Annotated in this window: 156 protein-coding genes and 2 pseudogenes; 76 read left to right on the top strand and 82 right to left on the bottom strand. The window is 58.7% G+C overall.

Annotated elements, in window-relative coordinates; translation table 11 throughout:
• Positions 1-117: 117 nt before the first annotated feature.
• The 9 genes from AGR13A_RS23345 to pcaD form a co-directional block, all read right to left on the bottom strand.
• Positions 118-879, bottom strand: coding sequence for an amino acid ABC transporter ATP-binding protein (locus tag AGR13A_RS23345; protein WP_080839861.1), 762 nt, complete (start codon positions 877-879; stop codon positions 118-120).
• Between the two features lie 13 nt (positions 880-892).
• Entirely contained in the window at positions 893-1,732 is an 840-nt protein-coding gene (locus AGR13A_RS23350) for a transporter substrate-binding domain-containing protein (RefSeq protein ID WP_003499217.1), read from the bottom strand.
• Between the two features lie 42 nt (positions 1,733-1,774).
• Complete coding sequence (locus AGR13A_RS23355; RefSeq protein WP_003499219.1) at positions 1,775-2,425, bottom strand: amino acid ABC transporter permease; 651 nt, start codon at positions 2,423-2,425, stop codon at positions 1,775-1,777.
• Between the two features lie 10 nt (positions 2,426-2,435).
• The gene (locus AGR13A_RS23360; RefSeq protein ID WP_003499222.1) at positions 2,436-3,104 is read right to left on the bottom strand and encodes an amino acid ABC transporter permease; all 669 of its coding nucleotides are present in this window, start codon (positions 3,102-3,104) and stop codon (positions 2,436-2,438) included.
• Between the two features lie 365 nt (positions 3,105-3,469).
• Positions 3,470-4,531, bottom strand: coding sequence for a 3-carboxy-cis,cis-muconate cycloisomerase (locus AGR13A_RS23365; RefSeq protein WP_080839866.1), 1,062 nt, complete (start codon positions 4,529-4,531; stop codon positions 3,470-3,472).
• Positions 4,532-4,549: 18 nt separating this feature from the next.
• Positions 4,550-5,170 carry a protocatechuate 3,4-dioxygenase subunit alpha gene (gene pcaG / locus AGR13A_RS23370; protein ID WP_080839869.1) on the bottom strand — a complete coding sequence of 207 codons (621 nt, stop codon included), beginning with the start codon at positions 5,168-5,170 and terminating at the stop codon, positions 4,550-4,552.
• 2 nt (positions 5,171-5,172) lie between these two features.
• The gene (gene pcaH, locus AGR13A_RS23375) at positions 5,173-5,913 is read right to left on the bottom strand and encodes a protocatechuate 3,4-dioxygenase subunit beta (RefSeq protein WP_003499229.1); all 741 of its coding nucleotides are present in this window, start codon (positions 5,911-5,913) and stop codon (positions 5,173-5,175) included.
• On the bottom strand, positions 5,910-6,344 hold the full coding sequence (gene pcaC / locus AGR13A_RS23380; RefSeq protein ID WP_035226167.1) for a 4-carboxymuconolactone decarboxylase: 435 nt from the start codon (positions 6,342-6,344) through the stop codon (positions 5,910-5,912). Before pcaC ends, pcaH begins: the two co-directional genes overlap by 4 nt.
• A gap of 3 nt (positions 6,345-6,347) precedes the next feature.
• Positions 6,348-7,145, bottom strand: a complete 798-nt coding sequence (gene pcaD, locus AGR13A_RS23385) for a 3-oxoadipate enol-lactonase (RefSeq protein WP_080839871.1) — start codon at positions 7,143-7,145, stop codon at positions 6,348-6,350.
• 94 nt (positions 7,146-7,239) lie between these two features.
• Between pcaD and pcaQ the strand changes: the two genes are divergently transcribed.
• Entirely contained in the window at positions 7,240-8,181 is a 942-nt protein-coding gene (gene pcaQ / locus AGR13A_RS23390) for a pca operon transcription factor PcaQ (protein WP_080839873.1), read from the top strand.
• 214 nt (positions 8,182-8,395) lie between these two features.
• Here the strand turns inward: pcaQ and pobA are convergent, their stop codons facing one another.
• Complete coding sequence (gene pobA, locus AGR13A_RS23395) at positions 8,396-9,568, bottom strand: 4-hydroxybenzoate 3-monooxygenase (RefSeq protein WP_080839876.1); 1,173 nt, start codon at positions 9,566-9,568, stop codon at positions 8,396-8,398.
• 117 nt (positions 9,569-9,685) lie between these two features.
• Here pobA and AGR13A_RS23400 point away from each other — a divergent pair, with 117 nt between their 5' ends.
• Entirely contained in the window at positions 9,686-10,609 is a 924-nt protein-coding gene (locus AGR13A_RS23400; protein WP_080839878.1) for a helix-turn-helix domain-containing protein, read from the top strand.
• Here AGR13A_RS23400 and AGR13A_RS23405 read toward each other — a convergent pair.
• A complete protein-coding gene (locus AGR13A_RS23405) occupies positions 10,579-11,340 on the bottom strand; it encodes an IclR family transcriptional regulator (protein ID WP_080840448.1) in 762 nt (253 codons plus the stop codon). The genes AGR13A_RS23400 and AGR13A_RS23405 overlap by 31 nt on opposite strands.
• 138 nt (positions 11,341-11,478) lie before the next feature.
• Here AGR13A_RS23405 and AGR13A_RS23410 point away from each other — a divergent pair, with 138 nt between their 5' ends.
• From AGR13A_RS23410 to AGR13A_RS23450, 9 genes and pseudogenes are all read left to right on the top strand, one after another.
• A complete protein-coding gene (locus AGR13A_RS23410) occupies positions 11,479-12,186 on the top strand; it encodes a 3-oxoacid CoA-transferase subunit A (RefSeq protein ID WP_080839880.1) in 708 nt (235 codons plus the stop codon).
• On the top strand, positions 12,183-12,878 hold the full coding sequence (locus AGR13A_RS23415; RefSeq protein ID WP_080839881.1) for a CoA transferase subunit B: 696 nt from the start codon (positions 12,183-12,185) through the stop codon (positions 12,876-12,878). Before AGR13A_RS23410 ends, AGR13A_RS23415 begins: the two co-directional genes overlap by 4 nt.
• A 10-nt stretch (positions 12,879-12,888) precedes the next feature.
• Positions 12,889-14,094: a 3-oxoadipyl-CoA thiolase gene (gene pcaF / locus AGR13A_RS23420; RefSeq protein ID WP_080839883.1), complete on the top strand. Its 1,206-nt coding sequence runs from the start codon at positions 12,889-12,891 to the stop codon at positions 14,092-14,094.
• A 404-nt stretch (positions 14,095-14,498) separates the two neighbouring features.
• Positions 14,499-15,527 (top strand): LacI family DNA-binding transcriptional regulator, encoded by a 1,029-nt coding sequence (locus AGR13A_RS23425; protein ID WP_035226185.1) that lies wholly within the window; start codon positions 14,499-14,501, stop codon positions 15,525-15,527.
• 279 nt (positions 15,528-15,806) lie between these two features.
• Positions 15,807-16,748, top strand: coding sequence for a sugar ABC transporter substrate-binding protein (locus AGR13A_RS23430; protein WP_080839885.1), 942 nt, complete (start codon positions 15,807-15,809; stop codon positions 16,746-16,748).
• A gap of 158 nt (positions 16,749-16,906) precedes the next feature.
• On the top strand, positions 16,907-17,806 hold the full coding sequence (locus AGR13A_RS23435; RefSeq protein WP_080839887.1) for a sugar phosphate isomerase/epimerase family protein: 900 nt from the start codon (positions 16,907-16,909) through the stop codon (positions 17,804-17,806).
• 10 nt (positions 17,807-17,816) lie between these two features.
• A complete protein-coding gene (locus tag AGR13A_RS23440; protein ID WP_080839889.1) occupies positions 17,817-18,827 on the top strand; it encodes a Gfo/Idh/MocA family protein in 1,011 nt (336 codons plus the stop codon).
• An 8-nt stretch (positions 18,828-18,835) separates the two neighbouring features.
• Positions 18,836-19,621 carry a TIM barrel protein gene (locus tag AGR13A_RS23445; protein ID WP_080839891.1) on the top strand — a complete coding sequence of 262 codons (786 nt, stop codon included), beginning with the start codon at positions 18,836-18,838 and terminating at the stop codon, positions 19,619-19,621.
• A 206-nt stretch (positions 19,622-19,827) separates the two neighbouring features.
• Positions 19,828-20,875: pseudogene (locus AGR13A_RS23450) on the top strand (LacI family DNA-binding transcriptional regulator).
• 250 nt (positions 20,876-21,125) lie between these two features.
• Here the strand turns inward: AGR13A_RS23450 and AGR13A_RS23455 are convergent.
• The 6 genes from AGR13A_RS23455 to AGR13A_RS23480 are packed head-to-tail and all read right to left on the bottom strand — an operon-like array spanning position 21,126 to position 29,260.
• Positions 21,126-22,175 carry a carbohydrate ABC transporter permease gene (locus tag AGR13A_RS23455; RefSeq protein WP_139786121.1) on the bottom strand — a complete coding sequence of 350 codons (1,050 nt, stop codon included), beginning with the start codon at positions 22,173-22,175 and terminating at the stop codon, positions 21,126-21,128.
• Between the two features lie 2 nt (positions 22,176-22,177).
• Positions 22,178-23,173, bottom strand: coding sequence for a carbohydrate ABC transporter permease (locus tag AGR13A_RS23460; protein ID WP_080839893.1), 996 nt, complete (start codon positions 23,171-23,173; stop codon positions 22,178-22,180).
• 1 nt (position 23,174) lies between these two features.
• Positions 23,175-24,281 (bottom strand): ABC transporter ATP-binding protein, encoded by a 1,107-nt coding sequence (locus tag AGR13A_RS23465; RefSeq protein WP_080839895.1) that lies wholly within the window; start codon positions 24,279-24,281, stop codon positions 23,175-23,177.
• Entirely contained in the window at positions 24,281-25,633 is a 1,353-nt protein-coding gene (pglB, locus tag AGR13A_RS23470) for a polygalacturonase PglB (protein ID WP_080839897.1), read from the bottom strand. Before pglB ends, AGR13A_RS23465 begins: the two co-directional genes overlap by 1 nt.
• Positions 25,630-26,724, bottom strand: a complete 1,095-nt coding sequence (gene bglB, locus AGR13A_RS23475) for a beta-galactosidase BglB (RefSeq protein ID WP_080839899.1) — start codon at positions 26,722-26,724, stop codon at positions 25,630-25,632. Before bglB ends, pglB begins: the two co-directional genes overlap by 4 nt.
• Before the next feature lie 13 nt (positions 26,725-26,737).
• Positions 26,738-29,260 (bottom strand): hypothetical protein, encoded by a 2,523-nt coding sequence (locus AGR13A_RS23480; RefSeq protein ID WP_080839901.1) that lies wholly within the window; start codon positions 29,258-29,260, stop codon positions 26,738-26,740.
• Between the two features lie 194 nt (positions 29,261-29,454).
• On the opposite strand from AGR13A_RS23480, the gene AGR13A_RS23485 reads away from it, so the two are divergent.
• Together AGR13A_RS23485 and AGR13A_RS23490 are read left to right on the top strand one after the other, a co-directional pair.
• A complete protein-coding gene (locus AGR13A_RS23485; protein ID WP_080839903.1) occupies positions 29,455-30,735 on the top strand; it encodes an ABC transporter substrate-binding protein in 1,281 nt (426 codons plus the stop codon).
• Positions 30,736-30,988: 253 nt separating this feature from the next.
• Positions 30,989-32,971, top strand: coding sequence for a phosphatase PAP2 family protein (locus tag AGR13A_RS23490; protein WP_080839905.1), 1,983 nt, complete (start codon positions 30,989-30,991; stop codon positions 32,969-32,971).
• 84 nt (positions 32,972-33,055) lie between these two features.
• Here the strand turns inward: AGR13A_RS23490 and AGR13A_RS23495 are convergent, their stop codons facing one another.
• The gene (locus AGR13A_RS23495) at positions 33,056-34,204 is read right to left on the bottom strand and encodes an ROK family transcriptional regulator (RefSeq protein WP_080840451.1); all 1,149 of its coding nucleotides are present in this window, start codon (positions 34,202-34,204) and stop codon (positions 33,056-33,058) included.
• Between the two features lie 145 nt (positions 34,205-34,349).
• On the opposite strand from AGR13A_RS23495, the gene AGR13A_RS23500 reads away from it, so the two are divergent.
• The 6 genes from AGR13A_RS23500 (at position 34,350) to AGR13A_RS23525 (ending at position 40,145) form a co-directional block, all read left to right on the top strand.
• Positions 34,350-35,579 (top strand): ABC transporter substrate-binding protein, encoded by a 1,230-nt coding sequence (locus AGR13A_RS23500; RefSeq protein WP_080839907.1) that lies wholly within the window; start codon positions 34,350-34,352, stop codon positions 35,577-35,579.
• An 83-nt stretch (positions 35,580-35,662) separates the two neighbouring features.
• Complete coding sequence (locus AGR13A_RS23505; protein ID WP_080839909.1) at positions 35,663-36,703, top strand: ABC transporter ATP-binding protein; 1,041 nt, start codon at positions 35,663-35,665, stop codon at positions 36,701-36,703.
• Positions 36,703-37,557 carry an ABC transporter permease gene (locus tag AGR13A_RS23510; protein ID WP_080839911.1) on the top strand — a complete coding sequence of 285 codons (855 nt, stop codon included), beginning with the start codon at positions 36,703-36,705 and terminating at the stop codon, positions 37,555-37,557. Before AGR13A_RS23505 ends, AGR13A_RS23510 begins: the two co-directional genes overlap by 1 nt.
• Complete coding sequence (locus AGR13A_RS23515; RefSeq protein ID WP_080723260.1) at positions 37,557-38,420, top strand: ABC transporter permease; 864 nt, start codon at positions 37,557-37,559, stop codon at positions 38,418-38,420. The genes AGR13A_RS23510 and AGR13A_RS23515 overlap by 1 nt, the downstream gene beginning before the upstream one ends.
• Positions 38,421-38,466: 46 nt before the next feature.
• Positions 38,467-39,363: a glycerophosphodiester phosphodiesterase family protein gene (locus tag AGR13A_RS23520; protein WP_080839914.1), complete on the top strand. Its 897-nt coding sequence runs from the start codon at positions 38,467-38,469 to the stop codon at positions 39,361-39,363.
• A complete protein-coding gene (locus AGR13A_RS23525; protein WP_080839916.1) occupies positions 39,360-40,145 on the top strand; it encodes an inositol monophosphatase family protein in 786 nt (261 codons plus the stop codon). The genes AGR13A_RS23520 and AGR13A_RS23525 overlap by 4 nt, the downstream gene beginning before the upstream one ends.
• Positions 40,146-40,211: 66 nt before the next feature.
• Here AGR13A_RS23525 and AGR13A_RS23530 read toward each other — a convergent pair whose 3' ends face one another.
• Positions 40,212-40,961 carry an SDR family oxidoreductase gene (locus AGR13A_RS23530; protein WP_080839918.1) on the bottom strand — a complete coding sequence of 250 codons (750 nt, stop codon included), beginning with the start codon at positions 40,959-40,961 and terminating at the stop codon, positions 40,212-40,214.
• 96 nt (positions 40,962-41,057) lie between these two features.
• Between AGR13A_RS23530 and AGR13A_RS23535 the strand changes: the two genes are divergently transcribed.
• Entirely contained in the window at positions 41,058-41,987 is a 930-nt protein-coding gene (locus tag AGR13A_RS23535; protein ID WP_167377624.1) for an AraC family transcriptional regulator, read from the top strand.
• A gap of 133 nt (positions 41,988-42,120) precedes the next feature.
• On the opposite strand, the gene AGR13A_RS23540 is transcribed toward AGR13A_RS23535, so the two are convergent.
• Positions 42,121-43,254, bottom strand: a complete 1,134-nt coding sequence (locus AGR13A_RS23540; protein WP_035243181.1) for an ROK family transcriptional regulator — start codon at positions 43,252-43,254, stop codon at positions 42,121-42,123.
• A gap of 281 nt (positions 43,255-43,535) precedes the next feature.
• On the opposite strand from AGR13A_RS23540, the gene AGR13A_RS23545 reads away from it, so the two are divergent.
• From AGR13A_RS23545 to AGR13A_RS23560, 4 genes are all read left to right on the top strand, one after another.
• Positions 43,536-44,528: an ABC transporter substrate-binding protein gene (locus tag AGR13A_RS23545; protein ID WP_035226248.1), complete on the top strand. Its 993-nt coding sequence runs from the start codon at positions 43,536-43,538 to the stop codon at positions 44,526-44,528.
• A gap of 112 nt (positions 44,529-44,640) precedes the next feature.
• Complete coding sequence (locus AGR13A_RS23550) at positions 44,641-45,726, top strand: ABC transporter ATP-binding protein (RefSeq protein WP_080840454.1); 1,086 nt, start codon at positions 44,641-44,643, stop codon at positions 45,724-45,726.
• Positions 45,723-47,408, top strand: a complete 1,686-nt coding sequence (locus AGR13A_RS23555) for an ABC transporter permease (protein WP_080839920.1) — start codon at positions 45,723-45,725, stop codon at positions 47,406-47,408. Before AGR13A_RS23550 ends, AGR13A_RS23555 begins: the two co-directional genes overlap by 4 nt.
• An 81-nt stretch (positions 47,409-47,489) precedes the next feature.
• Complete coding sequence (locus AGR13A_RS23560) at positions 47,490-48,446, top strand: hypothetical protein (RefSeq protein WP_080839922.1); 957 nt, start codon at positions 47,490-47,492, stop codon at positions 48,444-48,446.
• A 19-nt stretch (positions 48,447-48,465) separates the two neighbouring features.
• Here AGR13A_RS23560 and AGR13A_RS23565 read toward each other — a convergent pair whose 3' ends face one another.
• The 4 genes from AGR13A_RS23565 to AGR13A_RS23580 form a co-directional block, all read right to left on the bottom strand.
• On the bottom strand, positions 48,466-49,029 hold the full coding sequence (locus AGR13A_RS23565) for a flavin reductase family protein (protein ID WP_167377625.1): 564 nt from the start codon (positions 49,027-49,029) through the stop codon (positions 48,466-48,468).
• 11 nt (positions 49,030-49,040) lie between these two features.
• Positions 49,041-49,376, bottom strand: a complete 336-nt coding sequence (gene fdxA, locus AGR13A_RS23570; RefSeq protein WP_080839924.1) for a ferredoxin FdxA — start codon at positions 49,374-49,376, stop codon at positions 49,041-49,043.
• Positions 49,377-49,480: 104 nt separating this feature from the next.
• Positions 49,481-50,080, bottom strand: coding sequence for a superoxide dismutase (locus AGR13A_RS23575; protein WP_080839927.1), 600 nt, complete (start codon positions 50,078-50,080; stop codon positions 49,481-49,483).
• A gap of 161 nt (positions 50,081-50,241) precedes the next feature.
• Entirely contained in the window at positions 50,242-50,811 is a 570-nt protein-coding gene (locus AGR13A_RS23580) for a TetR/AcrR family transcriptional regulator (protein WP_080839929.1), read from the bottom strand.
• A gap of 46 nt (positions 50,812-50,857) precedes the next feature.
• Between AGR13A_RS23580 and AGR13A_RS23585 the strand changes: the two genes are divergently transcribed.
• The gene (locus AGR13A_RS23585) at positions 50,858-51,385 is read left to right on the top strand and encodes a dihydrofolate reductase family protein (protein ID WP_080839931.1); all 528 of its coding nucleotides are present in this window, start codon (positions 50,858-50,860) and stop codon (positions 51,383-51,385) included.
• An 88-nt stretch (positions 51,386-51,473) separates the two neighbouring features.
• Here the strand turns inward: AGR13A_RS23585 and AGR13A_RS23590 are convergent, their stop codons facing one another.
• Entirely contained in the window at positions 51,474-52,541 is a 1,068-nt protein-coding gene (locus AGR13A_RS23590) for a linear amide C-N hydrolase (RefSeq protein WP_080839933.1), read from the bottom strand.
• 139 nt (positions 52,542-52,680) lie between these two features.
• Here AGR13A_RS23590 and AGR13A_RS23595 point away from each other — a divergent pair, with 139 nt between their 5' ends.
• Together AGR13A_RS23595 and AGR13A_RS23600 are read left to right on the top strand one after the other, a co-directional pair.
• The gene (locus AGR13A_RS23595; protein ID WP_080839935.1) at positions 52,681-53,484 is read left to right on the top strand and encodes a hypothetical protein; all 804 of its coding nucleotides are present in this window, start codon (positions 52,681-52,683) and stop codon (positions 53,482-53,484) included.
• A gap of 78 nt (positions 53,485-53,562) precedes the next feature.
• Positions 53,563-54,513 (top strand): bile acid:sodium symporter family protein, encoded by a 951-nt coding sequence (locus tag AGR13A_RS23600; protein ID WP_035226274.1) that lies wholly within the window; start codon positions 53,563-53,565, stop codon positions 54,511-54,513.
• Positions 54,514-54,562: 49 nt separating this feature from the next.
• Here AGR13A_RS23600 and AGR13A_RS23605 read toward each other — a convergent pair whose 3' ends face one another.
• Complete coding sequence (locus AGR13A_RS23605; protein ID WP_080839937.1) at positions 54,563-55,618, bottom strand: aldo/keto reductase; 1,056 nt, start codon at positions 55,616-55,618, stop codon at positions 54,563-54,565.
• A 183-nt stretch (positions 55,619-55,801) separates the two neighbouring features.
• On the opposite strand from AGR13A_RS23605, the gene AGR13A_RS23610 reads away from it, so the two are divergent.
• Positions 55,802-56,707 carry a LysR family transcriptional regulator gene (locus AGR13A_RS23610; RefSeq protein WP_080839939.1) on the top strand — a complete coding sequence of 302 codons (906 nt, stop codon included), beginning with the start codon at positions 55,802-55,804 and terminating at the stop codon, positions 56,705-56,707.
• Between the two features lie 80 nt (positions 56,708-56,787).
• Here the strand turns inward: AGR13A_RS23610 and AGR13A_RS23615 are convergent, their stop codons facing one another.
• From AGR13A_RS23615 to AGR13A_RS25205, 7 genes are all read right to left on the bottom strand, one after another.
• Positions 56,788-57,573 (bottom strand): 2-keto-4-pentenoate hydratase, encoded by a 786-nt coding sequence (locus AGR13A_RS23615; protein ID WP_167377626.1) that lies wholly within the window; start codon positions 57,571-57,573, stop codon positions 56,788-56,790.
• Between the two features lie 23 nt (positions 57,574-57,596).
• Complete coding sequence (locus tag AGR13A_RS23620) at positions 57,597-58,445, bottom strand: fumarylacetoacetate hydrolase family protein (RefSeq protein WP_080839943.1); 849 nt, start codon at positions 58,443-58,445, stop codon at positions 57,597-57,599.
• Positions 58,446-58,454: 9 nt separating this feature from the next.
• Positions 58,455-59,141, bottom strand: coding sequence for a DUF4286 family protein (locus tag AGR13A_RS23625; RefSeq protein ID WP_080839946.1), 687 nt, complete (start codon positions 59,139-59,141; stop codon positions 58,455-58,457).
• Positions 59,142-59,149: 8 nt separating this feature from the next.
• A complete protein-coding gene (locus AGR13A_RS23630; RefSeq protein ID WP_080840457.1) occupies positions 59,150-59,899 on the bottom strand; it encodes an SDR family NAD(P)-dependent oxidoreductase in 750 nt (249 codons plus the stop codon).
• Positions 59,900-59,960: 61 nt separating this feature from the next.
• On the bottom strand, positions 59,961-60,950 hold the full coding sequence (locus tag AGR13A_RS23635) for an ABC transporter substrate-binding protein (RefSeq protein WP_080839949.1): 990 nt from the start codon (positions 60,948-60,950) through the stop codon (positions 59,961-59,963).
• Positions 60,951-60,982: 32 nt separating this feature from the next.
• Positions 60,983-61,357 carry an ABC transporter permease gene (locus AGR13A_RS25200; protein ID WP_308400338.1) on the bottom strand — a complete coding sequence of 125 codons (375 nt, stop codon included), beginning with the start codon at positions 61,355-61,357 and terminating at the stop codon, positions 60,983-60,985.
• The gene (locus AGR13A_RS25205; protein ID WP_308400339.1) at positions 61,291-61,785 is read right to left on the bottom strand and encodes an ABC transporter permease; all 495 of its coding nucleotides are present in this window, start codon (positions 61,783-61,785) and stop codon (positions 61,291-61,293) included. The genes AGR13A_RS25200 and AGR13A_RS25205 overlap by 67 nt, the downstream gene beginning before the upstream one ends.
• A gap of 130 nt (positions 61,786-61,915) precedes the next feature.
• Here AGR13A_RS25205 and AGR13A_RS23645 point away from each other — a divergent pair, with 130 nt between their 5' ends.
• On the top strand, positions 61,916-62,725 hold the full coding sequence (locus tag AGR13A_RS23645; protein WP_035226337.1) for an ABC transporter ATP-binding protein: 810 nt from the start codon (positions 61,916-61,918) through the stop codon (positions 62,723-62,725).
• Between the two features lie 114 nt (positions 62,726-62,839).
• Positions 62,840-63,610 carry an IclR family transcriptional regulator gene (locus AGR13A_RS23650; protein WP_080839951.1) on the top strand — a complete coding sequence of 257 codons (771 nt, stop codon included), beginning with the start codon at positions 62,840-62,842 and terminating at the stop codon, positions 63,608-63,610.
• Positions 63,611-63,691: 81 nt separating this feature from the next.
• On the opposite strand, the gene AGR13A_RS23655 is transcribed toward AGR13A_RS23650, so the two are convergent.
• Positions 63,692-65,455 carry an ABC transporter ATP-binding protein gene (locus AGR13A_RS23655; protein WP_080839955.1) on the bottom strand — a complete coding sequence of 588 codons (1,764 nt, stop codon included), beginning with the start codon at positions 65,453-65,455 and terminating at the stop codon, positions 63,692-63,694.
• A gap of 472 nt (positions 65,456-65,927) precedes the next feature.
• Between AGR13A_RS23655 and AGR13A_RS23660 the strand changes: the two genes are divergently transcribed.
• Positions 65,928-67,235 (top strand): glycosyltransferase family 4 protein, encoded by a 1,308-nt coding sequence (locus tag AGR13A_RS23660; RefSeq protein ID WP_080839958.1) that lies wholly within the window; start codon positions 65,928-65,930, stop codon positions 67,233-67,235.
• A 163-nt stretch (positions 67,236-67,398) separates the two neighbouring features.
• Positions 67,399-68,295, top strand: coding sequence for a class I SAM-dependent methyltransferase (locus AGR13A_RS23665; protein ID WP_080839960.1), 897 nt, complete (start codon positions 67,399-67,401; stop codon positions 68,293-68,295).
• A 135-nt stretch (positions 68,296-68,430) separates the two neighbouring features.
• On the opposite strand, the gene AGR13A_RS23670 is transcribed toward AGR13A_RS23665, so the two are convergent.
• The 4 genes from AGR13A_RS23670 to AGR13A_RS23685 all read right to left on the bottom strand — a co-directional run bounded on the left by AGR13A_RS23670 (position 68,431) and on the right by AGR13A_RS23685 (position 75,093).
• Positions 68,431-69,654 (bottom strand): glycosyltransferase family 9 protein, encoded by a 1,224-nt coding sequence (locus AGR13A_RS23670; RefSeq protein WP_080839962.1) that lies wholly within the window; start codon positions 69,652-69,654, stop codon positions 68,431-68,433.
• A 126-nt stretch (positions 69,655-69,780) separates the two neighbouring features.
• Complete coding sequence (locus AGR13A_RS23675; protein ID WP_080839964.1) at positions 69,781-70,986, bottom strand: glycosyltransferase family 9 protein; 1,206 nt, start codon at positions 70,984-70,986, stop codon at positions 69,781-69,783.
• Between the two features lie 65 nt (positions 70,987-71,051).
• The gene (locus AGR13A_RS23680) at positions 71,052-72,722 is read right to left on the bottom strand and encodes an HAD-IIIA family hydrolase (RefSeq protein ID WP_080839966.1); all 1,671 of its coding nucleotides are present in this window, start codon (positions 72,720-72,722) and stop codon (positions 71,052-71,054) included.
• 115 nt (positions 72,723-72,837) lie between these two features.
• Positions 72,838-75,093 carry a hypothetical protein gene (locus tag AGR13A_RS23685; protein WP_080839968.1) on the bottom strand — a complete coding sequence of 752 codons (2,256 nt, stop codon included), beginning with the start codon at positions 75,091-75,093 and terminating at the stop codon, positions 72,838-72,840.
• Between the two features lie 970 nt (positions 75,094-76,063).
• Here AGR13A_RS23685 and rfaE2 point away from each other — a divergent pair.
• Complete coding sequence (gene rfaE2, locus AGR13A_RS23690) at positions 76,064-77,281, top strand: D-glycero-beta-D-manno-heptose 1-phosphate adenylyltransferase (RefSeq protein WP_308400356.1); 1,218 nt, start codon at positions 76,064-76,066, stop codon at positions 77,279-77,281.
• 469 nt (positions 77,282-77,750) lie between these two features.
• Positions 77,751-79,004 carry a TylF/MycF/NovP-related O-methyltransferase gene (locus AGR13A_RS23695; RefSeq protein ID WP_308400340.1) on the top strand — a complete coding sequence of 418 codons (1,254 nt, stop codon included), beginning with the start codon at positions 77,751-77,753 and terminating at the stop codon, positions 79,002-79,004.
• A gap of 336 nt (positions 79,005-79,340) precedes the next feature.
• On the opposite strand, the gene AGR13A_RS23700 is transcribed toward AGR13A_RS23695, so the two are convergent.
• From AGR13A_RS23700 to AGR13A_RS23765, 14 genes are all read right to left on the bottom strand, one after another.
• Entirely contained in the window at positions 79,341-80,291 is a 951-nt protein-coding gene (locus AGR13A_RS23700) for a glycosyltransferase family 2 protein (RefSeq protein WP_035224748.1), read from the bottom strand.
• Entirely contained in the window at positions 80,288-80,668 is a 381-nt protein-coding gene (locus AGR13A_RS23705; RefSeq protein ID WP_080839970.1) for a GtrA family protein, read from the bottom strand. The genes AGR13A_RS23700 and AGR13A_RS23705 overlap by 4 nt, the downstream gene beginning before the upstream one ends.
• Before the next feature lie 17 nt (positions 80,669-80,685).
• Entirely contained in the window at positions 80,686-81,597 is a 912-nt protein-coding gene (locus tag AGR13A_RS23710; protein WP_080839972.1) for a transketolase family protein, read from the bottom strand.
• Positions 81,597-82,409, bottom strand: a complete 813-nt coding sequence (locus AGR13A_RS23715) for a transketolase (RefSeq protein WP_080839974.1) — start codon at positions 82,407-82,409, stop codon at positions 81,597-81,599. The genes AGR13A_RS23710 and AGR13A_RS23715 overlap by 1 nt, the downstream gene beginning before the upstream one ends.
• The gene (locus AGR13A_RS23720; protein WP_080839976.1) at positions 82,406-83,485 is read right to left on the bottom strand and encodes an NAD-dependent epimerase/dehydratase family protein; all 1,080 of its coding nucleotides are present in this window, start codon (positions 83,483-83,485) and stop codon (positions 82,406-82,408) included. The genes AGR13A_RS23715 and AGR13A_RS23720 overlap by 4 nt, the downstream gene beginning before the upstream one ends.
• The gene (locus tag AGR13A_RS23725; RefSeq protein ID WP_167377627.1) at positions 83,469-84,257 is read right to left on the bottom strand and encodes a phosphotransferase; all 789 of its coding nucleotides are present in this window, start codon (positions 84,255-84,257) and stop codon (positions 83,469-83,471) included. The genes AGR13A_RS23720 and AGR13A_RS23725 overlap by 17 nt, the downstream gene beginning before the upstream one ends.
• A gap of 91 nt (positions 84,258-84,348) precedes the next feature.
• On the bottom strand, positions 84,349-85,302 hold the full coding sequence (locus AGR13A_RS23730) for a sulfotransferase family protein (protein WP_035224759.1): 954 nt from the start codon (positions 85,300-85,302) through the stop codon (positions 84,349-84,351).
• A 214-nt stretch (positions 85,303-85,516) separates the two neighbouring features.
• The gene (gene rfbG / locus AGR13A_RS23735) at positions 85,517-86,605 is read right to left on the bottom strand and encodes a CDP-glucose 4,6-dehydratase (RefSeq protein WP_308400341.1); all 1,089 of its coding nucleotides are present in this window, start codon (positions 86,603-86,605) and stop codon (positions 85,517-85,519) included.
• A complete protein-coding gene (gene rfbF / locus AGR13A_RS23740) occupies positions 86,587-87,363 on the bottom strand; it encodes a glucose-1-phosphate cytidylyltransferase (protein WP_035224761.1) in 777 nt (258 codons plus the stop codon). Before rfbF ends, rfbG begins: the two co-directional genes overlap by 19 nt.
• 260 nt (positions 87,364-87,623) lie before the next feature.
• The gene (locus AGR13A_RS23745) at positions 87,624-88,520 is read right to left on the bottom strand and encodes a MurR/RpiR family transcriptional regulator (protein ID WP_080839979.1); all 897 of its coding nucleotides are present in this window, start codon (positions 88,518-88,520) and stop codon (positions 87,624-87,626) included.
• Between the two features lie 97 nt (positions 88,521-88,617).
• Entirely contained in the window at positions 88,618-89,580 is a 963-nt protein-coding gene (locus tag AGR13A_RS23750) for an ABC transporter substrate-binding protein (RefSeq protein ID WP_080839981.1), read from the bottom strand.
• A gap of 7 nt (positions 89,581-89,587) precedes the next feature.
• Positions 89,588-90,628, bottom strand: a complete 1,041-nt coding sequence (locus AGR13A_RS23755) for a FecCD family ABC transporter permease (protein WP_080839984.1) — start codon at positions 90,626-90,628, stop codon at positions 89,588-89,590.
• Entirely contained in the window at positions 90,625-91,668 is a 1,044-nt protein-coding gene (locus tag AGR13A_RS23760; RefSeq protein WP_080839986.1) for a FecCD family ABC transporter permease, read from the bottom strand. Before AGR13A_RS23760 ends, AGR13A_RS23755 begins: the two co-directional genes overlap by 4 nt.
• Positions 91,665-92,477 (bottom strand): ABC transporter ATP-binding protein, encoded by an 813-nt coding sequence (locus tag AGR13A_RS23765; RefSeq protein ID WP_208612417.1) that lies wholly within the window; start codon positions 92,475-92,477, stop codon positions 91,665-91,667. The genes AGR13A_RS23760 and AGR13A_RS23765 overlap by 4 nt, the downstream gene beginning before the upstream one ends.
• 282 nt (positions 92,478-92,759) lie before the next feature.
• On the opposite strand from AGR13A_RS23765, the gene AGR13A_RS23770 reads away from it, so the two are divergent.
• A complete protein-coding gene (locus AGR13A_RS23770; RefSeq protein WP_080839991.1) occupies positions 92,760-94,931 on the top strand; it encodes a TonB-dependent siderophore receptor in 2,172 nt (723 codons plus the stop codon).
• A 304-nt stretch (positions 94,932-95,235) separates the two neighbouring features.
• On the opposite strand, the gene dinB is transcribed toward AGR13A_RS23770, so the two are convergent.
• The 6 genes from dinB to AGR13A_RS23800 all read right to left on the bottom strand — a co-directional run bounded on the left by dinB (position 95,236) and on the right by AGR13A_RS23800 (position 102,126).
• Positions 95,236-96,315: a DNA polymerase IV gene (dinB, locus tag AGR13A_RS23775; protein WP_080839993.1), complete on the bottom strand. Its 1,080-nt coding sequence runs from the start codon at positions 96,313-96,315 to the stop codon at positions 95,236-95,238.
• 23 nt (positions 96,316-96,338) lie between these two features.
• Positions 96,339-98,405 (bottom strand): ATP-dependent helicase, encoded by a 2,067-nt coding sequence (locus AGR13A_RS23780; RefSeq protein ID WP_080839995.1) that lies wholly within the window; start codon positions 98,403-98,405, stop codon positions 96,339-96,341.
• A gap of 230 nt (positions 98,406-98,635) precedes the next feature.
• Positions 98,636-99,373, bottom strand: coding sequence for an ABC transporter ATP-binding protein (locus AGR13A_RS23785; RefSeq protein ID WP_080839997.1), 738 nt, complete (start codon positions 99,371-99,373; stop codon positions 98,636-98,638).
• Entirely contained in the window at positions 99,370-100,215 is an 846-nt protein-coding gene (locus AGR13A_RS23790) for an ABC transporter ATP-binding protein (RefSeq protein WP_080839998.1), read from the bottom strand. Before AGR13A_RS23790 ends, AGR13A_RS23785 begins: the two co-directional genes overlap by 4 nt.
• Positions 100,202-100,993, bottom strand: a complete 792-nt coding sequence (locus AGR13A_RS23795; RefSeq protein WP_374701890.1) for an ABC transporter permease — start codon at positions 100,991-100,993, stop codon at positions 100,202-100,204. The genes AGR13A_RS23790 and AGR13A_RS23795 overlap by 14 nt, the downstream gene beginning before the upstream one ends.
• 104 nt (positions 100,994-101,097) lie before the next feature.
• Entirely contained in the window at positions 101,098-102,126 is a 1,029-nt protein-coding gene (locus AGR13A_RS23800; RefSeq protein ID WP_080840002.1) for an ABC transporter permease, read from the bottom strand.
• 205 nt (positions 102,127-102,331) lie between these two features.
• Between AGR13A_RS23800 and AGR13A_RS23805 the strand changes: the two genes are divergently transcribed.
• The 7 genes from AGR13A_RS23805 (at position 102,332) to ligD (ending at position 112,231) form a co-directional block, all read left to right on the top strand.
• A complete protein-coding gene (locus AGR13A_RS23805) occupies positions 102,332-103,045 on the top strand; it encodes a FadR/GntR family transcriptional regulator (protein WP_080840003.1) in 714 nt (237 codons plus the stop codon).
• Positions 103,046-103,111: 66 nt separating this feature from the next.
• Positions 103,112-104,092, top strand: a complete 981-nt coding sequence (locus tag AGR13A_RS23810; RefSeq protein WP_080840006.1) for a mannonate dehydratase — start codon at positions 103,112-103,114, stop codon at positions 104,090-104,092.
• Positions 104,093-104,215: 123 nt separating this feature from the next.
• The gene (locus AGR13A_RS23815; RefSeq protein WP_374701891.1) at positions 104,216-105,754 is read left to right on the top strand and encodes an ABC transporter substrate-binding protein; all 1,539 of its coding nucleotides are present in this window, start codon (positions 104,216-104,218) and stop codon (positions 105,752-105,754) included.
• A 324-nt stretch (positions 105,755-106,078) separates the two neighbouring features.
• Positions 106,079-108,421 (top strand): bifunctional diguanylate cyclase/phosphodiesterase, encoded by a 2,343-nt coding sequence (locus AGR13A_RS23820; protein ID WP_080840009.1) that lies wholly within the window; start codon positions 106,079-106,081, stop codon positions 108,419-108,421.
• Positions 108,422-108,626: 205 nt separating this feature from the next.
• Complete coding sequence (locus AGR13A_RS23825) at positions 108,627-108,911, top strand: hypothetical protein (protein ID WP_080840011.1); 285 nt, start codon at positions 108,627-108,629, stop codon at positions 108,909-108,911.
• A complete protein-coding gene (ku, locus tag AGR13A_RS23830) occupies positions 108,908-109,735 on the top strand; it encodes a non-homologous end joining protein Ku (protein ID WP_003499403.1) in 828 nt (275 codons plus the stop codon). Before AGR13A_RS23825 ends, ku (AGR13A_RS23830) begins: the two co-directional genes overlap by 4 nt.
• Positions 109,736-109,738: 3 nt before the next feature.
• Positions 109,739-112,231 (top strand): DNA ligase D, encoded by a 2,493-nt coding sequence (ligD, locus tag AGR13A_RS23835; protein WP_080840013.1) that lies wholly within the window; start codon positions 109,739-109,741, stop codon positions 112,229-112,231.
• A gap of 3 nt (positions 112,232-112,234) precedes the next feature.
• Here the strand turns inward: ligD and ku (AGR13A_RS23840) are convergent, their stop codons facing one another.
• The 3 genes from ku (AGR13A_RS23840) to AGR13A_RS23850 form a co-directional block, all read right to left on the bottom strand.
• Positions 112,235-113,026 carry a non-homologous end joining protein Ku gene (gene ku, locus AGR13A_RS23840; RefSeq protein WP_080840014.1) on the bottom strand — a complete coding sequence of 264 codons (792 nt, stop codon included), beginning with the start codon at positions 113,024-113,026 and terminating at the stop codon, positions 112,235-112,237.
• A 98-nt stretch (positions 113,027-113,124) separates the two neighbouring features.
• Positions 113,125-114,129: an inorganic phosphate transporter gene (locus tag AGR13A_RS23845; protein ID WP_080840016.1), complete on the bottom strand. Its 1,005-nt coding sequence runs from the start codon at positions 114,127-114,129 to the stop codon at positions 113,125-113,127.
• Positions 114,129-114,773, bottom strand: a complete 645-nt coding sequence (locus AGR13A_RS23850) for a DUF47 domain-containing protein (RefSeq protein ID WP_035224821.1) — start codon at positions 114,771-114,773, stop codon at positions 114,129-114,131. Before AGR13A_RS23850 ends, AGR13A_RS23845 begins: the two co-directional genes overlap by 1 nt.
• Before the next feature lie 113 nt (positions 114,774-114,886).
• On the opposite strand from AGR13A_RS23850, the gene AGR13A_RS23855 reads away from it, so the two are divergent.
• A complete protein-coding gene (locus AGR13A_RS23855) occupies positions 114,887-115,429 on the top strand; it encodes an NUDIX hydrolase (protein ID WP_080840018.1) in 543 nt (180 codons plus the stop codon).
• A 15-nt stretch (positions 115,430-115,444) separates the two neighbouring features.
• On the opposite strand, the gene AGR13A_RS23860 is transcribed toward AGR13A_RS23855, so the two are convergent.
• Both AGR13A_RS23860 and AGR13A_RS23865 read right to left on the bottom strand, forming a co-directional pair.
• Complete coding sequence (locus AGR13A_RS23860) at positions 115,445-118,597, bottom strand: efflux RND transporter permease subunit (protein ID WP_080840020.1); 3,153 nt, start codon at positions 118,595-118,597, stop codon at positions 115,445-115,447.
• Position 118,598: 1 nt separating this feature from the next.
• Complete coding sequence (locus tag AGR13A_RS23865) at positions 118,599-119,747, bottom strand: efflux RND transporter periplasmic adaptor subunit (protein ID WP_080840022.1); 1,149 nt, start codon at positions 119,745-119,747, stop codon at positions 118,599-118,601.
• Between the two features lie 185 nt (positions 119,748-119,932).
• On the opposite strand from AGR13A_RS23865, the gene AGR13A_RS23870 reads away from it, so the two are divergent.
• From AGR13A_RS23870 to AGR13A_RS23880, 3 genes are all read left to right on the top strand, one after another.
• Positions 119,933-120,607 carry a response regulator transcription factor gene (locus tag AGR13A_RS23870; RefSeq protein WP_035224831.1) on the top strand — a complete coding sequence of 225 codons (675 nt, stop codon included), beginning with the start codon at positions 119,933-119,935 and terminating at the stop codon, positions 120,605-120,607.
• Positions 120,604-121,938, top strand: a complete 1,335-nt coding sequence (locus AGR13A_RS23875) for a sensor histidine kinase (protein WP_080840024.1) — start codon at positions 120,604-120,606, stop codon at positions 121,936-121,938. Before AGR13A_RS23870 ends, AGR13A_RS23875 begins: the two co-directional genes overlap by 4 nt.
• Positions 121,939-122,045: 107 nt before the next feature.
• On the top strand, positions 122,046-122,924 hold the full coding sequence (locus AGR13A_RS23880; RefSeq protein ID WP_139786123.1) for a DUF3313 domain-containing protein: 879 nt from the start codon (positions 122,046-122,048) through the stop codon (positions 122,922-122,924).
• A gap of 46 nt (positions 122,925-122,970) precedes the next feature.
• Here the strand turns inward: AGR13A_RS23880 and AGR13A_RS23885 are convergent, their stop codons facing one another.
• Positions 122,971-123,879, bottom strand: a complete 909-nt coding sequence (locus AGR13A_RS23885) for a hydrogen peroxide-inducible genes activator (protein WP_080840029.1) — start codon at positions 123,877-123,879, stop codon at positions 122,971-122,973.
• 214 nt (positions 123,880-124,093) lie between these two features.
• On the opposite strand from AGR13A_RS23885, the gene katG reads away from it, so the two are divergent.
• Positions 124,094-126,265: a catalase/peroxidase HPI gene (katG, locus tag AGR13A_RS23890; RefSeq protein WP_080840031.1), complete on the top strand. Its 2,172-nt coding sequence runs from the start codon at positions 124,094-124,096 to the stop codon at positions 126,263-126,265.
• Positions 126,266-126,472: 207 nt separating this feature from the next.
• Here katG and AGR13A_RS23895 read toward each other — a convergent pair whose 3' ends face one another.
• Both AGR13A_RS23895 and AGR13A_RS25210 read right to left on the bottom strand, forming a co-directional pair.
• Entirely contained in the window at positions 126,473-126,649 is a 177-nt protein-coding gene (locus AGR13A_RS23895; protein ID WP_080840033.1) for a hypothetical protein, read from the bottom strand.
• Positions 126,650-126,716: 67 nt separating this feature from the next.
• Positions 126,717-126,851 (bottom strand): hypothetical protein, encoded by a 135-nt coding sequence (locus AGR13A_RS25210; RefSeq protein WP_308400343.1) that lies wholly within the window; start codon positions 126,849-126,851, stop codon positions 126,717-126,719.
• A 47-nt stretch (positions 126,852-126,898) separates the two neighbouring features.
• On the opposite strand from AGR13A_RS25210, the gene AGR13A_RS23905 reads away from it, so the two are divergent.
• On the top strand, positions 126,899-127,792 hold the full coding sequence (locus tag AGR13A_RS23905) for a helix-turn-helix domain-containing protein (protein WP_208612418.1): 894 nt from the start codon (positions 126,899-126,901) through the stop codon (positions 127,790-127,792).
• Between the two features lie 144 nt (positions 127,793-127,936).
• Here AGR13A_RS23905 and AGR13A_RS23910 read toward each other — a convergent pair whose 3' ends face one another.
• Both AGR13A_RS23910 and AGR13A_RS23915 read right to left on the bottom strand, forming a co-directional pair.
• Positions 127,937-130,057 (bottom strand): TonB-dependent siderophore receptor, encoded by a 2,121-nt coding sequence (locus AGR13A_RS23910; RefSeq protein WP_080840037.1) that lies wholly within the window; start codon positions 130,055-130,057, stop codon positions 127,937-127,939.
• A gap of 2 nt (positions 130,058-130,059) precedes the next feature.
• Positions 130,060-130,281 carry a hypothetical protein gene (locus AGR13A_RS23915; RefSeq protein ID WP_080840039.1) on the bottom strand — a complete coding sequence of 74 codons (222 nt, stop codon included), beginning with the start codon at positions 130,279-130,281 and terminating at the stop codon, positions 130,060-130,062.
• On the opposite strand from AGR13A_RS23915, the gene AGR13A_RS23920 reads away from it, so the two are divergent.
• Genes AGR13A_RS23920 through AGR13A_RS23935 form a run of 4 tightly spaced genes read left to right on the top strand, consistent with a single transcriptional unit; the run spans position 130,280 to position 134,179 of the window.
• Positions 130,280-131,290 (top strand): iron-siderophore ABC transporter substrate-binding protein, encoded by a 1,011-nt coding sequence (locus AGR13A_RS23920; protein WP_080840041.1) that lies wholly within the window; start codon positions 130,280-130,282, stop codon positions 131,288-131,290. The genes AGR13A_RS23915 and AGR13A_RS23920 overlap by 2 nt on opposite strands.
• Positions 131,287-132,330, top strand: coding sequence for a FecCD family ABC transporter permease (locus AGR13A_RS23925; protein ID WP_080840043.1), 1,044 nt, complete (start codon positions 131,287-131,289; stop codon positions 132,328-132,330). The genes AGR13A_RS23920 and AGR13A_RS23925 overlap by 4 nt, the downstream gene beginning before the upstream one ends.
• Positions 132,327-133,367 (top strand): FecCD family ABC transporter permease, encoded by a 1,041-nt coding sequence (locus AGR13A_RS23930; RefSeq protein WP_080840045.1) that lies wholly within the window; start codon positions 132,327-132,329, stop codon positions 133,365-133,367. The genes AGR13A_RS23925 and AGR13A_RS23930 overlap by 4 nt, the downstream gene beginning before the upstream one ends.
• Entirely contained in the window at positions 133,364-134,179 is an 816-nt protein-coding gene (locus AGR13A_RS23935) for an ABC transporter ATP-binding protein (RefSeq protein ID WP_080840047.1), read from the top strand. Before AGR13A_RS23930 ends, AGR13A_RS23935 begins: the two co-directional genes overlap by 4 nt.
• Here AGR13A_RS23935 and AGR13A_RS23940 read toward each other — a convergent pair whose 3' ends face one another.
• The 3 genes from AGR13A_RS23940 to AGR13A_RS23950 form a co-directional block, all read right to left on the bottom strand.
• On the bottom strand, positions 134,180-134,470 hold the full coding sequence (locus AGR13A_RS23940; protein ID WP_080840465.1) for an addiction module antidote protein: 291 nt from the start codon (positions 134,468-134,470) through the stop codon (positions 134,180-134,182).
• The gene (locus AGR13A_RS23945; protein WP_139786124.1) at positions 134,463-134,768 is read right to left on the bottom strand and encodes a type II toxin-antitoxin system RelE/ParE family toxin; all 306 of its coding nucleotides are present in this window, start codon (positions 134,766-134,768) and stop codon (positions 134,463-134,465) included. Before AGR13A_RS23945 ends, AGR13A_RS23940 begins: the two co-directional genes overlap by 8 nt.
• Positions 134,769-134,901: 133 nt before the next feature.
• Complete coding sequence (locus tag AGR13A_RS23950) at positions 134,902-135,789, bottom strand: LysR family transcriptional regulator (RefSeq protein WP_080840051.1); 888 nt, start codon at positions 135,787-135,789, stop codon at positions 134,902-134,904.
• Between the two features lie 125 nt (positions 135,790-135,914).
• On the opposite strand from AGR13A_RS23950, the gene AGR13A_RS23955 reads away from it, so the two are divergent.
• Complete coding sequence (locus AGR13A_RS23955; RefSeq protein ID WP_035224849.1) at positions 135,915-136,271, top strand: antibiotic biosynthesis monooxygenase; 357 nt, start codon at positions 135,915-135,917, stop codon at positions 136,269-136,271.
• Positions 136,272-136,365: 94 nt separating this feature from the next.
• On the opposite strand, the pseudogene AGR13A_RS23960 reads toward AGR13A_RS23955, so the two are convergent.
• Positions 136,366-137,237: pseudogene (locus tag AGR13A_RS23960) on the bottom strand (helix-turn-helix transcriptional regulator).
• A gap of 134 nt (positions 137,238-137,371) precedes the next feature.
• Between AGR13A_RS23960 and AGR13A_RS23965 the strand changes: the two are divergent.
• The 6 genes from AGR13A_RS23965 to AGR13A_RS23990 are packed head-to-tail and all read left to right on the top strand — an operon-like array spanning position 137,372 to position 143,342.
• Entirely contained in the window at positions 137,372-138,586 is a 1,215-nt protein-coding gene (locus AGR13A_RS23965; protein ID WP_080840052.1) for an amino acid ABC transporter substrate-binding protein, read from the top strand.
• A gap of 46 nt (positions 138,587-138,632) precedes the next feature.
• Positions 138,633-139,529 carry a branched-chain amino acid ABC transporter permease gene (locus tag AGR13A_RS23970; protein ID WP_374701884.1) on the top strand — a complete coding sequence of 299 codons (897 nt, stop codon included), beginning with the start codon at positions 138,633-138,635 and terminating at the stop codon, positions 139,527-139,529.
• Positions 139,526-140,434, top strand: coding sequence for a branched-chain amino acid ABC transporter permease (locus AGR13A_RS23975; RefSeq protein WP_080840054.1), 909 nt, complete (start codon positions 139,526-139,528; stop codon positions 140,432-140,434). Before AGR13A_RS23970 ends, AGR13A_RS23975 begins: the two co-directional genes overlap by 4 nt.
• Positions 140,431-141,159 (top strand): ABC transporter ATP-binding protein, encoded by a 729-nt coding sequence (locus AGR13A_RS23980; protein WP_080840055.1) that lies wholly within the window; start codon positions 140,431-140,433, stop codon positions 141,157-141,159. The genes AGR13A_RS23975 and AGR13A_RS23980 overlap by 4 nt, the downstream gene beginning before the upstream one ends.
• A complete protein-coding gene (locus AGR13A_RS23985) occupies positions 141,152-141,874 on the top strand; it encodes an ABC transporter ATP-binding protein (protein WP_080840057.1) in 723 nt (240 codons plus the stop codon). The genes AGR13A_RS23980 and AGR13A_RS23985 overlap by 8 nt, the downstream gene beginning before the upstream one ends.
• Positions 141,875-141,890: 16 nt before the next feature.
• A complete protein-coding gene (locus AGR13A_RS23990) occupies positions 141,891-143,342 on the top strand; it encodes an aldehyde dehydrogenase (protein ID WP_080840058.1) in 1,452 nt (483 codons plus the stop codon).
• Between the two features lie 23 nt (positions 143,343-143,365).
• Here the strand turns inward: AGR13A_RS23990 and AGR13A_RS23995 are convergent, their stop codons facing one another.
• Positions 143,366-144,262 carry a choline sulfate utilization transcriptional regulator gene (locus tag AGR13A_RS23995; RefSeq protein ID WP_080840060.1) on the bottom strand — a complete coding sequence of 299 codons (897 nt, stop codon included), beginning with the start codon at positions 144,260-144,262 and terminating at the stop codon, positions 143,366-143,368.
• Between the two features lie 94 nt (positions 144,263-144,356).
• On the opposite strand from AGR13A_RS23995, the gene choX reads away from it, so the two are divergent.
• Both choX and betC read left to right on the top strand, forming a co-directional pair.
• Positions 144,357-145,310: a choline ABC transporter substrate-binding protein gene (gene choX / locus AGR13A_RS24000; RefSeq protein WP_080840062.1), complete on the top strand. Its 954-nt coding sequence runs from the start codon at positions 144,357-144,359 to the stop codon at positions 145,308-145,310.
• A gap of 15 nt (positions 145,311-145,325) precedes the next feature.
• Positions 145,326-146,840 (top strand): choline-sulfatase, encoded by a 1,515-nt coding sequence (betC, locus tag AGR13A_RS24005; RefSeq protein WP_080840064.1) that lies wholly within the window; start codon positions 145,326-145,328, stop codon positions 146,838-146,840.
• A 15-nt stretch (positions 146,841-146,855) separates the two neighbouring features.
• Here betC and AGR13A_RS24010 read toward each other — a convergent pair whose 3' ends face one another.
• From AGR13A_RS24010 to AGR13A_RS24035, 6 genes are read right to left on the bottom strand one after another with little or no spacing between them, the layout of a single operon-like run.
• Entirely contained in the window at positions 146,856-147,749 is an 894-nt protein-coding gene (locus AGR13A_RS24010; protein WP_080840067.1) for a carbohydrate kinase family protein, read from the bottom strand.
• Complete coding sequence (locus tag AGR13A_RS24015; RefSeq protein ID WP_080840069.1) at positions 147,746-148,786, bottom strand: ABC transporter ATP-binding protein; 1,041 nt, start codon at positions 148,784-148,786, stop codon at positions 147,746-147,748. The genes AGR13A_RS24010 and AGR13A_RS24015 overlap by 4 nt, the downstream gene beginning before the upstream one ends.
• On the bottom strand, positions 148,786-150,300 hold the full coding sequence (gene argH / locus AGR13A_RS24020) for an argininosuccinate lyase (RefSeq protein ID WP_080840071.1): 1,515 nt from the start codon (positions 150,298-150,300) through the stop codon (positions 148,786-148,788). The genes AGR13A_RS24015 and argH overlap by 1 nt, the downstream gene beginning before the upstream one ends.
• Before the next feature lie 4 nt (positions 150,301-150,304).
• Positions 150,305-151,147: a carbohydrate ABC transporter permease gene (locus AGR13A_RS24025; RefSeq protein ID WP_080840073.1), complete on the bottom strand. Its 843-nt coding sequence runs from the start codon at positions 151,145-151,147 to the stop codon at positions 150,305-150,307.
• Entirely contained in the window at positions 151,144-152,085 is a 942-nt protein-coding gene (locus AGR13A_RS24030) for a carbohydrate ABC transporter permease (RefSeq protein WP_080840075.1), read from the bottom strand. The genes AGR13A_RS24025 and AGR13A_RS24030 overlap by 4 nt, the downstream gene beginning before the upstream one ends.
• 16 nt (positions 152,086-152,101) lie before the next feature.
• Positions 152,102-153,367 carry an extracellular solute-binding protein gene (locus AGR13A_RS24035; protein ID WP_035224878.1) on the bottom strand — a complete coding sequence of 422 codons (1,266 nt, stop codon included), beginning with the start codon at positions 153,365-153,367 and terminating at the stop codon, positions 152,102-152,104.
• Positions 153,368-153,611: 244 nt separating this feature from the next.
• On the opposite strand from AGR13A_RS24035, the gene AGR13A_RS24040 reads away from it, so the two are divergent.
• The 3 genes from AGR13A_RS24040 to AGR13A_RS24050 are packed head-to-tail and all read left to right on the top strand — an operon-like array spanning position 153,612 to position 158,168.
• Positions 153,612-154,838 carry an ROK family transcriptional regulator gene (locus AGR13A_RS24040; protein WP_080840077.1) on the top strand — a complete coding sequence of 409 codons (1,227 nt, stop codon included), beginning with the start codon at positions 153,612-153,614 and terminating at the stop codon, positions 154,836-154,838.
• 19 nt (positions 154,839-154,857) lie between these two features.
• Complete coding sequence (locus AGR13A_RS24045; RefSeq protein WP_080840079.1) at positions 154,858-157,260, top strand: PIG-L family deacetylase; 2,403 nt, start codon at positions 154,858-154,860, stop codon at positions 157,258-157,260.
• The gene (locus tag AGR13A_RS24050; RefSeq protein ID WP_080840082.1) at positions 157,257-158,168 is read left to right on the top strand and encodes a DMT family transporter; all 912 of its coding nucleotides are present in this window, start codon (positions 157,257-157,259) and stop codon (positions 158,166-158,168) included. Before AGR13A_RS24045 ends, AGR13A_RS24050 begins: the two co-directional genes overlap by 4 nt.
• Before the next feature lie 11 nt (positions 158,169-158,179).
• Here AGR13A_RS24050 and AGR13A_RS24055 read toward each other — a convergent pair whose 3' ends face one another.
• Positions 158,180-158,629: a hypothetical protein gene (locus AGR13A_RS24055; protein WP_035224888.1), complete on the bottom strand. Its 450-nt coding sequence runs from the start codon at positions 158,627-158,629 to the stop codon at positions 158,180-158,182.
• Positions 158,630-158,722: 93 nt separating this feature from the next.
• Complete coding sequence (locus tag AGR13A_RS24060; RefSeq protein ID WP_080840084.1) at positions 158,723-159,616, bottom strand: AraC family transcriptional regulator; 894 nt, start codon at positions 159,614-159,616, stop codon at positions 158,723-158,725.
• Positions 159,617-159,814: 198 nt separating this feature from the next.
• Between AGR13A_RS24060 and AGR13A_RS24065 the strand changes: the two genes are divergently transcribed.
• From AGR13A_RS24065 to AGR13A_RS24115, 11 genes are all read left to right on the top strand, one after another.
• On the top strand, positions 159,815-161,281 hold the full coding sequence (locus tag AGR13A_RS24065) for an alpha-glucosidase/alpha-galactosidase (protein WP_080840087.1): 1,467 nt from the start codon (positions 159,815-159,817) through the stop codon (positions 161,279-161,281).
• Positions 161,282-161,389: 108 nt separating this feature from the next.
• Complete coding sequence (locus AGR13A_RS24070; protein ID WP_080840089.1) at positions 161,390-163,477, top strand: ABC transporter substrate-binding protein; 2,088 nt, start codon at positions 161,390-161,392, stop codon at positions 163,475-163,477.
• A gap of 145 nt (positions 163,478-163,622) precedes the next feature.
• The gene (locus AGR13A_RS24075; protein ID WP_080840091.1) at positions 163,623-164,630 is read left to right on the top strand and encodes an ABC transporter permease; all 1,008 of its coding nucleotides are present in this window, start codon (positions 163,623-163,625) and stop codon (positions 164,628-164,630) included.
• Between the two features lies 1 nt (position 164,631).
• Positions 164,632-165,768, top strand: a complete 1,137-nt coding sequence (locus AGR13A_RS24080) for an ABC transporter permease (protein ID WP_080840093.1) — start codon at positions 164,632-164,634, stop codon at positions 165,766-165,768.
• Positions 165,769-165,780: 12 nt separating this feature from the next.
• Positions 165,781-167,451: an ABC transporter ATP-binding protein gene (locus AGR13A_RS24085; RefSeq protein ID WP_080840095.1), complete on the top strand. Its 1,671-nt coding sequence runs from the start codon at positions 165,781-165,783 to the stop codon at positions 167,449-167,451.
• A 22-nt stretch (positions 167,452-167,473) separates the two neighbouring features.
• Entirely contained in the window at positions 167,474-168,847 is a 1,374-nt protein-coding gene (locus tag AGR13A_RS24090; RefSeq protein ID WP_080840097.1) for an alpha-glucosidase/alpha-galactosidase, read from the top strand.
• Positions 168,848-169,319: 472 nt separating this feature from the next.
• Positions 169,320-170,384, top strand: coding sequence for an HlyD family secretion protein (locus tag AGR13A_RS24095; protein ID WP_080840099.1), 1,065 nt, complete (start codon positions 169,320-169,322; stop codon positions 170,382-170,384).
• 11 nt (positions 170,385-170,395) lie between these two features.
• On the top strand, positions 170,396-173,173 hold the full coding sequence (rbbA, locus tag AGR13A_RS24100; protein WP_080840469.1) for a ribosome-associated ATPase/putative transporter RbbA: 2,778 nt from the start codon (positions 170,396-170,398) through the stop codon (positions 173,171-173,173).
• A complete protein-coding gene (locus tag AGR13A_RS24105; protein ID WP_035224907.1) occupies positions 173,170-174,288 on the top strand; it encodes an ABC transporter permease in 1,119 nt (372 codons plus the stop codon). Before rbbA ends, AGR13A_RS24105 begins: the two co-directional genes overlap by 4 nt.
• Before the next feature lie 135 nt (positions 174,289-174,423).
• Positions 174,424-175,026 carry a hypothetical protein gene (locus AGR13A_RS24110; RefSeq protein ID WP_035224908.1) on the top strand — a complete coding sequence of 201 codons (603 nt, stop codon included), beginning with the start codon at positions 174,424-174,426 and terminating at the stop codon, positions 175,024-175,026.
• A gap of 169 nt (positions 175,027-175,195) precedes the next feature.
• Entirely contained in the window at positions 175,196-175,342 is a 147-nt protein-coding gene (locus AGR13A_RS24115; protein WP_077983920.1) for a DUF1127 domain-containing protein, read from the top strand.
• Between the two features lie 480 nt (positions 175,343-175,822).
• Here the strand turns inward: AGR13A_RS24115 and AGR13A_RS24120 are convergent, their stop codons facing one another.
• The gene (locus AGR13A_RS24120) at positions 175,823-176,266 is read right to left on the bottom strand and encodes a response regulator (protein WP_080840101.1); all 444 of its coding nucleotides are present in this window, start codon (positions 176,264-176,266) and stop codon (positions 175,823-175,825) included.
• 377 nt (positions 176,267-176,643) lie between these two features.
• Here AGR13A_RS24120 and ftsZ point away from each other — a divergent pair, with 377 nt between their 5' ends.
• On the top strand, positions 176,644-177,606 hold the full coding sequence (gene ftsZ / locus AGR13A_RS24125; protein WP_003499495.1) for a cell division protein FtsZ: 963 nt from the start codon (positions 176,644-176,646) through the stop codon (positions 177,604-177,606).
• Positions 177,607-177,718 lie beyond the last annotated feature (112 nt).

Genomic DNA, 177,718 nt, shown 5'->3' on the forward strand with positions numbered 1-177,718 from the left:
GGGTTAAACCCGAGGATTGATCATCCGCTGAAACTCATGGATCCTCGGGGTCGAGCCCGAGGATGACGTCGTGTATGTTGAGAGGTCGCCACATCTCCGAGGGCGGACAGGCGAGCCTCAATGGTGGGCGAGAATTTCGCCGAGGAAGGTGCGGGTGCGCTGGTGCTTGGGATCGCTGAAGAATTCTTCCGGCGGACCTTCCTCGATGATCTCGCCTTCCGACATGAAGACGACGCGATCGGCCACCTCCCGGGCGAAGCCCATTTCATGGGTCACGCAGATCATCGTCATGCCATCGCGGGCAAGGCCGATCATGGTGTCGAGCACCTCCTTCACCATTTCCGGGTCGAGCGCCGAAGTTGGCTCGTCAAACAGCATGGCTTTCGGCTCCATGCACAGTGCCCGGGCAATCGCCGCGCGCTGCTGCTGGCCGCCGGAAAGCTGGGCCGGGTATTTGTCGGCCTGATTGAGAATGCGCACGCGCTCGAGATATTTGCGCGCCGTCGCCTCCGCATCGGCTTTGGACAAGCCCTTCACCCGCATTGGCGCCAGCGTGCAGTTTTCCATGATTGTCTTGTGCGGGAAGAGATTAAAGCTCTGGAACACCATACCCACCTCGCGGCGAACCGCATCGATGGCGCGGCTCGAATCCGAAAGCGTGGTCCCTTCGACCGTGATCTTGCCCTCCTGGATTTCCTCCAGATGGTTGATGCAGCGGATCAGGGTGGATTTTCCCGAACCGGACGGGCCGCAAAGGACAATTTTTTCACCCTTGCGAACCGTCATGTCGATATTCTTTAGCGCGTGGAAGGCTCCATACCACTTTCCAACCCCTTGAAGGGCGATAAGCGGAACCTCGACAGTGGCGGATTGCGGCATGGAAACCTCCTGCTTACTTCACGGTGAAGGGGATGTCGGGCAGGCTGTCCGGGAAGGCCGGAACGTCGCGCTTCATCCACTTGTCGTAGATCTTGGCCAGCTGGCCGTCGGACTTGATCTTGTCGAGGAAGGCGTTGACGGTCTCGTTCCAGTCCTTTTCACCCGGACGGGTGCCGGCGCCGTTATAAAGCGTCGTCAGATCGAATTTCGGTTCGTATTTGCCTTCGGCAGCCTTGTTCAGGCGATCGCCATAAAACTGGTTGCCGCCGACAACCTCGACCTGGCCGGAGATGAGCGCCTGAATATTGGCGGCGTCATCATCAAAGCGCAGGATGTTGGCCTTCGAGCCAGCGCCTGCGGTGATCGAGGTGTCCATCGCGCTCGACTTCGGCACGCCGACGGCAATGCCGGTCAGATCGTCATAGCCGGCGATTTTCTTGTCTTTCGGGCCGTAGACGGAAAGAACATTGCCGGCATAAGGCTTGGAATATTGAATGGTCTTGGCGCGCTCGGCGGTCATGCCCATGGTCGCGAACAGCAGGTCGACCTTGCCGGTCAGAAGGGCGGGAATACGGTTGGCCACGGCGAGCGGCACGAATTCGACCTTGACGCCGAGATAGTCGGCAAAGGCCTTGCCGATATCGGCATCGAGACCATCCTGCACGCCGCTGGAGTTGACGAAGCCCCATGGCGAATTGTCACCCTGAATGCCGATGACGACCTTGCCCTTGGCCTTGGCCTCTTCCACCGTGCCGGCGAAAGCATCGACCGGCGCGACAAAGGGCAGGGCGACGGTTGCTGCGGCAAGCGCGAGCAGGGTGCGACGTGAGAATTTCATAGTTCTGGTTTTCATCTTTTGCTCCTCCTTACAAAGCTGATGAGATGGTCGTGACATCTAGCGGGATGCGGCCTGCAGCCGCTTTTCGACGCCGGCGCCCCACAGGGAAAGCGGCCAGCAGATCAGGAAATAGATGATGCCGACGATGGCGAAGACGGTGAGCGGGCGGAACGTCTGGTTGGAGACGATCTGGCCGGCGCGCGACAGTTCGACAAAGCCGACGATGGCCGCAAGCGAGGTGCCCTTGATGAGCTGCACCAGAAAACCGATGGTGGCGGGCAGCGAGATCTTGAGGGCCTGCGGCAGGATCACATCCTTCATGCGGGAGACATAATGCAGGCCGAGCGCATTGGCGGCTTCCGTCTGGCCCTTCGGCACGGCCTGGATGCCGCCCCGCCAGATTTCACCGAGAAAGGCGCTGGCATGCAGCGTGAAGGCGATGGCGACGGCAATCCAGGCGTCGACATTGAGGCCAGCCAGCGCCACGCCGTAATAAACCACGAAAAGCTGCATCAGGAGCGGGGTGCCCTGAAACACGGCGATGTAACCGGTGCTGGCGCGCTGGATCGCCGGGCTTTCGGCAACGCGGGCAAGCGCCACGCAAAGCCCGAAGACGCCGCCGCCGATGAAGCCGATCACGGTCAGCGCAAGCGTCCATTTCAGGCCTTGCAGCAGGAAGAAGAATTCGTTGGGACCGATGGATTCCATTGTCTTTTCCTCACTTGACCGGATAGCTGAACGACGCGCGGGAGATGAGCGAGAAAATGCCCATCATCAGCGAGGAAATGACCAGATAAAGCAGCGTGATCGAGAAATAGACCTCGAAGGACCGGAAGGTGTCGGCCTCGATCTTCTGGGCCACGGACGTCAGTTCGTAAGCGGCGATCGAGGTACAGACCGAGGTGGTCAGCGTCAGCATGATGAACTGGCTGGTGAGCGACGGATAGACCGCGCGCAGCGCCGGCTTCAGAATGATATGGCGGAATATCTGTGACCGGTGCAGGCCGAGCGCGAGGCCCGCCTCCACCTGGCCCTTGGGAATGGAATCCACACCGCCACGAATGATTTCAATGGCATAGGCGCCGCCGTTCAGGGCGAGCGCAATAATGGCGGTGACGGTGGGGTTAAGCTTGATGCCGATCTGCGGCAGGGCGAAGAAGATGAAGAATATCTGCACCAGAAACGGTGTGTTGCGGATCGTCTCGACAAAACCGATGACCAGACCGCGCAGCAGCTTGAACCGCGAACGGCGGGCGACGACGCCCAGAACCCCGATGACGGTGGCGAGCGACATGCCGGCTATAGCAAGGCCGATCGTTGCCAGACAGGCCAAAAGCAGCTCGGGCAGGCGGTCTATGACCGCCGAAAAATCGAGACTGTAAGACATTCTTCCTCCCAACCCCTTCGGGTCCGAACAGGCGTTTCGCCTTGCTCGCATCGCTCTGGAAACCTTGTGGCTCCAAAGCCCTCCATTTGTTTTGTCCCGCTTCGGAAGCTCTTTTTCCTCTTCGCGCTGCAGGCCTTAACGTGAATGTTTGTACCAGTTAGTTCATTTTTGTGTCAAGCGCTTCACTCGGTTAAAAACAGCCTTAAAGCGGTTTTTTCTGTATTTTCTTCTTTTAAGAAAGTTGTTTTATATCAATGGCTAAAGCGAAAAATCGCAAGCGGTTTCGACGCGCGGTGGCGTTGCCTCGGCTTCACCATGAGCATGCCCGAGGGTCGTTCTTTTTTGAAAACCATCCGGCCCTTCGGCTAGTTTTCGTCAGCCCCCAGCCTGTCTATCTGTGCTGCGAGCCTTTCGGCGACCAGCAGCGAAGTTCCGGTTGCCGTCACCATTTGCGGCAGCGTCAGCCATTCCAGCATCCAGCCCGCGCCGGATCGTTCCTGTTCGTGGACGAGGGACTGGTGAAGTGCTGAAATCTGAACGGCGTTGAAGCGGGCAAGCGTTACCAGCGTTTCCGCATTGACCGGGTTCTGCTTGTGCGGCATGGCCGATGAACCGCCGCCGCCGGAGAGGCGGATTTCGCTGCCGAGTTCGGCCATCAGCGCAATATCCTGTCCGAACTTGCCGAGCGTTCCGGTGACGAGCGACAGCAGATTAGCAAATTCGGCGAGACCGTCTCTCTGATTGTGCCATTGCGGCCTGTCGGCAAGGCAGAGCCGTTTCGCGAGATCGGCGCGGACCACGCCGGCATTGTCGCCGAGCTTTTCCAGTGTGCCGGCCGCGCCGCCAAATTGCAGGACAAAGCCGTTTTGCGCGAAGGTCTCTAGCCGCAGCAGATGGCGTTCCAGCGGTGCGATCCAGCCGGCCGCCCGGTCGGCAACGGTGATACCGATGGCGGCCTGCATGCGTGTGTAACCTGTCAGCGGCTTGTGGCCGTCGCGCGAAGCGAGGTCCCCCAGCGTGTCGATGAAGTGACCGAGGCGGGTGGCGATGATTTCCGCCGCCATCTTCAGCCGCAGCATCAGGCTGGTGTCGATGACATCCTGGCTGGTCGCGCCGAAATGTACCTTGTCCGCCGCCTGACCGGCGACCGCCGCCCGCATCTGCCGGATGAGTTCCGGAACCACGACGCCATCCTTTGCGACGCCATGGCGAAGCGCGGTCATATCGGCGGCAAATTCTGAAAGCCCCGAAACGATGGCTTCCGCCACATCATCCGCAAAGATAGCGGCCTCCGCTTCCGCCTGCGCCAGTGCCGTCTCGAAACGGACCATGGCGTCGATATCCGCTCTCGCCGAAAACAGCTCGACGATCTCGCTGTCGCCGAAAAGGCCGGACAGAAACGGATGTTCGAAGGGAGAAAGGCTCATTTCAGGTTTCGCTTTCGCTCAGATATCGAAAAACACCGTTTCGCCTTCGCCCTGGAGGCGGATATCGAAACGATAGATGTTTCCCTCTTCCTTCGTGGCAATAAGCGTGGCGATGCGGCTTTTCTGTTCCACGCGGGCAAGAACCGGATCGGCCGCATTGGCCTCCTGTTCTTCCGGAAAATACATGCGGGTCTGCAGGCCGATATTGATGCCGCGCGCCACGATCCAGAAGGTAATGTGCGGCGCCATCGGCCGGCCATCCCGGAACGGCACCGTGCCCGGCTTGATCGTTTCAAAAATGAATTCGCCGGTGTCCATGTCGCCCGGCGAACGGCCCCAGCCGATGAAATTCGGATCGGCCTTGCCGCGGATCTCGCTCGGGCTGTTGTAATAACCGTCCGTATCCGCCTGCCAGATCTCGATCAGGGCATCCTTCAGCGGCATTCCTGCGCCGTCGTACACCGTGCCGCGCACGCTGATACGCTCACCGCGGGCCTTGTCGTTATAGAGTGCACCAGAGCCGAGATCCTTTTCGAACACGCCCTCGATGCCGACGAAATTGGGCGTGCAGCCGATATGAACATAGGGGCCTGCCGTCTGCGAGGCGGTCTCTTTGAAGTAGTTGAGCGGCTGAACCATGATCAGTTGCCCTCCATGCGGTTTTCGAACAGGGTCGAGCGGCGGCCACGCAGAACGATGTCGAACTTATAGGCCAGCATGTCCATGGGCAGCGTCGCATTCATGTCCAGCGGCGCGATCAGTCTTCTGATCGCATCCTCATCCGGTATGGTTTTGACGATAGGACATTTCCAGATCAGCGGATCGCCCTCAAAATACATCTGGGTGATCAGCCGCTGGGCAAACCCGTGGCCGAAGACCGAGAAATGGATATGGGCCGGGCGCCAGTCATTGACGCCGTTCGGCCAGGGGTAAGCGCCGGGCTGGATGGTCTTGAACCAGTAATAGCCGTTCTCATCGGTGATCGTGCGGCCGACGCCGCCGAAATTCGGATCGATGGCGGCAAGATAGCTTTCTTTTTTGTGGCGGTAGCGCCCGCCGGCATTGGCCTGCCAGAATTCCACCAGCGCGCCATCCACACCGCGGCCGCGCTCATCCAGCACCCGGCCATGCACAAGAAGGCGCGGGCCGACGGGCATTTCGCCGGGGCGGGCATAGTTGAGGATGAGGTCGTTATCCAGCGGGTTCAGCATGCCGTGTCCGAAGACCGGGCCGGTGATCTCGCTTTTGGTGCCTTCGAGCGAAATCAGCGCGCGCTGGGGCGAGCGCAGGATCGAGGTCTTGTAACCGGGCGAATAGGGCAGCGGATGGATATTGCGGTCGCGTGCGAAGAACGGTCCTGTTTCGGGTGGCTGGTTGCTCATTTCGTCTCCTCCCCATCGCCAGAATTATCGGGGGAACTATCGGCTTTCATGCTGGCCAGGGCAAGCTTGGCGATCTTGAAAGCGTGGTTGGCGGCGGGCACGCCGGCATAGATCGCCACATGCAGCAGCGCCTCGCGAATATCCGCCTCGGTCGCGCCGGTATTGACGGTGGCGCGCACATGCATGGCAAGTTCCTCATCCTGCCCGAGTGCGGCGAGCAGAGCGATGGTGACCATCGAACGCTCGCGCTTCGTCCAGTGGTTGCCAGACCAGACCGATCCCCACGCCGCTTCGGTGATGAGCTGCTGAAAAGGCTGATCGAACCCGGTCGTCACCGTCTGCGCGCGGTCCACATGGGCATCGCCGAGCACAGCGCGGCGGGTTTTCATGCCCTGCTCGAATCTGTCGTTCTTGTCGATATTTTCCGCCATCTGTCAGTGCTCCGGCAAGGTCTTCAGAAAAATTGAGGCCGCCTGTGTGTAGGCGAGCGGCTGTTCAAGGCAGGGGATGTGGCCACAGCTGCCGATGGTGACGAAGCGGCCGGCGGGAATGAGACCCGCCAGCGACCGAACCAGCGCGGGCGTGGTCGAACCGTCCTGATCGCCCGCCACACACAGTGTCGGAACCGCGATACGGCCCGCCTCTTTTGTGAAATCCGCATCGCGAATCGCGGCGCAGGTGCCGCTGTAACCGGCTTCCGGCTGTTGCGACAGCATGTTGCGCGCGCCCGCATAGGCCGCATTGTCCGGCTGACGGAAGGCGGGTGTGAACCAGCGCTCCATGACAGGATCGACCAGCGAGGCAAGGCCGTCAGCGGCGATCTTGTCGATGCGGGCATTCCACATCTCGGCGGTGCCGATTTTGTGGGCGGTGTTGCTGAGTATCAGGGCGCGGACGAGATCGGGACGGCGCGCATAAAGCCCCTGGGCGATCAGGCCGCCGACCGACAATCCCCAGATGATCGCGCTTTTGACGCCGAGATGATCGAGAAGTGCGATCAGATCATCGGCATGATCCTCAACCGAATAGGCGGAGGTGCCGACGTCGGAAAGTCCGTGGCCGCGTTTGTCGTGCAGGACAAAAGCATAATCATCGCCGAGTGCTTCGATCACCGCATCCCAGATGCGGAAGTCTGTGCCCAGCGAGTTTATAAAGGCGATGACCGGCTTGCCGCTTTCCAATCCGTGCGCACGGTAATGGATCGCGTTCTCGCCACAGCGCAGAAAATGCATGATGTGCTCCTCCTGCCGCGGATATTGCAAGCGCGTTCCGGTTAAGTAAAATGACATTATCGATGAAAATCATAACCCATGGATTATATGAGCGATGGTCGATCAACGCATCAAGTTCCGGCATCTTCAGACCTTCGTGGAGGTGGCGCGGCAGAAAAGTGTCATCCGCGCCGCCGAAATCCTGCATGTCAGCCAGCCGGCGGTGACGAAAACCATCCGCGAACTGGAGGAAATACTCGGTGTCTCGCTGTTTGATCGCGAGGGACGCGGCATCCGCATCAGCCGTTATGGCGAAGTGTTCCTCCGCCATGCGGGCGCGACGATGACGGCGCTGCGGCAGGCGGTTGATTCGGTCTCGCAGGAGGCCGCGCGCGCCGGCCCTCCCGTCCGGGTTGGCGCATTGCCGACTGTTTCAGTCCGGATCATGCCGAAGGCGATGGCGGGGTTTCTCGCAGAAAAAACCGGCAGCCCGGTCAAGATCGTCACCGGTGAAAACGCGGTGCTGCTGGAACAGTTGCGGGTCGGCGATCTGGACCTCGTTGTCGGGCGTCTGGCCGCGCCGCAGAAAATGACGGGCTTCTCCTTCGAGCATCTCTATTCAGAAAAAGTGCGGTTCGTGGTGCGTGCCGGCCATCCGCTGCTGTCTAACGGCGTTTCGGTTTTCGACCGGCTTCACGAGTTTCCCGTGCTGATGCCGACACGGCAATCGGTGATCGGCCCCATCGTCGAACAGTTCCTGATCGCCAATGGCGTGCCGGCGCTACCGATCCGTATTGAGACCGTGTCGGATGCCTTCGGCCGGGCGTATCTGCGCACCAGCGATGCCGTCTGGATCATTTCGGAAGGCGTGATCGCCGCTGACGTGGCAGACGGCATTCTGGCAATTCTGCCGGTTGATACCGGCGATACCAGCGGGCCGGTGGGGCTGACGGTCAGGGCCGATACCCAGCCGTCATTGCCGCTGTCGCTGTTGATGCAGGCCATTCGCGAAACCGCGAGTGAGTTGCTGGAACCGAAATCGGAAGCGACCTCCTGAGAAGCAAGCGGATGACGAAGTCCGAGCAATCCCTCTCCGTCATTCCGGCCTTGAGCCGGAATCCAGCCACGGCGCGTCTGCGCCGTGAAAAGAGTCTTCCGCGATCAAGGACTTGATCGCGCTGGACCCCGGATCAGGTCCGGGGTAACGGAGACGGAAATGCTACAGATTAACAAGCTGCCCTGTCTTATGCGGCTCTGTCGGCCTGGACCTCCTAATAAGGAAGCCCGACATAATTCTCCGCAAGTGCCGTGGAGGCGGCGCGGGAGTGGACGAGGTAATCCAGTTCCGCTTCCTGGATGCGCTGGCCAAAGTCGCCGGTATCGGGAAAACGATGCATCATCGTCGTCATCCACCAGGAAAAACGCACGGCCTTCCAGACGCGGGAGAGCGCCTTCTGCGAATAAAAATCGATGCCCGCCTCTGACCGGTCGCGGTAGAACTCGATCAGCGCTCCGCTCAGATAATGCACGTCGCTGGCGGCTAGGTTCAGGCCCTTGGCGCCCGTCGGCGGCACGATATGGGCGGCATCGCCGGCCAGAAACAGCCGTCCGAACCGCATCGGTTCGCAGACAAAGGACCGGAGCGGAGCGATGGATTTTTCGAAGGATTGGCCCGTCACCATGGCGTCGGCATGGTTTTCCGGCAGGCGACGGCGGATTTCATCCCAGAAGCGTTCGTCGCTCCAGTCCTCCGGCCGGTCTTCCAGCGAACATTGAATGTAATAGCGGCTGCGGGTGTGCGAGCGCATGGAACAGAGTGCGAAACCACGCGGGTGGTTGGCATAGATGAGTTCATGGTTGACGGGCGGCACATCGGCCAGAATGCCGAGCCAGCCGAAAGGGTAGACCTTCTCGAATTCCTTGATCGCGCCCTGAGGTACCGATTTGCGGCTGACGCCGTGGAAACCGTCGCAACCCGCGATAAAATCGCAATCGATCCGGTGGGTTACGCCGTCTTTCTCATAGGTGACATAGGGGCTCGGGCCATCGAAATCATGCGGCTCGACATTCGATGCCTCATAGATCGTCAAAAGCCCCGCCTTTTCGCGCGCATCCATCAAGTCGTGCGTTACCTCGGTCTGGCCGTAAACCATCACCTGGCTGCCGCCGGTAAGATCGAAGAGGTCGATACGGTGGTCGCGCCCGTCGAAGGTCAGCGAAAAACCCTCATGCGGCAGGCCCTCTTTGCGTAGGCGTTTGTCAGCGCCAACCTTTTCCAGAAGATTGACCGTGCCTTCTTCCAGCACGCCGGCGCGCACGCGGCCGAGGATATAGTCCTTGCCGGCGCGGTCGAGAATGACGGTGTCGATGCCTTCTTTGGCAAGCAGCTGGCCGAGAAGCAGGCCTGAGGGGCCGGAGCCGATGATGACGACTTTTGTGCGCATTGTTTCCTCCCGGAATTGTCTCCTGTCAGGAAATTGACCAAGCCTGCTCACAAGCTCAATGGACTTTCTGATCCGTAAATTGCACAATTCGACCACGATGCTGGGAGGCAGGTTCATATGCGGGTTGTGGCCAGTGAAGGGCTATATGGCGAAGAAGCGTTACAAGGCACTGATTTTCGCTTTCATTGCGAGACGCTTTTTTCGAGAAGCAGCCTGCATCGCTTCGAAATCGGTCTTCATCGTCATTTGGCGTTTCTGCAAATCTTGTACATTTGGGGCGGCGAGGGCGATGCGCTGCTGGACGGTCGCATCGAGGCCATCCGCCCGCCAGTGGCGATTGTCGTGCCGCCGGGCTTCGAACACGGCTTTCGGTTTTCGCGTGATATTGGCGGGGTGATCGTCACGGTGCTGCCCGGTGCCCTTCCCGCATCCGTGCAGGCGCTGCTGCTCAGGAATTTCCAGCAGCCGGTCCTGTTGCCATTGCAGGGCTTCACGGATGGCGATCGGCTGCGCAGCGGCTTCGAACATATTTCCGGGGAATATGAGGCTCGCGAAATCGGCCGCGACGCCATGATCGAAGGTCAGCTGGCCTCCGTCGTCACGCTTCTGGCGCGGGCGATGCGGCCCCTGATGGAAAGCTCTGGTGAAGGGCTTGCGGAGCGGCGCTTTGAATTATTGCTGTCGCTGATCGCCAGGCATATTCGCGAGCCGCGCAAGGCGGAGTTTTATGCGCAGAAGCTCGGCCTTTCCGAGACGCATCTCAACCGCCTCGTCCGCTCCGTTTGTGGCCTCAGCCTGCAACGGCTCGTCGCCAGGCGCCAGATCGAGATAGCGCAGCAGGAGCTTATCTTCACGGTCTCCACCGTGCAGATGATCGCCGAAGGGCTCGGTTTCGCCGATCCCGCTTATTTCAATCGCTTTTTCAAGCGGGAAACCGGCATGACGCCACGCGCCTGGCGGCTCGCGGAGCAGCGGAAAATGGGGGATTCCGGCATGCGGCAGATGCTGCCTCAGACGAGCATTCTTCCCAGCTCCCGCTGAACGGCGAGAAGTGCTGGCAGATAACGTTCCACCAGATCGTCCATCGAGGCGACGGAGGCGGCAAGCCCGACATTGAGCGCTGCGACCGTCTGCCCGCGCACGGTTTTCAGCGGCACGGCGATGGAACGGAGGCCAACCTCCACCTCCTGATCGATCAGGGCATAACCACGATTGCCGGTCGCCTCGATTTCGGCAAGCAGCGCATCCATGGCGATGATCGTCTTTTCCGTGCGTGCCACCAGCTTTGAGCTTTCAAGAATTTCCCGTTGCCGCTCCGGTGTTTGAACCGAGAGAAGAACACGACCCATCGATGTGCAATAGGCGGGCAGGCGCGATCCCGGCATAAGGGCGATGGACATGACGCGCTGCTGGGCGGCGCGCGCCACATAGACGATTTCAGTCTCATCCAGAATGGAGACGGAGGTGCTTTGGCCGATCTCTTCCGACAGACGATCCAGAAGCGGCTGGACGATGCGCGGCAGCGGCATGGTGGCGAGGCAGCCGGTGCCGAGCCGCAGCACCTTTGGCGTGACGGTGAAGAACTTGCCGTCATAGGCGGCGTAACCCAGCTCTGAAAGCGTCAGCAGGCAACGCCGCGTGGTGGCGCGGTCAAGGCCTGCAATATCAGCCGCATCGGAAATGGAGAGGCGCGGACGCTCGGCGCTGAAGGCTTCGATCACCTTCAATCCCTTGGCGAGACCGCCCATCATGTCTCTTTCATTGACGGCCATGTCGCGGCTCCATTTGTGCGATATGCGAACAAAAATCATATAGCGCACAAAATCCTTGCCGTCGAGCCGGTTTCGGATTTACCTCTGGGGCCACGCAGCCTTGGCGGTTCCATCCGCTCGGCTGGATGGAGGTTTGACATGGACAAGACAATCAACAGTGCGGCCGAGGCAATTTCAGGCATCGGCGACGGCGCGACTGTCATGATCGGCGGTTTTGGCGGCTCCGGCGCGCCCATCGAGCTGATCCACGCGCTGATCGACAAGGGACCGAAGAACCTGACGGTCATCAACAACAATGCGGGTAACGGCCGCATCGGCATTGCCGCCATGATCGATGCCGGCATGGTCAGAAAGATGATCTGCTCCTTCCCACGCTCGTCAGACCCCCGCGCTTTTACCAACAGGTATCTGGCCGGTGAAATCGAGCTGGAACTGGTGCCGCAGGGCACGCTTGCCGAGCGCATCCGCGCCGGCGGCGCCGGCATTCCTGCGTTTTACACCCCGACCGCCTTCGGCACCGAGCTTGCCAATGGCAAGCCCATCGCCGAGTTCGACGGCCGCTCTTACGTGCAGGAACGCTGGCTGAAGGCGGATTTCGCCATCGTCAAGGCCGAGCTTGGCGATACCTATGGCAACCTCACCTACAACAAGGCGGGCCGCAATTTTAACCCGCTGATGTGCATGGCCGCGAAGACCACCATCGCCCAGGTCTCGAAGATCGTCGAAGCCGGCGAGATCGACCCGGAGCACGTCGTCACGCCAGGCATTTTCGTCAACGGCGTCGTGGAAATCCCCGATCCGCAACAGGAAGAAGTCCTCATTCGCGCGGGAGTAGCCTACGCATGACCCAGACAATCGACACCCGCGAAGACATCAAACTTTCCAACGCACAGATCGCATGGCGCGCCGCGCAGGACATCGAGGATGGCGCTTACGTCAATCTCGGCATCGGCTTTCCCGAAATGGTGGCGCGTTACCAGCCGCCCGGCCGTCAGGCGATTTTTCATACCGAAAACGGCATCCTGAATTTCGGTGAGGCGCCGCCCGAAGGCGAGGAGGACTGGAACCTCATCAATGCCGGCAAGAAGGCGGTGACGCTGAAGCCGGGCGCCTCCTTCTTCCACCATGCAGACAGCTTCGCCATGGTGCGCGGTGGGCATCTGGATGTGGCTATCCTCGGCGCCTATCAGGTGGCGCAAAACGGCGATCTCGCCAATTGGCGCGTCGGCTCCAAGGGCGTGCCGGCCGTCGGTGGCGCCATGGATCTGGTGCATGGCGCCAAGCAGGTTTTCGTCATCACCGAACATGTGACCAAGAATGGCGAACCGAAGCTGGTGGAGAAATGCGCCTTTCCGCTGACCGGCGTCGGCTGCATCACCCGCATCTATACCAGCCATGCGGTGATCGACGTGGTGGATGGCCGCTTCGTGCTGCGCGAAAAACTGGCTGACATGAGCTTCGATGAATTGCAGGCCATGACCGGCGCGCCTTTGGCGGTCGATGGCGAGGTCGCCGATCTTGTCGCCCCGGAACTATGAGGAAAAACCGATGACTGATGCATTCATCTGCGATTATATTCGCACGCCCATCGGCCGCTTTGGCGGCGCGCTTTCCTCCGTGCGGGCCGACGACCTCGGCGCGGTGCCGCTGAAGGCGCTTGTCGAGCGCAACCCCTCCGTCGATTGGGAAGCCGTCGAGGATGTGGTCTTCGGCTGCGCCAATCAGGCGGGTGAGGATAACCGCAACGTGGCGCGCATGTCTCTGCTGCTGGCCGGCCTGCCGCTCTCGGTAACCGGAACCACCATCAACCGGCTGTGCGGTTCGGGCATGGATGCCGTCATTGCCGCTGCCCGCGCCATCAAGTCCGGTGAGGCCGAACTGATGATCGCCGGCGGCGTCGAAAGCATGAGCCGTGCGCCTTTCGTTCTGCCGAAGGCGGAAAGCGCCTTTTCGCGCAATGCCGAAATCTACGACACCACCATCGGCTGGCGCTTCGTCAACCCGCTGATGAAGGCGCAATATGGCGTCGATTCCATGCCGGAGACCGGCGATAACGTCGCCGTTGACTATCAGGTCTCCCGAGAGGATCAGGACGCCTTTGCCGTTCGCAGCCAGAATAAGGCGGCTGAAGCGCAGGCCAATGGTCGCCTCGATAAGGAAATTGTCCCGGTAACGATCCCGCAGCGCAAGGGCGATCCGCTGCTGGTGTCGAAAGACGAACATCCGCGCGCCACCAGCCTTGAAGCTCTTGCCAAACTGAAGCCGGTGAACAAACGCGACGGCGCAACTGTGACGGCGGGCAATGCATCCGGTGTTAACGATGGTGCGGCCGCGCTCATCATCGCTTCGGCCGAGGCCGCGAAGAAATACGGCCTGACGCCGATTGCCCGTATTCTCGGCGGCGCAACTGCCGGCGTTCCGCCACGTGTCATGGGCATCGGGCCGGCGCCGGCTTCGGCGCGGCTGCTGGCACGGCTGGGGCTGAAGCAGGAACAGCTCGACGTGATCGAACTGAATGAGGCTTTCGCAAGCCAGGGTCTTGCAACGCTCCGCCAGCTTGGCATTGCCGATGACGATGCGCGGGTGAATGCGAACGGCGGCGCCATCGCGCTCGGCCATCCGCTTGGCATGTCCGGTGCACGCATAGCCGGCACGGCGGCGATGGAGCTTTCGCTGGCGGGCAAGCGTTATGCGCTCTCGACCATGTGCATCGGCGTGGGGCAGGGCATCGCCGTGGCGCTCGAACGGGTCTGACGGTCGGGCGGCATTCGGCCATCGTGATGGTCCGGATGCCGGTGCCGCCATGTCACAGGTGCCCCGCAGGTGCACAGGCACTCAACGCAGGATTTTCTCGCATTGGGTCCATCCCACTCCCTCATTCCTGTGCTTGTCACAGGAATCCAGCAGACGCGCGTCTGCGCGGCGAGAGGGGCCTTTTCAGCCCAAGGACTTGGGCTGGCTGGATCTCTGTGACAAGCACAGAGATGAGGGAGGCAGCGGCATTCCAAAAAAAGCCGATCTCGCAAATGCTGCGCCCGCCTGACATTCACGTCCAAAGTCTCCCCTGACGAAATCCTCCGCATGCGTTGGATTCCATCATCATTCGTGACATGTTTTGCGAGATATGACAGGAATCTTTCCGCTTACGGGGTGTGCGCATGAAACGTCCGACCATCACAGATGTCGCAAACGCCGCCGGTGTCAGCGTCGCAACCGTTGACCGGGTGCTGAACGGTCGCCTGCCGGTGCGGGAGGAAACCTCGCGGCGGGTGTTCGAGGCGGCGGAAAAGATCGGCTTTCATGCCACCAACATCATTCGTCAGCGTATGCTGGCCGATCTGCCGTCCTACAATCTCGGCATCATTCTGCGGAAAGAGCGGCACTCCTTTTACCAGACATTTGCCGATGAGCTTGAGCTTGCGGCACGCAACGTCAGGGATCGGCACCTCAACCTGCGCATCGAATTCGCGCAATCGGGTGAGCCGAGCGAGCTTGCCGCGCTTCTCACCGGCATGAAAGGCCGTGTCCATGCGGTTGCCGCCACCGGGCCTGATCATCATGATGTCACAGCCGCCGTCGAGGCTTTGAAGGCGAAGGGTATTCCCACATTCTCGCTGCTTTCCGATTTCGCGCAGGGCGTTCGGGAAGCCTATCTCGGTGCGAACAACATGAAAGTCGGGCGTACGGCAGCATGGATGATCTCGCGGCTGGCGCGCAGCAAAGGAAAGGTGCTTCTGCTGCTTGGCGGTCACCGTTTTCACGGCCATTCGCTGCGGGAAACCGGTTTTCGCAGCTATATGCGGGAATATGCGCCGGAGTTCGAGGTGATGGACGCGCTGATCACGCTGGAAACAAGGCGGCTTACCTATGAGCTTGTCATGGACACCATCGCCAAACATAGCGATCTCGTCGGCATCTATTGTGTCGGTGGCGGCATGGAAGGGGTGATCGAGGCCCTGCAGCAGGAAAACCGCCAGGAAACCATCGTCTGCCTCGTCAATGAATTGACGCCGGAATCCCGGCAGGCCTTGCTGGAACGGCGCATTACCGGCGTCTTCCAGACACCGCTTCGCGAATTATGCGCTGATCTCGTCGCCACCATGGTGCACACCATTGAGCACGGAATGGCGGAAACGCCGGGGCAAAGATTTGTCCCCGCTCATCTGTGGGTTCCTGAAAGTCTATGATGGTTTGATAGATTCCATCATAAATTCCGCGTCTCTTTCTATCAGCCATGATGTTTTAGACCGTGGAAGACGCGTTGACGCCAGCCACGGACTAGGACCATGTTGCCCGCATGTGGAGCGGGCAGGAGGCTGATCCACGGCAATAACGATGTTTCAAGTGTGCTGCCCGCCGCAGATATCCATCTTCGGCGACGGGCATTCTTTTGCCGGCGATCGGCTACGGCGCGATGCGCGCTGACCGTGCGGCCGGTGTTTTCAAGTGTTTCGGAGGAGGACGATATGAAAAGACATTTTGCGGTTGCGGCACTGGCCACCATGCTGGCAACCACGGCGTCGGCCCAGACCATCGGCGTTTCGATGGCCCTGTTCGACGACAATTTCCTGACCGTGCTGCGTAACGGCATGATCGACTATTCAAAGGGCATGAACGGCGTCTCGCTGCAGATCGAGGACGCGCAGAACGATGTCGGCAAGCAGTTGAGCCAGGTGCAGAACTTCGTCGCCGCCGGCGTTGACGCCATCATCGTCAATCCCGTGGATACGGATGCGACCGTGGCGCTTTCTCAGGCGGCCGCCAAGGCCGGCATTCCGCTGGTCTACGTCAATCGCCAGCCGGTCAATCTCGACAGTCTGCCGGACAAGCAGGCCTTTGTGGCATCCGATGAAAAACAGTCCGGAACATTGCAGACGCAGGAAGTCTGCCGGCTTTTGAAGGAAGCGGGCAAGACGGAAGCCAAGGCCGTGGTGATGATGGGCGAACTTTCCAACCAGGCGGCCCGCATGCGCACGCAGGATATCAAGGATGTCGTCGCCACGTCGGATTGCAGCTTCATCAAGCTTGTCGAGGAGCAATCCGCCAACTGGTCACGCACGCAGGGCTCTGACCTGATGACCAACTGGCTTTCGGCCGGTGTCGAGTTCGATGCGGTGATTTCCAACAATGACGAGATGGCGATCGGCGCGATCCAGTCGCTGAAGGCGGCCGGCAGGCCGATGGATGGCGTCATCATTGCGGGTATCGACGCGACGCAGGATGCGCTTGCCGCCATGGCAGCGGGTGAGCTGGATGTCAGCGTGTTCCAGAATGCCGCCGGGCAGGGCAAGGGCGCGGTGGATGCGGCCCTTAAACTCGCCAAAGGCGAGACGATCGACAAGAAGGTCTTCGTGCCCTTCGAACTGGTCACGCCAGCCAACCTCAAAAACTATCAGGCGAAGAACTGAGCCTGCCTTATGACCGGCATGCCTTCCGCATGCCCGGCTTGAATCAAGGCCGACCATGAAAAACCGGCCAAAGGCCGCGGTCTCTTCTCCCGGACCGCGGCCTTGCACGACCTGCCTGCAACGACATCCCAACAGAGACCGACGACAAGGAAGCGTATATGCGCATCGCCCTCGACCCTTTCATGCACCGCCATCTCAGCCTCGAAGCCCTTCCTGCCAAAGTGAAGGAACTCGGCTACGACTGGATCGAACTCAGCCCCCGCGCGGATTTCCTCGAATGGTTCAAGGCGCCGCGCGTCTTTCCCGAGCGGATCAGGTCTTTCAAGAAGGCGCTGAAAGATGCTGATGTCGGCATCGCCTCGCTGCTGCCGATGTATCGCTGGGCCTCCAATGACGAGACCGAGCGGCAGGCGGCGGTGAAACACTGGAAACGCGCCATCGAGATCGCCGTCGAGTTGGAGGTCGACACGATGAACTCCGAATTCGGCCGTGGCCCGCATCCCGACAAGGGTTCATGTTATTGCTGCCATACGGGCTCGATGATCGAGGCCTGCGAGGATGCCTGGTGGCGCTCGATGGAAGAGCTGGTGCCGATCTTCGAGCGCGAAAACATCAACCTGCATGTCGAGCCGCACCCGGAAGACTGGTGCGAGACGTTGCAGCCGGCGCTGGACATCATCCGCACCGTCAATTCGAAGAACGTCAAATTCCTCTATTGCGCGCCACATACCTTCTATTTCGGCGACGACACCCGGGCGATGCTGAGGGAAGCCAAGGATGTGCTCGCGCATGTGCATGTGGGCGATACCTTCAACCACAAGGCCAGTTCCGGGCTTCGCTACATTCTCAATCCACCCGGCACACAGGCACGGGTGCATCAGCATCTCAATATCGGTCAGGGGGAAGTGCCATGGGACGACTTCTTCGGCACGCTCGCCGAAATCGGTTTCGACGGCATCGTGACCTCCTGCGTTTTCGCCTGGGAGGACAGGGCCGATGAATCGGGCAGGTTCATGTGCGCTGAAATCAACAATTACATCGAAAAATACCGCAAGTGAGGTTTTGAAAATGACTGTGAGAATTGGGGTTATCGGCACCGGCGCCATCGGCCGCGACCATGCCCGACGCATCAACAAAGTTCTGGGCGGCGCGAAGATCGTGGCGCTGAGCGACGTCAACCGCGCCTCGGCAGAAGCGGTGCGCAATGACATCGCACCGGATGCGGAAATCTTCGCCACCGGCGAGGAGCTGATCGCGTCACCCGATGTGGATGCGGTGCTCGTCACCTCCTGGGGTGCGACGCATGAGCAATATGTGCTGGCGGCAATCGCCGCCGGCAAACCGTGCTTTTGCGAAAAGCCGCTGGCAACAACGGCGGATGGGGCAAAACGCATTGTCGACGCGGAAGTGGCGCATGGCAGGCGGCTGGTTCAGGTGGGCTTCATGCGCCGCTACGATGCCGGTTACGTGGCGCTGAAACAGGCCGTCGATAGCAGGATCGGCGCGCCGATCATGGTGCACGCCGCTCACCGCAACCCGGCAGTTCCGGAGCAATATGTCACCCCGATGGCGATCCACGACACGATGATCCATGAGATCGACGTGCTGCGCTGGCTGCTCGACGACGACTATGTTTCGGCGCGCGTTCTCTTTCCCCGTTCGGCGGCCAGAAGCCATGCGCGGCTGAAGGACCCGCAGATCGTCATTCTGGAGACGGCGAAGGGCACGATCATCGATGTCGAAATCTTCGTCAATTGCCATTATGGCTATGATATCCAGTGCCAGGTGGTGGGCGAGGACGGCATTGCCAGCCTGCCGGAGCCGATGTCGGTGCAGACTCGCCTCGGCGCCAAGCTGCAGAACGACATCCTCACCGACTGGAAAGACCGCTTCATCGCCAGCTACGATGTGGAATTGCAGGACTTCATCCACGCGGCGGCGAAGGGCACGGCATCGGGGCCCAACGCCTGGGACGGCTACGTGGCCGCCATTACCTCCGACGCCTGCGTGGCCGCGCAGGAGACCGACGGGGCAGCCGTCGCAATTGAGCTTCCCAACCGTCCCGCCCTTTATCAGTGAGGTCTTTCATGCGTTTTGCCATCAACCACATCACCGCGCCGAAGCTTTCCCTTGAGGCTTTCTTCGCGACAGCCCGCGAACTCGGCCTTACCGAAGTCGAAATCCGCAACGACCTGCCTGATATCGTCGGTACGGTTGAGCCGGCGGCCGTGAAGGCGGCGGCTGAAAAGGCGGGCGTAACGATCATCTCGATCAACGCGCTTTATCCCTTCAACGTCTGGTCGGGCGACCTGCCTGCGCGGGCCGTCGCCATGGCCGATTATGCGGCGGCAAGCGGCGCGAAAGCGCTGGTCATGTGCCCGCTCAACGACGGTACGCCGGTCTCCTTTGACGATCTCGTCACGGCGCTGAAGGCCATGATGCCGATCCTCAAGGAACGCGGCCTGATCGGTTTCGTCGAGCCGCTCGGTTTCCCGATCTCGTCGCTGCGCACCAAGGCCGAAGCGATCAGGGCCATCGATGCGGCCGGTGGCGGCGATGTCTACAGGCTGGTGCACGACACCTTCCACCATCACCTTGCAGGCGAGACGGTGTTCTTCCCCGAACGCACCGGCCTCGTGCATATTTCCGGCGTGATCGATCCTGCCGTCTCCGTAGCCGACATGCTCGACGCCAACCGCGTTCTGGTGGATGGCGGTGACCGGCTGGAGAATATCGCCCAGATCAGGACGCTCGAGGCGGCCGGTTACAGGGGACCCTACAGCTTCGAACCCTTCGCGACGGAAGTACACGAGATGAAGGATCCGGCCGCTGCCGTAAAGAGCAGCATCGACCATATCTCCCAGGCGCTCTGACCGCCTCGCCGCCCGCGGTTCGCTGCGGGCGGCGTTTCTTGCGGGGGATTAAAAACCCAAAGAAATCAATTCCGCATTTACGGATGATGCTGTAGTCTTCCAGCGACGAGAGAGCAGCAAACAGGCACGGGTATTCTTCAGATCGACTGCGTGAGGCAGGCTTTCTGCCCGCACCGTCCGAAGTAGAGTGGTTGAATTTCCCCTTTATGAAAATAGACAGGAAAACGACGCTTAAGGACGTGGCGCGGGAGGCGAATGTTTCGCTGAGTACGGCTTCGCACGCCATCAACGGCACAGCACCCTTGACCACGCAGGTTCGCGAACGAGTGCTGGAGGCGGCACGCACACTCGGTTATCTCGAAAACCGGCGACAGAAGGCGACGATCGCGACTTTGCGTGTCGTGCTTCTGGCCATGACCAATGACGCAGCTCCGCAGAGCGATCTCAACATGGTCAGCTGGACCATGCTGAACGGCTTCCGGCGCGAATGCGAGCGGCGCGGCATTCGCATCGTTCCCTATGTCAGCACAACGAGCCGGCTTGACCCGGTTGCGGTGGCGGCGGCGGCGGATGCCGACAATGTCGACGGTATCGTGATCCTGAACGATGACAGGCCGCAGCTGGTCGAGGCGCTGTCTGCGCTTGCGCGGCCGGTGGTGCTGATCAATGGCGAGGACCCGGCCATGATCGTCGATACGGTGACCGCCGAGAACCGTTTTGGCGCGCGGCTCGGTATCGAACATCTGCTGTCTCTCGGGCATCGCAATATTCTGCACATCACCTGGAAAGGGCGCACGACGATCCGCCGCCGTTACGATGGTTATAGCGACGCGTATCTCGCGGCAGGCCTCACTGTTCCCGCCGATATGGTCATCGAGGTGGAGAGCTATGAGCCGGAATGGGGCGAGGCCGCCATCCGCCGCCTGCTGGCCGAACAACGGCCGCTCAAGAAACGCCACGGCGATTTTCTGCGCCGCCGATAATCTGGCGCTTGGCTGTCTGAAGGCCCTGACGGAAGCCGGAATCCGGGTGCCGGACGATGTTTCGGTCTTGGGGTTTGACGATATCATGCCGGCGGCCTTCAGTGCGCCGCCGCTCAGTACCATCCAGTTGCCCGCCGACAGGCTGGGCGGTGCGGCGCTTGCGCTGCTGGAGCAACGGCTTGTGGCGGCCGATCCGACGCGTCCGGCGCACCGGCTGGAACTCGGCTGTCGGCTGGTGTTAAGGGGCAGCATCGCGTCGCCGCCGAAGTAGGGTCCTCGGCCGCCTCTGCGGGCTGGTGCAGAATGCCTGTTGGGCGACTAATTTTCTCGCCGTCATGCCGGACTTGATCCGGCATCCAGCCGACGCGCGTCTGCGCGGCGGAGAGACCCTTTCAGCCCAAGGACTTGGGCTGGCTGGATACCGGCTCAAGGCCGGTATGACGGGGTGGAGAGGCCTCGGTACCACATCATCCAATAGTCGATGCGGCTATGCTTCAAAGCGAGCATCCTCAAACCCCACGTCACTTCATCCCCGTGCCGGCAATGCCTGTCGTGATGTAACGCTGCAGGAACAGGAATACGACGGTGACAGGTGCCAGGCTGAGGAAGGTCATGGCGAGGATATAGTGCCATTGCACCGAGAACTCGCCCTGGAAGGCGTTCAGCCCCACCTGCAGCGTGAAGTTTTCACGGCTGCTGAGAACGATCAGCGGCCAGAGGAAGTCGTTCCAGCGCCACAGCACCGAGAAGATGGCGAGAACCGCGAGCGCTGGTGCTGTCAGCGGCAGGATGATACGCCAGAAGATACGGAATTCGCTTGCCGCATCGACGCGGGCCGCCTCGATCAGCTCGTCCGGGATGGTCAGCATATATTGCCGGAGCAGGAACACACCGGTCGGCGTCGCGACCGTGGGGATAATGACGCCCCAGAGATTGTCGACGAGGCCGACGCCGACGATGACGAGATAGGCCGGCACCATGACGACGGTGAGCGGGATCATCAGGGTGGAGATGATCAGCACGAAGATCGCCTTCTCGCCGCGGAAGCGGTATTTCGAGAGGGCAAAGGCCGCCATGGCATTGACGATCAGCGTCAGGATGGTCGCCACGAAAGTGACGAAGACCGAGTTCTTGAGGAAGGTCAGGAAGCTGAAGCGGGTCAGCGGATCGGTGAAGTTCTCCGTCGCGATGGTGAGTTTCTGGACGGGCGTTATTTCCCGTGTATCGACGCTGACCGGCGGGCCGGGATTGGCGGGGTCCACCATCTGGGCTTTGAGGCCGACGCGGCGGACCATGGCCATTTCCCGCTCCATGCCGTCGATGGGGGCTTTCCAGAGGCTGAGCGGCTTGTCGTAACCCTGCACTTCCACCTGCACGGCGGCGCGCGGCAGAAGGCTCGGCGGAAACCGGGTGATTTCGGCTTCCGGTTTCAGCGATGACATGGCGGCCCAGACGACCGGGATGAGGACGGCGAGCGTGCCGCCGATGAGCCAGACCCACGACAGGATATCGGTGAGGCCGATCCGGCCGGGGCGGCGGGTGCGTGTGAGGAAGGAGACGGCGTTGGACATGGTCAGGACTCCATCTTTTTGCCGAGGCGCAGTTGCACGAGGGTCAGCGCGAGAAGTACGAGGCCCATGAGAACCGATGCGGCGGAGGCAAGGCCGAACAGCCTGAGATCGCTGCCGAAGGCCATCTGGTAGATATATTGCACAACGAATGTATTGGCCGTACCGGGTCCGCCACCATTAGTCAGAACCCATGCTTCATCAAAGATTTGCACTGATCTGATCATCAACAGGATGAGCACGACGAGCAGGTTTGGGCCGAGAAGCGGCAGGGTGATGCGGAAAAGCGTGCGCCGGGGCGATGCGGCATCGATGGCGGCGGCTTCATAGAGGTCCTTCGGGATGGCCTGAAGGCCGGCGAGCAGGATGAGCGTATAAAAGCCCATATGGAACCAGACCGAGACCACCACCACGAAGAAGCGCGACCAGCCGACATCCAGCAGGAAGATTTCCGGCGGCACACCGAGCATCTGCAGGAAGGCGTTCAGCAGGCCGTTGCGGTCGAGGAACCATTTCCAGATGAGGCCGATGACGACGGGCGACAGCAGGACCGGGTAAAAGAACATGGCGCGGAAGAAACCGCGCGCGGCAATCGCACGGTTGAGGATGAGGGCGGTGATGAGTGCGACCAGCAGCGTGGCGACGACGTTGAAGCCTACGAACCACAGCGTGTTCCAGATCGCTGTCCAGAACAGCGATTCCCGGCAGCTTCCGGGGTCCATGTAGCTCTGGCAATCCAGCAGCTTGCCGAAGTTTTCCAGCCCGACAAAGGGGCGGTCGGTAATGAGAAGTTCGGTGCCGCCGGTGAAGGCGTAACCGACGGCAATCGCAATCGGCAGGAATGTGAAGATGCCGAAGAGAACGAGGTTCGGCATCAGGAAGATATAAGGCATGCGCCTTTTGCCGATCAGCCGCTCGATGAAGTTGAGCGGCACTTCGGCTATCGCCATCACGGCATCGAGCGCACGGTCGGACAGTCTCGCAAGCGTCGGATTGGCCATGCTAACCCCTCCCTTCGCTGTCAAGGCGCGGCAGCGCCAGTTCGGTGGCGGGATCGAAGACATGCACCTTTTCCCGCGCCGGCATGATCTTCAGTACCGAGCCGGAAGCGGGGGCGAAATGGCCCGCCTGATGCACGATGATCTGCTCCTTCTCGCCCTGGAGATTGCCGTAGAGATAGGTCTCGGTGCCGAGGCTTTCGTGATACTGCACCTCGAAGGGCAAGCCGGCATTGTCGGAGATGGTGAAATGCGAGGGGCGAATGCCCGCGAGAACCGCCTGCCCGGAGGTGACGGCTGCCGGATCGACGAGGCAGGGCAGGGACACGCCGTAACCGGCGTCGATGGCGATGCTGCCGTCGCTGCCCTTGGTGATAGTGCCCTTCAGCATGTTCATGCGCGGCGAGCCGAGGAAACCGGCGACGAAGAGATTGCGCGGGTTGTCGAAAAGCTCGAGCGGGCTGCCCACTTGCTCGATGCGCCCGGCGCGCAGCACCACGATCTTGTCGGCCATGGTCATGGCTTCCACCTGATCGTGGGTAACATAGATCATCGTCGTCTTGATATCGCGATGCAGGCGGGTGATTTCGGCGCGTGTCTGCACGCGTAGCGCCGCATCGAGGTTGGAAAGCGGCTCATCGAACAGGAAGATGTCAGGCTCGCGCACGATGGCGCGGCCGATGGCGACGCGCTGGCGCTGGCCGCCGGAAAGCTGTTTCGGCTTGCGGTCGAGATAGGGCTCGATGGCGAGCATGCGCGCCGCCTCGTTGATGCGGCTTTCGATTTCCGCCCGCTTGAATCGCAGGTTTTCCAGACCGAAGGCAAGGTTCTTGCGCACGCTCATATGCGGATAAAGTGCGTAGGACTGGAACACCATGGCGATCTTGCGCTCGGCCGGAGAGAGCGCGCTGACATCACGCCCGCCAATGCCGATGGTGCCTGACGTGACGTCCTCAAGGCCGGCGATGATGCGCAGCAGTGTCGATTTTCCGCAGCCCGAGGGGCCGACAAAAACGACGAACTCGCCGTTCTCGATCTGAAGATCGATATCATGCAGCACATGAACGGCGCCGAATGCCTTGTTGAGGTTTTCTAGTTTCAGACTTCCCATCACCTGCTCCCTTCGGACAAGTTCGCCATCGCGACGATCTCTTGTTTATTCCAGCCCTCGGGCAAGGGCGTCGTTCTTTTAATGGCGACATCACGTGCCGCAAATCCTTCCACGCCGGCAAGATAGACCGCCGGCATTCCACCGGGATAATCCTCCATTCCGACGATCCTGCCTTCGGCATCCCGCGTCCAGGCATTGGCGCGGCCGGCGGCGTCTGGACTTGGCGCAATATCCGCATTGGTGGGGCGCAGATCATATTGCAGGCCGGTGCCGAGCTTGCCGGGCTGCTGCGCCAGCGTGATGCGCTCCAGCCGGACATTGTGGATACCGGCTTTCGATGTGGCGACGAGATTGACCGCGCCTTCCATGGTGCCGCTCAGATCTTCCACGACCAGATTATCGACGCTGCCGGCCTGACGCTCGGGGCGGCGGTCGACGACGGTGACGGTGACCGCTTCACCCGAACCCCAGAAGCCGCCCGGCGTTTCGTGGCACTCGGCCTCGATCCGTGAAAAGCGGATATTGCGCATCGCGCCGCCATCGCGGGAAAACAGGCCGATGCCGCGATTGGACTCGACGATCTTGCAATCCTCGAACACCACATTGGTGAAATCGCCGAAAGATTCCGTGCCGAGCTTCAGGGCGCAGCTGACGCTGGAAACGGTGCAGCGGCGAACTGTGATGTCATCGCAGACACCGACCGCTTTGCCGTCCAGCCCGGCGTTGGTCTTCAGGCAGATGCCGTCATCAGCAGTCGAGATAAAGCAATCCTCGATTAGCGCACGCCGGCAGGCGTCCAGCACGATGCCATCCGTATTGGGCAGGCGGCGATCGTTTTCGATGCGCAGATCGCGAAAATGAAGGTCTTCGCAATCGACCATGTGCAACGTCCACATCGGCGAGCCACTGACGGAGAGGTTTTCAAGGCGCACGTTGCGGCAGGACTCCAGCACCATTACGCGCGGTCGCCTTGCGGCCGGGATATAGGTTCCCATCGCCTCGTCATCGCCTGTGATGAAGTTCTCACCGCCGGCCTCGATGCGACCGGGGCCGGTGACGGCGATATAACTCGCCCCCTTGGCGATGATCATGCCACGGTTGGACTCCTCGGCGATCACCGAAACCGTTGTATGGGCATAGGCTTCGTAGTCGGAAATGGGGGCGAGTACCGCGTCTTCGGCAAGGTGCAGTTCCACGCCGCTCTTGAGCTTGAGGCCGCCAATAACATGGCGACCGGCCAGAAGCGATACGCGACCGCCGCCGGCTGCCGAGACCGTATCGATCGCCCGCTGGATGTCGGCCGTGGCGTCATGGCCGCCGGCCTTGATGCTGATGTGAGGCTGCGCGCTCATGATACCTGCGGCCTTTTCAGAAAGACGTCGATCAAAAGCAGCATCGTCAGTGCTTGCCCGTAGGGCGTGGGCAGATTGGGAATGCGGCGGTAGAAGTCGAGATCGTGGCCCATCGGCGTGCCGTCGGAGACACCGTGGACGACGCCTTCATCGTCGATATTGCCAAGCACCGCCTTCAGCGCGCGTTCCGCATGCGGGCGGTTTTCTTCGCCAAGAATGCCGGCCTCGATACCGCGCAGAATGCCATAGGCGATGCCGGCCGTCGCCGATGTCTCGACCGGCGAGGTCGGGTCATCGAGCAGCGTGTGGAACATGCCGTCCTCGCGCTGATATTGGCGCAGCGACCGCACCTGGCTTGCCAGCACATTGGCGAGGAAACGCCTGTCCTTTTCGCCAAGCGTCGGCACCAGTTCGAAGAGTTCGGGAATGGCGACGGTGATCCACGAATTGCCGCGCGCCCAGAAGGCGTCAGCGAAATTATGGCGTCCGTTGAAGGTCCAGCCGTGATACCACAGCCCGGTGACGGGGTCCGACAGATAACGCGTGTGGATCATGAACTGGTAGACCGCCTCGTCGATCCAGTCCTGACGTTTGCAGACCACGCCGGCGCGGGCGAGGAACAGACATGCCATGAACAGCGTGTCGTCCCATAATTCACCCTCATTCAGCCGCTCCTTGACGACATGCTGGAAGCCGCCATCTTCGGTTTTCGGCAATTGATGCACCAGCCAGTCGGCCCAGTCTTCCACCAGCGCCCGGAAATCCGGCCGGTCGACATGTTCGGTGAGGATGACAAGAGGCAGCATGGGCGCGGAACTGTTGATCTGGCGCGGCGGCAGGCCACGTTCGATCTGCCAGCCATACCATGTCACGAGGTCGTCAAGCGCCTTCCGGTCGTTGGCGGCGAGCGCCCGGCGCAGGAAACCGTAAAGGCCCACACCCACTTCCCAGTCCCATTCGTCGAACTGGATCTTGCCATCGGAACTGCCGCTGACCAGACCTTCCTGAATGCCCTTGAGGCGGCTGAAGGCGGCGGCGACATTGTCGATCGTCGTCCTGAGAGTGTCTTTTTCCATGCTTGGCTGGTTCATCTGTCAATTCCGCTTAGGAGTAGAATGGTTGTGCCGCGCCGCCCGATGCGGGATCGGCACTGTCGAAGGTGATTTCCGGCTGGGGCTGGTCATGGTCGAAGGCCATGGCCTGCCCGCCAATGGTGAATGCGCCGTCCCAGGTCAGGGTAAGCTCCGGGCTGCCCGGCGGCGTGACCGAGAGCAGCCGGCTTTCGGCATCGAAGGTGATCTGCGTGGCGAGGATTTTTTCCCGAAAACGGGCAAACTCAGCGACATCCCCGCAGCCGATGATGCCGACCCAGCCGGCGCGGCGGCCGGGCGATCTGATCTCGCGACTGGCGGTAGCGCCTGCGGTGATGGGCTGAAGCCCGTTGGTCGCATAAAGCGCGGCAAAGCCACGGCCCGAGCGGGTGATGAGCCAGTTGCCCTCCACCAGAACCTCGTCCAGCCCGTCGCGGCCGAGATAGGCATGGGTCCAGTCGTTGCGGTGATCGTGCGTATCGAAGATCATCATCGCCAGATCGCGATGCTGCGCCACGCGCGGCAGGATGCCACTGCCCGCCCAATAGGAGGGACGCTGGGTGCCCCACGGATCATCTTCGCCCGGATGGTTGACCCAGAGCCGCGCCATCGGGTGGCCGGCGAGCTTGATGTCCATGACGTGCTGCTGGTGGCCCTTGCGGCCGGTCTTGTGGTCGACCACGGTGGAAAGCTGGGCGGCCTCGTTCTTGAACAGCACGAGCTTTCCGGGCTCCAGCCCCTGCGCATAACGCGCCTCGACCATACGGCCACTCTCCAGTTGGGAAAGGGCAGCGAGATGCGCCGGCGGCAGGTAATCGCCGCAGCAGAACATCGGCAGCGAGGCAACGCCATTGTTGAGCCAGCCCTGACCGAAGGCGACCTGCGCAAAGGGCGCCAGTTCCGTCAGCGGCCCGGCGCGCAGCTCCTTGTCATAGGCTCTGCCCTGGGAGCCGGAGGGAACGCCGCCAAGCGTGTGCAGCGCGATCATCTCGAAAATGAGATCGATCTGGTGGCGCGCGCGCGCGGCAAGCTCCGGTCCCGCCCAATGTTCGATGGCGAGAAGGCCGATGAAATCCACCGGATAATAGGCAGCCGAATTCCATTCGGCGAGACCATGCGCCTCGACGCTGTCGAACCAGCGCTCCAGCCGGTCAGCGGCCAGCGCCGCCTGTTCTCTGCCGGTGCGGCCGGAGGCGGTGAAGATGGCATCCGGCAGATACTCGCCGGCCAGTAACTGGCTGGTGTGGAAGCAGAGAACATGGTTCTCGCTCCAGAACCACATGACGTCATTGCCGGGCTCGTCCACCCAGTAGCGATAGCCGAGGATCGAGGCATCGATCCGCGCCCGCATCTCTGCCGGCAGGCGGTCACCATAGGCGCGCACCAGCCACAGAAGCGGGATCATCACAAAGTCGGAGCAGTCCTCGCGCCGGTCGATGGAGCGCAGCGTTGCATCGACGATGCCGCCGATCGTCTCGATGTCATCGCTGCCGGTGGCGACCATCGCCAGCGCGCGGCCGATGCGCCAGGCGCCGAAGCGGGCGCTGAAGGATAGGGCGGCCTTTTTTCGCCCGTTGATATCGGCATTGCAAGCTTCCGGCGCGATATCATGCATGAAGGCGGCATCGATGACGCGGGTTACTGTTCCCGCTCCCGAGCCCATGGTGATTTTGACACCGTGATATCCGTCCGAAATGCCTGTCGTTCCGGGGATCGTCAGCGAGGATTGCCCGGCCTTCAGCACGGTGTCCACTTCCGCCAGCGCAGCGCGCTCATGTCCATGGCTTTTGACGGCGATGTGCACGGGCAGGTCGCTCGCAGGTGCCGCCCCGAACACCAGTTCGAGGGCGGTGCCGCAAAACACGTCCCGCGCCGGGCGAACATCGCGCACCAGCGCGGCGAGATGCTTCGTCTCCTCCCGGTCGAGCGGCACGGGCAGCACGACGGTCAGCGGCACGGCGTCGACAACCTCAAGCTCGAAGAACCAGATGATGTCGCGTTCCGCCAGATCCTCGCAGAGCAGCAGCACCTCGTTATCGCCGGCCGCGAGATCGAGCGTGATGTCACGGTTGCTTTCGACATTGCGGATGAAAGGTTCGAAACGGACCTGTTCGACGCCGCCGACCCAGATGCGAACGCCGCCGCAGGTGCGCAGCCGAAAATGCACCTGTCTTGCCGCATCGCTGCGGAAGGTGCCCGTCAGCCAGCGCTGCACATGGGTGGGAACATGCCAGAAACCGGTGAATTCGACACGCCGGTTGGAGCCCGGCAGGTTGAGGTGTGACACCGCAAAGCCAGTCTCGGGCGCGACGTCGCGGCCGATCATGGTCTGCTGGAAGGCCTTGCGGCAGGGCAGGTCGCCCACATCCACGAAACCGTTGATGAAGCGATAGTTCACGCGGTCTTCGGCGGGGGCTGCGGTGCCGGGAAACGACGTCTCTACCGGATCGGAGACGATCCAGGCGGTCACCGTTTCGCCGTTTGCGACGGTATATGTCGGCTGCGACGCGTTCGCCGCAAATGGTCCATCCGTCATAATGGATCGCCTCCCTTCGATCTTTATGAAATTATTTTCACAATTAGATCTTCGCTTTTTTGCGTCGATTTGTGCGATTTACCCAAAACAAACAGCTTGACGTTTATTCTGTCAAGCCGCAAAACAGGATAAATCGAATTAAGCAGAGGAGCTTCTGTTCGATTTGTGAAAATATTTTCATTGGGAGGATGAGCATGATGAAATTGTTTTCGGGCGTTAGCGCCCTTGTAATTGCCTCCGTCGCCGGTCTTGCGGCCGCGCAGGCCGAGACCCGCACGATCACTTTCCTTTTTACGGATGACGACCAGGGTTACGTGCAGCGCATGGCCGACCTCAGCAAGGAGTTCGAAGCGGCCAATCCGGGCGTGAAGATCAACTTCGTGTCTTCCGGTTATGACGCCGTTTCCAAGCAGCTGCCGGTGCAGCTGGCGGTCGGCGAAGGTCCTGACATCGCCAAGATCACCGACTGGCAGCTTGCACCCTATTATCTCGACATGCGCCCCTACATGAAAGACGCGGAAGCCTTCGCGAAGCTGCACGGTTCCAGCCTCAACCAGCTGCGCCTGCCGAATGTCAACGATCCGCAGTCGATCAACGGTTACATGGCGTCGCAGACGCTCAACCTGCCCTTCGTCAACAAGACGCTGTTCGAGCAGGCGGGTGAACCCGTGCCCGGCCCGACCGCAAAATTCAGCGAGATCGTCGAAGCTTCCGCCCGTGTCGCCAAGGCGACCGGCGTGCAGATCCCCTTCACCATGGACCGTTCCGGCCACCGCTTCTCCGGCGGCGCCTTTGCTTATGGCGCGACCTATGTGAAGGACGGCAAGTTCAGCTTCCCGGACGATGCGGCGAAAAAATACATCGCCGATATCTATTCATGGACGCAGAATGGCAGCTTCCCCAAGGAAATGTGGGGTGCGGCCGGCGGTTCGCAGTACAAGAACATGGGTGACGAATTCGTCAACGGCAATGTCGTGACCTATCTGGCCGGCAACTGGATGGTCAATCCGTTCCAGAACAAGATCGGTGACGCCTTCGAATGGACCGCAATCAACGCACCTTGCGGCGATGCCGGATGCTACGCCATGCCCGGCGGCACCGCCATTGTCGGCTTCAAGCGCACCAAATATCCGGAGGATGTGGCTCACTTCGTCGAATTCCTCGGCTCCGAAAAGGTGCAGCGGGAGATCGCCGAGAACTATGTCGTCCTGACGGGTGCCGAGATCGTCGATCCGCAATACAAGCTGAAGAGCGAAGACGCCAAGGCGGCGATGAAGGTGTTCCTCGACAACAAGAAGAACGTGCCGCAGGCCGCCCGCGATTTCGAACGCGCCAAGGGCGGCAGCGCCATGTATCAGCAGATCGTGCAGCGCATGAGCCAGCTCATCGTCGGCGAGTTGACGCTCGACCAGACCTACAAGGTTCTGGAGGATGACGTCGCCAAGATCAACGAGGCTGTCGCGGTCAAGAAATAAGGGTCTGACCGTCCGCCTCCGGCGGAATGATGAAGCTCTCGAACGATATGCCCGGAGTGGTGCTCCGGGCATATCGCGCCGTTTCTTTCCGAAGGCGGCGCATTTTCGCTGGAGGAATTGCCGCAGGGAGCCATTCCCGGCGGTCCATCGAAAAACTGAAATACGCTCTGTTTAAACCTGACGATGAGGCGCGCGGAACGCCGCGCCGCCTATTTTCGTCACGCGTCTCTCGCTGAAAATCATAGGATTCGTCATGGCCAGACTGAAGATGTCGTCTTTCTTTTCCGCACGCTCGAGCCTGCTCGCCTCCGTCGCATTGCTGATTCTGGTTCCGGGCGCGCAGGCCTTCGATCGCACCGGGCCGGCAGGGCAGGGTTATGCCATCACGGTGCCGGAACCGGCGGCAACATATCCGCTGCCGCTTGCCGACAATTATCGCAACCAGACCGGCAAGAATGAGAAGGGGGAGGCGGTTCGCGCCTATGATGACCGGGACAATCCGATCATCGAAATCCTCTCCGGTTTCAACCGCATCTGGACGCTTGGCGATGAAAAATGGGCGGATGGCGGCGCCAATGGCGATGGTCCGGCGGATTTCAGCCATGTGAAGATCGTCGATCCCGCCGTCTGGCAGGAGAACATGCGCTACGTGCTGTCCGTCACCGGCGAGAACCGCACCCGCGCCGCCGCTTTCGAAGCCTATATGAATGATCGCCGTTCGCAGGGTTACAGCGTCATCGACGGCATGGGGCCGCTCGCCGACTGGTATCGCAAAGGGGCGGGCGCGACGACGACGATCAATCATACGCTCGCTGATTTCGACCCGAACGAGGTCATCGCCCGCAAGGAAGACGACAAGGGCACCGAGGCGGGTGCAGCCGATAGCGAACTGAAGGATTTCGTCGCCTTCATGAAGGTGATCCGCGGCCCGGAGGGCACGACGTCGCCGGCGAAATATTTCTATTCCTCACCACGCCCCTGGCGCATGAACGACAAAGGCGAGGTGATCGAGACCGGCAAGGAAACGATTGGCGACCGCAGCTTCGAAAGCCATGAGAGCGATCCGGGCGTCATCGTGCCGGCGCTGAAATACGCGCGCGAAAATCGCGGGCGCGGCAAGGATGGCGGTTTTCCGAGCGGGCACACCAATGCCGCCTATCTGGCCGCCATTGCCTATGCCTATGCGGTGCCGGAGCGCTTTTCCGAATTGCTGACGGCGGCTTCCGAACTCGGCGAAAGCCGCATCGTCGCCGGCATGCATTCGCCGCTCGACGTGATCGGCGGCCGCATCACCGCAACCGCCATGGCTGCCGCCATGTTGCAGGACCCGAAAAATGCCGAGGTGAAGAAGGCGGCGCATGCGGCCTTGCAGGCCTATTTCGCCAGACGCCTGCCGCAGGGCCAGTCGCTCATCGATTTCGCCCATGGCGCAAAGCCGGATGTTGACCGGTTTGCCGATGCGGCGAAAAATGGATCGGATTATCGCAGGCGCATGACCTTTTCCTTCAGTCGCGACAAGGCTTCAGGTGATGCACCGATGGTGGTACCAAAGGGAGCGGAGGTCCTGCTGGAGACGCGCCTGCCTTATCTCGATGCCGCCCAGCGCCGCGCCGTTCTTTTCTCCACGGGCATCGAGGCCGGTTATCCGCTGCTTGATGACAGCAATGGCTGGGGGCGGATCAATCTGGTGGCCGCGGCCGGTGGTTACGGTGCGTTCGATGGCGATGTCGAGGTAAGGATGGATGCCGCTGCCGGCGGCTTTAACGCGGCAGACCGCTGGACGAACGACATTGCCGGGGCAGGGCGTCTCGTCAAATCCGGTAGCGGAGCGCTGACGCTCAGCGGCAACAACAGCTATGGTGGCGGCACAATTCTAAAGGATGGTGCGCTGATAGTCTCGTCTGCCGATGCGCTAGGAACCGGCGGTGTGCTGGTCAGCGGCGGCACGCTTTCGCTCGAGGCGGGCAAGGATGTCGCCATCGGCGGTGATTATGCGCAGTCGGGCGGCATATTGGCGCTGGATCCGCAAAAGGCTGCTCTGCGTGTTAAAGGGAATGTGGTGCTGGACGGCGCGACGCTGAAGCTCGCTTTCGATGGTGGCGTGCCGGCTGCCGGCACGCGCCTCGATGTGATCGCTGCCAATGGTCTGACCGGGACATTTGCCACGATTGATGCGGGCAATGTGAAGGTACGACCAGTCTATACCGGCTCGGCACTGTCCCTGGTGGTCGAATAGGCCATGATGCAATGATAGAGGCTGCCGCAACCCTCCGGTTACGGCGGCCCCAAAAAATTTGCGGGGAACCGCAGGATAATCACCCTACAGGAAGTACCGAACCCTCAGCGGCAATAGCGCGGCGCCGATGGCGGACGGATCGCCGACAGTTTCGCTGAGAACCAGCTTCGCCTCCTTCGGGCCGACGCCGTAACGGTGTTCGCGCTGGGAAGGCATATGCGTGCGTTCAATCATCATCTGCCCGAGGGTGCGTGGCAATTGTCCGCCAAAGACGATGGCCTGCGGATCGAGGACCGCGATCAGGCTCGCCACCAGCCGGTCCACCTGCGGCATGGTTTCGGTCAGCCATTCCTCGACGCCCGGCCATGCGGGGTCGAACTGTTGATAGAGCGGTTCGATCGAGTGGATGTCGACGCCGTTTTTCTGCAACGTCGTGATCAGGTATTGCAGGGCGGGCCGTTTGGGCGATTCATCCGGGCTGTATATGCCGCTGAATTCGCCGGCATTGCCATGAAAGCCGTGAAACGGCTGGCCGCCGAGGATCAATCCGCCACCGAAACCGTAGTTAAACGACAGATAAGCGAAGGTCTGGCACCACGAGCCAACACCGCGGAGGCTTTCGCCGATCGCGCCCGTGGTGGCGTTGTTCTCCAGCCAGACCGGCAGGTGGAACCGTTTCTCAAGGATCGGCTTCAGGTCCATCAGCGACCAGTCGCGCAGGGGCTCCGGCGCATTGAAGGCGCGGTCGTCAGACACGAAGAAGCCGGACATGGAAAAACCGAGGCCAAGCAGGCGCTCGCGCGGGATACCGTGCTCCGCCAGCAGCCGTTCGAGCGCCAGTGACAATGCAGCAAGCGTCATCTCCCGGTCTTCCGGAAGCATCTTCAGTTTTTCCTCAACAATCACGTCACAGCGAAAATCGGCGATGCAGATCACCACCGAGTCGGTGTTGATGGAAATGCCAAGCGAATAGGCCGCTCCCGGCACCAGCTCGATGGTGGGGCTCGGCTGGCCGCGCGTACCCTTGAGCGGCGCGCCGGTCTGCAGCAGTCCGCGCTCCAGCAGGCCTTCGATCAGCCGGTGCACGGATTGCTGGGTCAGGTTGGTGTGGCCCGTGATCGACGCCCGGGCGATGGGGCCATGGCGGCGCACGATATCCAGAATGAGACGCTCATTCTCGCTGGCAAGCGGCTGGCGGTCGAAGGTGTGCTGCGGCGTCTGATCTGTTGTCATGGCCTTGGATAACGGCTGTGCGGAGCGGCGGCAACATGGGGCATTGGTTTGCGACAGCATTTTTCACTGGACTGTCACAAATATTACACTTAGAGTGTATTAATAAGGGGCCGGTCAACAACGGGTCCTCAGGAGGAACCATTCAATGCGCATGAAATTTCTTGCGATCGCCGCGCTTGCGCTGGCGACGACGGCAGCGCCGTGTCTTTCGGCAGACGGCAACATGAAAAACCTCGACTTCGATCTGTCGAAGGTCACGCGCGACAATTTTTACGAGATCGTTGTTCCCGCCGCCAAAGCCGAGGGCGCGGTAACGATGTATAATTTCGCCGGCAGCTTCGCCGATACGTGGAAGGAGCTGATCAGCCGTTTCGAAGCCAAATATGGCATCAAGGTCGCCTACAGCGACGTGAAGGGAGATCAGGCGAACCAGCAGCTCATCGCGGTTCAGGCGGCAGGGCAGGATTCGCCCGTCGATGCCTATTTCGCCGGTGGCGGCAGCTATCCGCTGCTGTCCTCCAAGGGTGTCGTCGGCAATATTGCGCTGACGAAAATCCTGCCGAACATGGCCAATTACGATCCGGAAATGGCAGAAACCGTCTTCGGCAAGCCGCATGGCGGCAGCTTTCCGCTGGTGCATCTCAACCAGACGGCTATCGGTTATGACTCTGCCTTCGTGAAGGCCGAGGATGTGCCGAAGAGCTTCGAGGACCTGCTGGTCTGGGCGGAAAAGAACCCCAAGCGGCTTGGCGTCACCCTGCCGGCCAAGGGCGGTTCGGGCGGCGGTTTCATCTATTCGGTGGCGCTCAACTATCTCACCGGCGACTGCCGTGCAAAGCTCACCGACTATAATAAGACGCTGCAGCAGGCCGAAGACTGGGCCATGGAGTCCGAGTGCCTTACGCCTGTCTGGGACTATTACCGCCGTCTTCTGGCGGTGGCTGAGCTGACCAATGGCAATGCCGATACGCTCAACCTCATCAACAACCAGCAGCTTCACATGGGCACGGTCTGGGAAGATCAGGTCATGAGCTTCCTCGGCACCAAGCAATTGCCCGACAGCTTCCGCGTCACGCTTCTGGAAAAAGGCCAGGTCGGTTCGGGGGACGCCATGTTTGTGCCCGCCAACGCCAAGAATGTCGCTTCGGCGCTGCTGCTGATCGACATGGCGATGAGCAAGGAATTCCAGCTCTGGAAGCTGGAAAACAAGGCCTCCCGCTCTCCGCGCACGGATGTCACCAATGATCTGATGCCGACGGCCGTGCAGGTGCATGTCCTGCCGCAGAGCGTCTATCCGCGCCTGTCGCTGCCGGCTTTCTGGGACATGTCGACGGCGCTTGCCGAAGCGCTCGATGAAAAAGTCCTCAACCAGTAACGCCGTTGGGATTGCCGGATCGTGTGCCACAAGTGGCTGCACGGTCCGGATAGCCTTGGTCAAAAATATGAGGGAGGCTCGCCATGAGTGAACTCGAGATCAGCAATATCAGCAAGGATTACGGCGCAAGCCGGGCGCTTCATCCCGTGTCGATCACTGTCGAGCGGGGCGAATTCGTCACCATTCTCGGTCCTTCCGGCTGCGGCAAGTCCACGCTTTTGCGCATACTCACCGGCATCAGCCAGCCTTCGGGCGGCGAGATCCGGCTGGGTGGCAAGCGCATCGATCAGGCGCCGCCGGAAGCACGCGATATCGCCATGGTGTTCCAGTCCTATGCGCTTTTCCCGCATATGTCAGTCGCCAAAAATCTCGGCTTCGGGCTGAAGATGAAGAAGGTCGCGAAGGACGAGCGGGTCCGCCGCATCGCCCATGCGCTTGATATCTGCAATCTCACCGGTCTGGTGGATCGCATGCCCCGGCAATTGTCCGGCGGCCAGCAGCAGCGTGTGGCGCTGGCGCGGGCCATTGTCATGCAGCCAAGCCTGCTTCTGTTCGACGAGCCACTCTCCAACCTCGACGCCAAACTCCGCGATACGCTGCGCCATGAGCTGACCGAGCTTCACCGCCGCATCGGCGCCACCAGCCTTTATGTGACACATGATCAGGCCGAAGCCATGGCGATGTCGGACCGGATCGTCGTCATGAATGCCGGCCGGGTGGTCGAGATCGGCACGCCGCTCGAGCTTTATCGTGCGCCGAAACACGCCTTTACCGCCGGCTTTCTCGGCCAGACCAATCTTTTGCCGGTCTCCGCTGAGGGCCAGCAGGCGCAATTGCCCTGGGGCCAGTCCGTGACGCTTGACCGCGCAGCCACCGGCAATGTGCAGATTTCCGTTCGTCCGGAAAACATCCAGATCCGCGCCGATCAGGCCGGTGACGGCACGGTTTCCGCTGTCTCCTTCATGGGCGCCAATGCGCTCTATACGGTCGAGATCGGCGGCCGTCAGATAAGGATCAGCCAGTCCGGTGCGGAAACGTTGATCGAGGCCGGGCAAAGGGTCGCCCTGCAGTTTCCCGGTTCGGTCCATCTTCTCGATGACAGGATGGTGGGGGAGGCGGCATGATGGCCGGACTCCTTCGAAACAGGCGCGCCCAGCTTCTATTCCTGCTTTTGCCGGGTGTTGGGTATCTTCTGGTCTTCTTCGGCGGGCCGCTGCTGTCGGCGCTGATCGGCAGCTTCAGGCAGGAGGATGGCAGTTTCACGCTGATGTTCTACCAGCGGATTTTCACCCGTGCGTCGATGACCCGGGGGCTCACGACCTCCATCTATTACGGCGTCATGCCTGTCATCGTCTCGCTTGCGGCCTCGGTGCCGCTGGCGCTTTTGATCCGCAAGAGCTTTCTCGGTCGAAAACTGTTCAGCGGCCTTTACAAGCTGCCGATGGCGGTGCCGGGCATCATCGTCGGCCTGATGGTGATCGTCGTTTTCGAAAGGGGCGGTTTTCTCGACCGGCTGGTGGCGCCGCTCGGGCTGGAACTGCCCAAGCTCGTGCGTGATGACTGGGGCATCGGCGTCATTCTCGCCAGCGTCTGGAAACAGATACCCTTCATGACGCTGATCATCACCAGCGCCTTTGCAGCCATTCCCGAGGATATACGTTACGCCTCGCGCACGCTTGGCGCTTCGCGGTTGAAGACGTTCTTCTTCGTGGAGGTGCCGCTCGCCATGCCGGGCATCACCGCCGCCATTCTTCTGACCTTCATCGGTTCCATGGGCTCCTATGCCATTCCCGATATCGTCGGCCCGCCGACGGCCCGGCCGCTTTCGGTGCTGATGGTCAAGGAATTCAACCAGGGACGTTTCAACCAGGTCTATGCCATGGGCATGGTGCTGAGCCTCTTCGCGGTCTCCGTGCTGCTGCTTTATTATTCCCTGACATCCCGCATCGGCCCCGGCCAAACCCGCGGAGACGCATGATGAGCGCTATAACTCTCGATCCCCCCAGCAGTGCCCGTCGCCGCGCCTTTACGCCGGAGGACCGGATTTTCGTTTCCATCGGGCTTTATGGCGCGCTGACACTCGCTATCGCCGTACCGCTGGCGCTGATGTTCCTCTGGAGCATTGCCGACGGCTGGTCGCCGCCGCTCATCGTGCCGAAGGATTACACCACGGCGCGCTGGGCGAGCATCCTGAGCGATGGCAGCCTCATCCGCGCTGCGGTCAACAGCATCCTCATCGCCATCGTCGTCACCTTCCTGACTGCGGCCATCGCCTTGCCCACCGCCTGGGCCATGGCGCGTTTTCCCTTCCGGCTGAAACGGCTGGTGGAAATCTTCATTCTGGCGCCGATCATCATTCCCGGGCTCGTCGTCGCCGTTGGCATCGGTCAGGTATTCCTGCTTTTCGGCCTCGCCTATTCGGTGACGGGCGTCATCCTTGTGCAGATCGTCGGCACCCTGCCGCTGATGATCCGGCTGATGACGGCGGCGCTGGAAACCATTCCCGACGATCTCATTCATGCCGCCCGCTCGCTTGGCGCGGGAACGGTCGGCATAGTGCTGCACATCATATTGCCGCTGGCCGTGCCCGGCCTTCTGGCCGGCGGGCTGATGTCCTTCATCGGCAGCTTCGAGGAATTCGACAAGTCCTTCATCGTCGGCGCGCCTGTCGTCGAGACCCTGCCGATCAAGCTCTACATGTATCTCGATCCCTATTCGATGCAGCTGCCGCTCGCCGCCATCGTCTCCTTCATCCTGCTTCTTCCCGCACTCATCGTCTTCATCATCGCCGGCCGCATCCTGCGCGACGACCTGATGGCGGCGGGTATGGGGAAAATCTGATCCGGGCAGTCAAACCCGGTAATTGCAACGTCCGAAAGTGAAAATCATGCACCAGACCCTTGCTGCCTTCCGCAATACCTCCAATGCCTGCAATGTGCTTGCACTCTGCTCGCGAGACAATCCGGCCATCCTGACCATCGCCCATCGCGGCTTCTGGACCGCCACCGCCGAAAACTCGCTTGCCTCCGTCCGCGCTGCGGTTGCCGCTGGCGTGGAGATGATCGAGATAGACACGCAGGCGACGGCCGATGGCCGGCTCGTTGTCATTCATGACGAAACGCTCGACCGCACCACGACGGGCAAGGGAACCGTGAGCGCGCTGCCTTTCGAGGTGGTCCGCGCAGCGAAGCTGAAGGCCGGCGCAGGCGGCGAGGCCGCTGAGGTGAGCGATGAATGCGTGCCGACGTTGGAGGAGTTGCTGGAAGAGGCGCGCGGCAGGATCACCGTCAATATCGACACCAAATTCACCCGCGATCTGCCGCAGGTCATGGAGACCGTGCTGCGGCTCGGCGTCGAGGATCAGGTGCTGGTGAAGACCGATATCGATCCCGAAGCGGGCCGTTTCGAGGTGCTGAACACTGACTGGTTCGGCAAGATCCCGCATATGCCGATGTTCCCGGTCCGGAAGGGCAAGTTCGCCGAGGATCTGCGCCGTATCGAGGCGTTGAAGGCGCCGATGATCGAGGTGAAATTCACCGACATTGCCGATCTCACCGAAGGCCGGGCCGAGATGGAGCGCCAGAATATCCGCCTGTGGATCAACACGCTTGATGTGTCCCATTGCGTTGATTTCGACGATACGCGGGCGCTTTCAAATCCCGAAACCGTGTGGGGCGCTCTTGCCGAGGCCGGCGTCGGCGCGATCCAGACGGATGAAGTCGAAGCCTTCACGGGCTGGCTGAAGGCTGGCGCCGGCGAGACGGGCAGGGCGTGGAGACGATGAGCGAGCGGCTCGAACGCGCCGTCGCCATCATCGAGGAAGCGATGGGCCTTGCCCTTCGCTTTTTCGAGGCACGCGATGCCATCGCCACCCGGACGAAGGGTTTTCAGGATTTCGTCTCGGAAGCCGACACCACGGTCGAAAAGCTCATCCGCGACCGTCTGGCGGCCGCCTTTCCCGGCGAAACCGTGCTGGGCGAAGAAATGGGCGGCGTTGCCGATGACGCCTACTGGATCATCGATCCCATCGATGGCACCGCCAATTTCCTGCGCGGTTCGCCGCTCTGGGGCATCTCGCTCGGTTTCGTGCGGAGCGGCCAACCGGAACTCGGAGTTGTGGCCATGCCGGTGTTTGCGGATATCTACGCGGCGGCTGATGGGACCGGGTTGATGCTGAACGGCAAGCCGCTTGCCCGTCAGGTGCCCTTCGAGGCTGTGCAGGTCATGTCGCTCGGCGACAGCGCCGCCGGCGATGCGGCGGAAGTGGCGGCTCTCAATGTCGGGCTTCGGCATGCGGGCTGGGTGGTGGAATCCATCCGCTCGACATCGATCGGCCTTGCCTTTGCCGCGCGCGGTATCTTCGACGGCCATCTGCAGAAGCTGACGACCATGTGGGACATCGCCGGCGGCGTCGTTCTCGCAAGGGAAGCGGGTCTCGATGTCCGTATCGGGACGCGCCTCGGCAGCGGCATCCCCTGGGTTGCCGCCGCCACGCCGGCGCTGATGACGGCGACGGAGGGGCTGTGGCCGGAGATTGTGGAGAAAGCATCGGCGGAACCTGCGTGAGATGCCGCGAACATCGATGCCGGGTGTTGCTGAAGCACCCGGCATCTGCGTTTTATCCACGTTCGATCAGTTTCCCCGAGCCAGCGCGACGGCATCCGGGCCTGCCGGGAAACGAAGCTTGCCGGATACGTCATGGACGGCATTCCAGACCGTCTCGGCGACATCATCTTGCGTGGTCGTCATGGCTGGCGCGGCGAAACCTTCAAGGATTGGCGCGGCAAAGCCCATGTAGTCGTCTGGCAGCAATTGCTCCAGCGGCAGGATGGCGTTTGCGGTGAAACGGGTCGTCGGCGCATAGCCGGGTTCGACCAGCTTCACGTGGATGCCGAAATGACCCAACTCATGCGCAAGCGAACCGGAAAAACCCTGGATTGCCTGCTTGCTGGCGGTGTAGGCGGCGGCGAGCGGGAAGGAGGCGAGCGTGGCGCTGGAGGTGACATTGACGATCGTGCCGGACCGGCGTTTCCGCATCTGCGGGATGATCGCCTGCGTCATTGCCATCACACCGAAGCTGTTGGTGTCGAAGATCGTACGGATGGCCGACATCGGTGTCGCCTCGAAAGCCCCGACCATGCCGATGCCGGCATTGTTTACCAGCACGTCGACCGGGCCTGCCGCATCGATCAGGGCCGCGATGCTCTTTTCGTCCGTCACATCCAGAGGAAGGACGCGCAACCGTCCGGTATCGTCACCGAAGCGGCTGGCATCCGGATTTCGCATGGTCGCGACGACATGCCAGCCGCGGGAAAGAAAGAACGCGGCGGTCGCCTTGCCATAACCAGACGAGGTGCCGGTGATGAGGATGGTCTTGGTCATCATAAGTCTCCATTGTTCGATGCCATTGGAGATAGACGACGTTATCTGGATGATATATGCTTAATAAGCCAAAATTTATTATTGATCGTCCAGAGAATGGATCCACTCAGCGATATTATCGATCTTCTGCGCCCGAGCGCCGCCGTGTCCAAGCCGATTTCCGGACGGGGCCGGTGGGGCGTGCGTTATCGCGCTTATGACGCTCCGGGTTTTGCAATCGTCCTTTCCGGCGCGGCCTGGGTTCTGCTCGAGGGCCGCGAACCCCTGCGGCTGGCGCGCGGTGATTTCCTGCTCCTGCCATCGACGCCGGCTTTCTCGCTCTGCAGCGATACCGATGTCGAATGTATTCCGGTGGAGCCGCAAGACCGGGCGGTCCGGCATGGTGAACAGGAGGGAGAGCCGGATTTCGTTGCGCTTGGGGGAAGCTTCATGTTCGAGCGTATCAATGCCGCGCTTCTGCTTTCGCTGATGCCCGGGCTGATCCATGTGCCGGCGGGCGAGGGCAGAGCATCCCGGCTGGCGCGCCTCATAGAATTGCTGTCGGAGGAATGCGCCAGCGAGGATGCGGGCAAGGAACTCATCATCCGGCGCATGCTGGAGGTTCTTTTGATCGAAGTGCTGCGTCGTCCCGGCGCCGGCAGCGAGGCTATTCCGGCGGGGCTGGTGAAGGGAATGCGCTTGCCCGGACTTGCTCGCGCTTTGTCCGCCATGCATGCCAACATCCGCGCCAACTGGACGGTGGCCGAACTGGCCGGGATCGCCGGCATGTCGCGCTCGGCCTTTGCCGCGCGTTTTGCTGAAATGCTCGGCTGCGCGCCGATCGAATATCTGGCCCGCTGGCGGATGGCGCTTGCCAGGGACGCGCTGATGCGCGGCGTAAAGTCGCTCGATCATATTGCCGAGGAGATCGGTTATGAATCCGCCAGCGCATTCAGCACCGCTTTCCGCAGGAGAATGGGGGTTGCCCCAGGCAGCTTTGCCCGCGCAAATGGGGACAGACGCTGGCAGCAGGTAGGTTTTCTCTAGCAGTTGCCTGTCATGACGATGAGGGCACCCGGATTATCTTAAGGGAGGGCGGAATAGGCGCGTTCGCTTCACAGGTGCAGACAGCCGGCAACTTAATCCATTACTGGGTAAGAAGGCTGCCGACTAACAGCAGCTAAGCCCATCCCTTCAACGCCCTGCCTGAATAATAGCTGGGTGTCGTGGCACGGTAGATCGGTATGCTGGCGGCACCAAGATGCGGCAGGTCGCTCATCATCGATTTGCGTATTTCGGGGGGCTCGACGAAGAAATCCTCGCCGAGCATTTCCAGTGAGCCGATGCGCTGCACGATATGTTCGAGAATCCAGTCGGGTAGCGATCCGCCAAAAATGATGGCACCGGGATCGATCGTTCGGGCAACGGTCAGTGCGAGCAAGCGAAGTTGTTCTGTTGCCCTTTCAAGCCAGGCGACCACGGCAGGGTGATCCGAATAGCTTTCATCGATATCCTTCAGACGCCTGATATCCATGCCGTGAGCGGCCAGTGTGTCGCAAAGGTCCTGTCCCGAAGGACGCGGATGGGATTTTGGAAACAGGCCGCCAAACTCACCCGCATTGCCGTTCGTCCCGCGGTAGAGATGGCGCTGCACCACCACCGCGCCGCCGATGCCGTAAGTCAGCCAGATCATCGCAAAATTGCGGATGCTTCGGCCTGCGCCGTAATATAGCTCAGAGAGAATAACGGTATTGCCGTCGTTTTCGTGAAAGACCGGAAAATCAAAATAGGGCTGGAAATCTTTGTCGACATCGATGTCATGCCAGCTCTCGAATTGCCTGATGCGGAACACATGGCCACGGTCTCGTTTGAAGTGGCCCGGAAAACTGATGCCGCAACCAAGCACATCCATTTTTTTGACCTTTGCTTTTTCGAGCACCTGGCGTGCGGCGGCCTCCGCCGTTTCCATGATGTGCTCGAAGCTGTAGTCTTCCAGGTCAGATCTGACTTCGTGCCTTATCGTGCCATTGAGATCTGCGATGCAGACCCGCAGGTCATCTGGATTGAAGTAGACCCCGAGTGTGAAAAGCCCGTTCGGATTGATCTCGATCGCGGTAGACGGTTTCCCGCGCTTGCCGTCGTTGCGTGCTTCCTCAGCCTCGATAATGAGGCCGGATTCAAGAAGGCTGGATGTCAGACGCGTCAGCGTCGGTGCCGACACATCCATCTCGCGCGCCAGTTCTATACGGGACATGCCACCCTTGCCGCGCAAAATCTCGAGCAGACGCCGTTCATTGTAGCCGAGGTCGATCAAGCCATTCTCCCGCGAGACGTAACGTCGGATTGAATAGCGCAAACGACGCGATTGTACAGCGAATTTCCCGGTCCGGGTTTAGCGGCGATGTTGTAATTTTATTGGAATATCTTTGTTTATCAGTGTGATAGGGCGTTTTAATTTTTGTAACGAATTCGCGCTTGACTTATTAATTTACATAAAGAAAATAAATATCAGACAACGAGCTGCGACGACAAAAACAACAAAAAATTAGGTCGCGGGACATCGTGGTCAGGGAACAAAAAAACGGAGCATCCTTCATGCGTCAATCATGCACTATTTTCGCGCGCCTTGTTGCCGGCGCAACCTTCCTTGCCAGCGCGGCTTTCGCCCATGCCGAAGGTACCGTCGTGGTCTATTCGGCAGCGCCGCAGCAGCTTATGGATGAGTTGTTGCCGCTGTTTGAAAAGAAGACCGGCACCAAGGTCGAGCTTGTCAAAGCCGGTTCCGGCGAGTTGATGAACCGCATCAAGGCGGAAACCGGCAAGGCAGCGGGTGATGTTATCTGGAGCGTTGATGGCACCGTCATCGACTTTTCCGCCGACCTCTTCGAACCTTACAAGCCTGTCGAGGCAGCATCGATCAACCCTGCCTTTTCGCCGAGCACCAACTGGGTTCCCTTTACCGCAGTCGTTACGGCCTTCATCGTCAATAAGGAAGCGCTGAAAGGCGCACCGGTTCCGACTTCCTGGGCCGATCTTGCGAAGCCTGAATATAAGGGCCTGATTTCCTCGGCTCGCGCCGATCAGTCCGGTTCCGCCTATATCCAGATGGCAACGGTTTTGCAGGATTTCGACAGCGAGGAGAAGGGCTGGGAGGTCTATACCGGCATTCTCGGCAACTCCGTCCTGTCCACATCGTCAGGCGCGGTTCCGCGTTTCGTCAATGATGGCGAGCAGGCGGTTGGCATTACGCTCGAAGACGCCGCCTTGCGCTACAAGCTGGGCAGTGCCCCGGTAGAGATCGTTTATCCGAAAGAAGGCACGGCGATCGCACCTGACGGCATGGCGCTCGTCAAGGGCGGGCCCAATGCCGAAAACGGCAAGGCCTTCATCGATTTCATCGTCTCCAAGGAAGCGCAGGAAGTGGTGGTAAAGGCCGGTCGGCGTTCCGTCAGAACCGATGTTCCGGCCAATGCGGCGCTTGTCCCGCTGTCTGATGTTCCGGATGCGAAATATGACTTCAAGTGGGCTGCGGACAATCGCTCCCGCCTGATGGAAAAATGGAACGAGATCCTGCTCGACGTCCAATAAGACGTTAAGGCGGCGGCGAAGGCCGCCGTCCTCACGGTATCGCATTCATACTCGCATTTTTGTCTCGTCCACCGTGGTCGTGTACCGCGCAGGATATGTCATGGAGCAGCACATGGCCGCCGTAGAAATTACCAGCATCAAAAAAAGTTACCGGGATGTCGTTGCTCTCTCCGACATCAATATCTCCATTCCATCAGGATCGTTTTTTACGCTTCTCGGACCGAGCGGTTGTGGCAAGACCACGCTTCTGCGCACGATTGCCGGTTTTCATCAGCAGGATAGCGGCAGCATCAGCATCGAAAGACAGGCGATCGAACATGTTCCGGCCCATAAGCGTGATGTCGGCATGGTCTTTCAGGATTACGCGGTCTTTCCGCATATTTCGGTGTTCGACAACATCGCCTTCGGCCTGAAGCAGCGCAGGGCATCTTCAGCCGAGATCCGCGAGCGGGTAGGCAAGATTCTCGATGTCGTGCAGCTTGCCCCCTATGCCAATCGAATGCCGCATGAACTCTCTGGTGGCCAGCAGCAGCGTGTGGGTCTCGCACGTGCCCTCGTCATCAACCCCAAAGTGCTGTTGATGGACGAACCGCTATCCAACCTTGACGCCAAACTTCGCGTGGATTTGCGGCGGGAACTGCGTGAAATCCAGCAGGCCATGAACATCACCACCGTTTATGTCACCCATGATCAGGAAGAGGCGCTTGCCATGTCCGACCTAGTTTGCGTGATGTATGGCGGTGTCATTCAGCAGGCCGCACCGCCATGGGAAGTCTATAACAATCCGGCCAACCGTTTTGTCGCTTCCTTCGTGGGGGCCAACAATTTCCTGACGCTCGACCGCACGGGCGGGCAGACATCCATATCCGGCATCAAGGTGAAGCTGCCGCAGGCGGATGCTATTTCCAAGGACCGGAAGATCGTTGCTGCGATCCGCCCGGAGGCGATTTCTGTGGGCCCTGCCGCGGTTGCCGGTGATGGGCGCATCCAACTGCCGGTGACCATAAGGCAGGTCAGCTTCACCGGTCGTGAGATGAACGTCGCTGCCGTGCTCTCGTCGGGGGAGGAAATCGAGGCGATCACCAAGCCATCGCCGGAGATCATCGCGCTTCAGCCAAACCAGAAAACGACATTCTCCTGGCCTGCGGGCGATACGCAATTGTTCGGTGAAGGTGTAACCGGGGAGCGCCTGTCATGACGGATATGGCTGTGACTGCAACGACCAGGGGCTTCCGCCTGCGAATGCCGGGTTTCTGGACAAGCGTGACGGTGTTTGCCGTCATCCTGCTGGCGATCTTTCTGATCCTGCCGATTTTCAGCGTGTTCTTTATCAGTTTCTTCGATGCCAAAACAGGCGCATTCGGTTTCAGCAACTATGCGGAAGTGTTCACACGGCGTTTTTATACGGTCGCACTCTGGAATACGCTTCTCATCGGGGTGCTGGGCATGCTGGGCGCCTGCCTTCTCGGTATTCCGCTTGCCTTTTGTACCTCCCGCTATCGCATCAAGGGGCGCACTTTCATCGCCACATTTGCGGTGCTGGTGCTCTGTGCGCCGCCATTCATCGGTGCCTATGCCTGGATCATGCTGTTCGGTGCCAATGGTGCTGTCACCAATCTCCTATCCTTCGCCGGCATTTCCCTGCCGACGATCTACGGAATCCCGGGTATCGTGATGGTCTTCAGCCTGAAGTTCTTTCCCTACATCTTCCTGATGACGGAAAATGCGCTGAACACCATCAACAAGTCCTATGAGGACGCGGCGGAAAACCTCGGCTGCACGGCGTTCCAGCGGTTCCGCAAGATCACCCTGCCGCTGGTCTTTCCGGCAGTCAGCACGGGCGCGATCATCTGCTTCGTGCTGTCCATCGCCGACTTTGGAACGCCGGCAATCCTCGGCAAGGGTATCAGGACGCTGTCGACCATCGCCTATGCGCAATATACCTCTGAAATGGCCGGAACCCCGACCATGGCTGTGACGATTTCCATGGTGATGATTGCGATCTCCATGGCGGCACTTCTGTTGCAGCGGCATATTCTTGCCAAGCGCCGCTACGCCAGTTCGCTGACGAACCGGCCGGTCAAGCAGTCCATGCGACCGCTGAAATCGTTCATCGTGCACGGCTTCTGTTATTTTGTCGTGCTCATCGCCATGCTGCCGTCGCTCACGGTCATTTATACGTCGTTCCTTGCAACCAGCGGTCCAGTCTTTACCGGCGGTTTCGGATTGGACAGCTACGCCCGCATCCTTCGCGATTCACCGCAGGCGATTGCCAACAGTTTCACGTTTGCACTGGCCGCCGTCGTGCTTATCGCCATCGTTTCCGGCCTGCTGTCCTTCATTGTGGTTCGACGCGACAATGGGGTCTCCGGTTCGCTCGATCTTCTGCTGATGGTGCCTTACCTCATCCCCGGCGTCGTCATGGCGATCGGCTACGTGACGACGTTCCGTTATCCGCCCTTTGATATCACCGGGACGGCGCTGATCATCATCCTTCTGGTGTTTATCCGCCGGCTGCCCTATGGCGTCCGCTCGACGACATCAATCCTCAGGCAGATCAAGCCGTCCATCGAGGAAGCCGCGGTCAATCTTGGGGCTTCTCCGGCAAAGACCTTCGTATCGGTGACTGTGCCTCTGATGCTGCCTGGTCTCATCATCGGTTCGCTGATGAGCTTCATCACTGCCATCAATGAACTCTCCTCGACGTTGATCCTCTACACCGCCCGCACGATCACTATGCCGGTGCTGATCTATATCCAGGTGATCGACGGAGAATTTGGCACGGCGGCTGCGTTGTCCACCCTGCTTCTGGTCAGTACCGGGATTTGCGTCTTCGTCGTCTTCCGTTTGTCGGAAGACAAGGAAGCATCCTTCGTCTGACCGCTTGCAACCCTCATGAAAGACTAAAGCAGCGGCGACCGGCGCGTCGCCGCCTGCTCCCCTCTGCAAGGAAACAATACGATGAATATCGCGAGCTTTTCGCAATCGAAATACAAGAATGCCGCAACGCCGGGGGACGATGTGGCCATTCTTCTTCCCGGACGGGTCCTGGCCGTTTTTGACGGTGCGACTGATCCGACCGGTGTGAATTATGGCGGGCTGAGTTCCGGCCGCATTGCCGCGCTTGCCGCCGCAAATGCGGTGGCGGAGATGAGCATCCAGGGTGCTTTGCAAAGTTGCGAGGCAGACACGCTGTTCCAGACCATCAGCGATATCCTGAAAAAGGAAGCCGAGCGCATCAATGCCAGTCATCCACCATCCACCACGCTCGCTATCGTTGCCGATATGGGGGACAGTTTTCGGCTGCTTCTGGCTGGCGATTCCGGTATGCGCATCAATGGGGACAGGCTGTTGCAGCATGCCAAGCTCATAGACCGGGTCAGCACCTCGGCGCGCATCCACGTCTTCAAACAGCTTTTCGCGTCAATTGGGGATGGTGATGCAGCGGAGGCCAAAACCCGCGCCACCATATTTTCCGGCCTTCGTGCTGCGGTCAAAGCCGGGATCATGAGCGCGACGGACGCGGAAAAAGTGATCACAACAGCCGCTACCGCAAGCGGCCTTCAGGCCGAGATCGAAGCCGTGGAAGAGTTTCTGATGGGCGGTATTCGCGTTCAGCCACGCTACGCAAACAGACAAGGCCATGTTTTGGGATACGCCTCGATCAATGGCGGGATGGTGATGGAGGAGGGGACGATCGACCTGTCGCTCGCAAAGGACACGATCAACAGCCTCGAAATCTTTACCGACGGTTATCTCTCACTGCCTGCCGGGGTCGACGTCGCTGACTGGGAAGCCGAATTCGCCCGCGTCGAAGCGGCAGATTTTCACAAGCTCAATGACTATCCATCGGTAAAGGGATCAACATCGAGTGAATTCAGCGACGACAGGACGGTGATATGCCTGAAGGCGCGGTGAGAGAGATCCGTGCCGACAGCTATTTTGTTACTTCCGCGCCTTTATAGTTGCGTTCACTCCAGAGCAAGGCTTTGCGCAACGGATCGAACCTCGCTTCGATGATCGCGCCGACGAAGAGGATGTGATCGGCGGCATCGGTGGAACCGACAAGGTTGCAATCCATTGAGAGAAGGGCCCCGGAAAGCCTTGGGCTTCCCGAAGGCCAGACATCCCAGTTGCCGACGGAAAACCGGTCCGGCTGGTTTCCCTTTCCGGCAAACACGTCGGCGATCTCCTCCTGTCCTCTGGATAGCGCTGCGACGGAAAAGCGTCGGCTCGCGGCGATGAGATCGACCATGCGGCTGCTGGCGTCGATGGAGATCATCAAAAGCGGCGGCTCGGCGCTGAGGGGCATGAAGGATGTGATCGTCCGCCCGGTCCGCTCCCCGGCGTGTGAGGCCGTGGCCACGGCAACCGTAAAGGCAAGCCCGGCCATTGAATCCTTGAATTCACGCGGTGAGATCGTCGGTGCCGAGCACGCCTTCAGCGGAATATGCGCGTGATTGACCACACCGCCATCGATCAGCCTGAAATTATGAGACATGCAGTGCCGGGCTAACCGCCCGCTCCCGGATTTTTTGAGAAAATGGACATCTTGGCCGCAGCGCCGTTCATGACATCGGCGTTATCAGGCGGGTTCCCTTTCTGGTACACCCTTGGCCAGATGCCGGAATAATGGCGGTTGAGGTCTAGCCAGACATGCAGCCCCGCTTCGGTATCCGGCCGGATGGCCGCGGCGGGACATTCGCCCTCGCAGATCCCGCAGTCGATACATTGATCGGGATGGATAACGAGCATGTTCTCGCCTTCGTAGAAACATTCCACCGGACAGACTTCCACGCAGTCCATATATTTGCAGGCGATGCAGTTTTCGGTGACGACATAGGGCATTGAGACGCTCGAATGGAGTTGCAGCCGGACGGCGGCTGTCCGGCTGCGCCTGACCCGGTCAGCCACCCAGGGCAGCGGCAGCGACCGGATCGGTGGGACTTAAATCAGAGGCGGGCGGCGACCGCCTGCCAGTTCACCAGATTGTCGAGGAAATTTTCGAGATAAGCCGGGCGCTTGTTGCGGAAATCGATGTAGTAGCTGTGCTCCCATACATCGCAGCCTAGAAGCGCCTTCTGCCCGAAGCACAGCGGATTGACTCCGTTTTCGGTGCGGGTGATTTTCAGTGAACCATCGGTATCCACCACCAGCCACGCCCAGCCGGAGCCGAATTGCGAGGCGCCAGCGAGGGCGAAATTCTGCTTGAACAGCGCAACCGAGCCGAAGGACTGCGTCAGCGCATCTTCCAGCACCTTCGGGATCGCATGATTTTTCGGTCCCATTATTTCCCAGAAGAGATTGTGGTTCCAGTGCTGGGAGGCATTGTTGAAGATGCCGGATTGCGCCACCGCACCCTTCTCATAGGTGCCCCGGACGATCTCTTCGAGGCTCCTGTTTTCCCACTCGGTGCCTGAAATCGCCTTGTTGAGATTATCGACATAGGCCTTGTGGTGGAGATCGTGATGAAACTTCAGCGTCTCGTCGGACATGCCTGCAAGGGCGAGCGCATCATGGGCATAGGGGAGGTCGGGAAGCTGGAAAGCCATTGGTATTCCTTTGTCAACTGTTCGCTCAAGAGCATGGAAAGAGCCTTGCAAAAACAAGGTGACAATAGTTCTAGGACCTCAATCACGGTTGAGGTCAAGCGGTAATTCGAGGATAAATTCACCCGACTGCGGCTTATAAAATATGCGTCCGATGGCGCGGGTTACCGCTTGCTTGCGTTGACGGTGGCGACCCATTCTTCGAGCGCCTTGCGGATTGCCGTGCCCGCATCTTCCCCGCGGACAAATGCCCACCATGTATGTGCGCCTTGCCAAACGGCGGCCATCTGCCACCCCAGCCGCAATGCTCTCTCCTCGTCGCGGGCAAGGCGGCGGCCAAGCGCGTGGGCAAGGGTGTGTCCCCAGAGGGCACCTCTCGCCCGCAGCTTCGGATTGCGAATGTCTTCTCTGAGCAGCAGCAGTCCGTCACTGGCGTTTTGTTCTGCGGCTTCAGAGGTCATGAGGCGCATGAGAAGGGCTATGGCGCCCTGCGGCGTCAAGGGTTCCTGCTCATCGGCCGTTTCCGTTTCCGCCTGCAGCTTGTCCCAGGCGCGCAGAAGCACGGTTTCGACAAGGTCTTCGCGCTTGCCGTAACGCTGCACCAGGGTGGCCGCAGATAGGCCGCAGGCCTTTGCGGCTGCGGCAAAAGTCAGCCCGTCAGGGCCTATCTGCAACATGAGGGGCAGTAGTGCGTCCAGCACCTGATCATCTGAAATAGACTTGTGTCTTGGCATGGCTTATATATAAACGTATATTCATTTATAAATCAAGGAGGAAGATATGGCAGTCATTCGCGGGTATATCGCGGCGAGCCTGGACGGGCGGATCGTTTCTGGAGACGGCTCGCTCGACTGGCTCTACAAATATGATGATATGGACCTCGGCGAACACGATTACAGACGTTTTATCAAGGGAATTCGAACCGTTGTCATGGGTCGTGCGACCTATGATTTCATTGCCAGCGAACAGTCACCCTGGGCTTATCGAGATCAACGCGTCGTCGTCGTCACCTCGAGGCCGATCGAGGAGCCCAAGGGCCCTCTGGAGGTGCGCAGCGATGTGGGCTCGTTGATGGAGGAACTGCGCGCTCTCGATGATGGCGATGTCTGGATCCTGGGCGGCGGAAAGCTGCAGATGGCCTTTTTGGAGCGCGGCGCACTGGATGAAATCGAGATTTACCTGATTCCGGAAATCCTCGGCTCAGGCGAACCTCTTTTCCCGCTTACAGGTCACCGCGCAAGCCCCACTCTCGTCAGCGCAAAGGAAATCGAAAAGGGCTGTGTTCGATTGCACTATCGCTTCTCGTGATGCTCTTAGGTTCACTTACACGATGGGCGGCAAGGAACGGCGGAAACGGCCCGCTTGTTACTCGCCGCCCTGTTACGCGATTTGAGACCTAAAGCCCGAGAAACTTGAAAGGCTTGGTGTCCTTCAAGCTTTCGTTCGCCATGCCTGAATAGATGTGGATCTGATTGGGGCCGAGGTCGAGTTTCTTGACGGCACCGGTCTCTTTCGAAAGATCGAGTTTCGTCATGTCGATCCAGAAGATATTCGGCGTGAGCGCGGACTCGAAGAAGTAAAGCTTGCGTTTGTGGTCTATCACCGTGCGCCAGCGGGTAGAGGAAATATTCGGCTGGTCCGGCGTGGTGATACCATAGGGAACTGAAACATTGCGGATGACGCTGAAGACGCTGGCTATGACCTCGACCGGATTTTCGCTCTTGGGAATGGCATTGGCATAGAATGAGGCCCGGGCAAACCTGTCGGATGCGCGGTTGGTGCCCGGCAGCATGACGGTACCGCCAATCTGCTTCCAATATTCGTTGAGCGCCAGCTGGTGATCGAAGGTCGGCGAATTGGTCATAACCTGATATTGACGGCCGTGATGGATAACCTGTTTGCCGTCGATATATTCGATGATCGCGCTGTCACCCGTCGCATCCGAAAGGGAGAGGTGTAAGGTTGCCAGACGTTCTTCGCCGGGGACATTGTCGGTGACAATGGTGAAGGGGTTTTTCTCGAGTGCGCTGACGGCCTCGTCCACCGTTGCGAAATTGTCGAGCGCATATTGCGCCCAGGCGGCGATGGACAGGCCCGGCGATTTTCCGTCATAAGCGGGATAGCTCGACTCCACCAGCCAGAGAACGTTTGCAGCAAGGCCTGCCTCATTCATGCCGTCGGTCGTCGAAATATCATAACCCGACGCAATGACGCTGCCGTATTTCGAGGTCCATTTGATCGAATTCGGACCTGCCTCGCCGGAGCGCTCCATGCCGCGGGGGAAGACCCAGATATTGGTTCCCACATCCGTTTTCCAGTCCATCGACCGGGCCGTCATCACCTGATCATTTTCGCCCAGATAAACGAAGCGTGTGCAGGCTTCGGCAACCGATGTGGCAAGCGTGGCGACAGACAATATCGCGGCAGTGCAGGCGGAAAAAAACGGAAGGGTCTTGGGGCGCATGGGAACGTCTCCGGTGCTCGCGGTGCCAATACAGCGTATGATAGAAAATCGGACTTGTTGGCGGGAGTCAAATAGGTTTAGCTACGGGCGATTAGTTGGGGAGAAGGCATTGCTAAAATTATCAGTTTTTGCAGCTGTTATGGCTTTTTCCGCAACCGCGGCTGCAGGTGCGGACGACGTTGTTGCCGCACCCGCGAAGGTTGATGACGGAACCAACTGGGCGTTTCAGGCCACGGGCTATCTCTGGGCGACTGGTTTGAATGGCAACATATCGCCGTTCCGACGGGCACCGACCCTGCATGTGGAGAAATCCTTTTCAGATGTCATGGATGATCTCAATTTCGGTGGGTTTCTCAACATCTGGGGGCGTTACGACCGTTTCGTCCTTTCCGGCGATTTGATGTATGTCGATACCACCGACAGCAAGGCAGCCGGTCCGTTGCCGGCGCTGCAGATTCCGGGTTTGCCAACCTTGCCGGCCGGTGCCGCTGTCGGTGCGAATGTGGACACACAGGAATTCATGGCGACGCTGCAGGCGGGTTACCGTGTCATCGATGCGGACGGATTTTCTCTCGACGCGCTTGCCGGCGCGCGCTTCTGGCACATTTCCAATGACGTCGCGGTCACTGCCAGCCACCCCCTGATCGGCAGCGTTTCCGCCAGCCATAGGGAGAGTTTCGGCTGGTTGGACCCCGTCATCGGCGCGCGGGCCTTTTTCAGCCTGACGGACAAGCTGTCCGTTCAGGGACAAGTGGATATCGGCGGTTTCGGAGCAGGATCCGATTTGACCTGGTCAGCGCTCGCGACGGTCAACTATGTCTTTACCGACACATTGTCAGTCTCGGCGGGCTACAAGGTGCTTGACGTGGATTATTCCCACGATGGTTACGTTTTCGATTCCCGACTGAGTGGACCGGTCGTTGGGTTGACTTACCGGTTCTGACCCTTTGCCCCCGGAGTGACCTTGACACGACCCCCTTGGATTCTAGACGGGGTCTCGTGTTCATTAGGGAGTAAAGATATGAAATCGCTGGCAAGCCTTTCGGCGTTCGTTGGCAAGACCTTTGCCATCTGGGTCATCCTGTTTGCCGTACTCGGCTTCTTTTTTCCGGATACGTTCAAGCAGATCGCACCGTGGATCGTGACGCTCTTGTCGATCATTATGTTCGGCATGGGGCTCACACTTTCGGTCGATGACTTCAGGGAGGTCGTAAAAAGGCCATTCGATGTGACGATCGGCGTGCTCGGGCAGTTTCTCATCATGCCGCTTCTGGCGGTGCTGCTCACCCGCATCATTCCCATGCCGCCGGAAGTCGCGGCGGGCGTTATTCTTGTCGGTTGCTGCCCGGGCGGAACATCTTCCAATGTCATGACCTATCTCTCCAAGGGCGATGTCGCCTTGTCCGTTGCCTGCACCTCGGTCACCACGCTTGCCGCGCCGCTGGTGACGCCGTTCCTCGTCTGGCTGTTTGCGAGCCAGTTCCTGCCGGTTGACGGCTGGGCCATGTTCCTCAGCATCGTCAAGGTCGTTCTGGTTCCGCTCGCTCTCGGCGCCGCCCTGCAGAAGCTGCTGCCCGGTCTCGTCAAGGCCGCCGTTCCGGCATTGCCGCTGGTGAGCGTCATCGGCATCGTCCTCATCGTTTCGGCGGTGGTGGGAGGATCCAAGGCGTCCATCGCCCAGTCCGGGCTGATGATTTTTGCCGTCGTCGTCCTGCATAACGGGCTTGGCTATCTCCTCGGTTATCTCGCCGCAAAGGCAACGGGCCTGTCGCTTGCCAAGCGCAAGGCCATCGCGATTGAGGTCGGCATGCAGAATTCGGGCCTTGGCGCGGCACTTGCAACGGCCTATTTCTCGCCTCTCGCCGCGGTTCCGAGCGCCATTTTCAGCGTCTGGCACAATATTTCCGGCGCAATTCTGGCAAACTGGTTTTCGGGCCGGGTGGACGCAGGCTCCGCCAACAAAGCCGCCTGAAGCTCCGCATCTGTCCGGCCGCCTGTGGTTCAGGCGGCCGGGCCCTGCCTTAGAACGGCATAGTCTGACGTGTCATGGCCAGTGGATTAAGTCGGGCAAAACCCGCTTGGCGCTGATAGGGGAAATGAGGATATGGAGCAGTCGCCTCGCTGGCCTCGTCCAGCTTCGCTACCTGTGCGGACGTCAGTTCCCATCCCACGGCATCGAGGTTCTGGCGAAGCTGTTCCTCATTGCGCGCGCCGATGATCACCGTGGAAACAGTGGGGCGTCTGAGCAGCCAGTTGAGGGCGACCTGCGGCACCGTCCTGCCGGTTTCTTCCGCGACAGCGTCGAGCGCATCGACTACGCGGTAGAGATGTTCATCATCCACCGGCGGGCCGAAGCTGGCGGTCTCATGCAGGCGGCTACCTTCGGGCAGAGGCGTGCCGCGGCGGATTTTTCCGGTCAACCGCCCCCAGCCAAGCGGGCTCCAGACCATTGCGCCAAGACCCTGATCCGCGCCGAGCGGCATCAGATCCCACTCATAATCACGGCCGATCAGGGAATAATAAACCTGATTGACCACATAACGTGGCCAGCCATATCGGTCCGCGACGGCAAGCGATTTCATGATCTGCCAGCCTGAAAAATTCGAGACGCCGGTATATCGCACCTTGCCGGAGCGGACGAGCGTATCGAGCGTCGACAGCACTTCCTCAACCGGGGTGAAGGCATCGAAGGCATGAAGCTGAAGGATGTCGATATAGTCGGTCTTTAGGCGGCGCAGGGCGTCATCCACCGCGCGCAGCAGCCGGAAGCGCGACGAGCCCGCCTCGTTCGGCCCGTCGCCCATCGGCAGGCTGGTCTTGGTCGAGATCAGAACGCTGTCGCGCCTTCCTTTGACGGCTTCGCCAAGCACTTCTTCGGATGCGCCATTGGAATAGACATCGGCCGTATCGAACAGGTTGACGCCGGCTTCCAGACAAATATCGATCAGGCGCCGGGCTTCCGTCGCGTCTGAATTGCCCCAGTTGCTGAAGAGCGGGCCGGACCCGCCGAAAGTTCCGGCGCCGAAACTCAAGACTGGCACTTTCAGGCCGGATTGGCCGAGATGGCGATATTCCATGGGGCGTTCCTTTGTTGCTTCGAAATAGTCGCGGGCGGGTCGCTTTAAAGCATCGCGCTCTGCCCATCCCGTGATCAGGCAGACGAGGATTGTGATGTGTCTCAATCGCCGTCTGAAGATAGACGCTCGCTCTTCAATGAAATAGAATGCCGAAAATACTATCACTTGTGAGATGAAATCATCATGGCGCGACTGGATATCAACCGGGCAGGGGAGATGGAAATCTTCGTGCGGGTCGTCGAACTCGGCGGTTTTTCCCGCGCGGCTGCAGCGGCGAACATGACACCTTCGGCGGTGAGCAAGCTGATCGCACGGCTGGAAGGCCGCCTGGGCGTGCGCCTGCTCAACCGTTCCACCCGGCAGCTTCAGATCACGCCGGAGGGCTGCGCCTTCTATGAAAGGGCCACCCGCATCCTTGCCGATCTAGAAGAGGCCGAACGGGCTGCCGGTGAGGGCGAACAGCCCGTCGGCCGGGTGCGGATCAACACCAGCGCTTCTTATGCAACACATATTCTTGCGCCCATCCTGCCACGGTTTCTGGCGCTTCATCCGGGCGTGACGCTCGATATCGTCCAGACGGATATGGTGGTCGACCTCCTCGCGGAGCGCATGGATGTCGCGGTGCGCGCCGGACCCCTGAAAAGCTCAACGCTCGTTGCCCGGAAACTCGGTGAGACAAGGATGATCATTGCCGCCGCCCCGGATTATCTCGAGCGCTGCGGCGTGCCGCAAACCATAACCGATCTGGAAAATCACAATCGGCTCGGGTTCGGTTATGCCCGGTCAATCGACGGGTGGCCGTTGCGGGATGCCGGGAAGACCGTCGTCATTCCCGCGACGGGACGCGTGCAGGTCAGCGATGGCGAGGGCCTTCGCCATCTCGCCCTTGCCGGTGTCGGGTTGGTTCGTGCTGCTGCCTTCACCGTGCGGGAGGATATCGCCGCTGGCCGGCTCATATCGGTCCTCGATCATCTTGATACGGGTGAGACGGAGATATTTCACGCCGTTTATGCCGGCCAGCGCGGGCTCCTCCCGTCCCGTATTCGGGCGTTGCTCGATTTTCTGGGTGAATACGGGCGGGTTAAGTGAAGTGACGCAAAAAGGTGCCGGTTTGCGTCTCATCATCGCTGATCGGGAGAACGTGATTGTTTATTCGTTGGGCTGCCGGCTTATTCTTTCGGACCCGACAGCGTGAAAGCGCCAACCGATTCCAGTATAATGCGGGTCTCGTCAGAGAGTGCGCCCGGCAGCGCACCGCAGAGGCTGCCCGTCGTCACCACCTGGCCTGCCATCAGCATATGTCCCGTGTTGAGTGCGGCATTGGCAAAGGCAAGAAGTGGCGCCAGCGGATCAACATTCGGGTGTTTCACCTTGGCATGGAAGAGCTGCCCCGATCCTTCGGTAACGATGAGCTGCGGCAGGTCATCGCCATTAGCGGCAAAAACGTCCACGACGCTCTTGTCCACCTCCGGACCGAGGGCGAAACCATGGTTGGCGAGGCGGTCTGCCAGAAAAAGCGGAAACGGAACCTGATTTTTCTCTTCCAGTCTGTAACGGAGAAGCTCGACACCCAGATGCACCTTGTCGATATACTGCATCAGATCCGATCTGGTGAGCCGTCCTTCGGTTGCAGCGGGAATATCGGCAGAGAGTGTGAAGCATATCTCGACTTCAATCGCTTCCGTTCCATCTAACGGGAAGGAAGCGAGATTGGCATCGTTCACCCGGCAGCAATCGAACATGGGAGCCGCGACCGCCTCACCATCCGGACGAATCGCCAGCTTCCAGCCGCCGATCGGTTTTCCCAAATATCCGGCAAGGTCTCGCTGAACCGCCATCGCCTCTGCAAGCGTGCCCGGAACGAGGCCCTCCGCCTCCAGCTCCGCTAAAGCAATTCTATCACCCTCCCGGCTTGCCTTTGCAAAACGCTCCGTCAGTTTTTCGATCGCCGTCATTCCGCTCATGTCTCCTGATGATCTCACGCGCCGAATGCTGTCACGATTTGGCGCTGTCTGCCAAGGCCATCAATGCCGAGTTCGACCACGTCGCCGGCTTTCAGGAAGACGGGCGGTTTCATTCCAAGGCCCACACCTGGCGGTGTCCCGGTGGTGATCACATCGCCCGGCATCAGACGCATGAAGCGGCTGATATAGGAAACCAGCGTTGCGATCGGGAAAATCATCTTGGACGTCGAGCCGGTCTGCATGCGTTGGCCGTTAACATCCAGCCACAGGCCGAGATTTTGCACGTCGCTGATTTCATCCGGTGTGACCAGCCATGGCCCGAGCGGACCGAATGTCGGTCCGCTTTTGCCTTTCGTCCATTGGCCACCGCGTTCGATCTGGAAGGCGCGTTCGGAGACATCATGGCAGACGCAGAAACCCGCAATGACCGAGAGTGCATCCTCTTCCCGCACATGATAGGCCGGCTCACCGATAACGAAGGCGATCTCGACTTCCCAATCGGTTTTTTCCGAATCCTTCAGAAGGCAAATCGGATCATTCGGGCCGGAAATGCAGGAGGTGTGTTTGTTGAAAAGCACCGGCTCTTCGGGAATGGGCGTATTCGTTTCCAGCGCATGGTCGATGTAATTGAGGCCAACCGCCACAAAATTGCCGACAGAACCGACGCAGGGGCCGATCCGCACATCAGATGGTACGACCGGGAGGGAAGAAAGATCGGTTTTTGTCAGTTTTTCAAGAAAACGGCGCGAAAGGGTCGCCCCGGCTATGTCGGTGACGATCGAAGAAAGATCGCGGATAATGCCCTCAGCGTCTAGCGCTGCCGGCTTTTCCTGGCCGATTGGACCATAACGGAGAAGTTTCATTCTGTTTTCCTATGCGGCTGATTGCTGAAGGGCATTTTCGCCGAGCGCAAATTCAAGGCGGTAAAGTCCAAATTCCACGGGTCCGACGAGGTCGTTTCCGGAGAGTTGTTGCGCCAGCCTGTCCGCGGCAGTGGCAACGGAAGAGGCCGAGCCGCCTTCGATCATGATGATCCAGTTCGGCACACCAACCTGACGGCCCTTGCGTTCGGCGGTTTCAAGGCTGCTTGCGCCACTGTCTGCAATGCAAAGATGGGTGCCGCTGATGCCGTTCAACTTACCGGTTTCGCAGAGAGCGTCAGTCAGCATGGATCGGATTGCCGCCCTATCTGTCTCCGCCGCATCAAAACGAAAGGTGGCGATGAAGCCACCGTCGCCGCAGCCATGGGAATAGTCGGTGTTGCAGACACCGCGTGTCGTGTTGCGAAAGTCTGCGGTGGAACGCTTTGTCCAGGGGGTGGGATTGTTCAGCCGGTCGAGATAGGGCTGGCCGACCAGCACCTTCGCATCCGCTGCCTCATAGAGCGTGAAATACTCGGGTACTCCCTGCTCGGCGATATAACGGCGTCCGCGTAGGAAGCCGGGGATCGCGACGCGTTCCGGGATATGCTCGCGATTGTGCCATTCGATGAAATTATCACGGCCTTCCGGCAAGATGTCGTTCCAGATGGCGACGACGGCCTTTCCCAAGAGAGACATTGGTTACCTCAATATGTTGCACGACCGCCGGACAGGTCGAAAACCGCGCCGGTCGAGAAGCTGCATTCGGAAGAAGAGAGCCAGGCCACCATATTGGCGACTTCGGCGGGATCGAGAAAACGTCGCATGGGAATGCGGGAGAGAATATCGTCCAGTCGTTCCCTCGGGGCATCGACACTCATTGCCGTCATGGAGGCCGCGGGCGTAATGGCGTTAACGAGAATATCCGCTGTTGCCAGTTCCTTGCCGAGGCTTTTGGTCATCGCCACCAGCCCCGCCTTGGCGGCGCTGTAGGCTGCTGCCTGATGCATGCCTTCCTTGGCCTGGATGGAGGCGACGTTGACGATGCGGCCGAAATGGCTTTCTTTCGCCGTTTCGATCATCAACGGCACCAACGCACGGCAGACAAGAAACGACCCGAACAGATTGACGTCGATGATCCTGCGAAATTCCTCGACCGGAATTTCCCACAAGGGCGCGACATTGCCGACAATGCCGGCATTGTTGACGAGGATGTCGAGCCTGCCGAACCGCTGTTGCAGATCATTGGTGGCGGTTTCGATGCTTTGTGCGTCTGTGATATCGACGCCGGCATGGGGCAGGTTGGCAACGTAACCGCTTTTCACAGCTGTCGGCAGATCCCAGTGAATCACCGTGGCGCCGCAGTCCTGTAACCTCCGGCTGATGGCGGCACCGAAGCCGCCGGCAGCACCCGTGACGACCGCCACCCGGCCTTCAAGATCATAGTGTGTGGACATGTTTGAAACCATTGTTCCGCATCGAGCCCGGCAGATCTGCCGGGCTCTCGGTCGTCTGCAGTTATTTTGCGATGAGGCTGTTGGTGAAGAAGGCATCTGCCGACATATCGGTCTTGATGTCCTGATATTCCTTCATCAGATCAAGTGTCTGCTGCCAGTCTGCCGCAGCCATTTCGCCGAGCGGCGCAGATGGGGCGGATGGCGACGGCAGAAGTTTGAGCGAGACTTCCAGTTGCTCTTTCAGAAGCTTGGGATCGCCGGTCGGCTTTTCCTTCACGGCTGCAGCAACTGCCGCGTCAGGATCCGCCTTGGCTGCCTCTATGGATTTCAGCGACGCCGCCACGAAGCGCTTGACCAGGTCCTGATTGCCGTCGATCAACTTGGTGTTGGTAACGATCGTCAGGCCCTGCGTGTTCACGCCCAGCTCCGCAAAAGAAAATACCTTCTGCTCCAGACCCTTTGAATTGAGAACCACGACCTGGTTTTCAAGCCCACCGAGAATGCCCGCAGCGCGATCCTGCATGATGGCGATGATCTTGCCGGGTCCATCCACATTCAGAATATTCACCTTGGACGCATCGACGCCGTTCTTTTTCCAGATAGCGGGCAGGAGGACAAGCGATGCCTCGCCAGCGCTGGCCGCGACCGTCTTGCCCTCCACATCCTTGATGGATTTTACGCCGGAATCCGCGCGAAACGTCATAGCGTAGGGTGAGGTGTTAAGCAGACCGAGCACGGATTTGACCGGTGCGCCTTTCGAAGCGCCGGCAATGACGCTGCCGCCATCGGCAATGCCGAACATATCGCCACCAGTTGCGACCGACTGGACCGTGCGCGCCGAGCCCTGGCCTTCGCCGATCTGCAGATCGATGCCGGCCTCCTTGTAGAAACCCTTTTCTGCGCCGTAATAAAAGATGGTATGGACACCACTCAAAAGGAAATTGAGACGGAGTGTGACCTTGTCTTCAGCCGCAGCGGACTGAATTCCTGCCAGACCAACGGCGAGCGCGATCGCACCGCCCGCAAGCGTTTTTTTCATAATATTGAACATTTTATCCTCCCGTTTTTAATTGAAGTCCGAATTCAGGTCGCGCTTTTCCCGACAGTGAAATCGTCACGGCGCTGCGAAACGTGCCAGGGGATGGCGAAACGCTCGATAAGTTCCACGATGCCGTAGAGAAGCAAGCCAAGCAGGCTCAGCACGATGATGACGGCGAAGGTCATGCTGGTGTTCATGTTGCCGTTGTAATTTAAAAGCAGATATCCAAGGCCGTTATCCGAAGCGACGAACTCCGCCACGACGGCTGCCGTGGCCGAAAGCGCGGCTGCGACCTTGAAGCCTGCAAAAAGCGAGGGCAGGGCGCCCGGCAACTCCACTTTCCAGAAAATCTTCAGGCGTCCGGCGCGATAGCTTTTGGCAAGATCGTAGACATCCGGCTCAATGGATTTGAAGGCCACGATGGAATTGACGACGATCGGAAAAAAGGAGAGCAGAAAACCAGGAGGATTTTCGACGGCAGACCGAAGCCGACCCAGATAATGAAGAGTGGTGCGATGGCGATCTTGGGGATGATCTGCAGGATCACCAGCAGCGGATAAAAGATCGCCTCGAATGCACGTGAATAGACGACCAGCAGGGCAAGCAACGTTCCCATGACGACGGCCACGAGGAAGCCGAGCACCATGGGCTGCAGCGTGTAGAGCGATGCGGTGAAGACAATAGGCACATTGTTATAAAGGTCCGCAAAGACCTTGCTCGGTGCCGGCAGGATATATTCCGGAACATTCAAGAGACGCACCGCGATTTCCCAGACAATGCCTGCGCCCACGAGGCTGCCTACGGTGTGGGCCTGTCCTTTGACGGCACCAATGACTTTCGAAAACATGCTTCCTCCCGAATTGCCCGCTCGTTGCCGGACAATTTTGTATTGTTGGAACAATGTTCCATATGGACTGATGTTTCGTCAAGTGCTATTTCGGAGGCAGCAGAAGAATGAAATGCAGCGGGAGGAACGCATGTTGCAGAAGAAAAACGACAGGACCGGTTATGAGCCCGGCGTCTTGCTAAAGGGCGTCAGCAAATATTTCGGGCATGCGGACGCGCCTGTCGTAGCATTGGAAAAACTTGACCTGACGATTGGTGACGGGGAGTTCGTCGCGATTGTCGGCCCGTCCGGCTGCGGCAAATCAACGATGATGCGGCTGATCTCCCGGCTTTCTCACGCCAGCACGGGGGAGATTTCCGTTTTCGGCGACGTTTCCAAGGAACCGCCGCCCGGCATGAGCATCGTTTTTCAGAATCACGTGCTTCTCGCCTGGCGGACGATCATCGACAATGTGCTGTTCCCTGCCGAAATGACCGGGCGGAACCGCGAGGAATTGCGGCCGCATGCGCTCGCGCTTCTCGAATCCGTCGGTTTGAAGGATTTCGCCGACAGGTATCCGCACGAACTTTCCGGCGGCATGAAGCAGCGCGCATCGATCGCCCGTGCTCTGCTTCTGCAACCGCGTCTGCTGTTGATGGATGAGCCCTTCGGGGCATTGGATGCGCTGACGCGCGAACAGATGCGTATCGATTTGGAAGCGCTCTGGCTGAAGAATCGAATGACCGTCGTCTTCATCACCCATTCCATCGATGAAGCGGTTCTTCTTGCGGATCGCGTCATCGTCATGACCCCAAGACCTGGGAGAATCGAGAGGATATTGGATATCGACATGCCTCGGCCGCGTGGGCTGGCGGCGCGGCGGGAGCCGGAATTCATCGAGAAATCCGAAGAGATTACCGAGATTTTCCTTTCGCGCGGCATTTTGCAACGCCATGCCTGAAACGAACGGACCTTTCACGTATCCGAAGAGGAAGACGCGAAAGGCCCTGCATCTTCCTGATGAGGCGTCGTCTTTTGATTGAAAATCGCGACGCATATGCGACCGGAGAATGAAATGGACAGGACGATCAATGTACCAAGCGGCGGCGTCGAGCGAACGATTGCCATGCTGGAGCTCCTCGCCTTGGCCGAGGAACCGCTCAAACTATCCGATGTCGCTCATCAACTCGATATTCCGAAAAGCGCATGTCATCGCATCCTCACGTCCCTGATCGAGAATGGCTGGGCTTGGCAGAGCCCCGAGAGCGATTGCTACGCGCTGACCATGCGCATGGCGCTGGTGGGCCAGAAACAACTGGCGCGGCTGCAGGTCTCGGATTTGCGTCAGCCGATCCTGAATGCGCTCGCCGAACGCACCCGCGAACTCGTTCGTTTGACGGCTGTGCAGAACAATACGCTTGTCTGGGTCGGCTCCGCCCGCGGTCGCCGCTCAGGCCTGGTGTTTGAACCCGATATGAGCGCCGGCATTGTGCCCTATGCGACGGCGAACGGTAAAATATGGCTGGCGAGCCTGGAGCGGGAGAGGGCGCTGAGGATCGCCCTTGAAGCCGGGCTCGGCCAACCCGGCCAGCAGGCTGCCAACGCCATCAATACCATCGAAGCGCTGAACCGGGAACTCGATGCCGTTGCAGGTCTCGGTTACGGCCGCGCAGTTGGCGAAGCCGAAGAGGGAGTGGGGGCAATTGCTGTCGCCATCCACCAGGGGAAAGATGTCGTGGGAACCATGAGCGTGGCGGCGCCGCTGACTCGTCTTACGGATGAGCGTGTGGCGGAGATATTGCCACTTCTGGCAAGGGCTGCGAGTGACATGGAAATCGCCTGGTAGCTAATCCGGCTCTTTTGGCCCAAGCTTAAGATAGCCGAAAAGCAAATTCGGGCGGCAGAGCCGCCCGATTTCATTTTGGTGTCAAGCGACGTCGGCGTCGAACTGGATGCTGTGAAGCCGCTTGTAAAGACCATCATTCGCCAACAATTCACGCCGGCTGCCCTGTTCGACCACTTCACCATTATCCATGACGACAATCTTGTCAGCGCGGTTGATGGTGGAAAGGCGGTGGGCGATGACGATGGATGTCTTGTTGAGCGTCAGACGCTCCAGCGCATCGCGCACGAGAGATTCGGATTCGGAATCCAGTGCACTCGTCGCTTCATCGAGGATCAGAATATCCGCGTCTCGAAGCATTGCGCGAGCAATGGCCACGCGCTGGCGCTGACCGCCCGACAGACCGGAGCCGTTCTCACCGAGCCTGGTGTCGTATCCGTCCTGCATCTTCATGATGAAATCATGCGCATTTGCGGCCTTGGCTGCGGCGATGATCTCTTCCTCCGTTGCATTGTCGCGACCGACGGAGATGTTGTGCTTGATCGTTCCGGAGAACAGGAAGGTCTCCTGGCCGACATACGAAACATGCTCGCGCAGGCTGGCAAAGGAAACATCGCGCAGATCCGTGCCGTTGATTTCAACGGAGCCGTTCTGCGGGTCGTAAAGACGCATCATGAGGTTGATGATAGTCGACTTGCCACTGCCCGAGGGGCCGACCAGCGCCGTCATCTTGCCGCCTTCGAAAAGGACGCTGACGTCCCTGAGAACCGGCTGACCGGACACGTACTCGAAGCTGACGTTCTTGAGTTCTACATCGCCGCTTGCCTTCGGGAGCGCTACTGCGTCTTTCTTTTCCATCAGTGTTAGCGGCGCATCCAGCACCTCGAACATCATACGCACGCCGATCATCCCGCCTTCGATCTGTACGCGCATTCTAGCAAGTCGCTTAGCCGGTTCGTAGGCTAGGAGAAGAGCGGTAATGAATGCCATCAGATCGCCGGGGGAGCCGCCTTTTTCGAGCACGGTGTATCCAGAGACAGCAATTACCACTGCGATGGCAAGGCCAGACAGGGTCTCCATGATCGGGCTCGTAGCTGCCTCGAGCTTGGCAATCCCATTGGCACGGTGCTCAACATCCGACACCGCCTTGTTCATGCGCTGGCGCATCAGTTTCTCGAGCGAAAATGCCTTGATGACGCGAACGCCAATACTCGTTTCCTGCACGACATTGACGATTTCACCCAGCGAAGCGAGTTCTGCTTCCATGATCTTGCGAACACGACGCAGGACGAGACGAACGCTGAAGATCGCCAACGGACCAATAATCATGGAAATCGCACTCAGAAGGAAATTCTGGGCGAACATCACGATGATCAGTCCCAGGAGCGAAAAAAGGTCCCGGACAAAAGAGGTGACGATCGTGTCTATGACGCTCCGGGCCGCCTGCGCATTATAGGTGACGCGCACAAGCAGTTCGGAGGACGGTAGGTTCTGAAAAAAGGATACTCCCTGTTTCAACAGCCGATCATAGATTTTGCGCTGCTGCTCGGCGACGATGCTGTTGCCAGCCTTGCTCAGATAATAGCTCTGCACAAAGGTCGCGAGACCCTTCACGATGAAAATGACCGCAACCGCAACAGCAATCTCAAGAACGACGTCAAAGCCTCTCTTCAGATAAACGCTGTTGACGATATCGCGCATGATCCAAGCGCTGAGAGACGTCGTGGCGGCAACGACAACCATCGCCGCAATTGCTGCAGAGTACCAACCGACATGTTTTTTGAAGTTTTCTTTGAAAAGTCGCGTCAGCAACTTCTTGTCGTTTGGCGACAAAAATGATCCGATCACAGTTTTGTTCCTGTTTGATGTAGGCCGTTTTTATCACGCGAGAAAGGAACTGCAAATCCGGCCTTCATTGCTTCAGGCTTGGTTCGCTTTTCGCTCGAAACGAACTTTTTAGGTCTCATGCATGTATGACAAAGAGCTTTACACCGCTTCCAAATGCCGAGGTACCTTCAATCTTTTCTTAGGTGAGAGTGCCAATAAATCGGCTCTCGCGATGTGTCAACCGCTGTCGAGGTAAGGTGGAGTAATGTTACCTCATTTATGTGGTCCCGCAAAAGCTGGCGTCAAGGCCAATATCCGAAGATGGAGGAGGTATCTCGTTCAGTTCATATCAAACGAGAAATAGCGCTTTTCGAAGGCTATGTGCCAATGTAAAAGATGAGCCGTTGATGGGGACGAGCCGAAAGCGGTGCGCCTTGTATCTTAAAATAAGCGTCCGATTCTTGTCGGTTCGTTGTAGCAGACAGGATAGTGAATGCCTGAAATATTTTTCGATTTGTCGGAGTTGTTTTTGAATTCCGGCGTGAAGTTCAAGTACTACGGAATCTCCAGAACCGTCATGGAGGTAGCGTATGAACTAACGTCACTGGATAAGTCGATCAGGTATGTCATTTACTCGCCGTTGCACGGCCGTTTCTTTGAAGTGTTTCCACGGGTAGGTGATGCATCTCCGACAGGAGTTCTCGATCCCAATATTCCATCTACCGCGACACCTTTGCGCCTTAGGCAGAATATTTATGATACAAATTTCATAAAGAAAATCTTCTACGACATAGCGCGTAAAATCGTTGTCCATCGAAACACGAAACGCTGGCAGACAGTCCCGGACGGTGCGACGAAAGAGGTGAACCTAGACGGGCAAATTTTGGTGTCGCTCGGCCGCCCCAAAATCATTTCTGACTACATTATGGCGTTGGAAAAACGTGGGGAAAGGCCCGTTTTTGTGCCTCTGCTTCACGATATGATTCCGCTGCATGACTTTACGCACCGCAATCAATTCGCCTTTCCTCGAAACTTCCTTTACGACAATCAGGTAACGATAAAAGCGGCCTCGCTGATTTTGACGAACTCGGAATTTACGGCAGGCGAAGTGCGCCATTTTTCCCAAGCCGGGACATTGCCGGCAATTCCTGAGGTGGTTGCGGTACCACTTTGCCACGAGCTTCGACCAACAAACGAGCAAGTGAATAAAAGAGGACCGGCAGAGCCGTATCTGCTTTGCGTTGGAATATACAACGGCCGGAAAAATCTGGAATGTGTTGTGGAGGCGATGCTCAATCTTAAAAATAATGGCGCCGATGTCCCGTTACTTGTTCTGGCTGGGGCACGGCGCAAGCGAGTAGAGAAGTTTCTGAAGAAAGATCGATATCGAGCGATCGCTGACAAGTTTCAGTTTGTTCTCAACCCTAACCAGGCCGAGCTTCGCTTGCTGTATGAGGGTGCCTTTGCGTTGCTCCTCCCCAGTCGAATGGAAGGTTGGGGCCTGCCGATAAGTGAAGCTTTGTGGTGCGGTACACCTTCTCTGGCGGCCGATGTCCCCGCTTTGCGTGAAGCAGGAGGTGATTTGGCGCTTTACTTCGACCCAGAGCAGCCTGAGCAATTGGCGAGTATTCTCGGAAAACTGTTATCCACACCGGAAGACTATGCTGCGCTTAAAACGAGAATAGCAGAAGCTCATCCCGATATGCGAACTTGGCGTGACGTCGCAGCCGATGTGATGAAGGCAGTTCATGATTTGCGCGGCTCAAATCAGGTCAACGCCGCCTCGACAGCTGATGTTTGAAGGTATCCGGCACGGGTAATCGAGGTGCAGCAGGTGATGGGTTGGAAAACGCAGACCTAGTTGTCGCCGCGGCGATTTGTGAGGAAGTTTTAGAATTTAATCCATAGCGAAAGACGTGTCGGCGTATTGTGCATTACGCCCCTCAAAGAAAGCCGCGGTTATAATGGTTGATCAGAGATTCTATTTTGAATTCGAGCAAAAATATCGGGGTACCCGCGCAGAGGTTGGTAAACGGCTGCTAGGATATTCTCCACTTCTGGACGCATTGGAGGCCTCGGGCCTTCCCAATGTAAGCGTCGATTATGGTTGTGGTCGTGGCGAATGGTTGGAGATTCTCTCTCATAGAGGATGGGATGCCACGGGAGTCGATTCAAACGTTGAAATGCTTAGACCGGCCGAATTGGACGGCCTGAAAATAGTTGTCAGCGATGCTATTGCTCATATTAAGTCGTTACCGGATGCATCCCTTTCTCTGGTTACCGGGTTTCATATCGTCGAACATCTTCCCGTCGATATTTTGCACGATCTTATCGCGGAAAGTTTCCGTGTGCTTGCACCAGGCGGGATGATAATATTCGAAACGCCCAATCCAGAGAATTTTCTCGTTGGATCCAACCGTTTTTATATGGATCCGACACATATACATCCGCTGCCGCCAAACTACCTGAAGTTTATTGCTGAGTTTTCTGGGTTTGCGGATGTTTACGCAATAGGGATAAACCAGCCTTCGCTTCGTTTTACATCCGGGATTGCCGGCGCGCTACTGGAGTTGACCGAACTTTTCCCGGATTATTCGGTGATCGCACAGAAAGCGCACGACGATCCGTCATTTCAAAAACTATCGGATGTGGTGGATAAGGATTTCAATCAAAATTCTCCTTATAGCTATCTTCCCCTCGACCGGCTTATCGACAGGATGCATGCCCTGGAGCATAATCTCGAAGAGACACGATCAGCATTGTCTGCAGTGCAGGATGAGCTCGTGACCATTCGAAGAAACCTACCAAAAGAGATTCTCAAGCGAAGGGTGAGGAAAATCAGGACCTTCCTTCGATTTTAGGTGTCTGTCTAGGCTGGACGCAATTGAGCGGTTCTTAAAAGGAGAGTTGTCGCGATACCGCGACGACTTCTATGCTCCCTTTAGAGAAAGAAATCTGTTTCCGAAGGCTTCAGAATTGACAATATTTACATTGTGCTAAGTATTCATTGCCCGCGCTGCCGCATCTACAACGCGATCGACAGAGATGCCCCTCATACAGGCGTGGCCACCGATACATTCCTTCAGGGATGAAACGCCACAAGGTGAGCATGGGACAGCGTTGGTGACTGTGATTGTTTTTTCACCCTTAGCGGCAAATCTGCCGATCGAAGTCACCCCACCATAGATGCAGACTGTGGGGACGCCGAGACTCGCCGCCATATGGGTCGTTCCCGTATCGTTGCCGACATAAAGTGACAGCTTTATCAGAATGCTTGGCAGGTCCGCGAGATCGATTTTGGCAGTGAGGTTTAAAACGCGATTTTCAGGCAATGCGCGCTCAATTATCTCATGTTTCGCGATTTCGTCGGGACCGCCAATCAGAAGAAAAAAAGCATCGCTTTCTACAATCAAACGATTGGCCAAAGCCAAGAACGACTCTTCGGGCCAGTCCCTCGTTTGCGCACCGCTGCCGCAATTTATGCCAACAAGGAATTTTTCGCCGCCGTGGTCAATCCCATTGATCAAGGTCTCTGTGTAAGCAGCTCTCTCTCTTGCCAGATTAATGAGTACAGACTTCGCAACAATATTATCCTGATAAAAACCCGATACCTCCCGCGCTAGTCTGTTCATCAACGTTGATGCATGAATGTCGAGCATCTGCGTTGCCCAAGATTCTTTTCTCGGGAACGGCGGCTGAATGTCAAAGCGGGTAGGCCCTTTCTTTCCGGAGTACGCCGCTTTCGTATCGGCATCGATTGCTAGAATGTAGCCGCGCTGGTCGTCTTCAATCCGCAGATCAACTGCAAGGTCGAAATGAGGTAGTCGTGCCGCCGTCGATTCAAATTCGCCACGCCCGGGTTGGCTCGATCCATTGTTGGCGGTTGTAAGGTGAATCATGTCGAAGAGCTTCGATTGCTCGGCTAAGGTTCGATTCCAGGGGCCGGCCAATAGATGAAGTTCTGCATCTCGAAAAGTATCACGCAGATGGGCCATGGCCGACAGGGCCAGAACGAAATCCCCGATCTTGTCGGATTTAATAATGAGAATTTTTTGAGGCCACGGTGGGACAGAATGATTGACTCGGAGGGTGTCAGGTCCGAACAGGTTACCTTTTCCGCGCAAAACAGCGGACATATATCGGGATTTCGCCCGCAGCCATCGACGGGCGATTTTCCAGCTTCGCCGTAACGGGCCGCGTCGGAGCTTATTGTCGCGCATTATTTAGTCCAGGGTAGGAAAAGTAAACTTTGCCAATATCACGAAACGGGCTTATCCGTGAGGCAGGTTAAATTGGAAACGCTGGTAGACCGCGTTGTTCCTTGGATAGCAATTTACATTGCTGCCTCAGGTGAATTGGGTCAACAGGAAACGAGATTCCTCCAAAATCGCGTTCACACCAATCATTGAACGGCATTTCATTCCGTTGGGACAACGGGATTCATCGAAATCCAAACCGCATCCCGCACACTCCACATCGCCGGAAATCATGCTTACTTTGGGTCCCACAAAGCCCCAAATGTCCGGGAGGTGGGATGCCGTATAAATGCCGATAGTCGGTACACTCAATTGTGCCGCTACATGCCCTGCGCCTGAGTTATTGGATATGACGAGGTTAGCTGCGGCCAGTGCCGAATAAAATTCATCACGACTTAACGCATCCTTCAAAACGAACCGTTCGTTGGAGCTAAGGTCCTGCTGAAGACTGCTTACAGCCACGATCTCGTGCACCCGCAAATTTTTGCCGTTACAGATTAAATGGATATCTGCTTTGGTCTTATCCAGAAGTGCCAATATCAATTCACGATAACGTTCGAACGGCCAGTCCCTTAGCGCCGAATTAGAGAAGGGAACGACAGCAACTACTGCCCTTCCATCCTTTTTTATGGAAAATATGTTTTCGGAGACGTCTTCAATTGAGGTCGTGTTTTTGCTGAACTCGGAATTTGCGTAGGCGTAATTTATTATGCGCGACGCATTAATCGCACAATGCTCCATTTTTTCAGCGAAATTCTCGCGAATTTTTCGCTCTTTCTTTTTAAATCCCAGTTTCGAGAATATCCGATATTTTCTTTTTATCCGAACACTTAGGGGTGTTTGCGGAAGAGAATATCGGAACTCACCTTTTCTATCCTTATAAAAGGCAAACTTCTGTTTTGCCTTAAGCCCTTCAATTATAAAACGCGTATCGTCTGGCACTCGAATGTCGATCGCCAGATCGAACTCGCCCAGATTAATCGCTTCTTGAACCACGTTTTGTTGAAATATACGCGCAGCCGCGTCGGCTTTTGCCTGTTCGGGAAAGTAGTCCAGTGCAACTATCTCGTCAGCGACATTAACGGTCTTTGCTATCGAGAGATTCCAAGAACTGACTGCAAGGGTGATGTGTGCTGATCCGAACAACAACCGCGCTTGTCGAAGTGCTGGCAGCGACATCCAGAAATCGCCTATGTGGCCCAGATTCATGATCAAAATCCGGGCCGTGGTTTGCTTCCGCAACGGTGTCCAGGTCCTATGATATTTCAGGCCGCCGATGGTCTCTTGAGAGTACATGCCTTGTATCCCCCCTCACGCTTTAGATGTCGAATTCACTGCCACAAAAGAACGAACGGTTCCGCTTATAGTCGTAGTGATTTGACGAAATCCAAAAGATTGTCACCAGAGAAGAGATGGCCTTTCACGCCGGCTTTTTCCGCTGCCATAATATCAGTATCCTTGTCTCCGATTAGAATGCTGTCCCGTTGCAGGATGGGCCATTCGTCCATGATACTGAATAGCATACCCGCGGACGGCTTTCGCCACGCATGCTCACCCCTGAAAGCTTCGTGTTTTGCGTCGGGATGAAAAGGGCAGAATCGGACGTCGTCGATTCTTGCTCCTTGTGCTTTCAGTAAATTCTCAATGTGGGCATGAACGAGGGTATAGTCGTCGACATCGTAAAAGCCGCGGCCGATACCTGATTGATTTGTAACAATGAACACAAGATACTGTTTTTCATTTAGATATTTTATTGCTTCGGCAGCACCAGGAATGAGCTGTATCTCGTCCGAGGACTTCACATAGCCCGTGTCATAGTTGACAACCCCATCACGGTCCAGGAAGACTGCAGGCTTTGCACCATTCGGTCGACTGAAATAGCGATGCATCTCCTCGATGCTGCAAACAATATGATATAGGCTGGAGGCCGGAGCGGCCTCGTCTATAAATGTTCCATCCTCTTTGATCCTGTCTTTCCAAAGCCCTTTAATGGGAACATCAAGGAAGCTTTTCAGGCCGCTGGCTGCATCCGCGACTTTCTGGAAAGCATGATCTCTGGTCTCAGGATCGGCCGCGATGTCAGTCATTGCCAGCCACGCCTTAATTCGCTCCGTCTGCTGCCAAAGTCTGGACCCTCGATCGTGAGGCGTTAAGTCGTCAAGTATAGAGTTGAACGGGAACCCATTTTCATTGATCCCGCGTGCTTCACCGATTTCCACCAGTCTTTTGGCGGCAGTGATCGCATCTTTTCTTCCTCTCAGGCGTGCCCATCTCATTAAAAGCCAAGCCCATTCAAACTGATGTCCGGGCTCAACGAGTCTTCCGTCCAATCCGGGCATCGGGTTCCATTCTGCGTCGAAGAACTCTCTTAACGCGCCATTCGGACCGATGAAGCGGGTTAGAGCCAGTTCGGCAATTTCGTCCGCAACTTGTTCCCACAATTCGCTGCCGCTCGACGGCATATAGTCGAGCCATGCCAGACAAGCCTCAAGGAGGTGCATATGTGGGTTTGAGCGTAATGGCAATTTGCGCGGTATGGCTTCTTCGAAGCCAGCGCGGGGATGTTTCCAGCCCGCAATCATGGCCTGAAGACAAGTCAGCGCCTGACGCTCGATAGTCGCGCGATTATCCGAATTCGTATCGCAGGCCGCCCAAAGCCCGAACAGCGCGAACGCGTGATCGTAAAGATCGAACTCGTCAATATTTTCCTGTCCCGTCAAATCTATGACGGACTTCATGCTTCCATCAAGTTTGAAGCATTTCTGGGTCATGAATGTCCAACCGTGATCGACGAACCAACGGCCGTCGCTCGGCCAACCCATTCGCACGGCCGCGGAAAAGCTGTAGATTTGCCGCCCGGTGACACGAGTGCGTCGGCCAGCGTCGATTGCCTTTCCGGTAAGATCAATCTTCTCGTGAAAACCGCCACCTTGACGATCGCAGCCTTCGCTTCCCCACAGAGGAAGGGCGTGTTCGAACAACCAAGTCTTTAGATCGTCATATTCTGTTTTTGCATTTGAAAAACCGGACATCTTATCTCCACATGACCTTCTAAAGGCGAAAAACTCGATCTGAGCCTGAGAACACACTCCAAGCCCGATCATCTAGGAACAATTTTCTTGGGCAAATCGTTCCTTGACCATAACGCTACCCGCAAGGTGACGGTTTGATCTGCAAAGATTGAATGCCGATCATGGTCTTCCGCGCGCGGTAACTTGCCTTCAGCCTCTCAAACCAAGGCATATCCGCTGCAGTCTGGCTGACCGTCATATACATCACGTTCCCTTGCCAATCGTCTTTGCCTATCCGAGCGATAAAGCTAGCGCTCGCCGTATTGCCCTCAATTGGCCATACAGTCTGCGTGGAGCCTACTTTAAGAAAGAGTTTCGTATTTCGGTTCGAGTGGTCTGTCCTGTTGATCAATTGCGCTTCCACGTTCAGGCAAATCTCGCTCTGACGCAAATCGAACAGTGGTAGTGCAATCTTGCCTTCGCTTGTTTTCAAATACCCACCCACTTCGTCCACATGCCAGACTCTGTCCTCGCCGTAAAGCATCATACGATCATCGGTTTTTCTGAAATCCAGTGCCAAAGTGTTTGCACAACCAGATGGATGCGACGTACTGGTGCGCTCCCAGAGTTGCCTCAGCGAATCTTCATGACGTAGCACCCAAAGGGATCCATCCGGTACTGGGAGTTGGTCATAGGCGCGCTTTTCGACAACGATGTCGGTGAATCCCATGCATGCCGCATTCCGATCCCATCCTGCCTTCAGTGGCTCTCCGATATGTATATTCCCGAGCTTTGATGCCACTTGCGCAGTTACGGACCCATAACTCCAACGCGGCATCTCGTTGGCATTGGTTGTCGGAAAGACAATTGGTAGCAGAAGATGCTGGTATGGAGCGAAGTTCTTGATATCAGGAACTTCGGGAAAGTTTGCATATGGCAACTGCAGAACAACGGTCTCCGGCGTGGCGGCCATCTTGCTTACGAGAGTTTGCGCCGATTGGAGGTTGAGCGCAGACTCAGTCCTTATGGATCGATAATATTGGGCCCAATAGTCGTATCTGCCAATCCCGTTGAAGCCGACGATCACGATCAGTGCAACAACGACCGCAAAAGTGCTCTTGAATGCATATTTGATGAAGCCGTAGAGCAAAATGATCGCAAACAGGTTCATGAATGGACTGATCCTGTTTTGGGATCGAAGAGCTGGTGTAATGAACTCACTGAACAGGAACCCGTAACCAAACGGGACGGCGAACAATATAATGAAGAGTATGGCGACGGCGCTCATATCCAAAACTGCCTTGGCTTTTCTGTCGTTTTCAAACCAGCGTTTTACGAAACCGCCAGACGAGAGCGGCACAAGAAAAGGCGCTGCAAGCGCGAATAGAGTGACGAACGGTCCTGAGAACGCGTCAAACCCTTCGATAACCTGCCTCCACTCCGCATAGGCGGAGATAGTATCCGATTGAAACGGCATTAATGGATTGTAGCGGTTGTTTGAATACTCCAGCGCGGCATCGGCGATGCGTAACGCCGCCGCTGGTTGATCGAAAGCTGATCGTGTTGGCGAAAAAACGGCCGGGTCCAGTAATATCTGAGGATAGACTATAAACATGCCGATAGAGAAAATTATAATAGAAACGATAATAACCGCCACCGCGCGATAGGGCAGTTCAATCGTTCCTGTGAGGATTTTATAGAAAAGTAAGAATGAAAATATCGCAAGAAAGAAAAACGTATAATATACGCCTGAAAACAATACGATAAAAAGACAGAGTGATGGCAATAAATAGAACTGGATGGCGTATATAAATTTATTTTTTGAACGTGTTATCGAGTCCTTGGCCAGCAGGGTGAATATAAGAAGAACGGCGAGAGCGACGGCGTAATCTGCATAAAGAAAATTATGTCCGGTCAAACGTTGTACGTAAGCGAAGAACGCGGTGCAGAAGGCCAATAGGGCCGATTGCATCGGGCTCCCCGTCAGGGAAAGAAAAAGCAAATAACTAGTGCAAAAACCTAGAGTTGCGGCGGCGATATGAAAGGCGGTCCAGATTTCGAAGGGCGAATGGTAAAATTGTGCAAGTGCCTTGATGAGGAACAATTGCGTGAAATCGAATGTTGGAAAATAAGAAAAATTCAGACCGTCTGGAAATGCCAGAAACGGTATATTGACAAATCCTTCGCCGAGAATCGCAGACTTCGAAAAAAGCAATAAAAACAAGGCGTCGCCCTGAACGTCAGGAGGGCTGCCAAAAGCTACTCTCCAAAAACCCGCCGCTGCCAGCGTTCCCCATATCCCAATTAGAGCCCAAGCAATGGCCCATGTTACGGGGCGCTCATGAGCAAAAAATTCAAGCCATCGGCAAAGTTTTTGAATGAACAGTCGCATCGTTTCCGCAAAGGCTTGATTTTATAGAACCTGACTTTCGTTATCGTAGCAGGTCATTCAAAGCAAGGTTGGCGGTGCCGATCATCTGCAATTACACCGGGTCTATCGCAAGTCGGTTCAGCGGTGCGTGCATCGCTCTAGTGTTCCATTATCAGGTGCCCGTGCCATGAGCCATTTTCCGTCGTCATATCTGAGGTCGAAGTAACATCCATCGGCCGATGGTTGATGTTGGCCCGGGAACCATTTCTCGGTGTCTATTCCTTTTTCATTTTTACGTAGACGCGTTTTCCAGTGATCCTGAATACGGTATTGCCGTCATCGCCGGGGTAGTCGCGTGAATGCCTGAGCTTCTTCAGTTTGCAAAAATGCTCTAGCCGTTCCCGAAAGTGACAGTTTCCTGATATTTCTAAGGCAAGGCAACGAGTATGGCTGAAACCAGGCGCAGAGCCCGCAAAGGGAGTTTTCCGAGCGCGTGTCGGTAAGGTGTCGAGGAACCAATCAGAGCTCCTTTCCCCTCCTGTCCACGCTGTTGGGGTTGTTGAGCCAGCACCTCGAACCGTGAGTTGATCATCAGAATCGAGCTTCGTGAAAGCTTGTGACGTTCTTTCTTGAAACTTCCATTGTTCCGCGATACACGCTCGGCCGTGAACGTTATTCGAGGCGAAGATTCGAGCGGAATAACAATGCACCAATCTCAAAGATCGTATCGGCGGTTGATAGGTGAAGGTTCGATGTCTGTAATAGAAAAGTTTGATTCCGCCAAGATTCTCTGCCTGGGAGACGTTATGCTGGACCGGTTCGTATCCGGTGTTGTCAAGCGTATATCTCCTGAAAGTCCGATCCCGATTTTATCCGAAGAGAAGATAGACGTTTTTGCGGGCGGAGCTGCCAATGTTGCTCGCAACATCTCTTCCTTGGGGGGCGTTGTACCATCGTAGGAGTTGTCGGTAACGATAAGGCAGCCGACACTATTCGGGAATTGTTGGAAACTGACGATCGAATTTTGCCCAGGCTGGTGGTTGCTAAAGATAGGCCAACCAGTGAAAAGACTCGCTTTGTGACCAACGGTCAGCATTTGTTGCGTGTTGATAGCGAGGTCTCTGTCGACATAGATGAAGGCACGGAAAACGAGATTTTCAACGTCATTGATGGCTTCATGGGTAATCATGACGTGCTCATCCTCTCCGACTACGCGAAAGGTGTGCTGACCAAAGGCGTGCTCACGCGTATAATCTCTCTGGCGCGGGCCAGAAACGTACCCGTTATTGTCGATCCCAAGTCCAAGGATTTTTCTCGTTACAGTGGATCAACCCTTTTGACGCCGAACTCTACAGAGACGCGGGTCGCGACCGGTATTGATCCGCTCGATGATGAATCAGCGATTATTGCCGGCCAGGAGATATTGAAGTCGCTGGATCTTGAGCATGTCCTTATAACACGTGCGGAAAAGGGTATGACATTGGTTGGCCAAACGGACCCCGTCGTGCATATTTCTGCTGCCGCACGCGAAGTGTCTGATGTCGTTGGTGCAGGAGACACTGTTATCGCCACCCTGTCGCTGGTCATGGCCTGTGGAGGAAGTGTCGAGTTGGCAGCCCATGTCGCTAATACGGCTGCGGGAATTGTGGTTGGCAAGCGTGGAACTGCAACAACTACGCGATCGGAACTTATGGAGGAGTTGGCTAAGGAAAGCGATACGGGGCACACGCCTTCGTCTGTAAAAGTTCTCTCTTGGGAGGAAGCAAAAGTCGTATCGCGATCCTGGCAAAATGACGGGCTCAAGGTGGGCTTCACAAATGGGTGTTTTGATATTCTTCATGTGGGTCACACTTCAATCTTGGATTTCGCAAGATCCCACTGCGACCGGCTGATTGTTGGCGTAAATGCGGACGCGTCGATACGCAGATTGAAAGGGCCTGAGCGCCCTATAAACTCCCAAGATGACCGTGCGAACCTGTTGTCTGCCTTGGCCGTGGTTGATGCTGTTGTGATCTTTGATCACGATACGCCGAAAGAGCTTATCGACTTTCTCGAGCCGTCGTTGCTTGTCAAAGGCGCTGACTACAAAATTGATGAAATTGTCGGAGCGGAATCCGTGCTTGCAAGAGGGGGGGAAGTGTTGCGTTTTGAGCTCCTCCCTGGCAAGTCCACAACTGGAATAATCAAACGTGCGCGAACATTAAAGTGATGCGTGAATAGCCCAGAGTGTCATAAATACGCTCGGGTTAGATTTCCGGCTATTTCTCGAGCTTGACGCGACACGGCTTCCCGTTCTCAACGGGTTTGCCTGTCGGATTGTAAAACATTTTGATTTTGCCCCGCGTTATATCCGGCTCTGAGTTTGCTCCATCGTCGTTTTGACGTGCTCCCCGGATTTGACAGGGCGCGTCGTCTGCATGACTTAAATTAAATGGCCTTTGGTAAACCCAACGAGGGTCGGAGGCAAAGGCACGCGAATTGGCAGCTGGTGCTTTCGCTGTTGATTTTCCACGGCAGTGTGGTTGTCAGACTATGCGGATGCGCATAGGTTAGACAAGGATGCAACGCGTGATATGTACTCTTCAGTAAACAACCTTTACGCGAATGTAGTCTATAGTGCAGGTTGAGCCAAAGCTATAGTGACTGCATAACGAATATAAGCGCTTGGTGGAGTAAGAATGAAGTTTGTTTCGAATTGGTTGAAAAAGTTTGCTAATACCTCTCATGAATCGGAGTTTGGCGATGCTTGGCCCCGCGATCTTCGTTCGGCCGTACCGCAGCGATACTCTATGAATTATAAAATGTATAAGAATAGGGGAAATGCGCTTCCTCTAAAAAATCTAGTGAGCGGGTTTATTCATAATGAACAAGTGAATAAAGGCGATATGAACCGATTTTTCACTTTTTGTCTTGTGCATGACCAAATAAGGAAAGAGGGTATTGCTGGCGATATTGCTGAACTCGGTGTTTATAAAGGGAATACATCTTACATATTGGCAAATTTTGCTAAGGATCTCGGGCGAACAGCTTATCTATTTGATACGTTCGAGGGATTTGATTCGAGAGATATCAAAGGTATTGACTCAGCTATTCCGATGCAGTTTTCCGATACGAGTCTCGAAACGGTCCGTGACTTCGTTGGTGACAACAATACGGTTTATGTAAAAGGATATTTCCCGGAGTCGGCTGCGCAAATCCCGGACAATCTAAAATTTTGCCTAGTGCATCTTGATTGCGACCTTTACAGTCCAATAATGAGCGCGTTGAGCTATTTCTACCCAAGAATGGCGGAGGGCGGATTTATAGTTTTGCATGATTATTCGAGCTTGCATTGGGACGGAGCCGAGAATGCAGCCGACGAATTTTTTTCCGATAAACCAGAGTGCTTGATACCATTAGCGGATAGCTGCGGTAGCGTGATTGTTCGAAAGGCGCGGACATCCGATAAATTCGAAAATTGGCGAATTAAGAGGCTCCGGGATTCCTCAGTCGGCTCCTGGGTTCCTACGCAACTTTTAAAAACTTATTTGAGAGATGGCTGGGGTGATGTGGAAGACTGGGGGGTGTGGGGCGTTGGGGAGAGCCATACGATGTCCGTTATAATCCCCTTTCGGCCCCAAACGGATATCAGATTAATTTTTGATGTCGATGCTGTTTTGCTTGGCAAACAGGTGGAGCAGAAAGTCACGGTTTTGTTGGAAGGTGCCGAGATTGCCGAGTGGACTTTTACGTCTGAACATCAGCGCGGGAAACGGGAATTAATTATTCCTCTCCATATGCTTCAAGGACACCGAAATGCTGAGTCTCCACCAGCACTTTTTGTTGAATTCAGGCCTGAGTCATTTACACCTCCAAATGTTTTGGATGCATCGAACAGGGACACCCGGGCGCTTGGACTTGGGCTTCATAGTTTTAAGATAGAGACTGAATAGAAACTCGGTAGTTTATTCATACACAAGCATCCTGCCCTGCGACGCTCAGGCCCTAGGGGCTCTGAGCCTGCGGAGTTGGAATCCCCTGGGATTTTTGAGGCTAAACGTTCGAAAACCGGAAGCTGAAGTTCTCGTCCCGATCACGACGAAGAGCTGTTTTTCCCTCTGCCGCGCTAACCGTATGCGTATCGGCTCAAAGATGAATGCGACTTGCGCTTCTGAAAACTTCGAGGCCCTTATTGAATTTTTTCTTCCCATCAGGCACCACAAACCGAAAATCCCAGCTCCAAACGGCCCAATTTATCGTTGATATGACAGGTTCAGATCAATTATTTCTCAATCGCTCGTTCGAGTAGCGTCAAAATTTATGCGTTCCGCCTCAACCACAAGTGGTAGACTTCGCACCTGAGTCTGAATCGCGCCGATATATTCTCCGAGCATGCCGAGAAAAATCATCTGGACGGCACCAAAGAAAAATATACCGATCAAAATTGGCGCTAGGCCAATGTCAAATGAGTTCCACATAACTAGTTTCGCAACAAAGTAGCCGAATGCAACCAACAGGCTCAGGCACGCGAGAGCAAATCCGGAAAGCGTCATGAGACGCAAAGGAACCTTTGAGTGTTTCGTGATCCCGAGCATCGCCATGTCATATAGCGAATAAAAATTCTGGCTGGTTACGCCGCGTGCTCGTCTCGGCTGCTTAAATGGAACAGTCGCGATCGGATAGCCAATTTCGCATACGAGTCCCCGGAAATACGGGTATGGGTCATTCATTTGTTTGAGGATATCAATGACTGCGCGGTCAAATAGTCCGGACCCCGTCGCGTTCTGGATAAGAGGCACCTCGGAGATTCTGCCTACGGCTGAATAATACAGCTTTCGAACGGCAAACATGACGGACGACTCGTCACTGACGGGTTTTACCGCCATAACGGTCTTGAAACCATCTTCCCACTTTTTCACGAACTCGGCGATCATTTCTGGTGGATCCTGAAGGTCGGAAGCTATCAAGACCGCCGCGTCTCCGGAAGCTTGCAGAAGAGCATGAAAAGAGGAGCGGATATAACCGAAATTTCTGCTGTTCACGATAACGCGTAAATTCTTGTCGTTCTTCGCTCTGGAACGAAGAATCGCCACGGTATTGTCTTTCGAACAATTGTCTATGCAAAGGTGTTCGTAGTCATATGGCAATTTTGCCATAGTGGCGGCTATGCGTTCGCACAGCTCAACGACATTTTCCTCTTCGTTAAAGAGAGGAGTTACTATGCTGATCTTTTTTCTCATGGGGAAAATACATAACGCCGATTTAGGAGGAAAGATAAAATTGCCAAGGGCAATAGAAGCAGCAAGCCAGCAAACCACGCAGGCACATCGAAATGAACAAGAAGGCTTACCCCTGAGATATTCAGCAGATATAACAGCAAATACACGCCGATAAAGCGAAGCAACAATGCATTATTCCGGGATTCAAATACAAATGCACCTATGCTTTTGAAATTGAACAACGTTCCGAGAACTGTGGAGGCTGCGACTGCTGCCGTATAGTGTAATCCGATCCAGAGACTGGCGACGTATATCGTGTATCCAAAGATTGTATTGATGACGCCAACTATCAAGAATTTTACTATCCTGATATCGAATTGATACGGTTTGGCTGGCATGTCGTCGTTTCCTGATCTTACCAGCCGGTTTCTGTGATCGTTATACCCGCAACTTGCCGCAAATATTCCTGCGTACCGGATGTGCTGATGAAAGTATTGGGAACGGCAATTCGTTTCACGAGAGGGATTTGTGCCAGTTCGCCACATGCGCACAGATCGCTTAAAGCTTCGACAATCGAACTTCCAAAGCCACCATTGAGCTGATGCTCCTCGACGGTGACAATTCTTTGAAATCGCTGCGCCATATCAATGAGAACGTCTTTTTTGTAACCTCCTACAAAAGGCGCACTCCAAAATGCCCAATCACGACCGCTATCTTTCATCTCTTGAAGAATTGGAGCGCCAACAGCTCCCGTTGCCAAGACAAGAGTTTCAGACCCTTCTCTGACAGATATGAACTCACCCGGAACGATGGACAGGGCAGTGTTGAGATCGTGCAGATGGATTTCTCCGGACTTATTTAATCTGATATAGCCCGGACCCTTATGCTTCGTCATGAAAACGGCCGCCGCGCGCGCTTCCAATGCGTCAGCCGGCGCACAGATTGTCATGCCCGGCAGAGAGCGCATCATTGCCAAATCTTCTGTCGTGTGGTGCGAGACGCCTTGTGATCCGTAAGCATAACCGGCGCCTACGGCCACAACTTTTACATTGGCTTCATGATAGCAGACATCGTAGCGGATCTGTTCCATACAGCGGAGCGTTGGGAAATTGCCGATGGAATAGGTGAAAACATTGTATCCTTCGCGGGCTAAGCCTACGGCAACCTGCGTCATATTCTGTTCGGCTATGCCGGCATTCAAAAAACGGTCGGGATAACGCTGCGCGAAAGGCTCAAGAACCGAGTAACCCAGATCACCGCACAGAAGGAATACGTCGTCGTTCTCTTCGGCAAGGTCACAAAGCGTGTTGATAAAACTGTTACGCATCAAACAGACTCCAACTCTTCACGCGCTTTCACGACGTCGGCAGCCGATGGAGAGCGATAGTGCCAGGCAAGATCGTTTTCCATGAAGCCTACACCTTTTCCTTTCACCGTATGCGCGATAACGCATTTTGGTTTGCCATCACGGCTTGCCTTTAAGCGACTTAAAAGCTCCAACAGGTCGGTGGTCGAATGCCCGTCCACTTCCTCTACCTCCCAGTTGAAAGCGCGGAATTTATCCACCAGGGGTTCAAGATTCATCACGTCGCATACTCTGCCGAAGCTCTGTATCTTGTTGTAGTCAATGATTGCGACAAGATTGTCGAGGTGATTATGAGCGGCAAACATGATCGCCTCCCAATTCGAGCCTTCATCCAGCTCCCCGTCGCTCAATATGGCAAAAACGCTATTTGCGCGCTTCAAACGCTTTCCAGCAAGAGCACTACCGCAGGCCACACCGAGTGCATGACCGAGGCTACCTGTGGACAATTCAACCCCCGGCAGGTTGTGGTTGATATGTGATGTGAAATAGCTACCGTTTTCCGTAAACTCATTCAGGAGGTCTTTACCCGCAAAAAAGCCCTTGAGTTCCAGCATGGCGTAGAGCGCAGTGCATGCGTGACCTTTGCTATAGAACAAACGGTCCCGGTCCGGGTTGTCCACGGCGTCGGCCGACACGTTCAGAACGCGTCCATAAAGAACCGCGAGAATATCGGCAACGGAGAAGGCGCCGCCAATATGAGACGTGCGCTTGAGGCTGCAGAGCTCCAGCACCCGCAACCGAACCTGTTTTGCATATGTCGAAAGGTCAGTCATGGCTGTTTCCTGCTCGCAATAATTGGCTTATACCATTCCATAGTGCGCGTTAAGGCGTCTTCCAGCGATACGCGTATTGAAAGACCAAGCTCAGTGCGCGTGGCCTGGGTTTCGGGGACATAGAGATCGGGAGCAGCACCTTTTACAGTCTGACCGAGAACTTGAACTTTTGATTGGTTCAAGCCCGCTATTCGAGCAATCGTTTGGGCAAGTGCTGCAATTGAAACTGGATCGTCTGATCCGACATTGTAAGCTCTGCCCGCCTGTCCTCGAACCAGAATTGCGATTAGCCACTCCACAAGATCGGTCGCATACATATATGAACGTGTCGCTTTTCCATCTCCCTTTATCGTTATGGGGAGATCCAGCATGGCATCACGCATAAAATTCCCGGCAGCGAATTGGGCGTCCAGTTCGAGATAGGGACCAATCTGAGCGAAAATACGGGCGGATTTGCAGGCGAAACCGTATTGCTGCCCGTAGGTATTGCCTAGCCATTCGGTATTGATCTTACCCAGCCCATATGCCGAACTGGTTGAAGACACATCGGCAGACAAGGCTGATGTCTCCGAAAATCGATCCCTCTGGCTGGTGTCGCGACCATAAACTGCGCCGGAAGATAACAACAAAACTTTGGTGGCGCCACTGTCACGAGCAAGATCGAGAACGCGGCGTGTGCCTTGCACAGTGACGTCAAACACATCAAGCGGAGAGTTTACGGCGATTACGTCCGTGGCCGCGTGAATGATATGCGTAAAGCGAGGATTTTCGATATGAAATTCGCGCACATCACCCTTTATGAATGATAGCGCGGAATCATTGGCCAGATGAGGGTGTAACTTCGCGAAACGGTCGGGATCGCGACTGAGTATTACCGCCTGTATGCCAAGATTCATATGTGTGTTCGCATAGCTGATAGCTTCGAGTAGCCAGCGACCTATATAACCGGTGCCTCCGGTGATAAACAGGCGTGCATCTTGCAGAGTCTCGAAGTCGCTCCTAGCGTCCACTATCAGCGTTTTAAGATCATGTCTTGTTGCGCCCTGCGACGCAATACCATCAATTGTCGCAGTCAAGTTTTATCACTTCCGTTAAGCGTTGATCGAAACTGATTGCATTTGCTCTATAGCTACCATTCCGTACGGACAATAGCGATTTTAACAGTATGACTGCGGTCATTATTGCGACTTCGTTTTTTTTCCCTAGACATGTATGCCCAAGTTGTTCCGGTAGCAGCCATTTTCTGTTTTCAAAAAACGTAAGCCAATAAAGATAATCGTATCCGGCAACTCCCCAGAATGCGTCCTCCCAGTCGACAACGACAGGTCCGATATCGTCAGATCGGATGTTTGCAGGGCTCAAATCGCCGTGGCAAATCTGACGTTCCCAAGCGGGAGCAGATGAAAGAAGCAAATCAAGATAATTCTGGACCTGCTCCGTTATTCTCCCCGAAATCAGCCGTTCCTGTGAAAGCGTCGCCAGGGCAGCGTTCGCTTCGGAAAGTAACAAATCGAAACTTTCCGACGAAGGTATCGCTATCCCGCTCTCTATTGGGGAAAGAGCCCTTTCGTAACAAGACACGATATCCCGCACCGCCTCTGGATGAAGCGGATAGCCGGGCTGAAGAACCTTCATATTCAACCAGGTCCGGGTTTCTTGCCCCGATGTCACGGAATTCAAACCCGCGTCTACGCGTGCCCCTGCCGTCGCCACGAGAAAAGCAGCCTCGCGCTCAAGGGTAGAGCGTCCCGCAGGGGTGGCGTAAGTTTTAAAGAACCTTTTCTGTCCGAGTAATTCCCCTGTGAAGCAGAGCCCGAGCGTGCCACCGTCGACGACCTCAATTTTCACCAAGTGGGCCCCAAAGATTCTTTGGAGCCCGGACATCAAATCCTCTTTCAACGGGTTGAAAGTATTTGCGGCACTAAGGTGCCGCAACTTGCTAAGCACCGTAATAGTCCTTGAGGTAGCTGATCTTGTCGAAACCGAAATGACGTGCAAGGGCCATGGAACCGTGGGCGATCTGTGCTTTTTCCGCGTCGGTCAGTTCGTTGATGATTGCCTCGTTATATTCCTCTGTGCTCTTAAGCACCGTGCCCCAGGGGGCAATATTGTCCTTGATCTCGACGCCGTTCCAGCTGGGGTAAAGCATCGTTTCGCTGAAGGGCACGTCTATGAATTCAGAGACTTGCTTCATGAATTCCACCTTATCGGCCACAAGATCCTCATAGCGGAATATACGTACGTTCCGAGGATGCATCTTGGCGTACATCTCGACGGTAGAGTGATAGATGTTCCAGGTGATCAGGTATTTGCTGAGCGGCTGAGGGAAGGGGCGGCGCTTGGTGTCGCGATATGCTGAGAATGGGTTTCTAACGATGTGAATGATGCGGACATCCGGAAAATCGCGCACGATACGATCGGCGTCGATACCGATTGCTGGAGAATATCCTACATAGGTCATATCTTCGCGCTGCTTGGTGTAATAGTTTTTCCAAGCTTTGAAGGTTGCCCTGAAAAATGCTTCGATAACCTTGGCCCGGGGATAGAACGGTGCATCACCCAGGATTTCCTCAAAAATGGCCAGACGATCCGCTTCGACCATATCCAGGTCGGCATCCTTGAACTTTGAACCATTTCTTTTACGAAGGAAGGTCTTGGCCTCTTCGTCAATCATATGCTCATAAAGTTCATAGGGGCGTGCGCCTTCGGGGAATTCAGGGTAACGATACTGTACGCGCTCGACCGAAGCTAGAAAGTCGTTGAAGTTGCGGCTGCCCAGCTGAGATTCAAAGGGATAAACCAGCAGATCCGGGTGCCCGTCGAGGTGCCGGTGCGTAACATTGCCTCCGTGCTCGAAACCCGCAGAAATCATGACAAACTTGAAGTGGCTCATATAATATCGATCCTTTTTCGTCTTTGAGCGAGCAAAGACAGTTGATGAATGCCGTTGCCTTGCGGTCTGGCTTTAGCGCCATTTTCGCAAAAATGCACCGGGAATGTTTAAGTTTGCGCTGTGCAAGCTCAATTGCGCTTTTGGAGGACGCTTACGGTTCCTGTTGGCCTGTTAAACAGCAAGCATTCTGAACGGAAAATGCGGCCTCTCATTTTTACCTTGCTATGGCTGCTTGATACTCTCTTATTTGTGCAATGGTAGCATTCCTTTCGGACTGCCCCTCGGCAACGGCCTTGCTCCAATCCACAATATATTGAAGTGCACGATCCAGACGAAGTTCAGGGTGCCAAGCAAGACGGCTACGCGCCTTCGAAATATCGAGTTTCAAAAAATGAGCTTCGTGCGGATGATTTCCAACATCGCAGGACCAGCTTGCCTCGTTGCCCCACAGCTCTGCCATGCGCTCTGTGATCCATGATACGGGTTTTGCATCATCGTCATTAGGCCCGAAATTCCAGGCTTCTGCGAATTCATCTCCATGTTCGAAGAGGTTTTCCGCGAGGACGAGGTAACCGCGAAGCGATTCAAGAACATGCTGCCAAGGGCGAATGGCTTGCGGATTCCGGATAGAAGCCGGTGCTCCCTGCGAGAACGCATATACAATATCTGGGATGAGGCGGTCCTTTGCCCAGTCTCCGCCGCCGATAACGTTGCCGGCCCGTGCACTCCCCACGGCGACACGATGACCATTTGACGGTGTTGTAAAGTACGATCTGCGATAGGCTGCAGTCACAAGCTCCGCGCATGCTTTGCTGCTGCTATAGGGATCGTACCCGCCCATGGGTTCGTTTTCTCGATAGCCCCAAGGCCATTCTCGATTTTCGTAGCATTTGTCCGTTGTTACATTGACGACGGCCCTGATCTTCTGGCTTTCGCGAACCGCCTCAAGCAAATTCACAACGCCCATAACGTTCGTCGAAAATGTTTCCACGGGATTTACATAGGAATATCGCACCAAAGGTTGTGCGGCCATATGAATTACAATTTCAGGATCTGCTGTTCGCATCGCATTTTTCAACGCTTCCAGATCCCGTATGTCCCCAATAAGTGAGGTCATTCCGTCAGCCGCGCTTGTCGCTTCAAACAGAGAGGGGTTGGTCGGCGGGGGCAGCGCAAACCCTGTAACATGTGCGCCCAAATTTTGTAGCCAAAGAGATAGCCAGCTTCCCTTGAAGCCCGTGTGCCCGGTGAGCAGGACGCGCTTACCGCGCCAGAACGAGATATTCACTCCCAGATCCTCCAAGGAGCTTTCCCGCGGGCCCAAAGATCCTCAAGGAGATGTTTATCCCTGAGTGTATCCATCGGCTGCCAAAAGCCGGTGTGCTCATATGCGAACAATTTTCCCTGAGTGGCGAGACTTTCGAGCGGCGCGTGTTCCCAGGGTGTGTTATCGCCCTCAATGAAATCGACAACTTTTGGAGACAGAACAAAAAAGCCGCCATTTATCATTCCGCCATCCCCTTTGGGTTTTTCCTTAAAGGATGTAATGCGCTGATCCGACTGTATGTCCAGAGCGCCAAATCTTGCCGGCGGGTATGTTGCTGTAAGCGTTGCCAAACCACCATGGCGCTTATGAAAATCGACAAGCTCCCTGATATTTACATCGCTAACGCCGTCGCCATAAGTAAAACAGAAGGCTTCTTCGTCATTTAAATAGGGGGAAACGCGTTTAAGGCGGCCACCAGTCATCGTGGCTTCGCCGGTTTCAACAAGCGTGACGCGCCAGGGCTCGGCATGTTGCTGATGAACTTCCATGCTGTTAGTCTTCATGTCGAATGTCACATCGGACATGTGCAAGAAGTAATTGGCGAAGTACTCTTTAATCAAGTAACCTTTATAACCCAGGCATATGATGAAGTCATTGATGCCGTGTGACGAATAGATTTTCATGATGTGCCATAGAATTGGCTTTCCACCAATTTCCACCATCGGCTTGGGCTTGAGGTGGGTTTCTTCAGATATTCTGGTGCCGAGGCCTCCAGCGAGAATAACAGCTTTCATTCTAAACGACCTCAGCCATGCAATATTTTGACAAACATTCAAGCGTGCTTAGTGTTCTTAACCCTATAGCTCGACTGCTGCGGAAGAGGCGTGCGTTAGATTGCTTGCCATCCAATCGCTCCCCGTTCAGCTCTGTCGACCACCTTAGGCGCCAAATACCTTCTTACGATTCGGGTATAAAGCCGGACTGAATGGGTTGCAAATTATTCAAATGAATAAGTTGAGAGTCTCAACAGCAAGAGCCGGCTTTTCGGAGGCTGTTATACCCGCTTATGCGGCCTGATCGATGTCCGCAACTCCACCAGCCGCTCCAGCGTCTCGAGGCTTCGCTCGGGGCAGGCGGCGGAGAGGGCCAGGGCCATGGTTTCCATGGCAACGAAGGTTGGGGCGTGGAGCGCGACCCCTTCCGTTTTGGCGCGGGGCAGGAAGAGGCTGGCGTTGGCGTGTTTTTTGAGCACGCTGTCTTCCTGGCCGAGCAGCATGATGATCGGGATGTCGAGGCGGCCGGCCTCGGCTATGGCGGTCTGGGCTTCGCGGTGGGCGCGGCCGTGCAGGAGCATGATGAGGACGTGGCCGTTTTCAAGCTCGAGCAATTGTTCGGCAAGCGCGATGCCGGTGGCGTTGAGCGCGTAGGAATGGACGCCCGAGCGTTGGAACAGCCTTGCCGCATAGGTGGCGATGATGCCGGAGGCGCCGATGCCGAGCACGCCGATGCCGCGCGCTTGTGAGAGAAGCCGCACGGCCGCCGCCATGGCTTCGCGGTTCTCTGCGCTTGAAAGCATTTCCAGCGTGTTTTTCTGATTGTCGAGCACGAAATCTATCGCCGCATCGCAGTTGCCGGATATGGATTTTGTCGTCGCCGCCATTTTTTCGACGGGCGAATCCGTCACGCCCAGATAGGCCTCCAGCGTTTCCTTGAGATCGACCAGCCCCTGGAAGCCCAGCGCCTGTATGGCGCGGATGACGGTCGCATCGGAGGTATTGGTCTCGAAGCCGATTTCCAGCGCCGATTTGGCGAGGACCGCATGGCGGTGGCCGTCAATATATTCGGCGACGGCAAGCAGGCCCGGCGACAGGCGGTCGCGGCGCTTGCGAAGCTGCTCGCCGAAACGGTCGGTGCGCCGAAGCCTTGATATATGCGTTTCGCCAGCCGGCATGAATTCTTCCGTGAAGCTGAGTTTTCTACTCTTCTTCACGAATTAGCAGCGCGCCAAGCCGGGAGGCAAGCGCTTTTGTCCGTAGTGGTCGCCGCAGTCACTTTTCGTGCGCTGGCCGCACCGTCAAATGCGACTGGACAGCGGAGACCATGAGGCTGAGCGCGGCATAGGAGTTGGAAATTGCTTCCTCGCGCGGCAGGAGGATGTACCGATCGTTGCGGCAGGCCTCAAGAAAATTGCAGAAGCCCGGCATCACGGTTTCCATCATGTCGATTTCCGCCTGCGGCGAAGCTCCGGTATCGGAGCGATAGGGATCGAAGATAATATCGGCATCGAGTTCCGGCAGCCGTTCGGCGCTGATCTCGATACGGTCGCCATCCGGAATGGCGTCGATGATGGCGGGGAAACGGAAACCCGCGTCCCGCAGCACGCGCCCGAGCGCGCGATAGGTGTGGTAGACGCTGATCTTGCCGTTGAGCGGCTGGAACACTGAAACGGTGGTGCTGCCGGTATCGACCGAAGCCTTCAGCGCCTCGATCTGCGCCCGGTAACGACGGTCCAGCACGGCCAGCCGCTCCTGCGTGCCGGTGAGTTCGGCCAGTACTTTGTAAATATGCGGCGCGCCGTCTTTGGTATTGTCGATGGCGACGGTGGGGGCGATCTGCGCCAGTTTTTCAACGGGGGTGGGTCGGTCCGGTTCGGTTAGGATGAGATCGGGCTTGAGGGCGATAATCGCCTCCAGATCAGCATTGATGGAGCCGATATAGGCGATGTCGCTATTGTCGAAATCAACACCGGTCAGAATGGCGCTGGAGCGCAGATAGGGTTTGCCGTCCGCGCCCATGCGGCCATGGCTGCCCACCGGCGTCACGCCCAGTTCGATCAGCGGAATGGTTAGGTCGATATCGTGCAGCGTCACGATGCGCTTCGGCTTTGCCGGAATGGAAACGCTGCGGCCGAGGTCGTCGGTAAAGCTTCGGCTGTTCTCTTCGGCTTGAGCCGTGGCTGTGCCGAGGAGAAAAGCGGCTGCCGGGAGAAGCGTGAGAAGTGTTTTGCGCATGGGGGACCTATAGGCGATGCCGGTGAAACCAGAGAAGAGCAAGCAGCGTCGGTGCGCCGACGGCGGAAAGAACGAGGCCGGTCGGCAGCTCCAGCGGTGAAAAGGCGGTTCGGGCGATGGTGTCGGACGCTGCGACCAGAATTGCGCCTGTCAGGCCTGCACCCATGACAAGCCCTGGATAGGAGCTGCCGGGCAACAGAAGCCGGGCGATATGCGGACCGATCAGGCCGACAAAACCGATGCTGCCGGTGAAGGAAACGCAGGATGCGGTTAGGGTGACGGCAAGCGTGACATGAAGCACTGAAAGGAGGCGGTTATGGACGCCAAGCGCGGTTGCCGCATGATCGCCGAGCGCCTGCACGTCGGCGGCGCGCGCCATCAACAGCAGCAGGCCGAGGGCGATGATGAGGATGACGGAGAGGATTGAAACGGCGGTCCAGCTTGCGCCCTGCAGGTTGCCAGCCATCCAGATCATCGCTGTCTGCAAATTGCGAATATCGAGCGATGCCATGAGGATAAGCAGAAAAGCTGATAAAAGCCATGAAAAGCCGATGCCGGTCAGCACGAAGCGCAGGCGTGAGGTTGCGCCGGAGAGCATCAGAACGATTGCGGCACTTGCCATGCCGCCGGCAATGCCCGCGACGGGGCGCAACATGACCGGCAGGGAAGGCAGCAGGAACAGGCAGCCCAGCACGGCAAGGGATGCGCCTTCGCGCACGCCGAGCAGGCCGGGATCGGCAAGGCCGTTGCGGGTCGTGGCCTGCATGATGGCGCCGGCAATGCCGAGCATGGCACCGGCCACCATCGCAAGCGCCAGACGCGAGAGCCGGAAGTCGAGAACCACGAGTGCGTCGGTCATGGCGGGATCGGTGTTGGTTGCGGTGACAAGCGACCACAGGGCGGAGGCGGGAATATGCTGGCTGCCGGCGGTGAGTGACCACAGGGCGACAAGCATGAGGCAGAGGAAAAGCGCCAGCAGAATGATGAGCCGCGACGGCATGAAACGGAGGGAAAAGCGTCCCAGTCGGACAACCCGGTAGCGGTTCATTTCAGCACCCTGCGCACCAGCCAGAGAAACACCGGCGCGCCGACGAGGCCGGTCATCGCGCCGGTGGGCAGCTCTTTCGGCAGGAGAATGAGGCGGGCGGCAAGATCGGCGGCGATTAGGAGAACCGCTCCGCCGAGTGCTGCGATGGGTATGGCAAGCAGAAGCCGCCCCGTTTTCAGGCGCGCGACGAGCGGCGGCACCACAAGACCGACGAAGCCGATGGGACCGACGACGGCGATGGCCGCGCCGCAGAACAGCGATATGGAGACAAGCGCCAGAATCCGCGTGGAACGGATCGGCACGCCAAGCGCTGCGGCCGCGCTGTCGCCCAGCCCCAGAAGATCGAGCCGGGGAGCGACGGCGAAAGCCAGGATGAGCGCGATCGCGGCCGCGGGCAGGGCGGCGGCGATGGTTGCCATGGAAACGCCGGCCGTATCGCCCACCAGCCAGAAACGCATCTGTTGCAATGTTTCCTCATTGAGGATGAGGATGGCGGAGGTGAGGGTTCCGGCAAGCGTGGAAAGCGCAATGCCGCAAAAGACGAGTTTTGCCGGTGTCAGCCCCTGCCGCCCGGCGGAAGCAAGGAGAAGCACGAGCGAGAAGCTGACGCCCGCGCCCGTCGCCGCCAGCAATGGGCGGAGCAGCGGTGTTGCGATCAGCCCGAGCGGCATCACTGTCGCCAGAACGACAGCGAGGCTTGCCCCGGCATTCAAGCCCAGAATATGCGGTTCGCCGAGCGGATTTCGAAGCAGGGTCTGCAGCAGAAGCCCCGCTGTTCCAAGGCAGGCCCCGGCCTGCAGCGCAGCCAGCAAACGCGGCAGGCGCAGGCGCATCAAAACCTGCTGGTCGAAGTTGCGGGCGTCATAAGCAAATATCAGGTCTTGCAGAACGTGCGGCGCGATGGGGCGCGGGCCGGTGGCCATATGCGCCAGCACCAGAAGCAGCATGGTGAGCAGCAGGAGAAGTGCTGCCGCTAGTGTGCGACCATAGGCCCGCTCCCGCAGGGCAAGGGTGCTTGCGCTGGTTCCGTTGGGCATCATGCCGCGCCGGCCCGTCCGGGTAGGGGAAGAAATACCGGCCGCGCCGTCACCGGATGCGTGAGCTGGGCAACTGCCATGTCGAAGACATCGGCAATGATGCCGGCATCGCACGCCGCTGCCGTTTCCAGCCGGTGCCGCAGCTGCCCGTCCTTCAGGAAAATCAGGTGATCGGCATATTGCAGGGCAAGATTGATGTCATGCAGCACCGCCACGATTGTGCGGTTATGGCGGCTGACGAGGCCCGCCAGCATGTCCAGCACCTCTATCTGGTGGTGCAGATCGAGAAAGGTCGTAGGCTCGTCGAGAAGAATTATATCCGTCTGCTGCGCCAGCGCCATGGCGATCCAGGCGCGCTGGCGTTGGCCGCCGGAAAGGCTGTCGACCGCTCTTTCCGCCAGTTCGGACATGCCGGTCACGGAAAGCGCCTCTTCGACAGCGCGGGCGTCTTCCTCACTCCATTGCTTCAGAAATCCCTGATGCGGGTAACGGCCACGGGAGACGAGGTCGAAAACCGAAAGCCCCTCCGGCGTATGGTTCTGCTGCGCCAGCATGCCGAGCTTTTTCGCCACCGCCTTGGTCGGGTGGCGGAAGATATCGCTACCGTTGAGAAGAATATGGCCCCGCGCGGGCCGGTGCAGGCGGGCAAGCGCGCTGAGAAGCGTGGATTTTCCGGAGCCGTTCGGGCCAAGCAGAACGGTGAAGCGGTTCGGCGCGACATCGATGGACATATCCGCAAGCACCGGCGTGTCGCCATAGGCAAGCTCGATTGCCTGCGCCGCAAGGCCTGTATCCGTGCTTATGGGTCTCATGCCGTCGTTCAAATTCGTCACCGTCTGAATGCGTTGCCACCAGAATTATTGATGACTGTAGTAGTCAAGTATATAGCGTTCGAAAAAGCGGTTTTTGCCGGGCGATTTGAACAAAAAGCGGCTGTCATGGGCTGAAATGACACGCCAGGAAGCACGAATGCACCCTTCTGTGCCGACGTTTTGCCGCGCTGAAGCGGAAATAAAGTTGACTACTACATTCATCAATTGAAAGAGCGGTGCATCGTCGCGATGACGATTTGGGACAGCCGGGGACAAGACACGATGCATGACGGTTCGATGATCATTGGGGTGCGCTCGCGGGCGCTGCTGGCGTTTCTTCTGGCCGGGGTCGCCCTGCCTGCTTTTGCGCAGGAGAGTGCGACGCCGAAGAAAAATGCCGACGGGACGACCGTGCTCGAAACCATAACCGTCAATGCCGAGGTCAAAAAAGGCGCGCGCGGCTATCAGCCGGTGACGACGGGCACGGCGACACGTACCGAAACACCGATCCTCGATATTCCGCAATCGGTCAATGTGGTGACGGCCGAGGTGCTGCGCGACCAGCAGGCGCGCTCGCTGGACGAAGCGCTGGCTAATGTCAGCGGCGTCACCCAGGCAAATACGCTCGGCGGCACGCAGGATGCCGTCATCCGCCGTGGTTTCGGTGATAATCGCGACGGCTCCATCCTCGTCAACGGGCTGAAGACGGCCTTGCCGCATTCCTTCAACGATACGGTCGAGCGGGTGGAAGTGCTGAAAGGTCCGGCCTCGACGCTTTACGGCATTCTCGATCCCGGCGGCATGGTGAATGTCGTGACGAAGAAGCCGGAAGACACGTTCACGGCGGAGGCCTATTCGCGCTTTTCCGCCTATGGGGCGGGCAAATACGGCACATCGGGTGGTTTTGATGTGACCGGCCCGATTGCAGGCACGGATTTTTCCTATCGCCTGATCGGCGAGGGGGAAAACAGCGATTACTGGCGTAATTTCGGTGAGAAGAAGAACTGGCTGATCGCACCATCGCTGAAATGGAGCGGCGAGGACACCGATATTACGGTTTCCTATATGCATGAGGACTACAGCGTGCCGTTCGATCGCGGCACGATCTTCGATCCGGCGACCGGCAGGGCGATCAATGTCAGCCGCCGCCTGCGCCTCGATGAAGCCTATAACATCACCGACGGCAAATCCGATCTGGCGAGCATCGCCATAGACCGGCAACTCTCCGATGACTGGAAGCTGTCGCTGAATTACGCCTATAGCCGCAATGAATATTCGGACAATCAGGCGCGCGTGATGGGTTATAACTCCCGCACTGGGCAGGTGACGCGCCGGGCCGATGCGACGCAATATTCGACGATCTACAATCACGCGGTGCGGGCGGATCTGACGGGCGAGGCTGAAATCGGCGGACTGCGCAACGACCTTCTGTTCGGTGCGTCCTATGATTACAGCGATACCCTGCGCACCGACATGTTGCGATGCGCGAATTCCACGAATTTCAACGTCAACAATCCGGTTTATGGCCGCCTGCCGGTCTGCACCACGGTGAGGGCGGTCGACAGCGACCAGACGGAAGAGCTCTCAACCGCCTCGATCTATATGCAGGACGCCCTGCATCTTAACGATCAATGGATCGCGGTCGGCGGCTTGCGTTACCAGTACTACGACATCTATGCCGGCAAGGGCCGTCCTTTCGTCGTTAATACCGAGAAGGATGGCGGCGAGCTCATCCCCAATGCCGGCCTGGTTTACAAACTCACTCCGAATGCCTCGCTTTACGCCAATGTGGCGAAAACCTTCCGTCCGCAATCCTCCATCGGCGCCTATTATGGCGGGCTCGATCCGGAAGAGGGCATCTCCTACGAAGTGGGTGCGAAGTTCGATCTTTTCGCCGGGCTCAACGCCAATATCGCCCTGTTCAATGCCCGCAAGCGCAATGTCGCCTATTCGGAAGATGTCGGCGGCGTCTCGACGGTGAAGGCCGCCGGCCTCGTCCGTTCGCGCGGTGTGGAGGTCGATATTGCAGGCAGCCTGACCAACGATCTCGATCTCATCGCGAGTTATGCCTATACGGATGCGCTGGTGCTCGAAGATCCCACCTATGCCGGCAAGCGCCTGCCGAATGTGGCGCGCCACACCGGCTCGCTCTTTCTTGCCTATGATGTCGGCGAGGTCGGGCCTAACGGCAATACGCTCCGCATCGGCGGCGGTGTCCGGGCGGTGGGTGAGCGCGCCGGCATCAACGACAATTCCTATAATCTGCCGGGCTATGCGGTCTTCGACGCCTTCGCCACCTATACGCTGCAGCTGGAAAAACCGGTGACGCTGCAGCTCAATCTGAAGAATATCTTCGACAAGACCTATTACACCTCGTCCATCGGCTCCACCAGCTATGCCAATGCCGTGGGCGAGCCCTTCAATGTCAGCCTGACGGCCAGCGTGAAATTCTGACGGAAACAGGCGGCGCAGGCCATTTGCCTTGCAATATATATCGCTCGTGCAAATCAGCCCCTGCGTTTCTTGCATGGCTGCGCTGCGATAAAGCCTATTTAATATGCGGCGAAATCGGGTATCTTGGTCTTCATCGAAGTGATGCACCTCCTCCCGCAGAGCTTCGAACTGAGATGACCCTATCCTCCTCCCAAGGGTTATCTCGTGAACAATGGCACTCCTCCTCCCAGCCGTTGTTCGAGTTTTCGAAAAGCCTGCCGCACCTCCTCCCGCGGCGGGCTTTTTCGTTTTCGAAACAGGGACATCAGAGGCCAAGGGCGAGCTGCGGTTCCTCGTCGCTCTCTTCTCCACTCAGCGATGAAAGAGTAACACCCAGCAGCCGCACCGGACGTTTGAATGGAAAGACGGAGGCGAGCAGGGTCTCGGCCATTTCCTGGATCGTCGCAAGGTCAGGCACGGCTCCCGAGACGGTCCTGCTGCGTGTCGCCTGGGTGAAATCCGAATATTTGATTTTCACCGTCACTGTCTTTCCGGTGATGTCGTGGGCCTCGCAATACCGCCAGACTTTCTGAGCCAAAGGGCCGAGCTCAGCCTTGGCCAGATCGAGATCGTCGATGTCTTCTACGAATGTATCCTCGGCGCCGACGGACTTGCGGATGCGATCGGGTATTACCTGCCGTTCATCGATGCCGCGGGCGATGTTGTAGAAATAAGGGCCGGACTTTCCGAAATGCTGCTGCAGAAAACCGAGTGATTTCGATTTGAGATCGAGCCCGGTTTCGATGCCGTGCCGTCTCATCCGCTCGGCCGTGGCCGGTCCCACGCCGTGAAATTTCTTAACCGCCAGGGCCTCAACAAAGCCGGGGCCATTCTTCGGCGTGATGACGGCCTGGCCATTCGGCTTGTTCAGGTCGCTTGCCATCTTGGCGAGAAACTTGTTGTAGGAGATGCCGGCGGAGGCATTGAGGCCGGTGATCGCCTTGATCCTTGCGCGAATTTCCAGCGCGATTTCGGTGGCGATCTCCATGCCTTTCAGGTTTTCGGTCACGTCGAGATAGGCTTCGTCGAGCGATAGCGGCTCGATCAGCGGGGTATATTCGGCGAATATTTCGCGTATCTGTTGCGACACCTGCCGATATACGTCAAATCGCGGCGGCACGAAGATCAGATCCGGGCATTTCCGCCTGGCGGTGACCGATGGCATCGCGGAACGCACGCCGAAGGTTCTTGCCTCGTAACTCGCCGCAGCCACCACGCCCCGTGCCGCAGATCCGCCGACGGCGACGGGCAGGCCGCGAAGTGCGGGATTGTCACGTTGCTCCACCGATGCATAAAAGGCATCCATGTCGATATGGATTATCTTTCGAACAGCCGTGCTATCCATCGTTCCAGCCCGTACGATCGTCCTTATTTCCACATTGCTCGCATCCGCGCGCCGACATCGATGCGGATCTGCTGCGCGCTGCGCTCGGAGGCAGCGGCCGAAACCAGCGGCCAGGTGGCGGTTTCGAAGAATTGCAACAGAGTTGCCGGTATGAAGCGGGTTCTTGCCGCGTAAACATGCCGGTCTCCCTGCGCATTCTGGCCATGGGTGAAGAACCGTTGCGGCGTTATCAGCGACAGGCTGTCCTTGGCGCGTGTCATGGCGACATAAAGCAGACGGCGTTCTTCCTCGACTTCATGCGTGGAGCCGACGCCGAGATCAGAGGGGATGCAGCCATCGACCACATTCAGGATGAAGACGGAACGCCATTCCTGGCCCTTGGCCGAATGAATGGTTGAAAGGGTCAGGTAATCCTCATCGAGAAGCGGCACGCCCGCCTGGTCGCTGGTGGCATCCGGCGGATCGAGGGTCAGTTCGGTCAGGAAACGTTCACGGGAGGGGTAGCCGCCGGCAATCTGCTCAAGTTGCAGCAAATCGGCCTTGCGGGTCTCCGCATCCTCATGGATGCGCTCAAGATGAGGCTCGTACCAGAGCCGCGCGTGCTCGATATCCGATGGCCAGCCACCGTGCGATTTTCGCAGGTTCGCCAGCAATTGAACGAAGGATACCCAGTCATCGCCGGTTTTGGGTGGTGGCGGAATTTCGGCAAGGGCGAGCAATGGCTCGGGGTCTGCCGCGATCGTATCGAGAATACTGCCGGCTTTTTTCGGGCCGATACCCGGCAGCATCTGGAGAAGCCGGAAACCGGCAACCCGGTCGCGCGGGTTCTGCGCGAACCGCAATACCGCCAGCATGTCCTTCACATGGGCGCTGTCGAGAAACTTCAGGCCGCCAAATTTAACGAAGGGAATGTTGCGGCGTGTCAGCTCGATCTCGAGCGGGCCGCTGTGACTGGAGGTGCGAAACAGCACCGCCTGCTGCTTCAGTGTCATGCCGGTCTCACGATTGGCCAGCACCTGGTCGATGATGAAGTTCGCCTGCTCGGTTTCGTCCTTTACCGTCACGAGCTTCGGTCGCTCGAGTGACTGTCGTTCGGTCCAGAGGTTTTTGGTGAACCGCTCACGGGCAAGGTCGATGACGCTGTTGGCCGCAGCCAGTATCGGCTGCGTCGAGCGATAGTTGCGATCAAGGGTGATAATGTCGGCGGCCGGGCTGAAGGATGCCGGGAAATCCAGGATATTGCGTACCGTCGCTGCCCGGAAGGAATAGATCGACTGAGCGTCGTCACCCACCACGGTCAGCCCGCGACCGCCCGGTTTCAACGCCATCAGCACCGAGGCCTGCAGCCGGTTGGTATCCTGATATTCATCGACCATCACATGGTCGAAACGATTGCCGATATCGCCGGCCAGGTCGGGATCGCTGACCATCTGGGCCCAGTAAAGCAGAAGATCGTCATAATCGAGCACGTTCTGGGCCTGCTTGGCCTCCACATAGGCGGCGAATAATTGCTTGAGCTCGGCTTCCCAGCTGGACACCCATGGATAATGCTGGCGCAGGATTTCCTTCAACGGCGTCTGCGAATTGACGGCGCGCGAATAGATCGCAAGACAGGTTCCCTTGGTCGGAAAACGGCTCTCGGTCTTGGAGAAACCCAGCTCGTGACGGGCAAGGTTCATCAGATCGGCGCTGTCTTCGCGGTCATGGATGGTGAAGTCCACGTTCAGCCCGACCTGTTCCGCATAAATCCGCAGGAGGCGTGCGCCGATCCCGTGAAACGTGCCGGACCAGGCCAGCGCATCCGTCAGGGTTCCGGCATTGGTGCCGATGACCTGTTTGCAGATCCGCTCGACACGGCGCGACATTTCGGAAGCGGCACGGCGCGAAAACGTCATCAGCAGGATTCGGCGGGGATCGGCGCCATTGACGATCAGATGCGCCACCCGGTGCGCCAGCGTGTTGGTCTTGCCCGAACCGGCGCCGGCGATGATCAGCAATGGTCCGGCCGTGTGTCCGTCTGAGAGTCCAACGCCATGTTCCACGGCCTTGCGCTGCTGTTCGTTCAGTTTGTCCAGATAGGCAACCGTCATGCCTGCATCCTTGATATTTGCCTATCCGCACGACGACGGCCTTATTCAAAAATGCCAGCCGTCTGATGACGGCCGGTCATTCTTGCACTCTTGTCGCAATGATTAGCAAAAACTCAAACAGCAGGCCAGAACAAATAATGAACGGGCGTTCCTGTCTTCCACATCATGTTGGATAACGTTGCTGGAGCGGTCTTCTTGGTCCAATCGTGGCGCGCCGCTCCATCACGGTTTCAGAGGAAGCTGCTTTCGAAGAGCTCGCCAGAATAGGCTGCATGGGTGATGCCGGCTTCAAGATCAGCCTTGGTCAACTCATCGACAAAAACGCCATTCTGCATGACCAGAACACGGTCGCACATATGGGCAATGACCGACAGGTCGTGGCTGACGAGAACGAAGGTGAGGTTCTGGTCTTCACGCTGATCGGCCAGCAGGTTCAGGATTTCCGCCTGAATGGAGACGTCGAGCGCGGATGTCGGCTCGTCGAGCAGCAGGATCGGCGGTTCGAGGATCAGCGCGCGGGCGATCGCCACACGCTGACGCTGGCCGCCGGACAGTTCATGCGGGAAGCGCTCGGCAAAATGCGCGGGCAGGCCGACCTGTTGCAGGGCGGCCGGCACTTTCGACCAGCCATCGCCAAGCCCCATCGAGCTGATCGGTTCGGCCAGAGCCCGGCCGATGCGGTGGCGTGGGTGCAGGGAACCGTAGGGATCCTGAAACACCATCTGCGCCAGCTTCAGCTCCTCGCGGCTGCGAACCTTGCCGACCGGCTTGCCGTCGAAGCTGATCGATCCGGTCCAGCCGGCTTCCAGCCCCGCCAGTGACCGCAGCAATGTCGACTTGCCGCAACCGCTTTCGCCGACGATGCCGAGTGTCTCGCCTTTATTGACGCGAAAACTGACGTCGCGCACAACATGGTTGCGGTTTTCCTTCGTGCCGTAGACGACATCGAGCTTGTCTACCGTGATCATCGCATCACCTCCGCATCGATTGCCTGGCGATCCAGCACCTTGAGGCGCCGGACCGGGTTGCGGGGATCGGGCATCGCCGCGATCAGGCCCCGCGTATAGGGATGTTGCGCATCTTCGAGCTTCGAAAGCGTCTCCACGACGCGTCCGCCATACATGACCAGCACGCGTTCGCAGAAGGCGGCGACCATGCGGATATCGTGGCTGATGAGGATGAGGCCGGAATTATTCTCGCGCACCATCTCGTCCAGAAGCAGAAGGACATCCTTGCGGACACTGACATCGAGGGCCGAGGTCGGTTCGTCGGCGATGACCAGCTTGGGTTTCGCAAGCAGCATCATGGCGATCATCACGCGCTGCCCCATGCCGCCCGAAATCTGGTGCGGATAAAGCCCCATCACACGGTCAGGATCGTTGATGCGCACGCGCAGTAGCATATCGCGTGCGGCATTTCTGGCGGCCTTGCCGGTCAGCGCCAGATGCAGCTCGGCCGCCTCCGCCACCTGCTTTCCAATCGGCAGGACCGGATTGAGTGAATAACGCGGGTCCTGCATGATCAGCGCCATCTCGCTGCCGCGGATCGCACCCATCTGGCGCTCGGATTTTTCAAGCAGGGGTTCGGCGAGGAAATCCATGCGCTCCGCCGTCACGGTGGCGCTTTTGGGCAGAAGCCGCATGGCGGCGCGCCCGGTCGTGGACTTTCCGGAGCCGGACTCGCCGACAATGCCGACCCTTTCGCGGCCGACGTCGAAATTGACATTGGAGACGGCCGGAATGGTGTTGCGGCCGAAGCGGACATTGAGGTCGCGGACCGAAAGAACGGGTGAGCTATCAGGAACGGGCATGACGCGGATCCAGCAGGTCGCGCAGCGTATCGCCGGCGATGTTGAAGGCAAGGCTCGTCAAAAGGATCGCGATGCCGGGCATGACGGCGACCCACCAGTAATCGAGCATGAATTTACGGCCGCTGGAGATCATTGCGCCCCATTCGGGAAGCGGCGGCTGCGCGCCGAGACCGAGGAAGCCAAGTGAGGCGGCCGTCAGGATGATACCGGCCATGTTCAGCGTCAGTCTGACGATGACCGAGGGAATGCACATTGGCGCGATATAAAGAAACAGGATGCGCAGCGGCGATGCCCCGTAAAGGCGTGCGGCAGCAACATAATCCGTGTTTCGCACCACCAGCGCTTCGGCACGCGCCAGACGCGCGATGGGCGGCCAGGCGGTCAGCGAGATTGCGATGATGGCCGTGCCAAGACCCGCCCCCATCGCAGCGGCAAAGGCCAGCGCCAGGACGAGCGAAGGGAAGGAAAGGACAATATCGGTCGCACGCATCAGAATGGCATCGGTGCGGCCGCCGAAGAAACCGGCCATGACGCCGATTGCAAGCCCGATCGGGCCGACGATGACCGAAACCGACAAAACAGTCTGGATGGTGATGCGTGTGCCATAGACGAGGCGGCTGAAAATATCGCGGCCAAATTCGTCGGTTCCCGCCAGATGCGCCCAGCTGGGAGGCTGAAACGCGTTGTCGAGCGCCTGACTTACCGGATCGTAGGGCGCAATGAGCGGCGCGAAAATGGCGACGATGACCAGAATGGCGAGAATGGCAAAGCCGAACATTCCAAGCGGCTCGTCACCAAGCTTTTGCAGTGTCCGCACCGTTGTGGCTGATAGGCGTGACAAGGCACTGCGGCTCTGCACGGGATTGTTCTGTGTGATATCGGTCATCGAGCGACCTCCCGTGTCCGCGGGTCGAGTGTGGTATAGGCCACGTCTGCAAGGAAGTTCAGCATCATGAAGATGAAGCCGATGACGATCGTGGCTGCGAGGATCGCATTCATGTCGCCGATAAGCAGGGCATTCGTCATATATTGTCCGATGCCGGGCCAGGAAAAGACGATTTCGGTCACCACGGCGCCTTCCAGCAGGTTGCCATAGGAGATGGCGAGAACGGTGATCAGCTGCACCGCAATGTTCGGCAATACGTGGCGGGTTATGGTACGCGCCGGGCTCACGCCCTTGGCACGCGCCGCAATCACATAGTCCTGGCTGAGCTGCTCCAGGGTGAAGGCGCGCGTCATGCGGGTGATGTAGGCCATGGCCATATAGGCAAGGATGATCGCCGGCAGCATGATATGTGCGAGCGCGTTCCAGAAGATTTCCGTCTCACCCGCAAGGAGGCTGTCGACCAGCATCAGTCCTGTCTTCGGTTCGACGAGGCCTTCATAAAAGACGTCCACGCGACCGGGCCCGGCGACAAGGTTGAGGTTGGCATAAAAAATCACGAGCCCGACGATACCGAACCAGAAGACGGGTATCGAATGCCCCACCAGCGCAAAGACACGCGCGAACTTGTCGATGAACGTATCGCGGAAAAGGGCGGCGGCGAGACCGAGCGGCACGCCGATGACCGTGGAGATGATGATTGCCAGCGTCGCCAGTTCCAGCGTGGCCGGGAAGGCCTGCGCCAGGTCCCGCGTTACCGGTTTTCCGGTCAGGATAGCGATGCCGAAATCGCCGTGAAGCAGGCCGCGCAGATAGATGAAGAACTGCTGGTAAAGCGGCAGATCAAGTCCAAGCCGGGTCCGCATGGCTTCATAGGCCTTGGGATCTGCAAGCTCACCGACGATCGCCCCGACCGGGTCGGTCGGCATCACCCGGCCAATGATGAAGGTGATGCAGAGCAGGATGAAGAGGCTGACGACAAGTTGCAGGAAGCGATGTCCGAGCCCGCGCAGTGAAATTTCAGTCATCGCAGGTCGCACTTCCACCGGAAGACGCTGTCAGCGATGCCACGTTTTGAACCGCTCGCCGCGGACGCGCAATTCTACCTTGCAAAAACTTTTGATGGTACTTCATCCCAACTCCTCCCTGAGCTAACATGAAAACATATGACGTAACGCCACGTCATCATATGAGTAGCGAAGGGATTCGTTTTCTGCAAGAGGGAAGAGTGGCATGATGGGCGACAGGGAAAAGCCGCGGGAGCGGCGGGCACAGCAGATCATCGATAATCTCAGTGCAGAAATTCGCAGTGGAAAACTGAAGAACGGCGATCAGCTTCCCACGGAACCGCAGCTTGAGCGCACCTATGGCGTAAGCCGCACGGTGGTTCGCGAAGCGATCGCGGACCTGCGTTCTTCCGGTTATGTCATTCCCATCCAGGGCAAAGGCGTTTTCGTCAGCAATGCCGGCGAGTGGGCGGGTGTGAAGCTGACGCAATCCGAAGTGGGTACGATTGCGGAAACTCTGGAAATGCTCGAGTTTCGGCTAGCAACCGAAGGGGAGGCGGCGGCAATCGCCGCTTATCGCCGCACAGCCCAGCAGGAGGCGGCAATTTCCGCAGCCCATCGGAAAATGGCCCGGGCCATCGATGCGGGCGAAACCACGGTTGAGGCCGATTACGAATTCCACACGGCGATTGCGGTAGCAACCAACAATCGTTTCTATCTGGAGGCCCTGCGCCAGTTCGGCTCGAGGTCTATACCGCGCGGACAGTTTCCGACGCTGCCGGAAACGGGCAATGCGGATTATCTTCGCAAGGTGCAGGCCGAGCATGAGGCAATCCTGCGCGCCATCGTCGAGCAGGACCCGGATGTCGCGCGTAAGGCCATGCGCGATCATATGCTTGCAAGCCAGCGTCGGTACAGGTTGCTTTCCGAGGCGCAATAGCATCTCGACACTCATCTTATTTCATGCGATGTCGTATGATGACTAGCATGGAGAGGGAGAGAATCGATGTATGTCGGCACTCAGGTGGCAGCACGCGACGACGAGGATTATAAGGTTTGGGCGCAGCTTGGCGTCAGAAATATCAACGCCGATCCGCCTGGAGCGCCCGCGAGCTGGACCTTTGAGGATTTTGAGCGTCACCGTGACAAGGTCGAAAGCTTTGGTCTTGTCCTTGACATGGTGCAGCTGCCGCTGCCGTCTCGGCCCATCGAACAGGCCTCGTTTCCCGATATCCTGCTTGCGGGGCCAGAGCGAGACAGGCAGATCGATGCCGTTTGCAGGATGATTGAGGATATTGCGAGGGCCGGCATTCCGGCGGCGAAATACAATCTCAACCTCATCGGCATTCCGCGCACGGAAATGGAGCGTGGCCGCGGCGGTTCGCTCAATGAAGCCTGGCGCTGGGACAGGGCCGACCATGATGCGGCTCCGGGCCTTGCCGGTGTTCTGTCCGAAGATGAGAACTGGGAGCGTATCGACTATTTCCTCGAGCGCGTGGTTCCTGTTGCCGAAAGTAACAAGGTCCGCCTGGCGTGCCATCCGCATGATCCCTATACCCCGCCGGGTTACAAGGGTGTCACCCGGGTGCTCGGCACCGTCGAGGGCCTGAAGAAATTCGTGCAGATGCGGGAAAGCCCCTATCACGGACTGAATTTCTGCCAGGGATCGATTGGCGAGATGCTCGACAATCCACGTGAGGAGATTGACGAGATCATCCGCTGGTTCGGCAGCCGCGACAAGATTTTCAACGTCCACTTCCGCAACATCAGCGGCGGCAAGCTGTCGTTCATGGAGACATTCCCCGATGAGGGCGACATGGACATGGTGCGGTCGCTGAAGCTCTATCACGAACTTGGCTATCGCTACATGATCATGCCCGATCATGTGCCGACGATTGCGGGCCGCGATCCTGTCGGTGTCGCCTTCGGGTTCTGCTACGGCTATATCGCCGCGCTGATCGAGGCGCTCAATAACAATCATCTTTGACTGTTTCAGCCGGTTGGCGCGTCGTGGCGCCGCCGGCTTCACCCATGCAATTACCGATCTGTAGGAGGAGCAGGTATGAAAAAATCAATGATCCGTCTCGCATTCACCACCGTTCTGGGCGCCATGCTGGTGCAGGCGTCCCCGGTTGCAGCCAAGACACCCAATGACCAGCTCGTCGTCGGGACGTCGCTGGCCCAAGTGCTGTCACTCGACCCGCATCAGGCGACCGAAGCCAAAGCCAATGAAATCATGGCCAATCTTTATGATCGGCTGATCTCGGTCGATGGTTCGGGGAAAGTTTCACCGCAGCTGGCGGAGCGATGGGAGACGGATGACAAGGGCATCACCTTTCATCTTCGCGAGGCCAATTTCGCGTCGGGCAATCCCGTGACCTCGGCGGATGTCGTTTATTCGTTCAGCCGTCTTTTGAAGATGAACCAGGCGGCTGCCGCCAACCTCAAGCGTGTTGGTTACAACGCTGAAAATGTCGACAAGCTGGTCAGCGCCCCGGACGAAAAGACGGTTCGCATCGAACTGTCAGGCGAAACGACGTCCGAATTGCTGCTCTATCGTCTGGCCATGGTCATTGCCAGTGTCGTCGACAGCAAGGAACTCAAGTCCCATGAAGTTGATGGTGACTGGGGAAATGCCTGGCTGCGGACAAATTCCGCCGGTTCCGGCCCCTTCACGCTCAATCGCTGGTCGCCCAATGAAATCATCATCCTTGAAGCCAACAAGGATTATGTCGCCGGCGAACCGAAGATGCGTCGCGTCATCGTGCGGCATGTGCCGGAAAGCCAGGTGGAGCGCCTGATGCTGGAGCGAGGCGATATCGACATCGCCAGCGCGCTGACGGCCGCCGACCTTGCGACCTTCAACAACAAGGAAGGTTTCCAGATCCAGCGCGTGCCGACGGGCGGTTTCTATGTCCTGTCGATGAATGCCGGCAAGGAGCCTTTGTCCAACCCCAAGGTCCGCGAAGCGATTGCTTATGGCATCGACTACAAGGGCATGGAAAAGACCATCATGGGTCCATATGGCCGGGCGCGCACGGTGCCGGTGCCGGAGAATTTCGAATATGCCATTCCGAGCCCGGACTGGAAGCTTGACGTTCCGAAGGCGAAGGCTCTTCTGAAGGAGGCGGGTTATGAGAATGGCTTCACGCTCAATCTGAAGACCATTGCCCAGACACCTCGTATCGACCTTGCGACCGCCATTCAGGCATCGCTCAGCCAGATCGGCATCAAGGTCAATATCCAGCAGGGCAATGGTGCGGATGTGATTGCGGCCCACCGCGCCCGTGACTTTGATCTGCTCATGCCACAGACCGGCGCCTATATGCCGAACGTCCTTGGCTCCATGGAGCAATTTTCCAGCAACCCGGACAACTCGCTTGCCGCCAACAATGCCGGCAACTTCGTCTGGCGGTCGGCCTGGGACATTCCCGAACTGACCGCTCTGACGGCAAAGGCTTCACTTGAACCCGATGCCAAGAAGCGCGGGGAAATCTACACCGAGATGCAGGAAAAGTTCGTCGCGCAGAAGCCTGCGGTTCTGCCTCTCTTCGAGAGATACGAACCCATCGTCCTGACGTCGCGCGTCAAGGACTATGTCGGTCACCCCAGCCAGACGACCCGTCTGGAAAACGTGACGAAGCAGTGACAGCAGCCACATTCCTCAAAGACGCGACGGGCGGTTGATCTACCGCCCGTTTTTTATGGCTCTGTCTGGATGTGGGAATTGGCTCCCGTGCGCGCATCTTTCGGTTGTGCCAGCGATGACTGCCGCCGCCGGAAACAGGAACTTGCCACCGGCAGCCCTTGGCCCGGCCGCAAAAGCTCTCCCGGCTGACACGCCGTTTCCACCCGTTTCTGTGTCATTGCCGACAAAGACGCACTCTTATCAAGGGTTGCATTAGAGATTTATAAATAAACCAACTCCATAGTGCGGTCGTGAGCGGTTCTTCAGAGGCTGGGAGAGTGTGCCATGTTCACGGTTCTGGAATGCGTTGCCGTTCAGCACGATAGGGCGATCGTGCTTCTTGCAGCATCTATCTGCCTGCTCGGAATGCTTGCCTTTTTTCACCTTCTGTTGCGCGCGGAGGAAAGTCCGTCTGGCCGTAAGCCCTATTGGGTGCTGGTCGCCGCCTTTGCCGCAGGTCTCAGTGTCTGGGCCACCCATTTCGTCGCCATGCTTGCATATAAGGGCACGGTTCCAATCGGTTTTGATTTCCAGTTCACGGCTCTCTCTTCGATTCTGGCTGTTCTGGGGTTCTGGCTGGCGCTGAACATTCGCTCGAAGGCTAGCTACAGTCCCGTCATCATCGGAACGCTCGTAACCCTGTCGGTTGCCGTCATGCATTTCGTCGGCATGGCCGGAATGGATGTGGCCGCGACGATAAGCTACCGCTGGGGCCCAATCGTTGGCGGTTCTGCCGTTGCCTGGGTGTTTTTTCTTCTCGCCTTTTTCCTTTTCCGCCGTGGGGGCTCCTGGAAACAACGCATCGTCGCTCCGGCGGCATGTTCCATTCTGGCCATCTGCGCGCTGCACTTTACCGCCATGTCGGCCACGATCCTGTCGCCGGATCCATCCGTTTCCGGTCCTGATCCCGACAACCTCGCCAGACTGGTCATGATCGGCGCTGTCTCCGGCGTGACCTTCCTTATCCTGTCCACAACGGCCACCGCCGCGCTGGTGGACCGCTATCTTGTCGACCTCAAGGGTCTTGTCGATGCCACCCTGGATGGCCTTGCTGTCGTCCGTGATGGCAGGATCGTCGAGTTGAATACCCGCTTTGCCGGACTTCTCGGCAGCGACGAGGCGTCGCTGATTGGTAAAAATCCCGATGATCTCTTCAAGGCCATCGATGGGCAGCCGGCCTATCTGCCGCGCCTTGCACCGGTCGAGGCGATCCGCGAGCGCGGGGAGCGGGCGCAGGTGTTCGAGCTTGCCGTGCGCACCATCGAATATCGCGGCCACCCCTGTGAGGTGATGGCTATTCGCGATCTGACGGAGAAGCGGGAAGCGCAACGGGAAATCGAATATCTTGCGCGCCACGACGTGCTGACCGGCCTTTCGAACCGCACCATGTTCCAGACACGGCTTCGCCAGCAGATCGAGCATTGCAGTGAAGAAGATGAATTTGCGCTGCTGGCGCTCGATCTCGACCGGTTCAAGGCGGTCAACGACATATTCGGCCATGCCGAGGGCGACCGCGTGCTGAAAAGGGTCGCCGCCATTCTTGATGAATGTGCAAGGGCAGGCGATGTCGTCGCTCGTCTCGGCGGCGACGAATTCGTTATTCTGACTGCTCGTCATACCAAGTCGGAGGAGGCGCGTCTGCTCGCCGAGACGATCCTTGCCATGTTCGGGTTGAAAATGAATGCGGCCAACGATCCGACTGCCGTGGGTGTCAGCATCGGCATCGCCGTCTTCCCGCGGGATGGCCAAAACGATGAAAGCATCATGCATGCCGCTGATCTGGCGCTTTATCGCGCCAAGATGGGCGGGCGTGGCATCCTGGCCTTTTATGATCCGCTGATGGATCAGGAGGCCCGCGAACGCCGTCAGCTCGAGACGGATTTGCGGCTCGCCATCAACCGCAACGAATTGCTCTTGAATTACCAGCCTGTCCTTTCCGTCGAATGTGGTCAGGTCGTCGGTTATGAGGCGCTGGTGCGCTGGCAGCACCCGACAAGGGGCGTGGTGCCGCCGGACGTCTTCATTCCGATTGCCGAGGAAAGCGGGATCATCATTTCGCTTGGTGAATGGGTGCTGCGTGAGGCCTGCCGTCAGGCGAGCACCTGGGCGCCGCATCTGAAAATCGCCGTCAACGTCTCGCCATTGCAGTTTTCGCTGGCAAATCTCGGCCATGTCGTCTGCACCGTGCTGATGCAGACCGGACTGTCTCCGAACCGGCTTGAACTGGAAATTACCGAGGCGGCACTGCTGAAGGACCGCAAGGCGACGCTGATCATTCTCAACCAGTTGAAGGCGCTGGGCGTCGCCATCGTCATGGATGATTTCGGCACCGGTTACTCCTCGCTCAGCAATTTGCAGAGCTTCCCCTTCGACAAGATCAAGATCGACCGCAGCTTCATCGCCGCCATGAGCGACGACGACAATGCCCGCGCCATCGTGCGCGCGGTGATCGGCCTTGGCCGCAGTCTCGATCTGCCGGTGACGGCAGAGGGTATCGAAACGGATGCGCAATATCGCATGGTTGTCGATGAGGGGTGTGCACAGGCGCAGGGCTATCTCTTCGGCAAACCCGATGTTGCGCCCGCCGGCGCGGCAAGCACCCCCAATAGAAAGAAATATTCCGTTTGAGGTAGGGTGAGGCGGCGGCTTGTGATGCCGCCGGCCCACCGTCCTGCCATGCCAGCCTGAGGTCGGGGCCGTCGCAGGATTTGCCCGTCCGCATGTCCGATGGAACGAGGGGCAATCCGAATCGTTAGAGTCGCATATGGCGTCTCCCGCCAGGTCGAGGCGGGGTCCACGTGTCCTATCGTTTGAGGCGCCTCGGGGATTTGATATGAAACAGCAGGCAGAACGTTCAGACAGAAATGTTAAGCCCTTCGATGTTCGCGACCGGCTGATACTGGCGCTTTATGCGCAGCTGAAGGCCGAACGGCAAACCCGCGAGGCAATGGAGTGGGTGATCCGCAATGGCGGCCTTTCGCCCGAGGTGCTGGAGGCGATGGCATCCGACCCCGTGCCGGTGCTGGCGGAGGCGGACGTGCCCGCCATCGAACGTATTCTTGCCGCGGATCGGGGCAGAGAGCGATCCTCCCACAATGATCATGGGCGGCGATCATGAACCGGAGAGCGAGCTGGAAGGGTCATTTGAAATTTGCCGATTTCAGCTGTGAAATCGGCCTTTATGCCGCGCTCACCGCATCGGAGAAAATTTCCTTCAACATCGTCAACCGCAAGACCGGCCATCGCGTCGAACGGCAATATGTCGACAGCGATACCGGCGATGCTGTCGAGCGTGAGGATCAGGTCAAGGGATATGAACTCGACAATGGCGATCACATCGTCATCGAAGGAGACGAGATTGCGAAGTTGATGCCGGAAAACGACAAGGTCATCCGTATCCGGCATTTCCTCGGGCGCAGCGAGATCGACAAGCTCTATTTCGACAAGTCCTATTATCTTGCACCGACGCAGGAGGACGGGGAAGAGGCCCTGACGCTGCTGGCGAAGGCGATGGACGACGAGAATGTCGTGGCACTCGGCGAGGCGGTGCTCTTCCGCCGCAATCGCATTGTGCTGATCCGGCCAAGCGGCAAGGCGCTCGTCGCGACGACGCTGAATTTCAGCTACGAGGTGCGCTCGCAAACCACCGTCTTCAAGTCCATTCCGGATATAGAGTTCGATGACGAGATGCTGGAGCTTGCGGGCCATATCATCAAGACGCGCGCAGGCACCTTCAATCCGGCTGACTATAGCGACCGCTACAATGATGCCTTGGCGGAACTGGTGAAAGCCAAGATCGAGGGCCGGGAAATCGCCAAACAGGCGCCGCGCAGGCAGGACAACATCATCGATCTCAAGGAAGCCCTGCGCCGCAGCGCCGGGGCAGCCGGCGACAAAAAGGCTGCGGGCGCGGCACGCAAATCCCCCCGGAAAGCGAGCTGATCCATGGGGTTGCAGACCTACAATGCCAAACGCAGTTTCGACAAGACACCGGAGCCGAAAGGCGCGAAGGCCGAATTCAAGGGATCGAGTTTCGTCATACAGAAGCACGATGCCCGCCGCCTGCATTACGATTTCCGGCTGGAGATGGACGGCGTCCTTAAAAGCTGGGCGGTAACGCGGGGGCCGAGCCTCGACCCGGAAGACAAGCGCCTTGCCGTGCATGTCGAGGACCATCCCTTAAGTTATGGCGATTTCGAGGGTGTCATCCCGAAAGGACAATATGGCGGCGGCACCGTCATTGTCTGGGATCGTGGGATCTGGCACCCGATCGGCGACGCGAAGAAGGGCTACCGCAAAGGCCATCTCGAATTCGAACTGGAAGGCGAAAAGCTCAAAGGCCGCTGGCACCTTGTGCGCATGCATGGAAAGCCCGGCGAAAGCCGCGAGAACTGGCTGCTGATCAAAGGCGACGACGAGGAGGCAAGGCATGATGGCAGTGTGGATATACTGGAGGAGCGGCCGGAATCGGTAAAGACCGGGCGCAGCGTTGAGGAGGTTGCGGCCAGTCCGAAGGACACCTGGAATTCCAAACCCGTATCGAAAAAAGCCGCAAGCTCTTCCTCGGGGCAAAAGCAGGCTCACGCCCTGCCCAAAGGCGCGCGCAAACAGGCGTTGCCATCCTTCGTGCCGCCGGCGCTGGCGACGCTGAAACCCCGGCCACCCGAAGGTTCGCGCTGGCTGCATGAGATCAAGTTCGACGGCTATCGCCTGCAGGCCCGTATCGACCATGGCAAACTACAGCTTTTGACCCGCACCGGATTGGACTGGACCGAGAAGTTCGGTGACACCGTGGCAGCCGCGCTCAAGGCGCTGCCGGCGGAAACGCTGCTGATCGACGGCGAAATCGTGGTTGAGCGGGAGAGCGGCGCCTCGGATTTTTCGGCCTTGCAACAGGATTTGAGCGAAGGGCGCAGCGACCGCTTCGTTTTTTACGCCTTCGACCTGATCTATCTGGATGGCACGGATCTGCGTGGCGCGGCGCTGATGGATCGCAAGGCGCTGCTCGAAAAGCTGCTGCCCGCCGGCAACCGTCATCTTCGCTACAGCGAACATTTCGAGGAAAACGGTGGGCTTGTGCTCGACCATGCCTGCCGCCTCAGCCTTGAGGGTGTCATCTCCAAGGTCAGGGACAGCAAATATGTCTCCGGTCGCAAGGGCAGCTGGGTGAAATCCAAATGCGCGATGCGCCAGGAATTCGTGATCGGCGGCTATACCCTGTCTTCCAGTTCGGACCATGCCATCGGCTCTCTGGCGCTCGGGGTCCATGAGGACGGCAAGCTGCGGCATGTCGGGCGCGTCGGCACCGGCTACACCGCTGAAGTCGCCGAAATGCTGCTTGGCCGCCTGACGCCACTGGACAGGAGGGAGAGCCCTTTTTCCGAAAAGCTGACGGCACTTGCCCGCCGCGACCTCCATTTCGTCCGGCCGGAACTGGTGGCCGAAGTGGAGTTTCGGGCATGGTCCGCGGATGGCAATCTGCGTCATGCATCTTTCCGGGGCCTGCGGGAGGATAAACCGGCGGGGGAAATCGAACGGGAGGAAAAAGCAGTGTCGGAACAAGGGACGCCGCAGTCAAAGATCAAGTTCACCCATCCGGACCGGCTTTATTGGCCGGATGACGGCGTGACCAAGGAAGGGCTTGCCGATTATTACACGCAGGTCTGGCGCTATATGGCTCCTTTCGTCGTCAACCGCCCTCTGGCATTGCTGCGTTGTCCCGAAGGGATCGACGGGCAGCGTTTTTTTCAGAAACATGCCTGGCGCGGTGTCAACAAGGCGATCGAACAGATCAGGGATCCGAAGGACAAGGCTGGCGAACCGCTGATCCGGATTGCCGATTTCGACGGCATGATGGCGCTGGTGCAATCCGCCGCGCTTGAAATCCACCCATGGGGCGCGACAACCGCGAACTGGGAAAAGCCCGACATGATCACCATGGATATCGACCCCGGCGAGGATGTGTCGTGGCAGGAGGTGATCGATTCCGCACTGGAACTGAAACGGCGTTTCGAAGAGGCCGGCCTTGCCGCCTTCGTGAAAACCTCCGGCGGCAAGGGACTGCATGTCGTCGCACCGTTGAAACCGGAAGCGGGATGGCCAGCCCTGAAGGCCTTTGCAAAGGCCATGGCGGATGACATGGCCATGGCAGAGCCGGAAAAATACCTCTCGGTGGCAACCAAGGCGAAACGCCAGGGCCGCATCTTCCTCGATTATCTGCGCAATGGCAGGGGCAATACGGCTGTCGCGCCCTATTCGACGCGTGCCCGGCCGGGGGCCGCCATTTCAGCGCCAATCGAATGGGCGGAACTCTCCGGCGAGATCGGTCCGGCGCATTTTACCGTCAAAAATATCGCGGCGAGACTTTCCAATCTGAAGAAGGACCCATGGGACGGCTTTTTCGCCGCCGCCCGGCCGCTGCCGAAAAAGGCGCGCTGAAGGCTAGTTTCTTTTGTCTGCGGCGAGGCTTTTCTTCAACGCATCCATGATGTTGATGACATTGCCGCCTGCGCGCGCTTTCGCGCCGGTCTTCTTTTCCGGGGAGGGGGCAGCCTTGCTCTTGGTTTTCAGCAGGGCGCTGATCTTTTTCTGGATCGGATCCTGCACCAGTGTCGGCTTCCACCCGGTCATCTGCTTGTCGATGCGTTTCTCCATCGCGTCCAGCAGTGGCTTTTCGATCTTCATCTTCGGGTCCAGCGCGTCGATGCTTTCGCGCACTTCCTCGCCATAATGCAGCGTCCAGAGGATGATGCCCTTGCCGGAAGGTTCCAGCAGCACCGCCCTTTCATGGCGATAGAGAACGAGCCGGGCGATGCCGACAACACCATTCGCCGACATGGCTTCCCGGATGACGCTGAAGGCTTCCGCGCCGATCTTGTCCTCCGGGCGCAGGAAGTGGGGACGATCGTACCAGATCCAGTCGATGGAACCCGTGGGAACGAAGGTCTTGATGTCGATGGTGCGGGTGCTTTCGAGCGCCACGGAATCGATCTCGTCATCCTCCAGCAGCACATAGTCATCCTCGGCGCGGGGGAAACCCTTCACCTGGTTTTTTGCAGCCACCGGCTTGTGGGTGACGCTGTCGACATAGTGGCTTTCGACGCGATTGCCAGTCTTGCGATTGAGAATATGGAAGCGGTATTTGTTGCTGTCGGTGGTGGCGGGCGTCAGCGAAACGGAGGCCGTCACCAGTGACAGCTTCAGATAACCTTTCCAGAAAACCTGCCGTGCCATGATCCACGATCCGCTTCGTCGCCCCTGTCTCCCGGATCAAACAGCCACAGGGTGGCTTTTGTTCCGGGAGCCTTGGCAAATCGCAAGCGGCTCAGGTGTCAGCCGAACAGCGATGTCAGCCCATAGACGGCTGCGGATATGAGGGCAGCGGCCGGCATGGTCACGACCCAGGCGATGACGATGTTGCCGGCAAGGCCCCAACGCACCGCCGAAACGCGGCGGGCGGCGCCGACGCCGATAATGGCGCCCGTGATCGTATGGGTGGTCGACACCGGAATGCCGAGCCACGTTGCGCCGAACAGCGTCAGCGCACCACCGGTTTCGGCGCAGAAACCCTGCATCGGGTTCAGGCGGGTGATTTTCGAGCCCATGGTGTGCACGATGCGCCAGCCGCCGAACAGCGTGCCGAGCGCCATGGCCGACTGGCAGGAGATGACCACCCAGAACGGCACATAGAAGCTGTTGCCCAGATGCCCCTGGCTGAACAGCAGCACGGCGATGATGCCCATGGTCTTCTGCGCATCGTTGCCGCCATGGCCGAGAGAGTAGAGCGAGGCGGAGATGAACTGCATGACGCGGAACGTGCGATCCACCGCAAAGGGCGTCTGGCGTACGAACAGCCAGGACACGGCGAGAACCAGCAGCAGGGCCAGGAAGAAGCCGATGGCGGGCGACATGAAGATCGCACCCACGGTTTTCAGCAGACCCGACCAGACGATGGAATTGAAACCGACCTTGGCAAATCCCGCGCCGACGAGACCGCCGATCAGCGCATGCGACGAGCTGGAGGGGATTCCGAAAATCCAGGTGACGATGTTCCAGACGATGGCGCCCATCAGCGCCGCGAAGATGACCTGCGGCGAAACGATGCCGGGATCGATGATGCCGGTGCCGAGCGTTTCGGCCACATGCAGGCCGAAGAACAGGAAGGCGATGAAATTGAAGAAGGCCGCCCACGCCACCGCATATTGCGGGCGCAGCACGCGGGTGGAGACAATGGTGGCGATGGAATTTGCGGCGTCGTGGAGACCGTTCAGAAAATCGAAGAACAGCGCGATGGCGATGAGGCCGACAAGCAGCGGCAGTGCAAGCGCGACTTCCATCAGACGTTCTCGATAACGATGCCGCTGATCTCGTTGGCCACATCCTCGAAGCGGTCGACGACCTTTTCGAGTTCGCCGTAGATCTCGCTGCCGATCATATAGGCCATGGCATCGCCGGCGGCGCCATGGCGCCGGAAGAGGTCCTTCAGACCCTGATCGTGAAGCTCGTCGGAGCGGCCTTCGACGCGGGTAACTTCTTCGGCAATCGCCGACAGGCGCTGCGCATTGGTGCCGACCTTGTTGAGAAGCGGGATGGCTTCGGCAATGAGGTTTGCCGCACGCACGATTTCATGGCCCATCTCCCGCATCAGCGGGTCGAATTCGGTTTGCTCGAACAGGCGAATGGTTTTGACCGTCTTGTGCATCATGTCGATGGCGTCATCCATGGACTGGATGAGATCCTTGATGTCGCCACGGTCGAAAGGTGTAATGAAGCTGCGGCGCACGGCAAGCAGAACGTCGCGGGTAATGTCGTCCGCCTGGTCTTCGAGGGCGACGATGAGGTCGCAGTTTTTCTCGACGTCGACGCCGCTCAAAAGGTGGTCCAGAGCTGCTGCCGCCTTGACGACCGTTTCCGAATGTTTGCTAAACATGTCGAAGAAACGGTCCTCGCGCGGCATCAGCTTGCGGAAAATGCTCATCATGCGAATTGGCCCTCAATGGCGCTATTTATGTTGTGGGGGGTAATTGTCATAAAACTGTCATAAATGCACGCGGGGCATTGATGCAACCCGGAAAATCAGCACTATCAACGGATATGAAATCCACGAAGAAAAGCCGGAAAGCCCGCCCGGCGCGTCCCCTGACATTACTTCAGCAACTCGCTGCTGTTCCCGAAAAGCTCTTCACCGGCGCTTTCCGGCAGCAATATGCCGCCCTGTGCTTCCGTTATGGCGGCAGCGGCGAAGAGATCGAAATCCTTGTCGTCACCTCCCGCGTCACGGCGCGCTGGATCATTCCGCGCGGCTGGCCGATGAAACGCAAGAAACCGCACGAGGCGGCCGCGATCGAGGCATGGGAGGAGGCGGGCGTGCGCGGCCGGGTCAAAAAAGATGCGGTCGGCCGCTACACCTATCTCAAGATGCTCGACAATGGCGATGTCGTTCCCTGTGTCGTGGATGTCTTCCAGATCGAGGTGACCGGGGAAGAAACGAGTTTCAAGGAGCGCGGCGAACGCCTCGTGGAATGGGTTCGCCCGGACGAGGCGGCAAGACGCGTCCGGGAAATTGAGCTGAAGTCGCTCCTGGTCGATTTTCGCCCGAAGGGCAAAAAGAAGCGCCAGACGGAGGACAGGCCCTGACCGCAAATCCTGTGGTCAAGTCTGCGACGGTGATACCGGATGGTCTGCCAATCCGGTTTCGCCCGTCTCATCCGGCGCTTTCGGCAGCAGGCGGGCGAAACGCCGGGTGATGCTGTCAATATAGGACAGGATCACCGGCACGACGATCAGGGTGAGCAGGGTGGAGCTGATGAGGCCGCCGACCACCGCATGCGCCATCGGCGCGCGCTGCGCCCCGCCACCGCCAATGGCGAGACCAAGCGGGATCATGCCGGCGATCATTGCAAGCGTCGTCATGACGATCGGACGGAAGCGGATGACGCCGGCGCTTGCGAGCGCCTCGTTCAGCGACAGTCCCCGTTTTCTTTCGCGATTGGCGAAATCGACCAGCAATATGCCGTTCTTGGTAACGAGGCCCATCAGCATGATGAAACCGATCAGCGAGAACATGTTGATCGTGCTGCCGGCCACCATCAATCCGAGGATGACGCCGATGAGAGACAGCGGTAGCGACGCCATGATGGCGAGCGGTTGCAGGAAACTGCCAAATTGCGAGGCGAGCACGATGTAAATGAAGATGACCGCCATGACGAGCGCCTTGACCATGTGCCCAACCGTTTCCTGCATGGTTTCGGCTTCGCCGCCGAAGCGGATGCGGTAACCGTCAGGCAGATCGCGGGAGGCGGTCAGGCTCTGCAACGCATTTGTCACGTCCCCAAGCGTGCGGCCGCTGACATTGGCCGAAACCAGCACTTCGCGTCGGTTCTCGATGCGGCGGATTTCGGCGGGCGCCGGCACGGTGGCGATATCGGCGACCTGATCGAGACGCACCATCTGCGGTGCGCCGTTCGATGCGATGCGGCTGGTCGCAATCATCAATTCACCGAGTGCCGTCATATCGGAACGCCGCTCACCGGGCAGGCGCACGACGATGTCGTAGCTGTTGCCGTCGGCATCCGTCCATTTCGAGACGTCCTCGCCAGCGACGAGCGGAGAGAGTGCGGCGGCCAGATCGGATCTGGAAATGCCAAGATCGCTTGCCGCATCGCGTTTGAGACGCACGGAAAGGATCGAGGTCACGTCCCTGGCGCTGGAGGTCACATCAACGAGGCCGGGGATTTTTTTCATGTCTTCCATGAGACCGGTGGCGATTTTTTCAAGGACGGCCCGGTCGTCGCCGAGGATGCTGAGCTGCACCGGACTTTCGCCGCCGCCCAGGCCGTTCTGCAGGATCGTGACTTCAATGCCCGGTATGGCCGACAGGCGGTTGCGGATCGGCTCGGCCAGCGAGACCGGGGTTCGCGTGCGCGCTGAAAGCGGCACCAGCCCGACCTGAATGGCGGCGCGATGTTTGCCGGCGGCACCGCCGGTATTGACGGTGGAGTAAACCATCTCCACCTCCGGGAATTCCCTGAGCGCCTTCTCGACCTGCCGCACTTTCGCCGTCGTGTAATCCAGCGAGGAGCCGACCGGTGCGGTAATATTGATCTGGAAGCGGCCCTCATCCGTATTCGGCACAAATTCCGTGCCGACCAGCGGCACCATGAACAGGCTGCCGACAAAGATGCCCACCGTCGAAAGCAGGGTGATGAGCCGGTGGCGCAATGTCCAGCCGATCGCAAGCCGGTATCGCTCGGCGAGCCATTCGAAGCCGCTGTCGAAACGCGCGATCAGCCGGCCGATCAGGCCACGCCGGGCGTTGGGTTGCGAATCCGGATCGTACCAGAGGCTCGACAGCATCGGATCGAGCGTGAAGGCGACGAAAAGCGAGATCAGCACGGCAGCCGACACGGTGACGCCGAACTGGTAGAAAAACCGGCCGATAATGCCATCCATGAAGGCGACCGGCAAAAAGACCGCCACGATGGTTGCCGTTGTCGCGATTACCGCAAGCCCGATTTCATTCGTGCCGTCGAGTGCCGCGCGGATATGGGATTTCCCCATATGCAGGTGGCGGGTGATGTTTTCGCGCACGACAATGGCGTCATCCACCAGAATGCCGATGGAAAGCGTCAATGCCAGGAGGCTCAGCGTATTGAGCGTAAAGCCGAGCAGATCGATGACCGCGAGCGTGCCGATGATCGCAATCGGCAATGTCAGCCCGGTGATCACCGTGCTGCGCCAGGAATTGAGAAACAGAAAGACGATGGCGACGGCAAGGGCGGCTCCCTCGATCAGGGTCATCTGCACCTGGGTGACGGATTCCCGGATGGGAACCGAAGAGTCCGTAACGATGCGCAATTGCACGTTTTTCGGGGCGAGCTCGGCATTGAGCGCTTCGAGGCGCTGCCTCACATCCGTCACGACCTGAACCGTATTGGCGTCCTGAACCTTGACGATGTCGATCGCCAGCGCCGTCTGGCCATTATAGAGGGCGCGGTTTTCAGGATCGGCGGCGCCTTCGGAGATCGAGGCGACATCGCGAAGGTAGATGGCCGCGCCGCCACGCCTTGCGACCACCATGTCCAGCAGCGCCTGCGGGTCCTCGATGCGGCCCCGCACCTGCACCGTGCGTTCTGAAACAGTGTCGATGACGCTTCCAGCCGGGCTGTTGCCGTTGCCGGTGCGCAGCGCGTTTATCACGTCATTGATGCCCACCTTGAGCGCGCGCATGCGCGTGTCGTCGACCGTGACATCGATCTGCCGCTTGCGGGCGCCGACCAGCGTTGCCTGCCCGACGCCGGCAACGGTCGTCAGTTGCCGCAATACCTTCTGGTCGGCAAGGGTGCTGAGCGCGGGTACGTCGAGCGATGTCGAACTGATCGCCAGAGACAGGATCGGCTCGGCGGCCGGGTCGAACCGCGAGATGACCGGTTTTTTGACATCCTCGGGGAAATTCGCCTCGATGGCGGCGACCTTGTCGCGCACATCCTGCGCGGCCGCGGCACTTTTAACCTCGAGCTTGAATTTCGCGACGACGACGGAGCGTCCTTCGTAAGAGGTCGAGTTGATCTCGTCGAGGCCGCCTATGGCATTCAGCGCATCCTCGACCGGTCGCGTCACTTCCGTCTCCACCGTTTCCGGCGTGGCACCCGGATAGGCGGTGACCACGACCACGACGGGAACGTCGACATTCGGATATTGATCGAGCCCCAGCCGCTGCAGCGAAAAGGCGCCGATGACCAGAAGCGCCACCATCATCATGGTTGCGAAAACGGGATGGGCGACGGATATGCGGGTCAAGAACATCTCAGCCTGTCTTCTCGATGGTGACAGCCATGTCGGGCTGCAATTCGGGAAGCGGCGCGGTCAGGATCGTTTCACCGTCGGTCAGCCCTGCGCCGATCTCGATCAGGCTGCCGCCGTTCCAGCGCGGCCCCACCGCCACCGTCTGGCGGCGAAGATGGCCGTTCAGGACCTTGAGGACGTGGTAACCGGTCTCGTCCTTGCGAAGCGCGATTGCGGGAACGACGAGCGCATCGTTCTTTTCGCGCACGAGGATCGAGCCGCTTGCGAACATTCCGCCCCATAATTGCCCGTTGCGATTGGCAAACCGCAGGTAGACGGTGACGAACCGCGTACCATCCTCGGCAACCGGGCTGATGCGCTCGACGGTGCTTCTGACGGTCTGGCCGCCGAGGCCGTCAATCTCCAGTTCCGCCGTCTGGCCAAGGGCGACACGTGGAATGTCGCGTGTGGCGACGAGAACCTTCGCCTCCAGCATGCTGGTATCGACCAATGTGAGAAGTTCGCCATCGCCCCCGACACGAGACCCCGGCTCGGCCAACCTGCGGGTGACGGTGCCATCGAAAGGCGCGCGGATTTCGGCATTGCGCAGGGCAAGGCGGGCGATATCCACCTGCGCCGAAAGGCTCTGGACCCTTGCCGTCTTCACCACGACATCGCTTTTCGCCTTGTCGAGCTGTTCCGCCGACGCGACATTTTTCGAAGCAAGCTGTTCGGTTCGGGTCAAAGCCTGCATCGCCAGCGTCAGCTCGGCCTCGGCCGCATCGCAATCGCTTTGGCGCAGCAGCAGCGTCGATTGCAGCTCGTCGGTTTCGAAACGCACGAGCACGTCGCCCGCCCGCACCGCCTGTCCTTCCCGGACGTTCACGTCGAGAATTTTTCCGGCCTCGCGGGCGCGGATCACGACGCGGCTGACAGGCTGAAGCTCGCCGCTGATGCTGAGCCGCTCCGCCATCGCGCGCGTGCCGATCTTTGCTATTTCCGCTGCCGTCAGCTCGAACGGGATGCCGGCCGGGCTCATCGAGGCGGCCGCGACAATGCCCTTGGCGCGCTCATTTGCATCGACGCTCCCGCGCGCGGGGTCGAGCGCCGTGACTACGAGGGCGCAGCCTGCAAGCGCTATCCCCGCCTTGATCGTTCTCTTCATCCACATACCATAATCCTCCAGGCAAAACGCATCCTGAGACCGCTTGTCGCGATCATGTCGCCTGTCTTGCAGGCTGATGGCTTATGGATAGGCCCCCACAATTGCAGCAGCATTACCCTGCCGCGCGGTCCTTGCCGCAATACTGCCGCAACCTTTCTGGCAGACAAGGGATGGCGAAGGGACGGTGGTGAATGAGACTTCTATTGATTGAAGACGAACAGGAAATGGCGGATGCGCTGACGGCAACGCTCGGCAGGCAGGGCATCGTCATCGACCATACGGTGTGGCTCGGCGATGCGATGGAACTGACGCGCCAGCATGTCTACGACGCCATCCTGCTCGACCGTCGCCTGCCCGACGGGGAAGGGCTCACCTTCATTCCGCAGCTGCGCCGGGCCGGCATCGACACGCCAATCATCCTGTTGACGGCAATGAACGAGCCGGAAGAGCGGATTGCCGGACTGGACGGCGGGGCCGACGACTATCTGGGCAAGCCGTTCCTCGTCGGCGAGCTTCTGGCGCGGGTGCGTGCGGTTCTGAGACGGCCGGCAAGTGTGGCCCCAACGCAGGTTGCGGCCGGCCGGATCGTGATCGATCCGCTCCACCTCAGCGTCACGATCAATTCGATGCCGTTTGACCTGCCAAGGCGCGAGCTCATGATACTGGTCGCTCTGGCGAAACGAAAAGGCAAATCCGTGCTGCGTTCGACGCTCGAGGCTGCGGTCTACAATTACGAGGAGGAAATCCAGTCCAATGCGCTCGACGCGCATATATCGCGGCTGCGAAAACGACTGCTCGACGCTTCGGCAGGAGTTAGCGTGCACAATATTCGCGGCGTCGGTTATCTCCTGAAGGAAGAGCGATGAGCGCGCGAGGCAAATCCAACCCTTCACTATGGTGGCAATTAAGCTGGCAGCTCAGCATCGTCGTCGCCGCCATGATCGCCGTGGTTATCGTCGGGCTCTGTGTTTACGGGTTAATGATCCTTTCTCCGAATATTGCGCTCTGGGACGACCTGTCGGCAACAATTGATGAGTCGCTTTCACTCGATCCGGAAAATGGACTGGTCGTTACCGATGGCCCGACGCTGCAGGCCTTGAAGGCGCAAAACACAACCCTCTGGTTCGTGGCGTCGACGCTGGATGGGCGGGTAGCGACCTATGGTGCCGTGCCAGCCGTTTATGCCGATTTGTCGCGATACCTTTATCTGATGACAGATGCTGATATTCGCGGCGGTAATGGTATTTCCGAGACCGCACTGGTTGAAAGCATGGAGACGAGGTGGGGTCCTGTCAGGGTCATGTTTGGTGGAACTACGCATGTCAGGGCGCAGTTTCTGACGCTTCTTACCGAAACCTACAAAATTTACGTTCCCTTGCTGGCCGTCATCCTGCCGGCCGTATTCTTTTCCGTTCCCCGTATCGTGCGTCGAGCGCTTGCCGGTCTTAGTTCCGTCGTCAAAAAAGCTCCAGAGATCGATCCCCGGCGTGGCGGTTCGAAGCTTCCCGTCGAAGATGTGCCGCGGGAAGTCGTGCCGCTCATCCTTTCCTTCAACAGCATTCTTGAGCGGCTGGAGGAGCAATTCCGGGCGCGGCAACGGTTCCTTATCGACGCGGCGCATGAGCTTAGAACACCGATTGCCATCATGCAGACCAGGATAGAGGGCTTACCCGGGCCGGAACGGCAGCGTTTGATGGCGGATGTCGCCCGGCTTGGCGAAACCGCCGAGCAGCTTCTTGCCTTCGAGCGAAACGATCAGGTGAACGACCGGCGGGAGACGGTGGACCTTGTCGAGATGGTGCGCACCGTCGTTGCCGATCTCGCGCCGCTCGCGCTCTCGGCGGGTTACGACATCTCCTTCGACACGCAGATCGCGCGATACGAGATGCAGGCCAACCCCTTCACCTTGCCGCGCGCGATCAGCAATATCGTCCGAAACGCCATTGATCATGGCGGAAACAGGGGAACGATCCATGTGTCGGTGCTTGCAAATGGCGAGATCGCCATTGCCGATGAAGGGCAGGGAATAGCCGAAGACCAGCAGGAACGGATATTCGAGCCATTCTATCGCGTTACGCCGCGCAGCACGGGAGCGGGGCTTGGCCTCAGCCTCGTCAAGCAGATCGTCACCAACCACAATGGCCAGATACTGCTGGAAAGCAGCGCCTTCGGAAGCACCTTTCGGCTTCGCTTCTGACCGCGCCTGCCTGCCGGTTTTCGCAAGGGGCGATTGTAATGTTGCCGCAATTTTTGCTGTCGTAACGTTTGGGCACAGGGGCAATCATGCCAACCGGAGTACATGCAGTGAAACACCAGCGAAATCTGTTTCCCCGGCCTTCAATCGACACGCCGCCGCGCCGCCGTGGCGTTGCCTTTGCCACCTTGCCTTTCGCCATCATCATGTCCGGCTGCGCCTCGGTGCCGCTTCAGGAAGGCGGTACATTGTCTTCCTATGCGCAGCTCAGCCCGGCCAAAGGCAAGTTCACCAAGTCGCGCACCTTCGTGGATGCCAATGGGCTGGCCGCAGTCAAAACCGTGGCCATCATGCCGACCACATTTTCCTTCGCCGCCTCGTCGAAAATTACGGCCGAGAAGGACCGCACCCTTGTGTCAAATGCGCTGGACCGCGCCATCTGCGTAGCCCTCAGCGATAAATACCGGATTGCCGCCGCCGGCCAGCCGGCGGACATGACCGTCCGGACGGTGATTACCGATCTGGTGCCGACCGACAAGACAATGGCCGGAGTGTCGACAGCCGTATCGCTCGGCAGCAATCTCGTCCTGCCGGTCGGCGTGCCGCGTCTGCCCGTCGGTCTCGGTGGCCTGGCCGTCGAGGCGGAAGCGGTGGACAATGGGGGCGTCCAGCGGGCGGCGGCTGTCTGGTCGAAGGGCGCAAATTCCTTTACCGACAGCGCCCGCGTCTCGGAAATCGGCGATGCCTATGGGCTTGCCTCGGATTTCGCCAATTATTTCTCGCGCATTCTCGTGACCGGCAAGGTATCCGATGGTCTCGACATTTCCATTCCTTCCGGCCACCGCATGAGGTCGGCATTGGGTGGGCAACCGAAATATGCCGAATGCGACGCCTATGGCCGCTCACGCGGTTTGCGGGGCATGGTGGCCGACCAGTTCGGTGCGCCGCCCGATTGGACGGACAGGCAGTCCAAAACGTCGTCGAGGTAGGATCGGCAATCTCCAAGGCTTGTGAAGGCGGTCGATTCGGCCGCCTTCACGGGGACAGCCCCAGTTTCTGCAGGCCGCATTCGCGCACGATCTCGGCAATGTGGGTAAACTGCGCCGAAAGCGGATTGCTCTTGCGCCACACCATGCCGATGGTTCGCGAGGGCCGCGGTTCCGCCAGCCGGAACACCGAGACGGTGGATTGCCGGGTTTCCATATCGACCGCCATCTGCGGAATGAGCGTGACGCCGATACCGGCGCCGACCATCTGCACCAGCGTCGAGAGCGAGCTGCCCTCCATCAGCACACGCGGCGGCGCATTGGTGGTGCTGCAGAAAGACAGCGCCTGATTGCGGAAACAATGGCCTTCCTCCAGCAGCAGCAGGCGCATTTCGCCAAGTTTGTCGGCGCTCGGCACCGGCATGCCCGCATCTTCCATCGGCCGCACGAGAATGAATTCCTCAGAAAACAGCGGAACCTCTTCGAGCGACGGTTCGGACACCGGAAGGGCGACGATCGCCATGTCCAGCCGTGCTTCCAGAAGGTCTTCGATGAGCTTCTGCGTCACCGCCTCGCGCGGGCGCGCCTCCAGCCCGGGATAATGCCGGGTGAGCGTCTTGATGACCTGTGGTAAAAGATAGGGTGCGACGGTTGGAATGACGCCGATGCGCAGGCGGCCGCTGAGAGGACCGTGCCGCGCCCGCGCCAGATCCTGCAACTCATCCACGGAGCGCAGGATTGAACGGGTACGCTCGGCAAATTCCTCGCCAAGAGCGGTGAGCCTGATCTGCCGGCTGCCCCGCTCAACCAGCGGCGCGCCGATCAATTCCTCGAGTTCCCGGATCTGCAAGGAAAGTGCCGGCTGGGAAATGGTGCAGGCTTCCGCCGCCCGACCGAAATGGCCGATCTTGGCCAGGGCGTCGAAATAACGGAGATGTTTCATGGAGAGCGCAATCATAAGCTCAGCATATCGCAGCCTTTAGAATATACAATTGGAAATTATGGAACCCGGCTGTTAGTCATCTTCATGACAGAAAGAGGATGTAGCTGTGAAAGATCACCAGCGTCGCTGCACGGTTTCCATCGCGATGACCTGCCGGGCTCTGGCTCCCACATGCTGCACATGTCGCATTGATTATTTCGTTTAATTGCTAAACCCATCGGAGGGCGAAATGGACGCAACTTCAAAACCGGCTGGCAAGTGTCCTGTCATGCATGGAGGCAATACGGCCTCCGGTAAATCGGTGACCGAATGGTGGCCGAACGCGCTGAACCTCGACATCCTGCATCAGCACGACACCAAGACCAATCCGCTCGGCACCTCCTTCAACTACCGTGAAGCGCTGAAGACGCTCGACGTCGAGGCCCTGAAGGCCGATCTGCGCGCCCTGATGACCGACAGCCAGGAATGGTGGCCGGCCGACTGGGGCAGCTATGTGGGCATGATGGCCCGCGTTACCTGGCATGCGGCCGGCTCCTACCGCGTAACGGACGGTCGTGGCGGCGCCAACACCGGCAACCAGCGCTTTGCGCCGCTCAATTCCTGGCCTGACAATGTCAACACCGACAAGGGCCGCCGCCTGCTGTGGCCGATCAAGAAGAAATACGGCAACAAGATTTCCTGGGCAGACCTTATCGCGCTCGCCGGCACCATTGCCTATGACGTCGCCGGTCTGAAGACCTTCGGCTTCGCCTTTGGCCGCGAAGATATCTGGGCTCCGGAAAAGGACACCTATTGGGGTGACGAGAAGGAATGGCTGGCGCCGAGCGACGGCCGTTACGGTGACGTGACCAAGCCCGCGACGCTGGAAAACCCGCTTGCCGCCGTGCAGATGGGCCTCATCTATGTCAACCCGGAAGGCGTCAATGGCAAGTCCGATCCGCTGGCGACGGCGGCGCAGATGCGCGAGACCTTTGCCCGCATGGGCATGGACGACGAGGAAACCGTTGCCCTGACGGCCGGCGGCCACACCATCGGCAAATCGCACGGCAATGGCAGCGCCGCCAATCTCAGCCCCGATCCGGAAGCCGCAGGCCCGGAATATCAGGGCCTCGGCTGGATCAACACCAAGGGCCGCGGCATTGGTCGTGACACCGTGGTGTCCGGCATCGAAGGTGCGTGGACGAGCGAACCGACCAAGTGGGACAATGGCTTCTTCGACATGCTGTTCAAGCATGAGTGGACATTGACGCACAGCCCCGCCGGTGCATCGCAATGGGCGCCGATCACCATTGCCGAAGAGGATAAGCCTGTTGACGTCGAGGATCCCTCGATCCGCACCATCCCGATGATGACCGATGCCGACATGGCGCTGAAGGTCGATCCGATCTACCGCGAGATTTCGCTGAAGTTCAAGGACGACCAGGACCATTTCTCCGACGTCTTTGCCCGCGCCTGGTTCAAGCTGACCCACCGCGATATGGGTCCGAAGGCCCGTTACATCGGTCCCGACGTTCCGACTGAGGACTTGATCTGGCAGGATCCCATTCCGGCGGGTTCCACCAGCTACGACGTTGCCGCCGTCAAGGCGAAGATCGCTGCTTCCGGTCTGCCCGTTGCCGATCTGGTCTCGACCGCATGGGACAGCGCCCGCACCTTCCGTGGCTCGGACAATCGCGGCGGCGCCAATGGTGCCCGTATCCGCCTCGCACCGCAGAAGGACTGGGAAGGCAATGAGCCCGCCCGTCTTTCCCGCGTGCTCTCGGTTCTGGAACCGATTGCCCGTGAAACCGGCGCGAGCATCGCAGATGTGATCGTTCTGGCCGGCAATTACGGTGTGGAACAGGCGGCGAAAGCGGCCGGCTTCGACATCGCCGTGCCTTTCGCGGCCGGCCGTGGCGACGCTTCCGCCGAGCAGACGGACGCCGACAGCTTTGCCCCGCTTGAGCCGCTGGCGGATGGTTTCCGCAACTGGGTCAAGAAGGATTATGTCGTCAGCCCGGAAGAGCTTCTGCTCGACAGGGCGCAGCTTCTCGGCCTCACCGCGCCGGAATTGACCGTCCTCATCGGCGGCCTGCGCGTCATCGGCGCCAATTACGGCGGCGCGGCACATGGCGTGTTCACGCAGAAGCCCGGTGCGCTCACCACCGACTTCTTCACGACATTGACGGACATGGCCTATTCCTGGGTTCCGACCGGCAACAATCTCTATGAGATTCGTGACCGCAAGACCGGAGCAGCCAGATACACCGCGACCCGCGTGGACCTCGTGATCGGCTCCAACTCCATCCTGCGCGCCTATGCGGAAGTTTATGCGCAGGACGACAGCAGGGAAAAGTTTGTGCGCGATTTTATCGCCGCCTGGACGAAGGTGATGAACGCCGACCGTTTCGACCTTCTCTGAGCAGAAGCGAAGCAACTGCAATAAAGAAAGTCCCTGAGCAATCAGGGACTTTTTACTTTTGTGAACACCTTTCCCGCCGTTCTAGTCGTCATCCTCGGGCTTGACCCAAGGATAACAGCACAGAGCTTCAGGAAGAGGGAAAGCTTTGGACTTAGGTTGGAACGCATAGGGGCCATTCGGTTGCGGCGAAAGGCCAGCCTCACAAACTCACCTGCGATCGGAGGAAGCAGCCGGCTTGCCCGGTGAAGATTTTTCGGCTTTCCCCGATGGCGTCTTGCCGCCTTTTTCATTTTCATGCGCATCCGGCCCAGCGACAATGACGCCACGGCCCTGCTCTTCGCGTTTCTTGTCGGCGAAATCGCCCGGTTCCTTTTTGCCGTTCATAGTGATCTCCCTTTGAGGTGTCGTTCTTCCGAAGATCAACGGATGGCCGGCCTGGAGGTTCCAGGGCTCAGTTTGCTGCGGGATTGCGCCCCGCTGCAGCAATGTTTTGCATTACAACCATCTTTGCTATTAACATGAATTGATAAGTCATGTTATTGGGGCCTTCGATGGAGCTTGCGGCGGCCGTTATCATGGCGCGCATGTCTCCCATATCCCCAACCTCGGCTCGACAACCGGACGGTACCCGCATTGAGTTTCTGGCATTCCATGACCTGGCACACGGAAGGGATCAGCGTCACTGCGCCGGTTAAATGGCGTCAGCTGGACGGGCTGGTCAGTGCGTTCTGGGAGGCCGAAAGCCAGATGGGGGCGAAGGGTTATTATCTGGCCGCCGATCCGCGTATCATGATATTTTTCAACGATGTCTCGTCGCGGATAAGGATTTCCAACCGGGACGGCGAGTTGGCGCAGCATTCCCGACCCATGACGCGTGCGGTCTATGTGCCTGCAGGTGTTCCCATGTGGACGGGCAGCAGTGCCACACACCGGTTTTCGCATCTCAACCTTCATATTCATAAAGACCGTCTGCTGCGTTTCCTGTCGCCATCGGTCGGTAGCTCGGCGGCGATGACGGCGTTGCGTCGTCCGGTTGAGATACAGGATATCGGGTCGGTCGAAACGCTGGCGGGGCTGCTTGTCGATGAGCTGGCCGAGCCCTCGAAACATGCGGTCTATGCGGAAAGCCTTGTCGGCAGCATCGTTGCGGGATTGCTGGATATTCCCGGGCCATCGCCGGAGCAGGCAAATGGCAGGTTGACCCAGGCGCAGATGAACAGATTGCTCGCCCGTGTCGAAAAGCGCGGTGATGACCGTATGACGGTTGCGGAGATGGCTGACATTGTCGGGCTTTCGGAAAGCTGGTTTGCAACCGTGTTCCGCCAGACAACGGGCAAGACGCCGCTGCAATGGCAACTGGAACGGCGTATCGACCTTGCCCAGAAACTCTTGCTGGAGGGTGATCTCACCGTGGCCGATATAGCCGCCCAGCTCGGTTTTTCCGATCAGGCCCATTTGACCAAGGCCTTCCGCCAGTCCGTGGGCAATACACCCGCTGCCTGGCGGCGCATGCACAGGCTGCTTTGATGGTTGGTGTTGTGCCGTCCATGTTCAGTGTTTCGGCGCAATTCCACAAGCACGCTCTACATCATCCTCGGGACGAGACCGAGGATGATGTTGAATATTGGGAAAACCATGTAATATCTTGAAAAGTATTGATAATATCGATGGTTACCACGTCTTTCGCAACGTCACGGAAAATGCCCGGCCGGGATTGTAGAAGTCAGCGCCGAACCCGCCATAAGAGACGTGCTTTTCGTTGAACAGGTTGGAAACGTTTACATCCAGCGAAGCGGTTTCCTGGATCTTGTAGCTGAATGCCGCATCCACGGTCACGCTGCTGCCGGTCGATACCTTGTTGGCATTGTCGAAATAATAGGACCCGGTGAAGCGGCCACCCAGACCGAAGCTCATGTCACCGAAATGATCGTTACCGGCGAGCGTGTAATTGACCCACAGCGAGGCCTGATGTTCCGGCACGAATTGCGGGCGGTTGCCGACATTGCCGGCGGTGCCGTTCTCGGTGATTTCCGCATTGAGATAGGAATAGGCCGCCGTCAGGCTCACATTGTCGGTCACTTCCGCCTTGGCCTCCAGATCGAGGCCACGCACACGCACCTCGCCAATGGTTGTCGGCAGGCTGGTGATCGGGCTGGTGACGGTGATGTTGTTTTTCTTCAGGTCGTAGATCGATGCCGTGAACAAAGCGGGGAAGGCATCCGGCCGGTACTTCACGCCAAGCTCGATCTGTTCGCCACGCTCGGGCTCGACGGTCAGGCCCGAGGCCGGCACGACGGATTCGGCGTAGCTGATGTAGGGCGCGATTTCGCTGGTGATCTTGTAGGACACGCCGATACGCTTGGTCATCTCGCTGATGTCGCCGCTTGCCTTCGTGCCATTCAGCCTGTTGGTCTGATCGGTGTCTATCCAGTCATTGCGAAGGCCGGCGCTGACGATCAGCCTGTCGAAGAAGGTCAGGTCCTGCTGAAGATAGAGAGCCCTCGTCTTTTGATCGGTCAGCGAGCTGGCATAGAGCGGCACGGAGGCGGGCGCACCGGTATAGACCGGGTTCATCCAGTTGATACTCGGGGCCGAGCCGAAGTAGTTTTTGCTGCCGGATGAGTAATCATTGTAAAAGACGCCGACGAGGCTGCGGCTCTCGACGCTTTCGAACGTCGTGTCATATTGCAGCCGCGTGTCGATCAGGAAATTCTCGGTTTCGGTGTCGTTGCCGAAAAAGGCGCGGTTGGCGATGGTCGAGCCGTTCGTCGGGGTGGACGAGATATAGGCATAACCGAAATCGGTATTGGTCTTGCTGTAGCGCGCGTTTGAACTCAGGGTCAGGCCCGAGCCGAAATCATGGTCGAACATCACGCTCAGTGAATTGCGGTTGGTGCCGCGATAATTGTAGTCCGGTTCGCCGAAGAAACGGCTCCGGTCGAAATGCGAACCGACCGGATGACCGCCGCCGCCTGGAACGCCGTCCTTGTTGAGATGATCGTAAACGACGGTAAGGCTGGTGGCGTCGCTCGGGCGCCATGTCAGGCCACCCATGAAGAATTTTTCGTCATCGCGGGAATAGTCATATTCCGCATCGGCATTTCTGAGCTTGCCGGTGAGACGGTAGGACAGCGTGTCGTCGCTGGTGATGTTGTCGCCGAAATCGAAGCCGGTTTCAGCCCGGCTATAGGAACCGCCGGTCACATAGGCCTCGCCGAAACGGGTGCGTTTCGGCACCTTGGTGGAGTAGTTTACCGAACCGCCGGGATCAGAGACACCAAAGGTGGTGGAATTGCCGCCCTTCAGCACTTCCACGCGCTCATAGGCATAGGTCTCTTCGCGCAGCGCGCCGAAGGGACGGCCGAGCGTCAGCCCGTCGCGATACGTATAGGCGTCAAAACCGCGAATCTTGAAATAATCGAAGCGGTCGTCGGAACCGTAGAAATCCGTGGTGACACCTGCGGTATATTGCAGGGCTTCTTCCACCGTTTGCACGCCGCGCTGCTGCATTTCCTTGGCGGTGATGACGGAAACGGAGGCCGGCGTATCGAGAATATCGGTCGCCATCTTGCTGCCGCTCGTGGTGCGGGTGGCGACGATCGACTTCTGGTCATTGTCGCCGCTTTCGACGGTGATTTTTTCCAGAACAGTGGTGCTGCCGGTATTGGCCGCTTGCTGCGCCAGCGACCGGCCGGGCACGAGGGCCACAAGCGCCGTGCAGGCAAGAAGGGCCGCTTTCCCGTAGCGCAGTCGCGCGTTGCTGCGGTTTGCGCCGTTTGTTTCAATGCTCATTGCTAAAATCCAGACGTTGGTGCCCCGATCGCCGCTTCCACGGCCCACTCTTGAAGCGCCCAATAACTTGAGAAAGTTTGTCCGGTATTGTAACTTTTTGCGGTTTTGTACGAAACCCCGGAAATTTCACCGTTGCCGTGGCGGCTTTTCCTCCCCGGGCTTGACGCGAACATATGAAGCTGAGAGTTCAAGTCCACTTTTGAACCTTTGAAGGCTTCGCTCATGCTTTTCCTGTTTCGCGGTCTTGTGCCGGCATTTGTGTTTTTCCTGTCGATGGTTGCGCCGAATCTCCTGGCGGCAGGCGAGACGACGGCCTATCCCATCGTCATCAAACACGCCTTCGGCACGACCACGATTGCCAGCAAACCGGAGCGCGTGGCGACGGTCGCCTGGGCGAACCACGAGGTTCCGCTGGCGCTCGGCATCGTGCCCGTCGGTTTTGCCGCAGCCAACTTCGGAGATGACGATGGCGACGGCCTGCTGCCCTGGGTGGCGAAGCGGCTTGCCGAACTCAAAGCGACAAAGCCCGTGCTGTTTGACGAAGGGGACGGCATTGATTTCGAGGCCGTGGCGGCAACGCAGCCGGATGTCATCCTCGCCGCCTATTCCGGCCTCAGCCAGTCCGACTACGACACGCTGAGCCAGATCGCCCCGGTGGTTGCTTATCCCGTCTCCCCCTGGGCGACGGACTGGCGCGAGATGATCCGGCTGAACAGCGCCGGGCTTGGCATGGTTGCGGAAGGCGAGGCGCTCATCACGCGCATCGAAGGGGAGATCGCTCAGGTGGTCGCGGGGCATCCGCAGCTGAAAGGCAAGTCGGCAATGTTCGTTACCCATCTTGACGCCACCAATCTCAGTGTCGTCAATTTTTACACCGCCAATGACAGCCGCGTGAAGTTTTTCGCTGATCTGGGGCTCACCTCGCCGAAGAGCGTGGCGGAAGCGACGAAGCCGGGGCAATTCGCAGCCGGCGTCAGTGCCGAGCGTGTCGATGCCTTCGACGATGTCGATATTGTCGTCACCTATGGCAGCCAGCCCTTGCTCACGGCGATGCGGGCCGATCCGCTTCTCGCCCGCATGCCAGCCGTTGCCAATGACGCTATCGTCATGCTGGGGCGTGATCCGCTCGGGACCGCATCCAACCCCACGCCGCTGTCTATTTCCTGGGTTTTGAAGGACTATGCCGACCTTCTGGCGGCAGCAGCGGACAAATCATCCGGAAAGGCGCAATGACAATGCTGTCGCCTGCCCAAACACCGGTCCCGCCGCCCGGCGGCCGTTCCAACCGGATGCGCAGCATATGGCTCAGCGTCGTGCTGGCGCTTCTGGCCCTGCTATGTGCGCTTTCGGTTGCGATCGGCACGCGTGACGTATCCTTTGCGGATATTACGGCGGCGCTCGCCGGTCGCGTCGAGACGGTGGCGGAAGCCGCCGTAGCGGTTCGCCTGCCACGCACGCTGCTTGCCGTGCTGGCCGGGGCCGCACTCGGCCTCTCCGGCGCCATCATGCAGGGCGTTACGCGCAATCCGCTTGCCGATCCGGGCATTCTCGGCGTCAATATGGGCGCGTCGCTTGCTGTCGTCATCGGCATCGTCTGGTTCGGCATTGCCTCGGCGCAGTCCTTTATCGTCGTTGCAATTGTCGGGGCGGGGGCGTCGGCGGTTTTCGTTTATGTGGTCGGTTCACTCGGGCGGGGAGGGGCCACACCTCTGAAACTCGCTTTGGCCGGTGCCGCCACCTCGGTCGCCTTTTCGTCGCTTGTCATTGCCGTCGTGCTGCCGCGCAGCGATATTGCCGGTGGCATCCGGTCCTGGCAGATCGGCGGTGTCGGCGGTGCGACCTTTGAACGGATCGAGACTGTGCTGCCGTTTCTCGCCGCCGGTTTCGCCATCAGCCTTCTTTCTGCACGCAAGTTGAATTCTCTGGCGCTTGGAGATGAGCTGGCCGCCGGGCTTGGTGAAAATGTCGCGGTTGCAAGGGCCGTGGCATCCTTTGGGGCGATTCTTCTCTGCGGCGCGGCGACCGCCATTTGCGGGCCGATCGGTTTTGTCGGGCTGGTCGTCCCGCATCTCTGCCGCCTGCTCGTCGGCGTGGATAATCGCTGGCTTTTGCCGTTTTCCGCGCTTGGTGGTGCCTGCCTGCTGCTTGCGGCCGATATTGTCGGGCGCATCGTGGCGCGGCCGTCCGAGCTTGATGTCGGCATCGTTACCGCCCTTGTCGGCGGGCCGTTCTTCATCTGGATCGTCAGACGCCAGCGGGTGCGCGAATTATGACCACGCACGCTCTTGTCATGGAAACACTGGTTTTCAACCGCCAAGCGCGTCAGCGCCGGCGTCGCATCGTCATCATGGCTCTCTCTGCCCTGTTGATTGCCGCTTTTGCATTGACGCTGATGCTGGGGCAATCCTTCACCCCGCCCGGGGATGTCCTGCGCGTACTTATCGGTGAGGATATTGCCGGTGTCACTTTCACCGTCGGCCAATTGCGCCTGCCGCGGGCGCTGCTCTCGGTTCTGGCGGGGCTGAGCTTTGGCCTTGGCGGCGTTGCCTTCCAGATCATGCTGCGCAACCCGCTCGCCAGCCCGGATATTATCGGCATCAGCTCCGGGGCAAGTGTGGCCGCCGTCTTCGCCATCGTCGTCCTGCATCTAAGCGGACCGCTCGTCTCGGTTTTTGCCGTTGTCGCCGGGCTTGGGGTTGCGCTGCTGGTCTATCTTCTGTCTTTCCGCAACGGTGTGGCGGGCACGCGGCTGATCCTTGTCGGCATTGGTGTTTCCGCGATGCTTGAAAGTTTCATCGCCTATATCCTGTCTGTCGCACCGGCATGGACGTTGCAGGAAGCGATGCGCTGGCTGACGGGCAGCGTCAACGGTGCGAAACTTGCCCAGACGCTGCCGCTCTTCATCGCGCTCGTCCTCTTTGGCGGTCTGCTCATCAGCCGCGCGCGCGATCTCGAGGCACTGAGACTGGGTGACGATGCCGCCGCAGCTCTCGGTGTGCGGGTGGGGCGAACGCGCATCATCGTCATCATCGCCGCCGTGGGCATGATCGCCTTTGCTACAGCGGTATCGGGTCCCATCGCTTTCGTCGCATTTCTGTCGGGGCCGATTGCCGCGCGTATCGTCGGCAGCAACGGGTCTCTGCTCATTCCGGCAGCGCTGGTTGGCGCGGTGCTGGTGCTGGTGGGCGATTATTGCGGCCAATTCCTGTTGCCGGGCCGTTACCCGGTCGGGGTCGTGACCGGTGCTCTCGGCGCGCCCTATCTGATTTACCTTATCGTGCGGGTCAACCGCAGCGGAGGCTCCTTATGACCAGCCATTCTCTTTCCGTGAACAGTCTTTCAGCCGGATACGGCGAAAACCTTATCATCGAAGGGCTGGATCTGGTCGTCCCGCGTGGAAAAATCACCGTCATCGTCGGCGCCAATGCCTGCGGTAAGTCCACACTTCTTCGCAGCATGTCTCGGCTTATCTCTCCCCGTGCCGGTCAGGTCCTGCTCGATGGAAAGTCTATTCATCGTCTTCCCTCCCGTGAACTTGCAAGGCGCATGGGTCTTTTGCCGCAGTCGCCGATTGCGCCGGAAGGCATCGTCGTCGCCGATCTCGTCAGCCGTGGACGGCATCCGCATCACGGCCTGTTCGCCCGCTGGTCGCGCCAGGACGATGAGGCCGTGGCCGCAGCACTCGTCGCCACCGATACGGTGGAACTTGCCGAGCGACCGGTGGACGAGCTTTCCGGCGGACAGCGGCAACGCGTCTGGATCGCCATGGCGCTCGCCCAGGAGACCGATATATTGCTGCTCGACGAACCCACGACCTTCCTCGATATCAGCCATCAGGTCGAGGTGCTGGATCTCCTGACAGACCTCAACAACGCCCGCCAGACCACCATCGTCATGGTGCTGCACGATCTCAATCTCGCAGCGCGTTACGCGGATCATCTGGTTGCGATGACGGGTGGAAAGCTGCATGTCTGCGGCACGCCTGAAGACGTGCTGACGGAGGAAAATGTACGCCAGGTTTTCGGCATCGAAAGCCGGGTCATCAAAGACCCGACCTCGGGCAAGCCGATGATGCTGCCGATCGGGCGGCACCGGGCAATGGCTGATGATGTCAGGAGCTGATCATGCAGCCTTGTGTTTGCTGGTGAGCTGAAAGCCCAGGGAGTTGAGGACGGCGATGGTTGTTTCCAGCGTCGGGTTTCCCGCTTCGCTGAGCGACTTGTAAAGATTCTCTCTGGCAAGCCCGGTTTCGCGCGCTATTTTCGTCATGCCTTTTGCACGAGCGACAACGCCAAGGGCATTTGCGATATAGGCCGCATCATCGGTTGCGAAAGCATCCTCCAGAAAAGCTTCAATGGCTTCGTCGCTTTTAAGATGTTCGGCAGGATCGAAGTTCGTAAATTTCTCATTCATCGTCATCACTCCATTGGGATGCAATCTGCTTTGCGGTTTTGATGTCCTTGTCCTGCGTGCTCTTGTCCCCACCACAAAGGAGCACGATAACGACATTGCCCGATCTGATGAAATAGATGCGGTAGCCGGGTCCGTAGTGGATCCGCAATTCACTCACACCGTCACCAACAGGGGCAGTATCGCCAGCATGTCCAAAAGAGAGCCTGTTCAAGCGGGAGGTAATCAGAGCCTTGCCCCGCTCATCCTTCAGCTTCCTGAACCATTTCTGAAATGTTGCAGATTGCTTTAGGCGCATCATGATTGGATTGTAATTTATAAGTTACAAATTGGGAAGATGAAATATTGAAAATCAGACATCGCGCAAGCCGATGATGCGACCGATCAGGTGGCGCGGTCGCAAGAGGGGACCGTTAATCCGAATGTTTAAGCCTTCACGGCTTGAAGAGATTAGCCGCCATATAGTCTACGAACACCCGCACCTTGGGTGATAGATACCGGCTTGTGGGCCATAGTACCCTGAAGGTGCCGGTCGCCGCCAGATAGTCGTCAAGCACGGATACCAGCTTTCCCTTCGCGATTTCAGATGCGGCTGCGAAGAGTGGAAGACATGTGATGCCGAAGGCGTGCTGAGCGAGGTGGATCAACGGCTCGAGCGTGCTTGCCACGGTGGCTGCCGGAAGGTTCAGCTTGATTTCCTGCCCATCGCGAACGAGTGGCCAGGGTTCCAGCTTGCCGGAATTGGCAAAGCGGTGGTGCAGACAGCGATGCAGGAGCAGATCTTCCGGCGCTTTGGGGCAACCGTGTGCGGAAAGATATTCGGGCGACGCGACGATCACATGCCTAAATGTTCCGAGCTTTCGGCTCATCAGGCGTGTATCTTTCAAATCGCCGGTGCGGATCACGGCGTCGAAACCCTCCTCGATGACATCGACGATGCGATCGGTGAAATCGAGATCCAGATTGATCTCCGGATAGGTGCTCATGAAGGCGGATATTGTCGGCATCAGCAGCATGCCAGCAAGCGGCAGGCTGACACGCAGCTGCCCGCGCGGGACGGCCTGTGATCGCGAAAGTTTCGCCTGCGCTTCCTCATATTCCGACTGGATGCGCCGGCAGGTGTCCAGAAAATAGCTTCCCTCCTCCGTAAGGGCGATGCTGCGCGTCGAGCGATTGAAGAGACGAACACCCAGTTCGTCTTCCAGTCGGGCGACGGCTTTTCCAACCGCGGAACCGGATATTCCCAGACGGTGTCCCGCCGCGACGAAACTACCGGCTTCCGCCACCTGAACGAAGATGCCGAGCGTACCAAGCTTGTCCAAGATTGCTCCATTACGGAAATATTTTCCGATATGTTGAGAGTTGCGGCCCGTTTATCCGCTATTTCCGAGGAGATATCCAGACCGTGCCACGCCGATAAGGGTGTGCGTATCAAACGGAGATATCAATGGAAACGACACCGATTGCCTGCTTTTCAGGCGCGCCTTCTGCCACAACCTTCATCGTCAACGTCATCCACGTTCACCCGGGCAAGCAGGAAGAAGCCTTTGCCATCATCCAGGACGTCGTCCACTATGTAGCGGAACGCAAGGAAGGATTTCTCTGGAGCAACCTTGCGAAAAGCAAGGACGGCCTGACCGTCGTCAATATCGAGGCGATCCAGGATGCCGGCAATGTCGACGAGTTCTTTACCGATCCGGTTTTCGTCGAGAAATTCAGGCGGCTGGATACGGTTTCGAAGAGCGAGTTCCACGCCTATTCCGTCGATGATCTCGTCCTTCCAAAACGGATCGCGGCCGAGTGAAGGTCTGGGGCGGTATGTTTTTCTGACTGAAATGAAGCGGACCGGCAGGGACTGATCCTGCCGGTGCGGGCGTGGCGCTCTCACACCAGAACGGTCACGGCCATGCCGCATAGGAAGGCGGCGGAACATTCTGCATGCGCATCCCCATTCGCCGGAAACGCCCGGGAGAGGTGCCTTCATTGCGGGTGAAGAAGCGATTGAAATAGCCGGGGTCCTGAAATCCCAATCGGAATGCGATTTCAGCCACTTGCAGCGATGAGTTCAGAAGAAGGTTACGCGCTTCAGAGAGCAGTTCGCGATGAATATAGGCCTGCGGCGAAAGCCCTGTCGCCTTGCGCACTGCAAATCCAAGACGTTCGCGGTTGACGCCGAGTTGGCTCGCATAGTCTTCCACGCCCCATTGATCGCGTTTGTGCTGGCTGACCAGTAGCACGAAACGCTCGGTGAGACTGCCGGGCGTGGAGACGGCTGCGGCAATATCGGCGATGGCGTGCTGGCAGATGCGAATGAGGGTGACGGAGAGCAGGCTGGCGATGATCGTGTCCGAACCGGTTGTCGCGCGGACATTTTCGCTGGCGATGGTCTCGAGGTAACCCGCCAGCTCCTGCCGGTCCTTCTCCGCCGGCGCCTGCGTCAGAACACGCTGCAATATATTGCGCACGGCGCTCGCGCTCGTGCCGGTGGGCATCGCATGGGCAAGCCCGATTTCCGTCGTCCTCAGCAGCGATCCACGGCTTCCGGCAGTCAGCCGCAGGCGGCGGCGGGGCCGATGGGCAGCCAGACGAGCCCCGGTGCCGGGACAGGCAGCGTCTTTTCACCCTGTATGATTTCCGCTTCCCCGGCGGAAAGGAGAAGCAGATGGGCACTATCCGATTCCAGCCGGAATTCGGATATGCGCAGCGTCGAGGCGAGGGTGCGCGCCGTGATCTCCACGCGATTGCCGGCAATCTGGCTGTGCAGCGGCATTCAGCCTCCAAAAGTACAATAATGCGCTACATTAGTGCATTTTATATGCGGCTGTCATTGCTAAACTTTGATCAGCGCAGGGGAATGCCTTGAGGAGAACGGCAACCCCGATAAGGCGCTTTGGGAGGAACATCATGAATAATCTGAAGCGCAGAACGCTGTTCTGCCTGCTCTCCGGTGCTGCCCTGTCGGCGGTATCTTTCGGTCACGCCAATGCGCAGGACCGCACCTCGGTGAAGATCGGTTATGCCGTTTCCAAAAGCGGCGCCAATGCCACGGGTGCTGGCATCACCACCATTCCGAACTACAAATTATGGGTGAAGGAGGTCAACGATGCCGGCGGCCTCACTTTGCCGGATGGCAAGCGTCTGCCGGTGGAAGTGGTGGAGTATGACGACCGCTCCTCGGCCGAGGATGCGGTGCGGTTCACCGAGCGTCTGGCCAGCCAGGACAAGGTCGATTTCATTCTGCCGCCCTGGGGCACGGGCTTCAATCTGGCCGTTGCGCCGCTTTACGACCGTTTCGGTTATCCGCAGCTTGCGGTTACCGGCGTGACGGACAAGGCGCCCGATTTCGCGGCGCGCTGGAAAAAGAGCTTCTGGATGCTGGGCGGTGGTCATGACTATGCCAATGCGCTTGCCGATGTTTTGAAAGCCGCGCGCGATGCCGGCCAGATCAACGACAAGGTCGCGGTGATTTCCGTGGCTGACGGTTTCGGCATTGATCTCATCAAAGCCGCGCGGCCGGCGCTGAAGGAAGCGGGTTTCACGCTTGCCTATGACAAGACCTATCCGGTTGGCACTTCGGATTTCGCAGCACTGGTCAACGAGGCGGCGGCGAGCGGTGCGGACAGCTTCATCGCCTTTTCCTATCCGCCCGATAGTTTCGCGGTGACGAAACAGGCGCAGACGGCGAAGTTCAACCCGAAGGTGCTTTATGTCGGTGTCGGCGGCGCTTTCCCGATCTTCCCGAAGGTTTCCAATGGCAAGCAGGAGGGGGTGATCAGCATCGGCGGCGTTGATGGCAGCAGCGGCAAGATCGAGGATTATTTCAAGCGCCACGAAGCCTTCATCGGCACCAAGCCGGACAGCTGGGCAAGTGCCATCACCTATGCGAGCCTCGAAATGCTGGCCCAGTCCGTTCAGCGCGTCGGCTTCGACAAGGCGGCGGTGGCAAGTGAGCTTTCGACGGGAAGCTTCGAGACCGTCATCGGCCCGGTCAAGCTTGAAGACAACCAGCTTCGCCAGCTCTGGTGGGCCGGGCAATGGCAGGGTGACCGTTTCGTGGCGATTGCGCCCGCAGACCGTCCGGGTGCGGCGAAGCCGGTCGTTCCGAAGCCGCAATGGTGAACCTTTGCCGGCCGGGGCCATAAACCCCGGCCGGAAGGCTTCGGCCATGTTCCAGACTGGAGACATTCCCTTGTTTTTATCCACCCTCATCTTCGGCTTGATGCTGGGAGGGACCTATGCGCTGATCGCGCTTGGACTTTCACTGCAATATGGCATCGCCCGCATCATGAACCTTGCCTATGGCGAAGTGCTGATTGCGGCTGCCTTCATCACCTTCGTGCTGTTTTCCAGCTATGGCCTGTCGCCGCTCTGGTCGCTTTTCATCATCGTGCCGCTCGGTTACGCCCTGTCTTTCGTGATCTACCGGGTCATGATGCGGCCGCTGGTGCGCCGTTCGGGTGGCTCCGGCCGTCTGGAAGTCGATTCCATTCTGGCGACCTTCGGGCTGCTCTTCGTTATCCAGGGCATCATGCTCGTGGTGTTCGGCGGCAACTACCATTCCTATTCCTATCTCTCCGATGGCGTCGACATCTTCGGCACGACGGTGGCGCTGAACCGGCTCCTGTCGTTCATCCTGTCGGTCGCAATCGGCGGCGGGCTTTATCTGGCGCTCACCCACAGCCGCTGGGGCCTCAACCTGCGGGCGGTGGCGCTGGCGCCGCGGTCCGCGCCGCTGGTCGGCATTGATGTGAACCGTGTGGCCTCAATCGGCTTTGCCCTTGGCGGCGCACTCGCCGTGGCGGGTGGAGTGATGATCTCGATGTACCAGACCTTTTCCGCCTCCTATGGCGTGGTCTTCACCATGAAGGCGCTTGTCGTCGTCATCATGGGCGGTGTCGGCAATCTCCTCGGCGCGCTGGTGGCCGGGCTGCTGCTCGGCCTCGTGGAAACCTTCGTGCTCGTTTATGTCGATCCCGGCCTCACGCTTGCCGCCACCTATCTGCTCTTCCTCGTGGTGCTGCTCTGGCGTCCGGAAGGCATCTTCGCAAGGAGGGGCAAATGATCCCGCTTCTCATCGGCCTTGCCGCAGCTGCGCTGCTGGCGCTTTCCCCCTTCTTTTTCGATGCCTATGGCGTCGGCGTCATCATCGGCCTTCTCGGCTATGCGACGCTCGCCTCTGCCTGGGCGATGTTTTCCGGCCCAACTCGTTATATTTCGCTCGCCACCGTCGCCTTCTTCGGTGTCGGGGCCTATACGGTCGCGGTGCTGAGCGAGGTTTTGCCATGGCCGCTGGTGCTCCTGTGCGCGGCCCTTGTCGGCGCGGCGCTGGCGCTTGTCGTCGGGCTTTCCACACTGCGCGTCGCCGGCATTTATTTCGTGATCTTTTCCTTTGGCCTTGCTGAACTCATCCGCCAGCTCATCACCTGGTATGAGGTGAATGTGACCGGCACGCTCGGGCGTTACATCTTCCTGCCGCTGGAGCCGCAGCATGTGCTATGGCAACTGCTGGCGCTGGCTGTGGTCACCCTCCTGCTGGCAATCCTGATCGATAGCAGCAAGCTCGGACTGGCATTGAAGGCCATCGGTGACGACGAGGTCGTGGCCGCCCATGCAGGCATCAATCTCGCCCGCACCAAGCTGACGCTCTTCGTGCTGTCTGCCACGATCATCACGCTTGTCGGCGCTATTCAGGCCCCGCGCTGGGTCTATATCGAGCCGGCCATCGTCTTTAATCCGCAGGTATCGTTCCTCACCGTCATCATGGCCCTGCTTGGCGGAGCCACACGCCGCTGGGGACCCATTCTCGGTGCGGCGCCGCTGTTCCTGCTGTTCGAGTGGCTGGGCGCCAACTTCCCCAACCATTTTTCCATCATTCTCGGCGCTCTCTTCATCCTCATCGTCTTTGTTCTGCCGGATGGCGTGCTGGCGGCGCTGGAGAAGCTACGCAAAAAGGAGAAAGCCGCATGAGCGCCGTTCTCGAAATCACCGATATCCGCAAGACCTTCGGCGGGCTGAAGGCAGTGGATGGCCTTGGCCTCACAATCGAGGCCGGCGAGGTCGTCGGGCTGCTCGGGCCGAACGGTTCCGGCAAGACGACGCTGATGAACCTGATCTCCGGGGCGCTGAAGCCGACCGAAGGGTCGATCCGGCTGAAAGGGCAGGAGATTGCGGGCCGGCGGCCGGATGTGATTGCGCGCGCCGGCGTGGCGCGCACCTTCCAGCTCGTGCGGCTTTTGCCGTCGCTTTCCCTGCTTGAAAACGTGGCCGTATCGGCCATGTTCGGGCCGCGACGGCTGCCGCGTTCCGAGGCGGAGAAGGTCGCGCGCGCCTGCCTGGAACGGATAGGTCTTGCCGGGCGGGAGACCCTGCCGGCCGGCGATCTCACCTATATCGATCAGAAGCGCCTTGAACTGGCGCGTGCGCTGGCGGGCGAACCGAAGCTTCTGCTTCTCGACGAATGGCTTGCAGGCCTCAACCCCACCGAGCTGCAGGAGGGGATCGCGCTGATCCGGCGGCTGGCATCGGAGGGTACGACGATCCTGCTGGTGGAACACATCATGGCCGCCGTCCGCGCACTCTGCCCGCGTTCCGTGGTCATGGCGGCCGGTCGCAAGATCGCCGACGGACCGACGGCAACGGTGCTTGATGATCCGCAGGTCATTTCCGCCTATCTGGGAGCGGCACATGCTTGAAATAGACGCACTGACAATCCGTTACGGCAAACATCTCGCGGTTGACGGCATATCGCTCAATGTCGCCAAGGGTGAAACGGTGGTGCTGCTCGGCGCCAATGGCGCTGGCAAGTCATCACTGCTGAAAGCGGTCGGCGGCATGGTGGCTCCCGCCTCCGGAGACGTGCGCGTCAACGGCGCGTCGCTTGCCGCTGTTCCCGCCCATCAGATCGTGGAACGCGGCGTGGCGCTGGTGCCGGAGGGGCGCGGAATTTTCGCGGCGCTGACGGTGGAGGACAATCTCCGTCTCGGGGCCAATCCCCGCCATGCCCGCTCAGCGGAAAAGGCGACACGAGAGCATATTTTCTCGCTGTTTCCGCGCCTTGCGGAGCGGCGGCAGCAGCTTGCCGGCACCATGTCCGGCGGCGAGCAGCAGATGGTCGCCATCGGGCGGGCTTTGATGTCGGCGCCGGATTATCTGCTGCTGGATGAGCCGAGCCTTGGCCTTGCGCCCATCGTCACGCAGGAACTTTTTGCTGCCCTGGCGGAGATCAAGAAGAGCGGCCTTTCCATTCTGCTTGTGGAGCAGAATGTGCGCGAAAGCCTCGCGCTTGCCGATCGCGGTTATTTGCTGGAAGCAGGACGGATCGTCGGGGCAGGCACGGCTGAGGCCCTGTCCGCCGATCCCGCCGTGCAACGGGCGTTTCTCGGCGGCACCACCGCCGCCATTGTCTGAACTCAGGAGAAAGACCATGCAGACTGTCAATCTTTTCATCGGCGGCGACCATTGCCCGGCCGCGAGCGGCAAGCGTTTCGAACGCAGCAACCCCATCACCGGCGACGTGGCGACGAGTGCTGCGGCGGCGACGGTGGAGGACGCCACCCGTGCGGCCGATGCCGCGGCGGCCGCTTTCCCGGTCTGGTCGGCAACACCGCCCGGTGAACGCCGCCGCCTGCTTCTGGCTGCCGCGCAGGCGCTTCTCGCCGCCGGGCCTGATATTACCCAGGCGATGAAGGAAGAAATCGGCGCAACCGATGCCTGGGCCGGTTTTAACGTCAAACTGGCAAGCGACATGCTGGTGGAGGCGGCAAGCCTGACAACCCAGATCAAGGGCGAGATCATCCCCTCCAACCGTCCCGGAACCATGGCAATGGCGCTGCGCCAGCCCGCGGGTGTCGTGCTGTCCATCGCGCCCTGGAATGCGCCGGTCATTCTCGGCGTGCGCTCCATCGCCACGCCGCTCGCCTGCGGAAATACGGTCGTGATGAAGACCTCGGAACTTTGCCCGCGCACCCATGCGCTGATCATCGAAGCAGTCGCTTCGGCCGGTCTGCCCAAGGGCGTGCTCAACGCCGTCTCCAATGCGCCGGAAGATGCGGCAAAGATCGTCGACACGCTGATCGCGCACCCCGCCGTCAGACGCGTGAATTTCACCGGCTCGACCCGCGTCGGCCGCGTGATTGCCGAAACGGCCGGCCGTTACCTGAAACCCGCTTTGCTGGAGCTTGGCGGCAAAGCGCCGTTCATCGTGCTTGATGACGCCGATATCGATGCGGCTGTCGCGGCTGCTGCCTTCGGCGCTTATATGAACCAGGGCCAGATCTGCATGTCGACGGAGCGCATCATCGTGCTCGACAGCGTTGCCGATACATTTGTCGAGGCCTTTGCCAAAAAGGCTTCGAGCCTCACGGCCGGCGATCCGCGTGAGGGCAAAACACCGCTCGGCTCGCTGGTCAGCGCCGAAGCGACATCGCGCATCCGGGCGCTGGTGGATGATGCCGTCTCCAAGGGCGCGCGGCTGGTCGCGGGCGGCGGCGGCAATGGCACGATGGTAGATGCGATCGCCGTCGATGGCGTCACGCCCGCCATGCGGCTTTATGCCGAGGAAAGCTTCGGTCCCGTCGTCTCCATCATCCGGGCCGGCAGCATCGACGAGGCGGTGAGCATCGCCAACGAAACCGAGTTTGGTCTTTCCGCGGCGATTTTCGGCAGGGATCAGGCAAGGGCGCTTGCCATTGCCGCCCGCATCGAAAGCGGCATATGCCACATCAACGGCCCGACTGTTCACGATGAGGCGCAGATGCCTTTCGGCGGCGTCAAGGCCTCCGGATACGGCCGTTTTGGCGGCACGGCGGGCATTGCGGAATTCACCGAGCTGCGCTGGGTCACGTTGCAGGACGGGCCGCTGCATTATCCGATCTGAACCAATAGCGCTGGCGGGCGGCGTCATCGCCGCTCGTCGATCAGCCAGCCGGTGAGTTTTCTCACCGCGCTATCGCTGCTTTTCGGCCGCATCAGCCAGTAGCCGCGCCCCGGTGCATCAAGGCTCGGGCCTGCCGTCACCAGCACGCCGGCTTCGAGCAGCGGATCGACCAGCCCGGCCCAGCCGAGCGCGAAACCCTGTTCGCCGATGGTTGCCTGCACCACCATGGTGTAGTTGTTGAAGCTGATATCGCCGCCATCATGCTCCGCACCGCGATGCACGCCAAAATGCTTGAAATAGGAAGGCCAGTCGAACCAGTGCGCCTGCGAGGTGTTTTCGAGGTGGATGAGCTTCCGCCGCGAAAAATCCGCAACGGTTGCGGGTGCCGGTGTCCCGGCCAGCAGGGCGGGCGAGCAGACCGGCGTGACCTTTTCCGAAAGCAGCAATACCGCCCCGTCGCCCGCTTCCTGCCGCGTTCCGAAAATGATCATCACGTCGCTATCGTGTTTGCCCTGGCCGAGCGGATCCTGCGTGGCGACGATCTGGATGTTGATGTCGGGGTTGAGGGCACGAAATCCGTGCATGCGCGGGATGAGCCACAGGGACGAGAAGGCATAGTCCGTGTGCAGACGGATGGTCTGCCGCTCCTCCGTCCGGCGAAGCTGCTGCGCGAGAAGGTCGATGGCGTCGACATTGCGCGAGACGATCTCGAACAGCCTCTGACCCTCCGTCGTCAGTTCGATGCCGCGATGTCTGCGCTGCACGAGCGCCACACCCAGTTCCTCCTCCAGCCGGCGAATCTGATAGCTGACGGCCGGCTGCGTCAGCCGCAGGGATGCAGCCGCCGCCGTCAGGCTGCCGCGGCGGGCAACCTCGGTGAAAATGCGCATCCATCCCAGATCGAGCGGCCGGTCTGACATTAAAATTCCTTATATCAACTATCGAAAAATACCCGCTTCACAGGCAAAAGCAACGTGGTGTTCAATAAACTGGATTGATAAAAGGGGAGCCGCAATGAAAACCATTTCTCATCTGCATCGCATCGCCGCCGGTCTTTTTCTGTCCGTGGCGGCCTTCTCCACCCCGCTTCAGGCAGCCGATGACGCGGCCTGCAAGACGATCCGCCTCAGCGATCCAGGCTGGACCGACATCACCGCCACCAATGGCGTTGCCTCCGTGCTGCTCGATGCCTTGGGTTATGAAGCCGACGTCAAGACACTGTCGGTGCCGATCGGTTATCAGGCGATGAAAAACGGCGAGATCGACGTTTTCCTCGGCAACTGGATGCCGGCGCAGAAATCCTTCGTGGACGATCTGAATGCCGCCAAGGCGGCCGAGGTGATGACGAAGAACCTCGAGGGTGCAAAGTTCACATTGGCAGTGCCGGCCTATATGGCGGAAAAGGGCGTCAAGGATTTTGCCGATCTGGCCAAACATGCCGATGAATTCGAAAGCAAGATTTATGGCATCGAGCCCGGCGCACCGGCCAACCAGAATATCCAGAAGATCATCGACGCCAATGATTTCGGCCTGAAGGGCTGGCAGCTCGTCGAATCCGGCGAGCAGGCCATGCTGGCGCAGGTGGAACGGGCGGGCAGGGACAAGAAGGCCGTGGTCTTCCTCGCCTGGGCGCCGCATCCGATGAACGAGAAGATCGATATCACCTATCTCTCCGGCGGCGACGCCTATTTCGGCCCGAATTTCGGCGGCGCGGAAGTTTATACGCTCGCCCGCACCGGCTGGCCGCAGCAATGCCCGAATGCGGCGATGCTGCTCAAGAACCTCAAATTCGATATCGGCATGGAAAATACCCTGATGGGCTCCATTCTCGGTGGTGAGGATTCGAAGGCGGCGGCAGCGGCATGGGTGAAAGCCAATCCGCAGGCGCTGGATGGCTGGCTGCAGGGCGTTACCACGCTGGATGGCAAGCCGGGTGCGGACGCCGTCAAAGGCAAGCTTGGCCTCTAAAATCGGAAAGTGGAAATGCCGCGTCCCAATATTCTGATCCTGATGGCCGACCAGTTTAACGGGACGTTTTTTCCCGATGGCCCGGCCGATTTTCTCCATGCGCCACATCTGAAAGCCTTGGCGGAGCGGTCTGTCCGCTTCGCCAACACCTATACGGCAAGCCCGCTTTGCGCGCCGGCCCGCGCCTCCTTCATGTCCGGGCAATTGCCGAGCCGCACGCGGGTTTACGACAATGCCGCCGAATTTGCTTCCGATATCCCGACCTATGCGCACCACCTGCGGGCCGCGGGTTATTACACCGGCCTCTCGGGAAAGATGCATTTCGTCGGCCCGGACCAGCTGCATGGCTTCGAGGAGCGCCTGACGACGGATATCTATCCCGCCGATTTCGGCTGGACACCCGACTATACCAAGCCGGGTGAGCGGATCGACTGGTGGTATCACAATCTCGGCTCGGTGACTGGCGCAGGTGTCGCCGAAATCACCAACCAGATGGAGTATGACGACGAGGTGGCCTATAACGCCACCCGCAAGCTTTACGACCTGTCGCGCCGCCTTGACGACCGGCCGTGGTGCCTGACGGTCAGCTTCACCCACCCGCACGATCCCTATGTGGCGCGGCGCAAATTCTGGGACCTCTATGAAGACTGCCCGGCGCTCGATCCGCAGTCGCAGGCGATTGCCTTCGAGGAGCAGGACCCACATTCGAAGCGGCTGCTGGAAGCCTGCGATCACGGGGCATTCGAGATCACAGGCGAGCAGATACGCCGGGCACGGCGCGGTTACTTCGCCAATATCTCCTATATCGACGAAAAGGTCGGCGAAATTCTTGACGTTCTGAAGGCGACGCGGATGGAGGAGGACACGATCATCCTCTTCCTGTCCGACCATGGCGATATGCTGGGTGAGCGTGGCCTGTGGTTCAAGATGTGTTTCTTTGAGGGTTCCGCCCGCGTGCCGCTGATGGTGGCCGCACCCGGTTGGCAGCCGGCTTTGATCGATGCCCCTGTCTCGACACTTGATGTCACGCCGACGCTGTGTGGACTTGCCGGGCTTGATATTACGTCACTCAAACGCTGGACGGATGGCGAAGATCTGGCAGCGCTGGCTCACGGGACCGGCGGGCGTGGCCCGGTGCCGATGGAATATGCCGCCGAAGGCTCCATCGCGCCGCTCGTCGCCATCAGGGACGGCCGCTACAAGCTGTCGGTCTGCGAGGCTGATCCGCCGGTGCTCTATGATCTCGAGGCCGATCCGGAGGAGCGCACCAACCTTGCCGGCGATCCCGCTTTCAGCGATGTGCTCTCATCGCTTTCCGCCGAGATTGGCCGGCGTTGGCAATTGCCGATGTTCGACGCCGCCGTTCGCGAAAGCCAGGCGCGGCGCTGGGTGGTCTACAAGGCGCTGCGCAACGGCGCCTATTATCCGTGGGATTACCAGCCCCTGCAGAAAGCCTCGGAACGCTACATGCGCAACCACATGGACCTCAACGTGCTGGAGGAAAACCAGCGTTTTCCGCGTGGCGAGTAAAACAAGCGGGATGCCTCAAGCGGCGGCGGTCACCCTCGGTGCACCGCCTGCCGCCTGCACGGCAAGGCTGCCCGCAGCCACTCCGGCTTTGAGGCATCGCTGTTCGTCCTGCCCCTGAAGCCATGCATCCAGAAAACCGGCATTAAAGGCATCGCCGGCGCCGGTCGTATCGATAACCGGGACTTTCTGGGCCGCCACATGCTGCAGCCCCATCCGAGAGGAAACCCACGCGCCCTGCGCGCCGCCTTTCAAGGCCACGACGGGAAACGCCTCTGCGAGGGCGCGGATCGCGGTTTCCGGGTCAGAATGACCAGTGATCGCTTCGGCCTCTTCGAGATTGGGCAAAAACACGTCGATGCCGGCACAGGCCCTGAGCAGGCCCTTGTCGTAGATCAACGAAGCATCCCAGCTTGGATCGAGCGATACTGACAACCCGCTCGCCTTGGCGTGTGAGACCAGATCGGGAATCTCGTGCAGAGTCGCGAATTCGGCGATGTGCAGATGCCTCGCCTTGTTCCATGCAAAGGCAGCATCCAGCGTTGACGGCCGGGCGGCACCGGCGCGGCGCGTCAAAAATGCCCGGTCCTGACCAACCACTGTCGCCACCGTGACTTGCGGTCCGGCATCTGCCGCATGTTCCAGAAACTGCAGGTCGATGCCGCTCTGCGCCATTTTCTCACCGATATCGCGCGAAAACGTATCGGTGCCGAGCCTTGCAAGCAGCGCCGCGGGGCGGCCTATATGGGCGAAATGTGCGGCGGCAATGAAGGCCCCGCCGCCGGCGGCAATTTCCATGTCGCGGGCAAAGAGTTCCCGGCCGAGAACGGGCAATTCGTCAAGCCCGGTGAAAATAAGGTCGCAATAGATCCGGCCGATGCTGATGACGGCTGTTTTTTCTGTTGTCATCATGCGCGACCCAGAAGCTTTTCCGTTTTCGCATCGAAAAGATAAAGCGCGCCTGCTTCCGCCTGGCATTGCAATCGGCTGCCGACAGCGGGAATGGATTTGCCTCTGGCCGTCGCAATCACCGAGGTGGTGTCGGTATCCAGATGAACAAGCGTCTCCGGCCCGAGCGGCTCGACTGCCGTTACCGTTCCCTCAAGCGTAAACGTTCCCTGTGCAGCACCGTTTTCCCCGACCAGCAGATCATGTGGCCGGACGCCGATCAAAAGCTCACCCGTGGCGGAGGGCGTAACGCTGCTGGTTTTTTTGGTGCCGCGCAGCAGGTTCATCGAGGGGCTGCCGATGAATCGCGCGGTGAAAATATCCACCGGTGTCTCGTAAAGTTCCGTCGGCGTGCCGACCTGGAGGATATGACCATCCTTCATCACCACGATCCGGTCCGCCATGGTCATGGCCTCCACCTGATCATGGGTGACGTAGACGGTGGTCGTCTTAAGACGTTGGTGCAAGCGCTTGATTTCAATGCGCATCTGCGATCTCAACTGCGCATCGAGGTTGGAGAGCGGCTCATCGAAAAGGAAGGCGGCGGGATCGCGCACCATGGCGCGGCCGATGGCGACGCGCTGCCGCTGGCCGCCCGACAGGGCCGCGGGACGGCGATCGAGCAGGGCTTCCAGTCCCAGCACCCGGCCGGCCTCTTCGATGCGCCGGTTCTTTTCCGCGCGATCGAGCTTCGATGTATAAAGCCCGAAGCCGATGTTCTGGCGAACCGTCATATGCGGGTAAATCGCATAGTTCTGGAAGACCATGGCGATGTTGCGCTGTTTCGGTTCTTTCTCATTGACGACGTTACCGGCGATCTTCAGTGTGCCATCGGAAATCTCTTCCAGCCCGGCGATCATGCGCAGCGTGGTGGATTTGCCGCAGCCGGAAGGGCCGACGAAAACGACGAACTCGCCGTCTTTAATGGCAAGATCTATGCCTTTGACCGCCTCGACCTTGCCGTAGCGCTTCACGAGTTGATTGAGTTCGATTGTCGCCATTATCGCGCTCCCGTCAGGGCGGTAAATTTCTCTGTCAGTTCGGTGGCCTTCGCCGCTTCGTGCTCGGCGGATCGCTGCGCTTCCGCTGCCAACTCACCCAGCTTGCCTCGATAGGCTGCAATGGCCTCCCGCATCGGCTCGGGGGCAGGGCCGCCAAAGCGGCTGCGAACCGCGACGAAATGTTCCGGCGAGACGATCTGCCTGAATTTTTCCTCGTCAATGCCGGTGTCGCGCCCTGTCAGCTCATGGAAGGCCTTGAGGAACGGCTGGTAACCGTCATTCGGCAGATCGCCCTTCAGCGCGACGACGCTTCTGGCGACGGTTGCGGCAATTTCATGGGCCTGACGGAAAGACAGGTCCTCGATGCGGACGAGCGAATCCGCCAGTTCCGTGATGGTGATGCAGGAACGGCGAATATTCTGGTCAACCCGCTCAGGATCGATGCTGATCTGGCCAACGAGGCTGGCGAGGAGATCGAGAACGCGGCCGGCGGATGTGAAAGCCTCGTAACCCATGCCCTGGGTTTCACCCTCGCTGTCATTCATGTCGGTGAAGGGCGTGTTGTGCATCACGTCAAGTACGGTCCGCGCCCGGCCGAATGTCTGGCTGGCGAGGTGGCGCAGATGTTCGATCGGCACCGGGTTGCGCTTCTGCGGCATGATGGAGGAAATCTGCACCAGCGAATTCGGCACGTAGATCTGCCCGACTTCGAAGCTCGTCCAGAACTGGAAGTCCTGAATGAGCCGGCCGAGATGCAGGAACATCAGCTCGATCGCGCCATAGGTTGCCGTCGTATAATCGACGGCGGCGATGCAGGAATAGGAATTGCGTAAGGGTGCGGCAAAACCCAGCAAGTCGGCAACACGTGCCCGGTCGATGGGAAAGCCCGAGGTGGTGATGGCGGCAGCGCCCATCGGCGACAGATCGACGATGCGGCGGGCCTCCGCGAAGCGGTCAATATCCCGGATCAACACCTCGATGGCGGCAGAGAGGTAATGGCCGAAGGTGGTGGGCTGTGCTGGCTGCCCATGCGTGTAGGCTACGATCAGCGTGGATTGATTACGCTCGGCGGCATCGATCAGGGCTTTCAGCAGAACACGCGCCTTGGCGGTGAGCGTATCGATCTTGTCCTTGAGGCCGATCTTGAACAGCGTGTGGTCGATATCGTTGCGCGAACGGGCCGTGTGCAGGCGGCCGGCGACATCGACGCCGATACGGGCTTTCAGTTCCTTTTCGATCAGGAAGAAGAAATCCTCGACCTCGCCGGTATAGACCAGCTCCGATGGTTCGATGGTTCTGTCGATGTCTTCGAGCGCGCCGGCGATCTTCGCCGCGGTATCCGCATCGAGAATGCCGGTTTCCCGAAGCATGACCAGATGGGCGCGGTCGATGCGGCGGAAACCATCCACATGGTGGTTCTTGGCGCCGTCGAAAAGCGGGCGCAGCACGGTTTCCTTGTAAACCGGATCGGGAAACTTGCTGGTATCCGACTGGCGCGGGTTCATATCGGCCATGATATTATCCTTTCAGACCCGCCAGCATCACACCGCGAACGATGTAGCGTTGCAGGACGATGAAGACGATGAGGGTAGGGATGGTCGCAATGGCTGCGCCCGTCATGATCATTTCCCACTGGATCTGCTGTTCCACGGCAAAGCTCGAGAGGCCGACCGGCAGCGTGTAAAGCTCCTTGCTTGTCGTGACGATCAGCGGCCAGAAAAATGCCGTCCAGTTGCCGAGGAAGGTGAATATCGCGAGTGCGGAGAGCGCCGGCGTCACCAGTGGCAGGGCGACTTTCCACCAGATCTGGAATTCGTTGAGCCCGTCGACGCGTGCAGCCTCGATGAAGTCGTTCGGAACCGTTTCGAAGAACTGCTTCATCAGGAAGGTGCCGAAGGCCGTCATCATACCCGGGAACATGATGCCCCAGTAGCTGTCGAGCCAGCCCAGCTGGCTGGACATCAGATACCAGGGAATGACCAGCATTTCGGTCGGTATCATCAGCGTGGACAGGATCGCAAGGAAGATGAAGTATCGGCCACGGAACTTGAATTTCGCCAGGGTATAACCGACCAGACTGTCGAAGAAGCAGTTGGAAACGGTGACGATGACCGCAACCAGCATCGAGTTGAAGAACCAGCGCAGGAAACGGCCGTCGGCCATGACAGTGATGTAGTTCGCGATCGTGGGTGCGGCGGGAATGAGCCTGAGATCATAGACCTGGTCCGCCGTCTTGAACGATGTCGAGAACATGAAGAGCAGCGGCGAGACCATGATGAGGCCGCCGATAAACAATATGGTCCAGGCGATGATGCGGCCGGGGCGGATGCGGGCGTGGGAGAGTGGCGGCGCTTCGCTCATTTCTTTTCCCTCAGGACCCAGAGCTGGATCAGCGATACGACGAGAAGAATGGTGAAAAGGACGACCGTCTGCGCTGCCGCATAACCCATGGCATAGGAGTTGAACGCGGTCTGGTAGATCATCAGCACCAGTGGTTTCGTTGAGCCGAGCGGTCCGCCCGGATCATTGGTGGTCATGTTGTAGACCTGGTCAAAAATGCGCAGGAAGCCGATCGAGGAAAACACGACGAGGAAAACGGTGGTGGGTTTCAGAAGCGGAAGTGTAATCTTTCTGAGGATTGCCCATTCACCGAGCCCGTCGATGCGGGCGGCCTCGTAGAAGGTCGTCGGAATGGCGCGCAGGCCGGCCATGAAGATGATGATCTGGAAACCGAGACCTGCCCAGATGGCCGTCACCATGATCGAATAGAGCGCCTGATCGGTGGAGCGTATGAAAGGCTGCTGCGGAATGCCGAGGAGGCCGAAGACATCGTTGATGATGCCGATCGGCGGCGGCTGATAAAACCAGCGCCATACCCAGGCCATGGCCGCTGCCGTGGTCAGATAGGGCAGGAAATAGAGCGCGCGGATGAAGCCGTGCAGGATGCGTACCCGGTCAAGATAAAAGGCGATGACGAAAGCCAGAACGAGGCTGATCGGCGTACCGATGACCAGATAGGTGAAGGTGTTCCTGAAGACCTTCCAGAACTGCGGGTCCTTGAACAGCTTGGCGTAGTTGGCGATGCCGATGAATTTTGCCGGTCGCAGCAGGTCCCAGTTGGTGAAGGACAGCCAGAAGGCCTGAAGCGTCGGGTAAAAGCGGATGACGCTGTAAAACAGGATCGGGATCGCCAGAAAGCTCCAGATCCACAAAAGCCGTTTTGTGCGCATGGAAAGGCGATCTCCAATGGAGCCGCCGGGGCGGCCGGATGCCGCCCCCTGTTGATCGATCGCTGTCATGTCTGGACCTGCGGTTTTAAGGTTTCGCCGCGTCGATGATTTCCTGCTCGGCGCCGGCAGCCTGCTTGACGGAATCCTCGACGGACTGGCCCTCGAGCAGGATCCGGTTCGTCATGTCGATGGCATTCTGCCGCTGGGCGGCTTCGTCCTTGAACAGGGTCGTATGGGCATATTCGAGGCCCTTCAGGAACGGCGCGTAGACCGGATCCTTCAGGTTCTCTTCGGTCAGTGCCGCCGCCCGCCGCGCCGGCAACTCGCCGACGGTCTTCAGCCAGATCGCCATGGCTTCCGGTGAAGAGATGTAAGCGAGGAATTTCTTGGAGGCTTCCAGTTCTTCGCCGCTCGTCTTGGCGCTGATGCCGTTTGCGAAATAGCTGGCATAGTTGGAGCGGATATTCTTGTCATTGGTGGGAAGCTCGGTCACGCCCCACTCGAAATCCTTGATCGTCCTGAAGGATCCCAGACGGAACGTGCCGTCAATGGTCATGCCCGCCTTGCCGGCGCGGAAGGCGGCCTGGCCTTCATCCATGAAGCCCACCTGGCCGATCTTCTTTTCAAGCTGCAGGCTCGTATAGAATTTCAGAGCCTGAACGCCCGCTTCGCTGTCATAGGCGACTTTCTGGTCATTGTCGGTATAGGGCTCGCCGCCATACTGGCGGATGAGAACCTCGCGCCACCATTGGTGGTCCTGGCCGCCCATATCAAGCGTGGAGCCGGCAACCGTGAGGTTTCCGGCAGCATCGTGCTTGGCGATCTTTTCGGCCGCAGCAACAAATTCGTCCAGCGTCTTCGGCGGATTGGCGGCGTCAAGGCCGGCCTCCGTGAAGAGCTTCTTGTTGTAGAAAAGGGCGAGCGAACGCACCGCCGTCGGCAGGCCGTAATAATCGTCGCCACGTTTCATGGCGCTGACGATCGGGAAGAAATCGCTCTCGATCTTGTCATGCGGGAAAGCATCGGTCGGCAGGGGTTGCAGGATGCCGCCGGCTGCAAATTTGTCCAGCCAGCCGTAAAACAGCTGCATGACATCAGGGCCCTTGCCGGACATGTTGGCGGCAATGACGCGCGTCTGATAGTCGGCGTAAGGGAAGGTCACCTGCTTGACGGTGATGTCGGGATTGGCCTTCTGAAACTCCGCGATCAGCTCATCCATGGCCTTGACGCGTGTGTCGAAGACATATTGCCAATATTCAATTTCAACCGCCTGCGCGGCGTTGAATGCAAATGTACTGAAACCGGCAACCAAGCCGGCGAACAAAGTTGCCCTGCGCATGTAAGCCTCCATTTCCTCCGTCCGGTCTTCCGGATGCGGAGCGATCGTTCCCTTTATCCGCGCTTTCGCGCGCGCTCATCGATTTGCCGGAAGCGGGATTTCATCAATTCCGTCACATGCAAACCTGACCCCCGGTCGCTCTCTACGGTTCTCTGAAGGCGGGCATTTGTCAATAAGATAATTTACTTGAATTATTATATTGCGCTTATTGTCATTTCGACGCTATGAATTTTCTAACGGACGGGAAGTTGAAGAGATGACGGTGCACACGGTGGACGATTATCCCGTAGCAATCGGAAAAAATCCTGAGCGGAGCCGCGAGCATAATCGGCGAGTCGTCCTCGACATCGTCCGGCGGCACGGGTCGCTCGGCCGTGCCCAGATCGCCAAGATCACGCATCTGACGCCGCAGGCGGTGGCCAATATCGTCGATGAGCTTGTGGGCGAGGCGTTGCTGAAGGAGCTTGGCCGCCGCCGCAGCGGCAGGGGGCAGCCGCCGATCCAGTTCGCCGTCAATCCGGACGGGGGTGCAACGATTGGCGTGGAAATCGCTGCCGACCATATGGTCACCGTCGGCCTCGACCTTGCCGGCATGTTGCGCACCCAGCGTATCACGCCCCTCAGGGACACCACGCCGGAAGCCATATTCAAGACCTTCGCGGCCGAACATGCCGCGGTTGCGAAAAATCTCGGTTGCAGGCTGCTCGGCACCGGCGTGGTCATGCCCGGCCCGTTCGAGATCGATGGCATGACGTCCGTTGGCCCGACGACCCTTTCAGGCTGGGGCGGCATTGACGCCCGGCAGATGCTGAGCGATGCCTGCGGCCAGCCGGTGGTCGTGGAAAACGACGCGACGGCCGCTGCCGTCGGCGAACGCCTGTTCGGCGCGGGGCTGGCGATCCCGAATTTCTGCATGATCTATTTCGGCGTCGGTATCGGCCTCGGCATCATGCAGGAGGGCTCGCCCTATCGCGGCGCATTCGGCAATGCCGGCGAAATCGGTCACGTCACCGTCTCGCCTAAGGGAAGGCCCTGTCCCTCCTGCGGGCAAAGAGGTTGCCTGGAGGCCTATGCTTCCGTTTACGTGCTCAAGGAAAAACTCGTCTGCGACGGTGTCGCGGATACGGAACTCGACGATCTCGAAGCCCTGTTCAATGCGGGTAATCCCGTGGTGCTGGAGTGGATCGACGAGGCCGCCATACATCTCGCGCCGATGGTTGCGATGCTCGAGAATATTCTCGATCCGCAGACGGTCATTCTCGGCGGTGCGCTGCCCGAGGTCATCATCAGCGAGATCATTGCGCGGATGGGGAATCTGCCCACCTCGGTCGCAAGCCGGCGGCAAAGGGAGTTGCCGCGCGTCATGCACGGCAAGTCCGGACAATTGACGGCGGCGCTCGGCGCTGCAGCCTTGCCGCTGTTCGACATCGTTACACCGAAACTGGAGACGTCCCCGGGTGCCGCAGCGCAGGCGCCGGGCTGAATATTGGAGGAGACCGCGCATGCTTAACCCCCGGGAACGTATCGAACGGCAGATGGCCGACCCATGGCTCGTTCGCCTGCACCGCAAGCTGAGCGCGCTGAAATCCACGGTCACCCTCATGCATACCGGCGCGCATCCGGACGACGAGCAGAACGGACTTCTTGCCTATTTCCGCATGGAACTGGGCATGCGGATCATCATCGCCTGCTCGACGCGCGGAGAAGGCGGGCAGAACGCATTGGGGCCGGAACGGCTGGGCGCCCTCGGCGTCATCCGTTCGCGCGAGCTGGAGGAGGCCGCCCGCGTCATCGATGCGGATGTAAGCTGGCTCGGCCATGGCCCGGCGGATATCATCCACGACTTCGGTTTTTCCAAGGATGGCGACCAGACTTTCGGCCGCTGGGGGCAGCAGCGCATCGTGGAGCGGCTGGTGCGCGCCTATCGCAAGGAGCGGCCGGATATCGTCATCCCGACATTTCTCGATGTGCCGGGACAGCACGGGCATCACCGTGCCATGACGCGCGCGGCAAGAAGCGCAATCGCGATGGCTGCCGATCAAGCCGCTTATCCCGAACATTTCTCCGAGGGGCTGAAACCGTGGAAGGTGGCCAAATTCTACCTTCCCGCATGGTCCGGCGGCGGCGACACCTATGATGACGAGGTGCCTCCACCCGAGACGACGCTGACGATCAACGCGGCGGGCAACGAAGCGGCCACCGGTGCGCAATATGACCGTATCGGCGAATGGTCGCGTTATTATCACGCATCACAGGGAATGGGGCACTGGCCGAAGCGGGCGCAGGAAGTCTGGCCGCTGCATCTCGAACTGTCCAGCGTTGCGGGTGGCGCGGAAAGCTCGATCCTCGACAGGCTGCCGTCTTCGCTTACCGATCTTGCGGCTTTTCCGGGTCTCGAGGACGAACTGACAAAGGCGCTGATCGAGGCCGAACAGGCGATCACTGACGCAATCGCAGCTTTTCCCGAAACGCAACGGATCACGGCGTCCCTTCTGAGGGCCGCTACCCTTTTGCAAAAGGTAGACGAGGCCGCAGCCCGGGAGTTTCAGGAATTGCATGGCCACCGGATCGCGCGCAAACGTGCGCAGGTCGATGCTGCCATCCTGACGGCGCTCGATCTTTTCGAGCGCGCCTATGCGGAACCCACCGAAATCGTGGCGGGCGGCGCATCGTCGCTTCATGTGGAGCTGACAGACCGGGCGGCCAAATTCGGCGTTGAGGTCAAGCCCATTCTTCCCGCAGGCGTTTCCTCATCGGTTCAATCGCTTGGCCAGACGACGGTATTCTCGCTCGCTGCCGCTCCCGATGCGGCTGTTTCCGGCCTTTACCAGCCAGACTGGAAGGCGGCCGGCGGCAATGGCCATGCATCTGTGCGCGTGACCGCCAGGGTGGATGGCAGAGAGGTTTCGGCGCCCTTCGATCTCGAGGAGCCGTTTTTCGTCACTCCCGCCCAATCTCTCACGCTTTCGCCGGATGCATTTCTCGTTCCGCTCGGACAGGACCAAAATAGCCTGATGTTGCAGGCCCATGTAAAAGGTGCAGATAGCCCTATCACTTTCCAGGGCGCTGGCGGCTGGAACGTACGCAGATCTGAAAGCGGCTGGATTGCGGAACGCACGGGCGCGGGCGCGGCGGGGCTTGCACAGATCGAACCATTTTCCGGTTCGCAACCGGCTTTCCAGATCACGCCCATCGCCTATCCGCATATTGGCCGGGCACGGTTTCTGGCGCCTTCCGCCCTGAAGATCCTGTCGCTGGATCTCAAGCTGCCGCAAAATGCGCGTGTCGGTTATGTCGGTGGCGGTGCCGACCGGGTCGGCTCATGGCTTTCACGCATGGGTCTCGATGTCACCGAACTGGATGCCGAGGCGCTTGGCCGCGACCTGTCGTCCTTCACGACAATCGTTGTCGGCATCTTCGCCTTCGGCATCCGCAGGGATCTGGCCGCGGCAACGGAGAAACTTCACCGTTTCGTCGAAGAGGGCGGTCATCTTGTGACGCTTTACCACCGGCCGACCGACGGGTGGAACCCGGAAACGACACCGGTCAGGCGGCTTGAAATCGGCAAACCGTCCCTGCGCTGGCGGGTAACCGACCCGAGGGCGGAGGTGACGGTTCTGGCGCCCGATCATCCACTGCTTGTCGGCCCCAACGTGATCGATGCCGCCGACTGGGCCGGTTGGGACAAGGAACGCGGGCTTTATTTCGCATCGCGCTGGGATGATATCTACGAGCCATTGCTCGCCATGCATGATGTCGATGAACAGCCGCTCAAGGGCGCTCTCGTCTCGGGTGTCATCGGCAAGGGCCGGCACACCCATACCAGCCTCGTCCTTCACCACCAGATGGACAAGCTGGTGCCGGGGGCGTTCCGCCTCATGGCAAACCTCGTGCAACCCGCGTGAATGGCAACGACCAGAGTGAAAAACAGGAGAACCCGCGCGAGAACGATCCCCGCGCGGGCATAGGCTGGCTGCTTATGGATATGGCCCTCGTGTCAGGGGGGATGACCGCACTCGTCAAGGCACAGGGCGTTACCTATCCGGCCTTCCAGCTTGTCTTCATCCGGGCGATGATCGGCCTGATCTTCATCCTGCCGCTTATCTGGCGGCACAGGATGGAAATGGTGCGCGTCAAATATCCCTGGCGCAACCTTTTCCGCATCTGCTGCAACGCCATTGCTCTCACCAGCAACTTCATCGCCATCACCCTGCTGCCGCTTGCAACCGTCAATGCCATCGGTTTTTCGCGCCCCCTGGTGACGATGGCCATGGCCGTTGCCTTTCTTGGTGAGCGGGTGAGCCGATATCGCTGGGCCGGGGCCTGCCTTGCATTTGTCGGCGTTCTCGTCGTTATCGGGCCGGGCGGCGCGGCTTTCAATGCCGGCGTGCTCGTGGTCCTCGTCTCGGTGGTGTTCGGGGCGCTGGCGGTAATCCAGACACGGGCGCTGCGGCAGGAGAATACCACTGTCATGATGGTGTTCTATACCGTTGGACTGGCCGTCATCACCGCCTTTCCCGCAATCTGGACCTGGAAGCCGGTTGCGACGTTCGACTGGGCTCCGCTGCTGGCCATCGGGTTGCTGGCGCAGCTCGGTCAATATTGCTTCCTGCGGGCCTATCGCATTGCCGATGCCAGTGTCCTGGCGCCGGTCGGCTACCTGTCGATCCTGTTCGTGACGGCTGTCGGCTATTTCCTGTTCGATGAGGTGCCCGAAGTCCGTGTGGTGCTGGGTATCGCCATCATTCTCGTGTCGCTGCAGTCAACCGTCCTTGCGGAGTTTTTCCTGAAGAGGTTGCGTGGCAAATCGTGACGGATGCCTCTTCACCTTTGCTGTGCGAGCACCCGCAGCCTGACCCAGTTCAATGCCGCAAGCTTGAAGCGATCGTAAATTGAACGTGCGAAACGCACATATCGCATGATCCAGGCGAGCCAGACATAGGTGAGAAGCTTTTCCCGACCGGCGTGATAAATCCGTTCAACGATCAGGAAGGTGGCGAGATGGGCGAAGATCGTCAGAACCACCCCCGTTTTGACGGTGCCATGGGCAATAAGAATTAGTCCGATGACCTTCATGGGTTCGGCAATGGCGAAGGGCACCGCAAGGGCGAGAAGAATGGCCAGACGCGGCAACTGCCCGATCCTGCTTTCCAGCCGTTTGATGACTGTCAGGCCGGAGATGGCCCTGATGACAGGCCGGTAGAGCGGGCGGAAAATGCCATCGAGAATCAGGGCGAAAATGATGAGGGCCCGAATCGGAAAGATGAGCATCATCCGGATTCTGTCTTTCACCTCGGTCGATCTCCAAAAAAGCGCGGAATGTCATCCATCCTAATCTCCTGAAACGTGGCAAAACCAAGTTGTTTTTCAGGATCCGCCCTGCCGAACGCTCGCATACATGCCGGTGGTGCGGAATTCGCTCGGATTGGTGCCATAAAGCCTGCGGAAGACCTTTGAGAAATAGTTCGGGTCCTCGAAACCGCACAGCACCGACACTTCCTTGATGGGAATGTTGGCTGCGGTGGTCAGCAGCTTGGCTGCCCGCCGCAATCGCCGCTGCAGCACGAATTCCGCCGGCGGCAGGCCTTCGCTTGCCGTGAAGATGCGGGAAAAATGCGCGCGGCTGAGGCCGGCCACGGCCGCAAGGTCGCTGACGGAAAGCCGCTCGCCGAGATGGCTGTCGATGTAGCTCAGCACCTGCTGCAGGGTGCGATATTCACCGCCGAAGGAGGGATGCGAGCCGAAGACATCGTCATAAAGCGTCATCGCCGCCTCATAGGCGACGGCCGAGGCCGCGCCCGGGGTTTCCGCGCCGTTGACGAGGCGCGAGCAGCAATAAGCGAGATGATCCACGGTTTCCGGCTGGAGCTTCAGGATCGGACCGGTGACGGAAAGGATGTTGCGGTGGATGCGCAAGGCCTCCTCGCCATTCATGGAAATCCAGAAGAACTCCCATTCCTTGCCGTCTTCGAGCCAATAGCGATGATTGTGGGGGATGAGCAGCAGCAGGGTTTCACCCGGCTTCACCACATAATGCCGGTTTTCGTAGCGCAGATTGCCCTGTCCGCCGATGCAATATTGCAGCACGGTGAACGGCGTCTGGCCGCGCCGCCGCCCGTCCCAATCATAGTTGCCGCCGCGGCGGATTTCATAGCCGCTGCTGGTGGGCATGGTGTGCAGGGTCTGGCGTCCGCGCGGCAGCGAGACGGTCCGCATGCCGGGTCCCTGATCGATCAAATCACGCAGCACAAAATTACCCATGAAAGCATAATCCTTCTCTGGTCCTGTCCCTTATTATACGCATAATCCCGATCCGAGGAGACAGCCAGCGGGATATTGCTGCTGAAAAATTGGGAGTAAGGCCGGTTTTCCGGGATTCTTACGGGTATTTTTCTGTGGTGCCATATTTACGATCCTTTGGCCCGTTTCACCCGTTCGATTTGCAACAGAGGTGGCGTTATGAGTTTCAAAATCGCTATTATTGGCGCAGGCAGCGTCGGTTTCACGAAAAAACTGTTCACCGATCTCCTGGGCGTGCCGGAGTTTCGCGATATTGAAGTCGCGCTGACGGATATCAGCCAGCACAATCTCGATATGATCAGGGCGATCCTCGAAAAGATCGTCGAGGCCAATGGTTTCCCCGTCAAGGTGACGGCCGATACCGACCGCAGGCGGGCGCTCGAGGGCGCGAAATACATCATCAGCTGCGTGCGGGTCGGCGGCCTTGAGGCTTATGCAGACGATATCCGTATTCCGCTGAAATACGGCATCGACCAATGCGTGGGCGATACGATCTGCGCTGGCGGCATCCTCTATGGCCAGCGCAACATTCCCGTCATTCTGGATTTCTGCAAGGATATTCGCGAAGTCGCCGCGCCGGGCGCGAAATTCCTGAACTATGCCAACCCCATGGCCATGAACACTTGGGCGGCCATCGAATATGGCAAGGTGGATACGGTCGGCCTCTGCCACGGCGTGCAGCACGGCGCGGAACAGATCGCCGAAATTCTCGGTGCGAAAAGCCTGTCTGAGCTGGATTACATCTGCTCCGGCATCAACCACCAGACATGGTTCATCGATCTGAGGCTCAACGGTCGCAAGATTGGCAAAGAAGAGCTGGTCGCCGCCTTCGAGGCGCATCCGGTCTTCTCGCAGCAGGAGAAGTTGCGCATCGACGTGCTGAAGCGGTTCGGTGTCTATTCGACGGAAAGCAACGGCCATCTCTCCGAATATCTGCCGTGGTATCGCAAGCGGCCGGAAGAAATCGCCCGCTGGATCGACATGTCCGACTGGATTCACGGCGAAACCGGCGGTTATCTCCGCCACTCCACCGAAACGCGCAACTGGTTCGAAACCGAGTTTCCGCAGTTCCTCGCCTCGGCCGCAAAGCCGATCGATCCGGCCAAGCGCTCCAATGAACATGCGAGCCACATTCTGGAAGCGCTGGAGACAGGGCGTGTCTATCGCGGTCATTTCAACGTTAAGAACAATGGCGTCATCACCAATCTGCCAGCCGACGCCATCATCGAATCCCCCGGTTTCGTCGACCGTTTCGGCATCAACATGGTCTCGGGCGTGACCCTGCCGGAAGCCTGTGCGGCCACCTGCATGGCGTCCATCAATGTGCAGCGCATGTCCGTGCATGCGGCGGTGAGCGGCGATATCGATCTGCTGAAGCTAGCCGTGCTGCATGATCCGCTGGTCGGCGCCGTCGCCACGCCGGAGGAGGTCTGGCAGATGGTGGATGAGATGGTCGTCGCGCAGGCGCGCTGGCTGCCGCAATATGCCCATGCAGTACCGGCGGCGAAGGAACGGCTTGCGAAATCCAGCGTCAAGACCCGCGACTGGGCCGGTGCCGCCCGCCGCAATGTGCGCTCCATCGAAGAACTGCGGGCCGAAAAGTCGGCGCTGAAAAAGGCTGTTTGAAGGAAAAGGCATGGGAACAGGCCGGGCGGCGAAAGGGAGTTCGCCGCCACGGCCAGAACGATCACAGAGGGTGGGCGGTCGAAGAGCTGCCATTTGGGAGGAATGACGATGTTACTTCAACGCAGGATCGGTATCATCTCGGCACTGGGTCTCGGTGTTTCGATGATCGCACTCAATGCGAATGCCTTCGAGACCACCACGCCGCCGGAGCCGCCGCAATTTCCGGCCGAAGGCAAGATCAATTACGTGGCGCGCGACTCGATCCTCGAATTCAAGGCGCTGCCTGATTACAGCGAGCCTGACTGGGTCAGCGAGAAATTCGAAAAGACCGGCAAGCTGCCGCCCTTGAAAGAGCGCCTGCCGGAAGAACCGCTGGTCTACAAGACCGGCAATATGCCCGATGGTATGGGCGTTTACGGCGATACGATGCGCCATGTGGTCGGCGGCAGGCCCGAGGGCTGGAACTATATTGCCGGCCAGAGCCAAGGCTGGGGCGGCATCGATATCGCCCTTTCCGAATGCCTGACGCGCACGGCACCACTCTTCCAGGTGGATGCCAAGGATACCGAACCGCTGCCCAATCTGGCCAAAAGCTGGGAATGGTCCGAGGATGGCCACAAGCTGACGATGCATCTCGTCAAGGGCGCCAAATGGTCGGATGGCGAGCCCTTCAACGCCGATGACGTGATGTTCTACTGGGAAGATGCGGTCGTCGATCCCAATGTTTCACCGCTTGGCGGCGGCGCATCGCCCGAGGCCTTCGGTGAGGGAACGACGCTCACGAAGGTTGATGATTATACCGTGGAGTGGACCTTCAAGAGCGCCTTTCCCAAGCAATATCTCTACACCATGGCCTATCCGAGCTTCTGCCCCGGGCCGTCGCATATCCTGAAACCGCAGCATCCGAAATATTCCAAGAATACCTATAACCAGTTCAAGAACGCTTTCCCGCCGGAATATATGAACATGCCGGTCATGGGGGCATGGGTGCCGGTCGCTTATCGTCCCGATGACATCATCGTGCTGCGACGCAATCCCTATTACTGGAAGGTCGATGAGAAGGGCCAGCAACTGCCTTATCTCAACGAGGTCCACTATAAGCTTTCCACCTGGGCCGACCGCGATGTGCAGGCCGTGGCGGGATCGGGCGATTTCTCCAACCTCGAACAGCCGGAAAATTTTGTCGCCTCGCTGAAACGCGCCGCCGACCCCAATGCGCCGGCGCGCCTTGCCTTCGGGCCGCGCCTCATCGGCTATAATCTGCAGATGAATTTTTCCGCCAATGGCTGGGGCAATCCGGATGAGCGCGGGCAGGCCATTCGCGAGCTGAACCGAAACGAGGTGTTCCGCCAGGCCGTGACGTCGGCCATCGACCGCAAGGCAGTCGGCGACTCGCTGGTGAAGGGGCCTTTCACGGCGATCTATCCGGGCGGCATTTCGTCTGGCACCAGCTTCTATGACCGCGCCTCCACGGTCTATTACCCCTTCAATCTCGAGGCCGCCAAGGCCGCACTCGCCTCGATTGGCCTGAAGGACACGGATGGCGATGGTTTCCTGAATTTCCCGAAGGAAACACTTGGCGGTCGCAATGTCGAAATTACCCTTCTGGTCAATAACGGTTACGCGACGGACAAGAGCCTCGCGGAAGGTCTCGTCGGCCAGATGGCGAAACTCGGCCTGCGCGTCGTCATCAACAGCCTCGATTCCAACCAGCGTGATGCCGCCCATTATGGCGGGCAGTTCGACTGGCTGGTGCGGCGCAATTCCACCGAGCTTTCGTCCGTGGTGCAGAATACCGAGCAGCTTGCCCCTGTCGGCCCGCGCACCAGCTGGAACCATCGCTCGCCCGAAGGCAAGGAACTCGATCTGATGCCGTTCGAGAAGGAGATGGCCGACATCGTTCGCAAGTTCATCTCCTCGCAGGACAATGCCGAGCGGGCGGAACTGATGAAGCAATATCAGAAGGTCTACACGCAGAACCTCTATACGATTGGTCTCACCGAATATCCCGGCGCGCTCATCGTCAACAAGCGGTTCTCGAATGTGCCGCAGGGCACGCCGATCTTCATGTTCAACTGGGCCGAAGATTCCATCATTCGCGAACGCCTTTGGGTCGCAGCGGATAAGCAGGGCAAATACGAACTCTTCCCGCAGCAGCTTCCCGGCAAGCCGGGTGAGGGCGGGCCGATCAACTAAAGCATTTCCGGTAAAACTGGACCCCGGTTTCCCGTCCGGAAATGCGAATATCTTGAAGTACTCCTCCCGGAGAACACCCGGTACCGGTCGCGCGTGAAGCGCGGCCGGAGACACACGGCCAATCCAAACCGAGGAAGACCGTTCGATGCTGAGATTTCTGACGATACGTGTAGCATCCGCCATTCCGGTGCTGTTGATCCTGAGCGTGGTAACCTTCGCCATCATTCAGGCACCGCCCGGCGATTATGCCGATTACATCCGCTCGCAGCTGATGAACCAGGGCGGCGCGTCTTTCGAACAGGCGGAAGCGCAGGCGCAGGCCTATCGTGTCGAACACGGCCTCGATAAGCCGCTCGTCATTCAATATTTCAACTGGATCGGCGGCATCGTCACCCGTGGCGATTTCGGTTACAGCTTCTATTACAACAAGCCGGTCGCCGATGTGGTTGGCGAACGCCTGCCGCGCACCATTGCGCTGGCGCTGGTCTGCCACATCTTTGCATCCGTTCTCGGCATCGCCTTCGGCATTTGGGCGGCTACACGGCAATATTCCTGGGTCGACAATCTTCTGTCGACCATCGCCTTCCTCGGCATGACGATCCCGCGTTTCCTGATGGCGCTGATCCTCGTCTATCTCATGGTGTTTCATTTCGACGTGTCTGAGATCGGCAGTTTCTTCTCGCCGCAATATGGCGGCGCGCCGTGGTCGTGGGGCAAATTCGTCGATCTTGTCAGCCACGTCTGGCCGGTGGTCGCCATCGCCGTCTTCGGTGGGCTGGCCTATAATATGCGGGTGATGCGCGGCAATCTGCTCGATACGCTGAATGCGCAATATGTCGAGACGGCCCGCGCCAAGGGGCTTTCGGAGGGCGCGGTCATCATGCGCCATGCCGTTCCGAACGCCGTGCACCCGCTCGTCATGTATCAGGGCGTCGTGTTGCCCTACATGCTGAGCGGCGAGATCGAAACCGCGATCATCTTCGCGCTGCCGACCGTCGGCCCGGCCATTGTCGGCTCCATGGCGGTGGGCGATGTCTATGTCACCGCAACCTTCATGATGGTGCTGGCTGCGACCCTGGTCGTCGGCAACATCATCGCCGACATGCTGCTTGCCATGCTCGACCCGCGCGTCCGCGAATTCGGGAGGGCCTGAGATGATGGCGTTTGACGAGATGAAGACCGAAACCGCCGCCCCCGCAAAACCCGACCGCTCCGCCCATGGCAATGAGAGCTATCTCGCACTTGTCTGGCGTCGTCTGAGGCGCTCATTCACCGGCATGATCGGACTGGTGCTGGTGGTCGTGCTGATCCTCATTGCCATCTTCGCGGATTTCTTCGCGCCGATGAATCCGCTCGAAACCCATGGCAGCTTCTCGCCGCCGCAGGTGGTTCGTTTCACCGACAAGGATGGAAATATCAGTCTCGCGCCTCGGGTCTACGCCATCGCCGAGACCGAAGAACTCGATCCGATCACCTTCCAGCCCATCGTCGGGCCCGACTATGACAATCCCGTCTATCTCGGCTTTTTCGTCAAAGGTGCGGAATACAGGCTTTTGGGTCTCATCCCGATGAGCCGGCATTTCTTCGGCTCGACGGACGGCCAGCCGGTGCATTTTCTCGGCACTGACAAGTTCGGACGCGACGTGCTGTCGCGCGCCATCTATGGCTCGCGCATCTCGCTTGCCATTGCCTTGAGCGTCGTCGCCATCGTCACCGTCATCGGCACCAGCGTCGGGTTGATATCAGGATATTTCGGCGGGCCGCTGGATGCCTGGGTGCAGCGTTTCGTGGAGGTAGTACTGGCCTTCCCGCAATTGCCGCTCTATCTCGCGCTGACCTCGCTCATTCCCGTCACCGCACCGACCACCGTTTTCCTTGTCTTCGTGGTCGGCGTCATGTCGGCGCTCGGCTGGGCGCAGATGTCGCGGGAGGTGCGGGGCAAGACGCTGGCGCTGGCGCGTATCGATTATGTGCGGGCGGCGATTGCCGTCGGGGCGACCGACCGGCGCATCATCTTCCAGCACATTTTGCCGAATGTGATGAGCCACGTGATCGTCGCCGTGACGCTGCATATTCCGAGCGTCGTGCTGCTCGAATCCTTCCTCGGTTTCCTCGGCTTTGCGGTCAAGCCGCCGCTCATCTCCTGGGGGCTGATGCTGCAGGATACCGCGACCTATTCCGTCATCGGTTCCTATCCCTGGATTCTCGCACCGGTCGGTTTCGTGCTGGTCACAGTCTTCGCCTTCAACGCGCTGGGCGATGGCCTGCGCGATGCCGTCGATCCCTATTGAGAGGAGCGTAATATGGTTGCTGCTGCACAAAATAACACTTACGCGCCCGCCATCCGCTTCGATGCCGATGACCGAAACGACGACGCCATCATCGATGCGCGCAACATTGCCGTGACCTTCAAGGTGGAGCACGGCACGGTGGAAGCGGTGAAGGACATCTCCTTCCAGCTTTACCGGGGCGAGACGATTGCCATCGTTGGCGAATCCGGTTCGGGAAAATCCGTCACGGCCCGCACCATCATGGGGCTTTTGACGAAGCGGGCGTCCGTTTCGAAATCTGCGACCGTGCGTTTCAACGGCGACGACATTCTGAAGTTTTCCAGCCGCCAGCGGCGGGCGCTGCGCGGCAACCGCATCTCGATGATCTTTCAGGAACCGATGAGTTCGCTGAACCCGATCTATACGATCGGCAGCCAGATCGTCGAGGCGATCCGCGTTCATTCGAAACTGAGCCGGAAAGAGGCCGAGGCGAGGGCGCTTGATCTTCTGCGGCAGGTGCAGATACCGGAGCCGGAAGCGCGGCTGAAGCAATATCCGCATCAGCTGTCCGGCGGCCAGCGGCAGCGTGTGATGATCGCCATGGCGCTTTCCAACGATCCGGATGTGCTGATTGCCGATGAGCCAACCACCGCGCTCGATGTGACGGTACAGGCGCAGATCCTCAACCTCATCCGCGACCTTCAGAAGAAGCGCGGCATGGCCGTGGTTCTCATCACCCATGACCTGACGATCGTGAAGCAGTTTTCCGATTACGTCTATGTCATGCAGCATGGCGAGATGCGCGAGCACAACACCACGGAAAAGCTGTTTGCAGCGCCGCAGCACCCCTATACGAAAAAGCTGCTTGCTTCCGAACCACATGGCACGGCGAAACCGCTGCCGGAAAATTCCGGCGTGCTGCTGACGGCGAATGGCGTGCGGGTCTCTTTCATGATGCGTTACGGCGGCCTGTTCAAACCGGAGCTGAAGGAGCTGATCGCCGTCGACAGTCTGGGCCTCACCCTCAATCGTCACGAGACGCTTGGGCTCGTTGGTGAATCCGGTTCCGGCAAGACGACATTCGGCCAATCTCTGCTGCGGCTGAACGAGCCGGTGGCCGGGGAGGTGATCTTTGACGGGGAGAGGGTCGATGGCCGCTCCCGCGCGCAAATGCGGCCTTTGCGTTCGCGCATGCAGATCGTCTTTCAGGATCCCTTCGCCTCGCTCAATCCACGCATGACCATCGGCCAGATCATCGAGGAAGGGCTTGTCATCAACGGCCTTGGCCGGACCAGGGCCGAAAGGCTGGACCGGGTGCGCGACGCGCTGGAGGCGGCGGGCATGCCCGGCAATATCCTCTCGCGTTTCCCGCATGAATTTTCCGGCGGCCAGCGCCAGCGCATCGCCATTGCCCGCGCCGTGGCGCTGGAGCCGGAATTCATCCTGCTCGATGAGCCGACCTCGGCGCTCGATCTTTCCGTGCAGGCGCAGATCATCGACCTGCTCCGCAAGCTGCAGGATGAGCGGGGCCTGAGCTACCTGTTCATCTCGCACGACCTGAAAGTGGTCCGCGCGCTCTGCCACCGCGTCATCGTCATGCAGCGCGGCAGGATCGTCGAGCAGGGGCCCGTCGAGGACGTGCTGACCAATCCGAAAACCGAATATACCCAGCGGCTCGTCCGGGCCGCCTTCGAAATCGCTTGAATGCCAAATGCCGGAGGTAGAAATGGCAAGAGATCCCAAGATCACATTTATCGGCGCAGGTTCCACCGTGTTCATGAAGAACATCATCGGCGACGTGCTGCAGCGTCCGGCCCTTTCGGGCGCCACCATTGCGCTGATGGACATCAACCGTGAAAGGCTGGAAGAAAGCGCCATCGTCGTCAACAAGCTGATTTCGACGCTTGGCGCAAAGGCGAAGGCAGAGACCTATACGGACCAGAAGAAGGCACTTGCCGGTGCCGATTTCGTTGTCGTCGCCTTCCAGATCGGCGGTTATGAGCCCTGCACGGTCACCGATTTCGAGGTGCCGCGCAAATATGGCCTGCGCCAGACCATCGCCGATACGCTCGGCGTCGGCGGCATCATGCGCGGCCTGCGCACCGTGCCGCATCTGTGGAAGATCTGCGAGGACATGCTGGCCGTCTGCCCCAACGCCATCATGCTCCAATATGTGAACCCCATGGCAATCAACACCTGGGCGATTGCGGAGAAATATCCGACGATCCGGCAGGTTGGCCTTTGCCATTCCGTGCAGGGCACGGCCATGGAACTCGCCCACGATCTCGATATTCCCTATGAGGAAATCCGCTACCGTTCTGCGGGCATCAACCACATGGCGTTTTTCCTCGAATTCGAGCACCGTCAGGCCGATGGCAGCTACAAGAACCTTTATCCCGACCTCGTGCGCGCCTACCGTGAAGGCCGGGCACCGAAGCCCGGCTGGAACCCGCGTTGCCCCAACAAGGTGCGTTACGAGATGCTGACGCGGCTCGGTTATTTCGTCACCGAAAGTTCCGAGCATTTCGCCGAATATACGCCCTATTTCATCAAGGAAGGGCGCGAGGATTTGATTGAGAAGTTTGGCATCCCGCTCGATGAATATCCCAAGCGCTGCATCGAGCAGATCGAGCGCTGGAAGGGGCAGGCCGCAGCCTATCGTTCGGCCGAGAAGATCGAGGTCAAGCAATCAAAGGAATATGCCTCTTCAATCATCAACTCGGTCTGGACCGGCGAATCTTCGGTGATTTACGGCAACCAGCGCAACAATGGCTGCATCACCTCGCTGCCGGCCAATTGTGCGGCGGAAGTGCCGTGCCTTGTCGATCATAACGGCGTGCAGCCTACCTATATCGGCGAGTTGCCGCCGCAGCTCACCGCCCTGATGCGCACCAACATCAATGTGCAGGAACTGACGGTGCGGGCGCTGATGACCGAAAACCGCGAGCATATCTTCCACGCGGCGATGATGGACCCGCATACGGCGGCGGAACTCGACCTCGACCAGATCTGGTCGCTGGTGGACGATCTCCTCGTCGCGCACCGCGACTGGTTGCCGGAGTGGACGCAGGTGGAGGTGAAGCGGGCGCGGGCGGTGTAACGCGCGGTCGCTACAGCAAATACGAGGCTGCAGGTTTCAACCTGCGGCCTTTGACTATTAAAGGTGCAGGCCCTCTCCTCCGTCATGCCGGACTTGATCCGGCATCCAGCCACGGCGTCTGCGCCGTGAGTAGAGAGTCTCGTGCGATCAAGGACTTGATCGCCTGGACCCCGGATCAAGTCCGGGGTGACGAGTGCGGATGATGCGGCCTTGCCAAACGAGGCAGCTTCATATGGCTTTGCAGTCGCTGCTGCCTGCCATCGTCAACCGGTTTAGGCCCTTGCTCGAAACCTCTCATGCACTTGACTTGTGTCAAAGCCACGAAGCGCACCCTCACTTAAACAGCCGCATGACCCGGCCCATTTCCTCAAACAGAAGAAATACCGGGTGCGAATTCTGAACGCGATGGTGGCTGGCTTCTTCGGTTTTTACGTATTACGGTTGAAACCTGAAGGGTTCATGGGGAAGACGGATGTCTAAAAAAGGCTTGCTCATTGGTCTGGTGGTTCTGGCTGTTGCCGTTGCCGCCTATTTCTTCTGGTCGAAGCTGACGGGGGAGGGGCTTCCCGCCGGGTTCGTGGCCAGTAACGGCCGGATCGAGGCGGTGGAGATCGATATTTCCTCGAAAACAGCGGGCCGTCTTCAGGATATCATGGTGCGCGAAGGCGACTTCGTGAAGGCCGGGCAGGTGCTGGCGCAGATGGACACGGCCCAGCTGGAAGCCAAGAAGCGCCAGGCGGAAGCACAGCTTCGCCGCGCTAAAATAGCGACCGATACCGCAAACAGCCTCGTTGCCCAGCGGGAGGCGGAGAAAACATCGGCTCTGGCCGTGGTGGAACAGCGCAAGGCGCAGCTCGATTCCGCCTCCAAGACCAATGCACGTTCGAAACAGCTGCTGACCGGCAACGCGGTGTCGCAGCAGATTGTCGACGACAGCGAAGCGGCCGAGCTATCCGCCCGCGCCACGCTTGCCTCGGCTGAGGCCTCGCTTGCCGCCTCGGATGCCGCCATCAACGCCGCCAGGGCGCAGATCGTCGACGCGGAAGCGGCGGTTGATGCCGCACAGGCGGATATTGAGAGCATCGAGACTGACATCACCGATGCGACGCTGAAATCGCCGCGCGACGGCCGCGTGCAATATCGCATCGCCCAGCCCGGAGAGGTGCTTTCCGCCGGTGGCCGCGTTCTCAATCTCGTCGATCTCGGCGACGTCTACATGACGTTCTTCCTGCCGACGGCCGAGGCCGGCCGCACATCGATGGGGTCCGACGTGCGCCTCATCCTCGATGCCGCGCCGCAATACACCATTCCGGCCAAGGTTTCCTTCGTGGCCGATGTCGCGCAGTTCACCCCGAAAACGGTCGAGACCGAGGAAGAGCGCCAGAAGCTGACCTTCCGGGTGCGGGCGCAGATCCCGCAGGAACTGCTGCAGAAATACATTCAATATGTCAAAACCGGCCTGCCCGGCATGGCCTATGTCCGGCTTGATCCGAAGGCGGCCTGGCCGGAAAATCTCGAACGTAACCTCGTCAAGTGAGGGTGGCCGCCATGGGCACACCCGCCGCGATGAGCAGTGAAAACGACAGGAATGCGCCGGTTGCACGGCTGGCGGATGTGCGGCTGGCCTTCGGCAGCACGGTCGCTCTGGCCGACATATCGGTTGAAATTCCGTCCGGGCGGATGATCGGGCTTATCGGGCCGGACGGTGTCGGCAAATCCAGCCTCCTCTCGCTCGTCTCAGGTGCGCGGGCCATACAGAAGGGAAAGGTGGAGGTTCTGGGCGGCGATATGTCCGATCCGCGCCACCGCGAGGATACCTGCCCGCGCATTGCCTATATGCCGCAGGGGCTGGGCAAGAACCTTTATCCCACCCTGTCCGTGTTCGAGAATATCGACTTTTTCGGGCGGCTGTTCGGGCAGGGCGGCAGGGAGCGGCAGGCGCGCATTGCCGAACTGCTGAAAAGTACCGGCCTCGAGCCCTTTGCCGACCGTCCGGCAATGAAGCTTTCGGGCGGCATGAAGCAGAAGCTCGGGCTCTGCTGCGCGCTGATCCACGACCCGGACCTGCTCATTCTCGATGAGCCGACCACGGGTGTCGATCCACTGTCGCGCCGGCAGTTCTGGGAACTGATCGATTCGATCCGGGCCGGGCGTCCAGGCATGAGCGTCATCGTCGCCACGGCCTATATGGAGGAAGCCGCCGGTTTCGATTGGCTGGTTGCCATGGATGGCGGAAAAATTCTGGCAACGGGATCGCCTGCCGAACTTCTGGAGCGCACCTCGGCTGCCAATCTCGATGCGGCCTTCATCGCGCTTCTTCCGGAAGAAAAGCGCAAGGGTTACCACGAGGTGCATATCGCGCCGCGCAAGGCGAGCGATGATGGTGACTATGCCATCGAGGCCTCGCATCTGAGCATGCGCTTCGGTGACTTTACCGCTGTCGACAATGTCAGCTTCAAGATTCCGCGTGGCGAGATTTTCGGATTTCTTGGTTCGAACGGCTGCGGAAAATCCACCACCATGAAGATGCTGACCGGGCTTCTGGCCGCGAGCGAAGGCGAGGCGAAGCTCTTCGGGCACAAGGTGGATGCCAGCGACATGGCCATCCGCCACCGCGTCGGTTACATGAGCCAGGCCTTTTCGCTGTATTCCGAACTGACGGTGCGCCAGAACCTCGATCTGCACGCGCGGCTGTTCAAGCTGCCCGAAGAGAAAATTCAGCCGCGCATCGCCGAGATGGCGGAGCGCTTCGATCTCGGCGCGGTCATGGAGACTCTGCCGGACGACCTGCCTCTTGGCATCCGGCAAAGACTGTCGCTGGCGGTGGCGATGATCCATTCGCCTGACATTCTCATCCTCGACGAGCCGACCTCCGGTGTCGACCCGGTGGCCCGCGACGGCTTCTGGCAAATCCTTGCCGATCTCTCACGCAACGATAATGTCACGATTTTCATCTCCACCCATTTCATGAACGAGGCGGAGCGCTGTGACCGGATTTCGCTGATGCATGCCGGCAAGGTGCTGATCAGCGATACACCGGACGCGATTACCAAGAGCCGGAATGCGGCAACGCTGGAAGAGGCTTTCGTCGCCTATCTCGAAGATGCGTCCGGCGTGAAAAAGGCGGAACCGGCGGCGGTGCCGGTCGCTAAAGCGGATGTGCCTGTGACGCCACATGCAGCGCCCACCCGCAAACGGTTTTTCGATGTCAGGCGCATGTTCAGCTATACGCGCCGCGAGGCGCTGGAACTGCAGCGAGACCCCATTCGCGGCACGCTGGCGGTGCTTGGCAGCGTCATCCTGATGTTCGTGATCGGTTACGGCATCAATCTGGATGTCGAGGATCTGACCTTTGCGGTGCTGGACCGCGACGATTCCACCATCAGCCGCGATTATGTGCTGGATATAGCCGGTTCCCGTTATTTCATCGAAAAGGAACCGATCCGCGACTATGCCGATATGGACCGGCGCATGCGCGATGGCGAACTGAGCCTCGCCATTGAAATTCCTCCCGGTTTCGGCCGGGATGTGCTGCGCGGCAAGACGGTGGAGGTAGGCGCCTGGATCGATGGCGCCATGCCGCAGCGGGCCGAGACGGTGCGCGGTTACGTGCAGGGCATGCACCAGACATGGCTTGCGAGGAAGGCGGCCGAGATTTACGGCAGTGCGGCGACACAGAGCAGTTTCAGCATCGAAACGCGCTATCGATACAACCCTGATGTCAAAAGCCTTGTGGCCATGGTGCCGGCGGTCATTCCGCTGCTGCTCATGCTCATTCCGGCCATGCTGGCGGCGCTCAGTGTTGTCCGGGAGAAAGAGCTCGGCTCCATTGTGAATCTTTACGTAACGCCAACCACCCGGCTGGAATTCCTGATCGGCAAGCAGCTGCCTTATGTCGCCCTCGGCATGCTCAATTTCCTGCTTCTGACGGCATTCGCCATCTTCATCTTCCGGGTGCCGTTTACGGGAAGTTATCTTGCTTACGCAACGGGAGCCTTGCTCTTCGTCATCATCGCCACCTCGATCGGCCTCGTCATGTCGTCCTTCATGAAGAGCCAGATTGCCGCGATCTTCGGTACGGCCCTGCTGACGCTCATTCCGGCGACGCAATATTCGGGCATGATCGATCCCGTCTCGTCGCTGCAGGGGGCGGGCGCCTTCATCGGCAACATCTATCCCGCCACCTATTTCATGACGATTTCACGCGGGACCTTTTCGAAGTGGCTGGATTTCGCCGGCCTTTCCGGCTCTTTCCTGCCGCTGATCATCGCCATTCCGCTGTTGCTCATCGCCGGCGCCGCTCTCTTGAGGAAACAGGCGTCATGAGGTTGTTTTCGTCCAACATCTTCCAGCTCGGCATCAAGGAACTGCGCGGCCTTGCGCGTGACGGCATGTTGCTGCTGCTGATCGTCTACGCCTTCACGCTGCAGATCTATACCGGCTCCAGCGCGCTGCCTGAGACGCTGAACAATGCCGCCATCGCGATTGTTGATGAGGATCAGTCACCGCTTTCGGGCCGCATCAGCACGGCGTTTTATCCGCCCTATTTTGCGCCGCCAAAGCAGATTTCCATTGCTGAAATGGACAAGCGCATGGATGCAGGGCTCGATACTTTCGCGCTCAACATTCCGCCGGATTTCCAGCGCCGCCTGATGGCGGGGCAGCAGCCGGCCATTCAGCTCAACATCGATGCCACCCGCATGAGCCAGGCTTTCAGCGGCGGCGGATATGTCCAGACCATCGTGACCAGCGAAATCCAGGAATATATGAACCGCTATCGTGGTGCGACCTCGGTGCCGGTGGACCTGACGCTGCGCTCCCGTTTCAACCCGGAACTGGACAAGTCGTGGTTCGGATCGATCAATAACATCATCACCGCCATCACCATGCTGTCCATCGTGCTGACGGGGGCGGCGCTCATTCGCGAGCGTGAGCATGGCACGGTCGAGCATCTGCTGGTCATGCCGGTGACGCCGCTGGAGATAATGCTGAGCAAGGTCTGGTCCATGGGCCTCGTGGTGCTGGTGGCCTCGGCATTTTCGCTGTTCGTCGTCGTCAGGGGGCTGCTTGCCATTCCGATTGAAGGCTCGCTCTCGCTTTTCCTGCTTGGGACCGCCCTGCAACTCTTTGCCATGACCTCGATGGGCATATTTCTGGCGACGGTTGCCGGTTCCATGCCGCAGTTCGGCATGCTGCTGATCCTGTTTCTACTGCCGTTGCAGGTGCTCTCCGGGGCCATGACGCCGCGTGAGAGCATGCCTGACATCATCCAGTATCTCATGCTTCTCGCACCCAACACCCATTTTGTCATTCTGGCGCAATCGGTGCTTTTCCGCGGGGCCGGGCTGGATGTCGTCTGGCCGCAATTGCTGGCGCTTTTGGCCATCGGCAGCGCGCTTTTCGTTTTTGCGCTTCGCCGTTTCAGGCGATTCCTGCGCTGAACCCGGGAAAAATGCCTGTTTTCCCGCCAATTCGCCCGTGTTGAATTTATTGTGTTCGGTAACGGTATGTTCGCCTTCAGGGAATATGCCTATGAGGACGGCTGGGTAAAGCGGGCTTTGTTCAGGAGTAGCAGAATGAATATTGCAGCACGTCTGTCGCTGGCGGCCATGATAGCACTGGCCGCGACATCATCTTTCGCGTCGGAGGATATGACTTCGGAGACGAGCGAAGCGATATTCGGCTTTGCCGGCGCCATGACGAAGGAAGACATGCTGAAAAGCGCGGCTCTCATTCCGGTGGAATATGAGAGGAACGCCATTATTGGTGGCGGTTACCAGTTTTATCCCTACAGCATCGGCAATGTGAAGCTGGGTGGCGAAATCGGCATTGCCGCCAGATTTGGCAAGGGCTTCACCGGTGAGGTCTGGGCGGGGCCGGTTGCGCGTTACGAGCAGATCAAGCTCGGAGAACGGCTGTTCGTCACGCCAAGCTTCACGGCGGGCCTGAGCCTCGTGAACGATGCGCAGCGAGGCCGTGAGCGCGAACAGGAAATCAAGGATGATGGCAACGCCAATGTCCTGTTTTATCTGGGGCCTGAGATCAACGTTTCCTTCAGCGAGGATTCCTCGACGGAATTCTTCTGGCGTCTTCACCACCGTTCCGGCGGCGGCAAGACGCTGGGTAATATGAAGGGCGCAACAAACGCCAACGTCTTTGGCGTCCGCTACAAGTTCTGAAACCTTCCAGTAACGCCGTGCCCCTTTTGGAACCCTTGCATGCAGCGCATGGGTGGCCTGCCTTATTCTGCCTGTTCATTGGGCGAGAGAAAGCGCATATAGGGGGCATCAAAGGACGCCGGAACGAAAACGTTACTGACGTCACCTAAACCTCAGAAAGGGTAATGTCATGAACGTAGCACGCAGCTTCAACAATTGGCGCAAATATCGTCAGACCATCAACGAACTGGGCCGCATGAGCACCCGTGAACTGCACGATCTCGGTATTGATCGCAGCCAGATCACCAGCGTCGCCCGCGCCGCAGTCGGCAAGTAATCAAGGCGAAAATGCCGCTTTTGAATGCCCAAACGCCCGCTTAGCGGGCGTTTTTGTTTTTTGGACTCTGCTGCTGCGATATCACCGTGCTTGATCCTTGGATCGTTGCCTGCAACGGGCGGCGATGTATTCAGGAACGGTGACTGGTGCCATTGCAGCGATATCGCGACGGTCTTGGCGCAATAGTCGCCGGTAATTCTGTCGCCAATATTGGTTATGCGCTAAACGCATATCTGTGCTGCAACCTTGTGCCTGCAAAACGCGCAGGAAAATGTTATCTTCCAACCATCGAAACGGATGTACCTCCTCCCACATCCTTTCGGTATTGCGGGTAATCCACTCCTCCTCCCAAGGATTGCCCCGGGGACAGCGGTTTTCCTCCTCCCATATCGCTGTTCATTTTTTCAAAAAGCCTGCCGCACCTCCTCCCGCGGCAGGCTTTTTTGTTTCTGGCGTTTCACTTCATTGTCAGGGAATAGCTTAGTCGAAGGCCATCATGCCGATGGGCGTGACGGCGCGGGTGCCTGCCAGCTTGGCAAGCGCATAGGCAAGGCATTGTTCAACGGCATCCTGAGGCACGGGTTTAGCGATCACGCCGGCACCGATGCCGAGATTGACCACCACTTCCGGGTTCGCCGTCATGAAAATCACCACGACGCCGTGATCCTGCGAAAGCCGCCTTCCGATTTCGGGGCCGGTCTGGCCATCGGCAAGGTTGACGTCGACAAAGGCGATATCGGCCCGGCTGCCGAGCATGACCGCGTCCTCCAGCCGGTTGGCGATGCCGATGACATTTGCTTCTTCCTGGGCCTGGAGTATGGAATCTTCTATATCCATGGCGATGAGAAACTCGTCTTCCACGATCAGCACGCGCGGCTGTTGCGTGCGGAAACCCGGTTCGCTCTGCAAGACGTCTGCCAACATATGCCTGCCTCCATTCTGTGCGCTTTGGCGCTGCTGGCAAGCAAACACCTGTCGGGGCAACTCGTTCCAAAGTGAGATAAACATGGTGAATGGAGTGTAAACGGCATGGCTTTTCAGCTATCACCTCTGAATAGCGAAGCAGTTGATTCGGTTTGGTTTTCATCCGGGGAAAGGGTGGGGGAACGTCGCCGTAGCGTATTTTTCGCCCCTGGAGTACAGGCCTTTTTGCCGCATATGGCCAAGAGGCTTATTGCAAATTCAAGGCGTTACAGCCTCCTTCCCGCGTGAGGAAGGACGTGCTGGAGCCTAGCCGATCATTCGCGTGCCGCGCTTAAAAACGGCGCGGGACCCTATGAGTTCAGAAAGAGAATAAGACGATGACCCAGTCTCCGCGCGCCACCATTGCCCGCAACACGCCCAATATTGCCGTTATCGGCGTTGGCGGTGGTGGCGGAAACGCGATCAACAACATGATTGCCGAGGGCATCGGCGGCGTCGATTTCATCGCGGCCAATACGGACGCGCAGGCGCTGAAGAAAACCAACGCGCCGAGGCTTGTGCAGCTGAGCTCCGAGCTGACGGGCGGGCTGGGGGCGGGTGCCGATCCTGAAGTCGGCCGGCAGGCGGCGATCGATTCGCTCGATGAGATCATGGATCACCTGAGCGGTTACGACATGTGCTTCATCACCGCCGGCATGGGCGGCGGCACCGGCACGGGGGCGGCTCCCGTCATCGCCGAAGCCTGCCGTGCGAAGAACATTCTGACCGTCGGCGTCGTCACCCTGCCGTTCAGCTTCGAGGGCGCGCGCCGCATGCGGGCCGCCGAATATGGTTTCGCCAATCTGCTGAACACAGCCGATACCGTCATCGTCATTCCCAACCAGAACCTTCTGCGTATTGCGGATGCCGGCACAACCTTCGAAAATGCGCTGAAGACGGCGGACAAGGTTTTGTCGCTGGGTGTGCGTTGTGTCACCGACCTCATCCTGCGCGAAGGTCTGGTCAATCTCGATTTCGCCGATGTGCGTTATGTCATGAAGAATGGCGGGCGTGCGCTGATGGGCACCGCGCAGGCCAAGGGTGAGAAGCGCGCCTCGGAAGCCGCCGCCGCCGCCATTGCCAATCCGCTGCTCGGCGAGCCTTCTCTCAAGGAAGCACGTGGTGCGCTTGTCTCCATATCCGGCGGCAACGACCTGACGCTTTACGAGATCGATGAGGCGATGACGCTGGTGCGCGAGGCGGTGAGCGAGGAGACCGATGTGGTGATGGGGGCTTCCTTCGATCCGACGCTGGACGGCGCCTTCAAGATTTCCGTCGTGGCCACCGGCTTGCGCAATTGATGCTGGCTTGAGGCGGGACATTGCTGGGCCTTTCTTCTCCCCGCCGGGGAGAAGGTGGCCCGAAGGGTCGGATGAGGGGGGCACCCCTCGTCCCGGAATATCTCTGCCCTTG

Source organism: Agrobacterium genomosp. 13 str. CFBP 6927, assembly GCA_900012615.1.
In the GTDB taxonomy this organism is placed as follows: Bacteria; Pseudomonadota; Alphaproteobacteria; order Rhizobiales; family Rhizobiaceae; genus Agrobacterium.

Excerpts from the sequence above, each read along its gene's own strand:
- AGR13A_RS23345 (WP_080839861.1), bottom strand. The coding sequence starts at position 879 with ATGCCGCAATCCGCCACTGTCGAGGTTCCGCTTATCGCCCTTCAAGGG.
- AGR13A_RS23350 (WP_003499217.1), bottom strand. The coding sequence starts at position 1,732 with ATGAAAACCAGAACTATGAAATTCTCACGTCGCACCCTGCTCGCGCTT.
- AGR13A_RS23355 (WP_003499219.1), bottom strand. The coding sequence starts at position 2,425 with ATGGAATCCATCGGTCCCAACGAATTCTTCTTCCTGCTGCAAGGCCTG.
- AGR13A_RS23360 (WP_003499222.1), bottom strand. The coding sequence starts at position 3,104 with ATGTCTTACAGTCTCGATTTTTCGGCGGTCATAGACCGCCTGCCCGAG.
- AGR13A_RS23365 (WP_080839866.1), bottom strand. The coding sequence starts at position 4,531 with ATGAGCCTTTCTCCCTTCGAACATCCGTTTCTGTCCGGCCTTTTCGGC.
- pcaG (WP_080839869.1), bottom strand. The coding sequence starts at position 5,170 with ATGGTTCAGCCGCTCAACTACTTCAAAGAGACCGCCTCGCAGACGGCA.
- pcaH (WP_003499229.1), bottom strand. The coding sequence starts at position 5,913 with ATGAGCAACCAGCCACCCGAAACAGGACCGTTCTTCGCACGCGACCGC.
- pcaC (WP_035226167.1), bottom strand. The coding sequence starts at position 6,344 with ATGGCGGAAAATATCGACAAGAACGACAGATTCGAGCAGGGCATGAAA.
- pcaD (WP_080839871.1), bottom strand. The coding sequence starts at position 7,145 with ATGCATTTTCTGCGCTGTGGCGAGAACGCGATCCATTACCGTGCGCAC.
- pcaQ (WP_080839873.1), top strand. The coding sequence starts at position 7,240 with ATGGTCGATCAACGCATCAAGTTCCGGCATCTTCAGACCTTCGTGGAG.
- pobA (WP_080839876.1), bottom strand. The coding sequence starts at position 9,568 with ATGCGCACAAAAGTCGTCATCATCGGCTCCGGCCCCTCAGGCCTGCTT.
- AGR13A_RS23400 (WP_080839878.1), top strand. The coding sequence starts at position 9,686 with ATGCGGGTTGTGGCCAGTGAAGGGCTATATGGCGAAGAAGCGTTACAA.
- AGR13A_RS23405 (WP_080840448.1), bottom strand. The coding sequence starts at position 11,340 with ATGGCCGTCAATGAAAGAGACATGATGGGCGGTCTCGCCAAGGGATTG.
- AGR13A_RS23410 (WP_080839880.1), top strand. The coding sequence starts at position 11,479 with ATGGACAAGACAATCAACAGTGCGGCCGAGGCAATTTCAGGCATCGGC.
- AGR13A_RS23415 (WP_080839881.1), top strand. The coding sequence starts at position 12,183 with ATGACCCAGACAATCGACACCCGCGAAGACATCAAACTTTCCAACGCA.
- pcaF (WP_080839883.1), top strand. The coding sequence starts at position 12,889 with ATGACTGATGCATTCATCTGCGATTATATTCGCACGCCCATCGGCCGC.
- AGR13A_RS23425 (WP_035226185.1), top strand. The coding sequence starts at position 14,499 with ATGAAACGTCCGACCATCACAGATGTCGCAAACGCCGCCGGTGTCAGC.
- AGR13A_RS23430 (WP_080839885.1), top strand. The coding sequence starts at position 15,807 with ATGAAAAGACATTTTGCGGTTGCGGCACTGGCCACCATGCTGGCAACC.
- AGR13A_RS23435 (WP_080839887.1), top strand. The coding sequence starts at position 16,907 with ATGCGCATCGCCCTCGACCCTTTCATGCACCGCCATCTCAGCCTCGAA.
- AGR13A_RS23440 (WP_080839889.1), top strand. The coding sequence starts at position 17,817 with ATGACTGTGAGAATTGGGGTTATCGGCACCGGCGCCATCGGCCGCGAC.
- AGR13A_RS23445 (WP_080839891.1), top strand. The coding sequence starts at position 18,836 with ATGCGTTTTGCCATCAACCACATCACCGCGCCGAAGCTTTCCCTTGAG.
- AGR13A_RS23455 (WP_139786121.1), bottom strand. The coding sequence starts at position 22,175 with ATGTCCAACGCCGTCTCCTTCCTCACACGCACCCGCCGCCCCGGCCGG.
- AGR13A_RS23460 (WP_080839893.1), bottom strand. The coding sequence starts at position 23,173 with ATGGCCAATCCGACGCTTGCGAGACTGTCCGACCGTGCGCTCGATGCC.
- AGR13A_RS23465 (WP_080839895.1), bottom strand. The coding sequence starts at position 24,281 with ATGGGAAGTCTGAAACTAGAAAACCTCAACAAGGCATTCGGCGCCGTT.
- pglB (WP_080839897.1), bottom strand. The coding sequence starts at position 25,633 with ATGAGCGCGCAGCCTCACATCAGCATCAAGGCCGGCGGCCATGACGCC.
- bglB (WP_080839899.1), bottom strand. The coding sequence starts at position 26,724 with ATGAACCAGCCAAGCATGGAAAAAGACACTCTCAGGACGACGATCGAC.
- AGR13A_RS23480 (WP_080839901.1), bottom strand. The coding sequence starts at position 29,260 with ATGACGGATGGACCATTTGCGGCGAACGCGTCGCAGCCGACATATACC.
- AGR13A_RS23485 (WP_080839903.1), top strand. The coding sequence starts at position 29,455 with ATGATGAAATTGTTTTCGGGCGTTAGCGCCCTTGTAATTGCCTCCGTC.
- AGR13A_RS23490 (WP_080839905.1), top strand. The coding sequence starts at position 30,989 with ATGGCCAGACTGAAGATGTCGTCTTTCTTTTCCGCACGCTCGAGCCTG.
- AGR13A_RS23495 (WP_080840451.1), bottom strand. The coding sequence starts at position 34,204 with ATGACAACAGATCAGACGCCGCAGCACACCTTCGACCGCCAGCCGCTT.
- AGR13A_RS23500 (WP_080839907.1), top strand. The coding sequence starts at position 34,350 with ATGCGCATGAAATTTCTTGCGATCGCCGCGCTTGCGCTGGCGACGACG.
- AGR13A_RS23505 (WP_080839909.1), top strand. The coding sequence starts at position 35,663 with ATGAGTGAACTCGAGATCAGCAATATCAGCAAGGATTACGGCGCAAGC.
- AGR13A_RS23510 (WP_080839911.1), top strand. The coding sequence starts at position 36,703 with ATGGCCGGACTCCTTCGAAACAGGCGCGCCCAGCTTCTATTCCTGCTT.
- AGR13A_RS23515 (WP_080723260.1), top strand. The coding sequence starts at position 37,557 with ATGAGCGCTATAACTCTCGATCCCCCCAGCAGTGCCCGTCGCCGCGCC.
- AGR13A_RS23520 (WP_080839914.1), top strand. The coding sequence starts at position 38,467 with ATGCACCAGACCCTTGCTGCCTTCCGCAATACCTCCAATGCCTGCAAT.
- AGR13A_RS23525 (WP_080839916.1), top strand. The coding sequence starts at position 39,360 with ATGAGCGAGCGGCTCGAACGCGCCGTCGCCATCATCGAGGAAGCGATG.
- AGR13A_RS23530 (WP_080839918.1), bottom strand. The coding sequence starts at position 40,961 with ATGACCAAGACCATCCTCATCACCGGCACCTCGTCTGGTTATGGCAAG.
- AGR13A_RS23535 (WP_167377624.1), top strand. The coding sequence starts at position 41,058 with ATGGATCCACTCAGCGATATTATCGATCTTCTGCGCCCGAGCGCCGCC.
- AGR13A_RS23545 (WP_035226248.1), top strand. The coding sequence starts at position 43,536 with ATGCGTCAATCATGCACTATTTTCGCGCGCCTTGTTGCCGGCGCAACC.
- AGR13A_RS23550 (WP_080840454.1), top strand. The coding sequence starts at position 44,641 with ATGGCCGCCGTAGAAATTACCAGCATCAAAAAAAGTTACCGGGATGTC.
- AGR13A_RS23555 (WP_080839920.1), top strand. The coding sequence starts at position 45,723 with ATGACGGATATGGCTGTGACTGCAACGACCAGGGGCTTCCGCCTGCGA.
- AGR13A_RS23560 (WP_080839922.1), top strand. The coding sequence starts at position 47,490 with ATGAATATCGCGAGCTTTTCGCAATCGAAATACAAGAATGCCGCAACG.
- AGR13A_RS23565 (WP_167377625.1), bottom strand. The coding sequence starts at position 49,029 with ATGTCTCATAATTTCAGGCTGATCGATGGCGGTGTGGTCAATCACGCG.
- fdxA (WP_080839924.1), bottom strand. The coding sequence starts at position 49,376 with ATGCCCTATGTCGTCACCGAAAACTGCATCGCCTGCAAATATATGGAC.
- AGR13A_RS23575 (WP_080839927.1), bottom strand. The coding sequence starts at position 50,080 with ATGGCTTTCCAGCTTCCCGACCTCCCCTATGCCCATGATGCGCTCGCC.
- AGR13A_RS23580 (WP_080839929.1), bottom strand. The coding sequence starts at position 50,811 with ATGCCAAGACACAAGTCTATTTCAGATGATCAGGTGCTGGACGCACTA.
- AGR13A_RS23585 (WP_080839931.1), top strand. The coding sequence starts at position 50,858 with ATGGCAGTCATTCGCGGGTATATCGCGGCGAGCCTGGACGGGCGGATC.
- AGR13A_RS23590 (WP_080839933.1), bottom strand. The coding sequence starts at position 52,541 with ATGCGCCCCAAGACCCTTCCGTTTTTTTCCGCCTGCACTGCCGCGATA.
- AGR13A_RS23595 (WP_080839935.1), top strand. The coding sequence starts at position 52,681 with ATGGCTTTTTCCGCAACCGCGGCTGCAGGTGCGGACGACGTTGTTGCC.
- AGR13A_RS23600 (WP_035226274.1), top strand. The coding sequence starts at position 53,563 with ATGAAATCGCTGGCAAGCCTTTCGGCGTTCGTTGGCAAGACCTTTGCC.
- AGR13A_RS23605 (WP_080839937.1), bottom strand. The coding sequence starts at position 55,618 with ATGGAATATCGCCATCTCGGCCAATCCGGCCTGAAAGTGCCAGTCTTG.
- AGR13A_RS23610 (WP_080839939.1), top strand. The coding sequence starts at position 55,802 with ATGGCGCGACTGGATATCAACCGGGCAGGGGAGATGGAAATCTTCGTG.
- AGR13A_RS23615 (WP_167377626.1), bottom strand. The coding sequence starts at position 57,573 with ATGACGGCGATCGAAAAACTGACGGAGCGTTTTGCAAAGGCAAGCCGG.
- AGR13A_RS23620 (WP_080839943.1), bottom strand. The coding sequence starts at position 58,445 with ATGAAACTTCTCCGTTATGGTCCAATCGGCCAGGAAAAGCCGGCAGCG.
- AGR13A_RS23625 (WP_080839946.1), bottom strand. The coding sequence starts at position 59,141 with ATGTCTCTCTTGGGAAAGGCCGTCGTCGCCATCTGGAACGACATCTTG.
- AGR13A_RS23630 (WP_080840457.1), bottom strand. The coding sequence starts at position 59,899 with ATGTCCACACACTATGATCTTGAAGGCCGGGTGGCGGTCGTCACGGGT.
- AGR13A_RS23635 (WP_080839949.1), bottom strand. The coding sequence starts at position 60,950 with ATGTTCAATATTATGAAAAAAACGCTTGCGGGCGGTGCGATCGCGCTC.
- AGR13A_RS25205 (WP_308400339.1), bottom strand. The coding sequence starts at position 61,785 with ATGTTTTCGAAAGTCATTGGTGCCGTCAAAGGACAGGCCCACACCGTA.
- AGR13A_RS23645 (WP_035226337.1), top strand. The coding sequence starts at position 61,916 with ATGTTGCAGAAGAAAAACGACAGGACCGGTTATGAGCCCGGCGTCTTG.
- AGR13A_RS23650 (WP_080839951.1), top strand. The coding sequence starts at position 62,840 with ATGGACAGGACGATCAATGTACCAAGCGGCGGCGTCGAGCGAACGATT.
- AGR13A_RS23660 (WP_080839958.1), top strand. The coding sequence starts at position 65,928 with ATGCCTGAAATATTTTTCGATTTGTCGGAGTTGTTTTTGAATTCCGGC.
- AGR13A_RS23665 (WP_080839960.1), top strand. The coding sequence starts at position 67,399 with ATGGTTGATCAGAGATTCTATTTTGAATTCGAGCAAAAATATCGGGGT.
- AGR13A_RS23670 (WP_080839962.1), bottom strand. The coding sequence starts at position 69,654 with ATGCGCGACAATAAGCTCCGACGCGGCCCGTTACGGCGAAGCTGGAAA.
- AGR13A_RS23675 (WP_080839964.1), bottom strand. The coding sequence starts at position 70,986 with ATGTACTCTCAAGAGACCATCGGCGGCCTGAAATATCATAGGACCTGG.
- AGR13A_RS23680 (WP_080839966.1), bottom strand. The coding sequence starts at position 72,722 with ATGTCCGGTTTTTCAAATGCAAAAACAGAATATGACGATCTAAAGACT.
- AGR13A_RS23685 (WP_080839968.1), bottom strand. The coding sequence starts at position 75,093 with ATGCGACTGTTCATTCAAAAACTTTGCCGATGGCTTGAATTTTTTGCT.
- AGR13A_RS23695 (WP_308400340.1), top strand. The coding sequence starts at position 77,751 with ATGAAGTTTGTTTCGAATTGGTTGAAAAAGTTTGCTAATACCTCTCAT.
- AGR13A_RS23700 (WP_035224748.1), bottom strand. The coding sequence starts at position 80,291 with ATGAGAAAAAAGATCAGCATAGTAACTCCTCTCTTTAACGAAGAGGAA.
- AGR13A_RS23705 (WP_080839970.1), bottom strand. The coding sequence starts at position 80,668 with ATGCCAGCCAAACCGTATCAATTCGATATCAGGATAGTAAAATTCTTG.
- AGR13A_RS23710 (WP_080839972.1), bottom strand. The coding sequence starts at position 81,597 with ATGCGTAACAGTTTTATCAACACGCTTTGTGACCTTGCCGAAGAGAAC.
- AGR13A_RS23715 (WP_080839974.1), bottom strand. The coding sequence starts at position 82,409 with ATGACTGACCTTTCGACATATGCAAAACAGGTTCGGTTGCGGGTGCTG.
- AGR13A_RS23730 (WP_035224759.1), bottom strand. The coding sequence starts at position 85,302 with ATGAGCCACTTCAAGTTTGTCATGATTTCTGCGGGTTTCGAGCACGGA.
- rfbF (WP_035224761.1), bottom strand. The coding sequence starts at position 87,363 with ATGAAAGCTGTTATTCTCGCTGGAGGCCTCGGCACCAGAATATCTGAA.
- AGR13A_RS23745 (WP_080839979.1), bottom strand. The coding sequence starts at position 88,520 with ATGCCGGCTGGCGAAACGCATATATCAAGGCTTCGGCGCACCGACCGT.
- AGR13A_RS23750 (WP_080839981.1), bottom strand. The coding sequence starts at position 89,580 with ATGCGCAAAACACTTCTCACGCTTCTCCCGGCAGCCGCTTTTCTCCTC.
- AGR13A_RS23755 (WP_080839984.1), bottom strand. The coding sequence starts at position 90,628 with ATGAACCGCTACCGGGTTGTCCGACTGGGACGCTTTTCCCTCCGTTTC.
- AGR13A_RS23760 (WP_080839986.1), bottom strand. The coding sequence starts at position 91,668 with ATGATGCCCAACGGAACCAGCGCAAGCACCCTTGCCCTGCGGGAGCGG.
- AGR13A_RS23765 (WP_208612417.1), bottom strand. The coding sequence starts at position 92,477 with ATGAGACCCATAAGCACGGATACAGGCCTTGCGGCGCAGGCAATCGAG.
- AGR13A_RS23770 (WP_080839991.1), top strand. The coding sequence starts at position 92,760 with ATGCATGACGGTTCGATGATCATTGGGGTGCGCTCGCGGGCGCTGCTG.
- dinB (WP_080839993.1), bottom strand. The coding sequence starts at position 96,315 with ATGGATAGCACGGCTGTTCGAAAGATAATCCATATCGACATGGATGCC.
- AGR13A_RS23780 (WP_080839995.1), bottom strand. The coding sequence starts at position 98,405 with ATGACGGTTGCCTATCTGGACAAACTGAACGAACAGCAGCGCAAGGCC.
- AGR13A_RS23785 (WP_080839997.1), bottom strand. The coding sequence starts at position 99,373 with ATGATCACGGTAGACAAGCTCGATGTCGTCTACGGCACGAAGGAAAAC.
- AGR13A_RS23790 (WP_080839998.1), bottom strand. The coding sequence starts at position 100,215 with ATGCCCGTTCCTGATAGCTCACCCGTTCTTTCGGTCCGCGACCTCAAT.
- AGR13A_RS23795 (WP_374701890.1), bottom strand. The coding sequence starts at position 100,993 with ATGTTCGGCTTTGCCATTCTCGCCATTCTGGTCATCGTCGCCATTTTC.
- AGR13A_RS23800 (WP_080840002.1), bottom strand. The coding sequence starts at position 102,126 with ATGACTGAAATTTCACTGCGCGGGCTCGGACATCGCTTCCTGCAACTT.
- AGR13A_RS23805 (WP_080840003.1), top strand. The coding sequence starts at position 102,332 with ATGATGGGCGACAGGGAAAAGCCGCGGGAGCGGCGGGCACAGCAGATC.
- AGR13A_RS23810 (WP_080840006.1), top strand. The coding sequence starts at position 103,112 with ATGTATGTCGGCACTCAGGTGGCAGCACGCGACGACGAGGATTATAAG.
- AGR13A_RS23815 (WP_374701891.1), top strand. The coding sequence starts at position 104,216 with ATGCTGGTGCAGGCGTCCCCGGTTGCAGCCAAGACACCCAATGACCAG.
- AGR13A_RS23820 (WP_080840009.1), top strand. The coding sequence starts at position 106,079 with ATGTTCACGGTTCTGGAATGCGTTGCCGTTCAGCACGATAGGGCGATC.
- AGR13A_RS23825 (WP_080840011.1), top strand. The coding sequence starts at position 108,627 with ATGAAACAGCAGGCAGAACGTTCAGACAGAAATGTTAAGCCCTTCGAT.
- ku (WP_003499403.1), top strand. The coding sequence starts at position 108,908 with ATGAACCGGAGAGCGAGCTGGAAGGGTCATTTGAAATTTGCCGATTTC.
- ligD (WP_080840013.1), top strand. The coding sequence starts at position 109,739 with ATGGGGTTGCAGACCTACAATGCCAAACGCAGTTTCGACAAGACACCG.
- ku (WP_080840014.1), bottom strand. The coding sequence starts at position 113,026 with ATGGCACGGCAGGTTTTCTGGAAAGGTTATCTGAAGCTGTCACTGGTG.
- AGR13A_RS23845 (WP_080840016.1), bottom strand. The coding sequence starts at position 114,129 with ATGGAAGTCGCGCTTGCACTGCCGCTGCTTGTCGGCCTCATCGCCATC.
- AGR13A_RS23850 (WP_035224821.1), bottom strand. The coding sequence starts at position 114,773 with ATGATGAGCATTTTCCGCAAGCTGATGCCGCGCGAGGACCGTTTCTTC.
- AGR13A_RS23855 (WP_080840018.1), top strand. The coding sequence starts at position 114,887 with ATGAAATCCACGAAGAAAAGCCGGAAAGCCCGCCCGGCGCGTCCCCTG.
- AGR13A_RS23860 (WP_080840020.1), bottom strand. The coding sequence starts at position 118,597 with ATGTTCTTGACCCGCATATCCGTCGCCCATCCCGTTTTCGCAACCATG.
- AGR13A_RS23865 (WP_080840022.1), bottom strand. The coding sequence starts at position 119,747 with ATGTGGATGAAGAGAACGATCAAGGCGGGGATAGCGCTTGCAGGCTGC.
- AGR13A_RS23870 (WP_035224831.1), top strand. The coding sequence starts at position 119,933 with ATGAGACTTCTATTGATTGAAGACGAACAGGAAATGGCGGATGCGCTG.
- AGR13A_RS23875 (WP_080840024.1), top strand. The coding sequence starts at position 120,604 with ATGAGCGCGCGAGGCAAATCCAACCCTTCACTATGGTGGCAATTAAGC.
- AGR13A_RS23885 (WP_080840029.1), bottom strand. The coding sequence starts at position 123,879 with ATGATTGCGCTCTCCATGAAACATCTCCGTTATTTCGACGCCCTGGCC.
- katG (WP_080840031.1), top strand. The coding sequence starts at position 124,094 with ATGGACGCAACTTCAAAACCGGCTGGCAAGTGTCCTGTCATGCATGGA.
- AGR13A_RS23895 (WP_080840033.1), bottom strand. The coding sequence starts at position 126,649 with ATGAACGGCAAAAAGGAACCGGGCGATTTCGCCGACAAGAAACGCGAA.
- AGR13A_RS25210 (WP_308400343.1), bottom strand. The coding sequence starts at position 126,851 with ATGCGCGCCATGATAACGGCCGCCGCAAGCTCCATCGAAGGCCCCAAT.
- AGR13A_RS23910 (WP_080840037.1), bottom strand. The coding sequence starts at position 130,057 with ATGAGCATTGAAACAAACGGCGCAAACCGCAGCAACGCGCGACTGCGC.
- AGR13A_RS23920 (WP_080840041.1), top strand. The coding sequence starts at position 130,280 with ATGCTTTTCCTGTTTCGCGGTCTTGTGCCGGCATTTGTGTTTTTCCTG.
- AGR13A_RS23915 (WP_080840039.1), bottom strand. The coding sequence starts at position 130,281 with ATGAGCGAAGCCTTCAAAGGTTCAAAAGTGGACTTGAACTCTCAGCTT.
- AGR13A_RS23925 (WP_080840043.1), top strand. The coding sequence starts at position 131,287 with ATGACAATGCTGTCGCCTGCCCAAACACCGGTCCCGCCGCCCGGCGGC.
- AGR13A_RS23930 (WP_080840045.1), top strand. The coding sequence starts at position 132,327 with ATGACCACGCACGCTCTTGTCATGGAAACACTGGTTTTCAACCGCCAA.
- AGR13A_RS23935 (WP_080840047.1), top strand. The coding sequence starts at position 133,364 with ATGACCAGCCATTCTCTTTCCGTGAACAGTCTTTCAGCCGGATACGGC.
- AGR13A_RS23940 (WP_080840465.1), bottom strand. The coding sequence starts at position 134,470 with ATGAATGAGAAATTTACGAACTTCGATCCTGCCGAACATCTTAAAAGC.
- AGR13A_RS23945 (WP_139786124.1), bottom strand. The coding sequence starts at position 134,768 with ATGATGCGCCTAAAGCAATCTGCAACATTTCAGAAATGGTTCAGGAAG.
- AGR13A_RS23955 (WP_035224849.1), top strand. The coding sequence starts at position 135,915 with ATGGAAACGACACCGATTGCCTGCTTTTCAGGCGCGCCTTCTGCCACA.
- AGR13A_RS23965 (WP_080840052.1), top strand. The coding sequence starts at position 137,372 with ATGAATAATCTGAAGCGCAGAACGCTGTTCTGCCTGCTCTCCGGTGCT.
- AGR13A_RS23970 (WP_374701884.1), top strand. The coding sequence starts at position 138,633 with ATGTTCCAGACTGGAGACATTCCCTTGTTTTTATCCACCCTCATCTTC.
- AGR13A_RS23975 (WP_080840054.1), top strand. The coding sequence starts at position 139,526 with ATGATCCCGCTTCTCATCGGCCTTGCCGCAGCTGCGCTGCTGGCGCTT.
- AGR13A_RS23980 (WP_080840055.1), top strand. The coding sequence starts at position 140,431 with ATGAGCGCCGTTCTCGAAATCACCGATATCCGCAAGACCTTCGGCGGG.
- AGR13A_RS23985 (WP_080840057.1), top strand. The coding sequence starts at position 141,152 with ATGCTTGAAATAGACGCACTGACAATCCGTTACGGCAAACATCTCGCG.
- AGR13A_RS23990 (WP_080840058.1), top strand. The coding sequence starts at position 141,891 with ATGCAGACTGTCAATCTTTTCATCGGCGGCGACCATTGCCCGGCCGCG.
- AGR13A_RS23995 (WP_080840060.1), bottom strand. The coding sequence starts at position 144,262 with ATGTCAGACCGGCCGCTCGATCTGGGATGGATGCGCATTTTCACCGAG.
- choX (WP_080840062.1), top strand. The coding sequence starts at position 144,357 with ATGAAAACCATTTCTCATCTGCATCGCATCGCCGCCGGTCTTTTTCTG.
- betC (WP_080840064.1), top strand. The coding sequence starts at position 145,326 with ATGCCGCGTCCCAATATTCTGATCCTGATGGCCGACCAGTTTAACGGG.
- AGR13A_RS24010 (WP_080840067.1), bottom strand. The coding sequence starts at position 147,749 with ATGATGACAACAGAAAAAACAGCCGTCATCAGCATCGGCCGGATCTAT.
- AGR13A_RS24015 (WP_080840069.1), bottom strand. The coding sequence starts at position 148,786 with ATGGCGACAATCGAACTCAATCAACTCGTGAAGCGCTACGGCAAGGTC.
- argH (WP_080840071.1), bottom strand. The coding sequence starts at position 150,300 with ATGGCCGATATGAACCCGCGCCAGTCGGATACCAGCAAGTTTCCCGAT.
- AGR13A_RS24025 (WP_080840073.1), bottom strand. The coding sequence starts at position 151,147 with ATGAGCGAAGCGCCGCCACTCTCCCACGCCCGCATCCGCCCCGGCCGC.
- AGR13A_RS24030 (WP_080840075.1), bottom strand. The coding sequence starts at position 152,085 with ATGACAGCGATCGATCAACAGGGGGCGGCATCCGGCCGCCCCGGCGGC.
- AGR13A_RS24035 (WP_035224878.1), bottom strand. The coding sequence starts at position 153,367 with ATGGAGGCTTACATGCGCAGGGCAACTTTGTTCGCCGGCTTGGTTGCC.
- AGR13A_RS24040 (WP_080840077.1), top strand. The coding sequence starts at position 153,612 with ATGACGGTGCACACGGTGGACGATTATCCCGTAGCAATCGGAAAAAAT.
- AGR13A_RS24045 (WP_080840079.1), top strand. The coding sequence starts at position 154,858 with ATGCTTAACCCCCGGGAACGTATCGAACGGCAGATGGCCGACCCATGG.
- AGR13A_RS24055 (WP_035224888.1), bottom strand. The coding sequence starts at position 158,629 with ATGATGCTCATCTTTCCGATTCGGGCCCTCATCATTTTCGCCCTGATT.
- AGR13A_RS24060 (WP_080840084.1), bottom strand. The coding sequence starts at position 159,616 with ATGGGTAATTTTGTGCTGCGTGATTTGATCGATCAGGGACCCGGCATG.
- AGR13A_RS24065 (WP_080840087.1), top strand. The coding sequence starts at position 159,815 with ATGAGTTTCAAAATCGCTATTATTGGCGCAGGCAGCGTCGGTTTCACG.
- AGR13A_RS24070 (WP_080840089.1), top strand. The coding sequence starts at position 161,390 with ATGTTACTTCAACGCAGGATCGGTATCATCTCGGCACTGGGTCTCGGT.
- AGR13A_RS24075 (WP_080840091.1), top strand. The coding sequence starts at position 163,623 with ATGCTGAGATTTCTGACGATACGTGTAGCATCCGCCATTCCGGTGCTG.
- AGR13A_RS24080 (WP_080840093.1), top strand. The coding sequence starts at position 164,632 with ATGATGGCGTTTGACGAGATGAAGACCGAAACCGCCGCCCCCGCAAAA.
- AGR13A_RS24085 (WP_080840095.1), top strand. The coding sequence starts at position 165,781 with ATGGTTGCTGCTGCACAAAATAACACTTACGCGCCCGCCATCCGCTTC.
- AGR13A_RS24090 (WP_080840097.1), top strand. The coding sequence starts at position 167,474 with ATGGCAAGAGATCCCAAGATCACATTTATCGGCGCAGGTTCCACCGTG.
- AGR13A_RS24095 (WP_080840099.1), top strand. The coding sequence starts at position 169,320 with ATGTCTAAAAAAGGCTTGCTCATTGGTCTGGTGGTTCTGGCTGTTGCC.
- rbbA (WP_080840469.1), top strand. The coding sequence starts at position 170,396 with ATGGGCACACCCGCCGCGATGAGCAGTGAAAACGACAGGAATGCGCCG.
- AGR13A_RS24105 (WP_035224907.1), top strand. The coding sequence starts at position 173,170 with ATGAGGTTGTTTTCGTCCAACATCTTCCAGCTCGGCATCAAGGAACTG.
- AGR13A_RS24110 (WP_035224908.1), top strand. The coding sequence starts at position 174,424 with ATGAATATTGCAGCACGTCTGTCGCTGGCGGCCATGATAGCACTGGCC.
- AGR13A_RS24115 (WP_077983920.1), top strand. The coding sequence starts at position 175,196 with ATGAACGTAGCACGCAGCTTCAACAATTGGCGCAAATATCGTCAGACC.
- AGR13A_RS24120 (WP_080840101.1), bottom strand. The coding sequence starts at position 176,266 with ATGTTGGCAGACGTCTTGCAGAGCGAACCGGGTTTCCGCACGCAACAG.
- ftsZ (WP_003499495.1), top strand. The coding sequence starts at position 176,644 with ATGACCCAGTCTCCGCGCGCCACCATTGCCCGCAACACGCCCAATATT.